Genomic DNA, 169,271 nt, shown 5'->3' with positions numbered 1-169,271 from the left:
CCATCCCCCCCCCGAGCGTCACGTCCCAACCCCCCCCCCAGCACCCGCGGCACCCCCGCCCCCAACCCCCCCCGCGCGCACGGGGCGGCGGGGGGCCCCGGGGGGCCCGGGCCCCCCGCGCCGGTGCCGGTTACCCGAACTGTCCGGGCTGGTAGTCGCCGGCGGGCTGCTGAACGAGGACGTTCACGCGGTTGTAGGCGTTGATCAGAGCGATGAGGGACACCAGCGCGGTGAGCTGGTCCTCGTCGTAGTGCTTGGCAGCGTTCGCCCAGGCCTCGTCCGAGACACCGCCACTCGCGTCGGCGATACGGGTGCCCTGCTCGGTCAGCTCCAAGGCGGCGCGCTCGGCATCGCTGAACACCTTCGCCTCGCGCCACGCCGCGACAAGGTTGAGGCGCGTCTGGTCCTCCCCCGCCGCCGTGGCGTCCTTGGTGTGCATGTCGGTGCAGAAACCGCAGCCGTTGATCTGGCTGGCGCGGATCTTCACCAGCTCCTGTGTGGCAGCCGGAAGCGTCGAGTCCGTCACCACCTTGCCGCCCGAGTTGATGTGCTTCAGGACCTTGGCCCCGACGGGGTTGGCGAAGAGGTTCAGGCGGGCTTCTGTCATGGCGAGCTCCTGGTTCGTGCCGGTGGTTACATCCCTCTGACGGAGCGGATCGGCACGATGTGACGAGTTCAGATGTGACGCGCGCCACATGTTCTCTGCCGGTCGGCTCGCGGCAGGCGCACGACCACGGTCCCGCGCTCCAGATCCACCGTGGTCCGGTTCGGTGGCGCCCCGTCCTCGTCGTCGTCCCGCAGGATCAAGGCCGACTGCCGCTCCTTCAGCTCACTCTGCTTGCCCGGAGAAAAACTCGCGTGGAGCTGCTCGAACCCGGTCGCCGAGATCTGGCCCTGCCGCACGCTGTTCCGCCACGGCAGCAGCCCCGCGCGTCCGGCCCGCAGAACCAGCTGGTCGGCGAAGGCCACGACCGTCAGCAGGATGGCCAGACCCGGCAGAGTCATGAAGACGACGAGTCCCATGACGCAAAGTATCCACGGCGCCCTTTTCCAGGCCCGGGCGCCGGTCGCGGGAAACCGCCCTCGGCGCCCCGACAGGGAGTCTGCATGTCCGGCCCGGGTACCGCGTCGCGGCGATCCCGGTAGCTTGGCCCTATGCCCTCTGCACTTGTTGTTGGTTACGACCCCGAGGCAATCCCCGGCGTCGACGCGGGAGCCCTTCGCAAGGGTCTCGACGAGGAGTTGGACCGGTTCGGCGAGCACGGCATCGATGCGGCCATGGCGCTGGTCGTGTTCGACGATTCCGCCGAGTCCGTCCTCGTTGCGGCGCTGACGGAGCGCCCGTGGGACGTGGTGGTCGTCGGCGGTGGGATCCGCAAGACGGAACAGCTACTTCCGCTCCTCGAGGAGATCATGAACCTGATCCGCCTCCATGCACCCCAGGCCGCGATCGCGTTCAACACGAAGGGCGGCGACAGCGTCGAGGCGGCGCTTCGCCGGATGTGAGGCCGGCCGGCCTCGGAAGCAGCGGGCCGGGCGAGAAGCCGTTAGGCGGCCTTCGGCAGGTTCAGGTCGCGGTTGATGGCACGGGCCACGCCCTCGACGATCGTGACGCCGTTCTCCATCGTGCGGTTGCCGTGGGAGAGCACGGCCATCCCGTAGTCGTGACCACCGCCGGTGAACACGCCGACACTGTGCACGCGCCAGCCGTTGGTCGACAGCGGCAGCCAGCCGTTCTTGACGTGAACGGTCGCCGTGCCCGGCGCGCCGGCCGGCGTCCCCCAGCGCTGATCCGGGACGACCCGGTTCATCAGCCGCAGGGCATAGGCCCGGGAGCGCTCGCCGAGCACGGGGTTGTCCGAGGTCAGCAGGCGGAGGAGCGTCACCTGGTCGCCGGCCGTGATCTGCGTACGACCCCACGTGCGCTTCGGGCCGGGCACCGTGTCCCGCATCCCGGCCAGGTCGAGGAAGTGCTGGATGCCGGCGTGGCCCAGCTGGTGCCAGAGGGCGTTCGTGGCGGCGTTGTCCGACTTGGTGATCATCGCCGTGGTCAGGTCGACCTCGCGTGAGGTGAGGTGACGGTGCTGCTCCTCGACCTGGCGCAGCAGCGCGCCGAGGATCGTGACCTTGACGACGCTCGCCGAGTCGAAGGCCGTGCTCGCGCGGAACGTGCACGAGGTGGCCGTGTTCCGGTCGTAGAGCGCGAGCGCCGAGGCCTTGCCGTGTCCGTGGAGCGCGGTGGCTATGTCCCGCTCCAGGCGGTCCGCCAGTCCGGGCCGGTGCGAGGTGCACGTCACCGGGGAGCCTTCGACATTCGTACCGGCACTGCTCGTGCCCGCCTCGGCGGGGGCGGTGACAGCGAACGCGGTGAGCACCGAGCCGGCGGCGAGGGCCGCGGCCAGTCCCTGCTTCGCGCGTCGCGTCAGCGGCATGCGTGTTCCCGGCATGGAGGTTCCGTCCTGCTCTGTGTCGGCGGTCGCATCGGCGGGTGGTGCTCACTGTCGGCGGCGAGGTCGACGTCCCGCGACGCGGTCGGGGCTTCGGCCGATGCCTCGCACCGGGGCTTCAGGCGCATCGTCGGAAGGGTCCGCCCGTTGCACTCGTCGTGCGGCGCTTCCTCGCGCCACCGGGCGGTCGGCCGCCGGATGAGCGGCCCGGATCCCGAACAACGGCGACGCTACAGGGACGAAGGAGCCGGCTGGGCAGAACGTGAGTCGATATGTCAGCTATGGGCGTTTTGGCGATGTGTGATGTTGTTCATTGCCGCATTTGTCGCCAAAGCGGCGATCGGCTCGGCGGGCGGGAGGCCGACGAAGGGTGACGTGGCCGGTCAGGGGCGTGGTGACGCCGGGCCTCCCACGATGATCGACATGCACCCCGCGGCGGCTCTCCACCATCTCGACAGCTCCTTCGTCACCTTCCGGGACTTCGACTTCGGCGCGGGCTCCCACGGGTACCGCTGGATCGACACCAAGCGCTTCGGCCTCCCGACGGACGTACCGGACGCGGACGACCGAGCCCTCCTGGCCGCCCTGATCGCACACCCGCAGTTCCGGGACACGTACGACGGCGCGGGGGTCCAGGACTGGCCGCGGCACGGTCGATGGTGGCTCGAGCACGTCACCCCCGGCGCCTACCAGGCAGTCGACGCCGTCACGGCAACCGACCTCATCCGCACCTGGGCCGCCCGGCACGGCGACGTGCCGCAGGAACTCGAAGCGCGGCTCGTGGAGCACCCCTACGCCCCGATCCGCACGGCGACCAGCCGGTACGTACTGGGCGAGCTTCCCGAGGACGCCCTCCACGACTACGGCCCCATCCACATCGACTTCCATGAACTGGTCCTCATCGAGCGGCCCGCGGCCACCCTCACCCTGCTCGTGGCGGCGGACGACCAGAGCGTGGCGTGCGCGCGACCGAACACCCCGTACTCGCATAAGCGGTCGAACTGACCGACGCGCATGGGTGGTTGAACAGGCCGCCGACTCGGCGCCCGTACGAGGCGACACGCACCGACCCGTCCGCATACGCTTGTCCGCCCTCACCCGACCGCATTACCTTGCGGCGGTGGATCTCTTCTCACGCTCCTGGACAGCATTGCGCACCGCCGTCGCCGAAGTCCCGGACGAGGACTTCGAGCGGCCCTCCGGCTGTGCGGGCTGGCTCGTGCGGGATCTCGTGTGCCACCTGGTCATCGGCGCCCAGGACGTCCTGATCACCTTGGTCACGCCGGCGGACACCGAACCGACCGTGGACGCGGTCACGTACTGGGGAATCGTCGAACCCCCGACCGGGGAGGACCCGCTCGACGCGCTGATCCCCCGGCTGGCCGCCGCCTACGGCGTGCCTCGGTGGCTCAAGTTCCACTTCGACGACGTCGGTTCCGCGGCGGGGCGCGCCGCCCGACTCGCCGATCCCGCCGCCCGCGTCAGCACACGCGACGAGGTCCTGACCGTCGGCGACTTCCTGTCCGCGTACGTCCTCGAATGGACCTTGCACCACCTCGACCTGATCGCGCACCGGCCGACGGCCGCCGAGCCGCCCGCCGAGGCCCTCGCGGCGGTTCGCGCGACGCTGGAGCAGATCGCCGGGACCCCGTTCCCCGCCTCGTTCTCCGACACGGACGCGCTGCTGGTCGGCACCGGACGCCGCTCGCCGACCGACGCCGAGAAGGCCGCGCTGGGAGAATTCGCCGCGCGGCTCCCGCTCCCCATCGGCTGAGCGAGCGGTCGCCGGGCCTGCCCGACCGGGTTCGGCGGCGCGCAACACCCTCCGGGCAGACATGGCCCCGCGCCAACGCGACGTCCGAATGCCGCCAGCGTTCGCTCACACGGGCAGCGAGTATCGGTCACGCCGAAGGTGCCCGCCCCGCTGCGCCACACGTCGTACCGTGACGCCTCGGTCGCACTCGGCGGGGCAGCACCACCGGCCCGCCCCGTAACGCCGCGCGAGAGACCCCCTGCCTTGAACCAGCCGAACCAGCACGCCCCCGCCCCGGACACACTCTTCAGCGACCACGCGACGGCCGGCGCACCGCCCCGCATTCCGCACAGCGCGGCAATCCCGGCACTCAGCGAACTCAACTGGGCAGATCTGTACGGGCGGTTGAACGAGGAAGGCGTCGCCGTCACCCCGCCACTGCTCTCCCGTGAACAGTGCCAGGAGATCATCGACACGTTCGAGGAACCCGGGCTGTTCCGGTCCACCGTGGTCATGCAGCGGTACCAGTTCGGCCGCGGCACGTACAAGTACTACGCCGATCCCTCCGCCGTACCGCTCGTCCGGACCCTTCGCGAGCGGCTCTACCCGCCGATGACGTGGATGGCCAACCAGTGGGCGCCTCAACTCGGCGAGCGCACCTTCCCCGGCACGCTGGACGAGCTGATCGACGAGTGCGCGGACAACGGCCAGAATCGCCCCACGCCGCTGATCCTGCAGTACGGCGAGGGCGACTACGCCTGCCTACACCAGGACATCTACGGCGACATCGTCTTCCCTCTGCAGATCGCCGTCATGCTCAACCAGCCAGGCGATGACTTCACGGGCGGCGAGAACGTGTTCGTCGAGCAGCGCCCCCGCTCCCAGTCCCGCGCCATGGTGGTCAAGCCGCAGCTCGGCCAGGGAATGATCTTCCCGGTACGGCACCGTCCGGTACGCGGCAAGCAGGGGTTCCGCCGTCACCCCGTGCGGCACGGTACGAACGCCGTCGAGTCCGGACACCGCCACACCCTCGGCCTCATCTTCCACAACGCCCGCTGACCGCCCGCTCCCACCGCCGCCTCTCACAACGAGGCACCGACCTCCGTCAGTGTGATGTCCGAATCCCGCCAGACATAGCGGCACATAAGGCGCAGGGTTGGCATCAGGACACCACTGCACGAGGAGACCTGGAAGGAACGGACCCATGACCGTCTACACGACGCTCAACAGCCCGCTGGGTGAACTGCTGCTCGTGGGCGAGGAGTCGGCCACCGCGAAGGGCGGCACCGCGCTCGCCGCGCTGACCGTACCGGGCCGGAAGAACGGCGCCGTCGTCCAGGACGACTGGGCTGCGGACGCGGACGCGTTCGCCGAGATCACCGCGCAGCTGCGCTCGTACTTCGACGGCAGGCTCACACACTTCGACCTCGAGTACACCGGCGGCGGCTCGGAGTTCCAGCGCCGGGTGTGGAAGGCACTGGAAGCCATCCCCTACGGCTGCACCCTGACCTACGGCGGCGTCGCCGCGCACATCGGCGCCCCGAAGGCCGCCGTCCGCGCCGTGGCTTCGGCGATCGGCGCGAACCCGCTGCTCGTCGTACGCCCCTGCCACCGCGTGATCGGCGCCGCCGGGGCCCTCACCGGTTACGCGGGTGGCCTGGAGCGCAAGCGGCAGCTCCTGGACCTGGAGAGCGCTCGCCGGACCGCCTGAACGTGAGACCTCCCGAACGCCCCCGACTCCCGCGACTCCCCCGGCTCCGATGGGCACCCGCACCGTCCGAGCCGGGGTGACACCACCACCGACCCAAGGATCCACACCATGCTGGACACCACGCGCCCGTCGGGCCCGGTCGCGGACCGCGTCGCCCACGAGGAGTGGGGCGCCCTGGCCGACGAGCTCGACACCTACGGAAACGCCCCTACCGGCCGCCTCCTCACGCCCGAGGAGTGCCGCCGGATCGCGGACCTCTACGACGACACCGCACGGTTCCGCACCACCGTGGACATGGCTCGCCATCGCTTCGGCTCCGGGCAGTACCGCTATTTCACCCATGAACTGCCCGATCTCGTCCGTGAGTTGCGGGAGGCGTTCTACCCGAAGCTGCTGCCCGTCGCCCGGGACTGGGCCGACAGACTCGGCAAACCCGCGCCTTGGCCCGACTCGCTCGACGAGTGGATCGAGATGTGCCACGCGGCGGGGCAGGACCGCTCGGCCCAGATTCTGCTGAGGTACGGGCCCGGCGACTGGAACGCGCTGCACCGCGACGTGTTCGGCGACATGCTCTTCCCGCTCCAGGTCGTCATCGGACTCGACGTACCGGGAACCGACTTCACCGGCGGCGAGTTCCTGATGACCGAGCAGCGCGCCCGCGCACAGTCGAGGGGATCGTCCACCACTCTGCCCCAGGGCCACGGACTGGTCTTCACCACACGCGACCGGCCCGTCGCCTCGAAGCGCGGCTGGTCCAACGCCCCCATGCGGCACGGCGTGAGTACCGTGCGCACCGGGCAGCGGCACGCCCTCGGGCTCGTCTTCCACGACGCGGCATGAACCCCGACGGCCCACCCGCCCCGGTCGGGCCCGGACGCACCTACACACTGCTCGACAGGCACGGCGCACCCTGTTCGAGCACGACCCCGGGAACGCTCGGCGGGCACCGCCGCGGGCGCCTCTACGGGCGCCTGGACTGCCCGTCCGCGCTGCGCGCCGTCTCCCGGGGCCCGTACGCGAAGCACCGGGTGTTCTTCCCGTACGAGGCCACCGCCGTCGCGGCCGGATTCCGGCCGTGCGCGGTCTGCCTGCCCGAGGAATACGCCCGCTGGAGAGCCGACCGAGAAAGCACCCACCACGCCATGCACAACGTCTCCGACCGGGAGTCGTCCCGCTCACCCCTGATCAGTCCCACGGATCTGGCCGCGTACGGCGACCTGCCCCGGCCCTCCCCGCACACCGCAGCCGAACTCGGCGCACTCGTAGGTCTGTTGACGCCCGCGAAGTCGCCGATCGAGACCGTCGCCGTGGGGCACAGCCGTGACGCGGCGTCCCGTGCGGCCGCCGACGCGTTCGCCACCGCGTGGACAGCGCGGGGCGGCAGAGTGCTCACGATCGTCAACTGGCCCGAGAGCGCGGCCTCCTGGCTGCGACCGGCCACCCGGCTCACGACCGCACTCCCCGACGCATGGGTGGTGGCCGCGGCCCCGCTCGGCTTCGCCCAACTGGCCCGCCGCCTGCGCCACTCCACCGACTGGGACCCGTCCCGCACCTACGCGTTCGCCTCCCTCAGCGACTCACGTCTCCCGGCCCTCACCGGCCCGGACACCATGCACGGCCTGCGCGGAGCCACAGCCGACGGCGGCACATGGGAGGTGCACCGCAGCTGGGTGACCGCCTACGACACCGCCGGCTCGGCCTCATGACGGCACTCACAGCACGTCTCGGCGAGACGGAAACCTCAGCACTTCGTACAATTTGGCCCCGAACGATACCCTGCTCGGAACGCGCTGTGGTGACGCCGAAGGAGTGTGCTCGTGCCAGGCCAACGATCCATCACCGAAGCCGAGAAGCTGGCGGAGGCGAAGCTCGGCGGAATGCCGGTCCGCCATGAACAGATGGCGGTGGTGGCCAACATCTACCGGGCCGCCTCGGCCGTCCGTCAGCACCTGGAGAACTCCGTCCTGCGTGAGGCCGACCTCACCTGGACCTCGTTCGTCGTGCTCTGGGTGATCTGGGTCTGGGGTGAGTCCGAGACCCGTCACGTGGCCGAGGAGGCCGGTATCTCCAAGGGCACCCTCACCGGGGTCTCCCGCACGCTGGAGGCGCGGCGCCTGGTGCGGCGTGCCGGGCACCCGAGCGACGGGCGGCTCGTGCTGCTCAGCCTCACCGACGAGGGCGAGGAGCTGATGCGACGGGTGTTCCCGAAGTTCAACGAGGAGGAGGCCTTCGTCGCCGGGCAGCTCAGCGACGAGGAGTGCCGCAGCGTCGCGGACGGCCTGCGCAGGGTGGTGCTCCAGGTCGAGGAGCACGGCGAGGAGCGCCGGCTCGCCCTCCTGGACGGCGCCGAGCCCGCCCCCCGCCGCAGCGGACGCCGGCCCAAGGCCTGACCGGCGCCGCGGGAAGTGTCAGCCGTGGGCGCGCGCCGCCCGGACCAGGGCGTCGAAGATGCCTCGCTGTGCGCCGTCCTCGTGTGCCGTGTCCTCCGGATGCCACTGCACGGCGGTGAACCAGGCGCGCGCTCGCGGGAGTTCGAGCGCTTCCACCGTTCCGTCGACGGCGCGGGCGGCGACCTGTAGTCCGGCGCCGAGCCGGTCCACCCGCTGGTGGTGGTAGCAGGACGCGTCCACCTTCTCGGTCCCGGTGGCCTGTTCGAGCAACGAGAGGCGCTCGATCGTCACCGGGTGCACGACGTGCCGGTGCTCGCGTTCGGGGCCGCCCATGTCCTGGTGCAGCGTGCCGCCGAGCGCGGTGTTGACCACCTGGAGTCCCCGGCAGATCGCGAGCAGCGGTATCGCGGCGTCCAGGGCCTGGCGGGCGAGTTCGAGATCGAAGGCGTCCTGGGTGTCGTCGACGTCGTAGACGCTGGCGTGTGCGGCGGCGGCTCCGTAACGGTGCGGTGCGATGTCGCCGCCGCCCGGCAGCAGCAGTCCGTCGAAGCGGGCCAGCCGGGCGGCCACCTCGCCGGGGTCGGCGGTTCCGCCGGGTGCGTGCGGGTGGAGGGTGACCGGTTCCCCGCCGGCGTTCCAGACCGCCTCGATCAGGGCGCGGGCGTTGACCTCCGCGGCGTACCGAAGGGCCGAGGTGGAGGCGGCGAAGCGGGCCGGTACGGCGATGAGGGGCCGGGGCGTCACAGCTGGATCCAGGTGGTCTTGAGTTCGGTGTACTTCTCGAGTGCGTGGGCGGACTTGTCCCGGCCGTTGCCGGACTGCTTCATGCCGCCGAAGGGCACGGTGAGATCGCCCTCCTCGTAGCAGTTGACCCACACCGTTCCGGCCTTGAGGGCGCGGGAGACCCGGTGAGCGGTGGACAGGTCGGAGGTCCACAGCCCGGCGGCGAGTCCGTACTCGGTGGCGTTGGCCAGGGCGACGGCCTCGTCGAGGTCGTCGAAGGTGAGGACCGACAGGACGGGGCCGAAGATCTCTTCCCGGGCGAGCCGCATCCCCGGGTTCACCGCGTCGAAGACGGTGGGCTGCAGGAAGCTGCCGCCGGTGTCGGTCAGGGTGCGGGCACCGCCGGTGCGCAGTCGCGCTCCCTCGCTCGTGCCCGTGTCGATGTGGTCGAGTACGCGGCCGAGGTGGGCCTCGCCGACCAGGGCGCCCATCTCGGTGGCGGGGTCGAGGGGGTCCCCGACACGCAGTTCGCCCGCCCGTCGCACGATCGCCTCCGTGACACGTTCGGCGACCGAGGTGTGGACGAGGAGGCGGGAGGGTGCGGTGCACATCTCGCCCTGGTTGAAGAAGATGCCCCAGGCCGCGGTCGCGGCCGCCTTCTCCAGGTCGGGGGCGTCGGGCAGGATGATGTTGGGTGACTTGCCGCCCAGTTCGAGCCAGACCCGCTTGAGGTTGGAGTCCGCGGCGTAGCGCAGGAAGTGCCGTCCGACGGCCGTCGACCCCGTGAAGGCGAGGACGTCGACGTCCGGGTGCAGTCCGATGGCGCGCCCGGCGGTGGGGCCGTCGCCGGTGACGACGTTCAGGACGCCGGGGGGCAGGCCCGCCTCGGTGGCCAGCCGCCCCAGTTGCAGCGCCGACAGGGGTGAGTTCTCGGAGGGCTTGAGGACGACCGTGCAGCCGGCCGCGAGCGCCGGGGCGACCTTCCAGGAGGCGATGGTCAGGGGGAAGTTCCACGGGACGACCGCGCCGACGACTCCGGCCGGCTCGCGGGTGACGAGGGCGAGTGCGTCGGGCGCGGTGTGCGGGGACTCGTCGGTGAGCTTGTCGGCCAGCTGCCCGTAGAAGCGGAAGGTGTTGACGGCGGCACGCAGCTCGATGTCGTAGGCGTCCGTGATGGGTTTGCCCATCTCCAGGCTCACCGTGAGAGCGAGGCGATCGCGCCGTTCCTCCAGCAGGTCGGCCAGGCTGAGCAGGGCGCGGCCGCGGTCGGCGGGGGCGAGGCGGGGCCATGGACCGGCGTCGAAGGCGCGGCGCGCGGCGGCCACCGCGGCGTCGGCCTCGGCCGCGCCACCGTCCGCGACCTGTGCGAGGACCTGTCCATCACGGGGTGACACGGCCGCGTAGGTAGCGCCGCCGCCCGGTTCGTCGGCGCCGTCGATGTGGTGGAAGCCGGACAGGTCCAGCTCCTTGGCGCGGCTCAGCCACTCGTCGTGGGTGCGTTCCAGCATGGTGTGGCCTCCGGCTCACTGAATACGTTTGAGGTCAAATGGAAACGGGTCCGCGGGTCGGGGTGCGCCGGTGACGTGTGCGCCGGGCGCACCCCGAGAGGGAACGGACGGAGTCAGGCCGTCGCGCCCGGCCGCGCTCGGACGGCCCGGGCCGAGACGGCGCTCAGCACGAGGACGGCCGGGACGCTCAGCACGAGCCAGGTCGCCGTCCGGGCCGAACCGCCGATGAGCGTCGTGAAGTTGGCCAGGATCACCCAGATCGCGCCCCCGATTCCGAGCGCGCCCAGGGCCGGGGCGATCAGCGTGTTCCAGGGGCGGGTGTCGAGGCGTTCACGGCGGAAGAAGACGATCACGGAGACCGACGTCAGGAAGTACAGCAGCATCATCGCGAGGACGGCCACGCCGCTGAACCAGGAGAAGAGGCTCAGCACTGGGTCCTTGCCGAGCAGCGCGAACGGCACGACGAGGAGCAGCGCGAGCGCGGTCTGCACCGTACCGGCGGCCCAGGGCGAGTGGCGCCGGTTGAGCGTACAGAGCCTGCGCGGGAGCACCCCTTCGCGGCCGAGCGAGAAGAGGTAGCGGTTGGCGGAGTTGTGGAAGGCGAGGATGCCGGCGAAGAGCGAGGTGGCGAGCAGGACAGGCAGGAGGTCTCCAGCCCAGCCGCCGAACAGGTCCGCGACCGGTGAGAGGACGAACACCACGCCGTCGCCGCCCGCCAGCGCCTTGCCCGCGGCCGCGGTGGCGTGCGAGGCGCCGTACGCGGAGACGAGCATCCAGGAGGTGAACGCGAAGAAGCCGGTGACGACGGCGACGGACAGGTACGTGGCGCGCGGAACGGTCTTCTTGGGCTCGCGTGCCTCCTCGCCGTAGATCGCGGTCGCCTCGAAGCCGAACATCGACGCCACCGCGAACATCAGCGCCACCCCCGGTGCCCCTTGCAGCGCGGCCTTCGGCGAGAAACTCCGGGCGAAGCCGAGCCCTTCCGGGCCGCCGCCCTTGATGAGGGTGACCAGCGCGAAGACGAGCAGGATGCTGAACTCGGCGAGGACGAAGACCGCGAGCACCTTGGCGCCCATCTCGATGCCCGCGGCGCCGAGCACCTGCACGATCACCATCGTGACCACCGCCCAGACCCACCACGGCGCGTCGAGGCCCGTGTACTGCGCCACCAGCCCGCTCACGATGGACCCGTAGAGCCCGTACATGGCGGCCTGGATCGTGCAGTAGGCGAAGAGCGCGACACCTGCGCTGCCGGTGCCCGTGGTCCGGCCCAGGCCCCTGCCTATGTATGTGTAGAAGGCGCCCGCGTCGACGACGTGGCGGCCCATGGCGACGAAGCCGACCGAGAAGAGGAAGATCACGGCCCCGGCGACGGCGTATCCGGCCGGGGCGCCCGCGCCGTTGCCGAGGCCGACGGAGATGGGGAGGGCGCCTGCGATGCCGGTCAGCGGCGCCTGCGCGGAGAGGACGAAGAAGAGGATGCCCACGACGCCGAGGGCGTTGGACTTGAGCTTGCCTGCTGTGGGCGGGGCCTGCACGGTCTGTTGCCTTGCGACCGTCTGACTGTCCACGCGGATCACCTGCCGGGGATGAGGGGAGGGGCGATTCGTTTCAGGCCAAACGAGTTGCCCCATAGTCGGATGGGACCCGGCGTTTGGCAAGGCCCTGCGGGATGTTCCCGGTCGGGCTCCGCCCGTCCCTCGAACTCGTGGGGGCGAAGGGTCAGGCGTCTTCTGCGGAGTCGGCCCCGAGCCCGCGCAGCAGGGACCTCAGCTCCTCCAGAGCGGCCTCGGTCATCTCCGGCTCGCCCAGTACCAGCTGGTGCAGGACGAGGCCGTCCAGCGCGGCGAAGACGAGCCGCATGAGCGCCGGGCTCGCATCCTTCGGAAGCATGCGGTTCAACTCGCGCTGGGCCGCGTCGAAGTACTCGTCGTACAGGGTGCGCAGCGGCGGCAGCAGCTCCGGCCTGCGCCGGGACTCCAGCATCAGCTCGTACTGGAACGCCTGCAGGTCCGGGTTGGCGGCGACCATCTCCGACAGCCCCGCCGAGAAGTCCGCGGTCCTGCCGGTGCCGGACTCCATGGCGCTGGTGTGCAGGCTGGTGTGCACCGTGTGGGCCAGCGCCGCCTCGATGAGGGCGTCGCGGGAACCGAAGTGGTGCACGACCAGACCGTGGGTGACACCGGCCTCCTCCGCGACGGCGCGGTAGGTCAGTCTGCGCAGGCCACCGCGGGCCACCACCCGCACGGCCGCGCTCAGGAGCGCGTCACGGCCCGCTCCGTAGTCCAGCCGTTTGCGCGCCCCGCCTCGCGGGCTTCGGCTCTTCTTCTGTTCTGGCGCTTCGGCGGATTCGGTCACGTCAGGGACCCTACCTAGCCCGCGGTGGCTGCCGGTCCATCGCGCAGCACCGCGCTCGGGGCGCCGTGCCGGGCGGCTTCGGAGGCCGGCCCGGCACGGCGCGGTTCGTGATCCGTCAGCCCCGGCGGGGCGGGCGGACGCCGCGGAACTCCCAGTCGCCGCCCAGCGCGGTGGACAGGACTTCCTCGGACTCGGTGGGCTGGGCCCCCACGTCGGAGCGGATCGCGGTGGGGCCGGTGACGATGTGGTTGGTCAGCCGCCCCAGCCCTTCCACCTCCACCTCGACGACGTCACCGGGCTGCACGGGACGGGAGTTGGCCGGTGTGCCGGACAGCAGTACGTCGCCGGGGTACAGCGTGATGGTGCGGGCGATGTCGGCCACGAGGTAGTGCATGTCCCACTCCATCTCCGCGGTCGAGCCGTCCTGCACCACCTCTCCGTTGACGTAGGTGCGCAGGTACTTGTCGTGGAAGTCCCAGTCGGTGACCAGGCCCGGGCCGAGCGGGCACAGGGTGTCGGAGCCCTTCACCCGCAGCATGGAGCCGGCGTCGGTGTCCCGGAAGTCGTGCAGGCCGTAGTCGTTGGCGACCGTGTAGCCCGCGATGTACTCCCCCGCCTCGGCCGGCGAGATGTTGCGCGCCGTCCTGCCGATCACGATGGCGACCTCGCCCTCGTAGTTGAGCCACCTGCAGCCCTCGGGCCGCACGATGGCGCCCTTGTGGGAGTTGAGGGCCGAGGTGGGCTTGTGGAAGTACGTCGGGGTGGGTGTGAGTTCGATCTGGAACTCGTCGACGCGGCTGCGGTGGTTGAGATGGACGGCGACGACCTTCGAGGGGACGACCGGGGGAAGGTGCTGGGCGTCCTCGATCTTGACGCGGCGGCCGTCGCCGGCGACCAGTTCGTCGTCCTCGCGGAGGACCTGGACGGCCGCGCCGTCCAGGAGGATGCGGCGGTACTCGGGCATGAGGGGGCTCCTAGGCGCGGCTGTGAGGGTTGTGCGGGGCGGGTTGTGCGGGCAGACCACTGCCGGTCCAGCCGCCGGCGGGGCGGTCGAACCACAGGTGGACCTGGCCGGTGCCGATCGAGTTCTCGTACTCGCCGTACTGGCGGGCCGTGGCGACGCAGGCGCGCTCACCGAGGGCGCCCGCCATCATCAGGTAGTGGAAGAACTTGGCCTCGGGCTTGAACTTCCAGAACTCGTCCATCGTGTCGATGACCTTGTCGTGGCGGCCCTCCTTGAACCACGCGATGCGTTCGAGGTCCGCCTCGCGCGCCTCGTCGGTGAAGATGTGCGCGGGGTCGCTCGATTCGTGGTCACGCAGTTGCCGCAGCGGCCAGAAAGTGTGCGACAGGGCGCCCGAGGCGATGAGCAGGACGCGGCGGCCCGGGGTGGCGGCGATGCCGTCGGCGAGCGCTCGTCCGAGGCGCAGGTGATCCTCCATGTCACCGGTCTGGCAGACGCCGATGGTGACCCACTTCTTGTCGGGCAGGCCCTCGCCGAGGAACTTCCACAGGTTGGTCGTGGCGTAGTAGATCGGCAGGTACGGGTCGTCGATCGCAGTGATCCAGGTGCCGTGCTTGTCCGCGGAACCGGCGATGTTCTGGGCGAGTTCGGGGTCGCCCGGGAAGTCGTAGGGCATCCGGCACATGCCGCGGGGGAGCTCTTCGGAGGTGAAGAGGCCGGCCCGGCGCTGCTGTGCGGTGACGACGAATTCGACGGTGGTGGCCCAGTGCGAGTCCAGGACGACGACGGTGTCGTAGTCATGGGGGGCATCGCGCTCGAAGACGTCGCGCCGCAACTCGTTCAGTCCGGTGACGAGGGTGATCTCCTTGCCCTCGTTCAGTTCCAGGCGCGTCTCCCGCGGGAGCACGACGGTGGGCACGTGGGCGAGCAGCCCCGCCCCGACGATCTCACCCATGGTCCTGCCAGCCCTTCGGCGCCGTCACGGTGTTCTTGAGGTCGCAGTAGAAGTCGAAGCTCCAGGTGCCTCCCTCGCGGCCCACTCCGGAGTGCCGGGAGCCGCCGAAGGGGGCTTGGAGGTCACGCACGAAGAAGCAGTTGACCCAGACGGTGCCGGCGACGAGCCGGTCGGTGACGCGCGCGGCGCGCCCGCGGTCGCCGGTGACGACGGTGGCGGCGAGCCCGAATCGGGTGTCGTTGGCCAGGCGGACGGCCTCGTCCTCGTCGGTGAACGTCTGCAGGGTCAGAACGGGGCCGAAGACCTCCTCCTGAACGATCTCGGAGTCCTGGGCGACGTCGGTGAGCAGGGTCGGCGCGTAGTACTGGCCTTCGCCCCGTCGGCCGCCGATGACGGCGCGGGCTCCGGCCGCGAGGGCCCGCTGGACGAAGCCGTCGATCTTGTCCAGCTGACGGGTGTGGATGTTGGGGCCGATGTCGGTGCTCTCGTCGCGCGGGTCTCCCTGCCGCAGGGCCGAGGCCTTGTCGGTGAAGCGCCGCGTGAACTCCTGCGCGATCGTCTCCTCGACGAGGATGCGGGTCGCGGCCAGGCAGACCTGTCCGGCGTTGTCGTACTGCTCCACGGCCAGGTCGACGGCGAGGTCGAGGTCGGCGTCCGCGAAGACCAACAGCGGTGACTTCCCGCCGAGTTCGAAGCTGGCGGGCACCAGGTTGGCGGCTGCCGCGGCGGCGATGGTCTTCGCGGTGGGCACCGATCCCGTGAAGCTGATGCGGCGCACGTCGGGGTGGGAGACGAGGGCGCTGCCCGCCTCGGCGCCGTAGCCCTGCACGACGTTCAGGACCCCGGCGGGAAGCCCGGCCTCGGCGGCGATGTCGGCGAACAGGGACGCGGTGAGGGGCGACCACTCGGCGGGCTTGAGGATCACGGTGTTGCCCGCGGCGAGGGCCGGGGCGATCTTCCAGGTGGCGAGCATCAGCGGCGCGTTCCACGGGGTGATCAGCACGCAGGGGCCCGCGGGGTCCCAGCTGACGTGGTTGGTGTGGCCGCGGGTGTCGAAGTCGTCGTGGCCGAGGCCCACGAGCCAGTCGGCGAAGAAGCGGAAGTTGTGTGCCACGCGGGGCATCACTCCGCGCCGGTGCGAGCGCAGGAGGGCGCCGTTGTCGTGGGTCTCGACGATCGACAAGTCCTCGATGCGCTTGTCGACGGCGTCGGCGACGGCGTGCAGGATCCGGGCCCGTTCGGCGCGCGGGGTGGCCGCCCAGCCGGGGAAGGCCGCGCGGGCCGCGGCGACGGCGGCCGACGCTTCTGTCGCAGTACCGCGGGCGATCTCGCCGAGGACGCTCCCGTCGATCGGCGAGACGTCCACGAAGGTGTCGGCGGAGGCGACGCGTTCGCCGCCGATCCAGTGCCGGGTGTCGACGGTGACACCGGCCACGGTGAGGGTGTGTTCGCTCATTTCCAGTCTCCAAGTGGCTTGTGGTGGGCGGGAGTCACTCGGCTCCGGAGGTGCCGGACTCGAGCAGCGTGCCGCCGTCCCACACCACGCCGACCTGCCGGTAGTACGCCCCGATCGGCTCCCTGATCTCCAGTCGGGCCAGTTCCTCGGTGGGTGCCTCGAACAGCTCCAACTCCGCGTCACCGGCCCACGCCTCACCGGCCTCGAAGGACGCGGCGCCGGTCTCGATCAGCTCGTCGAGAGCCAGTCCCTTGCCCTTCTCGACGGAGGGCAGCCAGCGGTGGTGGGCCATCGGGTGGCTGTTGACGAAGCCGTTGGTCTCGGACGGTTCGCGCAGGGTGACCACGGCCTGGGCCAGACGGCGGTCGGCCGCGGCGAGGGTCACGCCGAAGCGGGCGCCGGCTTCGATCCGCGGGGCGGGCCCGTAGGGATGCGGGCGCGTCTGGTGGATGGAGCCGAGCTTCTTCGGGTAGCCCTGGTGCAGGCCGCGCGCGACGGCGAAGTCCTTGTCGACCCAGATGTACACGCAGCGCGAGTAGGTGCGCCCCTTGTACTGGCAGCGCACGACCGCGAAGGCCTCCTTGTACTGGGCGAGCACGGGGTCGAGCAGCTGGCTCCCGTCCGCGGCACAGGACTGCCAGTCGGCCCAGATCAGCGCGACGGCGCCGGGGTCCTCGTCCGCCAACTCCAGGGGTTCGGGCAGGAGTTCGCGCACCCGGGCGGGGTCGGTGCGGTACTCGACGGTGAGCAGGTCGCCGGAGTAGTGCCACGGCGGGGAGGGGATCAGCGAGGCGTCGCCGGTCGCCGTCTTGGGGTGGAAGTATCCACGGACGCTGGCCATGACTGGGGGTTCCTTACGAGATGAGGGCGGGCTGCGCGAGGAGCTGGGCGCGGTAGCGGGCGGCGCCCGTGGTGGTGGCGGGGCCGCCGAGCGCGACCACCCCGACGAGCCGGTCGTCTCTGTGGTAGCCGACGAGGACGTCACCTTCCGGGTCGCCGTCCAGGACGCGCACGTCGGCGATGCCGAGAGCGGGCGCGCCGAACGACTGCAGCCGGAACTCGTGCTGGTCGCTCCAGAAGGTGGGCAGCGGGGCGAACGGCGCGGGTTGCGCCACGGTGCCGACGAGATGGGCCACGAGGCTCTTGGCGGCGTGCTTGGCGGTGTCGGTGGGGATCGACCAGTGCTCGACGCGACGGGGTACGCCGTCGTAGCGGGCGTTGGGGAAGCGGGCGACGTCACCGACGGCGACGACGTTCGGGTGGCCGCCGACGCACAGCTGCTCGTCGGTCAGCACTCCGTCGGACAGATCCAGGCCGTTGCCGTCCAGCCATTCGGTGTTGGCGACCGAGCCGACGGACTCCACGACCACATCGGCCGGAAGCACCGTCCCGTCGGTCAGGACGACTCCGGTCACCCGGCCTTCGCCCTCGAAGCCCGCGACACCCGCACCGAGGGCGAAGCGCACGCCGCGTTCCTCGTGGCGCCGGCGCAGGGAGCGGGCCAGGAGTTCGCCGAGCGGGCGCAGCATCGGCAGCGGTTCGGGGTCGACCACCGTCACCTCGGCGACGCCGAGGCCCTTGGCTGTGGCGGCGACCTCGCAGCCGATGAAGCCCGCGCCGATCACGACCACGCGAACGCCCGGCCGGATCAGTTCGTCACGCAGGCCCCGGGCGTCGGCGAGGGTGCGCACGGTGTGCCGGCCGCTGCCGGGACCCGAGGGACCGTCGCAGCGCAGCCTGCGGGGCCGCATGCCGGTGGCGACGACCAGGCCGTCGAAGGCGAGTTCCGTGCCGTCGTCGAGTCCGACGACACGCTCGTCGAGGCGCGCTGAGGCAACGGTCGTGCCCAGTCGCCACTCGACGTCCGCCGCGCTCGCCCGGGGCGTGAACGCGAGCGACTCGAAGGATGTGGTTCCGGCGAGCACGTCCTTGCTCAACGGCGGCCGGTTGTACGGCATATGGGGCTCGTCACCGATGACCGTGATCGCACCCGTCCAGCCGGCCGCGCGCAGCTGTTCGGCGGCGCGCAGGCCGCCCATCGAGGCGCCTGCCACGACGACGCGCCCCGGGGTCCGGGGGGCGTGAGCCGTCTCGGCCATGTCAGGCCTCGATCCGGATGGCCTGCAGCGGACAGACGTCGGCGGCTTCCTCGACCTCGTCGCGCAAGGCTTCGTCGGGGTCGCTGACGTAGGCGAGGCGCCCATTGTCGTCCAGCTGGAAGACGTCGGGGGCCGAGAAGACGCACTGTCCGTGGTCCTGGCACTTGTTCATGTCGACGACGACCTTCATGGCCGGTCCTCCTGGAGGTGAGGGCGTCGGGGCGCACTGAGGGAAGTGGGGCCCGGCTCCATGGCCGGGCCCCTGCCAAAGGGGTACGGATGGCCGCACTCCCCAACTCGTTTGGCTTCAAACAACATAGGAAGCGAACGGACCCTGGTCAAGAGCTATCCAGATGGATAAATTCTTTTCCCGCACCCCTTGCGGAGAGGGGCGGCCGCCCATACCGTTTGGCACCAAACAACGGGGTGGACGTCGGTCTGGCGTCCGTACCCCGACGCCGGACCCGCGCCGGGCGGGCCACCCCGCCCGGCTGCCGGCCACCACGCCCCCGTTCACATCCGCCGAGGAGACATCGGTGAGCGCTCAAGACACCCCAGAAGTCCGCACCGCCATGGACCGGCTCGCCGCCGACGGCATCGACGTGGTCCGGGTGACGTATCCCGACCTGATCGGCACCGACCGCGCCCGTGACGTCCTGCTCGATCATCTGCCCTCGGCCTGCGACCACGGCCTCGCCTTCTGCCGCGCCGTCTACCACACCACCCCTCAGGGCGGCGTGGTCCCGGTCCGCGGCGGCCTCGACGCGGGCCTCCCCGACGTGACGGTACGACCCGACCTCTCCACCGCCCGCGGCCTGCCCTGGGAGCCGGGCGTCGCCTGGTGCCTGGGCGAGACCACCGACCCCGCGACCGGCTCCCCCAGCCCCGAGTCCCCGCGCGACCTGCTGCGCTCGGTACTCGCCCGCTGCGAACAAGCGGGGCTGCGACCTGTCGTCGGCCCCGAGCTCGAGTACTTCCTGCTAGAACAGGACACGGCCGCGCCGACCGGCTGGCGCCGCTACGGACAGGGCGTCGCCGGAGTGGTCTACACGGCCGGACTGCGCGCCGACGCCGACAACCACCTGCTGCCCACCCTGCGCAAGCTGCGCGACCTCGACATCGGCGTCATCAGCGCGAACCACGAGTTCGACGCGGGCCAGTTCGAGATCAACCTGACCCACTCAGGAGCGATGGACGCCGCCGACCGCGCCTTCCTCTTCAAGTCGGCCGTCAAGGAACTCGCCCGCAAGGAAGGGAAGCTGGCCACCTTCATGGCCAAGCCCTTCAACGACGCGGGAGGCTCCGGATTCCACCTCCACTTCTCCGGCGAAGCCGCCGGTGACTCCGTCGCCGAGGAGGGCCGCAACGTCTTCGACGACCCCTCGGGCGCCTACGGTCTGTCGGACACCGCCCGCCACGCCATCGCCGGCATCCTCGCCCACGCACCCGCGCTCGCGGCCCTGCTCAACCCCACCGTGAACTCGTACAAGCGCTTCGGACCCGACACCCTCGCGCCGTGGCTGATCGACTGGGGCCTCGACAACCGCAGCGCCATGGTCCGCATCCCGCCCGAGCGCGGCTCCGGCGCCCGCCTGGAACTCCGGCTCGGCGACGCCAGCGCCAACCCCTATCTCGCGACCGCGGCGCTGTGCGCCGCCGCTCTCCTCGGCATCCAGGACGGCAAGGAGCCGCCGGCGCCCCTGCAGGGCTACGGCTACGACCCCGAGAAGTCCCAGCTGCTGCCGACGACCCTGCCCGCCGCGCTCGACGCCCTCGAAGCGGACGACGCCCTGACCGAGGTCCTCGGCAAGGACTTCACCCAGTCCTTCCTCACCTACAAGCGCGACGAGGTCGACCGCTTCAACCACCACGTCACGGACTGGGAGTTCACCGAGTACTCCTACCACCTCTGACCGGCCGCACCCCCTTCAGGAGCACCCTCATGACGAACCCGACCGACGCCATCGACCCGACCGAGCCCCTGGCGCTCGCCGACGTCGACCTCGCCGACCTCGACAACTTCACCGACGGCGTCACCCCCTGGCGCATGTTCCACACCCTGCGCCACGAGGACCCGGTCCACTGGCAGCCGGAAGAGGCCCCCAACTCGGGCTTCTGGGCCGTCACCCGGCACGAGGACATCGCACGCGTCGACCGCGACGCCGAGACGTTCACCTCCACCAAATTCGTCAATCTCGAAGAGGTCGACGACGACCAGATCAAGAAGCGCGCCTCGATCCTGGAACTCGACGGCGTACGTCACCGCGCGATGCGCAGCCTCCTCCAGCGCCAGTTCGGCGCGAGCGTCATCAACAGCTACACCGACTTCCTGCGCGGGCTGACCGCCCAGACCCTGGACGCGGCGCTCGCCAAGGGCAGCTTCGACTTCGTCAAGGAGGTCTCCGCCGACTTCCCCATCAACGTCCTTGCCCGCCTCCTGGACGTGCCGTCCGAGGACAACCAGCAGCTCATCGACTGGGGCAACCGCATCATCGGCAACACCGACCCCGACTACGCGGACGTCCTCCTCGGCAGCGAGGAGAGCGAGAAGTACCGCGACCTGCCGTTCCGCTCCCCCGCATCCCTGGAAGTCTTCGAGTACGGGCGTGAGTTGGCCCGTCAGCGACGCGGCAAGACCGGCACCGACCTGGTCTCCAAGCTCGTCAACGAGACCCCTCGCGATGGACTGCCGCTGTCCGGACAGGACTTCGACAACTACTTCCTGCTGCTCGTGGTCGCCGGCAACGAGACCACCCGCCACACCATCACGCACTCCATGCTGGCGCTGCTCCAGCACCCCGAGCAGCTGGCCCGCCTCCAGGAGGACCCTTCCCTGATCCCGACGGCGGTCGAGGAGTTCCTGCGCTGGGCGTCCCCCGTCTACCACTTCCGCCGCACCGCGACCCGCGACGTCGAACTCGGCGGAAAGCAGGTCAAGGAGGGCGACAAGGTCGTCATGTGGTACGCCTCCGGCAACCGTGACGAGAAGGTCTTCGGCAACCCGTACGACTTCGACGTCACCCGCGCGGACAACGACCACGTCACCTTCGGCAAGGGAAGCCCGCACCTGTGCCTGGGCAACCTGCTTGCCCGCACCGAGATCCGCATCATGTTCGAGGAGCTGATCCCGCGCCTGGCAGGCATCCGCCTCACGGGCGAGGTCCCGCGCGTCCGCTCCAACTTCGTCAACGGGATCAAGAAGCTCCCCGTGGAGGTCACCCTCGCCTGACACGTTCTCCCTGGCTGTCAGTTGCCGCACAGACGCTGCGCGAGATCGGTCAGCTCGCGCAGCCGCACCACCCGCCCCCGAACCCTGGCAGCGGGACATGCAGTGGCTCATGGCAGGCGACTTCAGCGCGTCACAAACCCCTGTCGGGCACGCAGCGCCTCGTGTCAGAATCCGCGCATGTCGGTTCGATACCCGCGCCCCTTGCGTCCCGGTGACCGTATCGGTGTCACCTCTCCGTCGAGTGGTGTCTCGAAGGAGATGAGTGAGCGCCTGCGGGTCGCTGTCCGTGAGGTGCAAGGCCGCGGGTACGAGGTGGTGGTCGGGCGCTGCATGGACGGGTCCCGGCACGTCAGCGCCTCGGCCGCCGATCGTGCCGGCGAGTTGATGTCGATGCTGACCGATCCCGCCATCAGGGCGGTCGTCCCGCCGTGGGGCGGGGAGACGGCGATCGATCTGATCCCTCTGCTCGACTGGGACCGGCTGCGCGAGGCCGAGCCCACGTGGTTCGTCGGGTTCTCCGACATCTCGACCCTCATCGCGCCGCTGACGCTGCTCACCGGCACCGCGACCGTCCACGGCAACAACCTCATGGACACGCCCTATCGCGTACCCGAGGGACTGCTGACGTGGCTCGACATCGTCGAGGCTCCCCCGGGCCACCGCTTCACGCAGACTCCGCCCGGCCGTCACCGTTCCAGCGGCTTCGACGACTTCGCCGTCTTCCCGGACGTCCGCGAGTACACGCTGAACGCCCAGGGCACCTGGACCCGGCTCGACGGCAGCGGTGACGTGGACGTCGAGGGGCGGTTGATCGGGGGCTGCATCGAGACGATGTGCGATCTCGCGGGAACCCCCTACCTCGATGCCTCGGCCTTCGCCCGGGACGAGGCTCCCGACGGACTCCTCATCTATGTCGAGGCGGCCGAGGACAATGCGTTCACGATCTGCCGAAACCTGCACGGCATGAAGCTCGCCGGTCTCTTCGACCACGCGAACGCGATCCTCGTCGGCCGGACCAACGCGCCGGACCGCCGTACCCTCACCCAGCACGAGGCCGTGCTCGACGCACTCGGCTCCCTGGACGTGCCGATCATCGCCGATCTGGAATGCGGCCACCTGCCGCCCTACATGCCCATCGTCAACGGCGCGCTCGGCCGCATCGTCCACACGTCGACCCGAAGCGAACTCACGCAGACATTGGCCTGACGACGCCGGCGGGAGGGCCCGGGCCCGTCGGCCCGGAACGCTCCCGCCCGAACACCCGCCCACTGCCCCGTCGGGGCGAGGTGACGGGATCCGGCGCACGGTCGGACGTCCCTGGACAAAGAAGACCGAGCGGGCCGTTCAGCGCCCGTCGGTGTCGTCGACACGGAAGCGGAGTCGGCAGATCACCGCGTCGGTGTCGCGGCGTACCGCGTGCGCGACGACGGAGCCGCGCTGGTTCTGCAGGAGACGCTGCCAGAGGCGCGCCGACTCGGTTTCGGGGATCAGTACGGTGATCTGGGAGTCGGGGCGGGCGGCGGTCAGCTCGCGTACATAGGCCGAGACGGGCCGGCCGAGGCCGCGCGTGGGTGAGCCGAGCTCGACGAGGTCGACCCCCGGGTTCCACAACTCCCAGTCCCGGTACAGGGCTTCGGCCTCGCGACGATCCTCCGGAGCGGGGTGCGTGACGGTGATCGCCAGCACTTCGTCGCCCAGCGAACGGGCCGCGGTGAGCGCCTTGCACGTCAGCTTGGACAGACCCGAGACGGGTACGACGACCACCGAGCGGGCGCGCCTGGGCGGTTCGGGGATGCGGCCGAGTTCGAGGCGCTGGCCGATACGGCCGTACGCGCGATGCACCCGCTCGAAGCCGAGGACCAGCAGTGGCAGGGCGAGGACGATGAGCCAGGCGCCCTCGGTGAACTTGGTGGCGGTGACGACCGCTCCCGCGACGCCGGTCAGCAGGGCGCCGAAGCCGTTCAGGACGGCCTTCCGTCGCCAGCGTTCGACCCGGCAGCCGTACCAGTGCCGGACCATGCCGACCTGGCAGATGGTGAAGCCGATGAACACGCCGATCGCGAAGAGCGGTACGAGAGTGTTCGTGTCGCCGCCGGAGAGGACCAGCAGGAGCGCGGAGACCAGGGCCAGCGCGAGCACCCCGTGCCGGTGCACCTGCCGGTCGGCCTTGAGGGCGAACACATGCGGGAGGTGGTTGTCGCGGGCGAGCAGGCTCGTCAGTACGGGCAGTCCGCCGAAGGACGTGTTGGCGGCGAGTGCGAGGAGGACCATCGTCGCGAACTGCACCACGTAGAAGGCCACGTTGTGGCCGAGCGAGGCGTCCGCGAGCTGTGCGAGGACCGTCACGCCTTGGACCGGCCGGAGATGGAAGCGGCCGATGAGGAGGGACAGGCCGATGAGCATCACGCCGAGGAGAGCGCCGAGCGCCACCTCTGTGCGCTGGGCGCGCCGGGCGGCCGGGGCGCGGAAGGACGGCACCGCGTTGGCCACGGCCTCCACCCCGGTGAGGGCGGAGCAGCCGGCCGCGAACGCCTTGAGCAGCAGCAGGGCTCCCACGGTGGTGGCGCTGTCGCCGAGAGCGGAGGTGTGGCCGTCGGCCGAAGCGGTGCTGACCGGGCCGTCGCGGAGGAGCCCGACCACGATCATCGCGAGGACCGAGCCGACGAACAGGGCGGTCGGCAGCAGGAACGCCCTGGCCGAGTCGACCACGCCGCGCAGGTTGACGGCCGTGACCAGGACGAGGACGCCGAGGCAGATCCAGGTCCGTCCGCCGTAGAGCTGCGGGAAGGCCGAGGTGAGTGCGGCGACACCGGCGGTGACGGAGACGGCGACGTTCAGCACGTAGTCGAGGATCAGGGAACCGGCGGCGAACAGGCTGGTGCGACGCCCGAGGTGCCGCTTGGCCACGGCGTACGCGCCGCCGCCGTCCGGGAACGCGGCGATGACCTGACGGTACGAGGCCACCAGCACCGCGAGCAGCGCGGCGATCGCCAGCGTGACGGGAAGCGTGAACCCCATCCCGTAGGCACCGGCCACGGCCAGCACCAGAACGATCGACTCCGGTCCGTACGCCACCGAGGCCATCGCGTCCAGCGACAGCGCGGCGAGCCCCTGGAGGGCGGTGAGCTTGTGCCGGTCACCGGCCCGGGAAGCTGTCGCTCCGGGGGTATCAGGCGGCTCCTCCACTCCGTCGCCGCGTTCCGCCGTTTTCGCGCCGCCTGTGTGTACGACCATGTTGCTGGTCCTCCGATCGAGCAATCCGAGGACCAGCGTGGATGCCGTGCGGCAAGGGGCCCAGCCCTCTTGCCGTGATCCATACGCGCGCCGGAGCACTCTTCACGCGCCGCATACGTCGCGATACGAGGCGATGCTCACCGGCCGCCGCCACAACGGTCACGACGCGCTGGGCGCGCCCGGCTCCACGGCACCGGGCGAGCGTCCCGCCCCGCCCTTCAGGCACCCTTCGCCGGGCGTGTGATGTCCAGCGCCGCACCCGTCTGATCGGCGAGTGTCACGGCGACGAGGCGGGCCTGGCGCGACGGGACGGGGCCCGGTCCGGGCGTGAGCATGTAGCGGCCCAGGTACTGGCCGTTGCCGTACGCGCGCAGTTCGATCTCGCCGTCGGGCCAGCCCCCGCTGTCGACGTCCCAGCGCCTGCGGCCGACGACCACGTTCCCGTCCTGTTCCAGGCGCGGGGGCCGCCCCAGGAGAGTGCCGTACTCGAATCGGCAGCCGCGCAGTCCGAGCAGTTCGGTCAGCTGGTCGCGCACATGGCCGACGACCGCGTCCGCGGAGGTTGTCGACTGGGCGAGATCGGCGGTCCCGTGGATGCGCGCGAGGTACTCCGCGTCCGTCACCGTGACCACCTTCAGCCGGCGCGCGCGGGCCGCGAGCTGAGACACGATCACTCCGACGACCAGGAGCAGCACCGCCGTCCCGACGTCGCCGGAGTCGGTGATGCTGAACCGCTGGTACGGGCGGGTGAGGAAGAAGTCGAACCAGGCCGCCGCCGACAGTGCCGCGACCGCGCCCGCCACACGACTGCCGACGGCCGCCACGGCGACGACCACCACGACCAGGATCAGGGCGGCGTTGGTGGCCGAGAGGCCGGTGCGGAAGGGAATCAGCACGAGCGCGACGAGGAAGGGACCGACGAGGCCCGCGGCCAGTGCGATCCGGTCCCGCACGGGGTAGCCGGTCAGCGGGTTGCCGGTCATACGCGTCGCCTCCAGCTCTCGGGCACCGCCCCCAGATCTACGTATCACGGGGGTGCTCCGCCCGCCCCGCGAAGTGCGGGGGCAGCCGCGTGACCTGCCTTCCTTTCCAGTGTGCTGCGTGGCGTGAACACCGTCCATCGCCCGGTCGCGACCTCCGCCGGTTGCACTCCGTCGCCGTGCCGATCCTCCGGCCCGTGGTGACAATGGGCGGCACGGACGAGGGGCGCCGTTCCTCTCAGCGCGGAGCCGGGCGTGGGCCTGGCTCTCGCGAGCTGTGGACGTCGGCCCCGGCGTCCGTGCGATGGCCGGGACCCCGGGCTGGGCAGCACGTCAGGAGTACACCGATGGCCACCACCCACGGGCCCCGTACGGGTCGCCTGCGCGCGTGGATGCTCGAGGGCCTGTCCGACATGGCCAAGACCACCCCGCAAGGGGCGGACACCACGACGGAGCCGTCCCACAAGGGGCAGCCCTGGTGGCGCGTGATGTGTCTGACCGGCGTCGACTACTTCTCCACCCTCGGCTACCAGCCCGGCATCGCGGCTCTCGCGGCCGGTCTGCTGTCGCCGGTGGCGACCATCGTGCTCGTGATCGTCACTCTCGTGGGCGCGCTGCCGGTGTACCGCCGCGTCGCCGAGGAGAGCCCGCACGGCGAGGGCTCGATCGCGATGCTGGAGAGGCTGCTGTCCTTCTGGAAGGGCAAGCTGTTCGTCCTCACCCTGCTCGGCTTCGCCGCGACCGACTTCCTCATCACCATCACCCTGTCGGCGGCGGACGCCTCCACCCACCTCGTGGAGAACCCCCATCTGACGGACACCCTGCACAACAAGCAGATGGTCATCACCCTGTTCCTGGTGGCCCTGCTCGGCGCGGTGTTCCTCAAGGGATTCCTGGAGGCGATCGGCGTCGCCGTCGTCCTCGTCGGCATCTACCTCTCGCTCAACGTCGTGGTGGTGGTGACCGGCCTCTGGCACGTGATCACGAAGGAGCATGTGATCACCGACTGGTCCACGGCGCTCACCGCCGAACACGGCAACGCGTTCGCGATGATCGGGGTCGCCCTGCTGGTCTTCCCCAAGCTCGCGCTCGGCCTCTCCGGCTTCGAGACCGGCGTGGCGGTCATGCCTCACGTGAAGGGCGACCCCACCGACACCGAGGAGCGGCCGACGGGCCGTATCCGGGGCGCCAAGAAGCTGCTGACCACGGCCGCCGTGATCATGAGTGTGTTCCTCGTCTGCACCAGCTTCGTCACCACACTGCTCATCCCGGAGAAGGAGTTCGAGTCCGGCGGCCAGGCCAACGGCCGGGCGCTCGCGTATCTGGCGCACGAGTACCTGGGCAGCGCCTTCGGCACGGTCTACGACATCTCCACCATCGCGATCCTGTGGTTCGCGGGCGCCTCCGCGATGGCCGGACTCCTCAACCTGATGCCCCGCTACCTGCCGCGCTACGGCATGGCGCCGCACTGGGCCCGCGCCGTACGTCCGATGGTGATCGTCTTCACCCTGATCGCGTTCCTGGTGACCTGGATCTTCGACGCCGACGTCGACGCGCAGGGCGGCGCCTACGCGACCGGTGTTCTCGTCCTGATCTGTTCGGCCGCGATCGCCGTCACCATCGCCGCGCGCAAGGCCCGGCAGCGCAACTGGGCCATCGGCTTCGGCATCATCTCGGCGGTGTTCCTCTACACGACGGTCGTCAACGTCATCGAGCGCCCGGACGGCGTGAAGATCGGTGCCTGCTTCATCGCCGGCATCATGCTTGTCTCGTTCCTCTCCCGGCTGGCCCGCGCCTTCGAACTGCGAGTCACCCACGTCACGTTCGACGACATGGCCGAGCGCTTCGTACGCGACATCGCCAGCCGCAAGGTCAGGTTCATCGCGAACGAGCCCGACAACCGCGACATCGCCGAGTACCGCGAGAAGATCGACCAGATCCGCCACGACAACGACGTCCCGGCCCAGGAGGACTTCGTCTTCGTCGAGGTCACGGTGCTCGACCCGTCGGAGTTCGAAGGAGACCTGAACGTACGCGGCGAGGTGCTGCACAGCCGCTACCGGGTCCTCAGCCTGGAGGCCACCTCCATCCCCAACGCCCTGGCCGCCCTGCTCCTGCACATCCGCGACACCACCGGCCGAGTCCCTCACATCTACTTCGAGTGGACCGAGGGCAATCCCCTCGCCAACTTCCTGCGCTTCTTCCTCTTCGGCCAGGGCGAGGTGGCTCCCGTCACCCGCGAGGTCCTGCGGGAGGCGGAACCCGACCCGGCCCGCCGCCCCCACGTCCACGTGAGCTGAACACCCCGAGGGTGCGGGGCCGCCCGCCGTCACTCAACTCAGGTCCGGGTAGCCGTAGGTGGCCCAGTTCCCGATCACCCGCTGTCGCACGTCGTCGGGGAACGAGTGCGCGAACGAGGCCGTGACGCCCACGGCCCGGCCCTCGAACTGCCCGGGCAGCAGACAGCTCATGACGGACTTGCCGCCCCTGCCCGTGCGCACCTCTTCCTCGGTGAGGTACGGGACCATCGGGATACCCGGCGCCTGCGGGTAGACGTACTCGCCCGTGCCCGGGTGGTAGCGGGTGGCCATGGCCCACACCAGCTGGTCGATGTCGGTGATGTCGATGTCGTCCGCGACGAGCACCACCTTGGGCACCAGCCATCCCGTGTGCGAGCCGAAGAGAACCCCGGCCACCGCGTCCGCCAGCTCCTTCTCCCCCATCCCTGTCTCCGCAAGGCGCCGCGTGTCGACCGAGACGGCGATCCAGCAGGTCGCGGCCTCGTACGAGCACCAGGCCATGGACACCGGCAGACCGGCGGAACGCAGGACATCGAGGGACGTGGCCGAGATCATCGTGCCCCAGATGGTGTGGTTCTCCTCCGGCGGCAGACCGGCCACGCACACAGGGAGGATGGCCTTGTTCCGGTGGGTCACCGCCTCGACGTGGAAGACGGGCTGCGGCTTGCTGCCGGTGAAGGAGTACCCGTGGTACTCCCCCATCGGTCCTTCGGGCGCGGTCTCGTCGTGGCTGATCCAGCCTTCCAGAACGATCTCGGCGTTGGCCGGTACGTAGAGGCCGTTGGTCTCGGTACGGACCACCTCCACCGGGCTGCCGGTCAGCGCGCCGACGTAGCCGTCCTCGTCGACCCCGGCGGGCAGCGGCATGCCCGCGGCGGCGAGCGCGGCGGGCGGGGCGCCGAGCACCATCGCCCAGGGGGTGCGCTCGCCCTTCTCCCGCCACATCTGGTGGATCATTCCGATGTGCTGCTGCGGCATGGCCGGGCCGACCAGGGTGTCACGGGTGTTGAGCATGGTGCGGGCGACCGACCAGCTCGTCCACGCCCCGTCCGGCGTGCGCACCACGTGGAAGCCGTATGTGCCGAGGTAGCGGCCGCCGTCCTGTTCGTGGAGCAGCGGAACCGGGAAACTGCGGAGGTCGACCTCGCTTCCGCGCACCACGTTCTCCTTGCAGGGGCCTGTTTCCACGACGCGTGGGACGAGGGGGTCGGTGTGCATGGCGGAGACGAGGTGTTCCAGCAGGGCGCGGGGTGCGGTGTCGCGCGGCAGTCCGAAGTGCGTGGCGATCCGACCGTAGGCTGCATCCTTCAGCGGGCTCAGGCCGGCGGGCGCTCCGAGGATCCTGAATCCCGCGTCTCCCTCGGTGAGGTTGCCGAACAGCGGGGCGGCGCTGCGTGTTTCGTAGACGCGACGGGTGATGGCACCGGCTTCGAGAGTGGGGCTGACCGGCTCCTGGATGTCGACCGCGTCTCCCGAGTCGAGCAACTCCTGGACAAAATCACGGAAGTTGAGCGCGCTGCCGTGCTGAGTCATGGCACATCCCTTTCTGGATGAATGAATTCGGCCGGACGAATGGGCGCCCTCAGGCACCCTTGACGTCCCGGACAGGTCCGCCGGGTGCGGCCACCCGCAGGCCCTGCCATCGCTCGGCCACGGGCATGTCCAGGCCGAACTGGTCGAGGACGCGCGCCACGATGTGGTCGACGAGGTCCGCGACGGAGGCGGGGTGGTTGTAGAACGCGGGCACCGGCGGCATGACCGTGGCGCCCATGCGGGTCAACTCGAGCATGTTCTCCAGATGCACGGCCGACAGCGGGGTCTCACGCGCCACCAGGACGAGGCGCCGCCTCTCCTTGAGCATCACGTCCGCCGCACGCCCGATCAGGCCGTCGCCGTAACCGGTCCGAACGGCTGCGAGCGTCTTCATGCTGCACGGCACGACGACCATGCCGTCCACGCGGAAGGACCCGCTGGAGATCGACGCTCCCTGGTCGTCGGGGCTGTGGCACACCGACGCCATCGCCTGCACCTCGCGCACGCTGAGCCCGGTCTCCTGGGTCAGGGTCGCCCGGGCCCATCGGCTCACGATCAGGTGCGTCTCCACACCCAGTTCACGCAGCACCTCCAGAAGCCGTATGCCGAAGGGCGCGCCGGTCGCTCCTGTCATCGCGACGACGAGCTTCACGTCGCCACCTCCGTCTCACGTCAACCCCCGCGGCAAACAAGGACGTACACGTCCTACTGCGTCGAAGGTATAGTACGTGTACGTCCTGATCAATTCCGAAAGGGCAGCGCAGAGCGATGAACGGAACCGGCACACCGGCCGACGGCACCTCCGCCACCCTGCACGCCGCGCTCGACGGGCTCGGCCCCCTGGCGCGCCAGCTCGGCCAGATCCACACCCGCCTGTGGCACGAGCAGGTCCACCAGGACCTGACCGGCCCCCAGTTCACCGTCCTGGGCCTGCTCCGGACCCACGGACCCATGGATCAGGGCACGCTAGGCGCCCTCGCCAGCCTCGACAAGTCGACCGCGGCACCGATGCTGGAGCGCCTCAAGCACCGAGGCCTGGTGGCGATCACGAAGGACGACAAGGACCGGCGGCGCAAACTCGTCACCATCACCGAAGCCGGCCGCGAGCTGGCCACGACACTCGCCCCCGCCGTCGTCGGCATCAGCGACGAGATGCTGGCCCACTTCAACCCCGTCGAGCGAGACCAGTTCCTCAGCCTCATGCGGCGCGTCGTCGAGGGGGCGAAGCAGTAGCCAGGCGGCGCCCCGGCAGTCCCGTCAATCGGACGATGTCAGAGCTTCCCGCGCGGCAGTGAGGATCTCCTCGGAGAGCGGGAATTCCCTGGTGGCGCGGGCCAGGACGAGTGCGCCGACCATCGTGCACAGCCGGGCCACACCGTCCTGATCGTCGGTGGCGAGCCAGTCGGCGAAGTCACCGACCCCCTCGCTGTACACGCGGCGGGCCTCACGGTCGCCCGACCCACGAGCCATGTCGGAGGCGAGGGCGGCGGCGGGACAGCCGTCCGCCGAGTTGTCGCGGTGCGCGACGGAGAGATAGCCGTCGATCAGCGCCTGCTGCGCCGCATCGCGCCGCCCGTCGCTCTGCTCGAGGCCGGCCGCGCGACGCCGCGTGAGCTCGTCGAACGCGTGGGCGGTGGCTTCGTCGACGAGCGCCTCCTTCGAGGCGAACTGCTTGTAGAAACCACCGTGGGTCAGACCGGACGCCTTCATGAGCTCGGCGACGCTGACGTGCGTCCCCTGCTCCCGGAACAGCCGGGAGGCGTTCTCCACGACACGCCGGCGGTTCTCCAGCGCTTGCGCCTGCGATACGCGGCCCATCGGCCACCTCCCCGTACTCACCTTTGGATGTCAGTTGCCATCTATCCTAGACCCGGTTTAGATTATGTACGTAATCTACTGGGCGGACCCGAATCCCGGGCCCCCGAACCACTGGGAGCGGACATGGAACTCAAAGGCGCGGTAGCAGTCGTCACCGGGGCCAACCGAGGGCTGGGCCGCCACTTGGCCGACCAGCTCGTGCAGCGCGGAGCGAAGGTGTACGCGGCGGCGCGGCGCCCCGAGACCGTGGACCTCGCGGGCGTCACCCCGCTCCGCCTGGACGTGACCGACGAAGAGTCGGTCCGGGCCGCGGCCCGCGTCGCATCCGACGCGACACTGCTCGTGAACAACGCCGGGATCTCCACCGGCACGACTCTCGTCACCGGCGAACTGGACGCGGTACGTCGCGAGCTGGAGACGAACTTCTTCGGACCGCTCGCTCTGACGCGGGAGTTCGCCCCGGTCATCGAGGGGAACGGCGGAGGCGCGGTGCTGAACGTGCTCTCCGCACTGTCCTGGCTGCACCCGGCCGGCCTCGGGTCCTACGCGGCGACGAAGGCCGCCACCTGGGCACAGACGAACGCCGTGCGTGAGGAGCTGGCACCCCGAGGCATCACGGTCACCGCCCTGCACGTGGCGTACATGGACACCGACATGGCCGCCCGTGTCCCCGCCGACCAGAAGGTCGACCCCGCGGACGTGGCAGCACAGGCTCTCGACGCCGTGGCGGACGGCCTCCCCGAAATCCTCGCCGACGACGTCACACGACAGGTCAAGCGAGGTCTGGCCGGCGCGTGAACGCGGCTTGAGGCCGACTGTCCCCCGACGGTGGCCGACATCCACATGCCCTTCGCACAGGCCGTGTTGACAGCGCCGTCCTGCCTGTTCCGATCACGCTTGCGGCCACGGAGAGGGCGCGTGCCCCTCGCGAGCAAGTGCACGGAGCCCGGGTTCCGGTCGGACCGAGACAGGTCCTCGCCGTCCCGATGGACTGGCGCCCGGATCACGACGTCCGCCCCTGATCGAGATGTCCGGCGATTCGGATACGGGATGCACGGGAGTCGGTCCACGCACAACGCACTCAGCGGGGGTCGTTGCGCCAGATGAAGATCTCCGTGCTCGGCTGACGCTCGGAGAACCGGCCCGACGGGGAAGCATCACTCAGGAGTCGCCGCAGATCCGTCTCGAATGCGTCGCGGCGCGTGCCGAAGAGGTGCGGCGCCGAGAACGACATCGAGAACACCCCGGCGACCAGATCGTCCACGGTGCGTTCCAGCGGCTGTCCGCCGGGCACGACATGGCGCTGCGGACCGACGAATCCCGCCCGGGTGAACACCGCCTCCTCTCCACCCGGCGTGCCGTGCGGGAGAACGCTCCGGCCCGCCCGACGGACCGGCCCGAGATACTCCTTCACCAGCTCGTCGACGGCCGGCCAGGGCGCCGCCGGAGGGGGCGGCCCCCCGAGGATGCGCGCCTCCGTACCCGCACCCACACCCGTTCCTGTCTCCGCCTCCGTGTCCTTCTTCAGATCCGAGATGTGCACGAGCGCGCCGCCGGTCTTGAGCATGTCCTTGACGGTCACGGCGACCAGATCGCGATCCATCCAGTGGAAGGACTGGGCGAAGGTCACGACGTCGAAGGTGCCGAGCCCCGCCGGCAGATCCTCGGCCCGGGCCCGGACCCACCGCGCCTTCCCCGCCACACCCTGGTCGGCGGCTTCACGCGCGGCTTCGGCGACCATCCCGCGGTCCGGGTCCACTCCGACCATCTCGCTGAACAGCTGCGCCAGGCTCAGCGCGATGACGCCCGGTCCGCATCCGACATCGAGGAGCCGCCCTCGCCCGTCAAGCTTCAGAACCTCGGCGAGCGTGCCCGCCAGCCCGGGGGCGTACGGCAGCCGCCCGCGCCGGTAGTAACGAGCGGTCCCCTCGAACAGGCTGTCGTCCCACTCCCAGCCCGTGTCCATTTCCGCCCGCCGCCCCTCGAAGAGTTCCCGCATGTGTCCGGCGGCCCGATGATTCCACGACTGGGTCCGGTGGAGGCTGGTGCGCCAACTCCCAGTCCCAGACGTCGACATCGCACCTACCCGCAACCCGAGTCCCCACGCCATGATTTCGATCATGGGTGATCCGTGCGCTTCGCCCTAGCATTGCGCGCCGTGAACAGACACCCGATGCGCAAGAAGCTCGTCCCCCTCGGCGTGGCGGGCGCCCTCACCGGCGCAGTGGTCGCCGGGGGCGCCCTCTGGCCGGACACCGAGGCCACGGCGGCGGCGGACGGCGCTCAGCAGCGTGCCGTGGCAGCGGAGCTCAAGCACTGGCCGGAGCCCGCCGCGACGAAGCTGGCCGAGGTCATCGCCGCGCATGACCACCAGGGCGCGTACGCGGTCTTCGACGCGGACAACACCACGTACCGCAACGACCTGGAAGAGTCCCTGCTCCCCTTCCTGGAGATGAAGGGCGTCCTGACCCGCGACACCATGGACCCGTCCTTGAAGATCATTCCTTTCAAGGACACGGCCACGCACAAGGAAACGCTGACCGAGTACTACGCCCGCCTGTGCGACATCGACGACCAGGTCTCGTACCCGTGGGCCGCGCAGATCTTCTCCGGGTTCACGCTGAAGCAACTCAAGGGATACATCGACGAGTTGCTGGCCTACGACAAGCCGCTGCCCGGCGGGGTGAAGCCGCCGCAGTTCTCGACGGGCATGCAGGAGCTCTACCGCACGTTGAGCAAGCACGGCATCAAGGTGTACGTGGTGAGCGCCGCGAGCGAGGACCTCGTACGGATGGTGCTCGCCGACCCCAAGTACGGCTACGGTGTCCGGCCCGAGAACGTACTCGGAGTCTCCACCCTCCTCAAGGACCGCAGGACCGGTGAGGTGACCAGCTCCCGCAAGGAGATCGCCGCCGGCCACTACGACCGGGCGAAGCTCGCCGACCACGAACTGACGCCCACTCTCTGGGCACCGGCCACCTGGTACGAGGGCAAGCCCGCCGCGATCAGCACGTACATCGACGCCTGGCAGAAGCCCGTCCTGGCCGCGGGCGACACCCCGAAGAGCGACGGTCCGATGCTGCTGCGGTCGACGGACGTGGAGCACGGCGGCGTGCGCGTGTGGGTCAACCGCAAGGACAAATACATGAAGGAGATCAACGGCATGAAGGCCGCGGGCGCGCAGCGCCAGAAGGAGCTGGGCCAGAAGGTGACTGCGGACAAGCGGTGGCTGACGGTGACGCCGGAACAGATCCACTGACACCGGCGATGTCCGCGTGGCCGCGTTCCGTGAGGAGCGTGGCCATTTCGGTCCCGGCCCTCTCTGCCTTGTTGTCCCGGCCTGACTTTCCCGCCTTACTGTCTCGGCCCAGCTATTTCGGGCGCGGCCGGCTCGGGCGCGGCCGTTCGTGTGGTGCGGCCGCCCCCGGCGGCGCGGGCTGCGAGACCGCGTCGATCAGGAGGGGCAGGAAGGTGACGGCCAGTTCCTCGGGTGCCAACTGGTCCGGTTCCACGAGGCTTTGGGCCAGGGACCCTTCGTGGACGGCTGTCGTGAGGCGGGCCAGGGAGTCCAGGTCGATCGTGGGGCTGCGGCCGATACTGGCGAAGAGGCGGGCCAGTATGCCGGCGATCTCCTCGCGCAGTCCGCGGTCGCGCTCCGCGAGGAGGCGCGCCGTCTCGGGGTGCCTGATGGCGTGCAGGGTGAACTCGGTGGACAGCAGGTACCAGCGGCGCTCGGCCGCGTCGACGGTGCCCGTTCTCGCGAGCACCGCCCGCACGGGGTCGTCCGAGTCCTCGAGGTCCGCGACGGCCTGTGTCAGGCGGTCGACGACGCTTCGGGCGTGCAGGTCGAACAGGGCGAAGAAAAGCTCTTCCTTGTTGCGGAAGTTGGAGTAGAACGCCCCGCGCGTGAGCCCCGCCCGCTCACTGATCATCTCGATCGAGGTTCCGTAGAAGCCGCGCTCGGCGAACGTCTCCTGCGCCGCTTCCAACAGTCGCGCCGTCGTCTGCGGGCGACGCCTTGTAGGCCCCTTCGGCAACGCGTTTCTCCCCGCCCGTTGACACCCCGATGTGACCCGCACCACGATACAGCACCGTATCGGATACATGTCTGTATCCCATACGGTGCTGTATCGCATACGGGTGCCCCCACCCCTTGTCCGGTTCAGCGCCGCACGCACACCTGGTGTCGTTCGGCGCTCACGAGGAGGCAATCGATGGACACGTTCGCCGCGACAACACCGCCCCCCACCGGCATCGGGCCGGTACCGCCGGGGTTCAAGGCGATGCTCCCGCCCACCTTCGATTCGGTGGAGCAGGAGAGGCTGCACCGCAAGCAGGAACTGGCCGCGGCCTTCCGGCTGTTCGGCAAGTTCGGGTTCTCGGAGGGCGTGGCGGGACACATCACCGCGCGGGACCCGGAGAACCCGCGGTGGTTCTGGGTGAACCCCTTCGGTATGAGTTTCACTCAGATCAAGGTCTCCGACCTCGTCCTCGTCGACCACGACGGCAACGTCGTCGAGGGCAGCCACCCCGTCAACCGAGCCGCCTTCTGCATCCACTCCGAAGTGCACAAGGCCCGCGAGGACGCAGTCGCCGCGGCCCACGCCCACTCCGTCCACGGCAAGGCGTTCTCCACGCTCCGCCGGCGGCTCGATCCGCTCACCCAGGACGCCTGTGCCTTCTTCGAGGACCACGGGCTCTACGAGGACTTCCGCGGAGTCGTCAACGACACCGAGGAGGGCCGGCGGATCGGTGAGGCGCTCGGCCCGCACAAGGCCGTCATTCTCGCGAACCACGGCTTGCTGACGGTCGGTCAGAGTGTGGCCGAGGCCGCCTGGTGGTTCATCACGATGGAGCGGTCCTGCCAGGCGCAGCTCCTGGCCATGGCGGCCGGCACGCCGTACCCCATCGACCGGGACACGGCACTCCAGGTACGGGAGCAGATCGGCAGCCCGCTGTCGGGGTGGTTCCAGCTCCGGCCGCTGTGGGACCAGATCATCGAGGAGCAGCCGGACCTCTTCGACTGACGGCTCCGGCCAGCCCTGGGCTCACCGGCGGTGCGGCGCGGCTCGGTGCGCGGCGATCACCGCCCACGGAGCCGCGCCTGCTCGCGGTGGAGCGTGACGGACACCTACGCGGTCACGAGTACGTCCAGTAGTCACGCCGCGGCAGTTCGACCCATCTGTCCGGTGGCCCGGTGACGGCGCGCGCGTCGGTCAGTCGCAGGCCCGCCCAGGCGCAGGAGTAGGCCACCGCGTTGTGCTGAAAGAGGTAGGAGAACAGAACCTCCTCCGACGTGTCGCCGTGGTCGGGTCCGCCGCCCGGGTGGAGGTCCGAGCCTTCGATGACCCCGTCGCGGGCGATGATGCCCTGATTGCCGCTCTTGGGGTTGGCGTACAGGCCGTAGCAGTGGGTACTGGCGGACAGCAGGGTCATCACACCTGGCATCTGGGGCGCATAGCCCCAGGGCTGGGTGACGACGCAGCCGCCGGGCACGGTCGTCACTCCTATGACCTGGAGGCTCTCGTCCATGTCGTAAGCGTAGGGGTCGTCCAGCAGTTCTTGCAGGTCCTCGCTGTCCATGGGCTTCGCTTCCAGGCGGCGGATCGCCTCCTCGGCGTCGATCCCGGCCACGCAGGCGAGGCCCGTGCCCTCGTAGTGGAAGGTGCCCAGAGCGTCGACGAGGCGTCTGCCCTCGCGGGCCACCTTCTGCTCCGCCTCCGAAAGTCCGCGTTCGCCCTCGGCCAACGGGAACAGATCCGGTGCCGGTCCGGCCAGGCTCAGCCGGCCGGGCGACCAACCGCCGAACTGGGGTCGCCAGGGATCGGCCCCGGCGGCTGCCAACGCCCGTGCGTTGTCCTGCCTGTTCCCCATGACCGCCTCCCACAATGCGGTCGTCCCGTCGTCGAGCGCGTCCACATCCCGTACGCGTCGCGCCAGTTCCGCCACGACCTCCGGCGAGCCGAAGGCCGCCGCCCGGTGCAACGGCCGGCCCCCGCCCCACACTTCGGGATCGGCACCGTGATCGAGACGCCGCCGGATGTTGTCGGCGTCCTGCCAGTCCTCCCACCTCACGTCCGACCAGCCGCTGTCGACGTGTGCCATCGTCCGCCCCTCCCGTACCTGCACGAGCGGTCCGTCGCACCGCCCCCGTACGAACACCATCGCAGAGGGGTCTGACAACGCAGGCCCCTCCGTGGGCGATCAGCCGATTCGTACGTCCGTCGAGCGCGACGGGACGGCGTCGAGCGAGGCGACCGTCGCGTCGCCGAGCGTGATCGCGCCCGCGGCGATGTTGGCCTCGAGATGACCGGGGTCCGCGGTGCCGGGGATCAGCAGCGTGTTCGGGGAGTGCTGGAGCAGCCAGGCGAGGCCGACCTGCGACGGCGTACTGTCGAGGGACTGCGCGGCAGCCAGGACCGCGGGCTCCTCGGTCACCTTCGGAATGCCGGGGAACGCACCGCCGAGCGGGAAGTACGGCACCCAGGCGATTCCCTCGGCGGCACACATCTCCACCATGCTCTCGTCGTCGCGCGCCACGAGACTGTACGCGTTCTGTACGCACACGATGCCCGCCGGGATCGCCCGGCGCAGACCCTCGGCCGTCACACTGCTCAGGCCGATCGCGCCGATCATGCCCTCGTCGCGCATCGCGGTCATGACCGCGAGCTGGTCGTCGATGTCGACCACCTGGTCGCCCTCGGCCCGCAGCCCGGGTCCGGAGTCGAGCCGCCGCAGGTTGACGACGGGGACCTGGTCGACACCCAGGGATTTGAGGTTGTCCTCGACGCTCGCCCGGAGTTCCTCGGGCCGCTGCGCGGGACGCAGAGGGAGGCGGCCGCCCGGATCGGGATCGGCACCGACCTTGCTCACGACGAGTACGCCGTCCTCGGGGCGCAGCGCCTCGCGCAGAAGCCCGTTGACGAAGCTGTCGCCGTAGAAATGGGCGGTGTCGACGTGGTCGACACCGAGCTCGATCGCGCGGCGCAGGAGGGCAAGAGCTCCTCCGCGGTCGTCGCACAGGCGCTCCAGCTGCATCGCGCCGAAGCCGACGCGCGAGACCGTGCGGCCCGCGAGCTGTCCGGAGCCTCCGGGGCGTGCCGCGCCCGTGGCCGTGGTGTCGGAAGAGGATGTGCCGACGGTCGTCATAGGAAGTGGCTCCTGTGGGACGATGGGCGTAAGCGGAGGACCCTCCGCTCTCTCGACCGTACCATTACCGGAGGGACCTCCGCTTTGACTCCGCCGGAACCGACGCCCACCGGCGCATCCGCCGGCACGCCCCCAGCCGCCGACGGGGCGGGGCGCCCCGAACGTCCTCTGCGCGCGGATGCGCAACGCAACCGCGAGAACCTCGTGGCTGTCGCGCGGGCCGCCTTCGCCGCCTCGGACGGCACCGTCGCACTGGAGGGCATCGCCCGCGAGGCAGGCGTCGGGATCGGCACGCTCTACCGCCATTTCCCCACCCGCGAGGCGCTCGTCGAAGCCGTCTACGCGGCCGAGCTCGACGACGTCACCACGAGCGCTCCCGCGCTGCTCGAGGAGTTTCCGCCCGATGTGGCGCTCCGCGCCTGGCTGGACCACTACGCGAAGTTCACCGCGACGAAGCGCGGGATGATCGACACGCTGCGCGCCGGCTGGGCCTCGGGACGGATCACGACCCCGACCACGCGCGAACGCATCACGGCGGCCATCGGAACGATCCTGGCGGCGGGAGCCGCAGCGGGTTCGCTCCGCGGTGACGTCGACCCGGACGACGTCACCGCGATCGTCTTCGGTGCGTTCCTGTCGGCAGCCGCCACCGGCGACGCTGCGGAGCAGACCGGCCGACTGCTCGACCTCGTCGTCGACGCCGTGCGCCCCAAGGCGCGCCCATAGGCACGACAGGGCCAGTGAGTCACTCCGCGTCGAACCGGCCCAGCAGCTCCAACGCCGTGTCCAGCGCCGCCTCCAGATGGGCGATGCTGCCGGTGGCCATGAGGACGGTCACCCCGCCCTGCACAGCGGCGATCAGGGCGGCCGCCGTACGGTCGGCGTCCAGCGCGGGGTCCATCCGCCCACTTCCCTGCATGCACCGCACCCCGTCCCTCAGCGCGGACTGCCACTGCGCGAGCAGTTGCCCGGTCAGCTGCTGCGAGGCGGGCGTTCTCCGGCCGAGCTCGGTCATCAGCACACCCAGGGGGCAGTTGACGCCCTGCCGTTCGTAACGCCGGACGACGGCGTCGCGCCAGTCGTGCCACGCCTGCCAGGTGTCGAGGCGGCCGAGGTCGTCCAGGTGGGGCTGCTGGTCCTCCAGGATCCGTTCCGCCTCCAGGGCGGCGACGGCGAGGAGCAGTTCGTCCTTGCCGCCGGGGAAGTAGTGGAAGATCTGGCTCTTGCTGGTCGCCGTGCGGGCGCGGATGTCGTCGAGCGTGGTGGTGGCTGCGCCCCGCTCCCTGATCTCGGCGGCCGCGCCCTCGACGATGCGCAGCCGGGTCGCGGCACCTTTCGCGGTCAGGCGCACCGTTGTCGTCCCACTGGTGATCATGGATTCCCTCGCCGCCATTGTGGACCTGCCGGTCCATTTTACGCGTCAGCGGTCAGGTCACCACGCCATGGAAGGCCCCGTACGGGACTAGGCCCGCCCAGAGTGTCCCGGGCGGGCCCAGCCGCGGTGCTCCGGTGCCGGATCAGTCGTTGGCGCAGGCGTTGCCGGCAGCGGGGTTCAGCAGGCCGATGACGCTGATGGAGTCGCCGCAGGCGTTGATCGGAACTTCGATCGGCAGCTGGATGACGTTGCCGGAGATGACACCGGGCGAGTTGCCGGCGACGCCGTCCGCCCCGTTGTCGGCGCTGGCCACGCCTGCACCTGCGAGGACGGTGGCAGCACCCAGGGCGGCGGTGGCGATAAGGGTCCGGATACGCATTCTTCTCCTCAAGTGAGATGACGGTACTTCCGGACCAATAACACCCCTCACACCCGCCGCGCGCGATTCATTGCACCCATCAGGGGCGTGGCGTCAGACCTCCGGGCATGCCGTCGGCGGGTGGTGATCTCGATGACGGAGAGGGTGCCTCACGTGTGGTCGGCGACCTTCGCCACGAGGCGGACGCCTGTGCGCTCGGTGTCACCGGGTTCCGGCCTCCGGGCCGGCGCACTGCGCCTCCCGGGCCGCCACGCCGCCGTCACGTCGGCACCGGCAGACCCGTCAGCTCGGGAACATCCCCGCCGTCGCGTTGATCCAGGTACCCGTGATCGAGGAGGCCGCGTCGGACGCGAGGAAGGTCGCGAGCGCGGCGATGTCCGCGATGCGCGGCGAACGCTTCGTCATGCGCAGGCTGTCGAGGTGAGCGAGTACCCCCTGCAGCGCCGCCTCGTCCATGGCCGGTGCGCCGGCCCCGGCCAGCTTCTCCGGCGTCAGGGTGTCCGCGACGCCGGCGGTCCAGATGCCCAGAGCACGCACCCCGGACGGGCCCAGCTCCTGCGCGAGCTGGCGGATCAGCGCGTCCGTCGCGCCGTCCGCGGCGCCGGTGCCGCCCAGCATCGGGGTGCCGTGACGGGAGCCGCTGTCGAGGGAGAGGATCACTCCCCCGCCCTGGGCGGCCATGCGCCGGGCCGCGGCTCGCGCGGTGATGAACTGGCAGGAGATGCCCTGCACCACCGGCCGTGTGTAGTCGTCGACGGTCATCTCCGTGAGCGGGATGCCCTGCAGATCGCCTCGCGGCACGAGGTTGAAGGAGATGTCGATCCGGCCGGCCCGCTCGACCACCTCGTCGGCGTGCGACTCCACGGCCGCTTCGTCCAGGGCGTCGACGACGTCGTACTCCGCGCCCACCTCTGCCGAGACCTTCCGCAGGGTGTCCTCCGTGCGGCCCGCGAGGAAGACCCGTGCGCCCGCGTCCGTGTACGCCCGCGCCACGCCCGCCCCCAGAGATCCGGCTCCGCCGTAGATGACCGCGACCTTGTCGTTCAGCACGTGCATGAGCATGGGCGTCGTCCTCTCCTCCGGCAGACGCCGGGTGCGCCCGCTGCTCCATAGGACTCATCGTCCGCCGAAACTCATCGGCGGACGGGCAATTCGCGTATCGGAGCGGCACGGAGCGGCACGGAGCGGCACCCCATGGGGTGAAGCTTGCGGGCCCTCCCGTTCACCACCGAGGACAAGTGGGAGGGGTATGGCCGTACCTCCCGCCACCGGAACGAGGTCGTCGCATGCTCCGCACCAGGCTCCTGTCCGTCACCGCCGTGTCCCTGTCCGTCTGGGTCGGTTCGACGACCCCGGCGATCTCCGGATCGTCTGACGCCACGATCACCGTCACGTCTCCGGCCGCCGACTCCGTACACCCCGTGAACAGCAGTCTCTTCGTCGGATGGCGCAACGACACCGGGAAGGAGGTCGACGTCTGGCTGGCGCAGGACGACGGCTCGGGCGGGACGCAGCGCCTGTTCAAACTGGCCTCGAAGGCGAGCAGCAAGCCGACGAGTGAGCTGGTCACGGCGGTGCCCGCGGTGCCGGACGGCACTCATTACACCGTCGAGGTCACGACCCCGGACACGGGCGCACACGGCTACAGCGCCCCCTTCGAGGTGGGCCCCGTTCCGGCCGCCGGCCCGGTCGTCGGCACCGGTGCGGACGCGGGGACCGGCTCCAGAGGGACGCCGGGGCCGTCACCCAGCCGGGTTCAGACGCAGGACGGGCACAGCCCTCGGTAGGTCACCTCGACCTTGGACACCTCGAAGCCGAACCGCTCCTGCGCCGGGAGGCCGGAGAGCGGGTCGCCGGTCGGGTGGACGTCGCGGATGATTCCGCAGCCGGAGCACACCAAGTGCTGGTGCGGCCGGTGCGCGTTCGGGTCGTAGCGCTTCGCACGGCCGTCCGTGGAGACCTCGATGACCTCGCCCAGCGCCACCAGCTCGCCCAGCGCGTTGTACACGGTCGCTCTGGAGATCTCGGGCAGCCGCCGCACCGCGCGGGCGTGCACCTCGTCGGCCGTGAGATGCACGTGATCACCGTCGAGAACCTCCGCCACGACGCGCCGCTGAGAGGTCATCCGCCAGCCACGCCCCCGCAGTCGCTCAAGCAGGCCACTCATATCGGTTCACCTTTTCAGGTTCAGTGGGACACCCGAGGTTGACCGGCGCACTCCCGGTCCCGTCGGAATTGCGGTTGGTGCACTTCTTGACTTGGATTCTGTCCATCGTAGGATCGGTTATGGCGATAGCCAAGGGACAGGAAGACTCCAGTGCGGCAGGAGACAGAAGTTGCTTACCTCCGAGGGGCGCGCGATCGTGCGTCGGTCGTTGCACTCCTCATGCCGCCAGAGGCCCTCTCCGCGCTCGACGCGGCCGGATTCATGCCGCTTCGCCTCATTCTGAGACGTAGTGTCGACCCGTCCCGGAAGACCACGGCCTCGCGATCGACACGGTCCGCCCGATCGAGACGATCCCTCCGGTCGCCCAGATCCCCGCGACCGTCCGGATCGACGAGGCTGAGGCCCTCCACGGGGCCCGCGCCCCACCCGTTCCAACGCCGTAGTTCCTGAGCAGTGTGATCCGCCCCGTCCGGAAGGATTCCCAATGTCTGAGAACCAAGATGCGATCGTCACAGACGCGAAAACACAGGACGGAGGAGGCTGCCCGGTCGTGCACGGCAGCGCCCCGCACCCGACGCAGGGCAACGGCGCGAACAGCCAGTGGTGGCCGCAGCGGCTCAACCTGAAGATCCTTGCCAAGAACCCCGCCGTCGCCAACCCGCTCGGCGAGGAGTTCGACTACGCCGCGGCGTTCAAGACCCTCGACCTCGCGGAGGTCAAGCAGGACATCGCGGAGGTGCTGACCACCTCGAAGGACTGGTGGCCCGCCGACTTCGGCCACTACGGCCCCTTCATGATCCGTATGGCGTGGCACAGCGCCGGCACCTACCGGATCAGCGACGGCCGCGGTGGCGCCGACACCGGGCAGCAGCGCTTCGCCCCGCTCAACAGCTGGCCGGACAACGGGAACCTCGACAAGGCCCGTCGTCTGCTGTGGCCCGTCAAGAAGAAGTACGGCAAGAACCTGTCGTGGGCCGACCTCATGATCCTCACGGGCAATGTCGCCCTGGAGACGATGGGCTTCGAGACCTTCGGCTTCGGCGGCGGACGTGTCGACGCCTGGGAGCCCGACGACGACGTCTACTGGGGTCCCGAGACCACCTGGCTCGGCGACGAGCGCTACACGGGTGACCGTGAGCTGGAGAACCCGCTCGCCGCGGTCCAGATGGGCCTCATCTACGTCAACCCGGAGGGCCCCAACGGCAACCCGGACCCGCTCGCCGCGGCCCGCGACATCCGCGAGACGTTCCGCCGGATGGCGATGAACGACGAGGAGACGGTCGCCCTGATCGCCGGCGGCCACACCTTCGGCAAGACGCATGGCGCGGGCCCCGCGGAGGACGTCGGCGAGGCCCCCGAGGCCGCCGCGATCGAGGAGATGGGCCTCGGCTGGAAGAACGCGTTCGGTACCGGCAAGGGTGACGACGCGATCACCAGTGGTCTCGAGGGGATCTGGACGAACACCCCGACCACCTGGGACAACACCTTCTTCGACATCCTCTTCGGCTACGAGTGGGAGCTCTACCAGAGCCCCGCAGGCGCGAACCAGTGGCGGCCGAAGGAGGGCGCGGGCGCGGGGTCCGTACCCGACGCCCACGACGCGTCGAAGAGCCACGCTCCCACGATGCTCACGACGGACCTCTCGCTCCGGTTCGACCCGACGTACGAGCCGATCTCGCGCCGCTTCCACGAGAACCCGGCCGAGTTCGCGGACGCCTTCGCCCGCGCGTGGTTCAAGCTGACCCACCGCGACATGGGCCCGATCGTGCGCTACCTCGGTCCGGAGGTCCCGAGCGAGGAGCTGCTGTGGCAGGACCCGCTCCCCGCGGTGACCCACCCGCTCGTCGACTCCTCGGACGTCGCCGCGCTCAAGGCGCAGATCCTGGCCTCGGGCCTGACGGTGTCTCAGCTGGTGTCCACGGCATGGGCGTCGGCCTCGTCGTTCCGTAACAGCGACAAGCGGGGCGGCGCGAACGGCGCGCGCATCCGCCTCCAGCCGCAGAGCGGCTGGGAGGTCAACCAGCCCGACGAGCTGGCGGCCGTGCTGCGCAAGCTGGAAGGCGTCAAGGAGACCTTCGACAGCGCCCAGTCCGGTGGCAAGCAGATCTCGCTCGCCGACCTGATCGTGCTCGCCGGTGCCGCCGGCGTCGAGAAGGCCGCGAAGGACGCCGGCTTCGACATCCAGGTGCCCTTCGCTCCCGGGCGTGCCGACGCCACGCAGGAGCAGACGGACGTGGAGTCGTTCTCCGCGCTCGAGCCGTCCGCGGACGGGTTCCGCAACTACCTCGGCAAGGGCAACCGCCTGCCGGCCGAGTACCTGCTCGTCGACAAGGGGAACCTGCTCGACCTGAGCGCCCCCGAGCTGACGGTCCTCGTCGGCGGCCTGCGCGTCCTCGGCGCGAACTACGGGCAGTCGACGCACGGCGTCCTCACCACGACCCCCGGGTCGCTGACCAACGACTTCTTCGTGAACCTGCTCGACCTGGACACGACGTGGAGCGCGACGGCCGGCGACGCGAACACCTTCGAGGGCCGCGACGCCTCGGGCAAGGTCATCTGGACGGGCACCCGTGCCGACCTCGTCTTCGGGTCGAACTCCGAGCTGCGCGCGGTCGCGGAGGTCTACGCGAGCGATGACGCGAAGGAGAAGTTCGTGAAGGACTTCGTCTCCGCGTGGGACAAGGTCATGAACCTGGACCGGTTCGACCTCTCCTGATCACGCATGACACGAAGTCCGGGCCGGCCCGCAGTGGGCCGGCCCGGACTTCCGCGTCTGCGCGTCATGGCTGCGATCGGTCCGGCGCGCACCGCGCCGTCCTCGAGGTCACCACCAGTACGCCGGGTACTTCGGCGCCCCGCGCCGTACACGAGAGGCCGCGAAGCCGGTCAGGACGAGCAGCACGGTGGAGCCGAACAGCAGCGGCACGAAGCGGCCGGGCGCCGGCGTCTGGAGCACGACGATCACCGCGGTGGCGCAGGCCGCCGAATGCGGGGTACGGGCGAGCATCGTCGCGGCGAGAGTGACGCCTCCCGCCAGTGCCGCCGTCCACGGGTTGCTGTCGGTCAGCGCGAGGACCGCGTAACCGGACCCCGCTCCGAGCAGATGCCCCAGGACAAGACTCCGGGGCTGGGCCAGGGGCAGGGTCGGCGCGCTGTGCACGAGGGCTGCGCTCGCGGCCAGCGGCGGTATCAGGACCGGCTCATGGATCATCGCCCCGATCGCCACGAGCCCGAGCAGGACCGCGGTGACCGCGCTGACGCTGTGGAAGGCCGCTGCCGCGGTGGGACGGGCCGGCGCCCGGCCCACCCGGCGCCGCCGGCGGGGCTGATCGGGGGCAGGAGTGGGCTGCGGCTGCGGGCGCAGCAAGGAATCAGTGCTCACGGTGACGTTTTCTGGGGCAGGCGGCTCTCGGCCGGCAGGACGACGGGAGAAGGAACGGTCGTAGCTGCGCGGAGCACACCTCTGTGATCAACAGTGGTTCTGACCTTGCGCCTGCCCTGGTGGGGCGGGCGCAGTCCAGGAGCGATTTTACCTGCCGAGCCGGGGCGGCGGGCGTGGGGTGGCCCATCACCCGGCATATCCGTCCGGCGCGCCCGGCGTCACCCCGCGCAGGGCACACCGTCTCGGAGCCTCGGCAGCCCTGCCTCATCCTGAACAGACCCTGACCGAAAGCTTGTTGAACGGTCTCAGGGCGCGCGGGAGCATTCGGTCCATGGACGAACCCGGAGCCTGCTACGAGATCCGCTACACGTGGACCGCCCCGGCCTGGCTGGCTCTGGCGCTCGCCGTGCTCATCGGTGTGGGATTCGTCCCCGGCGCCGAACCTCCGGGGAACGACCACATCGAGCTGATCTTCACGCCCTACGTGGTCCTGGTCCTGCCGGCCGCCGCCCTCCGGCGGACCGCTGTACACATCGGCCCCCGAGGCATCACTCTGGGCGGCCTGCCGATCTTCCGCAGGCCGGAGTTCCTTCCCTGGCCGGAGATCGTGTCCGTCACGTTCTGGGACGGCATGCGGGGGCCGGGACGGTTTCGGCACTCCGAACTCGAAGTGCGTCACCGAAGGGGGCCCGCCCCGCCGCCGCAACCAGCCACGTCCCCGGCACTGCGCGAGTTGGACGCGCTTCTGTCGACACACGTGGATCCCGCCTTCGTCGAGTCCTTCAGAGGAACCAAGGGGTCCACGCGTTCCATGGCGCTGTGCAAGGTGGACACCGGACGCCTCGAACGGGCCGTACGGGCCTTCGCGCCCCGGGTCCACGTCTTCGGCGACGTGGGCCGACCATGACGACACGACCAAGGATCTGACCGAACGCGAGTGTCGGACACGGGAGTTGAGTGACCATGGAGGCGTCTGCGGAGGCGGGCTCGGCGGCGATCGACGTACGGGGGCGGGGAGACCATGGCCGGACGCGAGGGGCCCGAACCGCCGCACGCGCCGGGATCAGCCCCGTCCCGCGGCCTTGGCTCCGGATGCTTCCCGTGGACGGCCCTCGCGGTGCTGATCGCTCTGGTCTCGGGGCTGTTCCTGTTCCTCGGCGGCGGCGGAGCCGGGAACGGCCGCCCCCCGGGCAGCGGCCAACCCCCCGGAGGCATAGGGCAGAAGACCTACGTCGACGAGATCGACGAGGCTCGTCAGCAGCTCTTCAAGGGTGAACTGGTCCGCACCAGCACGAAGTCGCTGCATCTGGTGGCCGGCGGCGATCCACAACCGTTCCGGGCCCAGATTCTGGGCAGTTGGAGCTCACACGGGCCCGGTGAGCCACACGCCTCGACCGTCGCGGGCGCGCAGATCGGCGTGAGGCTGCACTGCTCGGGCGCTCAAGTGCGGTGCACGCCCCTGTCGTCCGAGCGCCAGAACGTCATCTCCAAGACGGACAAGGCCACGTGGCTGTGGGACGTGAGCGCGAAGAAGGCGGGGACGGTCACCCTGTCCGTGACGGTGACCGCCTACTACCGGGACAGCGACACCGTGCTTCTCGAGCAACCGCCCACGACGGCCCACGTCAAGGTGGCAGCCCCGCCCGGCGACCGCTTCGCGTGGGTCACGCAGGCCTGGCGGTGGATCTCCGACGCGATCACAAGGCTGGGAGGACTCGCGGTGTCGCTGACCGGCGTCATCACCCTGGCTGTGATCGTCGGCCGCCGCATGTCCCCGGCAACCGGTCCCGAACCCGGCAACGACAACACCGACGCGGACAGCAACACACCGTCCTGAGCCACACAGGGCGGCCACGACACTACGTGAGGCCAAGGTCACAGTTTCCCGCGAAGTGGTCGACTCCGCGCCTGATTCCCCAGGTCAGAGCCGCCCGCCTGACGACTCTCCGCCTACGCCCCGTGTCACGGGGCCGCCGATTGTCACACCGACCCTCTAGGCTTCTTCACATGTCCACCACTCCGATCCCTGGTTCCGTGCGGTCCGCCGACGATCTGAACGAAGAGATTCGCTGCCTGATGCTGTGCAGCGGTGGCCGGTTGAGCGCCGAGCAGCGCCGGGAGTACGAAGTTCTCGTCATCGAGTGGTCCGCGGCGGTACGTGGCGAGGTTGTGAAGGCCGCGTAAGCCCCGGGCCTGCCCCTGCCGGTCGCGCACCCGTGGCGTCACTCGGACGGCCGCAGCTCAGGCGGTGCAGCCCCCTCCGGTCGTCGTACCGGGTCATCACGAACCCGAGGACCACGAAGGGGGCGGCCCCGATCGCGATCATGACGCAGCCCGCAGCGTCGGGCGGCGCACACCGCAGACACAGCAAGGCCCGGATCCAGAAGGATCCGGGCCTTGTCCATCAGTAGCGGGGACAGGATTTGAACCTGCGACCTCTGGGTTATGAGCCCAGCGAGCTACCGAGCTGCTCCACCCCGCGTCGGTAGACACCACCGTACGCCATCGCAGCCGGTCCCCATGACCACGTGTCCGCCGATCGCTAGCGGACGAGGCACGGGCGCTTGCTGTCGAACTGCCAGTCCGGGACGAGATACCGCATCCCGATGGCGTCGTCGCGCGCCCCCAGCGCCTTGGTCCTGTAGAGGTCGTGCGCCGCGAGAAGTCGGTCCATGTCGAGCTCTACGCCCAGGCCCGGGGCGTCGGGCACGGCGATCTCACCGTCGACGATCCGGGGCGGCGCGGTGGTGAGGCGCTCCAGGCCTTCCTGCCAGATCCAGTGCGTGTCCAGGGCGTTGTACTCTCCGGGGGCGGCGGCTCCGCAGTGGGTGACCATCGCGAGCGAGATGTCGAAGTGGTTGTTGGAGTGGCAGCCCCAGGTCAGGCCCATCGCGTTGCAGAGCTGGGCCACGCGGACCGAGCCCTGCATGGTCCAGAAGTGCGGGTCGGCCAGGGGGATGGAGACCGACTGGAGCGCCAGGGCGTGGGTGAGCTGGCGCCAGTCCGTGGCGATCATGTTGGTCGCGGTCGGCAGGCCCGTGGCGCGGCGGAACTCGGCGAGGATCTCCCGGCCGGAGTAGCCGCCTTCGGCACCGCAGGGGTCCTCGGCGTAGGCGAGGGTCCCGGACAGCGGCATGCACAGCTCGATCGCCTCGCGCAGCGACCACGCGCCGTTGGGGTCGAGAGTGATCCTGGCCTCGGGGAATCGGTCCTTCAGCGCCTGGACGGCCCTGACCTCCTCGGCGCCCTCCAGGACTCCGCCCTTGAGCTTGAAGTCGCGGAATCCGTAGCGTTCGTACGCGGCCTCGGCCTGGCGGACGATCGCCTCGGGTGTCAGGGCCTCTTCGTGCCGGACGCGGTGCCAGTCGACGTCCGAGTCGGGTTCGCGGACGTATTCCAGGTCGGTGCGGTCGGGGTCGCCGACGTAGAAGAGGTAGCCCAACACCCTGACGGAGTCGCGCTGTTGACCGTCACCGAGGAGTGCCGCGACGGGGACGTCGAGGTGCTGGCCCAGGAGGTCGAGCATCGCGGACTCGACGGCGGTGACGGCGTGGACGGTGGTGCGCAGGTCGAAGGTCTGGGCGCCTCGGCCGCCCGCGTCGCGGTCGGCGAACCTGGCTCCGATCTCGCGCAGCACACGCTTGTAGTCGCCCACCTTCGCGCCGACCACGAGGGACTCGGCGTCGCGCAGGGTCCGGGTGATCTTCTCGCCGCCCGGCACCTCGCCCAGGCCGGTGCGGCCCTCCGAGTCCTGGAGGACGACGACATTGCGGGTGAAGTAGGGGCCGTGGGCGCCGGAGAGATTCAGTTCCATGCAGTCCCGGCCTGCGACCGGATAGACGGCGAACGCGGTGACGGTCGGCTGCTTGCTCAAGGTCATTGCGGTTCCTGTGGTCGGAAGGTGTGCGGGTTGATGTGTGTCACAGGTTCAGGAAGTCCAACGCCCATTCCATGGCGAGTACGCCGCCCAGGCCCAGCACCGCGAGCACGGTCGTGTAGGTGGTCCTGACCTTGATCGCCTCGATGACCGAGAGGTTGAAGTACTCCTTGAAGAGCCAGAATCCGGGGTCGTTCACATGGGAGAACGCGATCGACCCGCAGGAGACGGCGAGAACCATGATCTCGGGGTGGATGCCGCTGCCCGCCAGGAGCGGAAGCACCACGCCGGACGCCGTGACGACGGCGACCGTCGCCGAGCCGAGAGCCACGCGCAGGATGACCGCGATGAGCCAGGCCAAGATGAGGGGAGAGATGGCCCAGCTGTCCGTGACGTCCTTGATGTAGTCGGAGATCCCGCCTTCGACGAGGACGTTCTTGAAGGCGCCGCCGGCGCCGATGACCAGGAGGATCATCGCCATCGCCTGGGCCGCCGAGGCGCAGGAGGCGCTGACCTCCGTAAGGCTGCGGCCGATGCGCGGCCCGAACGCCCAGATCGCCAGGAGCAGCGTCAGCATGAGCGCGATCGGGGCCGAGCCGATGAACGCGACCGCGTGCAGCAACGGGCTGTCGCCGGACGTGACCATGTCGATCACCGCGGCGCCCGCGATCAGGACCACCGGGAAGAGGGCCACGAGCAGCGACCAGCCCATGCCGGGCATCTCTTCGTCGGTGAACTCACGGTCGCTGACCAGGCCCTTGGGGATGGACGGGTTCATCGCCTTCACGAACGGCAGGCGCGGCCAGGCGAGGGCGATGAGCGCTCCGGCCGGTACGGCGATGAAGAGGCCGTAGAACAGGGTGTGCCCGACGGAGGCGTGGAAGGTCGCGGCGACGGCGGTGGGGCCGGGGTGAGGCGGGAGGAAGCTGTGCATGGTGGACAGGGCGATCGACATCGGCAGCCCGACCCACAGCAGCTTCGCGCCGGTGACCCGCACGAGGGTGAAGGCGATGGGCACGATGATGATGAAGGCGACCTCGTAGAACATGGTGACGCCGATGAGCATGGACGTGACCACCATGGCCACCTGCACCCAGCGCGGCCCGAAGGCGTCGAGGAGCCGGTTGGCTATGCGTTGCGCCGCTCCGGAGTCCCCCATGACGCGGCCGACCATGGCGCCGAGGCCGATGGTCAGCATCGTGTCGCCGATCTGGCCGCCGATGCCCTCCGAGAGGACGTCCGGGATCGTCGCCGCCGGGATCCCCTGCACCAGGGCGACGCCGACCGCCACGAGGAGGAGGGCGGCGAACCCGTTCATTCTCAGCCTGGTCATGAGGAAGAGCAGAATCAGAACGCTGATTCCCACTACGACGAGAGGCAAGTCAGTTCCCCTTTGAACTGTGGATTGGACCGCGGATCGCGGGTCGGCCGGGTACGGAGCCGAGCACCGCGAAGCAGTGGGGCTTCGACTACGCGTGCCCGGTGGTCAGTTGACGTGCCGCTCGGCGCCGACCAGGTTCAGGCCGGCCTCCAGCACCTTCTCGAGATCCGCGAGGTCGGCCGGCGACGGGTCGGTGAGCGGGGCGCGCACGGGGCCGACCGGAAGACCGCGCAGCCGGGCCGCCGCCTTGACGAGGGAGACGGCGTAGCCCGGGACGCGGTCGCGCAGCTCCACCAAGGGAACGTAGAAGTCGCTCAGGAGCTTGTTCGTCGCCTCGTCGTCGCCCGCCCGCAGCGCGGTGAAGAAGGCCTTCGCGATCTCGGGCGCGAACGCGTGGACCGCGGAGGAGTAGGCGGGCACGCCGACGGTGGCGTAGGCGCGGGCCTGCATCTCGGCGGTGGCCGCGCCGTTGAAGAAGAGGAAGCCGTCGGGTGCGGCGAGTGTCAGGCGCTGGAGCCGGTCCAGGTCGGAGTGCCCGTCCTTCAGGCCGACGACGGTGGGCATCTCGGCGATCTCGCGCAGGGCGTCGGCGCTGAAGGCGACCTGGTCACGCTGGTACGCGATCAGCGGCAGCCGGGTGCCGTCGGCGATCCGCCGCAGCTGTTCCACCAGCCCTTCCTGCGGCGCGCCGACCAGGTAGTGCGGCAGCACGAGCAGTGCGTCCGCGCCTTCCTCCTGCGCGATCCGGGCGAACCGCAGCGCCTGTGACCAGCCGTAGCCGATGCCGGCGACCACCGGCAGCCGCCCCTCGGCGACCTCGACCGTGACCCTGACGACCGCCCGGTACTCCTCCTCGTCCAGCGAGAAGAACTCCCCCGTTCCGCAGGCGGGGAAGACCACGCCCGGTGCGTTGGCCAACTGGGCGGTCAGATAGGTCCGATAGGCCTCCAGGTCGAGGCTGCCGTCGTCCCGAAGGCTCGTGAGCGGGAAGGACAGCACCCCCTTAGCCATCCCGTCACGCAGCTTCTGCGCGACATCCTCGGGTTGTGTGCCGACCTCGTTCATAGATCTGATCCCCATATGCAGATGGCGTCCATGTATGGGAATGGAGGCTAAGTCGGTGAACGGGTCGGGTCAATGGGTGAAGCCCCGCCGATTTACGATGACCGGCACCAGGAGGCAGGGGGAACGCGCGTGACATCAGGGGTCCGTGGGGTGAAGTCGGCGCTGCGCACGGTCGCGCTGCTGGAACTGCTCGCGGAGAGGGGCGACCGGCCCGCGCGCCTGGACGAACTCGCCGAGGAACTGGACGTGCCGCGCAGCAGCATGTACCAACTGCTGCGCACCCTCGTCGACTGCGGCTGGGTGCGTACGGACACCACCGGTTCGCTGTACGGCATCGGGATCCGCACCCTTCTCACGGGCACGAGCTACCTCGACAGCGACCCACGCGTGCGCGCCGTGCGCCCGTATCTCGACGAGGCCTCGGACGCGCTCGGCGAGACGATCCACCTGGCGCGGCTCGACGGTCCGCACGTCGTCTATCTCGCGACGCGCGAGTCCCACGAGTACCTGCGCACCATCAGCCGCGTCGGCCGCCGGGTCCCCGCACACGCCGGCGCCCTCGGAAAGGCATTGCTCGCCGAGCGGACGGACAGCGAACCAGGGCTCACCGAAGGCCCGTTGGCCGCCCTGACGGAGAACACCCACACCGACCGCGACGCGTTGCTCGCCGACCTGGCGGGCGTCCGCGAACGGGGTTACTCCATCGACCGCGAGGAGACGGTGACCGGCATCGCGGGCTTCGGCTTCGCCCTGCGGTACGACGCTCCGGCGGTCGACGCCATCAGCTGCTCGGTTCCGGTCGCCCGCCTCACCGCAGAGCGCCAGGAGCGTGTCGTCGCCGTCATGCGGGACGTACAGACGAAGATCGAGGCGCTGCTGTCACCCCGCTCAGGGGCGCCCGACTGGCGGTGAGCGGGAGGGGCGGGGCGTACGGACGGGTCGCCCCCGGCCTCATCACAGGTGGCGGAGCAGGGCCTCCAACGCCGGATTGTCGTTGTTCCTGCGCCACACCAGATTCAGCTCGACCGGCTTGGGCTCCCTCAGGGACAGCGGCTTGTAGATGATCCCGCCGAACCTCATCTGCGCCGCGGCCTCCGGGACCAGAGCGATCCCCCAGCCCGCGTTCACCATCGCCAGGATGCTGTGCACCTGACTGAGGTACTGGGTGAAGACGGGTGTCACCTGGGCGGCGCGGAAGATGCTGACGAGCAGTTCGTGGAAGTAGCGGGCCTCGACCGGCGAGTACATCAACACCTCCTCCCCGTCGAAGTCCTCCACGCGCAGGTCGCCCTCGCGCGCGGCGAGCGGATGGCCCGTGGGCAGGGCGGCGAGCAGCCCCTCCCTGACCGCGGGCCGGGTCTCCAGGTCGGGCCCGGTGTTCGCGGGGCGGATCATGCCCAGGTCGAGGGAACCTTCGGTGATGGCCTCCAGCTGGTCGCGGGTGACCAGCTCACGCAGCACCACCTCCACGCGGGGCATGGCCGTGCGGGCCACTTCGAGCAGCGTGCCGAGGGCCGAGTTCGCGCTGGCCGCCGTGAACCCGATGGCGATGGCTCCGGCCTCGCCGGCCGACACCTGCCGTACGGCGAGGGCCGCGTGCTCGGACTGGCGCAGGATGTGGCGCGCCTCGTTCAGGAACGTGCGGCCCGCCGGGGTGAGCCGCACGGAGCGATTGGTGCGGTCGAGGAGCTGTACGCCGAGGTCGTGCTCGAGGAGTTGGATCTGCCGGCTCAGCGGGGGCTGCGTCATCCGAAGGCGCTCCGCGGCGCGGGTGAAGTGCAGTTCCTCGGCCACCGCCACGAAGCTCACGAGCTGTGCCAGCGTGAACAATGATTCCCTCCGGGTATCAGCGCATGCAAAATTGGTCTTGGACGTGGATCAATCGCCGACTCTAGCTTCAAGGGGAGTCAACGCCTCCGTCGGCCGCACGGCCGACAGCCGCCCGCGCCGACAGCAGCCGCCCCCACCCGCCGACTCGGCCGGGCGCGCGCAGCACGCCGGCCGGCCGCATCCGCCTCACACACCAGGGACACGAAGTGGTGACGAAGACCCACACGACCACCAACGCAGCGCACGTCGCAGGCGAGGCGACGCTCGACAGGATCTCCTGGATCAAGCTCTCCTCGGTCACCCTGCCTCTGGCCACACCGATCAGCGACGCCAAGGTCCTCACCGGGCGTCAGAAGCCCATGACCGAAGTGGCGTTCCTCTTCGTGGAACTGGAGACCGAGCAGGGGCACGAGGGCATCGGCTTCAGCTACTCCAAGCGGGCCGGCGGCCCCGGCCAGTTCGCCCACGCCAGGGAGATCGCCGACGGCCTGCTCGGCGAGGACCCCAGCGACATCGGCAAGATCTGGACGAAGCTGGCATGGTCCGGCGCCTCGGTGGGCCGCAGCGGTCTCGCCACGCAGGCCATCGCCGCGTACGACGTGGCCCTGTGGGACCTCAAGGCCAGGCGCGCGGGCCTGCCCCTGGCCAAGCTCCTGGGTGCCCACCGCGACTCCGTACGCTGCTACAACACCTCCGGCGGCTTCCTGCACACCCCGACCGAGCAGGTGCTCGACAACGCCTCCGCCTCACTGGCGAGCGGCATCGGCGGCATCAAGATCAAGGTCGGCAACCCCGACCGCAAGGAGGACCTGCGCCGCCTGACCGCCGTCCGCGAGCACATCGGCGACGGCGCTCCGCTGATGGTCGACGCGAACCAGCAGTGGGACCGGCCGACCGCCCAGCGGATGGGCCGTGCCATGGAGGAGTTCGACCTCGTCTGGATCGAGGAGCCGCTCGACGCCTACGACGCGCAGGGGCACGCGGCGCTCTCCGCGTCGCTCGACACCCCCGTCGCCACCGGCGAGATGCTCGCCAGTGTCGCCGAGCACTACGAGCTGATCCGCCACAACGCGGCGGACATCATCCAGCCCGACGCGCCCCGCATCGGCGGCATCACGCAGTTCCTCAAGCTGGCCGCGCTCGCCGAGCACCACAACCTCCAGCTCGCACCGCACTTCGCGATGGAGATCCACCTCCACCTCGCGGCCGCCTACCCGATCGAGCCGTGGGTGGAACACTTCGACTGGCTGGAACCGCTGTTCAACGAGCGCCTCACCATCAGCGACGGCCGCATGCACGTCCCGTCCCGCCCCGGCCTCGGCATCACCCTCACCGACCAGGCCCGCGCCTGGACCCGGGCCACCCACGAGGCCGGCAAGCGCCACTGACGCCTCATCACGCAACACCTTCTCCCGTCCGCGCCTCCTCCTGGGGGCGCGGACGTGCCATGCCCGCACCTTTCACCCGTCATACCGACTCGGTATCACCGGATGCGAAATCAGTGTTGGACCAGCATGAGTCCTTGCTCGTAACGTCGTCACCACGGGCACCCATCACGCCTCACCCCGACTCCAGGAGCAGAACGCAGATGACGTCGTCCTACACCCCGTCAGAACTCGGCCGGCGCATCGGATCCGGCCTCCTGTCCTTCCCCGTCACCCACTTCACGGCCGACGGACTCTCCTTCGACGAGAGCGCCTACCGGGACAACATCACGCGCCTGGCCACATACGAGGTGGGAGGCCTGTTCGCCGCGGGCGGCACCGGCGAGTTCTTCTCCCTGACGGGCCCCGAGGTCGAGCGCGTCGTCGCCGCAGCCGTGCAGAGCGCCCCCGCCGAAACGCCCGTCCTGGCCCCGGCCGGCTACGGCACGCGCACGGCCGTCGAGTACGCGCAGGCCGCGGAACGCGCGGGCGCCGACGGCATCCTGCTCTTCCCTCCGTACCTCACCGAGGCCGGACAGGAGGGCCTGGCCGACCACGTGGAGGCCGTGTGCCGCTCCACGTCGCTCGGCGTCGTCGTCTACAGCCGCGCCAACGCCGTCTACACCGCCCCCACGCTCGCCCGGATCGCCGACCGCTGCCCCAACCTCATCGGCTACAAGGACGGCGTCGGCGACATCGACGCCATGACGCGGATCTACACCTGCCTCGGCGAGCGCCTCACCTACATCGGTGGCCTCCCCACGGCGGAGACGTTCGCCCTCCCCTACCTCGAACTCGGCGTCACCACCTACTCGTCAGCCATCTTCAACTTCCTGCCCGAGTTCGCCCTCGAGTTCTACGGCGCCGTCCGCGCACGCAAGCACGACACCGTCATCACGCTCCTCGAAGACTTCGTCCTGCCGTACACCGCGATCCGTGACCGGCGGCCCGGCTACGCGGTGAGCATCGTGAAGGCGGGGATGACGGCGGTCGGCCACAGCGCGGGGCCGGTGCGCCCACCCCTGACCGACCTGACACAGGACGAACTGGACGAGCTCACCGTACTGATCAACGGCCAACTCACACTGCCGACCTGACGCCCCATCGGAGCGTCGGCACCCAAATAACGGGCCGGTTCACAGCTTGAACACCACTGCGCGCCAGGACCACCCCGCGCCGAGGAGCGCGTCCTGCAACGGGACTTTCATCTGCGCGGGGTCGAAGCGGAACACCTCCGTCCTGCGCAGACGGCCGTCCGACCTCCCACTGCCGGCTCACCGTGGGCACCCGCCCTCGGGAGTACTCACGTGACCGGGCCGGCCTGAGTGTGACCCCGACCCACGTCACCTCCCACTGCTCGTCGAGTGCGCGCACCTCGTGGCTCTCCGCGTCCAGGCGCATCCTCGTCTTCACCGTCCGGCTCAGCAGACTGCGTGAGAAGAAGGTGCGCCAGGCCGGCTCCAGGACCCGCCATTCGGCGACGAGGTCGGCGCGCTCGGCAGGGGTGCCGTTGCGCATGACGTACGGCACGTCGGGCCGCTTGATGACGAGCAGCGCGGCCCGGACTTCTCCGGCCGGGAGCGGTGTGACAACGGCGTCGGGATGCTGGGTGCCGGTCAGGTTGCCGAAGAGACCCATCGGGTCAACCTATGGAGACACGGGCCGAACGGACAACCTCGCCGCCGGCCTGCGCGATGCCTGTCACGCAGACCGACCACGGCCTTTCACCTGAATCGCCCCGGCATGATCCATTCGAAAGGCTCTAGCGCTGCGCACCTCGTTTCCGCCGGCCTCGGGAGAACCACTCGCCGACCTCCGTAACGAGGCCCAGCACGAGCAGCGAGCCCAAGACCGATGCCACCAGAGCCTGCGAGACGGCTGCCGCCTTCAGGTCCGCCTCGAAGAAACCGGCGGCGGCCAGGCCGGGCAGCACCGAGCCGACGACGAGCACCACGACGAGCCGGCGTGTCCCGCCAGGCACGGAACGTCCATGCGCCGCCCAGGCCTTCAGGCTCTGCCGGAACCAGAACAACGCCAGAGCCACCACTTCGAGGCCGGTGACCACCACCGCCACGACAAGATCGACCACCCCGCTCAACATGCCGCCATGCTTCCGCGCCGGCCGGATCCCGGCCTGAGTACGGATACTCAGTGCCCCTGCACGCAGGCGCGATTTTGCCGTCATTTTTGCATCCGACCGCACAACCATTTCATGAATGCCATTCGCGCGACCACGCACAAAAAGAATTCGAAGAATGGTGCAACTGGCGGTCCGCGAACGCAGTCTTATCCGGTGACCAGAAGCCCGCAGGATTCACTGCGGCACCGAATGACGGGGAAGGTTCCACCGACCATGCACGCTCGCACCCGCACCGCTCTCTTCGCCTCCGCCGCTGTCGCGGCCACACTCTGCCTCACCGCGATCACCCCGGCCCTGGCCGGCACGTCCACCCACGCCACGTCCGCGCACACCACGGCCGTCGCCGCCGCCCCCGCGCCGTCCCAGGGCGACCCGCGCAGCACCACCAACCGCGTCGCCGATTTCTACGGCGCGTACATCGACTCGATCTGGGACAACGAGGACCCGGCCGCCGGCGCCACCGCCAAGGCGCTGCGCTCCTTCTATCTGTCGGCGGCGGCTCAGAAGAAGGTTGCCGCGTTCGAGGCGAAGGAGCACGCCGACGGGATCCTGTTCGCGCAGAACGTGCCCGTGAAGTGGAAGGTCGACTACACGGGCTCGGGCGCGGGCCACGCGACGGCACTCGTCACGCTCACCTGGAGCGACGGCGCCAGCCCCGAGGTCACCAAGATCAAGGTTCAGTCGGACCTCCAGACCCGCAAGATCACCGACCTGGCGGCCGTCAACTAGCCTGCACCGCCCGGCGATGGCCCGTACCGGAGACGTCCGGTACGGGCCACGCGCATCTCCCTTTCACAGGGGAATTCAATAGCACTGCTGCCGATCGCAATCTCACGGAACCGCGCTTCACTCCCGGGATTCGACACTATTCGTTTCCTAGAAATTCAGCGCGCCCTGAGGGGCAGCGGATGCAAGCAATTCAGTACTGCTCGGCTACGCGCGGGCGGCTCGGGGCGCTCTGACCAAGTCAACCGGCTTGCATGGTAATGACCTTGCGGGTGCAAGGACTGCCGGCATGGTCGCCGTAGAGGCTGACCGGCCTCGACTCCCCAGCAGACGACAAAGGGCAAGGAGAGTGTGCACTCCCTTGCCCTCTTCAACGTATAGCGCACAGGGGGCCTTGCGGCAAGGCCCCGGTCCTGGCGCAGAATGGCCGGCCTAGGCCAGGACCTGCGGAAATCAGGGATTCACGAAGTGCCTGCACCTCCGTCGACGTACGGTCGTGCGTGATCGTGTGCGCGTCGTCGGACTTCGCGGACCGCCCGGCAGTCAATCAACTCGTCACGTGGGGGATTTCATGATCGACGTCACCGTTGTGGGCGGCGGACCGACCGGCCTGATGCTGGCCGGTGAACTGCGGCTGCACGGCGTGAACGTGGTCGTGCTGGAGAGGTTGACCGAGCCGACCAAGGAGTCCCGCGGACAGGGCCTGCACGCGCGCAGCGTGGAGGTCATGGACCAGCGCGGCCTGCTGGACCGGTTCCTCGCGGTCAGCGAGAAGTTCAGCGTCGGCGGCCTCTTCGGCGGCATCGTCAAGCCGTGGCCGGACCGCCTGGACACCGCGCACCCCTTCGGCGTCCAGGCCTCGCAGCCGGTCACCGAGCGGCTGCTCAATGAGCGTGCGCTCGAACTCGGGACCGAGATCCGGCGCGGGTGCGAGGTGACCAAGGTGAGCCAGGACGCGGACGGGGTGACCGTCGAATTGGCGGACGGCACGCAGCTGCGCTCGCGCTACCTCGTGGGGTGCGACGGCGGCCGCAGCGTGGTGCGCAAGCAGCTCGGCGTCGGCTTCCCCGGTGAACCCGCCACGGTCGAGACGTTGCTGGGCGAAATGGCGGCGACCGAGGATCCGGCGACGATCGCCGCCGTCGTCGAGGAAGTCCGCAGGACCCAACTGCGGTTCGGCCTCATCCCTCAGGGGGACAGGATGTACCGCGTCACCGTGCCCGCCGCGGACGTGGCCGAGGACCGGGCGACCCCACCGACCCTCGACGATTTCAAGCAGCAGTTGCTGGCGACGGCCGGCACCGACTTCGGCGTGCACTCGCCGCGCTGGCTGTCCCGGTTCGGTGACGCCACCCGGCAGGCCGAGCGCTACCGGGTCGGCCGGGTGTTCCTGGCCGGCGACGCGGCGCACATCCACCCGCCGACCGGCGGGCAGGGGCTCAACCTCGGTGTCCAGGATGCCTTCAACCTCGGATGGAAGCTGGCGGCCGCGGTCAACGGCTGGGCGCCCGAGGGGCTGTTGGACAGCTACCACGCCGAACGGCACCCGGTGGGTGCCCGTGTGCTGGACAACACCCGTGCGCAGATCACCCTGTTGGGGACCGATCCGGGCGCGACCGCACTGCGGGAGCTGTTCTCGAAGCTGATGGACTTCGAGGAGGTGAACCGCTACGTGACCGGGATCATCACCGCGGTCGGGGTCCGCTACGACTTCGGCGAGGGCCACGAGCTGCTCGGCCGTCGGATGCGGGACGTCGAGCTGAAGCAGGGGCGCCTCTACGAGCTGATGTACGACGGACGCGGGCTGCTCCTCGACCCGACGGGCAGCCTCTCGGTGAAGGGCTGGGCGGACCGCGTCGACCACGTCGTCGACTTCAGCGAGGAACTGGACGTTCCCGCGGTGCTGCTGCGGCCGGACGGTCACGTGGCGTGGGTCGGTGAGGATCAGCAGGATCTGCTCGGCCACATGTCCAAGTGGTTCGGCGCTGCTGCCAGTTGAGCGCGTGGGCGCGGACGCGAGGGCGCCGATCGTGAAGTGCGACATCAGGTAGCAGTAGCACCTCGGTAAGGCCCGCCCCGTCGATCGAGTGGCGGGGCGGCGCGGGGGAAGCCTTCCATGGGCTGTCCCCCGCGACCTGCACAGGAGGAGAGACTTGACATGCTCCCCCTCCTGAAGGACTCCGTTGGGAGGAGTCCTGAAGGAGGGGGATTCCTACGGCTCGCGCCATGGGGTTTTCTGCTTCGTCGCCGACTGCCCGCCCGGAAGACTCCGTTGAGGTCTTACACCAGCTCCACAGACTGTCACCGCCAGCCCGGCGGCCAGAAGGTTCCGTGCTGCATTCACGTCCCGGTCGTGGGTCGCGCCGCACTCACACGTCCAGATGCGGACGGTGAGCGGCATCTTGCCCTGCAAGGTGCCGCAGTGGGAGCACAGCTTGGACGAGGGGAAGAAGCGGTCGACCGCGATCACTTCCCGCCCGTACCAGGCGGCCTTGTATTCCAGCATGTTCCGGAAGTCCGACCACGCCGCATCCGAGATGGCGCGGGCCAGTTTCCGATTCTTGACCATGTTGCGTACGGTCAGGTCCTCGATCACGAGCGTTTGGTTTTCACGCACGAGACGAGTGGTCAGTTGGTGCAGGTGGTCGCGGCGACGGTCGGAGATCCTCGCGTAGATCTTGGCGACCTTGCACCGGGCCATGGCCCGGTTCGCACTGCCCCGCGCCTTCTTCGCCATGCGGCGCTGAGCCTGGGCGAGGGCCACACGGTCCTTGCCTTCGTGCCGGGGATTGGCGATCTTCTCCCCGGTGGACAGGGTCAACAGGTGGTCCAGACCGACGTCGATTCCCACGGCCGAATCGGTGGCGGCAAGCGGCTTGACGGCCGGGTCCTCGCACAGCAGGGAGACGAACCAGCGCCCCGCGGCGTCCTGCGAAACAGTCACCGTGGACGGCTTCGCTCCAGGAGGGAGCGGGCGCGACCACACGATATCCAGCGGCTGGGCCATCTTCGCCAAAGTCAGCTCGCCGGCGCGGAACCGGAACCCGCTGGTGGTGTACTCGGCGGACTTCCGCGATTTCTTCTTCGACTTGAAGCGCGGATACCTGGCCCGCTTCGCGAAGAAGTTACTGAACGCCGTCTGCAAGTGCCGCAGACACTGCTGGAGCGGCACCGACGACACGTCGTTGAGGAACGCCAGATCCCCGGTCTTCTTCCACACGGTCAGCATGGCCGACGTGGCGTTGTAGTTGACCCGCTCCTGCCGCGCCCACGCCTCGGTGCGGGCGGCAAGCGCAAGGTTGTAGACCTTGCGCACGCACCCGAATGTGCGCGACAGCTCGGCCGCCTGCGCATCGGTCGGATAGAAGCGGTACTTGAACGCCCGCTTCACACACATCGTGGCCACGCTCACAAACTAGTGTGACCGCCGCACAAGTCCAAACCTGCGGGTCAGAGCACAGTCTGTCGCCCTGGGTCGCGAAAGACCGCACCTTGCCCTGCTCCGCAGGAGTCCGTTTCCTCCCCTGCCTGAAGGCAGGGGTATCCACGGAGGAACCCGATGAGCGACGGAATCGGCTGGATCGCCCGCGAAGAGATCACCTGGGCCGGCTATTGCATCACGCTGGCCCGCGGCCTGGAGCCCTGGGAACTGGTCACGCGTCTCGCGAGGGACACGACCCCTGCCTATCTGGGCGAATACACCGGCTACGACCTGAACACCCAACTGGTCGACCGTGAGAAGGCGTTGCACCGCAGCGACTCCATCGCGGTGCGATACGGCGCCGTCGGGGACCTCGCCTTCGCCGTGGCTGACGGCTACTGGCCCGGCGAGATGAACACCGGTCCCCTCCTCGCAGGGTCCAAGGGTGGTGCTCACGTCTTCCGGCTGTACCACGAGAGCCAGAACCCGAAGCTGCCGCCGCCCGAGTTCACGTACTTCCACGACGGGGACTACATGTGCGGCTTCGACATGCATATGCACACGTGGTCCCATGAGATCACGGGTTCACGTCCCGATCTGGTGAGCGCCGCCCTCCAGGCCGGGGGCGTCCCGGACGAGGACCGCCAGGACGCGGCGCACGCCAAGTCCCTCGCCGTCGTCGAGGAGCTGTTCCGACTCACCCTCCCCAAGCAGCTGGTGCTGCACGGGAAACTCCCCGCCGCCTTGATCAGGGGGCAGGAGTCCGCGTGAAGCAACCCCCCCGCCCCACGGCTCATGACCTACCCCTCGTCGGCCGAGGCGTCCGGGAACGAGTGGTGCTCGTCCGCCACGGTCCAGCGTCCCTCTTCCTTGCGCAGCCCGAGCTTCAGGCGCAGGCGGTTCTCCGGTTGCCCGGCAAGGTCGTCCGGGGTTCCGCAGTGCAGCAGGGCGTGGGCGACATCGTCACCGGCGGTGACGTCGAGGGACACGATGTCGAACACGGCCCCTTGCGCCTGCCACGCCGTCAACGTGTGGGAAGGGATCACCGAGGGCGAGACGGAGCCGTGGATGGTGGACATACTGACAGCGGCGGGACGGTGGGAAGCGCACCGCTCCTGACCGCGCACAGGGACGCTGAACGGCTTCCAGGGCTGTCTGAGCTGTCGGTGCCCGATGAACCGTGCTGCGCACCGGACGTAGGCCGTTCCCGCCGGTGATGTCGGTCCCTTCGAGTAGCGTGCAGTGCATGACCGACACGATTGGCTGGATAGGGCGGCACACCAACAGCGATCAGGCTGTGCCGGGCAGGGGGATGCTGAGCGGGATCTCCCTGACCCTGGCCCGCGGTTTCGACAGCGACGACGAGTTCCTCATCAGCCTCGGTGCGGATCTCGACGAGCTGGCCGCCCGCACCCCCTACCAGGACCGGGGACCGCTGCCCGCCGACCATCACCCGGCGATGTACGGGACACACGGCGACTGGCTGTACGTCCTTGAGAACTGGGGCCGGGCGACCTGGTACACGGGCTACACGGGCGGCGTGAAGTCGATGCGCCCCTACCCGGACGAGGAAATCATCTGCATCACCCTCAACGAATTCAGCCCGCCGCAGATGGTCGTGCACGCGCCCGGCGACGGGAACGCCTACCGGGCCGAGTTCACCACCGACACCGGACAGGGATCTGCCCTCGACGCCGCGCTCCAGGCGGCCGGGGCTGTCCTGGGGCCACGGCCCGAGGACGACGCAGACATCCCCGCGTACGAAGACCGGTTGGTGAACATCGCGGGCCCCGTGTTTGCCGCGGTCGGCGCCTATACCGGAGTGCTCATCGACCAGGCCGCCGTCACCACCGGCACTCTGCCCTACGTGGCGCTGCCCGCCGTCTGATCTCCGGCACACGAGACCGGCCTCACCCCCGGGCCAGCGGGGGTGGGGCCGGTCCTTTGCTCTACGGGGTTACTGCGCGGTCAGCTTGCAGATGACCGGCGTGCCGCTTCCGTTGTGGCAGGTGATCCCGGGCGTCATCCGGGTATCCAGCCAGTAGGCATCCTTGTCGCGAAGCCGCATGTCCTTCATGAAGGCGGAGAAGTGGCCGCCCATGGACTCCTGGTTCTCCTTGCCGGAGATCGCGGACCGACCACACACCTCCTTGAACGTGGGATCCGTACCGTCCAGGCTGAACAGGTGCATCGCCGTGCCGACCTTCTTGGCGAAGGTGCCCAGGCATGCGTCACCGGTCGGCGTGGTCTTGCCCGGCACCAGAGCCGGGTTCAGCCCGCCTTCCGTCGACGACATGCCGCCGCTGTTGTACGACGAGGCGAACGCGAACTCGTCGCAGTTCAGTTCGTCCGAGACATCGGTGAGGGCGGAAGCGTCACCGTTCTCCGCGGCCCACCCGGTCGGGCAGATGCGGCCACGGCTGCGAGTGTTCTGGTCCTTGTCGCCCATGTAGTACAGCGGCTTGCGCTCAACCTCGGAGCCGGGGTGTGTCGGGTTGTACGTCTGGATCAGCCAGCCGTGCGCCGCCGCCTGCGGGAACTTCTTCGCGTTGAACTCGTACGTGGGTGCGGAGTTGACGAACACGCAGCCCGGGGTGACGTCCTTGTCGACGTCCTTGGTGTCACAGCGGATCTGGTCCAGCTCGGACGTGTCCCCGCGGTAGTCCAATGACCACTGGTAGCCGGTCATGAATGGGCGGATCTTCCCGTCCGAGGGCAGGATCGCACCGTCGATCTGCACGTCCGGCTTGAACAGCTCCTGCGTGTTCACGCCCGAGGCGTCCCAGGTGTACGGCGTGGTGATCTCCGCCGAGTGCATCTCACCGGGAACCCACCAGTTCTTGCCCTTCCACGCCGAGGCGTCCGGCTGGATCGGCTTGCACGACCCCTGACAGAAGTGCTTCCCGAGGTTCAGGTCGATCTCGGCGAAGTCCAGCGGGATCTGCTGCGCGGGCTCGATCAGGAGGTGCTCGGTGAAACTGTTCGCCCCGTCGAGTTGCAGGGTCCGCACGAACATGAAGTACGCGATGGCGTCAGGGACACCGTCGGTGCGGATGACGACCGGCACCGATCGCACGTCACACTGCGCCTGCCGGGTGGACAGGATGGATGGGAAGTCCGTGTTGCACCACGGGATTCCGGCGATCTCGTCGGAGGCGGTTGCCATCTTCGCGGCGACGTTCTTGGGCGCCTCGTCCTTCGTGAGCTGCTTGCCGAAGCACACCTGACGGCCGTCGTCGTCCTTCGCGCTGCACTGCTCGGCAGCGGGCTTCGTCTTCGCGGCCAGCGTTGCGCCGGCGCCGAGCGGCTTCGTCTGGAGTCCGGACGGCGGGTTGTCGAGTGCCGAGGGATCCGGTGCCGTGTAGTCGGGCGCGGGGAGCGTGAGATCGACCGGGGGCTCTACCCGGAACGGCGCCCACGGTGACCACGACGTCTCGTACAGGGAGCCGTCGAACGCCGAGGTGTGGAACACGTAGTTCTGGTGCAGGGACAGCTTCCCCGCGGGAACGTCCACCGTGACGAGCGACCCGGAGGCGACGTAGGGGGAGACGATGACGCCGTACGTGGTGTCGTTCAGCTTGACCTTCGTGACCGGCTTGCCGGCCGCGTCCGCCGTCCACACCTCGAACGTCAGCGTCGACTTGTCGCCGTCGGCGTCGGTGACGGTGTTCTTGAGCTGGACCTTCTTCTGTGAGACGACCCGCTGAAATCCGGCCGCGTCCTTCTTCGTCGACGGCGCAGCGACGGGGTTCTTTCCGGATACCGGGCGGGAACCGGCCGCGGCGATCGACCGCACTTCGGGACCGGCGGCCGGACGGGTGGAGGGTGCGGCGTTCGGGTCCGGCTGCCCGGCACCCGCTGTGTCGGCGGCGCTTGCTGCGGCGCCGGTGCTTGCGAGCATCAGCATGGCCACGCCGACCGCTATGCGTGAAACCATGCGTCTTCTTCTGGATATACCAGACAAAACATGCCCCTTCTGGCCCTGCCCACGTGTACCCCCGGGGCAGGACTGGACGGTTGGATATGTCGCGCCACGGAAGTAGAACACAAGAGCGAACCGCCAACCTGTGAACTCCCCGTGTTGGCCGACGAGTTGGTGCACTCGCACGGAAGATGCCGCAACCTTCTGTTCATCCTGTGACTGGCCGGTAACCCTGGATAACCAGCGCATCCCTCGGCTAGCGTCGTGATCGAGTTGCCACACCCGGGGCACAAGGCCCTGCGCGACTAGCAACTCCGAGGGACGTCAAAGAAGTTGACGACTGCACTTCGCACCGAAACCTTCGCCGTACAGCCCTACACACCCCACTGCCGCGTCATCCACGACGAAGGCGAACACGCCGTCATCGGCATCTCCTCGGGCAACGGATACTTCTCCCATCAAAGGGTCCTCGGTCTGGCCGCATGGGGCCTGGACAACTTCCGTCAAGTCGATCTGATCTGGACCGACATGCATGTCGCCGAACAGTTCGAAGCCCTCGGCTACGGCTCCGTCGAAGCGCAGCGCAAGACCGTCAAGAACCTGCGCGGCGTACGCGCCAAGGTGACAGCCGCCGTCGGATCACTGGACCCATCGGGGCAGCGACTGCGCGGACGCCCCATGTCGGACCTCGTACAGATCCCCGCCTACCGCAAGATCCGCGATGAGCTGGACGTCATGCTCAAGGACGACAAAGAGTTCCGCGACGTGTGTGACCAACTGGCCGCCCGGTTCCTCGAAACGAAGGTCGGCGGCCTCGGCGCCACCCAGCGACAACGCCAGGCATGCATCCGCTCCGTCTGCGCCGAAGCACCTCTCTTCCTCGACACCCCGGCCATCCTGGGCGTCCCCTCCAGCCTGAACCTCTACCACCAGGCCCTCCCGCTGGCCGACCTGCTGTACGCCCGTGGATCCGGCCTGCGCGCCTCCCGCAACCAGGGACACGCCGTGATCACCCCCGCCACCACCGACGACCAGGAGCACGCCGCATGACCACCGCCACGATCACCGGCTGCCCCGTCAACCACGACGCCGATCCGCTGCCCCGGTTCCCGTTCGACGCCAACGGCACACGGCTCCCCGACGAGATCGCACACCTGATCACCAGTGAGCCCGTCAAGAGAGTCCGCACCATCGCCGGCGCAGAAGCATGGCTCGTCTCCTCCTATCCGCTGTGCAGACAAGTCCTCGACGACGCCCGGTATTCGCTCAAGGACACGTCCGCGCCCGGGATGCCACGTCAGTACGCGCTGACGATCCCCCCGGAGGTCGTCAACAACATGGGCAACATCACCGGCGCGGGACTGCGCAAAGCAGTGTTGAAGGCCCTCAACCCCAAAGCCCCGGGGTTGGAGGACTGGCTTCGCGAGCACTCCGCGCACCTCGTCGACCGGCTCGTGTCCGCCGGGGCACCGTCCGATCTGCGGTACGACTTCACCGTCCCGTACTCGACCGGCCTGCACTGCTACATCCTCGGTATCCCACAGGCCGACTCCGCGGCGCTGTACGGCTCCCTCGACGTCGCATTCATGAACAGTCCCCGCGAGATCCCCGCGGCGGCCATGAACTGGGACCGCGACATGGCCCACATGGTGATGCGCCTCAACGACCCCGACACGGGCGGCCTCATGGGCGAACTCGCCGCCCTGCGCGAGGATCCCGCGTATGACCACCCCACAGACGAGATGCTCGCCACCGTCGGCGTCACCATGTTCGGGGCCGGCGTGATCAGCGTCATGGGTTTCCTCACCATGGCGATCGTCTCGCTGGTCCAGAACCCCGACCTCAAGGCCCGGCTCGTCTCCGAGCCCGAGCTGATCCCGGCCGCCGTGGATGAGCTGCTGCGCATCAACCTGTCCATTGCCGATGGCCTCCCGCGCATCGCCACGGAGACGATGCAGCTCGGAGAGGTCACCGTGCAGAAGGGCGAACTCCTCCTGGTGCTCGTCGAGGCCGCCAACCACGACCCCGCCGAGTTCGACGACCCCCACACCGTGCGCCTGGACCGGCCCAACCCGAACGCACACCTGAGCTTCGGTGGCGGCGGCCACTACTGCCCCGCTACCGCCCTCGGGAAGCGACACGCACAGATCGCGATCGAGACCCTCCTCGACCGGATGCCGAACCTCGATCTCGCGGTCCCGATCGAGCAACTCGTGTGGCGCACCGGCTTCATGAAGCGCATCCCCGAGCGCCTGCCGATCCTCTGGTAGATCGCGCGCGGACGACAGGGCCCCCGACACGTGCCGGGGGCCGCTGGTCATTTCCCGTGCCGTCCCGGCAACTCGGACGTGACACCCGACGAGAATGAACGTGCCGCTTCTTCGAGGCCACGACCCTCGCGTACGGAATGGAGCAACTCGCCCCGAAGGAAGCGGAGTTCACATCAAGGTGGTGGCCGGTGGCAGATTTGATCCAAGTCGCCACGGAGGCCGCTTCTTACCGCAGGGGAGCCACCGGCGCTGCTGCCCGCAGAGCAACACGCCGCGTCACAAAAGACGTTCCGACCGTCACGACCAGCACGCCGGCCGTGACACCGAACACGGCGGTGAGCCCGTTCAGCCACGCGTACCCACTGCTGCTCGGGTACGTGGTTCCGTCGTCCAGCACACAGTCGAAGCGCAAGGGCACGTAGGAGGCCCGGTGCCCGACCAGGTGCTGAAGGGTGCTGTCGTCGACGTCGGCGTCGCGGCACGAGGGCGCAGGAGACGAGGAGGCGCCGCTCTCCGACTCGTGCGCGGACAGCTGCACCGCGCCGAGCCCGAGCACGTACAGACAGACTGCCGCTGCCGCCGCCATCGCGGCACACCACCGCAGCAGATCACGTGACCAGTCGGCCCTGCGGCCGGGCAGGGCCACGGAGATGAACTTGACGACCACCGCGACGACCCAGACGGGGATCGCGAGCAGAGCGGGCAGTGCCAGAAAGACGAACACGAGCCAGGCACCCTTCACAGGCGTTCGGCGCGGGCGAGTTCATGGAGCGGAGCTCGGCCGCCTTGACCGGAGTAGACCGTCGAAGGCCTCGACAGGTTGTGGTCGTCGCCCGATCGTCACGGGTTCGGGCTCACCGGGTGGGACTCCCAGTACCAGGTACATCCGCGCCGGGCGGTGCACAGTGGAGTCATGGCGACCACGGAGTTCGGGCACACGGTGCGGCGCTGGCGCGACCGGGTCTCGCCAGAGGCGGCCGGGCTGCCCGTCGGAGGTTCCCGGCGCGCGCCCGGACTGCGCCGCGAGGAGCTCGCCCTGCTGGCGGGCATCTCCGTCGACTACGTCACCCGCCTCGAACAGGGGCGCGCGACCAACCCCTCGGAACAGGTCGTGGAGGCGCTGGGCCGGGCGCTGCGCGTGTCCGCGAGCGAGCGCGAGCACCTGTTCCACCTGGCCGGGCTCGTACCGCCGGGGCAGGGCACGGTGCCCGCCTTCATCACGCCGAGCGTCCAGCGGATGCTGGACCGGCTGACCGGGACGCCCGTCGCGGTCTCCGACGCCACGTGGACGCTGCTCCTGGCCAATCCCCTGTACACGGCGCTGATGGGTGAGCGGCACGGCGACGAGCGCAACGCGGTGTGGCGCAACTTCCTCGGCCCGGCCGGCCGCGTCCGTCACACGCCGGAGTCCCTGCGCGCGCTGGAGACCGCGCAGGTCTCCGACCTGCGTGCGGCGGCGAGCCGCTATCCGCAGGACCAGCGGCTGCGCCGGCTGATCGCGGAGCTGCGTGCGCACAGTGACCGCTTCGCCGAGCTGTGGGATTCCGGGGCCGTCGGACAGGCGGAGGCGTCGCGCAAGACGATCGATCATCCCGAGGTGGGCGCCCTGACGCTGGACTGCGACATCCTGAACGTCGCCGGCACCGGCCTGCGCATCATCATCTACACGGCCGAGCCCGGAACCCAGGACGCCGAACGGCTCGCGCTCCTCGGCGTCATCGGCACCCAGACACTCGCCGGACAGCACTCCCGCGCCCCGTGGACGTAGGGCGGCTCGAAGCGGCCGGGCTCCATGTACGGGCCATGGACCTTGACCGGCCCGTCTCCTGCACGAACCGCGTGACACACGCGTCGGCAGGGACGCGCAGGCCCACGTGTGCGCCGTCAGGCGTCACACAGGGCTCGGGCCGGGAGTCGTGTGGCCCGCCGAGCCACGCGGTCCGCCGAAGCGTGACACCGCCCGTGCCGTGGGTCCGCGGGTCCGCCCTTACCTGGCGGCGGACCGGTATGCCTTCGGCGGCGTTCCGTACCTGCCGCGGAAGGCGTGGCTGAAGTGGAAGGGTCCCGCGAAACCCGAGGCCGCGGCCACCTGGGCCACGGTGAGTTCGGTACTCGTCAGCAGGCACGCCGCATGGCGCAGCCGCGCCTCCCGCAGGGCTCGCATCGGCGTGGAGTCGGTCTCCTCGGCGAAGAGGTGGGCGAACCGCGAGGGTGACAGGGCCACCGCCGCGGCGAGGGAGTCGACGGTGTGCGCGGCCGCGGGGTCGGCGTCGATCAGGGCCTGGGCGCGGCGCACCCGCGCGTCGCCGGGGCCGACGGCGCCGGACGGGGAGGTGGCGAGCAGCAGGGCGCGTTCGACGGAGCCAAGGGCCAGCGCGGCCGCATCCGGTCCCGTCGCCACCGAGGCCGGGGCGGTGCGACGCGTGGCGCCCACCGGGCGGGGCGGAGCGCCCGTGCCGGTCCAGCGGCTGTCGGCGTGTGCCTGCCGCAGCGCCGCGGCGACGCCGGCGCGCGCTCCGGGGTGGAGGTCGGGCATCACATGGCAGCCGCTGCCGAGGTCGTACGGACGCAGGCGCCGCTCCCAGCCGGGGCGCAGCAGGAAGTGGGCCCACCACAGTCCCCAGTGCTCGGCGTCCGGCGCCGTCCGGTAGGTGTGGTGAACGCCTGGCGCGAGCAGCACCGAGGTCCCGGGGCCGGCGGTCGTCTCGGCGCCGCCCTGGCGGACGTGACCGGCACCGGACTCCGTCCACAGCAGGAGCCAGCTCGGGGCGCCTGCCGTCCGGCGGACCGCGTAGTCGGGCTGCCCGTCGTGGCGGCCGACGATGAGGACGCCCGGGGGCGGTGCAGCAGTTTCACGAAGGTCTGTGGCGGACACGCGCATAGCGTGGCACACCAGGCCGCTTCTACGGTCGTCGCATGAACACAGTCGACGTCCCGGCCTTCCTGGCCTCGGGCTACGCGATCGCCCGCCGGCTCCTGTCGCGCGAGGAGGTGGCCGCGCTCAGCGCCGGTTTCATGGAATACCCTCAACGAGGAGCGGTACCAGGACACTTCCAGCCGTCGGCGCAGGATCCCGACGGCCCGCACGATCCGCTGCGCGAGTACCCGCGCATCATGCACCCGCACCTGATCGACGACACCGCCATGCGCTACCTGCTCGACCCGAGGATCACCGCGATCGTCGCCGAGCTGATCGACGAGGAGCCGATAGCAGCACAGAGCATGCTGTACTTCAAGCCGCCCGGCGCGCGGGGGCAGGCGTTGCATCAGGACAACTTCTATCTGCGGGTCGAGCCGGGCACCTGTGTCGCGGCCTGGGTGGCGCTCGACCACGTGGACCGCGACAACGGGGGGCTCGAAGTCGTCCCGGGCACCCATCTCATGGACCTCTTCTGTCCCGAGGAGGCCGACCCGGACACGTATTTCACGAGGGAGTACGTGCCGCCGCCGGCCGGCCTCGCCCGGGTGCCGGTCGACATGGAGCCAGGCGACGTCCTCTTCTTCAACGGCAGCCTGGTCCACGGCTCCGAGCCGAACACGACCACGGACCGGTTCCGCCGCAGCTTCGTGTGCCACTACGCCCCGCGTTCGGCCCGCCGCATCGCCCGCCACTACCGCACGTTCACGCTGGAGGGCCAGGAGGTCTTCCTGGCCGAGGCCGAGGGGGGCGGCCCCTGCGGTACGGAGTTCCCGGTCACGTCGCCGCACTAGCTCACCTCGCGGGCCACGGGGCATGCCTCGTATGGCATCGGGCGGCGTGCCGCCGGAGTTCGCGCGTGGTGAGCTGGCCTCGGAACAGGCCGCCGACAGCACGAGTACCGGGTGGCCGGCGCGTAGGCCCACCCGTCGCGCCGCTTGCACGCCCGCGCCGGAGGACCGCCATGCTGGCGCTTCGCATCGCACGGGTCTTCGACGGCCGCACGGTCGTCGAGGGCGCCGGGGTCGTCTTCGTGGACGGTGGGCGGATCGCCGGGGTCGAGGCGGCAGGGTTCGGGGTCCCGACGGGCGTCGAGGTCCTCGACCGGCCGTCGGGCACGCTCCTTCCCGGCCTCGTCGACACGCACGTCCATCTCGTCGGCGACGGCGGACCAGGGGCGTTGCAACGGCTCGGTGGGCGGTCCCAGGACGAGCTGTTCCGCACGATCGAGCGGTCGCTGCGGATCCAGCTGGCCGCCGGTGTCACCACGGTGCGCGACCTCGGGGACGTGGCGTGGTCGGTCGTGGACTGGCGCGCGCGTCGTCCCCGTTCCGGCCTGCCCACCGTGGTGGCGTCGGGGCCGGCTCTCACGAGCCGGGGCGGCCGCTGCCGGCACCTGGGCGGCGGCGCGTCCGGGAGTGACGGACTGCGCGCCGCCGTCCATGAGCGGGCGGAGCGCGGCGCCGACGTCGTGAAGATCATGGCCGGGGGCGGCGTGCTCCCCCCTGGATCCCCGCTCGACCAGGGCCGGTTCACGGCCGAGGAGCTCGCGCTCGTCGTCAGGCAGGCGCACGCCGTGGGACTGCCCGTCACCGCTCACGCGCACGCCCTGGTGTCGATCCGCGACGCGATCGCCGCCGGCGTCGACGGGATCGAGCACTGCACGTTCCTCGCCGCCGACAGCGTGCACGTGCCCGAGGAGGCCATCGCGGCCCTGGCCGCCCAGGGCATCGTGGTCTGCCCGGCGCTCGGCCGCGTGCCGGCGGCCGTGTCTCCGCCGCGGCTCATGGAGCACATGCGTGAGGCAGGCCCGGGCTATGACGCGTTGCGCCGGAGGGTCGTCCGCGCGCATCTGGCGGGTGTCACGATCATCTCCGGGACGGACGGAGGCATCGGACCGGGCGCACCCCACGGCATCCTGCCCCGGGCCGTCATGGACCTCGTGTCGGGCGGCATGGCCGCTGCCGACGCCCTCGCCACCGCGACATCGGTGGCGGCGAGGGCATGCGGTCTGGGCGGCCGCAAAGGACGCGTCCGGACCGGCTACGACGCCGACCTGATCGTCGTCGACGGCGACCCGTTCACCGACATGGCGGCCCTGACCCGCCTCGACGTCACTGTCCTGGGCGGTCAGGTGCTCGGTTCGCTCCTGTGACCCCCAACGCCCGTCCCAGGACCGGCGCCAGGGCTTCGGCGTAGCCCTCGGCCACATGGCTTTCGTCCCGGTAGACGAAGGTGTCGTACACCGCGACGGGACAGTCGCCGTGCGTGGTGCACAGCCACGGCTGCGGGTCGATCACGTCGACGCCGGCCGAACGTGCCGCGGCCCTCGTGGCGCTCCGGCGGGTCACGTCGCGCAGCGCATCGGGTACGCGGACCGAGCAGTTCCGCAGCTGGAGAGGGTGGGTGGCGGCGCAGTCGAGCACGTCCTCGCGCGGCCAGGGTGTGTCCAGGAGCGCGACGACACGGGCGCCGGACGGCGCGAGCCGGCGGAACGTCCGGACGTAGCCGTCGGTCCATCCCGCGAGCGGATCGCGCATCGTCTTCGCAGGAGTCCCGGCGTCGGAGGAGGACACGAGCACCAGGGAGGGACGGAGCCTGTCGATCCGCGCGAGGGCGTCGGCGCGCCAGCGGTCACATGCCACGTAGGGACGGTGGGCGTTGAGCGTGGTGACCGTCGCCGCCTTGCAGGAGGCCTTGGTCATCGAGATCAGTTTCCAATGATGCTGTAGGGCAAGGACGTTGAGCGCCGGGAACCACTGGGCAGCATGGGAGTCGCCGAAGAGGACGACGACGTGCTTCGAGGACCGCTCTCCGTACGCGCACAGGGGCGTGCTCGTGCCGGCGTAGTTCAGGTGGCACCCGTCCCGGTACACGGCAGACCGTACCTCCGTGATCCCCGTCAACGGCGGCGTGAGGTTGTCCGGCAGGCGGTTCCCGGTCGTGCCGAGGGCCCGCGTGAGGCGCGCGCCGGGGTCGGGGGCGGAGGCGAGGGCGTCCTTGAGTACGGGGGCCGGCGCGCCGGAGCTGATCGACGGCGGGAAAGCGGCCGCGACCAGCGCGGTGGAGGCGGTGACGGCGCTCAGCGCGAGGCCGAGCCGCAGCCCTCGGCCGGGGCGGCCGCGCAGGGCCCGGTGGAAGCGCACCGGGTTCTCGACCAGACGCAGGGTCAGCCAGGCCGGCAGCAGCGCGGCCGCGCCGAGGGCCAGCAACAGGTGTGTGCCGGCGGGCCGGTCCAGCGCCTTCGGCCCGATGACCAGGAACGGCCAGTGCCACAGGTACCAGCTGTACGACACACCCCCGAGCCAGGTCACCGGCCGCGCGGTGAGCATCCGGCGCGCTCCCGGCCACGCGGTCGAGGTGCCGCCGACGATGACGAGGGCGGCGCCGACGACCGGGACCACCGCGGCCGTTCCCGGGAAGGGCGTGTCGGCGTCGAATCGCAGCGCCGCGGCGATCACGCAGGCGAGACCGGCCCACGTCATCGCCACGGCCAGGCCTGCCGGCAGGCGCGGAGGCCGGAGCAGGGCGAGCGCGACCAGCGCCCCGGCGCCCAGTTCCCAGGCGCGGGTGTGGGACCCGAAGTAGGCCCAGGGCGCGGACCGCCCGGTCACGCGGACGCTCAGCCCGAACGACACTGCGCACAGCGCCACCAGGGGGATCGCCAGGAGCGCGCGGCGCCGCCGGGACAGCTGGTGGCCCAGCAGCAGGAGCAGCGGCCACAGCAGGTAGAACTGCTCCTCGACGGCCAGCGACCAGAAGTGCTGGAACGGGGACGGCGGGCTGCCTTGCGCGAGGTAGTCGGTGCCCGTGGCCGCGAGGCGGAAGTTGACGGCGTGAAGAGCGCTCGCGAACGCGTCGCTCATGTACTCGGCGAAGCGGACCTTCGACAGGAACAGCCACGACCCGGCGAGGGTCACCAGGACGACGAGGGCCGAGGCGGGGAGCAGGCGCAGCGCCCTGCGGGCGTAGAACGCACGGATCGATATGCGGTCCGTGGCGGACAGTTCGCGCAGGAGCGAGGACGTGATGAGGAAGCCCGAGATCACGAAGAAGACGTCGACTCCGACATAACCGCCGCTGACCCTGGTGACCCCGGCGTGGCCCAGGACGACCAGCGTGACGGCGAGGGCCCGGAGCCCCTGTATGTCCGGGCGTTGCGCAGGTCCGGAGTGTGTCGCGCCGGGCGGGGGCGAGGTGCGCCCGGAGCCGGGCGCGGACCTCCGTTCCACCGTCCCCGTCGACTGCGCGGCGGGACCGGTTGCGGTGTCTGCGGTGTCTGCGGTGTACGTTCTTGCCCGATGTCCGGCGTATGGAGTCCTGGTCACGTCTGGAACTGTCCGGTCGGCCCCTCGTGTTGCGCAGCCTCTTTTTGAGCGTTCAATCAGCTGTTCACCGTCAGGGCGTCTTCGCGTGGCGCGGTGTTGCGCCGGCGCCGGGCACCATCGCGTGGCTCACGCAACAGCTGCCGCGAAGCGGAGCATGCGGTCATGGAGGACTCACTGCGCGCCCGCATCAGGGCGGGCGACGCCGACGCCTTCGCGGAGCTCTTCGGCGACACCTCTCCCGAGGTGCATCGCACGGCCCTGCGGGCGACGGGCGGCTGGGCGCGGGCCGAGGGCGTCGTCTCGCCCACCTTCCTGGAGATATGGCGGCTCCGGCAGACGGTGCGCCGCGAGAACGCCCCGCTGCGGCCCTTCGTCCCGGGCGGCCTGAACGTCCTGCGCAATCAGTCCCGCTCGGCCCGTCGTCACCGTGCGGCCCTGGCCAGGCTGCCCGCCGGCGAGCACCGGTCGGACTTCGCGGACGAGGTGGCCGACCGCATCGCGGACGCCGAGCAGGGTCGCCGCCACCCGCACGGCGCTGGGCGGCCTGAACGTCCTGCGCAATCAGTCCCGCTCGGCCCGTCGTCACCGTGCGGCCCTGGCCAGGCTGCCCGCCGGCGAGCACCCGCCGGACTTCGCGCACGAGGTGGCCGACCGCATCGCGGACGCCGAGCAGGGTCGCCACCGCCCGCACGGCGCTGGGCGGGCTGAACCGTGCCGAACCCGATGTCGTCCTGCTGTGCGGCCGGTCCGAGCTCGGCTCCGAGGCCGCCGCCGAGATTCTGGGCGTGGCACCGGGCACGGTCAGTTCACGCCTGTCGCGGGCGAGGGCGCGGCTGCGGGCGTCCGTCGACGCGTGGGCCGCGAAGGACCGTTCAGAGGGCGACGGCGGGCCAGTCGAGGAGGCGCGCTCCGATCACCGCGGTCTGCAGCGTGTAGCGGTGGACCGGGTCGGACGGGTCGGCGCCGGTCAGGTGGTGGATACGTTCCAGCCGGTACGTGAGGGCGCGCACGCTCAACGACAGCCGGCGCGCCGCCTCGGCTCCGACGCAGCCCGCGTCGAAGTAGGCGGTGAGTGTGTCGAGGAGGGGCTGCGCTCCCCCGCGGGCGTCGCGCATCGGGCCCAGCACGCTGTGCACGAGGTCGGCCATCGCCTGGCGGTCGCGGGTCAGGACCGGGTAGACGAGAAGGTCGGCGGCCCGCAGGACGGGCGCGTCGAGTTCCAGGCGTTCGGCGAGGTTCAGGGCGTTGAGCGCCTCCTCGTACGACTGGACGACGCCACCGGCACCCGGCTGCGGGCGCCCGATCGCCACCTGGCACCCGTCGGTGGCGGCGTAGGCATGCTTGGCGAAGAACGCGAGGACCTCGTCCTGGTCGCCCGGGGCGACACAGACGAGACGGCCGTCCTTGGTGGTCAGCAGAATGCTGCGGTCGCCGAAGCGTCCGATGAGCGCGCGCTCCACCTCGCGGAGAACCGCGTCTCCTTCGCCGTACGCGACGGTTCCCTGCGCGACGGCGACCGCGTGCTCGAACGACAGGCGCAACCCGAAGCGTTCGGCACGCTGGGCGAGCAGACCGAGGTCGCTGCGCCCGTACAGCAGGTCGTCGATGAATTCCCGGCGCGCGGCCTCTTCCTGGCGTACGGCGGCGCGTTGCGCCCTTTCGTACCCCTCGGCGAACGCGTCGACGGCCTGCGCGACGGCGGCGAGCACGGCGTCGGGCGACACCGCGGTGGCCGGCCAGTGCGTACGCGTCGCCTCCAGGTGCGCGCCGACCAGGGCGCGCAGACCGTGGCCCGCCTCGGCGGCGCGCTCGCCCACGGCGCGGCGGGATGCGAGTTCGTCGCGGGTCAGACGCCGTCCGGTGGCGGCGGCCGCGGCGAGGATGCGGACGTAACCGTCGAGAGACGCTTCGGGTATGCCATGGTCCGCCATGTTCGCCCCTGGAATCTTGATGAGTCGTTGTCGCCTTTTTAGCGCAGGTCCAGGGGTGTTGTGCCAGGGGGTCCGAGGGTCACGTCCGCTGCGCGGGCCGCCCCGTCTCCCGCTCGTGCTCCGCGTCCGCGGCCTGCCGCGGCTCGCGGTAGCGCCGGAGGGCCTGCGGATCGCCCCCTCTTCGGCGGCCGCCCGCGCCGCGTCGAGGACTCCGGCCTTCGAGGCCCCTCTCGACGGCGGGCGTTCCGAGTCGGCACAGCCGTTCCCACCACACCCGCCCACCGGATCTCACCCGCGTCCCCGTCAGGTCCTCCCATGCCCCTCCGGGTTTGGCAGACGTGCCTCGATGCCGTCGAGCAGGAACGTCAGGCTGAGGGTGAACTGCTCGTCCATGTCGGGCCCGGAGGGTTCCTCCATCCATCGGGCCAGCAGTTCGTGCCCGCCCTGTTCCGCCACCCCCCTGACCGCGCCGACCGCCGCGGCCAGCCGCTCCGGGGTGTCGATTCCCAGCCGGCGGCGCATCGCGTGTTCCTCGGCCTCCTGCTGCGCGCCGCCGAAGACATGGCGGTCGAGCAGGGCGGCGTACGCGACGGCCTCACCGAGTGCGGCGCCGCGCCCGACGAGCACACGCAGCTGGAACTCGGTGCGGCGCAGCATGTGGGGCCCCAGTGGGGGGCGGGTCGGGACGAGCTGCGCGAACCACAGGTGCCTCTTCGCCATGGCCCAGCTCTCCGTGGCGATTCCGCGCAGGTCGGCGCGCCAGTCGGGGCCCGGCTCCGCGGGGACGGGAATCTCCGCGGTGGCGGCGTCGAGCATCAGGTCGACGAGTCCGTCCTTGCTCATCACATGGCGGTACAGCGCCATCGGCGTGTACGGCCCGAGGCGTCGGGCGACCGCGGCCATGGTCAGTGCCTCCGCTCCGCCCTCGTCGGCGACGGCCGTCGCGGCCCGCACGATGTCGTCCCGCTCCAGCGGGCTCTGCCGTCGTCTGGGCGGCTCCGCGCGGGTCCAGATCAAGGGCGTACCGAAGTCTCCGGCCGCTGCCTGCTCGTCCTTCATGGTTGTAGTTTATGCCATCAGCTAGAGTTTATGACATAAACGTAAGCGTAAGGAGAGCGTCATGGACCCGATCGCCGCACCCGCCGGCATCCGGCTCGGTATCGTCCGGGGGATCAGCTACGGCATGTTCGGCAAGCCGGATCCCTTCGTCCCGCAGATCCGGGCCCTGGGTGGTTCGCTGGCGCGTGTCTACGTGTACTGGGGGCAGGTCGAGCCGGAACCCGGTCGCTACGACTGGACCGTCGTGGACGCGATCCTCGACCAGCTGGACCCGGCCGACGAGGCGTGGGTCACGGTCTGTTCGAGCTCGCCCTGGGCCACGCGGAACCCTTCGGCGTTCCTCCCGTCCTCCCCGGCACGTGACACGGCGCGGTACGCGCGCTTCGTGAGCCACCTGGTGACCCGCTGCCGGGGCCGTGTCGACTACTGGCAGTGCAACAACGAGCCGAGCAACACGGGCCTCCTCTGGGACGGCACCGCGCCCGAGTACGTCGAGCAGCTGACGACCTTCGCCCGCGTGGTGCGTGACGCCGACCCCGGCGCGCGGATCGTCCTCGGCGGCTGCGGCTACGACGTGCTGTCGAGCCCGCCCGGAAGCGAGGAGCGCGCCTTCTTCGACCACGTGGTGGAGCACGGCCGCGACGCGTTCGACCTCTTCTCCGTGCACCTGTACGGCGACCCGCACGACATCCCGGGACACGTGGAGTCCGTGCACGCGATGATGCGCCGGCACGGCTACGAACGCCCCGTGGTGGCCGGCGAGTACAACGGACCGACCCTGTTCGAGTTCCCCGAGGCCCAGGCCGTCTTCCAGCAGGAGATGACGGCCGCGTTCACGTCACCCGCCACCGGTGCGCAGGCGGAGCCGCCGGACCGCAGCACCATGCGGGCGCTGTACGCACGGGAGGCCGAACTGCCCGACTCTCTGCGGATGTTCCTCGAGGACTGCCCTCCGGAACTCGCCGCGCGCCGGGACCGGATCAACTGCCGCCAGGTCGTGACCCGCAACGTTCTCGCCCTGGCCGCCGGCGTGACCCGCACCGTGTGCTGGAACCTCGCGCCCGAGATCCCCGGGTACCGCGACCGGCTGAACATGATGGGATTCCTGTTCGGCAAGCTCGCCCTGCTCGACTACGACGGACCGGAGCTGACCGTCCGTCACGCCTCGGCCGACGCGTTCGCCCGCCTGGCCGGACATCTGGACGGCGCCGACGGCGTGCGCCGCCTCGCGGCCGGGGACCGTCCGGACCTGTACGTCTTCGAGGTGTCGCGGCCCGGGCGCGGCCCCCTGGAGGTCGTGTGGACGGCAGGGGACGTGTTCACCGGCGAGGACGAGCCGCCCACACAGATCGAACGTCCCTGGCCGCATACGGAGGCTCACGCCGTGGACGCGTTCGGGGCCGCCGTGCCCGTGACGCGTGACGGGGCGCTGGTCCGCCTCCCCGTGTCCGTGACCCCCGTGTTCCTGTTCGCCGGGCCGGCCTAGAGCGTTCGGATCGTGCCGGGCCCGCGGATGCCGGCACCGCGCCTCGCGGCGGTGGACGGTCCGTCAGGACACCGGCCGCCGCGGCGCCAGGACCAAAACCCTGGTGAACGCACCACTCAGCCACCGCACGGAAGCCGCCCGCTCAGACATGCGAAGATCGCCCGATGACGACTCAAGGCAGCGCCGGGCCCACCGAGTACGTACGTTTCCAAGCGGTCACGCCGAACGAGCGGGGACACTTCACGGGCGTCTTCGGCCTGGTCAACCGGCTCGGCCGCGCGGGCAGACTCAGCGAGGAGCAGGAACGCTTCCGGCGCGAGAACAACGCCTGGTACGACCTCGCGTACCCCGACCCCTCGACCGTGGACCCGACGGTCTACGACCCGGCGGTGAACCCCACCGCCACCGCCTGGTTCAAGCCGACGGCGACGCACCTCATAGAGCGCGTCGCCGGCTACCTGGACATCCTCGCCGCCCACGGAGTCGAATGCCGCGCGGTCCGGTCCACCGACCCGGGCCACGTCGTCTACGAGGACGACGTCCAGGTCGTCGTGACCCGACGCGAAGCCCGTCCCGTAGGGTGACCGACCGTGGAAGACGCGAAGGATGACCTCGTCCCGCTCGACTGGGACCAGGTCGAGGGGCGCGCGGCGCGCGGTGACACCTCGTATCTGCGGGAGTTGGGGGCGCGGCTGGCCGACCGGCGTGAGGCCGCCGCCGAGCTGACGCGGGAGTACGGACGCCGGCTGGCCCATGTCGTACGCGTACTTGCTCTCACCCGCGGCCGTGACAGCCTCACGCAGTTGCTCCTGCTCCTCGACGAGAAGCAGGCGTCGACCGGCCACCACCCTCGCTTCCTCGCGTCGCTCCTGGCCGAACACCAGGAGCCCGCCGACCTGGCGGCCGTCGTGTTCGACCGTCCCCACTCGGACCGGCTCGACGAGCTGCGGGGCTGTCTCTTCCACGAGCTGATCCTTCGCGGCGTGGACATCGACGACTTCGGGCCGTTGCGCACCTGGACGATCGTCCGGCCGGGCTGGTCCGCCCTCGCGTGGCTGCCGGACCGGCTCCGCGACATGGAGACCGCCGTCGACTTCCCCAGCCGCTCACTGCGCGGCTCCGCCAGAGCGGGCGGTACGGGTCTGCCCACCGAGGGCCGGATGGATCCGCCCACACCACGCACGTCCCGGCGTTCCGCTCTTCAGGACGTCGCCACCACGGACGTGCACACGAGCATCGTCGCAGCCCCGGAGGCCGGGGAGTGGGGTGGCCACGGGGCGTGGGTCTTCCGCTTCGACGAGGCCATCTCGCCGGAGCAGGTGCCCGCTCTTCTCCCGACCCTTCCCCTGCGCTGCCTCGACGGACTCGGCCCCACGGCCCGCTTCGAGATCGCGGCCCGCCCGGTGGACGAGATCTGGCGGCTGCTCTTCGCCACGGCGTCGATGGGTGGCATGTACAGCGAGGGTGTCCACGGTGCCTACGGACGGCTCTGGGCATGGCGTTCGCTGGCCGGCCTCAGCGGGACCCCCGAGGGCGCGAGCGCCGAGGACGTCGAGCGCCACGCGAGCCAGAGCACGTGGTTCCACTTCGAGGCCGACGCGGAGTGGTTCCACAACGACGTCTGCGCCGACTACGGCATCGCCGCGCTCTCGCCCGACCGTCGCCGGCTCGCCGTCCTCGCCGCCACGGACACCGACTGATCGAGCACCACCAGGGCGTGCGGCCGGGCTCGGCGCCCCGTCAGATCTCCGGTTCGACCCACTGATCCAGGAAGTCGTCGCCGAGGTCCGGTGCGGGTTCCGGCTCTCCGGCGTGCGGGGACAGCTCGGCCCAGATCACCTTGCCGCGCGGCGAATAGCGCGTTCCCCAGCGTTCGGCGTAGTGAGCGACGAGGAACAGCCCTCGTCCGCCCTCGTCGGTGGTGGCGGCCCGGCGCAGATGGGGTGCGGTGCTGCTGCCGTCGGAGATCTCGCAGATGAGGTCGCGGTCGTACAGCAGGCGGACTCTGATGGGCTGGATGCCGTAGCGGATGGCGTTGGTGATGAGTTCGCTGAGGACGAGCTCGGTGGTGAACGCGATCCCGTCCAGGCCCCACGTCTCGAGCTGACGCAGGCACGCGGAGCGTACGGGCGCGACGGCCGCCGGGTCGGAGGGCACGTCCCATTCGGCGACTCGCCCGGGGTCGAGGAGCCGGGTGCGCGCCACCATCAGGGCGACGTCGTCGTCGGGCCGTTCCGGCATCACCGCGCCGAGGACCTCCGCGCAGGTCTCCTCCGGGGTGCGGTCCGCACCGTCGGAGAGGGCGGCGCGCAGCATCTCGATGCCGGTGTCGAAGTCACGGTGGCGGCCCTCGATCAAACCGTCCGTGTAGAGGACGAGTTGGGAACCTTCGGGCAGGAACAGTTCGAGGGTCTCCATCGGCATGCTGTCGCCGAGCCCGAGGGGCGGGGACACGGGGACGTCGAGGAAGGTGACGGTGCCGTCGGGGAGGACCACCGCGGGCCCTGGGTGGCCGGACGAGGCCACCGTCACGTGCCCGGTGACGGCGTCGTAGATCGCGTACAGGCAGGTCGCCCCGACGATGCGCGCCGCGTCGCCCTCGCCCTCGCGTGCCGCGTCGGCGTCGATGCGGGTGACCTGATCGTCGAGGTGGCTCAGGAGTTCGTCGGGGGTCAGGTCCAGTGACGAGAAGTTGTGGACGGCGGTGCGCAGCTGCCCCATCGTGGCCGCTGCGCGTACGCCGTGCCCTACGACGTCGCCGACGACGAGGGCGACGCGGGCGCCGGGCAGCGGAATGAGGTCGAACCAGTCACCGCCGACCCCCGCCTCGGCGGGCAGGTACTGGTGGGCGACCTGGAGCGCGGACTGCTCGGGGAGCGCGCCGGGCAGCAGGCTGCGCTGCAGGGTGACGGCCATCGCGTGTTCGCGGGTGAAGCGGCGGGCGTTGTCGATCGCCACCGCGGCGCGGGCCGCCAGTTCCTCGGCGGTCGACAGGTCCTCCGACTCGAAGGCCCCGGTGCTCTCCATGCGCCAGAAGTTCGCGAGGCCGAGCACGATGCCGCGGGCGCTGAGGGGCACGCTAATCTGTGAGCGGATGCCGTGTGCCAGGATCCGCCGGGCCCGCTCGGGCTCCTGCTTGCGCCAGGCACCCGCCGCGCGCAGATCGGCCTCGAGTACCGCGTGGCCGGCGCTCATGGACTTCGCCATCGGCGTCGAGGGGACGAACCGGATCAGTTCGCCCACCGGATAGAACACGTCCTTGCGCTCGATGCCCGTGACCGCCGTGCGGCGCATTTCGGCGGTGTCTCCGCTGGGCTCGCTGCCCCGCATGACGCCGTCCAGGAGTTCGACGGTGACGACGTCGGCGAAGCGGGGGACGGCGACCTGGGCCAGTTCCTCCGCGGTGCGTACGATGTCCAGGGTCGTCCCGATGCGCACGCCCGCGTCATACAGGAGTTGCAGGCGTTCCCTGGCCGCCTGCGCCCTGCCCGCGAGGACCCGCAGCTCGGTGGAGTCCCGCAGTGTCACCGCGTTGCCGGCGGGCCCGCCGTACAGGGCGGTCGACCGCACGTTCACCGCGAGCATGCGGTCGCCCGCGCTGTGCACCTCGTCGGTCACGACACGCTCTGTGACGAGGAGTTCGGCCATGTGCGGGGGAAGGCCGAGGTCCGCGACGGCTTGCCCTTCCGAACCCGGGGGCAGGCCGAGGAGCCGTTTCGCCTCGTCGTTGGCGAGCAGCAGCCGACCGTCCCCGCTGATGATGAGCACGCCTTCCTTCACGGCGTGCAGGACCGCGTCATGGTGCTCGTACATGCGCGAGAGCTCGGCGGGGTCCAGGCCGTGGGTCTGGCGGCGCACCCTCTTGCTCACGAGGACCGAACCGGCCGTCACCACGAGTAGCGCGCCGACGGCGGACCCCACGAGCAGGGGAAGTCTGTCCGACACCCCGGCGTTCACGTTCTCCACGGTGATCCCGACGCTCACCATGCCGACGACGGAGCCGTCGGTGTCGATGACCGGGACGGTCGTGTTCACGGCGGGGCCGACGGACGTGTTGAACGTGCTGGTGACCGTACGGCCGGCGAGCGCCGGCGCGAACGAGCCGACCACGTGCTTGCCGATCAGGCGCGGGTCGGGGTGGGACCAGCGGATGCCCGCCGGGTTGAACGTCACGACGTAGTCGACACCGGTTGCCTTGCGGGTCGCCTCCGAGGCGGGCTGGAGCACGGCGCCGGGGTCGGCGGACTTCATGGCGGCCAGCGTCCCCGGGGAGTGGGCGAACGCCTCGGCGGTCGCGACCGAGCGCTGACCGGCAGCCTTCATGGCGGAGTCCCTCGCCTGGAGCACGAGCGCCGTGCCGGCCGCGACGACGAGCAGCACGGTCAGTGTCAGCTGCAGCAGAAACACCTGGCCTGCGACGCTGTGCACGCTGACGAGGGAGCGGAGGCTCCGTCCCCAGGAGCGCCGTGGCTCCCCGGAAACTGCGCCCCCGTGTCGGGCAGCAGGCCGCCCGAGGGACTGCGTCATATCCCCTTTGTAACACTGTGCGTAATCAGGGGCGAAGCGCCGCCCGGGGAGGCACACAGGGCAGCGTCGTGACGAGTTCGCTCACGAGATGTGACCCGGCGAACGCGTCAGCCCGCCTGGGACCCGTACACGCGTGTGACTGTCATCGTCATGAGCACCCTGCGGTCCGACACCATCACCGACCGGTACTCGTCCCAGTCGGGATGCTCGCCGGACGCGGCGCGGTAGTAGTCGACAAGGGCCTCGACCTCGGGGCCGTTCGGATCCGTTCCCGGTCCGACGAGTGTCACCGGGCCCTCGGCCGTGGCCCACGACCAGCCGTCGGCGCTGGTGACCTCCAGTGCGGCGCGCGGGTCGCGGCGCAGATTCGCCGTCTTCGCCCGCCCTTCGGTCATCGAGACGTGAAGAAGACCGGCCTCCTCGTCGTAGAAGGGCATGACAGGGGAAAGCTGAGGCAGGCCGTCCGACTTGATCGTGGCAAGAACACCGAGTCGGCTCTGGGCGAGGAGCGTGCGCGGGTTGAACGAAGTCTCGGTCATATACAGAACCAAGTCCCGATCCGATGCCTCTATTCCCCTTGGACACACGCTCACCGCATCGCAGGACCGGGCGCCCGCGGCCCCTCGGCGCACGGATGGGACACTGGTCTGCCGTGGGGGGCTTCGAGGGGATGGACGGGATCATGCGACGCCGTCAGGTGACGACGCACATCGTGGCACTGGTCATGGCGGTGACCGCGACAGCGGCCGCGACGGGATGTGCCCGCCTCGTCGACGACAAGGGCCCGCTTCCGTCACGATCCGCGGGACCACGCCTGTCCGCGGACACCGCGGTGCGCGAGCTGACGTCCGCGCTGGCGGCGGAGGGCGTCACGCTGGATCGGGCGCCGCAGGATCAGATCGTCATCGAGTGCACCGAGCGGCTGACGGGACGGGGTGAGTCGGCCAAGGCCGGCGCGGCCCTGAAGGCCGGCTTCGCCCGTGCCCGTTCCGACCACGGCTGGAAGAGCGGTCCCGACATGGGCACCACGTCCCTCACTCTGCGCAAGGGCAACTGGACGGCGGCAGCCACCCTCCCACCCACCACCGCGGCGTCCCCCACGACTCCGGTCGCCGTCATCGTCAATCTCGTGTGCGACGGCGCGCGCTCGAAGTCCCGGACGGACGCCTCCGCGGCCTCGACAGCGTCGTGAGGGTCGGGCACGTTGCGGCCTCGACAGCGTCCTGAGGGTCAGGCGCGTTCCCGCCTCGGCCATGCGCCCGGCCGTTCCGCCTCGGCCCGTAGTTTCGCGGCCCGCTCGGTCGGGTCATAGCCCGGTCCGACGCCCTCGATCAGCAGCAGGTCCCCCTCGATGTGGTCGGTCCGCAGCCGCAGAATGTCCTGGTACGCGGGCGAGTTGTACCAGGCGCGCGCCTCGGCGAGGCCGGGGAACTCGATCAGCACCATGCTGCCGGGCCAGCTCCCCTCGACCACTTCGGCGGGCGGCCCATGGATGACGAAGCGGCCCTCGAAGGGATCGAGCGTGGCCTGGATGCGCTCCAGGTACTCGATGATGTCGGCGTGATGCCGACGGCTGCGAAGATGCGCGAAGCCATAGGCGGGCACGGTCGGGCTCCCTCGTTCAGGTCCTCGCGGTGCGGAGACGAGGACCTGAACGTAGCCCGCGGGCATGCGAGGGGTCGATTACCTCTGAGGTAGTTGCCGGCGGCACCGCGGCGTTCGCCGGCCATCCATCCGTTCGCCGCTCAGGAAAGGGCCCCCACGTACGCGAGCGCCTGCTTCAGAAGGACGCCGTGCCCGCCCGGCATCTCGTTCTGGACCACCTGCGACGAGGCCTCCTCCGGGGTGAACCAGACCAGGTCGAGCGCGTCCTGCCGGGGCCGGCAGTCTCCCGTCACCGGGACGATGTACGCGAGGGACACGGCATGCTGGCGCGGGTCGTGGAACGGCGTGACGCCGAGCGTCGGGAAGTATTCGGCGACAGTGAAAGGCTGCAGGGAAGCCGGTACGCGGGGCAGCGCGACCGGGCCGAGGTCCTTCTCCAGATGACGCAGCAGCGCGTCGCGGACGCGTTCGTGGTGCAGCACCCGGCCGGAGACGAAGGAGCGGCTGACCGTTCCGTCCCGCCCGATGCGCAACAGCAGTCCGATGTGGGTGACTTCACCATTGTTGTCGACTCGCACCGGTACGGCTTCCACGTACAGGATCGGCATGCGTGCGCGCGCCAGCTCGAGATCGTCGGAGGTGAGCCAGCCGGGCGTGGTCTCGGTCGTATCAGACATTGGGCGATCGTACTTTCATCGTCTGCCGCGTCACGCACGCCGCTCCAGGCAACACCACGATCGGGGGCGGACGGGCGTACACGAACTCAGGCAAACGGCACGAGACGGAACACGGGATGCCGCGCCGCCTCGGCGGCGAAATCCTCGTCGGCCGAATCGGGCGTCACGTCGAAGTAAGCCCGGGTGACCGGCACTTCCCGCAGGTACTGCCGCAGCACGGGGACGCTCTCCTCGGGTCCGAGCTCGACCACGCGGAGGCTCTGGGAGCGGCCGCCACGGCTCAGGCCGACCGCGCCGGCGACACGCGCGTTGCGCACCCAGTCGCTCACCCCGTACGCGGCGACGAGCCAGCGCTCTCCGCCCGCGGACATCACGTCGACCGGGGTGGAGTACGTGCGGCCGGACTTCCTGCCGTTCACGGTCAGGATGTGGCGGTAGCCCTTGCCCATCCCCAGCCGGGTCATGGTCAGGAAAACCCTGTTGACCGCGCGCGTCCCGGGTCCGACACGGTACGACTTCGCCATGCGTTACTCCTCCCCTTCCGGCGTGCCCTGCTCGGTCTCGTCCTGCTCGAAACGTGTCCCACGCGAACCTGTCCTGGTGGCGCGCGCGCCGGAAGCCTACGTTCTCCTGTAGAACGGCCCCAGTTGACCCTTCGAAGGCAGGCAGCCATGTCCACACGCCCACCCCTTCCGCCCTTCACCCGCGAGACCGCGATCGAGAAGGTGCGCCTCGCCGAGGACGGCTGGAACAGCCGCTCCCCGCAGAAGGTCGCCCTGGCCTACAGCGAGGACTCACGCTGGCGCAACCGCGCCGAGTTCATCACCGGCCGGGAAGCGATCGTGGAGTTCCTGTCGCGCAAGTGGAACCGGGAGCTCGACTACCGCCTCGTCAAGGAACTGTGGGCCTTCGAGGGCCACCGCATCGCGGTCCGCTTCGCCTACGAATGGCATGACGACTCCGGCCACTGGTTCCGTTCCTACGGCAACGAGAACTGGGGGTTCGACGACGACGGCCTGATGCGCACGCGCCACGCGAGCATCAACGACCTGCCGATCGAGGAGTCCGAGCGCAAGTATCACTGGCCGCTCGGCCGCCGCCCCGACGACCACCCGGGCCTCACCGATCTCGGCCTGTGAACTCGCTCCGCGCGACGTCACGGCGTAGCGCCCCGCCGTCACGGGGATGGGACGGCGGGGCTGCCACGACGAGCGCGACTGTTCAAGTTTCACAGACTCCGGACTTGATCGGAAGCACGCCTCGCGAACGGACGGAACGTGCGGCTCCGCAGGGATGGTGCTCAACTCCCCATATCCGCACAGCCGTTCACGGTGCCCGGCGTGTGGCGCCGGTACACATGCGTGCTCCCGCCCGATGCGGTGATGGGTGGCCTCGCGGTACGTGCGAAGTGGACCGCGAGGCCGCCCGGGTGCGCCCTCCGGTCAGGGCGCCCTTCGCCGACCGTACGCACAGGACACCCGCCCGGCGCCCTGAGTTACGCCGTCCGGGACCGTCCGGCGGCAGGCTGCTGAGCCAGGTCCAGCTCCCCGACCGTCTGATCCCCGCTCGTCTCGCCGGTCAGCCGGAACCCGAGCCCCAGGTAGAACCCTTCCGGGCCACCCGCACCGGGGTGCCACGTGACCGTGAGTCGGGTTCCTCCGCGGCGCCGGATCTCGTCCGCCACGGACTCGACCGCGAAGCGGCCGTACCCCCGCCCCTGTTCATGGGCAGCGATGTTCAGACGCCAGAGCCCGGAGCGCACGTCGGCACCCGTACCGTCCCCGGCGAAGTCGATGTCGAAGAAGGCCATGAGGAAGCCGACGGCCCGGCCCCCGTCCATGATCAGCCGGGGCCAGGCCACTTGGGGATGCACGTAGGCCTCGGCGAGGGACTTCACCACGGGGGCGACCAAGTGTTGCTGATCCGGCCGGACCTCGAGGGCTGTCGCGGTCTCGAAGTTGGCCGGGGTGATCGCCTCCAGGCGAAGGTCCGTCGTCATACCTGCACCCTCTGCGGCTCGTGCGGGCCATTCAAATGGATTTCGGCGTCCCCGGGCCGGGTGACCCCGAGTCACTCGACCTCCGGCCCGACGGCTCACCGGGCCCGCAGCTCACCAGGCCGGCAGCTCACCAGGCCAGCATCAGCCAAGCACGATGCGGCAGTTCCGTCTCGGCGGTGATGCCTTCCTCTCCATGGAGCACGCTCGCCGGTTCCGGGGTCTTGAGCGGGTCGAGACGGATCGACGACACCGCGTCGGGCGGTGTGGGAATGTCCACATGGGGCAGGGCGGGGTCGAAGCTGCCGTTGGCCACGGCGAGTCGTGTCACGCCTTCCTGGTGCGACAGGTGCGGGATCAGATGCGGTCCGCCGCTGACCAGCGGCAGTGTCGGCGTCTGTCCCTCCAGGAACCGGATGACGGCGTGGATGACGCGCTGCCCGAAGTCGTCGCGGGGCAGGTCGGCGGGGTCGGTGGCGGCCAGTACGGCGACGCGTCCGCCGAGCTCATTGACGTATCCGCAGCTTCCGGCGCCCCATACCTCCTCCCCCGGTGTGAGGACGTGTGTCCACACGACGGCTTCCTGATGCGGGCGCAGTCGGGCCAGCGCCGGCTGATTGTTGACGCTCAGCAGCGTGCCGACGATGTCCGGGTCGGGGTGGTGGGTGATCTGTTCGAAGCTGAAGGGGTCCGCCGCCCCGGCGTCCTCGCGGTCGACGACCTCGGCGACGTGGACCCCGAGGAGATCGCCGAACCCGCGCCGGGTGAGCACATCGGCCGCGACGCCGTCGAGCAGCAGTCCGCCCGTCAGCATCTCCCGGATCTCGTCGTCGTCGAACGCCCAGGCAAGGGCGCCGAAGACCGCCTGCACCGGAGCTTTCGAGGCGGTCACCGGAATGCCGTAGCGCAGCAGGAAGTCGGCTGCCCCGCGCGGGCCGGTGCGCAGTTCGTCCATGGTGCCGGTCCGGGTGCGGACGTGGGCCGCGGCGTCCTGCCGGTAGGGCAGCCCGACTCCGAGGGTCAGGGCCTGCTTGGTGTGGCGTCCCGCGATCCAGTCGAGAGCCGGACGTGAGCGACGCAGCAGCCGAGCGGTGCCGGGGAAGCGGTCGGGGCGGCCGGCCTGCATGGGGTGCACGTTGAGGAACAACGCGTCCGCGCCGGACAGTTGGGCCGTGGTCATCTCGGACCAGGTCTGCACGTCCGACTTCGACCAGGTGGTGTGCGGCCAGTTCTCGATCTCCGGCTCGGACTCGACCCAGGCGGGCCGCAGCGCGCGCTGGGACTCCAGGAGCCACATCTGGCCGCTGAGAGAGCGCGGGGCGCTGTCGCTGTACGGGGCGAAGTGCGGGCGGTGCGTGGCCCGGCCCTGTACGGCCAGGGCCTGGAACAGTGCCGGCCAGTCGCGGCCCTCGACGGAGTGGACGTCGGGCAGCGAGCTCATCAGCCCGAGCCGGGACCGCCCCGCCGAACGCTCCTCGACGACCTCGCTCAGCCGCTCGGCGATCTCCGTCTGGACGGTGCGCCAGACCTGCTGGAGGAGGGCGCGCCACGGGTGCGGCGGGCCGGGTTCGGTGATCGCCCGCACGACCTCGTCGCGGGTCAGGGGACGGCCGACGAGATCGGCCAGCCGGTCCAGGACCGGAGTCTCGAAGCCGCCGCCCCAGTCGAGCGGGGCGTGGTTGTGGAATCGGAAGTCGTCCTCCAGCCACAGCACGCGGAAGCCGAGTCCGGCGAAGCGTCCGTAGTGGGCGTACAGCCATTCGCGCCAACTGGGGCAGGCGAAGGAGGCCTGCGCGGCGGCGGTCCTGCCGGTGGGCGAGACCATCGGCAGGAAGCCGTGCGCGTCCTTGCGTCCGCGGTCCGCGTGGCCGGTCGTCACCCAGGGGTTGAGGCTGACGTCGAGTCCGGCGTCGCGCAGGATGTCGCCGACGGTGGCCGTGGTCTCGTACCAGCGGTCTTCGGCTTCACCGGCGAGGTAGCCGTCGAACACCTCCTCGGCGGCGAGCAGGAGAACGACTTCGTCGACCCCGGCCTCCTGGCAGGCCCGGGCCAGGGCGGTGGCCTGTGCGACCGCCTCGGCCGGGTCCTTGCGGGGAGGGAGCTGGAATCGCAGGTGGTAGCGCGCCGGCAACGGAACTCTCCTTGCACGTGGGCGGGCGCGGCCGGTGGTGACGCCGGCCCACCGCCCTGTCCGCGCGCGCAGCTCCGGGACGTGACAAGGGGAGCTGAGGCGAGGAACTGACGATCTGAGACGAAGGAAAGCTATCTGCTTGAAATTGCTCGGTCAATGAAACTTTCGAGCATCTTCAAGCAGATCACCTCAGACGTGAAGGGCCGTGGGCCCGCGGGCGGCCCGGCGCAGTGGCGCGGGACCCTGATGTGTGGAGATGCCACGATCCGGCGGGGGCAGTTCGGCCCGGCCGGCCCGCGCCGGGTTCGAAGAGCTCGGTGTCGGCGAGGGCGAGGTCCGGTGGCCGGCGGGTCACCCCCGCGTCATGCCGGAGGGTCCGACGGCGACAGGTCCGTGGACATGGCCAGGGCGCGGTGACGGTCGAGCTCGCGGGCGACGAGGTCGAGCTTGGCCTCGATCCGGGCCACGGCGTCGGCGCCGAGTACGAGACGGAGCGGGGGTTCGGACATCTCGGCGAGGCCGACGACGGCGGCCGCCGCCTTGGCGGGATCTCCGGGCTGGCGGTGGTTGGCGTCCGCGAGGGCTTTGCGGGTGGCGCCTGCGGTGGGCGCGTAGTCGTCGATCACGTGGGGCTCGGTGCAGAGGCTCGACGCGTCGAGGAAGTCGGTGCGGAAGCCGCCGGGTTCGACGACCGTGACGCGGACGCCCAGGGGGGAGAGTTCGCCGTGCAGCGCCTCGGTGATGCCTTCGACGGCGAACTTCGTCGCGCCGTAGAGGCCGACGCCGGGAGCGGTGGCGAAACCACCGACCGAGCTGATGTTGATGACGTGGCCCGACCGCTGGGCCCTGAGCGCGGGCAGTGCGGCCCGCAGGGTGCTGAGCACTCCGAAGACGTTGATGTCGAAGGCGGCACGTACGGCCTCGTCCGAGACCTCTTCGACCGCCCCGAGGAGGCCGCGCCCCGCGTTGTTGACCAGCACGTCGATGCGGCCGAAGCGCGCGAGTGCGGCATCGACCGCGGCCCGTGCCGTCGCCTCCACGGTGACGTCCAGGTCGACGGCCAGCAGGGCGTCGGACGCGTCGGGGAACGCGCGGCGCACGGCCTCGGCGTCGCGTGCCGTGGCGACGACCTCATGCCCTCGCGCCAGCGCCTCCCGCACGATCGCCGCACCCAGACCGCGTGAGGCTCCGGTGATGAACCAAACAGACATGTCTCCTGCTTTCGTGTGCGTGACTGACCGCGTGTGCCGCATGCGTGTGCCGTAGGGGTCGTACGTCCAGGTGCGCCGTTCGCGGATGCGGATGCGGATTACGGGGGGGCGGATGCGCATTGCAGGGGGTGCGGATTACGGGCGCCCCGGCACCCCACGGGCGAAGGTGAAGACGGTTTCCCGCTGCTGACCGTCGTCGGGGATCTCCCGGTCGGCCCACCTGTCCATGACTTCCACGATCTCGTCCTTGAACCGGGCGAGTTCGGCGTCGGTCATCCGCAGCCACACCTCGGCGACGAAGGGGCCGAGCGGCCAGCGCTGCTGCTCGGACTGGGGCTGATCGGCCCAGCGGCGCACGTGATCGATCTGCCGTTCGAGGTTGAGGGACTCGGCGGCGTTCGCGACGGCCTCGCTCGCCGCGTCGTCGGCGAAGTCCACGGAGGACCACAGGAGTTTCGGCGTGGTCCTGCGCCACCACCGTTCGCGGCGGTCGCGGGCGAGTTCGGGGGCCTCCTCGATCAGCCCCGCGGCAGCCAGCGCCTTCAGATGGTGACTCACATTGCCGACGGCTTCGCCCGTCGCCTGCGACAGCGCGCTGGCGGTGGAAGGGCCGTCGAGTTTCAGCAGGTCGAGCAGGCGGCGGCGCACCGGGTGGGCCATGGCGGCCAGCACCCGGGAATCGGTGATCGGAGGGGCCATACAGAGGACACTACTTACACAAGAATCATTGTGCAATGGTTCTTGTGGGGTTGCCTCAGCCACGGTGGAACAGGTCCTGCGGGTCGACACGCACCCAGCCCTGCCGTGCGGTGGGCGGGCGTGGCACCTCCCGCTGCAGGGCGCGCCATTGGTGCACGAGCGCGTCGTAGATGGGCGTCGGCGAGGCGGCCCCGCCCGTGCCCAGCGGGGCAGCGTGTCGCGGTCGGGGCGCAGGAACGCTTTTGCGCGGGTCGTTCATGTGCTGCCCAACGACCGCGTCCGCTCCTGGCCACGCCATGGGAGGGGGATCTTTCCCAGGACACATGTCCGGACGGCGACGGCACGCTCGACGCACAGGGAACCCACCGGCCCCAAGACCCCGTTCGCGCACGACACGCTGCGCGGCCGGCCTTCGCCCCCGGTCCGCGCGGCGACCGGGCCCGGCTGTGGCGCTCCGGCCACCGCGCGGACCCCGACCCTCGGTCAGCCCTTCGTCAGCCTCATGGGAATCGCCTTCAGGCCTCCCACGATGAAGCCGCCCGCGGGTGCCAACGACTGTGCGGGCAGGGCGAGTTCCATGTCGGGGAAGCGGTCGAAGAGCGCCGGGAGGGCGACGGCGGCTTCCATACGGGCCAGAGGTGAGCCCAGACAGCGGTGGACTCCGTGACCGAAGCTGAGGTGTTCGGCGCTCGGGCGTCGCGCGTCGTACTGCTCCGCGGTGTCCCCGTGTTGCTGCGGATCGCGCCCGGTGGCGGCGAACGACGGCAGGATCGCCTCTCCTTTGCGGATGGTGGGGCCGCCCGGGATCTCGATGTCCTCGACGGCGAACCGGAGCGGAAGGTTGGCGACGCTGGGGGCCCAGCGGAGGGTCTCCTCGATCACGTCGTTCCAGGAGAGCTCGCCCGTACGGACCAGTTCGAGCTGCTCCGGGTGCGTGAGCAGGGCGTGTACGGCGTTGCCGATGAGGTTGACCGTGGTCTCGTGGCCCGCGACGAGGACGAGCAGGAGCGTGTCTATCAGCTCCTGTTCGGTCATCCGTTGACCGTCCTCGTCCCGGGCGGCGACCAGCACACTGGTCAGGTCCGACGCGGGCTCCCCGCGCTTGAGGGCGGCCAGCCCCTTCAGCAGCGCCTGGATGTCGACGAACGCACCGCCCGCCTCCTCCGGGTCGACGGAGGTCATGATGATCTCGGAGAGTCGGGCCAGTTCGGCTCGGGTGTCGCCCTCGGGGATACCGAAGAGCTCGCAGATGACCTGCATCGGCAGCCGGTGCGTGAAGCTCTCACGGAGGTCGACCACGGATCCCGCGGGCGCCGCGGCGAGTTCGTCCAGGAGGGCGGCGGCGATGCGCTCGACCGAGGGCAGCATGGCGTCGGTACGGCGCGCCGTGAACGCGGGCGCGATGAGCTTGCGCAGCCGTCGGTGGTCGCTCCCGTACGCCGTGAACATGTTGTTCACGCCGACCCAGGTGGCCAGCCAGGACTCGTGGTACTCGCCACGCTGCCATGTCGGCCAGTGCAGGCGGGGGTCCTTGGACACGCGCGGGTCGGTCAGCAGCTCCTTGACCAGGCTGTGGCTCGTGATGGCCCATGCCTCGGGGCCGTCCGGGAGTCGGACGAGCGTCGCCGGGCCCAGAGCGCGCAGCCGGGCGGCCTCGGCGTGGATGTCAGCGCCGGCTGGGTCGAGTGCGACGGGTTGCGGTCCCATGAAGTGGCTCCTGCCTGATCGGGATCTTGGGGCCGTACGGGCCGCGCCGCCCCGCGGCGAGAGCCCGTAGGAACGTATCCAAGATCATTGCGGCCGCCGGACAGGGATGGCCGGTTCGGTGCGGGCGCACCGGGATCACCCGTGGCTCGATAGCGGGAGCGACGGGGCGGACGCGGGCGACACTCCTGAGCGGCCCAGCCCTCGACCGGCCCCCTCTTGGCCGAAAGTCACTCGCTCGAGTCACCGTCAACAGCCCGTTTTTGCAGCCGAGTTGGCGCGGACCCGCACCGGATCCGCTGCCCGAGACGGCTGCTGAGCCGGCGCGTGCGGGAGGCGCTGGAGCTGCTGGAGTCGAGCGACGAAGCCCACGAGCGGATCGCGGCGCGGACCGGCACGGGGGCCTCCGACGCACCACGGCGACACTTCACCCGCGTCACCGGCCGGCCGCCCGAGGGCCACCGGAGGACATTCGACACCCGGTGACACGCGCCGCGCCCCGCACGATGCGTACGCCTCAAGATCACCGAACTCTCACCCTGAAGCTGAGGTCGAGGTGCCACTCGACGGGACGAGCAGCGGGGCGATGACCGTGGAGCACACCCTGGGCCGCGACGGGCACCCGCCTGGTACTGCCGGTCCCAGGAAGACGGGACGCCTGGCTGACGGCGCCGCACCGCCGCACGCTGGTGTCATGACGAAAACACTCATCACCGGAGCGAACAAGGGTCTCGGTTTCGAGACCGCCCGTCGACTCGTCGCCGCAGGCCACACCGTCTACGTGGGCAGCCGCGACCCCGAGCGCGGACGCCGCGCCGCCGAGCAGCTCGGCGCGCTCTGGGTACAGCTCGACGTCACCGACGACGCGTCCGTGGCGGCCGCCGCCAAGGCGATCGAGGCCGACGGCGGCCTCGACGTACTGATCAACAACGCCGGCATCGAGGGCCGGACCCCGGACGGCGGCGTGATCGGCGCCGCGGACGTGACCGCCGACGAGATGCGGTCGACCTTCGAGACGAACGTCTTCGGCGTCGTGCGGGTCACCCACGCGTTCCTGCCCCTGCTGCAGAAGTCCGACGCGCCGGTCGTGGTCAACCTGAGCAGCGGCCTGGCCTCGCTGACCCGGGTCACCGACGCGGGTACGCCGACCCACGCGTACCCCGGAGTCGCCTACCCGGCGTCGAAGACGGCGGTGAACATGATCACCGTGCAGTACGCGAAGGCGTTCCCCGGCATGCGGATCAACGCGGTCGAGCCCGGCTACACCGCGACGGACCTGAACGCCCACACCGGCGTCCAGACCGTCGAGGAGGGCGCCGAGATCATCGTGCGCATGGCCCAGGTGGGCCCGGACGGACCGACCGGCACCTACGTCGCCGCGGAGGGCCCGCTCCCCTGGTGACGGCTCAGGTCGCCCGACGGTGACGCCCCCGCCTCACACCGGCCCGTGCGCCATGTCCCGCGCGATGTCGCGTCCCCCGCGTACACGTCGTGCGAGGTTGGCGGCGGCATCGGGCCACGTGGCGTGGTCGAAGGAGAAGCCCGCGTCGAGCAGCCGGCCCGGGACGACGCGGCGGCTCTTCAGAAGGAGTTCGGTGTCCGACCGGAGCGCGAACGCGCCGAGTTCGGCCATCCACTTCGTCGCGGGCAGGCCCACCGGCGCCCCCCACGCCGCACGAAGAGCCCGCATGAAGTCACGCTGCGGCAGCGGCCCCGGGGCGGCGAGGTTCACGGGCCCGTCCAGGTCGTCACGTTCGATCAGGAACCGGACCGCTCGGACGAAGTCACGGTCGTAGATCCAGGACACGTACTGGCCCCCGCCCGCGACGGGACCGCCGAGGCCGAGCCTGGCCAGGCGCAGGAGGATGTCGAAGACGCCGCCGCGATCGGGACTCATGACCATCGCGGAGCGCAGGGCGACCTTGCGGGTGTGCGGGGTGTCCACCTGGTCCTGCGCCCGCTCCCACGCCTTGGCGATCTCGACGCTGTAACCCCAGTAGCCCGGGACGCCGGCCTCGTCGCCGCCGAGCACGCCGGTCGCCTCGTCGTTCGGTGCGGCGAAGCCGTGGGCGTAGATGGTCGCCGTACTCATCTGCAGCCACACCCTCGGAGGTCGCGCGGCGGCGGCGATGGCCTCGCCGACGACCTCGGTGGACCGCACGCGCGAGTCCATCATGGACCGGAGGTTGGCGGGGGTGTAGCGGCAGCTGACGCTGCGTCCGGCGAGGTTGATCACGACGTCGCTGCCGTCGACGACGTCGGCCCATGGCCCGAGCGTCTCGCCGTCCCAGGGCGTTTCGCCGTCGCGCGCCGGCCGCCGCGTGAGGACCACGACTTCGTGCCCCGCTTCGGCCAGTTCACGGTTCAGGATCGTCCCCACCTGCCCCGTGCCCCCGGGTATCACGATCTTCATGGCGCCCCCTCATCGAGTGGGCACCACCTTAGCGCGTTTATTTGAACGCGTTCAAATAGAGAGCGGTGGCTTGAGAGACGGCCCTCGGACCCGGTCGCGGACGCGACACCGTTACAGTGTCGGACGGGCCGTGACTGGCGCTGAGGTGGAGAACCACCGGGGAGCGGCCCGACCAAAGGGTCGATGTATGCCGTGCGCCTGGGCGAATGGTCGATGACGCCTGGGAGGCGACCATGTCCCCGACACAGACAGCCCACCTCATGGACGGCACCGGCACGGCCCGGCGCCTCGTCGAGGAGTGCGCGGCCCGAGCGGCGGAGCTGGTGAGGCGTACGGGCTCGGCGCCCTGCCTCGCGACCGTCCTGGTGGGCGAGGATCCCGCCTCCGTCACGTACGTCCGTATGAAGCAGGCCCGCTGCGCCAAGGCCGGTATCGAGTCGCGGCGCGTCCAGCTCCCCGCCGAGACGACGACCGCGGAGCTGGTCGCCACGCTCCGCGAGCTGTCGCGGGACGCGTCGGTGCACGGAATCCTGCTTCAGCACCCCGTGGGCCCGCACATCGACGAGCGCGCGGCGTTCGAGGCGATCGCACCGGAGAAGGACGTCGACGGCGTCACCATGACCTCGTTCGGCGCGATGGCCTTCGGGCTGCCCGGGTTCGTCTCCTGCACGCCGGGCGGAATCATGCGGCTCCTCGACGAGTACGACGTCGACGTCGCGGGGCGGCATGCCGTCGTCGTGGGCCGGAGCGCGATCCTCGGCAAGCCGGCCGGGATGCTTCTGCTCGCCCGGGACGCCACGGTGACCTACTGCCACTCCCGCACGGCCGACCTGAGCGCGTACGTGAAGGAGGCGGACATCGTGGTGGCCGCCGTGGGCCGGCCCCGGCTCATCCGCGGCGAGGACATCAAGCCCGGCGCGGTCGTCATCGACGCGGGCTACAACGCGGGCAACGTCGGAGACGTCGACTTCGACACCGCGGCCGAGCGGGCCCGCCTGATCACTCCCGTCCCTGGCGGGGTGGGCCCCATGACCATCGCCGTCCTCCTGGCTCAGACGGTCACCGCGGCGTTCCACCAGCTCGGTGCGGACCTCGATCGCGCACTCGTCTGACAGGAGCGCGCCGATCCCGCCTCCGGGATCCCTCGTCGGTGGCGGCGTCGAGAAGTCCGACGGCCGCCACCTGCCGGAGGCCGCGCGTCAGCGGTGCGCCCACCTCGAAGCCGGCGTGGCGTGCGGCCGTCTCTTTCTCCCTCCCCCACGGCAGCATCTGGAGACACTCGGGACCGTCGGGTTCCTCGCGGCCCAGGAGGAACCCGACGGTCAGCAGCGTTCCTGCGGCGATCGGCGCGGATCCGGCCTGCGGTTCACGGTGATCAGCGTGAACTCCCGCTCGTACGCGCCCGTCGGCGGCGCCGCCAGGAGACACCGGGCGAACTCGGCGGCCCGCTGCGCGCCCGGCCCAGTGGCAGGCGCCCGAGGAAGTACCCGTCGAACCAAGAGCCGCCGTCCCCCTCGACGCCGAGGGCGGCCCACTGCTCCTCGACCGGCCGGCCCGCACAGGGGGAACCGCGCCATGCGAGGCGAAAGAGCGGCCCCGTCCCGGGACCCTCACCTCCATACGCCGTGCGGCGGTCTCCTTCGTCCTTCGATGCTCAGGCGATCCAGTGCGGCCGTCGCGTGGCGGACGCCGACGGGAGGCCGGCGGCGAGTGCGGTCGCCATGCGGTGGACGGCTTCGCGCAACGTGTCCGCCGGGGCCGTGTACGGGATGCGCATCCGCTGCTCGAAGATGCCGGGGTCGGTGGCGAAGCAGGCGCCGCTCTCGATCCGGACGCCGTTGTCGAGGGCCCGTTCGGACAGCGCGGAGGCCACCGGTTCCCCCAGGTCGACCCACAACGAGAGTCCGCCGGGCGGCAGTTGCCAGGTCCAGTGCGGCATGTGCTCGGTCAGCGCGTTGGCCAACGCGGCTCGTTGCGCCCGCAGTTGCTCGATGCGGGGCGGCAGAAGCTCTTCGGCGCGGTCCAGGAGGGTGAGGGCGAGGAGTTGGTCGACGACGGATCCGCCCATGTCGGTGGCCACGCGCTGGCCCGCGAGTTCGGTGACCAGACGTGCGGGCGCGCGCAGCCAGCCGATGCGCAGGCCGCCCCAATGGGTCTTGCTCATCGAGCCGATGCTGATGACCCGGCCGGCGCCGCCCCGTGCGGCGTGAGTGGCGAAGGGAGAGGGCGGGTCGACGTCGAGCGCGAGGTCGGCCAGCGTCTCGTCGATGATCAGCCAGGTACCGGACCGCTCCGCCGCCCGCAGGACACGCTGCCGCTCGTGTTCGGGCATGAGGCGGCCGGTCGGGTTGTGGAAGTCGGGTATCAGGTAGGCCAGTTGGGGCACGACCTCGCGGAGGGTCGATTCAGTGATCTCGATGTCCCAGCCGGCGTCGGTCACGGGGACGGACACGGTACGCAGCCGGGCTCGACGTAGCGCCTCAAGGGCGTTGGGGTAGGACGGGTTCTCGGCCATGACCCGGTCGCCGGGGCTGCTCAGCAGCCCCAGGACGAGCGTCAGCGCGTGCTGTGCGCCGGACGTCACCAGGATCTGTTCGGGCAGGGTGGCGAGGCCCCGTCGGGTGTAGCGCTCGGCGACGGCGGCGCGCAGGTCGGGCAGGCCGTAGGGGTGGTAGCCGGGGGTGTGTGCCTGCCCGGCGAGTTGCGGGGTGATGTGCACGAGGGCGTCGACGAGTGCCTGTCGCGGGAACCCGGGGGACGCTCTGGCAAGGTCGATCGCGGTGTCCTGCGGGCTGAGGAGGCGGGTGATGCCACTGGGGGTCCGGCCTTCGGGCAGGGCGGTCCACGTGCCGGATCCCTGGCGGCTGTGTGCGTAGCCGCTCTCGCGCAGCAGGTCGTACACGGCGGTGACGGTCGTTCTGCTGGTGTCGAGGGCGGCCGCCAGTTCGCGCTCGGCGGGGAGTCTGACGTGCAGGGCGATGCGTCCGTCCAGGATGAGCGTGCTGATCGCCTGCGCGAGGTGACGGTAGGCGGGCCTCGTGCCGGCGGTGTCGGGCAGCATCGCGGCGAGCTGACGGCTGCCCAGGGTCCGGTCCGCGCGGCCCACCCTGTCCACCCGCAGGTAGGCGTTCGCGTCAGTCAAACCATTCTCCCCAGATTGGCCATGTCATCCGGGCCAATCACTCTACAGAGTTGCCGCAATGGCCATGAGGGCCCACGACACCCACGGTGGAGGCACACACACATGCGGCAGGACACGGACACGACGGCCCGCTCCGAGCACGCGGCGCCGGGCGTCGAAGGGATCGGGCGCAGCCGCCCCACTCCCCCACTCACCTACGTACGCCTCGGCGAACGCCCGCTCCGCCGCCTGCCCCAGCTGCTCGCCGGTCTCGCCCTGTACGGATTCAGCATGGCCGTCATGGTCCGCGCCGCGCTGGGCCTGAGTCCCTGGAGCGTTCTCAACGAGGGTCTGGAGAAGCACACTTCGCTGAGCTTCGGCACACTCACCGCGGTCGTGGGGGTGTCGGTGCTGCTGCTGTGGATCCCCCTGCGGCAGCGGCCGACGTTCGGGACCGCCGCGAACATCGTCGTCGTCGCCTTCTCGTCCGACCTCGGGCTCGCGCTCGTCCCCTCGGGCCTGCCACTCCCCGAACGCGCCGGACTCCTCCTCGCCGGGACATTCGCCAATGCGCTGTCCGTCGCCGTCTACGTAGGCGCCCGGTTCGGGCCGGGGCCCCGGGACGGGCTGATGACCGGTGCGTCCGCCCTGACGGGACGTTCCATCCGCGTGGTCCGCACCTTCATCGAGGTCTCCGTGCTCGCCGCCGGATGGCTGCTCGGCGGCGGCGTAGGGCTCGGCACCGTGCTGTACGCCCTGACCGTCGGGCCCGTCACGCAGTTCTTCCTGCCACGGTTCGCCTGCACGAGTCCGACCAGGTCCCCACGCACAGGCCTGCGTGCCACCGGCTCCCGCACCTTTTCGTAGATCTGTCTCACCCACGTGTGCCGTGAGCGGGACCGCATGAGGCCGTGGTGCCAGGTGCGGCTGGACGACCCGCGTCGGGCCGCGCTCATGGGCGAGTACGTCTCGCACAGGCCTTCGCCGAGCGCTCACTCAGGCGCCGGCCCGTCACGAGCGGCGCCATCCTGATCGACCCTCCCCCGGGCCCGGGCGTCCAGCTCGCCGCCGACAGCCACCGTGCCGTGCTGCCTCTGGACCACCCCCTCGCCGGCGAGCCGGTCGTCGACATCCGCGACCTGGAGGACGATCCGTTCCTGATCTCGCCCAACGGCCGCGAGGACCGCGTCCGGACGATCCACCGTCTTGCCGGGCTGCGGTTCACCCCCGCACACCGGGTACGGGATCTGGCGACCCTGATCAGCACGGTGCAGGCCGGTATCGGCGTGACCGTCCTGTCGGAGGTGTCCCGCTCCCTGATCCCGCCCGACCTGGCGCTGCTGCCGCTGCACCCCCAGACCTCACGGCGCCTCGTGCTGACCGGGCCCCGGGCCCGGCCCTGGCACCCGGCCGTCCGCACCTTGGCGGACTCCGCCCTGGACCATCTCGCCGGTGCGGACGCCATGTCGGACGCACCCGCAGGCTGAAGAATTCCGTCGAAGTCACGGACCGTGCTGCCTACTGTGGCGGAATGCCCCATGGGAAGACCTCATACGTGTGCCTGCCCTGCCGGGTCTCGTACAAGCAGCCCTACGACCGGGACAGGCAGCGGATCTGTCCGCGCTGTGCCGAGCCGATGATCCACGCGGGGTCGGCCTTCGCCGCGCCGCGTCGCCGCGACACCGCCGCGTGGCGGGCGCTCTCCGTTCTGCTGCACGCGGGCGTGCGCTTCCACAAGAGCTGCTGCGGGGGCCCGGGGTTCCGGCCCCGCGGCCTGCGTGAAGTGCGCGAACGCCTTGTGTACGCCGAGCGCTCCGGCGAGCCCGTCGCCCGTGCGCTCGAGCGGTACGACGTGCCGTGGATCGGCGGCCCCGGTCGGCGCCGACGACCGCCGCGCCGGTAATGGGCCAGTGGCCTCCTTGCCCACCATGAGCTTGCTTATTGGTCACACCCTCAATAACATTCCCGGCATGCCGTCCAGCGTCCGTCGCAAGCGAATTCGGAAGACGCCGGCCGCGCGACGTGCGGAGATCGTCGACGCGGCCGCCGCGGTCGCCCTCGCCGAGGGACTCGAGTGCGTCACGCTGCGGCGGATCGGCGAGGAGCTCGGCGTCCGCCCCGGACTGATCAGCCACTACTTCCCCTCGGCGGACGACCTCGTCGCGGAGGCCTTCGGCAGCGCCTCCAGCGCCGAGCTCGACAGCCTCCTGCCCGCCGAGCGGGCCCAGGGGACGCCCACACTGCACCTGGGGTGGTTCTTCGCACGCGCGACGGGCGCCCCCTACGACAACATCAGCCGCCTCTGGATCAACGCGCGCCACCTCAGCCGCCACCGGCTCGCCCTGCGCGACCGGGTCGCCGAGCAGGAGGCGGCCTGGCGCGAGCGGCTCACCGGCCTGATCCTGCAGGGCGTCGACCGGAACGAATTCCGTACGGCCGACCCATATGTGACGGCCATTCAGATTCTGGTCGTGCTCGACGGCCTCGGAGCGCACGCCAACACCGACACCGGCAACCGTCCCGCCCAGGTGTCGCGCATGGCGGCGACGACGGCGGAACGCGAACTCGGCCTTCCGCACGGGACGCTCACCCGATCCGACGCGCTCCTCACTGCTTCACCCACCGGCTAGGGTCCCGCGTCCCGGCCACCACCCACCGGCAGGGACCCGCGTCCCGGCCACCCCGCCCGCCCTTCAAGGAGCCGCTGTGCCCACCCCTCTCGTCCTGCTCTCCGCCCGGCTGCTCGACCCCGTCACCGGCGCGTTCCTGCCGCAGACGGCCCTCGCCGTGTCCGGCGGCCGGATCTCCGCCCTGGGCGACGACCACGGCATACGTGCGCACGTGGACGCTTCGACCACGGTGATCGACCTCAAGGGCGCCGTGGTGACCCCGGGCCTGGTCGACGGGCATCTCCACCCTGTCTCGGGCGCCGAGTTGACGGGCGGGCTCGACCTGTCGGGCTGCACCGATGTGGAGGACGTGCGCGCGGCGCTCGCCGCCGAGGTGCGGAACCTGGCGCCGGGGGCGTGGCTGCACGGCTGGGGGCTCGACCCGAACGTCTTCGGCGACCGGCCCGTCGGTATCGCCCCCTTCGACTCCGTCCTCGACGGCGTACCCGCCCTTCTTCTGCTGTTCGACGCCCACTCCATGCTGGCCAGCCGGCGCGCGCTGGAACTCGCCGGTGTGGACGGCCCGCGCACCTTCGATCAGGCCTCCGCCGAAGTCGTCTGCGACGAGCAGGGCATTCCCACCGGACTGCTTCAGGAGGACGCCGCCTGCGAGCTGGTGGAACGAGTCGCCCCGCAGCCCACGCGGGAGGAGCGCCGCGACCGGCTCGCAGCCACCCTGCGCGCCATGGCCGCCACGGGTCTCACCGGCGGTCACGTCATGGACGCGAACGGCGACAGCCTCGCCCTGTTCTCCGAGCTCGACGCCGCCGGTGAGCTCGCGCTCCGCCTGCGGGTCGCGCCGTGGTGCCAGCCCGGCACCGACGCCGAAGGAGTACGGGCGCTCATCGAGCAGCAGGGCGCGGGCGGCTCGTTGTGGCGCACGGACGGCGTCAAGATCTTCATGGACGGCACCATCGACAACGGCACGGCCTGGCTGGAGCGCCCCGACTGCCACGGCGAGTCCACCCACGCCTTCTGGCCGGACCCCGAGGTCTGCACGCGGATCATCGGCGAGCTCCACCGCGCCGGAGTGCCCACCGCCACCCACGCGATCGGCGACGCCGCCGTACGCCATGTCCTCGACGCCGTCGAGAAGGCGCAGGCCACCGGCGGGCGCGGGGCGCGCCATCGGGTCGAGCACATCGAGACGGTGCCCGACGACATCGTGGGCCGGTTCGCCGCGCTCGGCGTCATCGCGTCCATGCAGCCCACCCACTGCTGCGACTTCACCCGGGCCGACCACACCGACAACTGGTCGCGCCGCCTCGGTGAGGAGCGCGCATCGCGCGCCTGGCGCTGCCGCGATCTGCAGGATTCGGGCGCCACCGTGGTGCTCGGCTCCGACTGGCCGATCGCCCCGTATCCGCCGCTCGGGGTGATGGCCGGCGCGCGCCACCGCCGCCCGAGCCGCGACCTCGCCCAGGACCCGCACGGACCCGAGCAGGCGCTCACGCCGCTGGAGGCGCTCCAGGGGCTGACGGTCAACGCGGCCTACGCGGCGGGCGAGGAGCACGAGGCCGGGCGGATCGCCCTCGGCCATCGAGCCGACCTCACCGTCCTCGCCGACAACCCGCTCACCACGGCCGACACCGCGCTGCCGGACCTGCCGGTGCTGCTCACCGTCCTCGACGGCCGCCCCACGCACCGCGACGAGAGCCTGTAGTCGTCCACGGGTGTGCGGAGCCGCTCACACCGGCTCCGCATACCAACGGCGGTGGACGAACGGCTCCACCACGAGCACGCCCGCCGCCGCGACCGCCGCCACCGAGGCCGCCGGAAGCGAACCCCACGCGGCCGCGGCCGCCCCGGCGAGCACCACCAGCGGACGCACCAGGGTCAGCGGCCCCAGGCCGACGACCACGGCGAGGGTGCCGGCCCGGAACGGGCCCCACAGGTAGCAGGCCAGGCTCAGCGCGACGATCACCGCGTACGGCGCGTAGCACAGGAGCATCCGGTGGGCGGCGGCGTCGAGTTCGGCGTAGCGCGCTGCCCGGTCCGCCGCGGCGCCGAGCAGCGTCACGGCGAGGGCCGCGCTCAGCAGCAGCGCCGGGGCGCCGACCGAGAGACCGCGCCGGGCCGCGAGCAGCGCACGTCTCGACTTGCGGATGCGGCCGTCCCGCCCGGTGTAGGAACGGAACCCGGCGAACGCCGCGTCGACGAGCGCGAGAGCGGCGAGCAGGAAGGCATTCACCGGGCGCCCTCCCTCGCCGCAGCCCCCCGGCGTGTCCCGCCCATGGTGTCCGCACGCCCGACCAGACGGCCCGAGGGCCCGGGGCCCAGCTCGGCCCGCAGCGGCGGCAGCAGGTCCGGGCGCACGCCCATGACGGGGCGCAACGTGGTGCAGAACGGGTTGCTGCGGCCCCGCGGTTCGTAGACGAGCGGGGTCAGGCCGTCGGCGTGGGCGGCGGCCGCCAGCAGTGTCTCGTCGTCATGGGCGCGGCGGGCCGACATCACGCCGTCGTGGCGGCCCAGCGGATCGCGCATCCGCGCCCGGTGGAAGACCCACGCGCCGATCGGGGCGAGACCGGTGGCGGCGATGTCGAAGTGGCAGAACGCGGCGGTGCCCGGCGTGGCCTGGGCGGCGAAGAAGGCGTCGAGGTCATCGCCCCGGAAGTGGTGCAGGACGCCCGTCGACACGTACACGGTGGCGGGCTCGTCGAGGGCGAAGGCGTCACCCCTCACGAAACGGCAGGGCAGTCCCTCCGCGCGGGCCAGCCGCCCGGCCTCGGTGACCAGGGCCGCGTTGAAGTCCACGCCGACCAGGTCGACATCGGGGCCGAGGGCGCCGGACGCGGCCAGCCACCGCACGAGGTAGCCGAGGCCACAGCCGACGTCGACCACCCGCAGTGGGCCGTCGGACCGCCCGGCGGCGCGGATCACGGCGAGCAGCGGGCGCAGGAGTTCGGCGATGCGGTCGCCGAGGCGCAGTTCCTCGCTGAGCCGCTGGAGTTCGGTGTGGACGGCGACGAGCCGGCGGTCCACGGCGAGCGGATCGAGGTTCCCGTCGTCGTCCAAGGCCATCCCGGCGGCGATGCGGGCGCCCCTGCGGTCACCCGCGGCGACGAGCCGCGCGACGACGTCGGCCCCTCGCACCGGCAGGCGTTCGCGCGTGCCGGGGTCGTGGTCCACGACCAGATCGGATATCTCGATGAGCTGCACAGGGAGAAGGTACGCCGCCGGGGAGGCCGTCGGCGCCACACCCTGAGAGGCGGGAGGAGGGAGCCCCGAGAGGCGGGAGCCGAGCGGCGGGGCCGACGGCTCCTCCCTGGTGGCTCGGGGCATCCTGGACGAGCCACTGCCGGCGGTCGAGCCGCTGGAGAACGCCGGCGAGGTGCACGAGGCACTGGAGAATCGGACGGCCCCGGCGAAGACGCTGCTGTCCGTGGCCGATCGAACTCCGGCCCGCACCACGGCCGGACGGCCCCGCCCGCCCTCGGGCGGACGGGGCCCTCGCTCGTGCGGCTAGCGCGAGACCACCTGGTCGGACACCGCGGCCGGCACCGGCGCGTAGCCGGTCGCCCGGCCGGTGAACGTGCCCCGGCCCTGGGTCCGGCCGCGCAACTGGGACGCGTAGCCGAAGAATTCGGCCAGCGGCACCGTCGCCGTGACGACCGCGGTGCCCGCGCGCATCGCGGAGGCGGAGATCCGGCCGCGTCGTGCCGCCAGGTCCCCGAGCACCCCGCCCACGGCGTCCTCGGGCACGGTCGCCGTGACCTCGACGACCGGTTCGAGCAGCGCCATGGCACTCGCCCGGAAGGCCGCCCTGAGCGCGAAACGGCCCGCTGTGCGGAACGCCATCGGCGAGGAGTCCTTGGGATGCGTGGAGCCGTCGGTGAGCGTGACCTGCACCCCGGTGACCCGATGGCTGCCGAGGGGACCCTCGCTCAGGGCGTCCCTGCACCCGGCCTCCACGGCCTGGACGTAGTCCCGTGGCAGCCGTCCGCCGGTGACGACCGACCGGAACACGAAGTCGGCCGCGTCGTCGCCCGTGCCGTCCTGCGCCACCGGCAGCGGCCGTACGTCGATGACGACGTGCGCGAACTGGCCGGCTCCTCCCTCCTGTTTGACATGCCGGTACGCCAGGCCGGACACGCCGCGCGAGACCGTCTCCCGGTAGGCCACCTGCGGCCTGCCGACGCCTACCTCCAGACCGTGGGCCCGGCGGAGCTTCTCCACCGCCACCTCCAGATGCAGTTCACCCATGCCCGAAAGGACCGTCTGGCCGCTCTCGTGGTCGGTCCTGACGACGAGCGAGGGGTCCTCCTCGACGAGTCGTGCCAGCGCGGACACCAGCCGGGCACTGTCGGCTTTCCTGCGTGCCTCGACCGCCACGGAGACGACCGGTTCGGCCACCATGGGCGGTTCGAGGACGACAGGCGCGTCGGGTGCGCACAGGGTCGCGCCGCTGCGGGCGGCCTTCACTCCGGCCACCGCGACGATGTCCCCGGCCACCGCGCGCCCCACCTCGGTGTGCCGGTCGGCCTGGACGCGCAGGATCCGGCCGATCCGCTCCGTACGCCGTGCGCCCGCATCCCACACCGCCTCTCCCCTGTGAACCGTTCCCGAATACACCCGCAGAAAGGTCAGACGCCCGCGAGGAGTCGCCTGCACCTTGAACACCAGCGCGGCCAGCGGTGCCGCCGGATTGCAGGCCCGCTCCTGCTCGTCGTCGCCGACGGCACCGCGGACCGCGGGCACGTCGAGCGGTGACGGCAGATAGGCGACGACCGCGTCCAGGAGCGGCTCGACACCGCGGTTGCGGTAGGCCGATCCGCACAGCACGACGACGCCCTCACCACTGCGCGTCAGATCCCGCAGCGCTCCTGCCAGCGTCCCGGCGGACAGAGCCGATCCGTCGCAGAACTCCTCCAGCGCACCGGGATGCAGCTGCGCCACCGTCTCCTCGAGGAGCCGCCTGCGCCGCCGCGCCTCCTCGCGCAACCCTTCCGGAACAGGCCCCTCCTCGTACGTGTCTCCGCCCTCGCGCCAGGTGAGAAGACGCATGCGGATCAGGTCGACGACACCGGTGAACGCGTCCTCGCGGCCGACCGGCAGCTGGGTCACCATCGGGACCGTGCCGAGGCGCCGGCGCATCGACTCGACCGCCGTGTCCAGGTCGGCACCGGCGCGGTCGAGCTTGTTCACGAAGGCGATGCGCGGCACACCGTGGCGGTCGGCCTGCCGCCAGACCGACTCGCTCTGCGGCTCGACGCCCGCGACGGCGTCGAACACCGCGACGGCGCCGTCCAGCACGCGCAGGGAGCGTTCGACCTCGTCGGCGAAGTCGACATGGCCCGGGGTGTCGATCAGGTTGATCCGGTGCCCGTCCCAGGCGCAGCTGACGGCCGCGGCGGAGATGGTGATGCCCCGTTCGCGTTCCTGGACGTCGAAGTCGGTGACGGTGGTGCCGTCGTGGACCTCGCCGCGTTTGTGGGTGGCGCCGGTGGTGTAGAGGATCCGTTCGGTGACGGTGGTCTTGCCTGCGTCGACGTGGGCGAGGATGCCCACGTTGCGGACCGCGGTCAGGGGGTCGGTGTCATGACGGTGCAGGTCGGTACGCACGCCTGTGGCCTTTCAGGTGGTTCCACACAGAGGCAGCGCGATGTCCGGACGGACAGTGCAACGAGCCCCGCCGAAGGGTCGGTTCGGGGGCGTGCGGACACGTGAGGTGTCAGATGTTCGTCGCGGGTGTCCGGTACCGGCCGCGCAGCCGGTGCCGGGCGCACCGAGACACCAGGATCACCTCGAACCGTGACCGGGGAACGACGACAGCGGTGCGGTGACGCACGGCCCGGCTCCCCTCACTTGTCACGGCGCGCGCTGCGACGAAGGGCAGCGGCGTGAACACGTGGCGAGTGTAGGGAAGCGGCCCCGCGCCGGGCACCTGATTAAAGACGGCCCCTGGGCTCGTCCCGGAGACCGCCCGCGGGCTCGTCCCGGAGACGGCCCGCGGGCTCGTCCCGGAGACGGCCCGCGGGCTCGTCGCTCAGGGATGCATACGCGCCCCCTTGAGGACCTTGTCGACGGCGTTGCGCGGGCCGTACACGGCCATGCCGACCAGGTCCAGTCGGTCTGCGGGCACGGCCCGGACCGCGGCGCGGTTGTCCCGGTCGTTGCCCGTGCCGAACAGCTCCGCCGTGAACACGGCCGTCGGCAGCGAGCGCGACAGGGCACGTCCGTGCGCCGTCGCCAGCGTCTGCTTCGCCCCCTCGAAGACCAGCACCGGCTGGCGGAACATCGGCAGGTACGCGGTGGCGTCGGCGTCCTCGTACGGGGCTCCGACCACCTCCGGCGCCGTCGTACCGAGCCCGCTGACCAGGAACGCGGTCACGTTGAGCCGCTGCCAGGGCTCCAGGTCGTCGCGCAGCAGGACGGCGATCTTGGTGTCGAAACGGACCGGCGCGAGGCCGGAATGATCATCCGCCGCGGCCGGCGCCGGGCTCGCGACTTCGGTGGGGATCTCGTCCATCGTTCTCATGCTTCGAGACTGCGCTGTCCGGGCCGGTCCGGTCTTGTACGTTCCTTGCATGGTGCCCCGGCCGGAGATCTCCGCGTGGCGCCCGCGGGTCGCGGGTGTCGTGGAGGTGTTCCACGCCCACTTCACGGAGCACGCGTACCCCATGCACGTCCACGACGCGTGGACGCTGCTGATCGTCGACGACGGCGCGGTCCGCTACCACCTGGACCGGCACGAGCGCGGCACGCCGCACGACACCGTCAGCCTGCTTCCGCCGCGCGTGCCGCACAACGGGTCGCCCGCCACCGCACACGGCTTCCGCAAGCGCGTCCTCTACCTCGACATGACGCAGCTCGACGAGACGTTCATCGGAGCGGCGGTGGACGGACCCGACCTCACCGACCCCGTCCTGCGCACCCGCGTGGGCCAGCTCCACAGCGCCCTCGCCCACCCCGGCGACGAGTTCGAGGCGCAGAGCCGCCTCGCCCTGATCGGCGAACGGCTGCGCACCCACCTGCGCCCCGGTGTCCCCGACAGCGAGCGACCCGGCCGCGGCGTCGCCCACGACCTGCGGGACCTCCTGGACGCACGGCTCCTGGACGGCATCTCCCTCGACGAGGCGGCGCGTCTCGTCCACGCCCATCCGACTCATCTCGTACGCGCCTTCAGCGGCGCCTTCGGCATCCCGCCGCACCAGTACGTGATGTCCCGCCGGGTCGATCTGGCCCGCCGTCTGCTCCTCGGCGGGCAGCCGCCGGGCGAGGTGGCGACCGCCGCCGGGTTCTACGACCAGTCGCATCTCACCCGGCACTTCAAGCGGGTCCTCGGGACCACCCCGGGCCGCTACGCCCGCACCGCTCCCTGAGCACTTCGGGTGCTTTTAGCGGGTGTTGTACATGTTCGCGGAACCACTTCCCCCTACCGTCGTTGCACGGATGCCGCCGGGCACCGAGGCCGGGCCGCGACAAGACCCTGGGAGTGTGCGTGAAGGTTGTCTGTGTCGGTGGAGGACCCGCCACCCTGTACTTCTCGATCCTGCTGAAGCTCCAGGCCCCTTCGCACGACATCACCGTCCTCGAACGGAACCCGGCCGGCTCCACCTACGGCTGGGGCGTCACCTACTGGCCGGACATGCTGGAGCGGCTCAGGCGCCACGACCCGACGTCCGCGTCCGCGATCAGCGACGGGTCGCTGCGCTGGCGGGACGGGGTCGCTCATGTCGGGGAGCGCACCACGACCCATGAGGGGGACGAGGGCTTCGCCATCGGCCGGCACAAGCTCCTCGACATCCTCGCCCGCCGAGCGGAGTCTCTCGGCGTCGGCATCGAGTACGGCCACGAGGTCCCCGACCGCGCGCAGTTGCCCGGGGCCGACCTGGTCGTGGCCGGCGACGGCGCCAACAGCACGATGCGCGACCGTCATGCCGACCACTTCGGCACCCACACCACCCTGGGCCGCAACCCCTACCTCTGGCTCGGCACGACCAAGGTGTTCCGCTCCTTCACGTTCGCTTTCGTACAGACCGCGCACGGCTGGATCTGGTGCTACGCGTACGGGTACAGCGGCGAGCACAGCACCTGCGTCGTCGAGTGTTCCAAGGCGACCTGGCAGGGCCTCGAACTCGACCGCCTGCCCCAGCCGGAGGCCCTGCGCCGCCTGGAGGGGATCTTCGCGTCGCTCCTCGAGGGCCACTCGCTCATCGGCCGCAGCGGCCTCGGCGGCCCGGCCCCCTGGCAGACCTTCCGCACCCTCACCAACCGGACCTGGTCGCACGGCAATCTGGTGCTGCTCGGCGACGCCGCGCACACCACGCACTACTCCATCGGCGCGGGGACCACGCTCGCGATGCAGGACGCGATGGTCCTGGCGAGTTCCCTCGCCGGGGCGAAGACGATCCAGCCGGCGCTCAGCCACTACGAGCGCACCCGCAAGAGCGAGCTGCTGTCCGTCCAGAGTGCGGCCCGGCACAGCGCGCAGTGGTACGAGAACCTCCCCCGCTACATCCAGCTCCCGCCGGCCCACATGTTCGCCCTGCTCGGCCAGCGGCACTCCCCGCTGCTCCCCCACATCCCGCCCCAGCTCTACTACCGGATCGACCGGGCCGCCGACCAGTTGCAGTCACTGCGCAGACTCAAGCAGTGGCTGGGACCACGTCTCGCCCGCACCCTTCAGCACCGCGACTCCGCACGCGGATGAGGCACTTCCGGAGTCGGAGACTCGGTGGCTCGGTGGCTCAGAGCCGGATGATCACGACGGCCGTGTCGTCGGAGTTGCCGCCGCGCGGGATCAGTTCGGCGAGCACGGTGTCGGCGAGGCGTTCGGCGTCCGCCGACGCGTGGCGCATCAGGCAGTCGGCGAGGCGGGTCAGACCCGTGTCGATGTCCTCGCGGCGCCGCTCGACCAGGCCGTCGGTGTAGAGGACGAGCGTGGCCCCGTCCTCGAAGGCCGTCTCGGCCTCCGGCCTGGGGATGTGTTCGGGACGGGCGCCGAGCGGCGGGTCGGTCGCCCGGTCCAGGAATTCGACGGCACCGTCGGTGTGCAGCAGCGCGGGCGGCAGGTGGCCCGCGCTGCTGTAGGCGAGGGTGTGGCGGTCGTGGTCGACGACCACCAGCGCGGCCGTGGTGGACTCGGCGCCGTCGACCGAGCGGGCGTAGAGGCCGAGCGCGTCGAGCGCGGCGGCCGGGCCGTCCGCCACCAGCACGGCGGCGCTCAGGGCACTGCGAAGCTGACCCATGACTCCGGCCGCGCGCAGTCCGTGGCCGACCACGTCACCCACGGCCACCGCGAGCCGGTTGTGCGGCAGTTCGGCCAGGTCGTACCAGTCGCCGCACACGTTGAGGGCGCCCACGGCCGGCCGGTAGCGCACGGCCGCCCGGCCACGGCCGACTCGTTCCGGCACCGGAAGCATCGCGGCCTGGAGCGTCAGCGCCACCTCGCGTTCGCGGGCGTGGGCCTGGCGCAGCCGCTCGTTGACCTCCTGAAGTTCCCTGGCGCGCGTGTACAGCTCCGCCTCCAGCACTCTGGCCCGGTCACCGTCGCGGCCGCCCTTGGCGCGGATCAGCTCGGTGACCTCCTCCACCCGGTGCAGCAGCAGGACGACGCTGCCGTCGGAGCCGAAGACGGGTGCGTTGACCGGGCTCCAGTAGCGCTCCTCCCACTGGCCGGGCCGATCGAGGTCCTCGACGTCGTACCGCTGGAGCGCCATGGCATCGCGTTCCCCGGTGGCCACCACCCTCCGCAGCGACAGCTCCAGATTGCGCATGCCGGTCGCCCCGTCGTCGCTGGGGTTGTCGGGAAAGACGTCGAACAGGTACCGGCCGACGAGCTGTTCACGGGTGCGCCCCGACATCTGGCAGAACGCCTCGTTGGCGTCCGCGTACACGAGGTCGGGCCTGAGCAGAGCGACCGAGCCGGGCAGCGCCTGGAACACCTGCTCGTAGTCGATTCCGGATTCCCTCACGACACGTCCCGCCTCCTTGCGTGTGCCGCGGGTGCGGCGAACGGTGCCGGGCACCCCTCGGCCGACGAACGACCACAGGGTGTCCCAGCCGCGGGGGCCGGAGCTCCGATTACGTCATCGGCGGCGTGTCCCGCGGCCGGACCGCCCGGCCGCCGTCAGTGGTGCCAGGCATGGCCGCCCGTGTTGTGGATGAAGCGCTGCAGCACCTTGAGGGTGGTCAGGTACTCCTCGTCGGATACGCCCGCGTGCCGCTCGGCCCACAACTCTCTCTGAAGCAGAGCCAGTTCGTCGAAGAAGTCCTTGCCCGCCGCCGTGAGCGAGAGCCGCCCCTCGGCGTCCTGCACGATCCAGCCGTGGGCGATCGTCGCGTCGATCTCCTCCGCCAGGACGACATCGCCCACGCCGAGGTAACCGCTGAGGGTGTCGGACACCTCGGCCCGGGTCCTGACGCGGTCGGCCCGCGCGACCTGTGCGAGGACCCACCACTGCGGCTGGGTCGTGCCCTTCTCCGCGAGGGCGCCGCGGGTGCGGGTGACGACGGCGTTGTAGGCGGCCCAGGCCCAGTAGCCGATGGGCTGCTCGATCAGGTCCGCGTCGCTGTGCGAGTACTCCATGGCTGGTTCGCTCCGTCCGCTGGGCACGACACTTCGGTGCGTCCGAGCCTAGAAGCTGAACCGCACTTGAGGTCCAGGGGTCACGGCGGAGGAGGCCGCGGCGATTTCGGATCGCGCGAGGCGGCCGTGCCCTGGCACCCTGCTGTCATGAGTGATGCGGAACTGCTGCTCCTCGGCGGACGGGCCGGTGTCGGCAAGACGACCGTGGGCTGGGAGGTCTCGGCTCTCCTGCGCGCCATGGAGGTGTCGCACGCCGTGATCGAGGGCGACTGCATGGGGCAGGTGCATCCGGCGCCGGAGGGCGACCCGCACCGGGCCGGGATCACCGAGGACAATCTGACGGCCGTGTGGGGCAACTTCGCCCGGCGCGGCTACCGCCGCCTCATCTACACGAACACGGTCAGCGTGCTGCCCGAGGCGGCGGGCATGTTCGAGCGTGCGATGGGAGCGGGCGTGCGGATCGTACGGGTCCTGCTCACGGCCTCCGACGCCACAGCCACCGCGCGGCTGACCGCCCGGGAGCTCGGCTCGGAGCTGGAGGCGGAGCTGCGGGGCAGCGCCCGCAAGGCACGCCTCCTGGACGAGCAGGCACCCGCGGACACCGTGCGCGTGGCGACCGACGGGCGGACGGTCACCGACATCGCCCGCGAGGTGGTGGCCGCGACCGGCTGGACCGAGCGGCCGCCCGTCCCCGGGTGGACCTAACTTCGGGCTCCCGTGGCCGGGGGGACCCAGGTCTTCCGTTCGGCTCGGGCGAGCCCGGCACGATCCGGACGAAAGCCCTCAGCTCGCGGTGCCCGAGCGGGCCAGCCAGCGGCCCTCGTGGCGTGACACCTCGATCGGGCGGCCGAAGCAGGCCGTCATCCGGTCAGACGTGAGCACCTCGTCGGCCCGGCCCCCGGCCAGCACGCGGCCGTCGCGCAGGAGCAGCGCGTGGCCGATCGCCGGCGACAGCTCCTCCAGGTGGTGGGTGACGGTGATGGTCGCCAACCCTCGTCGCCCCTCGGCGAGTTGACGCATCGTGTCGATGAGGTCCTCGCGCGAGGGCAGGTCGAGCGCGTTGAAGGGCTCGTCGAGCAGGAGCAGGGACGGATCCGCCATCAGCGCGCGGGCGATGAGGACGCGGGCCCGCTGGCCGCCGGAGCAGACGCCGTACGGCCGGTCGGCGAGCTCCTTGATGTCGAGTTCGGCCAGGAGCGTGTGCGCACGCTCGCGCACGTCGGCGTCGTACTTGCGCCACAGGGGCTGCACGGTGCCGGTGTGCCCGGTCAGGACGACGGTGTGTCCGGTGAGGTCCTGCGGCACGCGCTGCGCGCTCGACACCAGGCCGATGTGCGCGCGCAGTTCGCGTACGTCGACCGTGCCGAGGCGGTGGCCGAGCACCTCGACGGTGCCGGTGGTGGGGTGCATCAGTGCGCCGATGAGGCGGAGCACACTGGTCTTTCCGGCGCCGTTGGCGCCGAGCAGGGCCCAGTGTTCGCCGGAGCACACCGTCCAGTTGATGTCGTCGAGGATGACCTGGCCCGTCGTGAACCTGCGCACGCAGGCCCCGTCGAGGGCGGCGACGATCCGTCCGTTGCTCACTGACGCCTCCTGTCGAATGGACCGGCACAGGTTAGCTGCACACAGCATTCAAACGTGGGGATGTCCAGTTCGTGGACCCCGCGGGGTCGCTACGGGCGGGTGACGACGGTGAGGGGGCTTCCGGGACACCCTCAGCGGACGGGTGCGGCACGATGCGGTCGAGCCGGCGTGGGGTCCACCGGCGGATCGGTCGAGGAGTGTCATCACCGCGGGCACCGGCAGCAGCCGCACGACGGTGGCGCCGATCAGCACGCTCGCGGCGAGGCCGAGCATTTTCACCACGATGTTGTCGCTGACGACGAACGCGGCGAAGACGCTGACCATGACGGGCGCCGCGCCTGTGATGACACGGACGGTGATCTCCGGAGCATGCGTGCACGCCGGCCTTCGGGTCGCCCGTAGGCAGCCATGCGCCGGGCGCACCACTCTCCGGTGCGGCGCAGGAGGGCCTTGGCCGCCGGGCGGGGGCCGGCGCGGCGCTGTTCGTTTCTGACGTGATCGGAGCCCGTCCGTTCCCATCGGCACGTCGGGGCGGGGGAACGGGTGACGGCTGGGGCGCCGACCGCTTCTCGTAGGGTCGTCACCACCCGCTCATCCGAGGAGAAGCTCGTGACCATTGCCTTCAACGACGTACGGGCCGCGTCGGACCGCATCGCGGGGCACACCCGCCCGCTCGTGGTGGCCCCCTTGGGCGACCAGGCGTTCGACGGTGCGTTCGGCGAGGCCGAAGGGTGGCTCGCGCTGGAGTTCATGCAGCACACCGGCTCGTTCAAGGCGCGTGGCGCCTACAACTTCGTGCGCAGCCACATCGAGGCGGGCCTGATGCCGGACGCGGGCGTCGTCATCGCTTCCGGGGGCAATGCCGGGCTCGCCTGCGCCTGGGCCGCGGCCCGGCACTCGGTCCGGGCCACCGTCTTCGTCCCCGAGACGGCGCCCGCGGTGAAGGTGGACAGGCTCCGGCGGCTGGGCGCCACGGTCCGGCAGGTCGGCTCGGAGTACGCGGAGGCGCTGGCGGCCTCGCAGAAGTACGCGGCCGACAGCGGAGCCCTGGAGTCCCACGCGTACGACCACCCGTTGATCGCGGCGGGTGCCGGCACGGTCATGGAGGAGCTCGTCCGGGCGTCGACACCGTTCTCGTCGCCGTGGGCGGCGGCGGACTGTTCACGGGCGTCGCCGCTTCGGCGCGTGAGCACGGCGTACGCGTCGTGGCCGTGGAGCCGCAGCGCTGCTGCGCCCTGCACTCCGCGCTGGAGGCGGGCGCGGTGGTCGACGTCCCGGTCGACTCCGTCGCGGCGGACTCCCTCGGCGCACGCCGCACCTCCGAGATGGCGCTCGACTGGGCGGGCAGGGACCACGTCCGGTCCGTCCTCGTGAGCGACGAGGCGATCGTGTCCGCACGCCAGGCCCTGTGGGACGACCGGCGGCTCGCGGTGGAGCACGCGGCCGCCACGGCGCTCGCGGCGGTGACCTCGGGCGTCTACACGCCCGCGCCCGGCGAGCGGGTCGCCGTGATCCTGTGCGGCGCGAACACGGACCCCGGCGACCTCACCCGGGACCCACGCCTCCCGCACTGACACCCCCGCGATCACGCACCCCGCGGGAGTTCCAGCGCGAACCCCGGCGATCGAACTTACGATGGGGTTCTCCGGCCGTTCCCGCGCGCACGTCCGCGGGGACCGGCGCCGGGGCGAGACGCCGATGAGTTCGGGGTGGAAGACGCATGGCACAGGCCGCAGGCCCAGCGCGCACCGTCATCCTGACCGTGGACGACGACCCGGGAGTCTCCCGCGCCGTCGCCCGTGACCTGCGGCGGCGCTTCGGCGAGTCGTACCGCATCGTCCGCGCGGAGTCCGGGGCCTCCGCCCTGGACGCGCTGCGCGAGCTCAAACTGCGCGGCGACCTGGTGGCGGTGATCCTGGCCGACTACCGGATGCCCGAGATGAACGGCATCGAGTTCCTCGAGCAGGCCATCGACATCTATCCGGGCGCGCGCCGGATCCTGCTGACCGCGTACGCCGACACGAGCGCCGCCATCGACGCGATCAACGTCGTCGACCTCGACCACTACCTCCTCAAGCCCTGGGACCCGCCGGAGGAGAAGCTCTATCCCGTCGTGGAGGACCTGCTGGAGAACTGGCGGGCCACCGACCGCAAGCCCGTGGCGATCACGAAGGTCGTCGGGCACCGGTGGTCGGCGCGGTCGTCGGACGTCCGGGAGTTCCTCGCCCGCAACCAGGTGCCGTACCGGTGGTACTCGTCCGAGGATCCGGAAGCCCGCTGTCTGCTGGCCGCCGCCGGGCAGGACGGCTCACGCCTCCCGCTCGTGATCACCCCGGACGGCACCGCGCTCGTCGCACCCGAGGACGCCGAGCTGGCAGCACGGGTGGGCCTGGCGACGACGCCGACGTCCGACTTCTACGACCTGATCGTCGTCGGCGGCGGCCCCGCGGGGCTCGGCGCCGCCGTCTACGGGGCGTCCGAGGGCCTGCGGACCGTGCTCGTGGAACGCTCGGCGACCGGCGGACAGGCGGGCCAGAGCTCCCGGATCGAGAACTACCTCGGCTTCCCGGACGGCGTGTCCGGGTCCCAGCTCACCGAACGTGCCCGGCGCCAGGCAGCACGGTTCGGCGCCGAGATCCTCACCGCACGTGAGGTGACGGGCCTGGAGGTGAACGGGGCCGCGCGCACCGTGCTGTTCTCCGACGGCTCCGCCGTCTCCGCGCACAGCGTGATCCTCGCGACGGGGGTGTCGTACCGGCAGCTCGACGCACCCGGCCTTGCGGGCCTCACGGGGTGCGGGGTCTTCTACGGCTCCGCGCTGACCGAAGCGAGCGCCTGCCAGGGGCACGACGTCTACATCGTCGGCGGCGCGAACTCGGCGGGACAGGCCGCCATCTACCTGGCCAGGGGCGCCAAGTCCGTCACCCTCCTCGTGCGCGGCCCGTCGCTCTCCGCCTCGATGTCGCACTATCTCGTCCAGCAGATCGAGGACGCGCCCAACGTCTCCGTGCGCACCGGCACCGTCCTCGACGCCGCGCACGGATCCGGTCATCTGGAGCAGCTGACCCTGCGCGACGTGGCGAGCGGGCACACCGAACTCGTGGACGCTCAGTGGCTGTTCGTGTTCATCGGGGCCGCGCCGCTGACCGGCTGGCTGGAGGGGACGGTGCTGCGGGACCGGCGGGGGTTCATCATGGCCGGTCCCGACCTCACCCCGGACGGACGACCGCCCGCGGACTGGGATCTCGACCGGCCGCCGTACCACCTGGAGACCAATGTGCCCGGCGTGTTCGTGGCCGGGGACGCGCGCTCCGAGTCCGCCAAGCGCGTCGCGTCCGCCGTCGGCGAGGGAGCCATGGCCGTCATGCTCGTACACCGGTATCTGGAGCAGTCGTGAACGGGCGGCCGGTTCCGTGCAGCCGCGAGGAACTGGGCTCACTGTTCCTGTTCGAGAAGCTCGACCCGGACCAGCTCGACCGGCTGTGCCGCGAGGGCCGGGTGGAGGCATTCGATCCTGGGCCCGTGTATGGGGAAGGCGATCCGGCGACCTGCTTCTACGTACTCCTTGAGGGCGAGCTCGTCCTGTCGCGCCGCATCGGCGCCGACGACGTGGAGGTGAACCGGAGTTCCAGTCGCGGTGTGTACTCGGGCGCCTTCCAGTCCTATCTCGGCGATCGCGCCCCGCAGACGTACAACAGCTCGATGCGGGTCACGGAGCCCTCGCGGTTCTTCGTCCTGCCGGCAGACACCTTCGCGGCCGTCGTGCGGGAATGGTTCCCCATGGCCGTCCACCTGCTCGAAGGGCTGTTCTTCGGTACGCGGAACGTCCAGCAGACGATCGGCCAGCGGGAGCGGCTGCTTGCGCTCGGCTCGCTGTCCGCCGGGCTCACCCACGAGCTCAACAACCCGGCCGCAGCGGCGGCGCGGGCCACGTCCTCGCTGCGCGAGCGGGTCGCGGGCATGCGGCACAAACTGGGTGCGATCGCCGCCGGCCCCTACCGGCGGGCCACGCTGGAGACGCTCATCGAGATTCAGGAGCGGACGGCCGAGCAGGTGTCCAAGGCCCCCGTCCTGACCCCTCTGGAGACCTCCGACCGCGAGGACGTCCTCACGGACTGGCTGGACGACCACGGGATCACCGACGGCTGGCAGCTGGCGCCGAACTTCGTCCAGGCCGGGCTCGATGTCGACTGGCTCGACCAGGTCGCCTCGGCCGTCGGCGAGGAGACCCTCGAAGGCGCCGTGCGGTGGCTGAACTACACGGTCGAGACCGAACTCCTCATGAACGAGATCGAGGACTCCACCGCCCGGATCTCCCACCTCGTCGACGCGGCCAAGCAGTACTCCCAGATCGACCGGGCCCCTTCCCGGTTCGCCGACGTGCACGAGCTGCTCGACAGCACGCTGATGATGCTCTCCGGGAAGTTCGGTCACGGGATCAGGGTCGTCAAGGACTACGACCGCACCCTGCCCGAGGTCCCCGCCTACCCCGGCGAGCTCAACCAGGTGTGGACGAACCTCGTCGACAACGCGGTCGCGGCGATGAACAGCGCCGGCGGCGAGGGCACGTTGACGGTGCGCACCGCGCTCGACCGTGACCGTCTGCTCGTGGAGTTCCGCGACACGGGGCCAGGAATCCCCGCGGACATCCGAGGCCGCATCTTCGACCCCTTCTTCACCACCAAACCGGTGGGCGAGGGAACCGGGCTCGGCCTGGACATCTCCTGGCGCATTGTCGTCAACAAGCACCACGGCCAGCTCGAAGTGCGCTCCGAGCCCGGAGACACCCGCTTCCAGGTGCGTCTCCCCCTCACGTCCACGAACTCCGACTCCGAACCCGACCCCCCACAGGAGCCCTCATGACCACCCCGAAAGGAATCGACCCCTCGGTCGCGCCGAGCGGCACCGGATGCGTCGAGTGCGACACGGCCGGCGGCTGGTGGTTCCATCTGCGGCGCTGCGCGCAGTGCGGCCACATCGGCTGCTGCGACGACTCACAGGGCAAGCACGCGACGGATCACGCCAAGACCACCGGCCACCCCGTGATCCAGAGCTTCGAGCCGGGCGAGAGCTGGTTCTGGGACTACAACACGTCCTCGCTCATCGAGACGGGCCCGGACCTCGCTCCCCCCGTCAGCCATCCCGAGACACAGTCGACCCCCGGCCCCGCGGACCGAGTCCCCTCGAACTGGACCGAGTTGCTGGGGTGACGGCGTTCGCCCGGGCGGGCGAGCCACGCATCACGGACGCCGCGGGGCCGTGAACGACACGTCCGCCGAGCGCGTGGTCGTGTCCGCGTCGCTGCCGAGCGCCCAGGCCGCGACCCTGGAGACGGTGGCGGCCGGGATCTCCTCGCTGATGCCGGGGGCCGCCGGGACGTTCTGGGTCGCGTGGGCGTCGTACGGCAGGACCACCCGATAGCCCCGCGCGAGAGCGGTGCGCGCCGTCGCCTGGACGCACATCTCGGACATCACGCCGCAGACGGCGAGCGCCTCGACCCCCGCGCCGGCGAGCAGGCCGCCCAGCGCGGTTCTCTCGAAGCCGTCGTCCTCGGGCTTGCGGATCACGACCTCCGCCGGGCCCGGCTCGACCGGGTGGTGCAGTTCCCAGCCCGGCGTGTGCGGTGCGTCCTGCGCCCCGGGCGGCCCGTCGTTCTGGAGGTGGACGACGAGGGCCCCGCCGCCGCGGGCCCGTGCGATCAGGTCCGTCGTCCGCTCCACGAGACGTACCGCATCGGGAACGGCCCCCTCGCCGGAGACGAACGCCGACTGGACGTCCACCACGATCAGGGCCTCTACGCGATTGATCATGCGGTCATCATGACCGTCGGAGCCGCACACCTCCACAGGGTTTCGTACGCCTCCGGGTCGTGTGTTCCACTGACGTCGGATGCCGTTCAGGCCTCTGACGTGGGCGTCGAAGCCGACGCCCCGTGATCGACAGCAGGGAGAGTTCCGATGACGACGACCGCGAAGCCGAGCGTGCAGCACGAGGACGAGCAGGTACGGGTGACCCGCTGGGACTTCGAGCCCGACACGCGTACCGGCCGCCACGTCCACGAGCACGACTACGTGGTCGTCCCCGTGGTGGACGGCCGGATCAGCGCGTTCGCCCCCGACGGCACGGTGACCGAGTCACAGCTGCGCGCCGGCGAGTCCTACGCGCGCCCGGCGGGCGGCGAGCACGACGTCGTCAACACCGGCGGCACGTGGCTGGCGTTCGTCGAGATCGAGCTCAAGGGCACGTCGAAGGCCTCGGCTTAGCGCTCCGTCGGTCACCTGACGGCGGTCGCTTCACAGCAGTTGCCTGACAGCAGTCACCTGACGGCGGTCACTTGACGAGGTACTTGCAGCCCGCGATCGACTTGCCGTCCTTGTTGTCCGCGACCTGCTTGCCGTCGACCTTGATGACGCAGGAGGCCGGCTCGAGCTGTCCGTCCGAGCCGGTCACCGAGCCGGGGACGACCGACACGAGGCTGCCGACCTTCAGTTCGGCGCCTTTGACGGTCAGTCGGGTCGTCTTCGTCCAGGGCAGCTTCACCTGCTCCGTCTTGCTTTCGCCGGCTGTCCACAAGACCTGCGTACTGCCCTGTCCCCGCACCTCGAAGGTCACTTCGCGGGTCGCCTCCTGACCCCCGGCCGGCTTCGAGACGGTGGGCGAGGGGGCCGTCGACGTGTCCTGCTTCGCCCCGGCCTCCTTGCTGCCTCCCCCGCCGCTGCCGCACCCGGCCAGCAGAGCGGCTGTCGCCGCGACCAGTGCAATGCCGGTTACCGTCCTGCGCACGTTTCCTCCGTGATCCCCGTACACCTCAGCAGTTCGGCCCGGCACATCTCGCCCCGGGCCGAACTGCTGAGCATACGGGGGCGTCCGGGACGGTCCTCCGGTGCGTAGGCCGTCCGTCCGCATCGCCTGGACTTGTCATGGCTCTAGGAAGGTTCGGGCCCCGGCGCTACCCTCCGCGCATGATTTCCACCGTTGTCTGGGGTACCGGAAATGTCGGGCGCGCGGCCATCCGTGCCGTCGAGGCCCACCCAGCACTGGAGCTCGTCGCCGTACTGGTTCACGACCCCGCGAAGGTCGGCCGCGACGCGGGTGAACTCGCGCTTCTCGGCCATGAGTTGGGCGTCAGGGCGAGCGACGGCATCGAGGCGGTGCTGGCCGCCCGGCCCCGGGCCGTCGTGTACGCGGCCTCCGGCGACATCCGCCCCGACGACGCCCTCGCCGACATCGCCCGGGCCCTGCGGTCCGGCGCCGTCGTCGTCTCCCCCGCCCTCTATCCCCTGTACGACCACCGCGGCGCGCCGCCGGAGTTCCGGGATCCTGTGGTGGCCGCGATCGCGGAAGGCGGCGGCTCCTTCTTCGCCTCGGGCGTCGACCCGGGCTGGGGCAACGACGTCCTGCCGCTCCTCGTCAGCGGGCTCGGGAGCACCGTCGACGCGATCCGCTGCCAGGAGATCTTCGACTACTCGACGTACGACCAGCCCGAGTCGGTACGGCTCCTGGTCGGCATGGGCCAGCCGATGGACTACGACCCGCCCATGCTGTGGGACACCGTTCCGACGATGGTGTGGGGAGGGCAGATACGTCTGATGGCGCGGGCGCTCGGGGTCGAACTCGACGAGATCCGCGAGACATTGGAACGTCGCCCGCTCGACGCCACGGTCGGCACGCGCACGATGGGCGACTTCGAGGCCGGCACCCAGGGCGCCGTACGGTTCGAGGTGCAGGGCATCGTCGGGGGCGAACCCCTCATCGTCATCGAGCACGTCACCCGCATCCACCCGTCCTGCGCGCCGGACTGGCCGACGCCCCCCGACGGCACCGGGGCGCACCGGGTGATCGTCGAGGGCCGCCCGCGCATCGAGGTCACCGTCGAGGCCGCGGACGAGGGCGACAACCGGTCGGCCGGCGGCAACGCCACCGCGGTCGGCCGGCTGGTGAACGCCATCGACTGGCTCGTGGACCAGGCCCCGGGCCTGTACGACGCGCTCGACGTCCCGCTGCGCCCCGCAGTCGGAAAGCTCGGCCATCGCGGAAGGAAGCACTGATGATCATCGACATCCCCGAGGGACAGGAACCGATCGGCTACGTCTGGGGGGACATGGTCCCCGGTATCGGCATGGCGGCCGCCAACTTCTCGCTGTCCGTGTACGCCCATACGACGCTGGGCCTGCGGGAGTTCGAGGCGGCGCGGCTGCGGATCGCGCAGATCAACGGGTGTCGGTTCTGCCTGGACTGGCGTACCGACCGGGACGGGGAGAAGGTCGAGGAGTCCTTCGCGGACTCGGTGACCGAGTGGCGTACCAGCGACGCCCTCGACGACCGGACCCGGCTCGCGGCCGAGTACGCCGAGCGGTACGCACTCGACCACCACGGCCTGGACGAGGAGTTCTGGTCCCGGATGACCGCGCTGTACAGCCAGGTCGAGATCGTGGAACTGAGCATGAGCATCGGTTCCTGGCTGGCGTTCGGCCGGCTCAACCACGTGCTGGGCCTCGACTCCGTGTGCGTCCTGCCCACGGCCTGAGGCGCGGGGGCCGTGAGCCGGGCCCCCGCGCCGTGGGCCGGTCACAGATCGGTGGCGATGATCTTCTCGATGTTCCGCTCGGCGAGCGCCGTGATCGTGACGAACGGATTGACGCTCGTGTTGCCGGGGATGAGCGAGCCGTCCATGACGTAGAGGCCCGCATAGCCGTGCAGGCGGCCGTAGTTGTCGGTGGCCTTGTTCAGGACCGCGCCCCCGAGCGGGTGGTACGTGAGGTGGTCGCCCCAGATCTTGTACGTGCCGAAGAGATCGGTGCGGTAGATCGTGCCCTCCTTCGCGTTGATCTTGTCGAAGATCGTCTTGGCCATGTCGACGGAGGTCTGCTTCCAGGCCGTCTGCCAGTTCAGTTCCGCCCTGCCCGCCTGCGCGTTCCACGAGAACTCGGCGCGGTGCGGCGTGTTCGTGATCGACAGATAGAACGAGGCGTAGGTCTCGATCCCGGTCGGCAGCGGCGCGACCTCGGCGAACGCTCCTCCGGCGGCCCAGTTGTCGATGCCGCCGCAGGGGATCGACGCCTGGACCTTGCCGGTCGGGTCCCACAGGTGGTTGGCGCGGCCGCACATGACGTTGCCGTTGTCACCCCAGCCCTTGCCCACCTCGCCGTTCAGGGCGGGCAGGGCGCCGGTGGCCTTGAGCTCGACCAGGAGCTTGCTCGTGCCGACGCTGCCGGCCGCGAAGAACACCTTGTCCGCGGTGACGGTCTTGGTGGCCGTGGTCGTGCCGGTGGTGTCGATCTGCTCGATGACGACCGTGTAGCCGCCGCCCGGCGCGGGCGAGACGGAAGTCACTTTGTGCAGCGGCGAGATGGAGACCTTGCCGGTGGCGGCGGCCTGGGCCAGGTAGGTCTTCTGGAGTGACTTCTTGCCGTAGTTGTTCCCGTAGAGGATCTCGCCGGCGAGCGCCGACTTGGGGACGGTGCCGGCCGCCTCCTGCTTCATGTAGTCCCAGTCGTACACGTCGGGTACGAAGACGAACGGGAAGCCGGAGCGCTGGGCGTGCTTACGGCCGACGCGCGCGAACCGGTAGCACTCGGCGCTCTCGAACCAGGCCGGATCGACGGTTCCGACGCCGAGCCCGGCGTTGGCGCGCGGGTAGTACGTCGCGTACATCTCGGCGGCGTCGACCGACGGAAGAACGGCGCCGAAGTTCTCGCGCTTGGGCGTGACCGCCATGCCTCCGTTGACCAGGGAGCCGCCGCCGACGCCGCGGCCCTGGTAGACGACGATCCCGCCCATTTCCTCGGCGTCCAGAATTCCGGTGTAGCGGGGGACGTCTTTGTCGAGCGGGAAGCCCAGGAAGTTGCTGAGGGGCTGTCTGGTCTTGGTCCGGAGCCAGTAGGAACGGGCGTCCGGGCTGGTCGTGTTGGCGAATATCTTGCCGTCCGGCCCAGGGGTGTCCCAGGCCATCCCCATTTCGATCATGTGGACGTCGACACCCGCCTGAGCGAGTCTCAGCGCGGTCACGGAGCCGCCGTAACCCGTGCCCACGACGAGGGCGCGGACGTGTGCGCCCGAGTCGATCGAAGCGGCGACCGGGGCGTCGGCCGCACGGGCCGCGGGGGCGTGGGCCGACAGCGCCGCGGCGCCCAGAAGAGAACCGGTTCCAGCGATAAAAGTGCGTCGCGAGACGTTCCTGGAACCCATTGCACGCGTGGTGGAACCACTCATGGCACGTTCCTCACTTTCGATGGAATCGAAACGAGTTCTACTGCCGTTCGCGCATCAAGTCACTACACACGAAAAGGTAATTCGTGTGCGCCGAACAGGTAACTCGCGTCCACACGTCCCGGGTGCGCCGACGACCCCGGGGAGGCTGTCGGCAGCCGGGGCGGAGTTAGCACTGTCACACAGATCCAGGCAAGTCCCTCCATGTAAACAATCGAGCGGGTTACTACACTTCGTCAGGTTGTTCGGCGCCCGGCCGGACCGGCAGCACGGCTTTCATGCGGGATCACCGTTGATCCAGCTCCGGCGGCGACACGCAAGGAACCCATGACGACCTCAGACAACGGCAGCGACGTCCCCCCGACGGACGGACCGCCGCCCGGCACGGTGGCAGTCGACGACGCCGCGGGCGTCGTCGTGGAGCGCGAGGCCTCCCCGGCCGAACCCCCGGACCCGGCCGAACCACCGGAGCACACCGTCACCACCCCCGACGCTCAGCCTTTCGAGGGCAGCACCGTCGCGGCACACGGCGGCACGGCCCTGTTCACCGCGGGCCCGGCCGCCCCTGCCCGCACCCTCATGAACATCTTCGGCGCGTCCGTGCGCGATCACCGCGACGAACTGGCCCTGGACGACGGGGCGAAGCAGCTCACGTACCGCGCGCTCGCCGACGAGGTGGAGAACCTGCGCGTGCGGCTCGCGCTGGCCGGGGTCCGCAGGGGCGACCGGGTCGGCGTCCGCGTCCCCTCCGGGACGAACGACCTCTACATCGCGATCCTGTCGGTGCTCGCCGTCGGCGCCGCCTACGTCCCCGTGGACGCCGAAGACCCCGACGAACGGGCCGAGTTGGTGTTCGGCGAAGCCGGGGTCCGCGCCGTCATCGGCGCCGGACACGACCTCACCGCGTGGGGACCCGACGGCAAGGAGGAAGGCGGCGCCAGGCCTCCCCGGGGATCCGCCGACTGCCTGCCCGCCACCGACGACGACGCCTGGATCATCTTCACGTCCGGCTCCACCGGGAAGCCCAAGGGCGTCGCGGTCTCGCACCGCAGCGCCGCCGCCTTCGTCGACGCCGAGGCCGCGCTGTTCCTCGCCGACGAGCCGATCGGCCCCGGCGACCGCGTGATGGCCGGCCTGTCCGTCGCCTTCGACGCGTCGTGCGAGGAGATGTGGCTGGCCTGGCGCAACGGCGCCTGCCTGGTGCCGGTGCCGCGCTCCCGCGTCCGCAGCGGCGCCGACCTCGGGCCCTGGCTCGTCGAGCAGGACATCAGCGTCGTGTCCACGGTGCCCACGCTCGCCGCGCTGTGGGAGCCCCAGGTCCTCGACGACGTACGCCTGCTGATCTTCGGCGGTGAGGCGTGCCCGCCCGAGCTGGCGCAGCGCCTGGTCACCGCGGGCCGCGAGGTGTGGAACACGTACGGCCCCACGGAGGCCACGGTCGTCGCCTGCGCGTGCCTGATGACCGGCGAGGAGCCGGTCAGGATCGGACTGCCGCTAAACGGCTGGGAGTTGGCCGTCGTCGACGAGGCGGGCAAGCCCGTCCCGCTCGGCGCCACCGGCGAGCTCGTCATCGGCGGCGTGGGCCTGGCCCGCTATCTCGACCCCGCCAAGGACACGGAGAAGTACGCGCCACTGCCCTCCCTCGGCTGGGAGCGCGCCTACCGCAGCGGCGACCTCGTCAAGGCGGACCCGGAAGGCCTCGTGTTCCTGGGGCGCGGGGACGAGCAGATCAAGCTCGGCGGGCGCCGCATCGAGCTCGGCGAGGTCGATGCGGCGCTGCAGGCGCTGCCAGGTGTCACCGGGGCGGCCGCCGCCGTGCGCACGGCCCGCAGCGGCAACCAACTGCTCGTCGGTTATGTCGTCACGCAGGACGGCTGGGACCGCACCGAGGCCGTCGAGCGCCTGCGGGCCGCGCTGCCCGCCGCGCTGGTGCCGCTCCTCGCCCCCGTCGAGAGCCTGCCCACCCGCACGTCCGGCAAGGTCGACCGCGCCGCCCTGCCCTGGCCGCTGCCCGACCTGGAGGCCTCCGCCGGGCCCGCCGAGCAGCTGTACGGCACGGAGGCATGGCTCGCCGAACAGTGGACGCACACGCTCGGGGTGTCCGTGACCGGCGCCAAGGACGACTTCTTCGCGATCGGCGGCTCCAGCCTGGCGGCCGCCCAGCTGACCACTCGGCTGCGCACCCGATACCCCGGCGCCGCCGTCCTCGACATCTACCAGCACCCGACGCTGCGCAAGCTCGCCCGCCGCCTGGAGGAGTCCGCGCAGGACACGGAGACTCACCGAGATGTCCAGCCGGTTCCGGTACGCGCCCAGGTCCTTCAACTCCTGCTGCTGCTCCCGCTGTTCACGCTCGTCGGCCTGCGCTGGTGCGTGGCTCTGGCCGCACTCGGCAATGTCCTGCACTGGTTCGGGTCCTACGCCTGGGCTCCGGCCGTGTCCTGGTGGTGGGTGGCCGCGGGGGCGGCGGTGCTGTTCAGCCCCGCGGGGCGGCTCGCCCTCGCCGCGGCGGGCGCGCGGCTGCTGCTGCGGGGCGTCGGGCCGGGCACGTATCCGCGCGGGGGCCATGTCCATCTGCGGCTGTGGACGGCTGAGCGGCTCGCCGAGTGCAGCGGCGCGACCTCGCTGACCGGTTCGTGGCTGCTGCGGTACGCGCGTGCCCTCGGCGCGCGGATCGGCTCCGAGGTGGACCTGCACTCACTGCCGCCGGTGACCGGCATGCTCAAGCTGGGCCGCGGCTGCGCCGTCGAGGCGGACGTGGACCTCTCCGGGCACTGGCTCGACGGCGACCGTCTGGTGATCGGTGCCGTCAAGGTCGGCGGCGGAGCGGTCGTCGGCACCCGCAGCCTGCTGTTCCCCGGCGCGCGCGTCGGCAAGAAGGCCGAGGTGGCCCCCGGGTCCGCGGTGACCGGCCAGATCCCGACCGGCCAGCGCTGGGCCGGCTCCCCCGCCGTGAAGCTGGGCAAGGCCAAGCGGGACTGGCCGAAGCAGCGCCCCAAGCGCTCGTACGGGTGGCGGCTGATGTACGGGGCGTCGGGCGTCGCCCTCTCCGCGCTGCCGGCGCTCGCGGCCGTGCCCGCGCTCGCGGTGGCGCTCCGCTTCGTGCCCGCGGACGCGGGTCCCGGCGAGGCGCTGCGCGGCGCCCTGCTCGCGGTGGTGCCCGCCGCGCCGGCCTTCGGATGCGCGTACGCGCTGCTGCTGGTGGGCGCCGTGCGGCTGCTGAGCCTCGGGCTGCGGCCGGGCCTGCATCCGACGCACAGCCGCACCGGCTGGCAGTCCTGGACGATCACGCAGCTGATGGACGCGGCCCGGCAGACGCTGTTCCCGTTGTACGCGGGGCTCGTCACGCCGCTGTGGCTGCGGCTGCTCGGCATGAAGATCGGCCGTCGAGCGGAGGTCTCCACGGTCCTCGCCCTCCCGAGCCTCACCACGGTCGGCGACGGGGCGTTCCTCGCCGACGACACCCTGACGGCTCCGTACGAACTGGGCGGCGGCTGGGTCCGGATCGGGCGGGCGACGATCGGCAGGCGGGCGTTCCTCGGCAACTCCGGTATGACCGGGCCGGGACGGAGCGTCCCCGACGGAGGTCTGGTCGGTGTCCTGTCGGCCACCCCGAAGAAGGCCAAGAAGGGCACCTCGTATCTGGGGCTGCCGCCGATGAAGCTGCCGCGTGCTCCCGAGGGCGGCGACCACTCGCGTACGTACGACCCGCCGGCGCGACTGCTGTGGGCGCGCGGCGCGGTGGAACTGTTCCGGCTCGTGCCCGTCTTCTGCTCGGCGGCGCTCGCCGTGCTGACGGGCGGGGCGCTGTGCGCGCTCGCCGGGCCGGCGGGCGTGGGCTGGTGGGGTGCCGCCGCGCTGTCCTGGGCGGTCCTCCTCGGCGCGGGCGTCGTGGGCGCGTTGTCCGCGGTCGCCGCGAAGTGGCTTCTCGTAGGCCGGCACAAGGCCGGTGAGCACCCGCTGTGGAGCGGCTTCGTCTGGCGCGACGAGCTCGCCGACACGTTCGTCGAGGTGGTCGCCGTTCCGTGGCTGATCGGCGCGGTGCCGGGCACCCCGCTCATGACGCTGTGGCTGCGGGGCCTCGGTGCGCGCGTCGGCCGGGGCGTGTGGTGCGAGAGCTACTGGCTGCCGGAGACGGACCTCGTGACCCTCGGCAGCGCCGTCACCGTGAACCGTGGCTGCGTCCTGCAGACGCACCTCTTCCACGACCGGATCCTGCGGATGGACAAGGTGACACTCGGCGGAGGTTCGACGGTGGGCCCTGGCGGAATCGTCCTGCCGGGCAGTACGGTCGGCGCTCGCGCCACTCTGGGCCCCGCGTCCCTGGTCATGGCCGCGGAGTCCGTACCCGACGACACACGCTGGCTGGGCAATCCGATCGAGTCCTGGCGGCCCTAGAAGGGCGGTCACACCGTAGGGTCGGTCAGGGCTTCGATGCGTACCGCGCGGGGTGGGGGGCACGACACAGACACGTTGAGTACGGCGCAGGGAGTGGACACTTCAGTGAGCGGCCAGACACCGGCTTCGGAGCCGTACTTCCCCGGCCACGGCGACCCCCGCTACCGGGTGCACCGCTACGAGCTGTCCCTCGACTACCGCCCCGGCCCCAACCGCCTCGCGGGCAACGCCCGTATCAGCGCCATAGCGGGCCGGGCCCCGCTGACCGAGTTCCATCTCAACCTCGAGGCCTTCCGGCTCGGCAAGGTGCTCGTGGACGGCCGCCAGCCGCGCTACACGCACCGGGGCGGCAAGCTGCGGATCCGGCCCGCGAAGCCGCTGCGGGCCGGCGCCGCGTTCACCGTGGAGGTGAACTGGTCGGGCAATCCGAAGCCGGTCAACAGCCCCTGGGGCGGGCTCGGCTGGGACGAGCTGTCCGACGGCGCGCTCGTCGCGAGCCAGCCCGTCGGAGCGCCGTCCTGGTTCCCGTGCAACGACCGGCCCGACGACAAGGCCGCCTACCAGATCTCCCTCACGGTCCCCTCGCCGTACACGGTGGTCGTCGGCGGACGCCTGCTCACGCGCACGACGAAGTCGTCGACGACGACCTGGGTGTACGAGCAGCAGGCACCGACGCCGAGTTATCTCGTGGGCCTCTCCATCGGCATGTACCAGACGGTCCTGCTGGGCGAGCCGGGGCTCGGCGGTGTGCCGCAGAGCGCGCACGTCCCGGCGCGTCTGCTGTCGGAGTTCTCACGGGACTTCGCCCGGCAGCCCGAGATGATGCGGCTCTTCGAGGAGCTCTTCGGGCCGTATCCCTTCGGCGAGTACGCCGTCGTGGTGGCCGACGAGGACTTCGACGTCCCGGTCGAGGCACAGGGGCTCTCCCTGTTCGGCGCGAACCACGTGGACGGCGCGCGGGGCTGGGAGCGGCTCGTCGCGCACGAGCTCGCCCACCAGTGGTTCGGCAACAGCCTCACCGTCGCCGACTGGCGGGACATCTGGCTGAACGAGGGTTTCGCCAAGTACGCGGAATGGCTGTGGTCGGAGCGCTCGGGCGGCCGCAGCACGCAGGAACTGGCCGCCGCCGCACACCGGGAGCTGTCCGCGCTGCCGCAGGACCTGGTCCTCGCCGACCCGGGCCGCAAGTCGCTGTTCGACGACCAGGTCTACGAGCGCGGCGGGCTCACCGTGCACGCGATCCGCTGCGCACTGGGCGACGAGCCGTTCTTCCGCATGGTGCGCGCCTGGGTCTCGGGACACCGGCACGGCGTGGTGACCACCGAGGCGTTCACGGCGCACGTCGCCCGTCACGCGACGGCGCCGGTCGACGACCTCATGACGGCGTGGCTGCGCCGCAGGCCGCTTCCGCCGCTCCCGGCACCTCTCGTCCCCTACAGGTAAGGATTCTCCCGTGGCTGACGGAACACCACGCTTCCCCCTGGATCCCACGCCCGTCCACGTGCCCGACGCCGTCCTGGAGGACCTGCGCCGGCGCCTCGACATGACGCGCTGGCCCGACGACGTCGGGAACGGCGACTGGTTCTACGGAGTCGACCGCGGCTACCTCCAGGAGCTGGCCGAGTACTGGCTCCACAGCTACGACTGGCGCAAGGCCGAAGCCGCGATCAACGCCTACGAGCACTACCGGGCGCGCGTGGACGGCGTCCCGGTGCACTTCATGCGCAGGCCCGGGGCCGGCCCGAACCCCACCCCGCTGATCCTCACCCACGGCTGGCCCTGGACGTTCTGGCACTGGTCCAAGGTCGTCGACCCGCTGGCCGACCCCGCGGCCTTCGGCGGTGACCCGGCCGACGCGTTCGACGTCATCGTCCCGTCCCTGCCCGGATTCGGCTTCTCGGCACCACTGCGCGACCACCCGGACATGAACTTCTGGAAGGTCGCCGACCTCTGGCACACCCTCATGACGGACACCCTCGGCCACACCCGGTATGCCGCCGGAGGCTGCGACATCGGCGCCCTGGTCACGGGTCAGCTGGGCCACAAGTACGCGGACGAACTCCTGGGCATCCACATCGGATCGGGCCTGAGACTCGACTTCTTCACCGGCGACCGCGCTTGGGACTTCAGCGGCGGCCGGCCCGTCCCCGACGGACTGCCGGACGACGTCCGTGCCCGGATCCTGGCCCTCGACCGCCGCTTCGCCTCCCACCTCGCCGTCCACGTCCTCGACTCCAGCACGCTCGCCTACGGCCTGAGCGACTCCCCCGTCGGTCTGCTCGCCTGGATCCTGGAGCGCTGGGTCAACTGGAGCGACCACCACGGCGACATCGAGACCGTCTTCACGAAGGACGAACTCCTCACCCACGCCACGATCTTCTGGGCCGGCAACACGATCGGTACGTCGACGCGGTACTACGCGAACGCCAACCGCTACCCGTGGACGCCCGCCCACACCCGTACGCCCGTGGTCGAGGCGCCCACCGGACTCACCTTCGTCGGGTACGAGAACCCGCCCGGCGTCACGACGGCGCGGCAGCGCGTCGACGACTGGCTCGCGAGCGACCGCGCCGACTGGTACCACCATGTCAACGTCAACGCCCATGACGAGGGCGGGCACTTCATCCCGTGGGAGGTCCCCGACGCCTGGGTCGACGACCTGCGCCGCACCTTCCGCGGGCGGCGCTGAGCGGCCGCTCCGACCGCTACTCGAACCGCGAAGGGTCGCCCGCCCCGCGCCGTACGATCTCCGTCTCGCCACCGGAGAAGTCGATGACCGTGGTCGGCTCGGTGCCGCAGTCGCCGGAGTCGACCACGACGTCCACCTCGTGGTCGAGCCGCTCCTTGATCTCCCAGCCCTGCGTCAGCGGCTCTTCCTCGTCGGGCAGGAGCAGCGTGCTGGACAGGATCGGTTCGCCCAGCTCGGCCAGCAGGGCCTGCACGACCGCGTGGTCGGGGATCCGGACGCCGACCGTCTTCTTCTTCGGGTGCAGCAGCTGGCGCGGCACCTCCTTCGTGGCGGGCAGGATGAAGGTGTAGCTGCCGGGCGTCGCCGCCTTGATCGCGCGGAACACGTCGTTGTCGATCTGCACGAACTGCCCGAGCTGGGCGAAGTTCTGGCACATGAGCGTGAAGTGGTGACGGTCGTCGAGGTGGCGGATCGCCCGGATCCGGCTGATGCCGTCGCGGCTGCCGAGCCGGCACCCGAGCGCGTAGCAGGAGTCGGTCGGATACGCGACGAGTTCGTCGGCGCGGATGCTGTCGGCCACACCGCTGATCGTGCGCCGCTGGGGGTTCTCGGGGTGAACGTCGAAGTACTTCGCCATCCGCCGAGTGTAGTGGCCGAGGGCCTGAAGCGATCTCTGAACGAAGGAGGCTCTCCCCCGAAAGCGGTCCCCGGGACAGGGCGCGCGGGCCGCGCGGAAAATCCCGTGCGGACGGAACGCGCCGAGGTGTTGTATGAGTCCATGGTGTCTTCCGACCGACTGCTGGCCTTCGCGGCCATGTCGTTCCTGCTGATCGTGATTCCCGGCCCCAGCGTGCTGTTCGTGATCGGACGGGCGCTGTCGCAGGGGCGCCGTGCCGCGCTGACCACGGTCGTGGGCAACACGCTCGGCGCCTACGTTCTCGTCGTGGCCGTGGCGCTCGGTGTCGGTGCTGTCGTGGAGCGCTCGGTCCTCGTCTTCACGACGCTGAAGCTCGTGGGCGCCGCGTATCTGGTGTATCTCGGCGTCAAGGCCGTGCGTCAACGACGGTCGTTGCACACCGCGTTCGCCGGTGACGGGGTCGCGCACGGCAGTCTGCGTACGGTGTGGGAGGGGTTCGCCGTCGGTGTGGCCAACCCGAAGACGATCGTGTTCTTCGCCGCTGTGCTGCCGCAGTTCGTCGACCGCGGCCAGGGGCACGTCACCCTCCAGATGCTTCTGCTCGGCCTGGTCTTCAACGTCATCGCGGTGGTGTCCGACAGCGTGTGGGGCCTGGTCGCGTCGACGACGCGGAACTGGTTCGCCCACTCGCCACGGCGGCTCGGCATGGTCGGCGGTGTCGGTGGGCTGACGATGATCGGCCTGGGTGTGACCGTCGCGGCGACGGGCCGTGCCGACTAGGGACGTTCACCCGCCTACGGCGCGAGCGCGACGCCCAGGGAGTTGGCGCCGATGGGCTTCGGCGCGCCCTCCTCGTAGAAGACGTCGAGTGCCATGACCGTGAATCCGGCCTCCGTCAGCAGGTCGGCGATCGGGCGCGTGAGGTGACAGCCGCCGAAGAGCCGCTTGTTCACCGGTTCCAGGCGTCGCTGCCAGCGGCGTACGTTCTCGTCCTCTTCCGGTGCGAGTCCGTGCTCCAGGAAGTGCAGTGTCCCTCCGGGTCTCAGTACACGGCGCACTTCGCGCAGCGCGGCCCCGGCGTCGGGGATGGTGCACAGCGTCCACGTCGACAGGGCGGTGTCGAAACTGTCGTCCTCGAAGGGCAGCGACTGGCCGTCCGTGCCGGCGCGGCGCACCGGGACGGACGCGGCGCCGACCCGCGCGGCGGCGAGTCGCCATCCGACGTCCGAGGGTTCGATCGCGACGACGCCCTCGACGGTCGACGGGTAGTGGGGGACGTTGTGTCCCGTACCGAACCCGATCTCCACGACCTGGCCCCGCAGCCCCTCGCAGACGCGCCGCCGCAGCGGTGCGGTCATCCTCACGCCACAGGCGACATCGATGATGCGGGGCAGCACCTGCTCGGCATAGAACCCCATGGCGGCCCTCCAGGTCTCGCTTCCAGCATGGCACCGCGGCGGCCCCGGTGCGACGTTGCGGAACCGCGATCTTCCGGACCGCAACCATGTCCGTTCCCGAGGGGTCCTACCCGTAACTCTGCAGGAGATCCAGGAGGAACGCCTTGTCCCGTGCTCCCCGTAAAAGCCGTCGACCGTCTCAGGCACTGATCGCCTGCGGATGCGCGGTGACGCTGCTCGTGGGCTGTTCCGGGGGCGACGCCCACGAGGACCGCAGCGTCGACCCCGCCCCGAGGGTGCCCACGGGCCGGGGTGCGGGGGCGCGCGGGCTCGGGGACTTCGACCGGGACGGCTACGACGACTTCGTGACGCCCATGACCACGTGGAACAAGTTCCGGCAGCCGACCGGTTACCACCTGCTCGTCCTCCCCGGCTCCGCGAAGGGCCTGGACCCCGGGCGCCGCAGGACCTACCGCGACTTCTACTACGGTCCGCTGCTCCGCGCCGACCTCGACGGCGACGGCTACACGGACCTCGTCGCGACGCGGACCGACCGCCACGCCGAGGATCCGGCGCACCGGGACGACCCCGGGACCGCCGTGATTCTGCCGGGCGGCAGGAAGGGCCTCGCCGACCCCGTCCCGGTCAAGGCCGCCGGTCTCGTGATGGCGAGCGCGGCCACCGATGTCGACGGCGACGGGGCCGTCGACCTGGTCTACGCGGGGCACCACCCCAACCCCATCGACACCGAACGGCCGGACCAGCAGGGTCTGGTGGCGTACGGCCCGTTCGGCAAGGACGGTGCTCCTGCGCGCACCGCCGAACTCAAGGAGGCGGCGAGCCCCAGCCAGGCGATCAGCGGAGACTTCGACGACGACGGTTACGGCGATGTCCTGTTCACCGACCCCGACCCGGGCGAGGAGGACGCGGATCCGCCGTCGGCCAACGGCCCGTCCGTGACGTACTTCCGCGGCAGCCCTCGCGGTCTGACGCCGGCCCGGCCGCCGGCGAACCTGGGCAACGAGACGTACGACGGGGTCCTGGTGCCGCGCAGCGGTGACGTCGACGGTGACGGGATCGAGGACATACTTGCGCCCGGCTACCGCGAGGTCGGCGTCGCGGAGGGACCTGCCTCGGGGCGGCTCACCGTGGCGTACGGGTCGAAGTCGGGAGTGGGAGGGGGGCGGCCGAACGCCGTCTTCGACCAGGAGACACCCGGTGTTCCGGGCGACTCGCAGGGCAAGGACGGTTTCGGCAGGGGCGCGGGCACCGGCGATGTGAACGGTGACGGGCATCCCGATCTGCTCGTGGACACTCCCGGCGAGGACCAGGGCGACGGGCGGTTCACGCTGCTGCCGGGCGGTCCCGGCGGTCCCCCGACGGGCGCGGACGCCACCGCCTTCGATCTCGACACTCCCGGTGTTCCGGGCCGGCACGACCCGTCGGGCGGTGACGGGTTCGGCGCCACGTTCCCGCTCCTCGACGTCAACGGCGACGGCCGCTCCGACGTGGTGGCGACCGCCCCCGGCTATCTGCGTGGCAAGGGCGGCCTCTGGCTCTTCCCGGGTACACCGAAGGGGCTTGGCACGGGCGGACGGATCCAGTTCCTGGACCCGTCCGGCCTCGGGCTCCCGCCGCGTACCGCGTAGGGATCGGCCCTCCGGGGGCGGACCGTCACGGGTGGCCCGGTTCGTCGGCGAGGCACCGGACGGCGCGCGGCCCGCGCCTCTCCTCGGCGGGGGTGAGGGGCACGGCGCCGGTGCCGCCCTGGAGCCGTTCCGGGTCGGTGGCGCGGGCCTGGACGACGACGAGGGCGATCAAGGCGGCGACCTGGGCGAAGACGGCGGCCTCGACGAAGGCGCGCCGTCAAGCCTGGCCGTGCGGCCCCGCCGATCGATCCACGATCCCGGGACCGCCCCGATCACGCCCTCATGTCACCCGGCCTCGGGGGCCTCCAGCAGGTCGCGCACCTCCTCCGCGGTCGTCTCCTGGAGGTCCTCGCCGAGCAGCAGCCACCGGGTGATGCCGATCGACTCGAGGAAGGGCAGGTCGTGGCTGGCGATCAGGAGGGCGCCCTCGTACGACTCCAGTGCGCTCGTCAACTGCCGCACGCTGGCCATGTCCAGGCTGTTGGTCGGCTCGTCCAGCATCAGGAGCTGCGGGGCCGGTGCGGCGAGCATCGTGGCCGCGAGTGCCGCGCGGAAGCGTTCGCCGCCGGAGAGAGTGCCGGCCGGCTGCTGCGCGCGGGCGCCCTTGAACAGGAACCGCGCGAGCTGGGAGCGGATGTGGTTGTCGGTGACGCCCGGCGCCATGCGGGCCACGTTCGCCGCGACGCTCAGTTCCTCGTCGAGTACGTCGAGGCGCTGCGGCAGGAACCGCAGGGGTACGAACGTCTTCGCCTGGCCACGGAGCGGTTCGAGCTCACCGGTGAGGGTGCGCAGGAGCGTGGTCTTTCCGGCTCCGTTGCGGCCCACCAGCGCGATGCGTTCGGGGCCGTGGATGTGGAGGCTGCCGTCGCGCAGCTTGCCGTGCGCGAGGCTCAGTTCGTCGAGGCTGAGGACGGTGCGGCCCGTGGGCACGGCGGTGTGGGGCAGGCTCACGCGGATCTCGGCGTCGTTGCGGATCGCCTCCGCGGCCTCCTCGCGCCGCTCGTGCGCTTCGCTGAGCCGGTCCTCGTGCAGCCCGCGCAGTTTGTCGCCGGACTCCTGCGCGGATCTCTTCTTCTCCCCCGCGACGATCCTCGGGGCCTTGCGCTGGGCGTCCAGCTTCTTGTTGTGCCGGGCGCGGCGGGCCACCTTGATCTGCGTCTCCTCCAGTTCGCGTTTCTGCCGGCGCACGTCGGCCTCGGCGGCCCGCAGCATGCGCCCGGCCGCCTCCTGCTGGGTGGCGAGCGCCTCCTCGTAGGCCGACCAGCCGCCGCCGTACCAGCTCACGGAGCCGGAGCGCAGTTCGGCGATGCGGTCGACCCGTTCGAGGAGTTCGCGGTCGTGGCTGACCACGAGGAGGACGCCGGAGCGCCAGGAGTCGACGGCCTCGTAGAGCCTGCGGCGGGCGAAGACGTCCAGGTTGTTGGTCGGCTCGTCCAGCAGGAGGACGTCGGGGCGCTCCAGGAGCAGGGCGGCCAGGCGCAGGAGCGTGGTCTCCCCGCCGGACAACTGACCCACGGTGCGGTCGAGTTCGACGTCCGCGAGACCGAGTGAGCCGAGTGTGGCGAGGGCCCGCTCCTCGACGTCCCAGTCGTCGCCGACCGTGTCGAAGTGCTCCTCGCTCACGTCGCCGTTCTCGATGGCGCGCAGCGCGGCGCGTCGCTCGGCGATACCGAGGGCCTGGTCGACGCGCAGCGTGGTGTCGAGGGTGATGTTCTGCGGAAGGTAGGCGAGGCTGCCGCCGACGGTCACCGACCCCTGGGAGGGGGCGAGTTGACCGGCGAGCAGGCGGAGCAGGGTGGACTTGCCGGTGCCGTTGGTGCCGACGAGTCCGGTGCGGCCCCGGCCGATCGCGAGGGAGAGCCCGTCGAGGACGGGGGTGCCGTCCTGCCACTGGAAGGACAGGGCGGAGCAGGTCAGGGAGGCGCTGGGCGCGGTGGGTGTCGCCATGGTGTGTCTCGCATTCGCAGGCGCGGTGGGAAGGGGCTACGTAGGCGAGCACCACGCGACGACCGAACCGGGCGGGCGGGAATCCGAGGACCCGGAAAGGAGGGTGCGGCTGTCCGAGAGATCATCGGGACGGCTCATGCACCGAGGTCGCATCCACGCGGGGTCACGGGCGGCACGGAACGGCCGCTACAGCGTGACGGGCGTACGGCGGCGAAGGCCGTACGGCGCGGTGATCGCGATCCTCAGATGCGCAACGTCCACCTCAATCGGAGACAACAAAGACGCCGCAAACCTTAACGATCGGGTGATCGGAAGGCAAGAGCCCCAGGTCACGAGGCCGGTCCTGCCCGACATGCACGCTCTGCGGCAGCGTGCAAGTCTGGGAGTGACCGGCCTGTCGCCGGGCACTCCGGCGCATTCCGGCCAGGAGGAACGATCATGAGCAAGAAACAGAGCCGCCAGAACCGCGGCGCCCGATCGGGCGGCCACGGCCATGACCGCAGCTCCACCGCCGAGAAGCGGGCGACGCCCGAGCCGACGACGAAGGCGACCGACCCGTCCGAGGAGCCCGCGCGCCGGATCTCGGAGCACCACTCGCACAAGCAGCCGCGGAAGTTCGGCCACAACTGACACGCTGGCTGCCCATACCGTCACACCCTGCGACGCGGAGTCACGATCCGTCCCGCGCCTCTCAGTGATGCCGCGCCCGCCGCCGTCCGGTGGTGATCGCGGCTCTAGAGTGCCCGCATGAGCCGCCTCACTTCGAACGGTGCCACGATCCACTTCGACGACCTGGGCCCGGCGGACGGCATGCCCGTCGTCCTGATCCACGGCCACCCCTTCAACCGCACCATGTGGCGCCCCCAGACGCCCGCGCTCAGCGCCGCCGGATACCGTCTCATCACCCCTGACCTGCGCGGTTACGGGGACAGCGACACGGCCGCGGGTACCACTCCGTTCCCCGCCTTCGCGGACGACGTCGCCGCCCTCCTCGATCACCTGGAGCTCGACCGCGCGGTGGTCGGCGGTGTGTCCATGGGCGGCCAGATCACCATGGAGTTCCTGCGCAGCCACCCGCGGCGCGTGCGCGCCCTGGTGCTCGCCGACACTTCCCCGGTGGCCGAGACCGACGAGGGCAGGACCTCGCGGAACCGGCTCGCCGACCGGCTCCTCGCACAGGGCATGGACGGTTACGCGGGTGAGGTCATCGACAAGATGCTGGCCGCCTACAACGTCACCGCGATGCCCCAGGTCGCCGCGCATGTCACGGAGATGATGCGGACCACCGACCCGGCGGGTGCCGCGGCGGCGCTGCGCGGGCGTGCCGAACGCGCCGACTACCGCGCGACGTTGGCGGCCACGTCCGCTCCCACCCTCGTCGTGGTGGGCGCGGACGACGTGTACACCCCGCCCGAGGACGCCCAGGGCATCCAGCACCTGGTCCCGCACGCGACCCTCACCGTCGTCGACCACGCGGGGCACCTGCCGAACATGGAACAGCCGGAGGCCTTCAACACCGCGCTGGTTCGCTTCCTCGACTCCCTGGCTCTTTGACTTCCTTGCGGATCAAGGGACTCGACGGAAGAGGGCCGTCCAGAGGAAGGGTTCGCCGAAACTCGGCGACTGCGGCGCCTCGTCGCGCATGCGGCGCTGTTCGACCTCGGTCAGATCGGAGAAGATCCAGCGCAGGGACTCCGGCGTGTACGCGAGTCCGCCGTGCAGGCCGGACCCGCGGTAGAGGTCGGCGTCGGCCACCTCCGAGCCCATCGCGCCGGACGCGAAGCAGGTGAGGGCGAGTTGGCCGCCGGGGGCGAGGGTCCGGTCGAGGAGGTCGAGATAGCTGATCCGGCGGTGCGGCGGCAGATGGTGGAAGCAGCCGGAGTCGTAGATCAAGTCGTACGGGCCGCGGAGTTCGGCGTCGGTCAGGGCGAAGGCGTCGCCGCAGTGGAAGCTGACGACGGCTCCGGCCTGTGCCGCCCGTTCCTCGGCCCACGCGATGGCCTCCGGTGACAGGTCGACCGCGTCCACCTCGAAACCCTGCGAGGCGAGGTGGATCGCGTTGCGTCCGGGGCCGCAGCCGAGGTCGAGTGCGCGGCCCGGGGTGACCAGCCCGCGCCGGAGACAGGACACGAGGTTCTCGTCGGGCTTGTCCGCGAAGAACGGCACGGGCCTGGTGCGGTCCGCGTAGAAGCCGTCCCACCAGGTGGCCGCGTCGCCGGTCCAGCGGTCGGCCTCCGGCGCGAACAGCCCGTCCAGGAGCGCGAGTACGTCGTCGACACTGCGTATGTTCCGGTCCATCCGGCTCCCCTTCCCTGTCCGGCGATCCTAGTTTCGGGAGGGGCTTTCGGGGGCGCCCCGGCCTTCGTCGCGGACACTTCGACAGGCGCCGAACTGTCCGCGGCCTAGCGTCTGCGGCATGGGAGACGCATCGATGGGGAGGCAGACACGGTGACGATGTGGGAGATGGTCGCGGTGTGTGCCGCCGGGGTGGGCGCCGGGGCCATCAACACCGCCGTGGGCTCAGGGACGCTGATCACGTTCCCCGTTCTGCTCGCCACCGGTCTGCCGCCCGTCACGGCCACGGTGTCGAACGCACTCGGTCTGATCCCGGGATCCGTCAGCGGCGCCATCGGCTACCGCGCCGAACTCGGCGGGCAGCGGCGGCGCCTCCTGAAGCTGGGCGCCGGTGCCGTGCTCGGCGGGTTCGCGGGCGCCACGCTGCTGCTCACCCTTCCGGCGGCGGCGTTCGAGACGATCGTGCCGGTCCTCGTCGGTCTCGCTGTCGTCCTGGTCGCGTTCCAGCCGCTGATCAGCCGTCGAGCACGGCGACGGCGCGAGCGGGCCGGCGCCCGTCCGCGCGGCGACGTGGGACCGCTCCTGTTCGCCTCCCTCACGCTCGCCAGCGTCTACGGCGGCTACTTCTCCGCCGCGCAGGGGATCCTCTACGTGGCGCTGATGGGCATGCTCCTGGACGAGCCGCTGCAACGCCTGAACGGCGTCAAGAACGTCCTGGTCGCCCTCGTCAACGCCGTCGCCGCCTTCTTCTTCCTCTTCGTCGCCGACTTCGACTGGACGGCCGTACTGCTCATCGCGGCCGGATCCGCGGTCGGTGGGCAGCTCGGCGCGAAGGCGGGCCGCCGTCTGCGCCCCGGTGTCCTGCGCGCCCTCGTCGTGACGGTGGGGACGTTCGCGGTCGTCCAGCTGCTGCTGCGGTGACCGAGGCGCTCACCCCGCCGAGGCGCCCCCACCGGGTTCGAACACCGTGAACTGCGCGCCCTGTGCGTCCCGCACGGTGGCCCGGCGTCCGGCCTCGTCCTCCCATTCGCCCGTCACGGTGCCGTCCTGCTTGAGCACCGCGCGGGTGCACTCGGCGACATCGTCCACGGCGAACTGGACCTCCCAGTGCGGCCGGACGCTGGGATCAGGGGCCGCCTCGACGGCACCGGACGTGATCCGGGCCATGGCCAGGCCGCCGCAGACCAGGATGACCTCCTCGTTCTCGTAGCGGACGTCGCAGCCTCCGGGCCGGGTCCAGCCCAGGACCTCGCCGTAGAAGATGGCGGCGTCGAAGGCGTTCCTGGTCACGAGCCGGAGCCCGACCTGCCCCTCCGGGTGCCATCCGCTCCAGTTCCGTGCGAGGTGACCGGACCAGATCCCGAAAGCGGCACCGCTGCTGTCGGCGAGCAGTGCGGCGCGGCCCAGAGGGAAGCGGATCGGGCCCACGCCGACGGTGCCGCCGCGTTCGCGCACCCGGCTCGCGGTCTCGTCCGGGTCGCCGACGCCGAAGTACGGCAGCCAGGCCGTGGCCACGCCGAAGGTCGGAGCCACCGCGCCGATGCTCGCCACCGGTCTGCCGTCCGACATCGCGACGGCGAACCCGTCACCGAGGCTGCCCTGGCGGAATTCCCAGCCGAGCACGGCCTCGTAGAACGCTCTGGTGGCGGCCAGGTCGTGCGCCGCGAGGCTCACCCAGCAGGGGGCCCCGAGCACGGCGCCGCTCGGCGGGCCGTCCTCGTCACCGGCCTCGGTGGCCAGTCTGTCGGTCATCGTGCACCATCCCTGAATCACGGCCTGCGCCCATTGCAGCAAGAACGGCCCCGTGCGGCCATCGCCCAGTGGGGCGACACACGCCTGGCCAGAAGCCGCCGGGCGAGAGGCCGTGGAGCCGGAGGCGCCTCGGAACGCCCAGCGTAGAATCAGGATAAAAGGTGCCGAACGGGCACGCTGAAGGTGGTGCCGCGTCGGCGTCGTGGTCTCGGGGAGGGCGGTGCCACGGTCCCGCCGGAAGGAGTCCACGATGACGACCGGGCAGGCAGTCGATTCCGAGCGGAAAGAAGAATTCGCCGGACGCATGGTCCAGGTGGTCAATGACGCGTGTCTGGGCTATCTGTGCAGCCTCGGCCATCGGACGGGGCTCTTCGACACGATGGCGCCCCTTCCGCCGTCGACCAGCGTCCAGATCGCCAAGGCCGCGGGGCTCGACGAGCGGTACGTACGGGAGTGGCTCGGCGGTCTGACCGTCGCCGGTGTCGTCGAATACCGGCCGGCCGACGGCACGTACTGGCTCCCGCCCGAGCACGCCGCCTCTCTCACTCGGGCAGCGGGGCCCGAGAACATGGCCTCGCTCCTTCAGGACCTCGCGCTCCTCGGCGTCGTCGAGGACGAGGTCCTCGACGCGTTCCGCAAGGGCGGCGGCGTCCCCTACTCCTCGTATCCGCGGTTCCAGGAGCTCCAGGCCGAGGAGACGGGGCGCGTCTACGACGTGGCCCTGGTCGACGCGATCGTTCCGCTGGCGCCGGGCCTGCCGGAGCGGCTGCGCGCCGGGGTCGACGCGCTGGACATCGGGACCGGGCAGGGCCATGCGGTGAACCTGCTGGCCCAGGCGTTCCCCGCCAGCCGGTTCCGCGGCATCGACATCTCCGAGACGGGCATCGCGGCCGCACGCGCCGAGGCGGAGCGCCTCGGCCTCGAGAACGTCCGGTTCGACGTCGTCGACACGACCGACATCAGCGGTACGTACGACCTCATCACGGCGTTCGACGTGATCCACGACCTGGCGCGCCCCGCGCGCACCCTGGACGCGGTGGCCGCCGCGCTGCGCGACGACGGCGTGTTCCTCATGGGCGACATCTCCGCCTCCAGCAACCTGGAGGAGAACCTCGACCATCCCCTCGGCCCCACCCTGTACACCTTCTCGGTCTTCTACTGCATGACCGTGTCGCTGGGCGAGGGCGGCGCGGGGCTCGGCACGGTCTGGGGGCGGCAGCGGGCGCTGCAGATGCTCGCCGACGCCGGGTTCGGCGACATCGACGTGGAGCAGGTCGAGGGCGACATCCTCAACGTGTACTACGTGGCCCGCAAGTGACGCCCACCCCAGGAGAGGCCCAGGACCGGCGGACGAGACGTGCGTGCGTGGCCGCCGGGGAGCTGACGAGTTCCACGACCTCGTAGCCGTCGACGCCGTCTCCGATGTGGTCGAGCAGGCGCTCGCCCTTGCCGACGAGGAGCGGCACGATGGCCAGGTGCAATTCGTCGACGAGGCCGGCGCGCAGGTACTGCTGGATCGTGGCCGGGCCACCGCCGATGCGCACGTCCTTGCCGTCCGCCGCCTCGTAGGCCCTGGCGAGGACCGTCTCGACGGGCTCGTCGGTGAAGTGGAAGTCCGTTCCGCCCTTCATCGACACCGTCGGCCGCGTGTGGTGCGTGTGCACGAACACCGGGTGGTGGAACGGCGGGTTGTCACCCCACCAGCCGGTCCACGCCTCGTTCTCCCACGGTCCGCGAAAGGGCCCGAACATGTTGCGGCCCATGATCGTGGCGCCGATGTTGTCCTCGCTGCGGGCGACGAAGTCGACGTCGGTGCCCTGCCTGCCCTCGGCGTGGTCCTTCATCGCGGCGAACATCCAGTCGTGCAGGCTGCCGTCGATCCCGTCACCGAAGGGCGCGTCCATGCGCTGGTCGGTACCGGCGGCGAACCCGTCGAGCGAGACAGTGACGTTGTGTACGCGGAGCTTCGGCATGACGTCTCCTTCGTGGTGACGGGAGCGGGGCCCTTCCCGCTCTCACCCTTGCGTCGAACGGAGCGGGGGCGGATCGACAGCCCCTCCCGAGCTTCTTCCGGAAGTCCCGTCACCGCGGCGCGCACCCTGCACGGGACCCCTCAGGCGTCGGGGAGCCCGGCCAGCCACTCGATGAGGATGCGGTTGACGTCTTCGCCGCGCTCCTGCTGGATCCAGTGGCCGCAGCCTTCGAGGAGGTGCGAGGAGCGCAGGCCCGGCAGAGTGGTCGGGTAGGCGGCGATGGCGTCGGACAGCCACGTCGTGGACGCGTCCAGGGCGCCGCCGATGAACAGGGACGGCTGGGCGACAGGGGCGCCCGCATGGGCCGCCAGGTCCTTCCAGTCCCGGTCCATGTTGCGGTAGCGGTTGAGCGCTCCGGTCAGTCCCGTACGTTCGAACTCCTCGGCGTACACGTCGAGTTCGGCCTCGTCGAGCCAGGCGGGGAGCCGGCCGGCGGGGAAGCGGTCGCGCATCCTTGCGCCCCGGGGGACGAAGTGCGGGTCGGGTGCGCCGGGCACGGGCATCGTGTCGGCCGACAGCGCGGCGAAGATGCCGGCGAGCCAGCCGCGCACGTCGGGCTCGATCTCGGCCTCCGCCCTTCCCGGCTCCTGGAAGTACGAGACGTAGAGCTCCTCGTCCCCTCCCATGCCCGCGAAGACGTCGCTGGGCCGCGGTCCGCCGGGCGGGGTGTAGGGGACGCTCAGCAGCGCGACCGCGCGGAATACGTCCGGCCTGAGCAGCGCCGAGTCGGCGGCGATGGTCGCGCCCCAGTCGTGCCCGACGAGCACCGCGGACCGCTCGCCCAGGGCATGGACGAGGGCGACGTTGTCGTCCACCAGGTCGAGCATTGCGTACGCGGCCGGGTCCGCGGGCTTCGAGGAGCGGCCGTAGCCGCGCACGTCCAGGGCGACGGCCCGGTATCCGGCCGCCGCGAGCGCCGGCAGCTGGCGGCGCCACGAGTACCAGGTCTCGGGGAATCCGTGGACGAGCAGGACCAGTGGCCCGGTGCCCTGCTCCACGAGGTGGATCCGGCCCGCGGGACCGTCGACGAGTCGGTGCGAGGGTCCCTCGGCCTGCTGCGACATGCGACCTCCTGTAGACATCGTGCGGCCCCACCGGGGGCAACCGGCGGTGGGGGCCCTGACGCCGATCATGCAACGGACCGTCGCACGGCACCGACCCTTCTTGCCGCTTCGGCAAAGAATCCGCTCGGCCGGGGCGGTCCCCCGCGGCGCGTTCGGCTCAGTCGGCCGCGCCGCCGATCATGTCCACCAGTTCCGCGAGCGCGGCGGCCGCCTTCGACAGTCCCGGCGCGGGCGTCACCGGTTCGTCCAGGTAGACGTCCCGCCGAAGTTCGATCATGAGTGCGCTGACCCGCGGGTCCTTGCCGTAGTGCCGCAACGGCACGTACGCCCCGGCGAACGGCGTGTCGAGGGCGATGTCCCCGAGTCCCTCGAAGGCCGCGCGCGCCTGCGCCGGCAAGGCGTCGGGGGTGTGGAAAGGGTCGGTGCCCAGGCACACGGGCGGGCGCGGAGCCGCTCCGTGCAACTCGTAGGGCAGGGCCCGGCTGGGGTACGAGTGCACATCGAGGATCACCGCGCGCCCGGCGGCGACGAGCCGGTCCTCGACGGCGTCCGTCATCGCGTCGGCGTAGGGGTGGAAGTAGGTGTCGAGGAGCTCGGTCCCGTCGGCGGGTGGTTCGGGCCTGAGGAGTCGGCGGTGTGTGGTGCGGGTGTACACCGCGCCCATGCCGACCGCGCTCATCTCCTCTCGTTCGTCGGGAAAGCGTTCGGGGTCCACGACGAGGCGGGACAGTTCGTTGACGAATCGCCAGGGCGTCACTTTCGCTTCACGCGCGGCTAGTTCGGCGATCTCCCGCGTGCGAGCGTCCGTGATCAGGTCCAACTCCCTTTCCAGGGAGGCGTCGTCGAGCACGATGCCCTTCCGGACGCGCGGCGGCACGACGCGCGAGCCGTGCGGTACGTGGAGAAGGACGGGCGATGCCGCGCTCCCCGGAATCAGCCTGTACGACGGCCGGGTGTCCTGTGCGGAACTGTCCGTGGTGTCCATGCCCCCACTCTCCTCCGCCCGATCCCAACTGGTGAAACACGGGGTTACGGCGCCCGGGTGCCACGGGTAGGGTGCCCAGTCATCCACTACTGAACGGCCGTTGAGTAGTGGTGGGGCGGGCCCTGCCGTCCCGCCCGGACCCTGCACATGTGACCTTCGTTCGCGAGGAGTTCTTCACCTTGCCCGACGCACCGTCGAATCTGCTGCGCCACCTCTGGATCCCGCTGGCGGACGGCACACGGCTCGCCGCCCGCGTGTGGCTGCCCGCCGCCGGGAGCCGCCCCGCCCCCGCGGTCCTGGAGTACATCCCGTACCGCAAGAACGACGCGACCGCGGCCCGCGACAACAGCCTCCACGCCCGCTTCGCCGAGGCCGGCTACGCGGCCGTCCGCGTCGACCTGCGCGGCAGCGGCGACTCGGACGGGCTGATGCTCGACGAGTACGCCCGGCAGGAACTGGCCGACGGTGTCGAGGTGATCGACTGGCTGGCGCGGCAGCCGTGGTGCGACGGGAACGTCGGCATGATCGGCAAGTCCTGGGGCGGTTTCAACGGTCTCCAGATCGCGGCTCTGCGCCCGGCCGCGCTCAAGGCGGTCGTCACGGTCTGCTCGACGGACGACCGGTACGCCGACGACGTCCACTACACCGGCGGCTCCCTGATCGCCTCCGAGATGCTGCCGTGGGCGTCGACCATGCTGGCCTACAACGCGCGCCCCGCCGATCCGGCCGTCGTCGGCGACGGCTGGCGCGAGCAGTGGCTCCGGCGAATGGCGGACACCCCCGTGTACGCGGAGGAGTGGGTGCGGCACCAGGCGCGCGACGCGTACTGGAAGCACGGGTCCGTGTGCGAGGACTTCGGCGCGATCCAGGCACCGGTGCTGGCCGTCGGCGGCTGGTACGACCCCTACTGCGGAGCCGTCCTGCGCCTGCTCGAAGGGCTCGAAGTGCCGGTGCGGGGTCTGGTGGGGCCGTGGGCCCACACCTATCCCCACCAGGCCGAGCCGGGTCCCGCCATCGACTTCCACGCCGAGGTCGTGCGCTGGTTCGACCAGTTCCTGCGCGGGCGGGACAGCGGCGCCCTCGACGATCCGGCGCTGCGGGTGTGGATGCCCGAGTGGGCCGCGCCCGGCAGCGATCGCGCCGTGCGTCCGGGCCGCTGGGTCGCCGAGGAGAACTGGCCGTCGCCCCGGATCGAACGGCGCGTGTTCGCCCTGGGCGGCGAGTCGGCGGGAACCGCCGCCGGGACCGATCCGCTGCGTGAGCGCGCCGTGCCCCTCGACAGCACGCGGATGATCGGCACCGCGGGTGGCAGCTGGCTCCAGTTCGGCGACGCGGCAGGTCAGTTCGGTCCGCAGGGCGGTGACGACGGTCTCTCGCACACCTTCACGACCGTGCCGCTCGACGAGAGCGCGGAGATCCTCGGCGTGCCGACCGTGACCCTCCGGGTCAGCGCCGACCGTCCGGAGGCGCAGCTCGCCGTACGCCTCAACGACGTCGCGCCCGACGGCAGTTCACGTCTTGTCACGCGCGGCCTGCTCAACCTCACCCATCGCGACGGCCACGAGGAGCCTCAGGCTCTTGAGCCGGGGCCCGCCTACGAGGTGACGGTGCCGCTGGTGGCGACCGCGCACTCCTTCGCGCCCGGTCACCGCATCCGCGTCGCGGTGTCGGCCTCGTACTGGCCCCTGGCCTGGCCCTCGCCGCGGCCCGTCACGGTCACGCTCCACCCGGCGCCGTCGGCCGCGCTGTGCCTGCCCGTACGCCCGGCGAGCGCCGACGACGCGAAGCTGCGCCCGTACGGGGAGCCCCTGCCGGATCTGCCCGCGCCGCTGCGCCAGTCCCCCGGGGTCACCGGGCGCCACGTCGAGCACGATCCGGTGAGCGGCACGACCGTCGTCACCCTCCGCGTCGACGACGGCGAGTTCACCGACCTCTCGGACGGAGCCTGGCGGCGCACCGACAGCGTCGACCGCTTCACGCTCACCGAAGGCGACCCGCACTCCGCGCTCGTCGAGTGCGAACGCACCGAGGAGGGCGGGCGCGGCGACTGGAGCTGGAAGGTCGTGACGGTCAGCCATATGACAGCGGACGCCACGGCGTTCACCCTCACGAACACCATCACCGCCCACGAGGGGGACGACCGCGTGTACCAGCGCACCACCGATGCCGTGATACCTCGCCGGGGAGTGTGAGCATGCGCCGTCGCACCCTGCTCACCGGCTCCCTCGCCGTCGCGGCCGCCGCCGGGGTGAGCACGGCGGCCGGCTCCGTCGCGGGCACCGGCCCCGTGATCACCGTCGGCTCGAAGCAGTTCACCGAGTCATGGGTGATGGGCGAGCTGTACGCCCAGATCCTCACCGCCCGCGGCTTCGAGGTCGTCCTCAAGTCGAACATCGGCAGCGCCGACATCATCGACCGTGCGCTGCGCAGCCACCAGATCGACCTCTATCCCGAGTACACGGGCGTCATCCTCCAGACGTTCGCGATGCCGAAGCGGATGCCGGTCACGGCGCACGGAACGTACGAGGCGGCGAAGAGGTTCGAGGAGGGGCGCGGTCTCACCCTGCTGAGGCCGACCCCGTTCCAGAACCGCAACGCCGTCGCCGTGCGCAGCTCCGACGCCCGAAAGTACGGGCTGCGGACTGTCGGCGACCTGCGCCGGATGGGGCGGATCTCGTACGCCGAGTACCCCGACAACATCACGGGCCCGCTCGGCTACGACGCCATCGTCAAGGCGTACCGGCTGTCGAGCATGAAGGTGCGGCCGCTCAACATCGGCCTGCAGTACCCGGCGCTCGAGAACGGTGACGTGGACGCCGCCGACGTCTTCACCACCGACCCTCAGCTGCGTCGCTACGACTTCACCGTCCTGGAGGACGACCAGGCGATCTTCGGCTTCCAGAACGTGTCGCCGGTGGTCCGGCGCTCGCTCGTCGAGCGGTACGGCCGCCGGCTCACCGAGCCGCTCGACGCGGTGAACGCGCTGCTCACCGAGAAGGCCATGCAGGCGCTGAACGAGGCCGCCGCCATGATGCGGCTGAGCCCTGCGAAGGTCGCCGACCGATTCCTGCGCGCCAACGACCTGAAGTGACCGAGGAGCCCACGACCATGCAGAGCGCTGCCGACATCGTCTTCGACGCGGCCACCAAGACCTACGCGGGCTCCGCCGAACCCGCCGTGGACGCGCTGTCCCTGACCGTCCCGGCCGGGGAGATCTGCGTCCTGCTCGGGGCGTCCGGCTGCGGCAAGACGACCGCACTCACCCTCGTCAACCGGCTCACCGAGCTGACCTCCGGCGACATCCGCATCGACGGGCGCAGCATCCGCGACCAGGACGTCATCGAACTGCGCCGCTCGATCGGCTACGTCATCCAGCAGGCGGGGCTCTTCCCGCACATGACGATCGAGGAGAACATCGCGACGGTCCCGCAGGTCCTCGGCTGGAAACGGTCGCGGACCGCCGACCGCGTCCGCGAACTGCTCGAACTGGTCGGCCTTCCCCACAAGGAGTACGCGGACCGCTACCCCGCCCAGCTGTCGGGCGGGCAGCGCCAACGCGTCGGCATCGCACGGGCGTTGGCCGCGGACCCGCCGATCATGCTGATGGACGAGCCGTTCGGCGCGCTGGACCCGGTGACGCGCGAGCACATGCAGGACGAGTTCCTGCGGCTGCACGAACAGGTCCGCAAGACCACGCTGTTCGTGAGCCACGACATCGACGAGGCCGTCCGCATGGGCGACCGCGTCGCGATCCTCGCCAAGGGCGGCAGGCTCCTCCAGTACGACTCCCCCGAACGCATCCTGCGCGAGCCCGCGGACGACTACGTGGCGCGTTTCGTCGGCACGGACCGCGGCCTCAAGGCGCTGACGCTGCGCAGCCTCGGCGAGCTGGAGCTCGACCCCGCGAGCGGCGACGACGAGGCGTCGCTCCGCACCGGCGACACCCTGCGGACCGCCCTGTCGGCGCTGCTCGCGGGAGGCGCCGAGCGGCTGCCGGTCGCGGACGAGTCGGGGAAGACCGTCGGCAGCGTGACCGTGGACCTCATCAGGGAGGCGGCGTGAGTTCCGCCCTGCTCACGGCGGCCGGCCCGCGGCCGGTGATCCCCGACTTCGGAACGGTCAGTTCCTGCGTCCGCGACAACGGCCTGTTCTGCGTCGACTGGTTCACCGCCAACTTCTCCAGCATGTTCGGGCCCGCGCTCGTCCAGCATGTGCGGCTCACGGTGATCGCTGTCGGTGTCGGCTTCCTCGTCGCGTTTCCGTTGGCGCTGCTCGCGCACTTCCGGCGCCGTCTGGTGAAGCCGCTCGGCGGTCTGACCTCGTTCCTCTACACGATCCCGCCGATGGCCCTGTTCACGCTGCTCGTCCCGGTGTTCGGTCTCTCCGTCCTCACCGCGGAGATCGCGCTGGTGTCGTACACACTGATGGTGTTGTTCAAGTCGTCGCTGACGGGCCTCGGTGAGGTGCCGGAGGAGGTGCGCCGGGCGGGCGAGGGCATGGGGCTGACCCGGCGCGAGATCCTCTGGCGCATCGAACTCCCGCTGGCCCTGCCCGCGGTGATCAGCGGGCTGCGCGTGGCGACGGTGACCACGATCAGCGTGGTGGAGGTCGCCGCCTTCATCATCGACCAGGGGCTCGGCTCTCCGATCATCCAGGGCCTTCAGTCGCCGTTCAACACCCAGTTCATCGGGGCCGGTCTGCTGGCTGTCGCGCTCGCGCTGGCGGCGGACGGACTGATCGTGCTGGTGGGACGGCTGCTCACGCCGTGGGCCCGGACGCGGAGGACCGTCTGATGCACACCTTCTTCGCCAGTTTCTCGTTCATGGCCGACCACTTCGGGCTCCTGGCCGACCGCACGGTGGACCATCTGAAGCTGTCGGCCGCCGCCGTCGCTGTGGCCCTCGTCCTCGCGCTCCCGCTCGGCGTGTGGCTCGGCCACCGCGGCAAGGGTTCCTTCGTCACCGTCAGCATCTCCAACATCGGCCGTGCGCTGCCGTCGCTGGCGCTCATCGCGATCTTCCTCGGGCTGCTCGGCATCGGATTCGTCAATGTCATGACGGCGCTGGTGGTGATGGCGGTCCCACCGGTGCTCACCCACGCGTACCTCTCGGTGGAGCAGGTGGACCCGGATCTGGTGCGCGCCGGGCGGGGCATGGGCCTGACGGAGTGGCAGATCCTCACTCGCATCGAACTGCCCCTCGCCCTGCCGGTGCTCTTCACCGGCATCAGGATCGCGGCGGTGTACGTCATCTCCAGCGCGACCCTGGCCGCGGTCGCCGGCGGCGGCGGACTCGGCGACATCATCCTCAACCAGGTGTCGTACGGCCTGTCGGGGGTGATCGCCGCCGCTCTGTGGGTGGCCGTCCTGGCGCTGGCCGCGGACGGCCTGTTCGGAGCGCTCCGCAACCGGCTCACCCCGCGCGGGGTCCTCGCGGGACGGAGTGTGTGACCGGTACACCGCTGTCGGGGAGAACACGCCGCACTGCGGTGCGAGGACATCCATGCGGGGCAGGAGCGGACCGCCTAGGCGGGGGCCGGCCGCCATGACGGTGAGCGCCCCAGGATCGCGACGATCTCGTCCAGGCGGGACCCTCCGCCGGCGGCCGTGACCGCCGGCGCGAAGGCCGCACGGGGGCCGCGGCGCGCCTCCCCTGCGGGCACCGCTCGTGCCACGGCGAGTGCCACGCCGAGGAGGCCGGGGTCGAACGTCACCGTGTGCCCCAGCGTCCGCGCCACGTCCCAGGAGTGCACGACGTAGTCGATGAAGTGGAAGCTGACGGCCTGTGCTCCCGGGAAGGGTCCGCCGTCGCGGATCTCCGGGAGGGGGAACGCCCGCTCCGTCACTCCGTCGACGGCGAAGGCCTCCAGGACGTGGCGGGCGGCCTCGCGGTACGTCGCGACGGGGTCGTCCCCGAGCGGACGCGGCCGCCACAGGGCGATGTCCTTCTCCCCGCGCGAGGCCGCCGCGAATCCGTGGTGCTGCGCCGTCATGTGGCCGAGCAGGTCACGCAGCGTCCACCCGGCGCACGGGGTCGGCCGGGCCAGGTCCCCGGCCGTCGCCCGCGCCACCACGTCGACGCTCGCACGCACCGCCTCCGCGTCCAGGGCCACCAGATCCTTATTCGTAGGCATGCGCTTATCATCTGCCCGCACCTATCGCATGTCAACGTCTATCATCGGCGCGTGATGGCCAAGAACGGCGGACGCCGCGACCTCGCCGCGATGCTGCAGCCCCTGGTGCGGTCCCTCATCGCCGCCGAGCTGCCGGTGCTCGCTTCGCACGGGATCTCGATGTGGGGATACGTCGTCCTCAGCGCCCTGGACGACGGCCCCGTCCGAACCCAGGCCGCGCTCGCGACAGCGATCGGCGCGGACAAGACCCGGATCATCTCCACGCTGGACACGCTGCAGGAGTCCGGTCTGATCTCCCGCACCCCGGACCCTCACGACCGACGGGTCCGACTCCTCTCCATCACCGACGACGGCCGGCGCGTGCGCAGGTCCGCGCAGGCCGGCATCCACGCGCACGAGGACCGCCTCCTGGCCCGGCTCCCCGCGGCCGACCGCCGGGTCTTCCTCGACGCGGTCCGCACCCTCACCCCGGACGCGGACACGCCCTAGTCGGTCCCCGCCCCCAGGTGGCCGAGCACCGAGCGCACCGCCCGTCGCACCGCGTCGCGCGACGCGTCGGTCGGGTCGACCGTCTCGAAGCCGTGGTGGCCGAGCGGCACGTCGATCACCTCCAGGGCCGCGCCGCAGTCCGCGGCCGCGGACACGAACTCCTCGACCGTCACCGCGATTTCAGGGCGTTCGAGCCCCACCCGCGTCAGCACGATCGGCAGCCGCCCCGCACCGCGCACCGCCGCCGCCGGGCGGAACCGGCCGCCGGCGAGCCCCCAGCCCGGCAGCGGCGCGAGAATCGGGTAGGAGGCCGCCACGCATCGCAGCCAGGACGGCGGAGCCGCGAGCCAGTCGGCCGCAAGGAGCCCTCCGGCCGAGACGAACCACAGCGCGACGCGCTCGCCGTCCACCCGTGGATCGGCCCGTACGAGCTCGATCGCCTCGGCGATGTCGTCGGCGGCCCGCCCGTACGCGGTCAGCTCGTGGAGCCGGTGGTCCACGGTCACGCCGACGGCCCCCAGGTTCGCCGCGTACTGCGCATAGCCCACGAAGGCCGGCCAGTCGCGCGGTGTCGGACGGGCACCGGCCGGTACCGGTCCGCCGTGGACGAACACCACAGCCGGCCGGGGATCGTCGGCGTCCGGCAGATGCAGGTCGACGCGGCCGGTCCGCTCCCGGGGCCGCTCCTCGACGTCCATGAGGAACGGCCGCAGATGCGTGGGCTGCTCGCGCACGGCGGCCACCCGGTGTCCCTTCCCCGCGGCCGCCCGCAGCAGTACGTCCACGAGCTCGCGCGGAGCGGAGAGCATCGGCCAGTGCCCGGTCTCGAGTTCGAAGAAGGTGACACGCGGGTCGGCGAGCGCCTGGAACGCGGGATCACCCAGGCCCACCCTGGCCTCGACCACGGCGATGCTCGACCCGTTGGCCGTGCACAGGACGCCGGTCGTCGGCACTTCGGCGACCGCGCCCGACAGCCGCAAGGGCTGGGTGAGCGTGGGCAGGGGCTGGGGAACGGCCTGTTCGGTCAGCCGCGCCAGCGCGTCGTCCGGGAGGCCTGCGACGCTGCCCCAGCGCTGCCACTCCTGCACCGTCGGCGCGGGCAGCGTGCCGGCCCCGTTTTCCCGGGCCAGGCTCAGCACCCGCTCGCGGTCCGTCTGGTCGGGCACCAGCTTGAGGGCCGGGTCGCCGTCCTCGGGGACGCCGACATCCACGTGGACGATCCTGGAGATCCGCCCGGGGCGCCGGTCCGCGGCACCGCGCACCGGGTGGATGCCGTAGCAGTGGCCGACGAGGACCACGTCCTGCCCCTCGACCCGGTCGATCAGCCGGACCAGCTCCTCGATGTGCGTCTGCAGGTCCACGCCCGGCTCCGCCGCACCACCGCCGCCGTCCATGCCGGTGAGCGTCACTTCGTACGCCCGCGCCCCCGAGTCCCGCAGCCCGGCGGCCACTTGCCGCCATACCCAGCCGCCGGTGTGGGCCCCCGCCACCAGAATGAACGCTGTCATGTCCGTCTCCTCCCACGCCGTGGTCCGCGGACCGGCCGGTCCGCGCTCGCCGGTACCGTAGGAACTCCCCCTGAGGGAGGTTCAAGCCGTGGGCGCCGACAGCATGTGGTCCATCGGGGAGCTCGCCGAGCGCGCGGGTGTCACCGTCAAGACAGTCCGCTTCTACTCGGACCGCGGCCTGTTGCCCGAGGGCCCCCGCAGCACAGGCGGCCATCGCCGGTACGGGCCCGAGGCGCTCGACCGGCTCCGCGTCATCCGCTCCCTGCGCGCCCTCGACCTGCCGGTGCCGGACGTGCGCCGGGTCCTGGGCGAGGAGGACGGGCTGGACGACGCTCTCGAGGACGTCGTCGCGGGGCAGTTGCGCGACATCGGCTCTCAACTGGCCGCGCTGCGCTGGCGGGAGGCCGCACTTCAGCTGCTCCAGGACTGCACGCCCGCCGAGCGCGCCGAGCGGCTGCTGCTCGTCGGCGCGATGTCCGCCCCGCCCGGCACGGCCGCGCCGGCCCGGTTCTGGCGTCGCTGGCTGCCGCCCCGCATGCCCGCACGGGTCGTCTCCGCCGTCCTCGACCAGGCCGTCCCGCAGCCCCCGGCGGACCCGACTCCGGCCCACGTCCTGACCTTCGCCCGGCTGCACGCCTTCACCTCGCGTTCCTGCGAGGGCGGCGATCGCGGCCAGCCGGCGGCGCACCGTGCCGAGGCCGGGTTCCGCCCCGGGGTGCTCTACGAGGGGCTCAGCGAGGCCTACGCGCTGGCGGCGCCCCACCTGTGCGCCCAGCGGTCACCCCGGGAGGGCGAGGCGCTGGACTGCTTCGTCTCCGCCTACGCCACCTCGCGGGGCGTACGTGACACCCCCGCGTTCCGCCGTGCGCTCAGCGAGGTGCTGGCCGCCGATCCGCGGATCGACCACTACTGGCAGCTCGTCGCCGAACTGACCGGTCCTTCGCGGCCGACGCCGGGTGCCGCCCACGACTGGCTCTGCGCGTCACTCGACGGCCAGGTCGGGCGTGGGCCCGGGTGAGGGTGGCCCCCCTCAGCTCCGGTTAATCGCTGGGCCTGCGCCCTCGGTGTCCGTATCTTGGCGCAAACGGCGGACACGCCGCGCGGCTCGACGCGAAAGGCTCCCATGTGTGCTCGTAAGCTGCGGCCCGAAGAGGCGGACATCGACGCCACGTTGGTGCGCCGGCTCGTCGACGCCCAGTTCCCGCAGTGGGCGGGTCTGCCGCTCACCGAGGTCGTCTCGGCGGGTACGTCCAACGCCATGTACCGCCTCGGCGAGGACATGGCCGTACGGCTCCCGCGCCTTGAGGGCCCCGCGCAGGACGTGGACAAGGAGCACCGCTGGCTGCCTCGGCTCGCCGGAGCGCTCCCCGTGGCCGTCCCCACTCCGCTGGGCAAGGGCACTCCCGGCGAGGGCTACCCGTGGCCGTGGTCCGTCTACCGCTGGCTCGACGGCACCAACCCCGCCCCCGGCCTCACCTGCGAACCGGCCCTGTTGGCCGAGGACTTGGCGGAGTTCGTCACCGTTCTCCAGGGCGTGGATCCCACCGATGGCCCCGCCTCCTACCGCAGCGAGCCGCTGGCCGAGCGGGACGACGTGACGCGTTCGGCGATCCACGAGCTGCGGGCGGAACTGGACGGGGACGGGGCGACCGCCGTCTGGGAGTCGGCCCTGGCTGCGCACGGGTGGGCCGGGCCCACCGTCTGGATCCACGCGGATCTGCAGCCCGGGAACGTCCTCGTCGCGGACGGACGGCTCAGTGCGGTCATCGACTTCGGGTGCCTCGGCCTGGGCGACCCGGCGGTCGACCTCATCGCGGCCTGGTACCTGCTGCCCGCCGGCGCGCGCGAGGTCTTCCGCACCGGCTCGGGCGCGGACGACGACGCCTGGGCGCGGGGCCGCGGCTGGGCCCTGTCGGTCGCCCTCCTGGAGCTCCGGCACTACCGGGAGAGCAACCCGGTGATGGCCTCCATCGCCCGCCATGTGATCGCGGAGCTCCTCGCCGACGGCACGGCGTCGGCGGCGGTCTGACGATCCGTCCTGCCGGCACCGCCCCCGGGTTCAGTCCGCAGCCGCGCGCAACCACTCGTCCAGGACGGCGAAGTCCGCTTCGGTGAGGCCCTGTCGAGGGTCGACGCGATGCAGCAGGGCGCCTTCCGCGTGATGCGCGTGGACCCAGGCGCGGTCGATGTCGGTGATCTCGTCGTCGACCCACGCGAAGGGACGGCCCTTCGCCCGGCCGACCAGGGCGCGGGTCTTCCAGTGGAGTCCGCGGGCGTCGCGCCCCTCCTCCCGCACGTCCCGCACCGGCGGATCGGGCCAGTCCACGACCGGCAAGGGCGGCAGTCCGAGCAGCGGGGCGACGCAGGCGTTCGCGTCGTCCATCCAGGTCGTCGCCCAGACGAGCTCGCACGGGAGCGCCGCGAGCCGTGGCCCGTACTCGGGATTGATCCTGGCCAGCAGGGGGTTCAGGTCCGCGCCCAGCGGGTCGGGGCATCCCGGTCGGGGCATCGGATACGTCGGGTAGCGCTCGGGCGGGCCACCGAACGGAATCAGCGGCCCGTCGACATCGAGGAAGAGCAGCGGAAGGTGCGCGGATCCGGTCACTTCGGCACAGTATCGACTCGGGGACCACGCCTTTGCCCGCGCCGCTAGTGTGACGGGCATGACTGGGGACATCGATCCTGCGGACAGCCGTGAACTGCCGGGCGGCATGGCGAACGCGGGCGCGGTCGTGCGGCGGGGCGAGCTGGTCGAGCGGCCGGCGCCACCGAATGTCCGGGCGCTCCACGCGTACCTTCAGGCGCTGAGGCGCAACGGATTCGACGCGGCTCCGGTGCCGGTCGGCGTCCGTGCCGACGGGCGTGAGCGGCTGGGGTTCATCCCCGGTGACGTGGCTGTGCCGCCGTTCCCTCGATGGGCCATGTCAAAGACCGCGCTCCGGTCGGTCGGAGGCCTGCTGAGACGCCTGCACGAGGCGAGCGCGGGCGTCCGCGTGGACGTGTCCGCCGGCTGGGCCGGGGAGCTCGCCGATCCCGAGGGCGGAACGATGCTGTGCCACAACGACGTGTGCCCGCCGAACGTCGTCTTCCGGGACGGCCGCGCCGTGGCCCTGATCGACTTCGACCAGGCGGCACCGGGGCGCCCGGTCTGGGATGTCGCGATGACCGCCGGTTACTGGGTCCCCATGCTGGACCCCGAGTCCGCCGCCCCGCTGTATCCGTTACGGGCCACCTCCCATGCGTCCGACGCCTCTGCCCGGCTGCGCCTCCTCGCGGACAGTTACGGGCTCTCGCCGCGGGAGCGCGCCGAACTGCCGGAGGTCGTCGAGCAGGCCGCCGAGGTGTGCCGGGCGTTCGTCGCCCGGCGCGTGGCCGAGGGGCACCCCGCCTACGCACAGGCGCTGCGCGACCGCGGCGGCTGGGAGCGCTGGGACCGGATCCAGGCGTGGCTCGGCGCCCGGCGCGAGACGTTCCGGGCCGCGCTGCTCGCGGGCGTCGACACCGGGTCGGTCCGTCCCCTTCCGCCCCCGTGAGGTTCCCGAAACCGCCGATTAATCAAGCAGGCCGTGAATAGGGCTGGTTGACGGGGTGAAGAGTGCGCAACCATGTCCCCATGACCGCGGCCCATCGCGCCATGACCCAGCTGGAGTCGTGGCCGAACCTGGTAAGTGGCTCTCCCCGGTGCGCCGTAGGGCGCTCCTTCGGGACAGCGGGGTGCGACATCGTGCATTTCCATGCCAACGATGCGGCAGATCTGTACCTCACCCGGACGGCGGTCGAACGCCTCCTTCCGCAGCTGCTCGACAGCACCGCGATCCGGGTGCGCCCCGGCGCCTCGTGGATCACCGTGCTGCTCGACTGCGACGACGACGTGGCGCTCCTGCTGACCCTCATCAGCGTGGCGCTGAAGGAACACGACGCGGTCAGGGGGCTCGAGGAGGAGCGCGGCGGACCGCGCACCCCCCGTACGGCTGCGCCCTGCGACTGGGAACCGCGGGCGACGCCTGCCCCGCGCGCGGCAGCGCCGGTGGCAGCGTCCGTTCATCACGGCCGCGTTCACGACGCGTGGAAGGCCGTCGGCCGGATGCTGCCGCACGGGCACTGACGGGCGCGCCGGGGTGCGTGAGCGGGAGTGCGTGACGGGGACTCGGCAACCGACCTCGGTCACACGTCAGTTGCCCCTGCTCGTCTCCATCTCGGCGCCCCGCGCCGCCCCCGTGCTGTCGCGCTCGATCAGGCGCGGCAGCGGCACCTGCACGGTCCGCGAGGGACCGCCGTCCAGGAGCGACGTCAGTTCCTGGGCGGCGGTGCGGCCGAACTGGACCGTGTCGCGGGAGAGCGCCGACAGCCAGGGCTTGACCATGCGGCACAGCGGGGAGTCCTCCCAGGCCACCACCGAGACGTCGCCGGGCACCGAGAAGCCCTGCTCGCCGGCCGCGGCGACGCCGGCGACCGCCATCACGTCGTTGTCGTAGACGAGCGCGGTCGGCGGTGCGTCGCCCTCCATGACACGGCGGGTGACCGCGGCGCCTTCGGCGTCCGAGTAGTCCGTGGTCACGGAGCGCACCTCGGTCAGCCCGCGCCGCTCGGCCTCGGCGCGCAGGGTGCGGATGCGCCGCTCGGTGTGCGCGAGGCCCGGCAGGCCGGCGATGTGGACGATGCGGCGGTGCCCGAGCGCGTACAGCTCGTCGACGAGCGACGCCATCGCTCCGGCGTCGTCCGCCCACACCGTCGACATGCCCGGGTGCTCCGCGTCGGGCACTCCGCCGATCACCACGGCGGGCAGCCCGAGTTCGTCGAGGAGGGCGGGGCGCGGGTCGGCGGTGCGGGGGTCGACGACGAGCACACCGTCCACCCGGTGTTCGGCCCACCAGCGCCGGTAGACGGCGCACTCCGCCTCGACGTCCTCCACCACCTGGAACAGCAGGCCGAGGTGACGCTCCGCCAGGACCTCCTGGATGCCCGAGATGAGCTGGAGGAAGAACGAGTCCACGCCGAGCGTGTCCGCGGGGCGGGCCACGACCAGACCGACCGTGGCGGCTCCCTCGCCGGACAGGGCGCGGGCCGCGGTGCTGGGCCGCCAGCCGAGCTGTTCGGCAACCCGCCGCACCCGGTCGCGGGTGACCTCGGAGACCCCTGGCCGGTCGTTGAGCGCGAAGGACACGGCGCTCTCCGAGACACCCGCCCTGAGCGCGATGTCCTTCATGGTCGGTCGGCGCGCGGGAGACCGCTTGGCTGGCACAGCTGCCCCTTTCCCCGTGGAACCCCGGCGGGTTCCGGCACCAGCGTAGCGCATGCGACCCACGCACTAATGCGCTTGAGTTGAAGACTCTAAAGCGCATTAGTCTCGGACTGCAAAAGGTCTACTCCACCGCCCTGAGCTGCAACTATCCCAGGTGAAGCCCAACAGTTTCCGAGAATGCATTGACTTTTTCCGTGATCGCAATGCAGGGTCTGCACGGCAACATTCGACGCCGCCACAAAGGAGCCGTGTCACCGTGCCCATCTCTCGCAGAGCACTAGCCGCTGCCGCCGCCATCGCTGTCGTCCTGCCGCTGAGCGCGTGCGGCTCCGGGGGTGACGACAGCGGCTCGACGGACGCGTCGGGCAAGATCGAAGGCAACATCACGTTCCAGACGTGGAATCTCAGGGCCAACTTCAAGCCGTACTTCGACGGCCTGGTCAAGGACTTCGAGAAGAAGTACCCCGGTACCCATGTGAAGTGGATCGACCAGCCCGGCGAGGGGTACGCCGACAAGATCAGCGCGGACGCCGCGGGCGGCACGCTGCCCGACGTCGTCAACGTCTCCCCCGACCTCGTGGCCCCGCTCGCCAAGGCCGGCCTCGCACTCGACCTCGACAAGGCGGCGCCGAAGTACAAGAAGGAGTACCTGCCGGGCGCCTGGGCGAGCCACCAGATACCGGGCATGGACGGCACGTACGCCTTCCCCTGGTACCTCAACACCGGACCGCTGTTCTACAACAAGGGCCTGTTCAAGAAGGCCGGACTCGACGCGTCCAAGCCCCCGAAGACGTACGACGCACTGTTCGACGACGCGCTCCTGCTCGCGAGGAAGAGCAAGGGCAAGGTGGCCACGCTGGCCAACGTCCCCACCATCGAGGACTTCGGCCGCTACGGCGCCCCGCTCATGAACAAGGAGGGCACCGGCTTCGCGTTCAACGACGCCAAGGGTGTCGAACTCCTCACCAAGTACAAGGAGTTGTACGACGCCAAGGCGCTCGACCCGCAGGCTCTGACCGCGACGCCCGAGTCGACCGGCAAGAAGTTCCTGACCGGGGCCGTGGCGATGAACCCGGGCAGCGCGCTCGACCTGTCGAAGTTCAAGAAGGAGGCGCCGAGCCTCTACAAGAACATCGGGATCACGGACCAGATCACCAGCACCGGCAAGGTGAACATGTACGTGATGGGCGTGATGGTGAACTCGCGCACCAAGCAGAAGCCCGCGGCCGTGGCCTTCGCGCACTACGTCACCGACGCGCAGCACCAGATGGAGTTCGCCAAGAAGGTCGCCATCTTCCCGAGCACCGCCGGCTCCCTGGACGACCCGTACTTCACCAAGCAGGACGGGTCGGACGAGACGCGGGTGCGGATCGCCGCGGCCGACTCCCTGAAGTCCGCGGTCAACTACACGCCGGTCCTGTTCAGCGAGCAGATGAAGACCGAGCTGCGGAACTCCGTCGCCAAGGCCCTGCAGGGCAAGGAGAGCCCCAAGACCGCTCTTGACAACGCTGTCAAGGCCTGCGACCGGCTGCTCCAGCAGCAGGGCTGAGCCCCGGAGCCGTACATCATGACGAGTCCCCTTCCGACCGTGAAGACCGCCGCCGAGACCTCGCCGAACACAGAGGTGACGCGATCCCCGAAGACCTCGGGCGCGCGGCCCGCCGGCCGCGTCAGGCGCCATCTGCCCACCAGCCCCTGGCTGTTCGCCGCCCCCGGGCTGCTGGTCGTCGCCGTCTTCATCCTGTATCCGTTCGTCTCCACCGTGGTCAACTCCTTCACCGACCGGCGGACCCTCATCCCCGGCGAGTTCGTGGGCCTGGCCAACTTCCGGGAGCTGCTGCACGACGACATGTTCTGGACAGGGCTGCGCAACAGCGTCCTGTACATGGTCGGGGTCGTCCCCGCCCTCGTACTCCTCCCGCTGCTGCTCGCCCTCCTCGTCCAGAAGAACATCCCAGGCATCACCTTCTTCCGGTCGGCCTTCTACACGCCGGTGGTCGCGTCCATCGTCGTGGTCGGCCTCATCTGGGTGTGGATGCTGGACGAGCGCGGCCTGGTGAACTCGGCTCTCGAAACCGTGGGGATCGGCAGGGTCGGCTTCCTCAGCGACCAGTGGCTGCTCCTGTTGAGCGCCATGGCCGTCACGGTCTGGAAGGGCCTCGGCTACTACATGATCATTTATCTCGCGGCACTGGCCAACGTCCCGCGCGAGCTGCACGAGGCCGCCTCGGTGGACGGTGCGGGCGCGGTGCGCCGCTTCTTCACCGTCACCGTGCCCGCCGTACGCTCCACCATGGTCCTGGTCGCCGCGCTCTCCTCGGTCGCCGCCTTCAAGGTGTTCTCCGAGGTCTATCTGATGGCGGGGCCGAACGGTGGCCCCGCGGGCGAGGACACCACGCTCGTGATGCTCGTGCAGCGCACCGGCACCGGCCTGACCGGCCGCGTCGGCTACGCGTCGGCGATCTCCGTCGTCGTCTTCGTCGTCACCGTCGCGCTGATGCTGCTCGTGCTCCGCGCCGACCGGAAGGAGGACGCGTGAGCGTCACCGAGGACGTCCGCCCCACAACAGGCGGGACGCGCGCGCCGGTTCGACGGCGCCGTGCGCCACGCATCGCCGACGAGAACGGCCGGCGCATCCGCGTCTGGGAGCTCGTGCTGCGCTACACGCTGCTGCTCGCCGTGCTCGCGATCACCGTCGGGCCGTTCCTCTGGCAGCTGTCCACCTCGCTCAAGGGGACGCACGAGGACATCTTCAGCTCCCCGCCCACGTTCCTGCCGGCCGACCCCACGCTCCACAACTACGAACGCGTCGCCGACACCATTCCCGTCTGGGACTACGCGTTCAACTCACTGAAGGTCGCCACCGCCAACGTGGTCACCAACTGCGTCGGCTCCGCGCTCGCCGGCTACGCCCTCGCCCGGCTGCGCTACCGCGGCCGGAAGATCGCCACCCTCGTGTTCATCCTCGCGATGCTGGTACCCGTCGAGAGCATCGTGATCGCGCAGTTCACGACGATGCGCGAACTCGGCCTCAACAACACGCTCGTCGGCGTGGTCCTGCCGGGCTGCATCGCCGCCATGAACGTCCTGCTGATGCGCAACGCGTTCCTCAACCTGCCCTACGAGATCGAGGAGGCGGCCTACGTGGACGGGGCGAACGCCTGGCAGCGGTTCCTGCGGATCGCGCTGCCGTCCGTGAAGGGCACCCTCGCGGTGGTCGCGATCTTCGCCTTCATGGGCGCCTGGGACGACTTCCTGTGGCCGCTCATCGTGCTCAGCGACCCGGCGAAGTTCACCCTGACCATCGGCCTGAACTATCTGCACGGCACGTTCGCCAACGACGAGCGGATCGTCGCGGCCGGCACGATCATCGCCGTCGCGCCGCTGATCGTCCTCTTCGCCTGTCTGCAGCGCTACTTCTTCCGCGGGGTCGGCGAGGGAGCCGTCAAGGGCTGACGCCCGCACCGCGGACACCTCTCACCGAGGCCCCCACGTACACAGAACCAGGACTCCGCATGACTTCTGCCGTGCGCTTCGGCGTGAACTACACCCCCAGCCAGGGGTGGTTCCACCACTGGCTCGACTTCGACCTCGACGCCGTGCGCGCCGATCTCGACTCGATCGCCGCGCTGGGCCTCGACCACATCCGGGTGTTCCCGCTGTGGCCCTACTTCCAGCCCAACCGCACCCTGATCCGTCCACGCGCCGTCGAGCAGCTCGTCCAGCTCGCCGACGCGGCGGCCGAACGGGGGCTCGACGTGAACGTGGATGGCCTGCAGGGCCATCTGTCGAGCTTCGACTTCCTGCCCGCGTGGACACAGACGTGGCACCGCCGGAACCTCTTCACCGACCCGGAGGTGGTCGAGGGCCAGGAGGCGTATCTGCGCACCCTCGCGGGGGCACTCGCCGACCGGCCCAACTTCATCGGCATGACCATCGGCAACGAGGTCAACCAGTTCGCGTCGGGCCCGCATCCCGACCCGGACCGCATCACGCAGGAACAGGCCGGGAGTTGGCTGCGCCGGGTGCTCGCCGCGTGCGAGGAGGGAGCGCCCGGGCGGACCCATCTGCACGCCTCGTACGACGCCGCCTGGTACCAGGACGACCAGCCGTTCACGCCCGCGCACTCCGCACGGCTCGGCGCGCTCACCGCGGTGCACTCGTGGGTGTTCAACGGTACGGCACAGCGCCACGGCCGCACCGGGACGGCGACCGAGCACCACGCCGCATATCTCGTCGAGCTGTCCAAGGCCTGGGCCGGCGATCCGCACCGGCCCGTCTGGCTCCAGGAGGTCGGCGCGCCCGCGCCCCTCGTCCCGGCCGAGCACGCGGCCCACTTCACCGAATCGACCGTCGAGAACGCCCTCGACTGCCCGGACCTGTGGGGCGTGACCTGGTGGTGCTCGCACGACGTCAGCCGCGATCTCGCCGACTTCCCGGAACTCGAGTACAGCCTCGGCCTGTTGACGAGCGACCGGCGGCCCAAGCCCGCCGCGAAGGCACTCGCCCGCGTCGTCGCGGACCGGCGTGCCCGACCCCGTACGCCCGCGCCGCGCACCACCGCCCTCGTCGTCGACGCCGGTGACGACGAGGCCGCCCCGCGCCGCTCGGTATGTGCCCCCGGCGGCGCCGTCTTCGAGGCCTTCGCCCGGCTCACCGCCGACGGGGTCCGGCCCACCACGGTCCTCGCGAGCCGCGCCGACGACAAGGAACATCTGGCGGCGCGCGGCATCACCGAAGTGGTCGCACCCGACCATGTCACGCGGCCCGTCGGCTCGGCGCCGTAATGGATCGTCCCCGATGCCCACCGCACGATTCGAGGTGCGCCGCGTCGGGGAGTTGTACAGCGTCCCGTCCGCCCCCCCGCCTCGTAACCACCCTCACCTCGGACCTTACGGAGTACCCCTCATGCATGACGACCGCACGCTGGTCGAAGCCCGTCTCAAGCGCGTCCTCGACGAGCGCATCCGACCCGCCGTGTATCCCGAGTCCGTTCCGCTGGAGGTCGCGGTGTGGAACGCGCCCGGCGAGCCGGTGCCGGTCGCCGAAGGGCTCGCGGCGACGCCCGCGCCCATCGCGGTGGGCGCGCGCTGGGGCGCTCCGTGGGCCACCTGCTGGTTCCGCGTGACGGGGACCGTGCCCGAGGCCTGGGCGGGCCGGACCGTCGAGGCGATCCTCGACCTCGGCTTCGACGAGAACATGCCCGGCTTCCAGTGCGAGGGCCTGGTCTACCGCCCGGACGGCACCCCGGTGAAGGGGCTCAACCCCCGCAACCAGTGGGTGCGCGTCGGCGCCCCCGTGGAGGGCGGCGAGGAGGTCCGCCTGCACATCGAGGCGGCTTCCAACCCGGTCATCCTCGACTACCACCCCTTCCTGCCCACGCAGTTGGGCGACAAGGAGACCGCGGGCAGCGAGCCGCAGTACACGCTGGCCCGGATGGATCTCGCGGTCCTCGACGAGACCGTGTGGCAGCTGGTCATGGACCTCGAGGTGCTCGGCGAGCTGATGGCCGAGCTGCCGGTGGAGTCCGCGCGGCGCTACGACATCCTGCGCGCCGTCGAGCGCGCCCTCGACGCGGTCGACCTCCAGGACGTGAACGGCACGGCGGCGGCCGCCCGCGAGCAGCTCACGGACGTCCTGTCCGCTCCCGCCGTCCCGTCGGCGCACCGCATCAGCGCCGTCGGCCACGCGCACATCGACTCGGCGTGGCTGTGGCCACTGCGCGAGACGGTACGCAAGGTGGCGCGCACCACGTCCAACATGACGGCGCTCCTCGAGGACGAACCCGACTTCGTCTTCGCGATGTCGCAGGCCCAGCAGTGGGCCTGGGTCAAGGAGCACCGGCCCGAGGTGTGGGCGCGGGTGAAGAAGGCGGTCGCCGACGGCCGGTTCGTGCCGGCGGGCGGCATGTGGGTGGAGTCGGACACCAACATGCCGGGCTCGGAAGCGATGGCCCGTCAGTTCGTGCACGGCAAGCGGTTCTTCCTCGACGAGTTCGGCATCGAGAACGACGAGGCGTGGCTGCCCGACACCTTCGGGTTCGCCGCGGGACTGCCGCAGATCATCAAGGCCGCGGGCTCCAAGTGGCTGCTCACACAGAAGATTTCGTGGTCGCAGACCAACAAGTTCCCTCACCACACCTTCCAGTGGGAGGGCATCGACGGCACCCGGATCTTCACGCACTTTCCGCCCGTGGACACGTACAACTGCTCCATGAAGGGCAGCGAGATCGCCCACGCGGCGAAGAACTTCAAGGACAAGGGGGTCGCCCGGCACTCGCTCGCGCCGACCGGCTGGGGTGACGGGGGCGGCGGCACGACCCGGGAGATGGTCGCGAAGGCGGCCCGCCTGCGTGACCTCGAAGGGTCCGCGCAGGTGGTCTGGGAGACGCCGGAGGAGTTCTTCAAGAAGGCGGAGGCCGAGTACCCGAACCCGCCGGTCTGGGTCGGCGAGCTCTACCTCGAACTCCACCGCGCCACACTCACCAGCCAGGCCAGGACGAAGCAGGGAAACCGGCGCAGCGAGCACCTCCTGCGCGAGGCCGAACTGTGGGCGGCGACCGCGGCGGTGCGGGCGGGATTCGCCTACCCCTACGAGGAGTTGGACCGGATCTGGAAGACGGTCCTGCTGCACCAGTTCCACGACATCCTGCCCGGCTCGTCGATCGCCTGGGTGCACCGCGAGGCACGCAGGACGTACGAGCGGGTCGCGACGGAGCTGAACGGCATCATCGGCGCGGCCCAGCGCGCGCTGGCCGGTGAGGGCTCGGGGACGCTCGTCTTCAACTCGGCGCCGCACACCCGCGACGGTGTACCCGCGGGCGGCGCCCGCACTGCGGTCGTCGAGGGCGAGGCCGCGATCGCTTCGCGCGCGGCGGGCGGATTCGTGCTGGAGAACGGGCTGTTGAGGGTCGAGATCGACGGCCGGGGCCTGGTCGTGTCCGCGTACGACCTCGTCGCGGGGCGCGAGACCGTGGCCCCGGGCCGGGCCGCGAACCTGCTGCAGATCCACCCGGACTTCCCGAACATGTGGGACGCGTGGGACGTGGACGAGTTCTACCGCAACACGGTCACCGATCTGGTGGACGCCGACGAGGTGGCTCCGGGAGACGGCGCCTCGGTGCGGATCGTGCGCACCTTCGGCGACTCGCGCGTCACCCAGGTCCTCTCGCTGGCAGCCGGTGAGCGGCGGCTCGGGATCGACACGGAGGTCGACTGGCACGAGACGGAGAAGTTCCTGAAGCTGGCGTTCCCGCTGGACATCCACGCCGAGCGGTACGCGTCCGAGACACAGTTCGGGCACTTCTACCGCCCCACGCACACCAACACCAGCTGGGAGGCCGCCAAGTTCGAGGCGTGCAACCACCGCTTCGTGCACATCGAGGAGCCCGGCTGGGGCGTCTCGCTCGTGAACGACTCGACGTACGGCCACGACGTGACGCGGACCGTGCGGGACAGCGACTCGGGCACGACGACCACCGTCCGCGTCTCGCTGCTGCGCGCGCCGCGCTTCCCCGACCCCGAGACCGACCAGGGCGTGCACCGTTTCCGGCACGCGCTGGTGCCGGGCGCGGCCATCGGCGACGCGGTCCGCGAGGGGTACCGGATCAACCTGCCGGAGCGGCAGGTGACCGGCTCCAGCGAGGTCGCTCCGCTGGTGGGCGTCGACCACGACGCGGTGGTGGTGACGGCGGTCAAGCTGGCCGACGACGGCAGCGGCGACGTGGTGGTCCGCTTCCACGAGTCCCGCGGCGGACGGGTGCGCGCCACACTCACGGCGGGCTTCGAGGTCGCGGCCGCGGTGGCGGCGGACCTCCTCGAGCGTCCGCTCGCCGACGCGGCGGCCCCGGAGCGCGACGGCGAGCGCATCACGCTGACGCTGCGCCCCTTCGAACTGGTGACACTGCGTCTGAAGCGGGCCTGATCAGGGTGTCGTCCGGTGGGCCGGTCCGGTGACCGGCCCACCGGACGGCGCGTTCAGCCCTCCGTGCCGCGTGCTGCCCTGGCCTGCCGGGACAGCAGGACCAGGCTGCGTGCCTCGACCAGTAGGTCGGTGCCCGGCTTGTGCTCCGTCTCGTCCGCGACGCCCTGCGGGTCGGCGGTGTCGATCCGGGTCGTCCAGCGCTCGCCGTAGGTGGCGTCGGGGAGACGGAAGCGGACCGGCTTCCAGTAGCTGTTGAGGAGCAGGAGGAACGAGTCGTCGACGACCGGCCGCCCGTAGGGGTCCGGCTCGGCGATGGCGTCTCCGTTGAGGAACACGGCCACCGAGTGGGCGTCGCCGCGCTGCCAGTCGTCGTCCGTCATCTCGCGCGCGTCCGGGCGCAGCCACACGAGGTCGGGCAGGGGCTGGCCCTCGTGGGTGTGCGTGTCACCGCGGAAGAAGCGGCGGCGGCGCAGCACCGGGTGGGCGGCCCGCAGGGCGATGGTGCGCCGGGTGAACTCCATCAGCTCGCGCTGGTCCTCGTTCAGGCGCCAGTCGGTCCAGGAGATCTCGTTGTCCTGGCAGTAGGCATTGTTGTTGCCCTGCTGGGTGCGGCCCAGTTCGTCGCCGTGGGCGAGCATGGGGATGCCCTGGGACAGCAGCAGTGTGGCGAGGAGGTTGCGCTGCTGGCGGGCGCGCAGTTCGAGCACGCCCTCGTCGTCGGTGGGGCCCTCGACGCCGCAGTTCCAGGACCGGTTGACGCTCTCCCCGTCCCGGTTGTTCTCGCCGTTGGCCTCGTTGTGCTTGTCGTCGTACGAGACCAGGTCGCGCAGGGTGAATCCGTCGTGGGCGGTGACGAAGTTGACGCTGGCGCGCGGGCGGCGGCTGTCGTGCTGGTAGAGGTCGGAGGAGCCGGTGAGCCGGGAGGCGAACTCGGCGAGGGTGTTCTCGCCGGAGCGCCAGAAGTCTCTTACGGAGTCACGGTACTTTCCGTTCCACTCCGACCACTGGGGCGGGAACTTGCCGACCTGGTAGCCGCCCTCGCCGACGTCCCACGGCTCCGCGATGAGCTTGACGCGGCCGATCACCGGGTCCTGCTGGATGAGGTCGAAGAAGGCGGAGAGCCGGTCCACCTCGTGGAACTGCCGGGCAAGGGTGGCCGCGAGGTCGAACCGGAAGCCGTCGACGTGCATCTCGGTGACCCAGTACCGCAGGGAGTCCATGATGAGCTGGAGCACGCTGGGGTGCCGCATCAGCAGGCTGTTCCCGGTGCCGGTGGTGTCGTAGTAGTGCGCCGGATCGCCGTCGACGAGCCGGTAGTAGGACGCGTTGTCGATGCCACGGAAGGAGAGCGTCGGGCCGTTCTCGTTGCCTTCCGCCGTGTGGTTGTAGACGACGTCGAGGATCACTTCGAGGCCGGCGGCGTGCAGCGCCTTCACCATCGACTTGAACTCGGTGACCTGCCCGCCGCGGCTGCCCTGGGCGGCGTACGCGTTGTGCGGGGCGAAGAAGCCGATCGTGCTGTAGCCCCAGTAGTTCGACAGACCCTGGTCGCGCAGGAATCCGTCCTGCGCGAACTGGTGCACCGGCATCAGCTCGACGGCGGTCACGCCCAGCGAGGTCAGGTGCTCGATGACCGCCGGGTGCGCGAGGCCCGCGTAGGTGCCGCGCAGTTTCGCGGGGACCTCGGGATGGGTGCGGGTCAGTCCACGTACGTGGGCCTCGTAGATGACGGTGTCGGCGTACGGGCGCAGGGGCGGGCGGTCGTCGCCCCAGTCGAAGGCGCTGTCGGTCACCACGGCGACGAGGGTGTGCGGCGCGCTGTCGGCCGCGGACGGTCCGCCGGCCGTCCGCTCGAAGAGTGAGGGGTCGTTGTCCATCTGCCCGTCGACGGCGGTGGCGTACGGGTCGAGGAGCAGCTTCGCGGGGTTGCAGCGGTGGCCCGCCGCCGGGTCCCACGGGCCGTGCACCCGGTAGCCGTAGCGCTGGCCGGGGCCGACGGCGGGCAGATAGCAGTGCCATACGAAGCCGTCGACCTCGGTCATGGTGACCGTGTCGTGGGTGCCGTCGTCGTGGAGGAGGACGAGGTCGACGCGTTCGGCGACCTCCGTGAACAGGGCGAAGTTCGTTCCGTCGCCGTCGAATGCCGCGCCGAGGGGATAGGGGCGTCCGGTCCAGGTGAGCATCCCGCCACCGTACGGATGATCTTGGATTCGGTGTCGTCACCGCGCCGTCCGCACCCGGTCTGTCGTGCTCCGGGCTCTCGGGTGCCGCGGTGCTGACACGCCGCCGGGCCGCGGCTGCCGTAGCAGGCCGCGGCCCGGTGCGACGCGCCCCGAACGGGGCGCGGTGGTGCTGATGTCACATCGC

The 169,271-nt window shown here is 70.8% G+C and carries 156 protein-coding genes, 1 tRNA gene, 4 pseudogenes and 1 riboswitch; of the genes and pseudogenes, 82 read left to right on the top strand and 79 right to left on the bottom strand.

Annotation, left to right across the window (positions count from 1 at the left end; all coding sequences use genetic code 11):
• Positions 1–130: 130 nt before the first annotated feature.
• Together ACFC96_RS38470 and ACFC96_RS38465 are read right to left on the bottom strand one after the other, a co-directional pair.
• Positions 131–607, bottom strand: a complete 477-nt coding sequence (locus tag ACFC96_RS38470; RefSeq protein ID WP_340456790.1) for a carboxymuconolactone decarboxylase family protein — start codon at positions 605–607, stop codon at positions 131–133.
• Between the two features lie 68 nt (positions 608–675).
• Positions 676–1,023, bottom strand: coding sequence for a DUF6191 domain-containing protein (locus ACFC96_RS38465; protein WP_376616883.1), 348 nt, complete (start codon positions 1,021–1,023; stop codon positions 676–678).
• 132 nt (positions 1,024–1,155) lie between these two features.
• Here ACFC96_RS38465 and ACFC96_RS38460 point away from each other — a divergent pair, with 132 nt between their 5' ends.
• The gene (locus tag ACFC96_RS38460; RefSeq protein WP_340456792.1) at positions 1,156–1,506 is read left to right on the top strand and encodes a hypothetical protein; all 351 of its coding nucleotides are present in this window, start codon (positions 1,156–1,158) and stop codon (positions 1,504–1,506) included.
• Between the two features lie 41 nt (positions 1,507–1,547).
• Here the strand turns inward: ACFC96_RS38460 and ACFC96_RS38455 are convergent, their stop codons facing one another.
• Positions 1,548–2,432: a serine hydrolase gene (locus ACFC96_RS38455; protein WP_376616881.1), complete on the bottom strand. Its 885-nt coding sequence runs from the start codon at positions 2,430–2,432 to the stop codon at positions 1,548–1,550.
• A gap of 438 nt (positions 2,433–2,870) precedes the next feature.
• Between ACFC96_RS38455 and ACFC96_RS38450 the strand changes: the two genes are divergently transcribed.
• The 7 genes from ACFC96_RS38450 (at position 2,871) to ACFC96_RS38420 (ending at position 8,301) form a co-directional block, all read left to right on the top strand.
• Positions 2,871–3,452: a hypothetical protein gene (locus ACFC96_RS38450; protein ID WP_376616879.1), complete on the top strand. Its 582-nt coding sequence runs from the start codon at positions 2,871–2,873 to the stop codon at positions 3,450–3,452.
• 115 nt (positions 3,453–3,567) lie between these two features.
• Complete coding sequence (locus ACFC96_RS38445; protein WP_376616877.1) at positions 3,568–4,221, top strand: maleylpyruvate isomerase N-terminal domain-containing protein; 654 nt, start codon at positions 3,568–3,570, stop codon at positions 4,219–4,221.
• A gap of 243 nt (positions 4,222–4,464) precedes the next feature.
• A complete protein-coding gene (locus ACFC96_RS38440) occupies positions 4,465–5,259 on the top strand; it encodes a 2OG-Fe(II) oxygenase (RefSeq protein ID WP_376616875.1) in 795 nt (264 codons plus the stop codon).
• Positions 5,260–5,404: 145 nt separating this feature from the next.
• The gene (locus ACFC96_RS38435; protein WP_376616873.1) at positions 5,405–5,911 is read left to right on the top strand and encodes a methylated-DNA--[protein]-cysteine S-methyltransferase; all 507 of its coding nucleotides are present in this window, start codon (positions 5,405–5,407) and stop codon (positions 5,909–5,911) included.
• A 108-nt stretch (positions 5,912–6,019) separates the two neighbouring features.
• The gene (locus tag ACFC96_RS38430) at positions 6,020–6,751 is read left to right on the top strand and encodes a 2OG-Fe(II) oxygenase (protein WP_376616871.1); all 732 of its coding nucleotides are present in this window, start codon (positions 6,020–6,022) and stop codon (positions 6,749–6,751) included.
• The gene (locus tag ACFC96_RS38425) at positions 6,748–7,617 is read left to right on the top strand and encodes an Ada metal-binding domain-containing protein (protein ID WP_376616869.1); all 870 of its coding nucleotides are present in this window, start codon (positions 6,748–6,750) and stop codon (positions 7,615–7,617) included. Before ACFC96_RS38430 ends, ACFC96_RS38425 begins: the two co-directional genes overlap by 4 nt.
• 111 nt (positions 7,618–7,728) lie before the next feature.
• Positions 7,729–8,301, top strand: coding sequence for a MarR family winged helix-turn-helix transcriptional regulator (locus ACFC96_RS38420; protein WP_227299457.1), 573 nt, complete (start codon positions 7,729–7,731; stop codon positions 8,299–8,301).
• Positions 8,302–8,319: 18 nt separating this feature from the next.
• Here the strand turns inward: ACFC96_RS38420 and ACFC96_RS38415 are convergent, their stop codons facing one another.
• From ACFC96_RS38415 to ACFC96_RS38370, 10 genes are all read right to left on the bottom strand, one after another.
• A complete protein-coding gene (locus tag ACFC96_RS38415; RefSeq protein WP_340456802.1) occupies positions 8,320–9,045 on the bottom strand; it encodes a gamma-glutamyl-gamma-aminobutyrate hydrolase family protein in 726 nt (241 codons plus the stop codon).
• Positions 9,042–10,532, bottom strand: a complete 1,491-nt coding sequence (locus ACFC96_RS38410; protein ID WP_376616867.1) for an aldehyde dehydrogenase — start codon at positions 10,530–10,532, stop codon at positions 9,042–9,044. The genes ACFC96_RS38415 and ACFC96_RS38410 overlap by 4 nt, the downstream gene beginning before the upstream one ends.
• A gap of 113 nt (positions 10,533–10,645) precedes the next feature.
• Positions 10,646–12,103, bottom strand: coding sequence for an APC family permease (locus tag ACFC96_RS38405; RefSeq protein ID WP_376260960.1), 1,458 nt, complete (start codon positions 12,101–12,103; stop codon positions 10,646–10,648).
• A 151-nt stretch (positions 12,104–12,254) separates the two neighbouring features.
• Positions 12,255–12,890 (bottom strand): TetR family transcriptional regulator, encoded by a 636-nt coding sequence (locus tag ACFC96_RS38400; RefSeq protein ID WP_340456805.1) that lies wholly within the window; start codon positions 12,888–12,890, stop codon positions 12,255–12,257.
• A 115-nt stretch (positions 12,891–13,005) separates the two neighbouring features.
• Positions 13,006–13,854 carry a fumarylacetoacetate hydrolase family protein gene (locus ACFC96_RS38395; RefSeq protein WP_376616865.1) on the bottom strand — a complete coding sequence of 283 codons (849 nt, stop codon included), beginning with the start codon at positions 13,852–13,854 and terminating at the stop codon, positions 13,006–13,008.
• A gap of 10 nt (positions 13,855–13,864) precedes the next feature.
• Positions 13,865–14,809: a 3,4-dihydroxyphenylacetate 2,3-dioxygenase gene (locus tag ACFC96_RS38390; RefSeq protein ID WP_376260956.1), complete on the bottom strand. Its 945-nt coding sequence runs from the start codon at positions 14,807–14,809 to the stop codon at positions 13,865–13,867.
• Entirely contained in the window at positions 14,802–16,265 is a 1,464-nt protein-coding gene (locus tag ACFC96_RS38385) for an aldehyde dehydrogenase (protein WP_340456808.1), read from the bottom strand. Before ACFC96_RS38385 ends, ACFC96_RS38390 begins: the two co-directional genes overlap by 8 nt.
• 34 nt (positions 16,266–16,299) lie before the next feature.
• Positions 16,300–17,106: an acetoacetate decarboxylase family protein gene (locus ACFC96_RS38380; protein ID WP_376616863.1), complete on the bottom strand. Its 807-nt coding sequence runs from the start codon at positions 17,104–17,106 to the stop codon at positions 16,300–16,302.
• Positions 17,107–17,119: 13 nt separating this feature from the next.
• Positions 17,120–18,364, bottom strand: coding sequence for an NAD(P)/FAD-dependent oxidoreductase (locus ACFC96_RS38375; protein WP_376616861.1), 1,245 nt, complete (start codon positions 18,362–18,364; stop codon positions 17,120–17,122).
• Between the two features lies 1 nt (position 18,365).
• The gene (locus tag ACFC96_RS38370) at positions 18,366–18,554 is read right to left on the bottom strand and encodes a ferredoxin (protein WP_340456811.1); all 189 of its coding nucleotides are present in this window, start codon (positions 18,552–18,554) and stop codon (positions 18,366–18,368) included.
• Between the two features lie 346 nt (positions 18,555–18,900).
• Between ACFC96_RS38370 and ACFC96_RS38365 the strand changes: the two genes are divergently transcribed.
• The 3 genes from ACFC96_RS38365 (at position 18,901) to ACFC96_RS38355 (ending at position 22,799) form a co-directional block, all read left to right on the top strand.
• Positions 18,901–20,277, top strand: coding sequence for a glutamine synthetase family protein (locus ACFC96_RS38365; protein WP_340456812.1), 1,377 nt, complete (start codon positions 18,901–18,903; stop codon positions 20,275–20,277).
• A gap of 29 nt (positions 20,278–20,306) precedes the next feature.
• On the top strand, positions 20,307–21,593 hold the full coding sequence (locus ACFC96_RS38360) for a cytochrome P450 (RefSeq protein ID WP_376616859.1): 1,287 nt from the start codon (positions 20,307–20,309) through the stop codon (positions 21,591–21,593).
• A gap of 177 nt (positions 21,594–21,770) precedes the next feature.
• A complete protein-coding gene (locus tag ACFC96_RS38355; RefSeq protein WP_340456814.1) occupies positions 21,771–22,799 on the top strand; it encodes a S66 peptidase family protein in 1,029 nt (342 codons plus the stop codon).
• Between the two features lie 138 nt (positions 22,800–22,937).
• On the opposite strand, the gene ACFC96_RS38350 is transcribed toward ACFC96_RS38355, so the two are convergent.
• Positions 22,938–24,827 carry an APC family permease gene (locus ACFC96_RS38350; RefSeq protein WP_376616857.1) on the bottom strand — a complete coding sequence of 630 codons (1,890 nt, stop codon included), beginning with the start codon at positions 24,825–24,827 and terminating at the stop codon, positions 22,938–22,940.
• Positions 24,828–25,045: 218 nt separating this feature from the next.
• The gene (locus ACFC96_RS38345; protein WP_376616855.1) at positions 25,046–25,810 is read right to left on the bottom strand and encodes a DUF4118 domain-containing protein; all 765 of its coding nucleotides are present in this window, start codon (positions 25,808–25,810) and stop codon (positions 25,046–25,048) included.
• Between the two features lie 344 nt (positions 25,811–26,154).
• Here ACFC96_RS38345 and ACFC96_RS38340 point away from each other — a divergent pair, with 344 nt between their 5' ends.
• Positions 26,155–28,107, top strand: coding sequence for an amino acid transporter (locus ACFC96_RS38340; RefSeq protein WP_340456818.1), 1,953 nt, complete (start codon positions 26,155–26,157; stop codon positions 28,105–28,107).
• A 33-nt stretch (positions 28,108–28,140) separates the two neighbouring features.
• Here ACFC96_RS38340 and ACFC96_RS38335 read toward each other — a convergent pair whose 3' ends face one another.
• Both ACFC96_RS38335 and ACFC96_RS38330 read right to left on the bottom strand, forming a co-directional pair.
• Positions 28,141–29,640, bottom strand: coding sequence for a UbiD family decarboxylase (locus ACFC96_RS38335; RefSeq protein ID WP_376616853.1), 1,500 nt, complete (start codon positions 29,638–29,640; stop codon positions 28,141–28,143).
• A 49-nt stretch (positions 29,641–29,689) separates the two neighbouring features.
• Positions 29,690–30,292, bottom strand: coding sequence for a non-oxidative hydroxyarylic acid decarboxylases subunit B (locus ACFC96_RS38330; protein ID WP_376616851.1), 603 nt, complete (start codon positions 30,290–30,292; stop codon positions 29,690–29,692).
• A 116-nt stretch (positions 30,293–30,408) separates the two neighbouring features.
• Between ACFC96_RS38330 and ACFC96_RS38325 the strand changes: the two genes are divergently transcribed.
• Positions 30,409–30,873 (top strand): MarR family winged helix-turn-helix transcriptional regulator, encoded by a 465-nt coding sequence (locus ACFC96_RS38325; protein WP_376616850.1) that lies wholly within the window; start codon positions 30,409–30,411, stop codon positions 30,871–30,873.
• Between the two features lie 24 nt (positions 30,874–30,897).
• On the opposite strand, the gene ACFC96_RS38320 is transcribed toward ACFC96_RS38325, so the two are convergent.
• Positions 30,898–31,458 (bottom strand): TetR/AcrR family transcriptional regulator, encoded by a 561-nt coding sequence (locus tag ACFC96_RS38320; RefSeq protein ID WP_376616848.1) that lies wholly within the window; start codon positions 31,456–31,458, stop codon positions 30,898–30,900.
• Between the two features lie 123 nt (positions 31,459–31,581).
• Here ACFC96_RS38320 and ACFC96_RS38315 point away from each other — a divergent pair, with 123 nt between their 5' ends.
• Positions 31,582–32,256, top strand: coding sequence for an SDR family oxidoreductase (locus ACFC96_RS38315; RefSeq protein WP_376260942.1), 675 nt, complete (start codon positions 31,582–31,584; stop codon positions 32,254–32,256).
• A gap of 283 nt (positions 32,257–32,539) precedes the next feature.
• Here ACFC96_RS38315 and ACFC96_RS38310 read toward each other — a convergent pair whose 3' ends face one another.
• Positions 32,540–33,424 carry a class I SAM-dependent methyltransferase gene (locus ACFC96_RS38310; protein WP_376616889.1) on the bottom strand — a complete coding sequence of 295 codons (885 nt, stop codon included), beginning with the start codon at positions 33,422–33,424 and terminating at the stop codon, positions 32,540–32,542.
• Between the two features lie 192 nt (positions 33,425–33,616).
• On the opposite strand from ACFC96_RS38310, the gene ACFC96_RS38305 reads away from it, so the two are divergent.
• Entirely contained in the window at positions 33,617–34,717 is a 1,101-nt protein-coding gene (locus ACFC96_RS38305; RefSeq protein ID WP_376616846.1) for a haloacid dehalogenase-like hydrolase, read from the top strand.
• A gap of 112 nt (positions 34,718–34,829) precedes the next feature.
• Here the strand turns inward: ACFC96_RS38305 and ACFC96_RS38300 are convergent, their stop codons facing one another.
• Complete coding sequence (locus tag ACFC96_RS38300) at positions 34,830–35,447, bottom strand: TetR/AcrR family transcriptional regulator (protein WP_376616844.1); 618 nt, start codon at positions 35,445–35,447, stop codon at positions 34,830–34,832.
• A 225-nt stretch (positions 35,448–35,672) separates the two neighbouring features.
• Between ACFC96_RS38300 and ACFC96_RS38295 the strand changes: the two genes are divergently transcribed.
• Positions 35,673–36,485 (top strand): class II aldolase/adducin family protein, encoded by an 813-nt coding sequence (locus ACFC96_RS38295; RefSeq protein WP_376260936.1) that lies wholly within the window; start codon positions 35,673–35,675, stop codon positions 36,483–36,485.
• Between the two features lie 112 nt (positions 36,486–36,597).
• Here the strand turns inward: ACFC96_RS38295 and ACFC96_RS38290 are convergent, their stop codons facing one another.
• Both ACFC96_RS38290 and ACFC96_RS38285 read right to left on the bottom strand, forming a co-directional pair.
• On the bottom strand, positions 36,598–37,563 hold the full coding sequence (locus tag ACFC96_RS38290; RefSeq protein ID WP_376260934.1) for an ankyrin repeat domain-containing protein: 966 nt from the start codon (positions 37,561–37,563) through the stop codon (positions 36,598–36,600).
• A gap of 99 nt (positions 37,564–37,662) precedes the next feature.
• The gene (locus ACFC96_RS38285; RefSeq protein WP_376616842.1) at positions 37,663–38,607 is read right to left on the bottom strand and encodes an aldo/keto reductase; all 945 of its coding nucleotides are present in this window, start codon (positions 38,605–38,607) and stop codon (positions 37,663–37,665) included.
• An 84-nt stretch (positions 38,608–38,691) separates the two neighbouring features.
• Between ACFC96_RS38285 and ACFC96_RS38280 the strand changes: the two genes are divergently transcribed.
• On the top strand, positions 38,692–39,333 hold the full coding sequence (locus ACFC96_RS38280) for a TetR/AcrR family transcriptional regulator (protein ID WP_376616840.1): 642 nt from the start codon (positions 38,692–38,694) through the stop codon (positions 39,331–39,333).
• Positions 39,334–39,352: 19 nt separating this feature from the next.
• Here the strand turns inward: ACFC96_RS38280 and ACFC96_RS38275 are convergent, their stop codons facing one another.
• From ACFC96_RS38275 to ACFC96_RS38265, 3 genes are all read right to left on the bottom strand, one after another.
• Positions 39,353–39,982, bottom strand: coding sequence for a TetR/AcrR family transcriptional regulator (locus ACFC96_RS38275; protein WP_376616838.1), 630 nt, complete (start codon positions 39,980–39,982; stop codon positions 39,353–39,355).
• 142 nt (positions 39,983–40,124) lie between these two features.
• On the bottom strand, positions 40,125–40,361 hold the full coding sequence (locus ACFC96_RS38270) for a chaplin (protein WP_340456829.1): 237 nt from the start codon (positions 40,359–40,361) through the stop codon (positions 40,125–40,127).
• Between the two features lie 282 nt (positions 40,362–40,643).
• Complete coding sequence (locus ACFC96_RS38265; protein ID WP_376616836.1) at positions 40,644–41,423, bottom strand: SDR family NAD(P)-dependent oxidoreductase; 780 nt, start codon at positions 41,421–41,423, stop codon at positions 40,644–40,646.
• A 224-nt stretch (positions 41,424–41,647) separates the two neighbouring features.
• Between ACFC96_RS38265 and ACFC96_RS38260 the strand changes: the two genes are divergently transcribed.
• A complete protein-coding gene (locus ACFC96_RS38260; RefSeq protein WP_376616834.1) occupies positions 41,648–42,148 on the top strand; it encodes a hypothetical protein in 501 nt (166 codons plus the stop codon).
• On the opposite strand, the gene ACFC96_RS38255 is transcribed toward ACFC96_RS38260, so the two are convergent.
• Positions 42,118–42,528 carry a Fur family transcriptional regulator gene (locus ACFC96_RS38255; RefSeq protein ID WP_340459862.1) on the bottom strand — a complete coding sequence of 137 codons (411 nt, stop codon included), beginning with the start codon at positions 42,526–42,528 and terminating at the stop codon, positions 42,118–42,120. The genes ACFC96_RS38260 and ACFC96_RS38255 overlap by 31 nt on opposite strands.
• Positions 42,529–43,012: 484 nt before the next feature.
• On the opposite strand from ACFC96_RS38255, the gene katG reads away from it, so the two are divergent.
• Positions 43,013–45,244: a catalase/peroxidase HPI gene (gene katG, locus ACFC96_RS38250; protein WP_376260923.1), complete on the top strand. Its 2,232-nt coding sequence runs from the start codon at positions 43,013–43,015 to the stop codon at positions 45,242–45,244.
• 108 nt (positions 45,245–45,352) lie between these two features.
• On the opposite strand, the gene ACFC96_RS38245 is transcribed toward katG, so the two are convergent.
• On the bottom strand, positions 45,353–45,910 hold the full coding sequence (locus ACFC96_RS38245) for an HPP family protein (RefSeq protein WP_376260921.1): 558 nt from the start codon (positions 45,908–45,910) through the stop codon (positions 45,353–45,355).
• Between the two features lie 331 nt (positions 45,911–46,241).
• Here ACFC96_RS38245 and ACFC96_RS38240 point away from each other — a divergent pair, with 331 nt between their 5' ends.
• From ACFC96_RS38240 to ACFC96_RS38230, 3 genes are all read left to right on the top strand, one after another.
• Positions 46,242–46,817: a hypothetical protein gene (locus tag ACFC96_RS38240; protein WP_376616832.1), complete on the top strand. Its 576-nt coding sequence runs from the start codon at positions 46,242–46,244 to the stop codon at positions 46,815–46,817.
• 114 nt (positions 46,818–46,931) lie between these two features.
• Entirely contained in the window at positions 46,932–47,747 is an 816-nt protein-coding gene (locus ACFC96_RS38235) for a hypothetical protein (protein ID WP_376616830.1), read from the top strand.
• 170 nt (positions 47,748–47,917) lie between these two features.
• Entirely contained in the window at positions 47,918–48,094 is a 177-nt protein-coding gene (locus tag ACFC96_RS38230) for a hypothetical protein (RefSeq protein WP_326771929.1), read from the top strand.
• 224 nt (positions 48,095–48,318) lie between these two features.
• Here ACFC96_RS38230 and ACFC96_RS38225 read toward each other — a convergent pair.
• The 4 genes from ACFC96_RS38225 to ACFC96_RS38210 all read right to left on the bottom strand — a co-directional run bounded on the left by ACFC96_RS38225 (position 48,319) and on the right by ACFC96_RS38210 (position 52,248).
• A tRNA-Met gene (locus tag ACFC96_RS38225) sits at positions 48,319–48,392 on the bottom strand.
• A gap of 60 nt (positions 48,393–48,452) precedes the next feature.
• Entirely contained in the window at positions 48,453–49,790 is a 1,338-nt protein-coding gene (locus tag ACFC96_RS38220) for an enolase C-terminal domain-like protein (protein ID WP_376616828.1), read from the bottom strand.
• A gap of 40 nt (positions 49,791–49,830) precedes the next feature.
• Positions 49,831–51,168 (bottom strand): gluconate:H+ symporter, encoded by a 1,338-nt coding sequence (locus tag ACFC96_RS38215; RefSeq protein ID WP_340458941.1) that lies wholly within the window; start codon positions 51,166–51,168, stop codon positions 49,831–49,833.
• A 105-nt stretch (positions 51,169–51,273) separates the two neighbouring features.
• Complete coding sequence (locus tag ACFC96_RS38210; RefSeq protein ID WP_376616826.1) at positions 51,274–52,248, bottom strand: 5-dehydro-4-deoxyglucarate dehydratase; 975 nt, start codon at positions 52,246–52,248, stop codon at positions 51,274–51,276.
• 57 nt (positions 52,249–52,305) lie between these two features.
• On the opposite strand from ACFC96_RS38210, the gene ACFC96_RS38205 reads away from it, so the two are divergent.
• Positions 52,306–53,145: an IclR family transcriptional regulator gene (locus tag ACFC96_RS38205; protein ID WP_376616824.1), complete on the top strand. Its 840-nt coding sequence runs from the start codon at positions 52,306–52,308 to the stop codon at positions 53,143–53,145.
• A gap of 42 nt (positions 53,146–53,187) precedes the next feature.
• Here the strand turns inward: ACFC96_RS38205 and ACFC96_RS38200 are convergent, their stop codons facing one another.
• Positions 53,188–54,063, bottom strand: coding sequence for a LysR substrate-binding domain-containing protein (locus tag ACFC96_RS38200; protein WP_340456706.1), 876 nt, complete (start codon positions 54,061–54,063; stop codon positions 53,188–53,190).
• A gap of 206 nt (positions 54,064–54,269) precedes the next feature.
• Between ACFC96_RS38200 and ACFC96_RS38195 the strand changes: the two genes are divergently transcribed.
• Positions 54,270–55,451, top strand: coding sequence for a mandelate racemase/muconate lactonizing enzyme family protein (locus ACFC96_RS38195; RefSeq protein ID WP_376616822.1), 1,182 nt, complete (start codon positions 54,270–54,272; stop codon positions 55,449–55,451).
• Between the two features lie 200 nt (positions 55,452–55,651).
• Positions 55,652–56,584 (top strand): 5-dehydro-4-deoxyglucarate dehydratase, encoded by a 933-nt coding sequence (gene kdgD, locus ACFC96_RS38190; protein ID WP_376616821.1) that lies wholly within the window; start codon positions 55,652–55,654, stop codon positions 56,582–56,584.
• Here the strand turns inward: kdgD and ACFC96_RS38185 are convergent.
• Both ACFC96_RS38185 and ACFC96_RS38180 read right to left on the bottom strand, forming a co-directional pair.
• Positions 56,568–57,125, bottom strand: coding sequence for a hypothetical protein (locus tag ACFC96_RS38185; protein ID WP_376616819.1), 558 nt, complete (start codon positions 57,123–57,125; stop codon positions 56,568–56,570). The two genes, kdgD and ACFC96_RS38185, sit on opposite strands and share 17 nt — an antisense overlap.
• Before the next feature lie 124 nt (positions 57,126–57,249).
• A complete protein-coding gene (locus tag ACFC96_RS38180) occupies positions 57,250–57,672 on the bottom strand; it encodes a hypothetical protein (RefSeq protein ID WP_376616817.1) in 423 nt (140 codons plus the stop codon).
• Positions 57,673–57,840: 168 nt separating this feature from the next.
• Here ACFC96_RS38180 and ACFC96_RS38175 point away from each other — a divergent pair, with 168 nt between their 5' ends.
• Together ACFC96_RS38175 and rox are read left to right on the top strand one after the other, a co-directional pair.
• On the top strand, positions 57,841–58,356 hold the full coding sequence (locus ACFC96_RS38175) for a hypothetical protein (RefSeq protein WP_376616815.1): 516 nt from the start codon (positions 57,841–57,843) through the stop codon (positions 58,354–58,356).
• A 568-nt stretch (positions 58,357–58,924) separates the two neighbouring features.
• Positions 58,925–60,352 (top strand): rifampin monooxygenase, encoded by a 1,428-nt coding sequence (gene rox / locus ACFC96_RS38170; protein ID WP_376616813.1) that lies wholly within the window; start codon positions 58,925–58,927, stop codon positions 60,350–60,352.
• 213 nt (positions 60,353–60,565) lie between these two features.
• Here rox and ACFC96_RS38165 read toward each other — a convergent pair whose 3' ends face one another.
• Positions 60,566–61,750, bottom strand: a complete 1,185-nt coding sequence (locus ACFC96_RS38165; protein ID WP_376616887.1) for an RNA-guided endonuclease InsQ/TnpB family protein — start codon at positions 61,748–61,750, stop codon at positions 60,566–60,568.
• Positions 61,751–61,912: 162 nt separating this feature from the next.
• On the opposite strand from ACFC96_RS38165, the gene ACFC96_RS38160 reads away from it, so the two are divergent.
• Positions 61,913–62,545: a DUF6461 domain-containing protein gene (locus ACFC96_RS38160; RefSeq protein WP_376616811.1), complete on the top strand. Its 633-nt coding sequence runs from the start codon at positions 61,913–61,915 to the stop codon at positions 62,543–62,545.
• A gap of 29 nt (positions 62,546–62,574) precedes the next feature.
• On the opposite strand, the pseudogene ACFC96_RS38155 reads toward ACFC96_RS38160, so the two are convergent.
• Positions 62,575–62,796, bottom strand: a pseudogene (locus ACFC96_RS38155) (nuclear transport factor 2 family protein); the annotation flags it as partial.
• A gap of 224 nt (positions 62,797–63,020) precedes the next feature.
• Between ACFC96_RS38155 and ACFC96_RS38150 the strand changes: the two are divergent.
• Positions 63,021–63,662: a hypothetical protein gene (locus tag ACFC96_RS38150; RefSeq protein ID WP_376616809.1), complete on the top strand. Its 642-nt coding sequence runs from the start codon at positions 63,021–63,023 to the stop codon at positions 63,660–63,662.
• A gap of 69 nt (positions 63,663–63,731) precedes the next feature.
• Here ACFC96_RS38150 and ACFC96_RS38145 read toward each other — a convergent pair whose 3' ends face one another.
• Positions 63,732–65,711 (bottom strand): hypothetical protein, encoded by a 1,980-nt coding sequence (locus ACFC96_RS38145; protein ID WP_376616807.1) that lies wholly within the window; start codon positions 65,709–65,711, stop codon positions 63,732–63,734.
• A gap of 318 nt (positions 65,712–66,029) precedes the next feature.
• Here ACFC96_RS38145 and ACFC96_RS38140 point away from each other — a divergent pair, with 318 nt between their 5' ends.
• Together ACFC96_RS38140 and ACFC96_RS38135 are read left to right on the top strand one after the other, a co-directional pair.
• Positions 66,030–66,746, top strand: coding sequence for a tRNA-dependent cyclodipeptide synthase (locus tag ACFC96_RS38140; RefSeq protein WP_376616805.1), 717 nt, complete (start codon positions 66,030–66,032; stop codon positions 66,744–66,746).
• Positions 66,743–67,966, top strand: a complete 1,224-nt coding sequence (locus ACFC96_RS38135) for a cytochrome P450 (protein ID WP_376616803.1) — start codon at positions 66,743–66,745, stop codon at positions 67,964–67,966. The genes ACFC96_RS38140 and ACFC96_RS38135 overlap by 4 nt, the downstream gene beginning before the upstream one ends.
• 226 nt (positions 67,967–68,192) lie before the next feature.
• Here ACFC96_RS38135 and ACFC96_RS38130 read toward each other — a convergent pair whose 3' ends face one another.
• Entirely contained in the window at positions 68,193–68,690 is a 498-nt protein-coding gene (locus tag ACFC96_RS38130) for a hypothetical protein (RefSeq protein ID WP_376616802.1), read from the bottom strand.
• A 189-nt stretch (positions 68,691–68,879) separates the two neighbouring features.
• Between ACFC96_RS38130 and ACFC96_RS38125 the strand changes: the two genes are divergently transcribed.
• Positions 68,880–69,734, top strand: coding sequence for a helix-turn-helix transcriptional regulator (locus ACFC96_RS38125; RefSeq protein WP_376260894.1), 855 nt, complete (start codon positions 68,880–68,882; stop codon positions 69,732–69,734).
• Positions 69,735–69,953: 219 nt separating this feature from the next.
• Here the strand turns inward: ACFC96_RS38125 and ACFC96_RS38120 are convergent, their stop codons facing one another.
• A complete protein-coding gene (locus tag ACFC96_RS38120) occupies positions 69,954–70,847 on the bottom strand; it encodes a helix-turn-helix domain-containing protein (RefSeq protein ID WP_376616800.1) in 894 nt (297 codons plus the stop codon).
• A 35-nt stretch (positions 70,848–70,882) separates the two neighbouring features.
• Between ACFC96_RS38120 and ACFC96_RS38115 the strand changes: the two genes are divergently transcribed.
• Together ACFC96_RS38115 and ACFC96_RS38110 are read left to right on the top strand one after the other, a co-directional pair.
• Entirely contained in the window at positions 70,883–71,677 is a 795-nt protein-coding gene (locus ACFC96_RS38115) for a phytanoyl-CoA dioxygenase family protein (protein WP_376260890.1), read from the top strand.
• A gap of 170 nt (positions 71,678–71,847) precedes the next feature.
• Positions 71,848–73,038, top strand: a complete 1,191-nt coding sequence (locus ACFC96_RS38110) for an amidohydrolase family protein (protein ID WP_376616798.1) — start codon at positions 71,848–71,850, stop codon at positions 73,036–73,038.
• On the opposite strand, the gene ACFC96_RS38105 is transcribed toward ACFC96_RS38110, so the two are convergent.
• Positions 72,998–75,211 carry an acyltransferase family protein gene (locus ACFC96_RS38105; protein WP_376616796.1) on the bottom strand — a complete coding sequence of 738 codons (2,214 nt, stop codon included), beginning with the start codon at positions 75,209–75,211 and terminating at the stop codon, positions 72,998–73,000. The genes ACFC96_RS38110 and ACFC96_RS38105 overlap by 41 nt on opposite strands.
• A 162-nt stretch (positions 75,212–75,373) precedes the next feature.
• On the opposite strand from ACFC96_RS38105, the gene ACFC96_RS38100 reads away from it, so the two are divergent.
• Together ACFC96_RS38100 and ACFC96_RS38095 are read left to right on the top strand one after the other, a co-directional pair.
• Complete coding sequence (locus ACFC96_RS38100; RefSeq protein ID WP_376616794.1) at positions 75,374–75,919, top strand: RNA polymerase sigma factor; 546 nt, start codon at positions 75,374–75,376, stop codon at positions 75,917–75,919.
• Positions 75,907–75,987 (top strand): annotated as a pseudogene (locus tag ACFC96_RS38095) (hypothetical protein); the annotation flags it as partial. The gene ACFC96_RS38100 and the pseudogene ACFC96_RS38095, both read left to right, overlap by 13 nt.
• A gap of 96 nt (positions 75,988–76,083) precedes the next feature.
• On the opposite strand, the gene ACFC96_RS38090 reads toward ACFC96_RS38095, so the two are convergent.
• Positions 76,084–77,142: a PucR family transcriptional regulator gene (locus ACFC96_RS38090; protein ID WP_376616792.1), complete on the bottom strand. Its 1,059-nt coding sequence runs from the start codon at positions 77,140–77,142 to the stop codon at positions 76,084–76,086.
• 303 nt (positions 77,143–77,445) lie between these two features.
• Complete coding sequence (locus ACFC96_RS38085; RefSeq protein WP_376260883.1) at positions 77,446–78,201, bottom strand: TetR/AcrR family transcriptional regulator; 756 nt, start codon at positions 78,199–78,201, stop codon at positions 77,446–77,448.
• 61 nt (positions 78,202–78,262) lie between these two features.
• On the opposite strand from ACFC96_RS38085, the gene ACFC96_RS38080 reads away from it, so the two are divergent.
• The 3 genes from ACFC96_RS38080 to ACFC96_RS38070 all read left to right on the top strand — a co-directional run bounded on the left by ACFC96_RS38080 (position 78,263) and on the right by ACFC96_RS38070 (position 81,387).
• Positions 78,263–79,687 (top strand): hypothetical protein, encoded by a 1,425-nt coding sequence (locus ACFC96_RS38080; protein WP_376616790.1) that lies wholly within the window; start codon positions 78,263–78,265, stop codon positions 79,685–79,687.
• Between the two features lie 164 nt (positions 79,688–79,851).
• The gene (locus ACFC96_RS38075) at positions 79,852–80,271 is read left to right on the top strand and encodes a hypothetical protein (RefSeq protein ID WP_340456681.1); all 420 of its coding nucleotides are present in this window, start codon (positions 79,852–79,854) and stop codon (positions 80,269–80,271) included.
• A gap of 6 nt (positions 80,272–80,277) precedes the next feature.
• Positions 80,278–81,387, top strand: a complete 1,110-nt coding sequence (locus ACFC96_RS38070) for a DUF6183 family protein (RefSeq protein ID WP_376616788.1) — start codon at positions 80,278–80,280, stop codon at positions 81,385–81,387.
• A 40-nt stretch (positions 81,388–81,427) separates the two neighbouring features.
• Here the strand turns inward: ACFC96_RS38070 and ACFC96_RS38065 are convergent, their stop codons facing one another.
• Both ACFC96_RS38065 and ACFC96_RS38060 read right to left on the bottom strand, forming a co-directional pair.
• Complete coding sequence (locus tag ACFC96_RS38065) at positions 81,428–84,214, bottom strand: SpoIIE family protein phosphatase (protein ID WP_376616786.1); 2,787 nt, start codon at positions 84,212–84,214, stop codon at positions 81,428–81,430.
• Between the two features lie 107 nt (positions 84,215–84,321).
• Positions 84,322–84,753, bottom strand: coding sequence for a PPOX class F420-dependent oxidoreductase (locus tag ACFC96_RS38060; protein ID WP_340456678.1), 432 nt, complete (start codon positions 84,751–84,753; stop codon positions 84,322–84,324).
• Between the two features lie 143 nt (positions 84,754–84,896).
• Between ACFC96_RS38060 and ACFC96_RS38055 the strand changes: the two genes are divergently transcribed.
• Positions 84,897–85,406, top strand: a complete 510-nt coding sequence (locus ACFC96_RS38055; protein WP_376616784.1) for a hypothetical protein — start codon at positions 84,897–84,899, stop codon at positions 85,404–85,406.
• Positions 85,407–85,444: 38 nt separating this feature from the next.
• Here the strand turns inward: ACFC96_RS38055 and ACFC96_RS38050 are convergent, their stop codons facing one another.
• The 3 genes from ACFC96_RS38050 to ACFC96_RS38040 form a co-directional block, all read right to left on the bottom strand.
• A complete protein-coding gene (locus ACFC96_RS38050) occupies positions 85,445–85,819 on the bottom strand; it encodes a DUF1330 domain-containing protein (RefSeq protein ID WP_376260871.1) in 375 nt (124 codons plus the stop codon).
• A 140-nt stretch (positions 85,820–85,959) separates the two neighbouring features.
• Positions 85,960–86,496, bottom strand: coding sequence for an NUDIX hydrolase family protein (locus tag ACFC96_RS38045; protein ID WP_116505047.1), 537 nt, complete (start codon positions 86,494–86,496; stop codon positions 85,960–85,962).
• 86 nt (positions 86,497–86,582) lie between these two features.
• Positions 86,583–87,020, bottom strand: coding sequence for a nitroreductase/quinone reductase family protein (locus tag ACFC96_RS38040; protein ID WP_340456675.1), 438 nt, complete (start codon positions 87,018–87,020; stop codon positions 86,583–86,585).
• A 147-nt stretch (positions 87,021–87,167) separates the two neighbouring features.
• Here ACFC96_RS38040 and ACFC96_RS38035 point away from each other — a divergent pair, with 147 nt between their 5' ends.
• Positions 87,168–87,635, top strand: coding sequence for a DUF1348 family protein (locus ACFC96_RS38035; protein WP_376616782.1), 468 nt, complete (start codon positions 87,168–87,170; stop codon positions 87,633–87,635).
• Positions 87,636–87,991: 356 nt separating this feature from the next.
• Here the strand turns inward: ACFC96_RS38035 and ACFC96_RS38030 are convergent, their stop codons facing one another.
• The 5 genes from ACFC96_RS38030 to ACFC96_RS38010 all read right to left on the bottom strand — a co-directional run bounded on the left by ACFC96_RS38030 (position 87,992) and on the right by ACFC96_RS38010 (position 94,240).
• Positions 87,992–88,495 (bottom strand): GNAT family N-acetyltransferase, encoded by a 504-nt coding sequence (locus ACFC96_RS38030; RefSeq protein WP_340456673.1) that lies wholly within the window; start codon positions 88,493–88,495, stop codon positions 87,992–87,994.
• Between the two features lie 127 nt (positions 88,496–88,622).
• Complete coding sequence (locus ACFC96_RS38025) at positions 88,623–90,623, bottom strand: hypothetical protein (protein WP_376616780.1); 2,001 nt, start codon at positions 90,621–90,623, stop codon at positions 88,623–88,625.
• 362 nt (positions 90,624–90,985) lie between these two features.
• On the bottom strand, positions 90,986–91,834 hold the full coding sequence (locus ACFC96_RS38020) for an oxidoreductase (protein WP_376616778.1): 849 nt from the start codon (positions 91,832–91,834) through the stop codon (positions 90,986–90,988).
• A gap of 135 nt (positions 91,835–91,969) precedes the next feature.
• Positions 91,970–92,533 carry a helix-turn-helix domain-containing protein gene (locus tag ACFC96_RS38015; protein WP_340456669.1) on the bottom strand — a complete coding sequence of 188 codons (564 nt, stop codon included), beginning with the start codon at positions 92,531–92,533 and terminating at the stop codon, positions 91,970–91,972.
• 483 nt (positions 92,534–93,016) lie between these two features.
• A complete protein-coding gene (locus ACFC96_RS38010) occupies positions 93,017–94,240 on the bottom strand; it encodes a cytochrome P450 (protein ID WP_376616776.1) in 1,224 nt (407 codons plus the stop codon).
• Positions 94,241–94,931: 691 nt separating this feature from the next.
• Between ACFC96_RS38010 and ACFC96_RS38005 the strand changes: the two genes are divergently transcribed.
• The gene (locus ACFC96_RS38005) at positions 94,932–95,639 is read left to right on the top strand and encodes an SDR family NAD(P)-dependent oxidoreductase (RefSeq protein WP_340456665.1); all 708 of its coding nucleotides are present in this window, start codon (positions 94,932–94,934) and stop codon (positions 95,637–95,639) included.
• Positions 95,640–95,672: 33 nt separating this feature from the next.
• Here ACFC96_RS38005 and ACFC96_RS38000 read toward each other — a convergent pair whose 3' ends face one another.
• Entirely contained in the window at positions 95,673–96,650 is a 978-nt protein-coding gene (locus tag ACFC96_RS38000) for a TIGR01777 family oxidoreductase (RefSeq protein ID WP_376616774.1), read from the bottom strand.
• A gap of 120 nt (positions 96,651–96,770) precedes the next feature.
• Positions 96,771–96,861: riboswitch (ZMP/ZTP riboswitch) on the top strand.
• Between the two features lie 22 nt (positions 96,862–96,883).
• Between ACFC96_RS38000 and ACFC96_RS37995 the strand changes: the two genes are divergently transcribed.
• On the top strand, positions 96,884–97,762 hold the full coding sequence (locus ACFC96_RS37995) for a bifunctional 5,10-methylenetetrahydrofolate dehydrogenase/5,10-methenyltetrahydrofolate cyclohydrolase (RefSeq protein ID WP_376616772.1): 879 nt from the start codon (positions 96,884–96,886) through the stop codon (positions 97,760–97,762).
• Positions 97,763–98,304: 542 nt separating this feature from the next.
• Here ACFC96_RS37995 and ACFC96_RS37990 read toward each other — a convergent pair.
• Positions 98,305–99,792 carry a PLP-dependent aminotransferase family protein gene (locus ACFC96_RS37990; RefSeq protein WP_376616770.1) on the bottom strand — a complete coding sequence of 496 codons (1,488 nt, stop codon included), beginning with the start codon at positions 99,790–99,792 and terminating at the stop codon, positions 98,305–98,307.
• A gap of 102 nt (positions 99,793–99,894) precedes the next feature.
• On the opposite strand from ACFC96_RS37990, the gene ACFC96_RS37985 reads away from it, so the two are divergent.
• The 5 genes from ACFC96_RS37985 to ACFC96_RS37965 all read left to right on the top strand — a co-directional run bounded on the left by ACFC96_RS37985 (position 99,895) and on the right by ACFC96_RS37965 (position 104,103).
• Positions 99,895–100,638, top strand: coding sequence for a YitT family protein (locus ACFC96_RS37985; RefSeq protein WP_376616768.1), 744 nt, complete (start codon positions 99,895–99,897; stop codon positions 100,636–100,638).
• 47 nt (positions 100,639–100,685) lie between these two features.
• Entirely contained in the window at positions 100,686–101,258 is a 573-nt protein-coding gene (locus ACFC96_RS37980) for a LysR family transcriptional regulator substrate-binding protein (protein WP_376616766.1), read from the top strand.
• A gap of 44 nt (positions 101,259–101,302) precedes the next feature.
• A complete protein-coding gene (locus ACFC96_RS37975; protein ID WP_376616764.1) occupies positions 101,303–101,674 on the top strand; it encodes a deoxyxylulose-5-phosphate synthase in 372 nt (123 codons plus the stop codon).
• A gap of 67 nt (positions 101,675–101,741) precedes the next feature.
• On the top strand, positions 101,742–102,401 hold the full coding sequence (locus tag ACFC96_RS37970) for a TetR family transcriptional regulator (RefSeq protein WP_376616762.1): 660 nt from the start codon (positions 101,742–101,744) through the stop codon (positions 102,399–102,401).
• A gap of 76 nt (positions 102,402–102,477) precedes the next feature.
• The gene (locus tag ACFC96_RS37965) at positions 102,478–104,103 is read left to right on the top strand and encodes an amidohydrolase (protein WP_376616760.1); all 1,626 of its coding nucleotides are present in this window, start codon (positions 102,478–102,480) and stop codon (positions 104,101–104,103) included.
• 24 nt (positions 104,104–104,127) lie between these two features.
• On the opposite strand, the gene ACFC96_RS37960 is transcribed toward ACFC96_RS37965, so the two are convergent.
• The 4 genes from ACFC96_RS37960 to ACFC96_RS37945 form a co-directional block, all read right to left on the bottom strand.
• The gene (locus ACFC96_RS37960) at positions 104,128–104,631 is read right to left on the bottom strand and encodes a hypothetical protein (RefSeq protein ID WP_376616758.1); all 504 of its coding nucleotides are present in this window, start codon (positions 104,629–104,631) and stop codon (positions 104,128–104,130) included.
• Positions 104,628–105,599, bottom strand: a complete 972-nt coding sequence (locus tag ACFC96_RS37955; RefSeq protein ID WP_376616756.1) for a class I SAM-dependent methyltransferase — start codon at positions 105,597–105,599, stop codon at positions 104,628–104,630. The genes ACFC96_RS37960 and ACFC96_RS37955 overlap by 4 nt, the downstream gene beginning before the upstream one ends.
• 303 nt (positions 105,600–105,902) lie before the next feature.
• Complete coding sequence (gene fusA / locus ACFC96_RS37950) at positions 105,903–108,002, bottom strand: elongation factor G (RefSeq protein ID WP_376616754.1); 2,100 nt, start codon at positions 108,000–108,002, stop codon at positions 105,903–105,905.
• A 424-nt stretch (positions 108,003–108,426) separates the two neighbouring features.
• The gene (locus ACFC96_RS37945; RefSeq protein WP_340456709.1) at positions 108,427–108,909 is read right to left on the bottom strand and encodes a DUF2000 domain-containing protein; all 483 of its coding nucleotides are present in this window, start codon (positions 108,907–108,909) and stop codon (positions 108,427–108,429) included.
• A gap of 58 nt (positions 108,910–108,967) precedes the next feature.
• Here ACFC96_RS37945 and ACFC96_RS37940 point away from each other — a divergent pair, with 58 nt between their 5' ends.
• Complete coding sequence (locus ACFC96_RS37940) at positions 108,968–109,762, top strand: AraC family transcriptional regulator (protein ID WP_376260840.1); 795 nt, start codon at positions 108,968–108,970, stop codon at positions 109,760–109,762.
• Positions 109,763–109,881: 119 nt separating this feature from the next.
• Complete coding sequence (locus ACFC96_RS37935; RefSeq protein ID WP_376616752.1) at positions 109,882–111,093, top strand: FAD-dependent monooxygenase; 1,212 nt, start codon at positions 109,882–109,884, stop codon at positions 111,091–111,093.
• Positions 111,094–111,130: 37 nt separating this feature from the next.
• Here the strand turns inward: ACFC96_RS37935 and ACFC96_RS37930 are convergent, their stop codons facing one another.
• Together ACFC96_RS37930 and ACFC96_RS37925 are read right to left on the bottom strand one after the other, a co-directional pair.
• Entirely contained in the window at positions 111,131–112,357 is a 1,227-nt protein-coding gene (locus tag ACFC96_RS37930) for a PP2C family protein-serine/threonine phosphatase (protein ID WP_376260836.1), read from the bottom strand.
• Between the two features lie 155 nt (positions 112,358–112,512).
• Positions 112,513–112,971 (bottom strand): MarR family winged helix-turn-helix transcriptional regulator, encoded by a 459-nt coding sequence (locus ACFC96_RS37925; RefSeq protein WP_376616750.1) that lies wholly within the window; start codon positions 112,969–112,971, stop codon positions 112,513–112,515.
• Positions 112,972–113,118: 147 nt separating this feature from the next.
• On the opposite strand from ACFC96_RS37925, the gene ACFC96_RS37920 reads away from it, so the two are divergent.
• Complete coding sequence (locus ACFC96_RS37920; protein ID WP_376616748.1) at positions 113,119–113,676, top strand: AAA family ATPase; 558 nt, start codon at positions 113,119–113,121, stop codon at positions 113,674–113,676.
• A 78-nt stretch (positions 113,677–113,754) separates the two neighbouring features.
• On the opposite strand, the gene ACFC96_RS37915 is transcribed toward ACFC96_RS37920, so the two are convergent.
• Positions 113,755–114,555 (bottom strand): ABC transporter ATP-binding protein, encoded by an 801-nt coding sequence (locus tag ACFC96_RS37915; RefSeq protein ID WP_376616746.1) that lies wholly within the window; start codon positions 114,553–114,555, stop codon positions 113,755–113,757.
• A 31-nt stretch (positions 114,556–114,586) separates the two neighbouring features.
• A pseudogene (locus ACFC96_RS37910) lies at positions 114,587–114,967 on the bottom strand (MMPL family transporter); the annotation flags it as partial.
• Between the two features lie 197 nt (positions 114,968–115,164).
• Here ACFC96_RS37910 and ACFC96_RS37905 point away from each other — a divergent pair.
• The 4 genes and pseudogenes from ACFC96_RS37905 (at position 115,165) to ACFC96_RS37890 (ending at position 119,765) form a co-directional block, all read left to right on the top strand.
• Positions 115,165–116,129 (top strand): annotated as a pseudogene (locus tag ACFC96_RS37905) (threonine/serine dehydratase).
• Between the two features lie 146 nt (positions 116,130–116,275).
• A complete protein-coding gene (locus tag ACFC96_RS37900) occupies positions 116,276–117,952 on the top strand; it encodes an FAD-dependent oxidoreductase (RefSeq protein WP_376616744.1) in 1,677 nt (558 codons plus the stop codon).
• Positions 117,949–119,418 (top strand): ATP-binding protein, encoded by a 1,470-nt coding sequence (locus ACFC96_RS37895; protein WP_376616742.1) that lies wholly within the window; start codon positions 117,949–117,951, stop codon positions 119,416–119,418. The genes ACFC96_RS37900 and ACFC96_RS37895 overlap by 4 nt, the downstream gene beginning before the upstream one ends.
• The gene (locus tag ACFC96_RS37890) at positions 119,415–119,765 is read left to right on the top strand and encodes a UBP-type zinc finger domain-containing protein (protein ID WP_340456641.1); all 351 of its coding nucleotides are present in this window, start codon (positions 119,415–119,417) and stop codon (positions 119,763–119,765) included. Before ACFC96_RS37895 ends, ACFC96_RS37890 begins: the two co-directional genes overlap by 4 nt.
• 30 nt (positions 119,766–119,795) lie before the next feature.
• Here ACFC96_RS37890 and ACFC96_RS37885 read toward each other — a convergent pair whose 3' ends face one another.
• A complete protein-coding gene (locus ACFC96_RS37885; protein ID WP_376616740.1) occupies positions 119,796–120,365 on the bottom strand; it encodes an isochorismatase family protein in 570 nt (189 codons plus the stop codon).
• A 147-nt stretch (positions 120,366–120,512) separates the two neighbouring features.
• Here ACFC96_RS37885 and ACFC96_RS37880 point away from each other — a divergent pair, with 147 nt between their 5' ends.
• A complete protein-coding gene (locus tag ACFC96_RS37880) occupies positions 120,513–120,818 on the top strand; it encodes a cupin domain-containing protein (protein WP_376260821.1) in 306 nt (101 codons plus the stop codon).
• Positions 120,819–120,885: 67 nt separating this feature from the next.
• On the opposite strand, the gene ACFC96_RS37875 is transcribed toward ACFC96_RS37880, so the two are convergent.
• Positions 120,886–121,338 carry a hypothetical protein gene (locus ACFC96_RS37875; RefSeq protein WP_376260820.1) on the bottom strand — a complete coding sequence of 151 codons (453 nt, stop codon included), beginning with the start codon at positions 121,336–121,338 and terminating at the stop codon, positions 120,886–120,888.
• 179 nt (positions 121,339–121,517) lie between these two features.
• Here ACFC96_RS37875 and ACFC96_RS37870 point away from each other — a divergent pair, with 179 nt between their 5' ends.
• Together ACFC96_RS37870 and ACFC96_RS37865 are read left to right on the top strand one after the other, a co-directional pair.
• Positions 121,518–122,603, top strand: coding sequence for a dihydrodipicolinate reductase (locus ACFC96_RS37870; protein ID WP_376616738.1), 1,086 nt, complete (start codon positions 121,518–121,520; stop codon positions 122,601–122,603).
• On the top strand, positions 122,603–123,082 hold the full coding sequence (locus tag ACFC96_RS37865) for a carboxymuconolactone decarboxylase family protein (protein WP_340456636.1): 480 nt from the start codon (positions 122,603–122,605) through the stop codon (positions 123,080–123,082). The genes ACFC96_RS37870 and ACFC96_RS37865 overlap by 1 nt, the downstream gene beginning before the upstream one ends.
• A gap of 41 nt (positions 123,083–123,123) precedes the next feature.
• Here the strand turns inward: ACFC96_RS37865 and ACFC96_RS37860 are convergent, their stop codons facing one another.
• Positions 123,124–124,767, bottom strand: a complete 1,644-nt coding sequence (locus ACFC96_RS37860) for a GMC oxidoreductase (protein WP_376616736.1) — start codon at positions 124,765–124,767, stop codon at positions 123,124–123,126.
• 324 nt (positions 124,768–125,091) lie between these two features.
• Between ACFC96_RS37860 and ACFC96_RS37855 the strand changes: the two genes are divergently transcribed.
• The 3 genes from ACFC96_RS37855 to ACFC96_RS37845 all read left to right on the top strand — a co-directional run bounded on the left by ACFC96_RS37855 (position 125,092) and on the right by ACFC96_RS37845 (position 131,851).
• Positions 125,092–129,162 carry a Pls/PosA family non-ribosomal peptide synthetase gene (locus ACFC96_RS37855; protein ID WP_376616734.1) on the top strand — a complete coding sequence of 1,357 codons (4,071 nt, stop codon included), beginning with the start codon at positions 125,092–125,094 and terminating at the stop codon, positions 129,160–129,162.
• Positions 129,163–129,267: 105 nt separating this feature from the next.
• Complete coding sequence (locus ACFC96_RS37850; RefSeq protein WP_376260812.1) at positions 129,268–130,605, top strand: M1 family metallopeptidase; 1,338 nt, start codon at positions 129,268–129,270, stop codon at positions 130,603–130,605.
• A 10-nt stretch (positions 130,606–130,615) separates the two neighbouring features.
• Positions 130,616–131,851, top strand: a complete 1,236-nt coding sequence (locus ACFC96_RS37845) for an epoxide hydrolase (protein WP_340456630.1) — start codon at positions 130,616–130,618, stop codon at positions 131,849–131,851.
• A 16-nt stretch (positions 131,852–131,867) separates the two neighbouring features.
• Here ACFC96_RS37845 and ACFC96_RS37840 read toward each other — a convergent pair whose 3' ends face one another.
• Positions 131,868–132,488, bottom strand: a complete 621-nt coding sequence (locus ACFC96_RS37840; RefSeq protein WP_340456629.1) for an L-threonylcarbamoyladenylate synthase — start codon at positions 132,486–132,488, stop codon at positions 131,868–131,870.
• Positions 132,489–132,629: 141 nt separating this feature from the next.
• Here ACFC96_RS37840 and ACFC96_RS37835 point away from each other — a divergent pair, with 141 nt between their 5' ends.
• Positions 132,630–133,268 (top strand): LysE family translocator, encoded by a 639-nt coding sequence (locus ACFC96_RS37835; protein WP_376616732.1) that lies wholly within the window; start codon positions 132,630–132,632, stop codon positions 133,266–133,268.
• A gap of 14 nt (positions 133,269–133,282) precedes the next feature.
• Here ACFC96_RS37835 and ACFC96_RS37830 read toward each other — a convergent pair whose 3' ends face one another.
• A complete protein-coding gene (locus tag ACFC96_RS37830; protein ID WP_376616730.1) occupies positions 133,283–133,906 on the bottom strand; it encodes a class I SAM-dependent methyltransferase in 624 nt (207 codons plus the stop codon).
• A 206-nt stretch (positions 133,907–134,112) separates the two neighbouring features.
• On the opposite strand from ACFC96_RS37830, the gene ACFC96_RS37825 reads away from it, so the two are divergent.
• A complete protein-coding gene (locus ACFC96_RS37825) occupies positions 134,113–135,534 on the top strand; it encodes an FG-GAP repeat protein (RefSeq protein ID WP_376616728.1) in 1,422 nt (473 codons plus the stop codon).
• A gap of 25 nt (positions 135,535–135,559) precedes the next feature.
• Here the strand turns inward: ACFC96_RS37825 and ACFC96_RS37820 are convergent, their stop codons facing one another.
• Together ACFC96_RS37820 and ACFC96_RS37815 are read right to left on the bottom strand one after the other, a co-directional pair.
• Positions 135,560–135,706: a hypothetical protein gene (locus ACFC96_RS37820; protein WP_376616726.1), complete on the bottom strand. Its 147-nt coding sequence runs from the start codon at positions 135,704–135,706 to the stop codon at positions 135,560–135,562.
• 113 nt (positions 135,707–135,819) lie between these two features.
• Complete coding sequence (locus ACFC96_RS37815; RefSeq protein WP_376616724.1) at positions 135,820–137,481, bottom strand: ABC-F family ATP-binding cassette domain-containing protein; 1,662 nt, start codon at positions 137,479–137,481, stop codon at positions 135,820–135,822.
• A 438-nt stretch (positions 137,482–137,919) separates the two neighbouring features.
• Between ACFC96_RS37815 and ACFC96_RS37810 the strand changes: the two genes are divergently transcribed.
• Together ACFC96_RS37810 and ACFC96_RS37805 are read left to right on the top strand one after the other, a co-directional pair.
• Entirely contained in the window at positions 137,920–138,111 is a 192-nt protein-coding gene (locus ACFC96_RS37810; RefSeq protein WP_116505152.1) for a hypothetical protein, read from the top strand.
• Between the two features lie 117 nt (positions 138,112–138,228).
• A complete protein-coding gene (locus ACFC96_RS37805) occupies positions 138,229–139,035 on the top strand; it encodes an alpha/beta fold hydrolase (protein ID WP_376616722.1) in 807 nt (268 codons plus the stop codon).
• 12 nt (positions 139,036–139,047) lie between these two features.
• On the opposite strand, the gene ACFC96_RS37800 is transcribed toward ACFC96_RS37805, so the two are convergent.
• Entirely contained in the window at positions 139,048–139,779 is a 732-nt protein-coding gene (locus ACFC96_RS37800; protein ID WP_376616720.1) for a class I SAM-dependent methyltransferase, read from the bottom strand.
• A gap of 150 nt (positions 139,780–139,929) precedes the next feature.
• On the opposite strand from ACFC96_RS37800, the gene ACFC96_RS37795 reads away from it, so the two are divergent.
• A complete protein-coding gene (locus ACFC96_RS37795; RefSeq protein WP_376616719.1) occupies positions 139,930–140,697 on the top strand; it encodes a sulfite exporter TauE/SafE family protein in 768 nt (255 codons plus the stop codon).
• A 9-nt stretch (positions 140,698–140,706) separates the two neighbouring features.
• Here ACFC96_RS37795 and ACFC96_RS37790 read toward each other — a convergent pair whose 3' ends face one another.
• Positions 140,707–141,528 (bottom strand): VOC family protein, encoded by an 822-nt coding sequence (locus ACFC96_RS37790; RefSeq protein ID WP_340457803.1) that lies wholly within the window; start codon positions 141,526–141,528, stop codon positions 140,707–140,709.
• A 250-nt stretch (positions 141,529–141,778) separates the two neighbouring features.
• On the opposite strand from ACFC96_RS37790, the gene ACFC96_RS37785 reads away from it, so the two are divergent.
• Complete coding sequence (locus ACFC96_RS37785; RefSeq protein WP_340457802.1) at positions 141,779–142,846, top strand: methyltransferase domain-containing protein; 1,068 nt, start codon at positions 141,779–141,781, stop codon at positions 142,844–142,846.
• Here the strand turns inward: ACFC96_RS37785 and ACFC96_RS37780 are convergent.
• The 3 genes from ACFC96_RS37780 to ACFC96_RS37770 form a co-directional block, all read right to left on the bottom strand.
• Positions 142,818–143,501 carry a dihydrofolate reductase family protein gene (locus ACFC96_RS37780; RefSeq protein WP_376616717.1) on the bottom strand — a complete coding sequence of 228 codons (684 nt, stop codon included), beginning with the start codon at positions 143,499–143,501 and terminating at the stop codon, positions 142,818–142,820. The two genes, ACFC96_RS37785 and ACFC96_RS37780, sit on opposite strands and share 29 nt — an antisense overlap.
• A 140-nt stretch (positions 143,502–143,641) precedes the next feature.
• A complete protein-coding gene (locus ACFC96_RS37775) occupies positions 143,642–144,625 on the bottom strand; it encodes an alpha/beta fold hydrolase (protein ID WP_376616716.1) in 984 nt (327 codons plus the stop codon).
• 157 nt (positions 144,626–144,782) lie between these two features.
• Positions 144,783–145,610, bottom strand: a complete 828-nt coding sequence (locus ACFC96_RS37770) for an N-formylglutamate amidohydrolase (protein ID WP_340457799.1) — start codon at positions 145,608–145,610, stop codon at positions 144,783–144,785.
• A gap of 149 nt (positions 145,611–145,759) precedes the next feature.
• On the opposite strand from ACFC96_RS37770, the gene ACFC96_RS37765 reads away from it, so the two are divergent.
• Genes ACFC96_RS37765 through ACFC96_RS37745 form a run of 5 tightly spaced genes read left to right on the top strand, consistent with a single transcriptional unit; the run spans position 145,760 to position 151,059 of the window.
• Complete coding sequence (locus tag ACFC96_RS37765; protein ID WP_376616714.1) at positions 145,760–147,802, top strand: CocE/NonD family hydrolase; 2,043 nt, start codon at positions 145,760–145,762, stop codon at positions 147,800–147,802.
• Positions 147,803–147,804: 2 nt separating this feature from the next.
• A complete protein-coding gene (locus ACFC96_RS37760; RefSeq protein WP_376616712.1) occupies positions 147,805–148,701 on the top strand; it encodes a glycine betaine ABC transporter substrate-binding protein in 897 nt (298 codons plus the stop codon).
• 17 nt (positions 148,702–148,718) lie between these two features.
• On the top strand, positions 148,719–149,672 hold the full coding sequence (locus ACFC96_RS37755) for an ABC transporter ATP-binding protein (RefSeq protein ID WP_340457796.1): 954 nt from the start codon (positions 148,719–148,721) through the stop codon (positions 149,670–149,672).
• A complete protein-coding gene (locus ACFC96_RS37750; RefSeq protein WP_376260788.1) occupies positions 149,669–150,403 on the top strand; it encodes an ABC transporter permease in 735 nt (244 codons plus the stop codon). The genes ACFC96_RS37755 and ACFC96_RS37750 overlap by 4 nt, the downstream gene beginning before the upstream one ends.
• On the top strand, positions 150,403–151,059 hold the full coding sequence (locus tag ACFC96_RS37745) for an ABC transporter permease (protein ID WP_376260786.1): 657 nt from the start codon (positions 150,403–150,405) through the stop codon (positions 151,057–151,059). The genes ACFC96_RS37750 and ACFC96_RS37745 overlap by 1 nt, the downstream gene beginning before the upstream one ends.
• A 74-nt stretch (positions 151,060–151,133) precedes the next feature.
• Here ACFC96_RS37745 and ACFC96_RS37740 read toward each other — a convergent pair whose 3' ends face one another.
• Positions 151,134–151,742: a TIGR03086 family metal-binding protein gene (locus tag ACFC96_RS37740; RefSeq protein WP_376616710.1), complete on the bottom strand. Its 609-nt coding sequence runs from the start codon at positions 151,740–151,742 to the stop codon at positions 151,134–151,136.
• 54 nt (positions 151,743–151,796) lie between these two features.
• Here ACFC96_RS37740 and ACFC96_RS37735 point away from each other — a divergent pair, with 54 nt between their 5' ends.
• Complete coding sequence (locus ACFC96_RS37735) at positions 151,797–152,231, top strand: MarR family winged helix-turn-helix transcriptional regulator (protein WP_376616885.1); 435 nt, start codon at positions 151,797–151,799, stop codon at positions 152,229–152,231.
• Here the strand turns inward: ACFC96_RS37735 and ACFC96_RS37730 are convergent.
• Positions 152,228–153,739 (bottom strand): alpha/beta hydrolase, encoded by a 1,512-nt coding sequence (locus ACFC96_RS37730; RefSeq protein ID WP_376616708.1) that lies wholly within the window; start codon positions 153,737–153,739, stop codon positions 152,228–152,230. The two genes, ACFC96_RS37735 and ACFC96_RS37730, sit on opposite strands and share 4 nt — an antisense overlap.
• An 88-nt stretch (positions 153,740–153,827) precedes the next feature.
• Between ACFC96_RS37730 and ACFC96_RS37725 the strand changes: the two genes are divergently transcribed.
• Together ACFC96_RS37725 and ACFC96_RS37720 are read left to right on the top strand one after the other, a co-directional pair.
• On the top strand, positions 153,828–154,757 hold the full coding sequence (locus ACFC96_RS37725; RefSeq protein ID WP_376616706.1) for a MerR family transcriptional regulator: 930 nt from the start codon (positions 153,828–153,830) through the stop codon (positions 154,755–154,757).
• A gap of 105 nt (positions 154,758–154,862) precedes the next feature.
• The gene (locus tag ACFC96_RS37720; RefSeq protein ID WP_340457790.1) at positions 154,863–155,768 is read left to right on the top strand and encodes an aminoglycoside phosphotransferase family protein; all 906 of its coding nucleotides are present in this window, start codon (positions 154,863–154,865) and stop codon (positions 155,766–155,768) included.
• Positions 155,769–155,798: 30 nt separating this feature from the next.
• Here ACFC96_RS37720 and ACFC96_RS37715 read toward each other — a convergent pair whose 3' ends face one another.
• Entirely contained in the window at positions 155,799–156,344 is a 546-nt protein-coding gene (locus ACFC96_RS37715) for an HAD domain-containing protein (protein ID WP_376228008.1), read from the bottom strand.
• 58 nt (positions 156,345–156,402) lie between these two features.
• Between ACFC96_RS37715 and ACFC96_RS37710 the strand changes: the two genes are divergently transcribed.
• Together ACFC96_RS37710 and ACFC96_RS37705 are read left to right on the top strand one after the other, a co-directional pair.
• Complete coding sequence (locus ACFC96_RS37710; RefSeq protein WP_376616704.1) at positions 156,403–157,272, top strand: phosphotransferase; 870 nt, start codon at positions 156,403–156,405, stop codon at positions 157,270–157,272.
• An 80-nt stretch (positions 157,273–157,352) separates the two neighbouring features.
• Positions 157,353–157,844: a luciferase family protein gene (locus tag ACFC96_RS37705; RefSeq protein ID WP_376616702.1), complete on the top strand. Its 492-nt coding sequence runs from the start codon at positions 157,353–157,355 to the stop codon at positions 157,842–157,844.
• A gap of 66 nt (positions 157,845–157,910) precedes the next feature.
• On the opposite strand, the gene ACFC96_RS37700 is transcribed toward ACFC96_RS37705, so the two are convergent.
• Positions 157,911–158,981 carry a LacI family DNA-binding transcriptional regulator gene (locus ACFC96_RS37700; RefSeq protein WP_340458745.1) on the bottom strand — a complete coding sequence of 357 codons (1,071 nt, stop codon included), beginning with the start codon at positions 158,979–158,981 and terminating at the stop codon, positions 157,911–157,913.
• 256 nt (positions 158,982–159,237) lie between these two features.
• On the opposite strand from ACFC96_RS37700, the gene ACFC96_RS37695 reads away from it, so the two are divergent.
• The 5 genes from ACFC96_RS37695 to ACFC96_RS37675 all read left to right on the top strand — a co-directional run bounded on the left by ACFC96_RS37695 (position 159,238) and on the right by ACFC96_RS37675 (position 166,904).
• A complete protein-coding gene (locus ACFC96_RS37695) occupies positions 159,238–160,530 on the top strand; it encodes a sugar ABC transporter substrate-binding protein (RefSeq protein ID WP_340458747.1) in 1,293 nt (430 codons plus the stop codon).
• Positions 160,531–160,548: 18 nt separating this feature from the next.
• A complete protein-coding gene (locus ACFC96_RS37690; protein WP_340458748.1) occupies positions 160,549–161,520 on the top strand; it encodes a sugar ABC transporter permease in 972 nt (323 codons plus the stop codon).
• Complete coding sequence (locus ACFC96_RS37685) at positions 161,517–162,437, top strand: carbohydrate ABC transporter permease (protein ID WP_376268591.1); 921 nt, start codon at positions 161,517–161,519, stop codon at positions 162,435–162,437. Before ACFC96_RS37690 ends, ACFC96_RS37685 begins: the two co-directional genes overlap by 4 nt.
• Positions 162,438–162,496: 59 nt before the next feature.
• The gene (locus ACFC96_RS37680) at positions 162,497–163,768 is read left to right on the top strand and encodes a glycosyl hydrolase (protein WP_376268588.1); all 1,272 of its coding nucleotides are present in this window, start codon (positions 162,497–162,499) and stop codon (positions 163,766–163,768) included.
• A 121-nt stretch (positions 163,769–163,889) separates the two neighbouring features.
• The gene (locus tag ACFC96_RS37675; protein WP_376616700.1) at positions 163,890–166,904 is read left to right on the top strand and encodes an alpha-mannosidase; all 3,015 of its coding nucleotides are present in this window, start codon (positions 163,890–163,892) and stop codon (positions 166,902–166,904) included.
• A gap of 53 nt (positions 166,905–166,957) precedes the next feature.
• Here ACFC96_RS37675 and glgX read toward each other — a convergent pair whose 3' ends face one another.
• A complete protein-coding gene (glgX, locus tag ACFC96_RS37670) occupies positions 166,958–169,087 on the bottom strand; it encodes a glycogen debranching protein GlgX (protein WP_376616698.1) in 2,130 nt (709 codons plus the stop codon).
• Positions 169,088–169,271: the final 184 nt, after the last annotated feature.

The organism is Streptomyces sp. NPDC055955 (genome assembly GCF_042270245.1).
Taxonomy (GTDB): Bacteria; Actinomycetota; Actinomycetes; order Streptomycetales; family Streptomycetaceae; genus Streptomyces.
This window is presented reverse-complemented; position numbering and strand designations above follow the sequence as displayed.

Bases quoted from the DNA above. Each gene is read 5' to 3' on its own strand.
- ACFC96_RS38370 (WP_340456811.1), bottom strand. From the start codon at position 18,554: ATGAAGGTCGTCGTCGACATGAACAAGTGCCAGGACCACGGACAGTGC.
- ACFC96_RS38005 (WP_340456665.1), top strand. From the start codon at position 94,932: ATGACGAAAACACTCATCACCGGAGCGAACAAGGGTCTCGGTTTCGAG.
- ACFC96_RS38055 (WP_376616784.1), top strand. From the start codon at position 84,897: ATGCGACGCCGTCAGGTGACGACGCACATCGTGGCACTGGTCATGGCG.
- ACFC96_RS38060 (WP_340456678.1), bottom strand. From the start codon at position 84,753: ATGACCGAGACTTCGTTCAACCCGCGCACGCTCCTCGCCCAGAGCCGA.
- ACFC96_RS37800 (WP_376616720.1), bottom strand. From the start codon at position 139,779: ATGGACCGGAACATACGCAGTGTCGACGACGTACTCGCGCTCCTGGAC.
- ACFC96_RS38230 (WP_326771929.1), top strand. From the start codon at position 47,918: ATGTCCACCACTCCGATCCCTGGTTCCGTGCGGTCCGCCGACGATCTG.
- ACFC96_RS38290 (WP_376260934.1), bottom strand. From the start codon at position 37,563: ATGGCACACGTCGACAGCGGCTGGTCGGACGTGAGGTGGGAGGACTGG.
- ACFC96_RS37770 (WP_340457799.1), bottom strand. From the start codon at position 145,610: ATGGACACCACGGACAGTTCCGCACAGGACACCCGGCCGTCGTACAGG.
- ACFC96_RS38010 (WP_376616776.1), bottom strand. From the start codon at position 94,240: ATGGGACCGCAACCCGTCGCACTCGACCCAGCCGGCGCTGACATCCAC.
- ACFC96_RS38260 (WP_376616834.1), top strand. From the start codon at position 41,648: ATGCTCCGCACCAGGCTCCTGTCCGTCACCGCCGTGTCCCTGTCCGTC.
- ACFC96_RS37785 (WP_340457802.1), top strand. From the start codon at position 141,779: ATGACGACCGGGCAGGCAGTCGATTCCGAGCGGAAAGAAGAATTCGCC.
- ACFC96_RS38320 (WP_376616848.1), bottom strand. From the start codon at position 31,458: ATGGGCCGCGTATCGCAGGCGCAAGCGCTGGAGAACCGCCGGCGTGTC.
- ACFC96_RS38395 (WP_376616865.1), bottom strand. From the start codon at position 13,854: ATGCCCGAGTACCGCCGCATCCTCCTGGACGGCGCGGCCGTCCAGGTC.
- ACFC96_RS38390 (WP_376260956.1), bottom strand. From the start codon at position 14,809: ATGGGTGAGATCGTCGGGGCGGGGCTGCTCGCCCACGTGCCCACCGTC.
- ACFC96_RS37790 (WP_340457803.1), bottom strand. From the start codon at position 141,528: ATGACCGACAGACTGGCCACCGAGGCCGGTGACGAGGACGGCCCGCCG.
- ACFC96_RS38185 (WP_376616819.1), bottom strand. From the start codon at position 57,125: ATGGGTCTCTTCGGCAACCTGACCGGCACCCAGCATCCCGACGCCGTT.
- ACFC96_RS37945 (WP_340456709.1), bottom strand. From the start codon at position 108,909: ATGGACGAGATCCCCACCGAAGTCGCGAGCCCGGCGCCGGCCGCGGCG.
- ACFC96_RS38425 (WP_376616869.1), top strand. From the start codon at position 6,748: ATGAACCCCGACGGCCCACCCGCCCCGGTCGGGCCCGGACGCACCTAC.
- ACFC96_RS38020 (WP_376616778.1), bottom strand. From the start codon at position 91,834: ATGTCTGTTTGGTTCATCACCGGAGCCTCACGCGGTCTGGGTGCGGCG.
- ACFC96_RS37705 (WP_376616702.1), top strand. From the start codon at position 157,353: ATGACCGCGGCCCATCGCGCCATGACCCAGCTGGAGTCGTGGCCGAAC.
- ACFC96_RS37840 (WP_340456629.1), bottom strand. From the start codon at position 132,488: ATGGCGAAGTACTTCGACGTTCACCCCGAGAACCCCCAGCGGCGCACG.
- ACFC96_RS38015 (WP_340456669.1), bottom strand. From the start codon at position 92,533: ATGGCCCCTCCGATCACCGATTCCCGGGTGCTGGCCGCCATGGCCCAC.
- ACFC96_RS38285 (WP_376616842.1), bottom strand. From the start codon at position 38,607: ATGACGACCGTCGGCACATCCTCTTCCGACACCACGGCCACGGGCGCG.
- ACFC96_RS38310 (WP_376616889.1), bottom strand. From the start codon at position 33,424: ATGGACACGGGCTGGGAGTGGGACGACAGCCTGTTCGAGGGGACCGCT.
- ACFC96_RS38065 (WP_376616786.1), bottom strand. From the start codon at position 84,214: ATGACGCAGTCCCTCGGGCGGCCTGCTGCCCGACACGGGGGCGCAGTT.
- ACFC96_RS38450 (WP_376616879.1), top strand. From the start codon at position 2,871: ATGCACCCCGCGGCGGCTCTCCACCATCTCGACAGCTCCTTCGTCACC.
- ACFC96_RS38270 (WP_340456829.1), bottom strand. From the start codon at position 40,361: ATGCGTATCCGGACCCTTATCGCCACCGCCGCCCTGGGTGCTGCCACC.
- ACFC96_RS38035 (WP_376616782.1), top strand. From the start codon at position 87,168: ATGTCCACACGCCCACCCCTTCCGCCCTTCACCCGCGAGACCGCGATC.
- ACFC96_RS38275 (WP_376616838.1), bottom strand. From the start codon at position 39,982: ATGATCACCAGTGGGACGACAACGGTGCGCCTGACCGCGAAAGGTGCC.
- ACFC96_RS38125 (WP_376260894.1), top strand. From the start codon at position 68,880: ATGGCGACCACGGAGTTCGGGCACACGGTGCGGCGCTGGCGCGACCGG.
- ACFC96_RS38340 (WP_340456818.1), top strand. From the start codon at position 26,155: ATGGCCACCACCCACGGGCCCCGTACGGGTCGCCTGCGCGCGTGGATG.
- ACFC96_RS38345 (WP_376616855.1), bottom strand. From the start codon at position 25,810: ATGACCGGCAACCCGCTGACCGGCTACCCCGTGCGGGACCGGATCGCA.
- ACFC96_RS37760 (WP_376616712.1), top strand. From the start codon at position 147,805: ATGCGCCGTCGCACCCTGCTCACCGGCTCCCTCGCCGTCGCGGCCGCC.
- ACFC96_RS38040 (WP_340456675.1), bottom strand. From the start codon at position 87,020: ATGGCGAAGTCGTACCGTGTCGGACCCGGGACGCGCGCGGTCAACAGG.
- ACFC96_RS37995 (WP_376616772.1), top strand. From the start codon at position 96,884: ATGTCCCCGACACAGACAGCCCACCTCATGGACGGCACCGGCACGGCC.
- ACFC96_RS38295 (WP_376260936.1), top strand. From the start codon at position 35,673: ATGGACACGTTCGCCGCGACAACACCGCCCCCCACCGGCATCGGGCCG.
- ACFC96_RS37730 (WP_376616708.1), bottom strand. From the start codon at position 153,739: ATGACAGCGTTCATTCTGGTGGCGGGGGCCCACACCGGCGGCTGGGTA.
- ACFC96_RS38045 (WP_116505047.1), bottom strand. From the start codon at position 86,496: ATGTCTGATACGACCGAGACCACGCCCGGCTGGCTCACCTCCGACGAT.
- ACFC96_RS37720 (WP_340457790.1), top strand. From the start codon at position 154,863: ATGTGTGCTCGTAAGCTGCGGCCCGAAGAGGCGGACATCGACGCCACG.
- ACFC96_RS37830 (WP_376616730.1), bottom strand. From the start codon at position 133,906: ATGGGGTTCTATGCCGAGCAGGTGCTGCCCCGCATCATCGATGTCGCC.
- ACFC96_RS38085 (WP_376260883.1), bottom strand. From the start codon at position 78,201: ATGAAGGACGAGCAGGCAGCGGCCGGAGACTTCGGTACGCCCTTGATC.
- ACFC96_RS37880 (WP_376260821.1), top strand. From the start codon at position 120,513: ATGACGACGACCGCGAAGCCGAGCGTGCAGCACGAGGACGAGCAGGTA.
- ACFC96_RS37805 (WP_376616722.1), top strand. From the start codon at position 138,229: ATGAGCCGCCTCACTTCGAACGGTGCCACGATCCACTTCGACGACCTG.
- ACFC96_RS37780 (WP_376616717.1), bottom strand. From the start codon at position 143,501: ATGCCGAAGCTCCGCGTACACAACGTCACTGTCTCGCTCGACGGGTTC.
- ACFC96_RS38375 (WP_376616861.1), bottom strand. From the start codon at position 18,364: ATGGCCGAGACGGCTCACGCCCCCCGGACCCCGGGGCGCGTCGTCGTG.
- ACFC96_RS38455 (WP_376616881.1), bottom strand. From the start codon at position 2,432: ATGCCGCTGACGCGACGCGCGAAGCAGGGACTGGCCGCGGCCCTCGCC.
- ACFC96_RS38350 (WP_376616857.1), bottom strand. From the start codon at position 24,827: ATGGTCGTACACACAGGCGGCGCGAAAACGGCGGAACGCGGCGACGGA.
- ACFC96_RS38255 (WP_340459862.1), bottom strand. From the start codon at position 42,528: ATGAGTGGCCTGCTTGAGCGACTGCGGGGGCGTGGCTGGCGGATGACC.
- ACFC96_RS37855 (WP_376616734.1), top strand. From the start codon at position 125,092: ATGACGACCTCAGACAACGGCAGCGACGTCCCCCCGACGGACGGACCG.
- ACFC96_RS37740 (WP_376616710.1), bottom strand. From the start codon at position 151,742: ATGCCTACGAATAAGGATCTGGTGGCCCTGGACGCGGAGGCGGTGCGT.
- ACFC96_RS38075 (WP_340456681.1), top strand. From the start codon at position 79,852: ATGACGACTCAAGGCAGCGCCGGGCCCACCGAGTACGTACGTTTCCAA.
- ACFC96_RS37865 (WP_340456636.1), top strand. From the start codon at position 122,603: ATGATCATCGACATCCCCGAGGGACAGGAACCGATCGGCTACGTCTGG.
- katG (WP_376260923.1), top strand. From the start codon at position 43,013: ATGTCTGAGAACCAAGATGCGATCGTCACAGACGCGAAAACACAGGAC.
- ACFC96_RS37710 (WP_376616704.1), top strand. From the start codon at position 156,403: ATGACTGGGGACATCGATCCTGCGGACAGCCGTGAACTGCCGGGCGGC.
- ACFC96_RS38240 (WP_376616832.1), top strand. From the start codon at position 46,242: ATGGACGAACCCGGAGCCTGCTACGAGATCCGCTACACGTGGACCGCC.
- ACFC96_RS37885 (WP_376616740.1), bottom strand. From the start codon at position 120,365: ATGATCAATCGCGTAGAGGCCCTGATCGTGGTGGACGTCCAGTCGGCG.
- ACFC96_RS38385 (WP_340456808.1), bottom strand. From the start codon at position 16,265: ATGAGCGAACACACCCTCACCGTGGCCGGTGTCACCGTCGACACCCGG.
- ACFC96_RS38135 (WP_376616803.1), top strand. From the start codon at position 66,743: ATGACCACCGCCACGATCACCGGCTGCCCCGTCAACCACGACGCCGAT.
- ACFC96_RS37870 (WP_376616738.1), top strand. From the start codon at position 121,518: ATGATTTCCACCGTTGTCTGGGGTACCGGAAATGTCGGGCGCGCGGCC.
- ACFC96_RS38080 (WP_376616790.1), top strand. From the start codon at position 78,263: ATGGACCCGATCGCCGCACCCGCCGGCATCCGGCTCGGTATCGTCCGG.
- ACFC96_RS38220 (WP_376616828.1), bottom strand. From the start codon at position 49,790: ATGACCTTGAGCAAGCAGCCGACCGTCACCGCGTTCGCCGTCTATCCG.
- ACFC96_RS37920 (WP_376616748.1), top strand. From the start codon at position 113,119: ATGAGTGATGCGGAACTGCTGCTCCTCGGCGGACGGGCCGGTGTCGGC.
- ACFC96_RS38090 (WP_376616792.1), bottom strand. From the start codon at position 77,142: ATGGCGGACCATGGCATACCCGAAGCGTCTCTCGACGGTTACGTCCGC.
- ACFC96_RS37925 (WP_376616750.1), bottom strand. From the start codon at position 112,971: ATGGAGTACTCGCACAGCGACGCGGACCTGATCGAGCAGCCCATCGGC.
- ACFC96_RS37690 (WP_340458748.1), top strand. From the start codon at position 160,549: ATGACGAGTCCCCTTCCGACCGTGAAGACCGCCGCCGAGACCTCGCCG.
- ACFC96_RS37835 (WP_376616732.1), top strand. From the start codon at position 132,630: ATGGTGTCTTCCGACCGACTGCTGGCCTTCGCGGCCATGTCGTTCCTG.
- ACFC96_RS38460 (WP_340456792.1), top strand. From the start codon at position 1,156: ATGCCCTCTGCACTTGTTGTTGGTTACGACCCCGAGGCAATCCCCGGC.
- ACFC96_RS38100 (WP_376616794.1), top strand. From the start codon at position 75,374: ATGGAGGACTCACTGCGCGCCCGCATCAGGGCGGGCGACGCCGACGCC.
- ACFC96_RS38470 (WP_340456790.1), bottom strand. From the start codon at position 607: ATGACAGAAGCCCGCCTGAACCTCTTCGCCAACCCCGTCGGGGCCAAG.
- ACFC96_RS37810 (WP_116505152.1), top strand. From the start codon at position 137,920: ATGAGCAAGAAACAGAGCCGCCAGAACCGCGGCGCCCGATCGGGCGGC.
- ACFC96_RS37745 (WP_376260786.1), top strand. From the start codon at position 150,403: ATGCACACCTTCTTCGCCAGTTTCTCGTTCATGGCCGACCACTTCGGG.
- ACFC96_RS37675 (WP_376616700.1), top strand. From the start codon at position 163,890: ATGCATGACGACCGCACGCTGGTCGAAGCCCGTCTCAAGCGCGTCCTC.
- ACFC96_RS37975 (WP_376616764.1), top strand. From the start codon at position 101,303: ATGCCCCATGGGAAGACCTCATACGTGTGCCTGCCCTGCCGGGTCTCG.
- ACFC96_RS38180 (WP_376616817.1), bottom strand. From the start codon at position 57,672: ATGACGGCAAAATCGCGCCTGCGTGCAGGGGCACTGAGTATCCGTACT.
- ACFC96_RS37860 (WP_376616736.1), bottom strand. From the start codon at position 124,767: ATGAGTGGTTCCACCACGCGTGCAATGGGTTCCAGGAACGTCTCGCGA.
- ACFC96_RS37815 (WP_376616724.1), bottom strand. From the start codon at position 137,481: ATGGCGACACCCACCGCGCCCAGCGCCTCCCTGACCTGCTCCGCCCTG.
- ACFC96_RS38120 (WP_376616800.1), bottom strand. From the start codon at position 70,847: ATGCGCGTGTCCGCCACAGACCTTCGTGAAACTGCTGCACCGCCCCCG.
- ACFC96_RS37890 (WP_340456641.1), top strand. From the start codon at position 119,415: ATGACCACCCCGAAAGGAATCGACCCCTCGGTCGCGCCGAGCGGCACC.
- ACFC96_RS38315 (WP_376260942.1), top strand. From the start codon at position 31,582: ATGGAACTCAAAGGCGCGGTAGCAGTCGTCACCGGGGCCAACCGAGGG.
- ACFC96_RS38410 (WP_376616867.1), bottom strand. From the start codon at position 10,532: ATGCTGGAACGCACCCACGACGAGTGGCTGAGCCGCGCCAAGGAGCTG.
- ACFC96_RS38110 (WP_376616798.1), top strand. From the start codon at position 71,848: ATGCTGGCGCTTCGCATCGCACGGGTCTTCGACGGCCGCACGGTCGTC.
- glgX (WP_376616698.1), bottom strand. From the start codon at position 169,087: ATGCTCACCTGGACCGGACGCCCCTATCCCCTCGGCGCGGCATTCGAC.
- ACFC96_RS38325 (WP_376616850.1), top strand. From the start codon at position 30,409: ATGAACGGAACCGGCACACCGGCCGACGGCACCTCCGCCACCCTGCAC.
- ACFC96_RS37985 (WP_376616768.1), top strand. From the start codon at position 99,895: ATGCGGCAGGACACGGACACGACGGCCCGCTCCGAGCACGCGGCGCCG.
- ACFC96_RS38115 (WP_376260890.1), top strand. From the start codon at position 70,883: ATGAACACAGTCGACGTCCCGGCCTTCCTGGCCTCGGGCTACGCGATC.
- ACFC96_RS38210 (WP_376616826.1), bottom strand. From the start codon at position 52,248: ATGGGGATCAGATCTATGAACGAGGTCGGCACACAACCCGAGGATGTC.
- ACFC96_RS37735 (WP_376616885.1), top strand. From the start codon at position 151,797: ATGGCCAAGAACGGCGGACGCCGCGACCTCGCCGCGATGCTGCAGCCC.
- ACFC96_RS38360 (WP_376616859.1), top strand. From the start codon at position 20,307: ATGACGAACCCGACCGACGCCATCGACCCGACCGAGCCCCTGGCGCTC.
- ACFC96_RS38430 (WP_376616871.1), top strand. From the start codon at position 6,020: ATGCTGGACACCACGCGCCCGTCGGGCCCGGTCGCGGACCGCGTCGCC.
- ACFC96_RS38235 (WP_376616830.1), top strand. From the start codon at position 46,932: ATGGCCGGACGCGAGGGGCCCGAACCGCCGCACGCGCCGGGATCAGCC.
- ACFC96_RS38380 (WP_376616863.1), bottom strand. From the start codon at position 17,106: ATGGCCAGCGTCCGTGGATACTTCCACCCCAAGACGGCGACCGGCGAC.
- rox (WP_376616813.1), top strand. From the start codon at position 58,925: ATGATCGACGTCACCGTTGTGGGCGGCGGACCGACCGGCCTGATGCTG.
- ACFC96_RS38205 (WP_376616824.1), top strand. From the start codon at position 52,306: ATGGGTGAAGCCCCGCCGATTTACGATGACCGGCACCAGGAGGCAGGG.
- ACFC96_RS37970 (WP_376616762.1), top strand. From the start codon at position 101,742: ATGCCGTCCAGCGTCCGTCGCAAGCGAATTCGGAAGACGCCGGCCGCG.
- ACFC96_RS38335 (WP_376616853.1), bottom strand. From the start codon at position 29,640: ATGACTCAGCACGGCAGCGCGCTCAACTTCCGTGATTTTGTCCAGGAG.
- ACFC96_RS37900 (WP_376616744.1), top strand. From the start codon at position 116,276: ATGGCACAGGCCGCAGGCCCAGCGCGCACCGTCATCCTGACCGTGGAC.
- ACFC96_RS38160 (WP_376616811.1), top strand. From the start codon at position 61,913: ATGAGCGACGGAATCGGCTGGATCGCCCGCGAAGAGATCACCTGGGCC.
- ACFC96_RS38030 (WP_340456673.1), bottom strand. From the start codon at position 88,495: ATGACGACGGACCTTCGCCTGGAGGCGATCACCCCGGCCAACTTCGAG.
- ACFC96_RS37755 (WP_340457796.1), top strand. From the start codon at position 148,719: ATGCAGAGCGCTGCCGACATCGTCTTCGACGCGGCCACCAAGACCTAC.
- ACFC96_RS37775 (WP_376616716.1), bottom strand. From the start codon at position 144,625: ATGTCGCAGCAGGCCGAGGGACCCTCGCACCGACTCGTCGACGGTCCC.
- ACFC96_RS37940 (WP_376260840.1), top strand. From the start codon at position 108,968: ATGGTGCCCCGGCCGGAGATCTCCGCGTGGCGCCCGCGGGTCGCGGGT.
- ACFC96_RS38265 (WP_376616836.1), bottom strand. From the start codon at position 41,423: ATGCTCATGCACGTGCTGAACGACAAGGTCGCGGTCATCTACGGCGGA.
- ACFC96_RS38150 (WP_376616809.1), top strand. From the start codon at position 63,021: ATGACCGACACGATTGGCTGGATAGGGCGGCACACCAACAGCGATCAG.
- ACFC96_RS38165 (WP_376616887.1), bottom strand. From the start codon at position 61,750: ATGTGTGTGAAGCGGGCGTTCAAGTACCGCTTCTATCCGACCGATGCG.
- ACFC96_RS37680 (WP_376268588.1), top strand. From the start codon at position 162,497: ATGACTTCTGCCGTGCGCTTCGGCGTGAACTACACCCCCAGCCAGGGG.
- kdgD (WP_376616821.1), top strand. From the start codon at position 55,652: ATGACGTCGTCCTACACCCCGTCAGAACTCGGCCGGCGCATCGGATCC.
- ACFC96_RS38145 (WP_376616807.1), bottom strand. From the start codon at position 65,711: ATGGTTTCACGCATAGCGGTCGGCGTGGCCATGCTGATGCTCGCAAGC.
- ACFC96_RS38355 (WP_340456814.1), top strand. From the start codon at position 21,771: ATGTCGGTTCGATACCCGCGCCCCTTGCGTCCCGGTGACCGTATCGGT.
- ACFC96_RS38465 (WP_376616883.1), bottom strand. From the start codon at position 1,023: ATGGGACTCGTCGTCTTCATGACTCTGCCGGGTCTGGCCATCCTGCTG.
- ACFC96_RS38000 (WP_376616774.1), bottom strand. From the start codon at position 96,650: ATGAAGATCGTGATACCCGGGGGCACGGGGCAGGTGGGGACGATCCTG.
- ACFC96_RS38175 (WP_376616815.1), top strand. From the start codon at position 57,841: ATGCACGCTCGCACCCGCACCGCTCTCTTCGCCTCCGCCGCTGTCGCG.
- ACFC96_RS38435 (WP_376616873.1), top strand. From the start codon at position 5,405: ATGACCGTCTACACGACGCTCAACAGCCCGCTGGGTGAACTGCTGCTC.